The 226,433-nt window shown below is 72.1% G+C and carries 197 protein-coding genes, 4 pseudogenes and 2 riboswitches (1 of these 203 cut by a window edge); of the genes and pseudogenes, 88 read left to right on the plus strand and 113 right to left on the minus strand.

Going from position 1 to position 226,433, the window contains the following annotated elements; translation table 11 throughout:
* Positions 1–77 precede the first annotated feature (77 nt).
* The 7 genes from ACGFML_RS00555 to ACGFML_RS00585 form a co-directional block, all read right to left on the minus strand.
* Positions 78–386, minus strand: a complete 309-nt coding sequence (locus tag ACGFML_RS00555; protein WP_393538454.1) for a SpdD-like protein — start codon at positions 384–386, stop codon at positions 78–80.
* A gap of 23 nt (positions 387–409) precedes the next feature.
* Complete coding sequence (locus ACGFML_RS00560) at positions 410–565, minus strand: hypothetical protein (RefSeq protein ID WP_147245029.1); 156 nt, start codon at positions 563–565, stop codon at positions 410–412.
* 18 nt (positions 566–583) lie between these two features.
* The gene (locus ACGFML_RS00565) at positions 584–775 is read right to left on the minus strand and encodes a mobile element transfer protein (RefSeq protein WP_018092383.1); all 192 of its coding nucleotides are present in this window, start codon (positions 773–775) and stop codon (positions 584–586) included.
* Positions 776–793: 18 nt separating this feature from the next.
* On the minus strand, positions 794–1,474 hold the full coding sequence (locus ACGFML_RS00570; protein WP_393538457.1) for a DUF2637 domain-containing protein: 681 nt from the start codon (positions 1,472–1,474) through the stop codon (positions 794–796).
* Between the two features lie 81 nt (positions 1,475–1,555).
* Complete coding sequence (locus tag ACGFML_RS00575) at positions 1,556–2,911, minus strand: FtsK/SpoIIIE domain-containing protein (RefSeq protein WP_393538459.1); 1,356 nt, start codon at positions 2,909–2,911, stop codon at positions 1,556–1,558.
* A 2-nt stretch (positions 2,912–2,913) separates the two neighbouring features.
* Positions 2,914–3,270 carry a hypothetical protein gene (locus tag ACGFML_RS00580; RefSeq protein WP_030988949.1) on the minus strand — a complete coding sequence of 119 codons (357 nt, stop codon included), beginning with the start codon at positions 3,268–3,270 and terminating at the stop codon, positions 2,914–2,916.
* Between the two features lie 139 nt (positions 3,271–3,409).
* On the minus strand, positions 3,410–4,189 hold the full coding sequence (locus tag ACGFML_RS00585) for a GntR family transcriptional regulator (RefSeq protein WP_393538462.1): 780 nt from the start codon (positions 4,187–4,189) through the stop codon (positions 3,410–3,412).
* Between the two features lie 18 nt (positions 4,190–4,207).
* Here ACGFML_RS00585 and ACGFML_RS00590 point away from each other — a divergent pair, with 18 nt between their 5' ends.
* A complete protein-coding gene (locus ACGFML_RS00590; protein ID WP_147245024.1) occupies positions 4,208–4,675 on the plus strand; it encodes an NUDIX hydrolase in 468 nt (155 codons plus the stop codon).
* A 508-nt stretch (positions 4,676–5,183) separates the two neighbouring features.
* On the opposite strand, the gene ACGFML_RS00595 is transcribed toward ACGFML_RS00590, so the two are convergent.
* From ACGFML_RS00595 to ACGFML_RS00615, 5 genes are all read right to left on the minus strand, one after another.
* A complete protein-coding gene (locus ACGFML_RS00595; RefSeq protein ID WP_393538464.1) occupies positions 5,184–8,105 on the minus strand; it encodes a hypothetical protein in 2,922 nt (973 codons plus the stop codon).
* A 3-nt stretch (positions 8,106–8,108) separates the two neighbouring features.
* Positions 8,109–8,381, minus strand: a complete 273-nt coding sequence (locus ACGFML_RS00600) for a hypothetical protein (protein ID WP_393538466.1) — start codon at positions 8,379–8,381, stop codon at positions 8,109–8,111.
* Between the two features lie 493 nt (positions 8,382–8,874).
* Positions 8,875–9,222, minus strand: coding sequence for a hypothetical protein (locus ACGFML_RS00605; RefSeq protein WP_393538468.1), 348 nt, complete (start codon positions 9,220–9,222; stop codon positions 8,875–8,877).
* A gap of 2 nt (positions 9,223–9,224) precedes the next feature.
* A complete protein-coding gene (locus tag ACGFML_RS00610) occupies positions 9,225–9,959 on the minus strand; it encodes a GntR family transcriptional regulator (RefSeq protein WP_393540323.1) in 735 nt (244 codons plus the stop codon).
* 585 nt (positions 9,960–10,544) lie between these two features.
* On the minus strand, positions 10,545–10,823 hold the full coding sequence (locus ACGFML_RS00615; RefSeq protein WP_393538470.1) for a hypothetical protein: 279 nt from the start codon (positions 10,821–10,823) through the stop codon (positions 10,545–10,547).
* Positions 10,824–10,902: 79 nt separating this feature from the next.
* On the opposite strand from ACGFML_RS00615, the gene ACGFML_RS00620 reads away from it, so the two are divergent.
* The 4 genes and pseudogenes from ACGFML_RS00620 to ACGFML_RS00635 form a co-directional block, all read left to right on the plus strand.
* A complete protein-coding gene (locus tag ACGFML_RS00620) occupies positions 10,903–11,658 on the plus strand; it encodes a GntR family transcriptional regulator (RefSeq protein WP_393538472.1) in 756 nt (251 codons plus the stop codon).
* A 221-nt stretch (positions 11,659–11,879) separates the two neighbouring features.
* Positions 11,880–12,068, plus strand: a complete 189-nt coding sequence (locus ACGFML_RS00625) for a hypothetical protein (protein WP_362829801.1) — start codon at positions 11,880–11,882, stop codon at positions 12,066–12,068.
* A gap of 165 nt (positions 12,069–12,233) precedes the next feature.
* Positions 12,234–12,428: a hypothetical protein gene (locus ACGFML_RS00630; protein WP_393538474.1), complete on the plus strand. Its 195-nt coding sequence runs from the start codon at positions 12,234–12,236 to the stop codon at positions 12,426–12,428.
* A 561-nt stretch (positions 12,429–12,989) separates the two neighbouring features.
* Positions 12,990–13,394: pseudogene (locus ACGFML_RS00635) on the plus strand (hypothetical protein); the annotation flags it as partial.
* A 436-nt stretch (positions 13,395–13,830) separates the two neighbouring features.
* Here the strand turns inward: ACGFML_RS00635 and ACGFML_RS00640 are convergent.
* The 10 genes from ACGFML_RS00640 to ACGFML_RS00685 are packed head-to-tail and all read right to left on the minus strand — an operon-like array spanning position 13,831 to position 21,531.
* Positions 13,831–15,306 (minus strand): FAD/NAD(P)-binding protein, encoded by a 1,476-nt coding sequence (locus ACGFML_RS00640; protein WP_393538476.1) that lies wholly within the window; start codon positions 15,304–15,306, stop codon positions 13,831–13,833.
* Positions 15,307–15,333: 27 nt separating this feature from the next.
* Positions 15,334–15,777 carry a PPC domain-containing DNA-binding protein gene (locus ACGFML_RS00645; RefSeq protein WP_393540324.1) on the minus strand — a complete coding sequence of 148 codons (444 nt, stop codon included), beginning with the start codon at positions 15,775–15,777 and terminating at the stop codon, positions 15,334–15,336.
* 5 nt (positions 15,778–15,782) lie between these two features.
* A complete protein-coding gene (locus ACGFML_RS00650; RefSeq protein ID WP_393538478.1) occupies positions 15,783–16,733 on the minus strand; it encodes an EamA family transporter in 951 nt (316 codons plus the stop codon).
* 10 nt (positions 16,734–16,743) lie between these two features.
* Positions 16,744–17,514 carry a PIG-L deacetylase family protein gene (locus ACGFML_RS00655; protein ID WP_393538480.1) on the minus strand — a complete coding sequence of 257 codons (771 nt, stop codon included), beginning with the start codon at positions 17,512–17,514 and terminating at the stop codon, positions 16,744–16,746.
* Positions 17,511–18,368, minus strand: a complete 858-nt coding sequence (locus ACGFML_RS00660; protein WP_393538481.1) for a class I SAM-dependent methyltransferase — start codon at positions 18,366–18,368, stop codon at positions 17,511–17,513. Before ACGFML_RS00660 ends, ACGFML_RS00655 begins: the two co-directional genes overlap by 4 nt.
* A 42-nt stretch (positions 18,369–18,410) precedes the next feature.
* Complete coding sequence (locus ACGFML_RS00665; protein WP_393538483.1) at positions 18,411–18,830, minus strand: MaoC/PaaZ C-terminal domain-containing protein; 420 nt, start codon at positions 18,828–18,830, stop codon at positions 18,411–18,413.
* 38 nt (positions 18,831–18,868) lie between these two features.
* On the minus strand, positions 18,869–19,516 hold the full coding sequence (locus tag ACGFML_RS00670; RefSeq protein WP_393538485.1) for a maleylpyruvate isomerase family mycothiol-dependent enzyme: 648 nt from the start codon (positions 19,514–19,516) through the stop codon (positions 18,869–18,871).
* The gene (locus ACGFML_RS00675) at positions 19,513–19,755 is read right to left on the minus strand and encodes an acyl carrier protein (protein ID WP_393538487.1); all 243 of its coding nucleotides are present in this window, start codon (positions 19,753–19,755) and stop codon (positions 19,513–19,515) included. Before ACGFML_RS00675 ends, ACGFML_RS00670 begins: the two co-directional genes overlap by 4 nt.
* On the minus strand, positions 19,745–20,608 hold the full coding sequence (locus ACGFML_RS00680; RefSeq protein ID WP_393538489.1) for a hypothetical protein: 864 nt from the start codon (positions 20,606–20,608) through the stop codon (positions 19,745–19,747). The genes ACGFML_RS00675 and ACGFML_RS00680 overlap by 11 nt, the downstream gene beginning before the upstream one ends.
* A 20-nt stretch (positions 20,609–20,628) precedes the next feature.
* Positions 20,629–21,531, minus strand: coding sequence for a diiron oxygenase (locus tag ACGFML_RS00685; protein WP_393538491.1), 903 nt, complete (start codon positions 21,529–21,531; stop codon positions 20,629–20,631).
* A 950-nt stretch (positions 21,532–22,481) separates the two neighbouring features.
* Between ACGFML_RS00685 and ACGFML_RS00690 the strand changes: the two genes are divergently transcribed.
* The 4 genes from ACGFML_RS00690 (at position 22,482) to ACGFML_RS00705 (ending at position 26,298) form a co-directional block, all read left to right on the plus strand.
* Positions 22,482–23,390 (plus strand): GNAT family N-acetyltransferase, encoded by a 909-nt coding sequence (locus ACGFML_RS00690; RefSeq protein ID WP_393538493.1) that lies wholly within the window; start codon positions 22,482–22,484, stop codon positions 23,388–23,390.
* A 285-nt stretch (positions 23,391–23,675) separates the two neighbouring features.
* On the plus strand, positions 23,676–24,779 hold the full coding sequence (locus ACGFML_RS00695; RefSeq protein WP_393540326.1) for an aminopeptidase P family protein: 1,104 nt from the start codon (positions 23,676–23,678) through the stop codon (positions 24,777–24,779).
* A 283-nt stretch (positions 24,780–25,062) separates the two neighbouring features.
* A complete protein-coding gene (locus ACGFML_RS00700) occupies positions 25,063–25,452 on the plus strand; it encodes a hypothetical protein (RefSeq protein ID WP_393538495.1) in 390 nt (129 codons plus the stop codon).
* A gap of 201 nt (positions 25,453–25,653) precedes the next feature.
* Positions 25,654–26,298: a pentapeptide repeat-containing protein gene (locus tag ACGFML_RS00705; RefSeq protein WP_393540328.1), complete on the plus strand. Its 645-nt coding sequence runs from the start codon at positions 25,654–25,656 to the stop codon at positions 26,296–26,298.
* Between the two features lie 46 nt (positions 26,299–26,344).
* Here the strand turns inward: ACGFML_RS00705 and ACGFML_RS00710 are convergent, their stop codons facing one another.
* The 3 genes from ACGFML_RS00710 to ACGFML_RS00720 form a co-directional block, all read right to left on the minus strand.
* Positions 26,345–26,842: a hypothetical protein gene (locus tag ACGFML_RS00710; RefSeq protein WP_393538496.1), complete on the minus strand. Its 498-nt coding sequence runs from the start codon at positions 26,840–26,842 to the stop codon at positions 26,345–26,347.
* 116 nt (positions 26,843–26,958) lie between these two features.
* Positions 26,959–27,624, minus strand: coding sequence for a response regulator (locus ACGFML_RS00715; RefSeq protein WP_393538498.1), 666 nt, complete (start codon positions 27,622–27,624; stop codon positions 26,959–26,961).
* Positions 27,621–28,790 (minus strand): sensor histidine kinase, encoded by a 1,170-nt coding sequence (locus ACGFML_RS00720; RefSeq protein WP_393540330.1) that lies wholly within the window; start codon positions 28,788–28,790, stop codon positions 27,621–27,623. The genes ACGFML_RS00715 and ACGFML_RS00720 overlap by 4 nt, the downstream gene beginning before the upstream one ends.
* A gap of 284 nt (positions 28,791–29,074) precedes the next feature.
* Between ACGFML_RS00720 and ACGFML_RS00725 the strand changes: the two genes are divergently transcribed.
* Complete coding sequence (locus tag ACGFML_RS00725) at positions 29,075–29,629, plus strand: heme-binding protein (RefSeq protein ID WP_393538500.1); 555 nt, start codon at positions 29,075–29,077, stop codon at positions 29,627–29,629.
* Positions 29,630–29,687: 58 nt separating this feature from the next.
* Here the strand turns inward: ACGFML_RS00725 and map are convergent, their stop codons facing one another.
* Positions 29,688–30,455: a type I methionyl aminopeptidase gene (gene map, locus ACGFML_RS00730; RefSeq protein ID WP_393538502.1), complete on the minus strand. Its 768-nt coding sequence runs from the start codon at positions 30,453–30,455 to the stop codon at positions 29,688–29,690.
* 96 nt (positions 30,456–30,551) lie between these two features.
* On the opposite strand from map, the gene ACGFML_RS00735 reads away from it, so the two are divergent.
* Entirely contained in the window at positions 30,552–30,821 is a 270-nt protein-coding gene (locus tag ACGFML_RS00735) for a helix-turn-helix domain-containing protein (protein ID WP_393538504.1), read from the plus strand.
* 126 nt (positions 30,822–30,947) lie between these two features.
* Here the strand turns inward: ACGFML_RS00735 and ACGFML_RS00740 are convergent, their stop codons facing one another.
* Positions 30,948–31,523: a TerD family protein gene (locus ACGFML_RS00740; protein WP_393538506.1), complete on the minus strand. Its 576-nt coding sequence runs from the start codon at positions 31,521–31,523 to the stop codon at positions 30,948–30,950.
* A 201-nt stretch (positions 31,524–31,724) separates the two neighbouring features.
* On the opposite strand from ACGFML_RS00740, the gene arfB reads away from it, so the two are divergent.
* Positions 31,725–32,153 carry an alternative ribosome rescue aminoacyl-tRNA hydrolase ArfB gene (arfB, locus tag ACGFML_RS00745; protein ID WP_393538508.1) on the plus strand — a complete coding sequence of 143 codons (429 nt, stop codon included), beginning with the start codon at positions 31,725–31,727 and terminating at the stop codon, positions 32,151–32,153.
* Between the two features lie 30 nt (positions 32,154–32,183).
* On the opposite strand, the gene ACGFML_RS00750 is transcribed toward arfB, so the two are convergent.
* Entirely contained in the window at positions 32,184–32,798 is a 615-nt protein-coding gene (locus tag ACGFML_RS00750; RefSeq protein ID WP_393538510.1) for a flavin reductase family protein, read from the minus strand.
* A 373-nt stretch (positions 32,799–33,171) separates the two neighbouring features.
* On the opposite strand from ACGFML_RS00750, the gene cdgB reads away from it, so the two are divergent.
* Positions 33,172–34,824, plus strand: coding sequence for a diguanylate cyclase CdgB (gene cdgB / locus ACGFML_RS00755; protein WP_393538512.1), 1,653 nt, complete (start codon positions 33,172–33,174; stop codon positions 34,822–34,824).
* Positions 34,825–35,069: 245 nt separating this feature from the next.
* Complete coding sequence (locus ACGFML_RS00760; RefSeq protein ID WP_393538514.1) at positions 35,070–35,972, plus strand: carbohydrate-binding protein; 903 nt, start codon at positions 35,070–35,072, stop codon at positions 35,970–35,972.
* A 31-nt stretch (positions 35,973–36,003) separates the two neighbouring features.
* On the opposite strand, the gene ACGFML_RS00765 is transcribed toward ACGFML_RS00760, so the two are convergent.
* The 3 genes from ACGFML_RS00765 to ACGFML_RS00775 form a co-directional block, all read right to left on the minus strand.
* Positions 36,004–36,933: a 1-phosphofructokinase family hexose kinase gene (locus ACGFML_RS00765; RefSeq protein WP_393538516.1), complete on the minus strand. Its 930-nt coding sequence runs from the start codon at positions 36,931–36,933 to the stop codon at positions 36,004–36,006.
* 229 nt (positions 36,934–37,162) lie between these two features.
* Positions 37,163–38,422, minus strand: a complete 1,260-nt coding sequence (gene nagA, locus ACGFML_RS00770) for an N-acetylglucosamine-6-phosphate deacetylase (protein WP_393538517.1) — start codon at positions 38,420–38,422, stop codon at positions 37,163–37,165.
* Positions 38,422–39,354 carry an ROK family protein gene (locus ACGFML_RS00775; RefSeq protein ID WP_393538518.1) on the minus strand — a complete coding sequence of 311 codons (933 nt, stop codon included), beginning with the start codon at positions 39,352–39,354 and terminating at the stop codon, positions 38,422–38,424. Before ACGFML_RS00775 ends, nagA begins: the two co-directional genes overlap by 1 nt.
* Before the next feature lie 305 nt (positions 39,355–39,659).
* On the opposite strand from ACGFML_RS00775, the gene ACGFML_RS00780 reads away from it, so the two are divergent.
* From ACGFML_RS00780 to otsB, 3 genes are all read left to right on the plus strand, one after another.
* A complete protein-coding gene (locus ACGFML_RS00780; RefSeq protein WP_393538519.1) occupies positions 39,660–40,880 on the plus strand; it encodes an extracellular solute-binding protein in 1,221 nt (406 codons plus the stop codon).
* A gap of 67 nt (positions 40,881–40,947) precedes the next feature.
* The gene (locus tag ACGFML_RS00785; RefSeq protein ID WP_393538520.1) at positions 40,948–41,223 is read left to right on the plus strand and encodes a DUF3263 domain-containing protein; all 276 of its coding nucleotides are present in this window, start codon (positions 40,948–40,950) and stop codon (positions 41,221–41,223) included.
* A 116-nt stretch (positions 41,224–41,339) separates the two neighbouring features.
* Positions 41,340–42,215 (plus strand): trehalose-phosphatase, encoded by an 876-nt coding sequence (gene otsB / locus ACGFML_RS00790; RefSeq protein ID WP_393538521.1) that lies wholly within the window; start codon positions 41,340–41,342, stop codon positions 42,213–42,215.
* A gap of 6 nt (positions 42,216–42,221) precedes the next feature.
* Here the strand turns inward: otsB and ACGFML_RS00795 are convergent, their stop codons facing one another.
* Together ACGFML_RS00795 and ACGFML_RS00800 are read right to left on the minus strand one after the other, a co-directional pair.
* On the minus strand, positions 42,222–43,709 hold the full coding sequence (locus tag ACGFML_RS00795; protein ID WP_393538522.1) for a trehalose-6-phosphate synthase: 1,488 nt from the start codon (positions 43,707–43,709) through the stop codon (positions 42,222–42,224).
* 61 nt (positions 43,710–43,770) lie between these two features.
* Positions 43,771–44,733: a glucosyl-3-phosphoglycerate synthase gene (locus ACGFML_RS00800; protein WP_393538524.1), complete on the minus strand. Its 963-nt coding sequence runs from the start codon at positions 44,731–44,733 to the stop codon at positions 43,771–43,773.
* Positions 44,734–44,904: 171 nt separating this feature from the next.
* Positions 44,905–45,063: riboswitch (SAM riboswitch) on the plus strand.
* Between the two features lie 17 nt (positions 45,064–45,080).
* Here ACGFML_RS00800 and thrC point away from each other — a divergent pair.
* The 4 genes from thrC (at position 45,081) to groL (ending at position 49,376) form a co-directional block, all read left to right on the plus strand.
* On the plus strand, positions 45,081–46,367 hold the full coding sequence (gene thrC / locus ACGFML_RS00805; protein ID WP_393538526.1) for a threonine synthase: 1,287 nt from the start codon (positions 45,081–45,083) through the stop codon (positions 46,365–46,367).
* A gap of 54 nt (positions 46,368–46,421) precedes the next feature.
* On the plus strand, positions 46,422–46,700 hold the full coding sequence (locus ACGFML_RS00810; RefSeq protein ID WP_393538528.1) for a MoaD/ThiS family protein: 279 nt from the start codon (positions 46,422–46,424) through the stop codon (positions 46,698–46,700).
* Between the two features lie 479 nt (positions 46,701–47,179).
* Positions 47,180–47,383: a cold-shock protein gene (locus ACGFML_RS00815; RefSeq protein ID WP_003986833.1), complete on the plus strand. Its 204-nt coding sequence runs from the start codon at positions 47,180–47,182 to the stop codon at positions 47,381–47,383.
* Positions 47,384–47,750: 367 nt separating this feature from the next.
* Positions 47,751–49,376 (plus strand): chaperonin GroEL, encoded by a 1,626-nt coding sequence (gene groL / locus ACGFML_RS00820; RefSeq protein WP_393538530.1) that lies wholly within the window; start codon positions 47,751–47,753, stop codon positions 49,374–49,376.
* A gap of 193 nt (positions 49,377–49,569) precedes the next feature.
* Here groL and ACGFML_RS00825 read toward each other — a convergent pair whose 3' ends face one another.
* From ACGFML_RS00825 to ACGFML_RS00845, 5 genes and pseudogenes are all read right to left on the minus strand, one after another.
* Positions 49,570–50,511 (minus strand): tetratricopeptide repeat protein, encoded by a 942-nt coding sequence (locus ACGFML_RS00825; RefSeq protein WP_393538531.1) that lies wholly within the window; start codon positions 50,509–50,511, stop codon positions 49,570–49,572.
* The gene (locus tag ACGFML_RS00830; protein WP_393538533.1) at positions 50,508–51,137 is read right to left on the minus strand and encodes a hypothetical protein; all 630 of its coding nucleotides are present in this window, start codon (positions 51,135–51,137) and stop codon (positions 50,508–50,510) included. Before ACGFML_RS00830 ends, ACGFML_RS00825 begins: the two co-directional genes overlap by 4 nt.
* 131 nt (positions 51,138–51,268) lie before the next feature.
* The gene (locus ACGFML_RS00835) at positions 51,269–52,132 is read right to left on the minus strand and encodes a GyrI-like domain-containing protein (RefSeq protein WP_393538535.1); all 864 of its coding nucleotides are present in this window, start codon (positions 52,130–52,132) and stop codon (positions 51,269–51,271) included.
* A 1,855-nt stretch (positions 52,133–53,987) separates the two neighbouring features.
* Positions 53,988–54,374, minus strand: coding sequence for a DUF397 domain-containing protein (locus tag ACGFML_RS00840; protein WP_393538537.1), 387 nt, complete (start codon positions 54,372–54,374; stop codon positions 53,988–53,990).
* Positions 54,358–55,198 (minus strand): annotated as a pseudogene (locus ACGFML_RS00845) (helix-turn-helix domain-containing protein). Before ACGFML_RS00845 ends, ACGFML_RS00840 begins: the two are co-directional and overlap by 17 nt.
* Before the next feature lie 114 nt (positions 55,199–55,312).
* Here ACGFML_RS00845 and ACGFML_RS00850 point away from each other — a divergent pair.
* Both ACGFML_RS00850 and ACGFML_RS00855 read left to right on the plus strand, forming a co-directional pair.
* Entirely contained in the window at positions 55,313–55,534 is a 222-nt protein-coding gene (locus ACGFML_RS00850) for a hypothetical protein (RefSeq protein ID WP_393538539.1), read from the plus strand.
* A pseudogene (locus tag ACGFML_RS00855) lies at positions 55,531–55,740 on the plus strand (hypothetical protein). Before ACGFML_RS00850 ends, ACGFML_RS00855 begins: the two are co-directional and overlap by 4 nt.
* Before the next feature lie 96 nt (positions 55,741–55,836).
* Here the strand turns inward: ACGFML_RS00855 and ACGFML_RS00860 are convergent.
* The 3 genes from ACGFML_RS00860 to ACGFML_RS00870 form a co-directional block, all read right to left on the minus strand.
* Positions 55,837–57,465: a PTS transporter subunit EIIC gene (locus ACGFML_RS00860; RefSeq protein WP_393538541.1), complete on the minus strand. Its 1,629-nt coding sequence runs from the start codon at positions 57,463–57,465 to the stop codon at positions 55,837–55,839.
* An 80-nt stretch (positions 57,466–57,545) separates the two neighbouring features.
* The gene (gene murQ / locus ACGFML_RS00865) at positions 57,546–58,493 is read right to left on the minus strand and encodes an N-acetylmuramic acid 6-phosphate etherase (protein WP_393538543.1); all 948 of its coding nucleotides are present in this window, start codon (positions 58,491–58,493) and stop codon (positions 57,546–57,548) included.
* A gap of 49 nt (positions 58,494–58,542) precedes the next feature.
* Positions 58,543–59,442: a MurR/RpiR family transcriptional regulator gene (locus ACGFML_RS00870; protein ID WP_393540332.1), complete on the minus strand. Its 900-nt coding sequence runs from the start codon at positions 59,440–59,442 to the stop codon at positions 58,543–58,545.
* A 187-nt stretch (positions 59,443–59,629) separates the two neighbouring features.
* Between ACGFML_RS00870 and ACGFML_RS00875 the strand changes: the two genes are divergently transcribed.
* From ACGFML_RS00875 to ACGFML_RS00885, 3 genes are all read left to right on the plus strand, one after another.
* A complete protein-coding gene (locus ACGFML_RS00875) occupies positions 59,630–59,992 on the plus strand; it encodes a hypothetical protein (protein ID WP_393538545.1) in 363 nt (120 codons plus the stop codon).
* Position 59,993: 1 nt separating this feature from the next.
* On the plus strand, positions 59,994–60,281 hold the full coding sequence (locus ACGFML_RS00880) for a DUF4031 domain-containing protein (protein ID WP_393538546.1): 288 nt from the start codon (positions 59,994–59,996) through the stop codon (positions 60,279–60,281).
* A 144-nt stretch (positions 60,282–60,425) separates the two neighbouring features.
* On the plus strand, positions 60,426–60,956 hold the full coding sequence (locus tag ACGFML_RS00885) for a pyridoxamine 5'-phosphate oxidase family protein (protein WP_393538547.1): 531 nt from the start codon (positions 60,426–60,428) through the stop codon (positions 60,954–60,956).
* Between the two features lie 69 nt (positions 60,957–61,025).
* On the opposite strand, the gene ACGFML_RS00890 is transcribed toward ACGFML_RS00885, so the two are convergent.
* Positions 61,026–62,255 (minus strand): Cmx/CmrA family chloramphenicol efflux MFS transporter, encoded by a 1,230-nt coding sequence (locus ACGFML_RS00890; RefSeq protein WP_393538549.1) that lies wholly within the window; start codon positions 62,253–62,255, stop codon positions 61,026–61,028.
* Positions 62,256–62,429: 174 nt separating this feature from the next.
* Between ACGFML_RS00890 and ACGFML_RS00895 the strand changes: the two genes are divergently transcribed.
* Positions 62,430–62,852 carry a hypothetical protein gene (locus tag ACGFML_RS00895; RefSeq protein ID WP_393538551.1) on the plus strand — a complete coding sequence of 141 codons (423 nt, stop codon included), beginning with the start codon at positions 62,430–62,432 and terminating at the stop codon, positions 62,850–62,852.
* 90 nt (positions 62,853–62,942) lie between these two features.
* On the opposite strand, the gene ACGFML_RS00900 is transcribed toward ACGFML_RS00895, so the two are convergent.
* The 4 genes from ACGFML_RS00900 to ACGFML_RS00915 form a co-directional block, all read right to left on the minus strand.
* On the minus strand, positions 62,943–63,620 hold the full coding sequence (locus tag ACGFML_RS00900; protein WP_393538553.1) for a hypothetical protein: 678 nt from the start codon (positions 63,618–63,620) through the stop codon (positions 62,943–62,945).
* Between the two features lie 185 nt (positions 63,621–63,805).
* Positions 63,806–64,711, minus strand: a complete 906-nt coding sequence (locus ACGFML_RS00905; protein ID WP_393538555.1) for a transporter substrate-binding domain-containing protein — start codon at positions 64,709–64,711, stop codon at positions 63,806–63,808.
* A gap of 141 nt (positions 64,712–64,852) precedes the next feature.
* Positions 64,853–65,587 (minus strand): hypothetical protein, encoded by a 735-nt coding sequence (locus ACGFML_RS00910; protein WP_393538557.1) that lies wholly within the window; start codon positions 65,585–65,587, stop codon positions 64,853–64,855.
* The gene (locus ACGFML_RS00915) at positions 65,584–66,060 is read right to left on the minus strand and encodes a hypothetical protein (protein ID WP_393538559.1); all 477 of its coding nucleotides are present in this window, start codon (positions 66,058–66,060) and stop codon (positions 65,584–65,586) included. The genes ACGFML_RS00910 and ACGFML_RS00915 overlap by 4 nt, the downstream gene beginning before the upstream one ends.
* A 344-nt stretch (positions 66,061–66,404) precedes the next feature.
* Here ACGFML_RS00915 and ACGFML_RS00920 point away from each other — a divergent pair, with 344 nt between their 5' ends.
* Positions 66,405–67,130 carry a copper homeostasis protein CutC gene (locus tag ACGFML_RS00920; protein ID WP_393538561.1) on the plus strand — a complete coding sequence of 242 codons (726 nt, stop codon included), beginning with the start codon at positions 66,405–66,407 and terminating at the stop codon, positions 67,128–67,130.
* Between the two features lie 673 nt (positions 67,131–67,803).
* Here the strand turns inward: ACGFML_RS00920 and ACGFML_RS00925 are convergent.
* Complete coding sequence (locus tag ACGFML_RS00925) at positions 67,804–69,957, minus strand: HelD family protein (protein ID WP_393540334.1); 2,154 nt, start codon at positions 69,955–69,957, stop codon at positions 67,804–67,806.
* Positions 69,958–70,244: 287 nt separating this feature from the next.
* Here ACGFML_RS00925 and ACGFML_RS00930 point away from each other — a divergent pair, with 287 nt between their 5' ends.
* Positions 70,245–70,454 (plus strand): hypothetical protein, encoded by a 210-nt coding sequence (locus ACGFML_RS00930; RefSeq protein ID WP_393538562.1) that lies wholly within the window; start codon positions 70,245–70,247, stop codon positions 70,452–70,454.
* 313 nt (positions 70,455–70,767) lie between these two features.
* On the plus strand, positions 70,768–72,051 hold the full coding sequence (locus ACGFML_RS00935) for a glycosyltransferase 87 family protein (RefSeq protein ID WP_393538564.1): 1,284 nt from the start codon (positions 70,768–70,770) through the stop codon (positions 72,049–72,051).
* 33 nt (positions 72,052–72,084) lie between these two features.
* Here the strand turns inward: ACGFML_RS00935 and ACGFML_RS00940 are convergent, their stop codons facing one another.
* Together ACGFML_RS00940 and ACGFML_RS00945 are read right to left on the minus strand one after the other, a co-directional pair.
* On the minus strand, positions 72,085–73,737 hold the full coding sequence (locus ACGFML_RS00940) for a DNA repair helicase XPB (RefSeq protein ID WP_393538567.1): 1,653 nt from the start codon (positions 73,735–73,737) through the stop codon (positions 72,085–72,087).
* 136 nt (positions 73,738–73,873) lie between these two features.
* A complete protein-coding gene (locus ACGFML_RS00945; protein WP_393538569.1) occupies positions 73,874–74,521 on the minus strand; it encodes a TetR/AcrR family transcriptional regulator in 648 nt (215 codons plus the stop codon).
* Between the two features lie 76 nt (positions 74,522–74,597).
* Between ACGFML_RS00945 and ACGFML_RS00950 the strand changes: the two genes are divergently transcribed.
* Together ACGFML_RS00950 and ACGFML_RS00955 are read left to right on the plus strand one after the other, a co-directional pair.
* Positions 74,598–74,825, plus strand: coding sequence for a hypothetical protein (locus ACGFML_RS00950; protein ID WP_393538571.1), 228 nt, complete (start codon positions 74,598–74,600; stop codon positions 74,823–74,825).
* Entirely contained in the window at positions 74,822–75,001 is a 180-nt protein-coding gene (locus ACGFML_RS00955; protein WP_393538573.1) for a hypothetical protein, read from the plus strand. Before ACGFML_RS00950 ends, ACGFML_RS00955 begins: the two co-directional genes overlap by 4 nt.
* Positions 75,002–75,055: 54 nt before the next feature.
* Here the strand turns inward: ACGFML_RS00955 and ACGFML_RS00960 are convergent, their stop codons facing one another.
* Positions 75,056–77,572: a helicase-associated domain-containing protein gene (locus ACGFML_RS00960; protein WP_393538574.1), complete on the minus strand. Its 2,517-nt coding sequence runs from the start codon at positions 77,570–77,572 to the stop codon at positions 75,056–75,058.
* Between the two features lie 152 nt (positions 77,573–77,724).
* Here ACGFML_RS00960 and ACGFML_RS00965 point away from each other — a divergent pair, with 152 nt between their 5' ends.
* Positions 77,725–78,813 carry a hypothetical protein gene (locus ACGFML_RS00965; RefSeq protein WP_393538575.1) on the plus strand — a complete coding sequence of 363 codons (1,089 nt, stop codon included), beginning with the start codon at positions 77,725–77,727 and terminating at the stop codon, positions 78,811–78,813.
* A gap of 107 nt (positions 78,814–78,920) precedes the next feature.
* Positions 78,921–79,571 carry an HAD family hydrolase gene (locus ACGFML_RS00970; RefSeq protein WP_393538577.1) on the plus strand — a complete coding sequence of 217 codons (651 nt, stop codon included), beginning with the start codon at positions 78,921–78,923 and terminating at the stop codon, positions 79,569–79,571.
* On the opposite strand, the gene ACGFML_RS00975 is transcribed toward ACGFML_RS00970, so the two are convergent.
* Positions 79,523–79,786 carry a hypothetical protein gene (locus tag ACGFML_RS00975; protein ID WP_393538579.1) on the minus strand — a complete coding sequence of 88 codons (264 nt, stop codon included), beginning with the start codon at positions 79,784–79,786 and terminating at the stop codon, positions 79,523–79,525. The genes ACGFML_RS00970 and ACGFML_RS00975 overlap by 49 nt on opposite strands.
* A gap of 218 nt (positions 79,787–80,004) precedes the next feature.
* On the opposite strand from ACGFML_RS00975, the gene ACGFML_RS00980 reads away from it, so the two are divergent.
* On the plus strand, positions 80,005–80,388 hold the full coding sequence (locus ACGFML_RS00980; RefSeq protein ID WP_393538581.1) for a cold-shock protein: 384 nt from the start codon (positions 80,005–80,007) through the stop codon (positions 80,386–80,388).
* 44 nt (positions 80,389–80,432) lie between these two features.
* On the opposite strand, the gene ACGFML_RS00985 is transcribed toward ACGFML_RS00980, so the two are convergent.
* The 4 genes from ACGFML_RS00985 to ACGFML_RS01000 are packed head-to-tail and all read right to left on the minus strand — an operon-like array spanning position 80,433 to position 84,084.
* Positions 80,433–81,332, minus strand: a complete 900-nt coding sequence (locus ACGFML_RS00985; RefSeq protein WP_393540336.1) for a 1,4-dihydroxy-6-naphthoate synthase — start codon at positions 81,330–81,332, stop codon at positions 80,433–80,435.
* Positions 81,333–81,334: 2 nt separating this feature from the next.
* On the minus strand, positions 81,335–82,069 hold the full coding sequence (locus ACGFML_RS00990) for a futalosine hydrolase (protein ID WP_393538583.1): 735 nt from the start codon (positions 82,067–82,069) through the stop codon (positions 81,335–81,337).
* Between the two features lie 50 nt (positions 82,070–82,119).
* A complete protein-coding gene (locus tag ACGFML_RS00995) occupies positions 82,120–82,632 on the minus strand; it encodes a hypothetical protein (protein ID WP_393538586.1) in 513 nt (170 codons plus the stop codon).
* Between the two features lie 60 nt (positions 82,633–82,692).
* Positions 82,693–84,084 carry an MFS transporter gene (locus tag ACGFML_RS01000; protein ID WP_393538588.1) on the minus strand — a complete coding sequence of 464 codons (1,392 nt, stop codon included), beginning with the start codon at positions 84,082–84,084 and terminating at the stop codon, positions 82,693–82,695.
* A gap of 442 nt (positions 84,085–84,526) precedes the next feature.
* On the opposite strand from ACGFML_RS01000, the gene ACGFML_RS01005 reads away from it, so the two are divergent.
* Both ACGFML_RS01005 and ACGFML_RS01010 read left to right on the plus strand, forming a co-directional pair.
* Positions 84,527–85,429: a DUF3027 domain-containing protein gene (locus ACGFML_RS01005; protein ID WP_393538590.1), complete on the plus strand. Its 903-nt coding sequence runs from the start codon at positions 84,527–84,529 to the stop codon at positions 85,427–85,429.
* A gap of 281 nt (positions 85,430–85,710) precedes the next feature.
* Positions 85,711–89,001 (plus strand): sacsin N-terminal ATP-binding-like domain-containing protein, encoded by a 3,291-nt coding sequence (locus ACGFML_RS01010; protein WP_393538591.1) that lies wholly within the window; start codon positions 85,711–85,713, stop codon positions 88,999–89,001.
* 64 nt (positions 89,002–89,065) lie between these two features.
* On the opposite strand, the gene ACGFML_RS01015 is transcribed toward ACGFML_RS01010, so the two are convergent.
* The 3 genes from ACGFML_RS01015 to ACGFML_RS01025 all read right to left on the minus strand — a co-directional run bounded on the left by ACGFML_RS01015 (position 89,066) and on the right by ACGFML_RS01025 (position 92,121).
* Positions 89,066–89,248, minus strand: coding sequence for a hypothetical protein (locus ACGFML_RS01015; RefSeq protein ID WP_393538593.1), 183 nt, complete (start codon positions 89,246–89,248; stop codon positions 89,066–89,068).
* 42 nt (positions 89,249–89,290) lie between these two features.
* Positions 89,291–91,741, minus strand: a complete 2,451-nt coding sequence (locus ACGFML_RS01020; protein ID WP_393538595.1) for an HAD-IC family P-type ATPase — start codon at positions 91,739–91,741, stop codon at positions 89,291–89,293.
* A 104-nt stretch (positions 91,742–91,845) separates the two neighbouring features.
* Positions 91,846–92,121, minus strand: coding sequence for a DUF2530 domain-containing protein (locus ACGFML_RS01025; RefSeq protein WP_393538596.1), 276 nt, complete (start codon positions 92,119–92,121; stop codon positions 91,846–91,848).
* Between the two features lie 248 nt (positions 92,122–92,369).
* On the opposite strand from ACGFML_RS01025, the gene ACGFML_RS01030 reads away from it, so the two are divergent.
* A complete protein-coding gene (locus ACGFML_RS01030; protein ID WP_393538598.1) occupies positions 92,370–93,842 on the plus strand; it encodes an NCS2 family permease in 1,473 nt (490 codons plus the stop codon).
* A 16-nt stretch (positions 93,843–93,858) separates the two neighbouring features.
* Here the strand turns inward: ACGFML_RS01030 and ACGFML_RS01035 are convergent, their stop codons facing one another.
* On the minus strand, positions 93,859–94,047 hold the full coding sequence (locus ACGFML_RS01035) for a ribbon-helix-helix protein, CopG family (protein ID WP_083109850.1): 189 nt from the start codon (positions 94,045–94,047) through the stop codon (positions 93,859–93,861).
* Positions 94,048–94,196: 149 nt separating this feature from the next.
* On the opposite strand from ACGFML_RS01035, the gene ACGFML_RS01040 reads away from it, so the two are divergent.
* From ACGFML_RS01040 to thpR, 3 genes are all read left to right on the plus strand, one after another.
* On the plus strand, positions 94,197–94,634 hold the full coding sequence (locus ACGFML_RS01040) for a MarR family winged helix-turn-helix transcriptional regulator (protein WP_393538600.1): 438 nt from the start codon (positions 94,197–94,199) through the stop codon (positions 94,632–94,634).
* Between the two features lie 28 nt (positions 94,635–94,662).
* Positions 94,663–96,177 carry an MFS transporter gene (locus ACGFML_RS01045; RefSeq protein ID WP_393538601.1) on the plus strand — a complete coding sequence of 505 codons (1,515 nt, stop codon included), beginning with the start codon at positions 94,663–94,665 and terminating at the stop codon, positions 96,175–96,177.
* 82 nt (positions 96,178–96,259) lie between these two features.
* Positions 96,260–96,832 (plus strand): RNA 2',3'-cyclic phosphodiesterase, encoded by a 573-nt coding sequence (gene thpR / locus ACGFML_RS01050; protein WP_393538603.1) that lies wholly within the window; start codon positions 96,260–96,262, stop codon positions 96,830–96,832.
* Between the two features lie 238 nt (positions 96,833–97,070).
* Here the strand turns inward: thpR and ACGFML_RS01055 are convergent, their stop codons facing one another.
* Positions 97,071–98,069 carry an aldo/keto reductase gene (locus ACGFML_RS01055; RefSeq protein ID WP_393538605.1) on the minus strand — a complete coding sequence of 333 codons (999 nt, stop codon included), beginning with the start codon at positions 98,067–98,069 and terminating at the stop codon, positions 97,071–97,073.
* Between the two features lie 303 nt (positions 98,070–98,372).
* Here ACGFML_RS01055 and ACGFML_RS01060 point away from each other — a divergent pair, with 303 nt between their 5' ends.
* Complete coding sequence (locus ACGFML_RS01060) at positions 98,373–98,552, plus strand: hypothetical protein (protein WP_393538607.1); 180 nt, start codon at positions 98,373–98,375, stop codon at positions 98,550–98,552.
* Positions 98,553–98,603: 51 nt separating this feature from the next.
* On the opposite strand, the gene ACGFML_RS01065 is transcribed toward ACGFML_RS01060, so the two are convergent.
* Positions 98,604–99,290, minus strand: coding sequence for a GDSL-type esterase/lipase family protein (locus tag ACGFML_RS01065; RefSeq protein ID WP_393540338.1), 687 nt, complete (start codon positions 99,288–99,290; stop codon positions 98,604–98,606).
* A gap of 98 nt (positions 99,291–99,388) precedes the next feature.
* On the opposite strand from ACGFML_RS01065, the gene ACGFML_RS01070 reads away from it, so the two are divergent.
* Positions 99,389–100,396, plus strand: a complete 1,008-nt coding sequence (locus ACGFML_RS01070; RefSeq protein WP_393538609.1) for a hypothetical protein — start codon at positions 99,389–99,391, stop codon at positions 100,394–100,396.
* 11 nt (positions 100,397–100,407) lie between these two features.
* Here the strand turns inward: ACGFML_RS01070 and ACGFML_RS01075 are convergent, their stop codons facing one another.
* On the minus strand, positions 100,408–100,863 hold the full coding sequence (locus ACGFML_RS01075; protein WP_393538611.1) for a PPOX class F420-dependent oxidoreductase: 456 nt from the start codon (positions 100,861–100,863) through the stop codon (positions 100,408–100,410).
* On the opposite strand from ACGFML_RS01075, the gene ACGFML_RS01080 reads away from it, so the two are divergent.
* Positions 100,862–101,422, plus strand: coding sequence for a DUF6333 family protein (locus ACGFML_RS01080; protein WP_393538612.1), 561 nt, complete (start codon positions 100,862–100,864; stop codon positions 101,420–101,422). The genes ACGFML_RS01075 and ACGFML_RS01080 overlap by 2 nt on opposite strands.
* On the opposite strand, the gene serC is transcribed toward ACGFML_RS01080, so the two are convergent.
* Both serC and ACGFML_RS01090 read right to left on the minus strand, forming a co-directional pair.
* Entirely contained in the window at positions 101,401–102,519 is a 1,119-nt protein-coding gene (serC, locus tag ACGFML_RS01085; RefSeq protein ID WP_393538614.1) for a phosphoserine transaminase, read from the minus strand. The two genes, ACGFML_RS01080 and serC, sit on opposite strands and share 22 nt — an antisense overlap.
* 93 nt (positions 102,520–102,612) lie before the next feature.
* Complete coding sequence (locus tag ACGFML_RS01090) at positions 102,613–103,563, minus strand: helix-turn-helix transcriptional regulator (RefSeq protein ID WP_393538616.1); 951 nt, start codon at positions 103,561–103,563, stop codon at positions 102,613–102,615.
* Positions 103,564–103,621: 58 nt separating this feature from the next.
* On the opposite strand from ACGFML_RS01090, the gene ACGFML_RS01095 reads away from it, so the two are divergent.
* Positions 103,622–106,546, plus strand: coding sequence for an FAD-binding and (Fe-S)-binding domain-containing protein (locus ACGFML_RS01095; protein ID WP_393538617.1), 2,925 nt, complete (start codon positions 103,622–103,624; stop codon positions 106,544–106,546).
* 52 nt (positions 106,547–106,598) lie between these two features.
* On the opposite strand, the gene ACGFML_RS01100 is transcribed toward ACGFML_RS01095, so the two are convergent.
* Positions 106,599–107,477: a LysR family transcriptional regulator gene (locus ACGFML_RS01100; protein ID WP_393538619.1), complete on the minus strand. Its 879-nt coding sequence runs from the start codon at positions 107,475–107,477 to the stop codon at positions 106,599–106,601.
* Between the two features lie 220 nt (positions 107,478–107,697).
* Here ACGFML_RS01100 and ACGFML_RS01105 point away from each other — a divergent pair, with 220 nt between their 5' ends.
* The 9 genes from ACGFML_RS01105 (at position 107,698) to ACGFML_RS01145 (ending at position 119,308) form a co-directional block, all read left to right on the plus strand.
* Positions 107,698–108,591, plus strand: a complete 894-nt coding sequence (locus ACGFML_RS01105) for a DMT family transporter (RefSeq protein WP_393540340.1) — start codon at positions 107,698–107,700, stop codon at positions 108,589–108,591.
* Between the two features lie 266 nt (positions 108,592–108,857).
* Positions 108,858–109,667 (plus strand): TIGR03084 family metal-binding protein, encoded by an 810-nt coding sequence (locus ACGFML_RS01110; RefSeq protein ID WP_393538621.1) that lies wholly within the window; start codon positions 108,858–108,860, stop codon positions 109,665–109,667.
* The gene (locus ACGFML_RS01115) at positions 109,664–111,403 is read left to right on the plus strand and encodes an acyclic terpene utilization AtuA family protein (RefSeq protein WP_393538623.1); all 1,740 of its coding nucleotides are present in this window, start codon (positions 109,664–109,666) and stop codon (positions 111,401–111,403) included. Before ACGFML_RS01110 ends, ACGFML_RS01115 begins: the two co-directional genes overlap by 4 nt.
* Positions 111,400–112,998, plus strand: coding sequence for an acyl-CoA carboxylase subunit beta (locus tag ACGFML_RS01120; protein WP_393538625.1), 1,599 nt, complete (start codon positions 111,400–111,402; stop codon positions 112,996–112,998). Before ACGFML_RS01115 ends, ACGFML_RS01120 begins: the two co-directional genes overlap by 4 nt.
* Before the next feature lie 8 nt (positions 112,999–113,006).
* A complete protein-coding gene (locus ACGFML_RS01125; RefSeq protein ID WP_393538627.1) occupies positions 113,007–114,899 on the plus strand; it encodes an acetyl/propionyl/methylcrotonyl-CoA carboxylase subunit alpha in 1,893 nt (630 codons plus the stop codon).
* Positions 114,900–114,978: 79 nt separating this feature from the next.
* On the plus strand, positions 114,979–116,199 hold the full coding sequence (locus tag ACGFML_RS01130) for an acyl-CoA dehydrogenase family protein (RefSeq protein ID WP_393538628.1): 1,221 nt from the start codon (positions 114,979–114,981) through the stop codon (positions 116,197–116,199).
* A gap of 90 nt (positions 116,200–116,289) precedes the next feature.
* Entirely contained in the window at positions 116,290–117,876 is a 1,587-nt protein-coding gene (locus ACGFML_RS01135; protein ID WP_393538630.1) for a 4-coumarate--CoA ligase family protein, read from the plus strand.
* Positions 117,876–118,646, plus strand: a complete 771-nt coding sequence (locus ACGFML_RS01140; RefSeq protein ID WP_393538632.1) for an enoyl-CoA hydratase family protein — start codon at positions 117,876–117,878, stop codon at positions 118,644–118,646. The genes ACGFML_RS01135 and ACGFML_RS01140 overlap by 1 nt, the downstream gene beginning before the upstream one ends.
* Positions 118,634–119,308 carry a TetR/AcrR family transcriptional regulator gene (locus ACGFML_RS01145; protein ID WP_393538633.1) on the plus strand — a complete coding sequence of 225 codons (675 nt, stop codon included), beginning with the start codon at positions 118,634–118,636 and terminating at the stop codon, positions 119,306–119,308. The genes ACGFML_RS01140 and ACGFML_RS01145 overlap by 13 nt, the downstream gene beginning before the upstream one ends.
* 134 nt (positions 119,309–119,442) lie before the next feature.
* Here the strand turns inward: ACGFML_RS01145 and ACGFML_RS01150 are convergent, their stop codons facing one another.
* The gene (locus ACGFML_RS01150) at positions 119,443–120,543 is read right to left on the minus strand and encodes a citrate synthase 2 (RefSeq protein WP_393538635.1); all 1,101 of its coding nucleotides are present in this window, start codon (positions 120,541–120,543) and stop codon (positions 119,443–119,445) included.
* A 441-nt stretch (positions 120,544–120,984) separates the two neighbouring features.
* On the opposite strand from ACGFML_RS01150, the gene pdxH reads away from it, so the two are divergent.
* Together pdxH and ACGFML_RS01160 are read left to right on the plus strand one after the other, a co-directional pair.
* Positions 120,985–121,680 (plus strand): pyridoxamine 5'-phosphate oxidase, encoded by a 696-nt coding sequence (gene pdxH, locus ACGFML_RS01155; RefSeq protein ID WP_393538637.1) that lies wholly within the window; start codon positions 120,985–120,987, stop codon positions 121,678–121,680.
* 570 nt (positions 121,681–122,250) lie between these two features.
* Positions 122,251–123,615 carry a PAS domain-containing protein gene (locus tag ACGFML_RS01160; protein ID WP_393540342.1) on the plus strand — a complete coding sequence of 455 codons (1,365 nt, stop codon included), beginning with the start codon at positions 122,251–122,253 and terminating at the stop codon, positions 123,613–123,615.
* Positions 123,616–123,635: 20 nt separating this feature from the next.
* On the opposite strand, the gene ACGFML_RS01165 is transcribed toward ACGFML_RS01160, so the two are convergent.
* Positions 123,636–124,403: an SIS domain-containing protein gene (locus tag ACGFML_RS01165; RefSeq protein WP_393538639.1), complete on the minus strand. Its 768-nt coding sequence runs from the start codon at positions 124,401–124,403 to the stop codon at positions 123,636–123,638.
* 199 nt (positions 124,404–124,602) lie between these two features.
* Between ACGFML_RS01165 and ACGFML_RS01170 the strand changes: the two genes are divergently transcribed.
* The gene (locus tag ACGFML_RS01170) at positions 124,603–125,295 is read left to right on the plus strand and encodes a metal-dependent transcriptional regulator (protein ID WP_393538641.1); all 693 of its coding nucleotides are present in this window, start codon (positions 124,603–124,605) and stop codon (positions 125,293–125,295) included.
* Positions 125,296–125,846: 551 nt separating this feature from the next.
* Positions 125,847–126,725, plus strand: a complete 879-nt coding sequence (locus tag ACGFML_RS01175; protein ID WP_393540344.1) for an alpha/beta fold hydrolase — start codon at positions 125,847–125,849, stop codon at positions 126,723–126,725.
* A 79-nt stretch (positions 126,726–126,804) separates the two neighbouring features.
* Here ACGFML_RS01175 and ACGFML_RS01180 read toward each other — a convergent pair whose 3' ends face one another.
* Positions 126,805–127,449, minus strand: a complete 645-nt coding sequence (locus tag ACGFML_RS01180) for a hypothetical protein (RefSeq protein WP_393538642.1) — start codon at positions 127,447–127,449, stop codon at positions 126,805–126,807.
* Positions 127,450–127,822: 373 nt separating this feature from the next.
* Between ACGFML_RS01180 and ACGFML_RS01185 the strand changes: the two genes are divergently transcribed.
* The gene (locus ACGFML_RS01185; protein WP_393538644.1) at positions 127,823–130,231 is read left to right on the plus strand and encodes a serine/threonine-protein kinase; all 2,409 of its coding nucleotides are present in this window, start codon (positions 127,823–127,825) and stop codon (positions 130,229–130,231) included.
* Between the two features lie 19 nt (positions 130,232–130,250).
* On the opposite strand, the gene ACGFML_RS01190 is transcribed toward ACGFML_RS01185, so the two are convergent.
* Positions 130,251–131,159, minus strand: coding sequence for a hypothetical protein (locus ACGFML_RS01190; protein WP_393538646.1), 909 nt, complete (start codon positions 131,157–131,159; stop codon positions 130,251–130,253).
* 523 nt (positions 131,160–131,682) lie between these two features.
* Between ACGFML_RS01190 and ACGFML_RS01195 the strand changes: the two genes are divergently transcribed.
* The gene (locus ACGFML_RS01195; protein ID WP_393538648.1) at positions 131,683–132,000 is read left to right on the plus strand and encodes a hypothetical protein; all 318 of its coding nucleotides are present in this window, start codon (positions 131,683–131,685) and stop codon (positions 131,998–132,000) included.
* 62 nt (positions 132,001–132,062) lie between these two features.
* The gene (locus ACGFML_RS01200) at positions 132,063–132,617 is read left to right on the plus strand and encodes a hypothetical protein (RefSeq protein ID WP_393538650.1); all 555 of its coding nucleotides are present in this window, start codon (positions 132,063–132,065) and stop codon (positions 132,615–132,617) included.
* Positions 132,618–132,755: 138 nt separating this feature from the next.
* Here ACGFML_RS01200 and ACGFML_RS01205 read toward each other — a convergent pair whose 3' ends face one another.
* From ACGFML_RS01205 to ACGFML_RS01215, 3 genes are all read right to left on the minus strand, one after another.
* The gene (locus ACGFML_RS01205) at positions 132,756–134,372 is read right to left on the minus strand and encodes a transporter (RefSeq protein ID WP_393538652.1); all 1,617 of its coding nucleotides are present in this window, start codon (positions 134,370–134,372) and stop codon (positions 132,756–132,758) included.
* Positions 134,369–135,121, minus strand: a complete 753-nt coding sequence (locus ACGFML_RS01210) for an ABC transporter ATP-binding protein (protein ID WP_393540345.1) — start codon at positions 135,119–135,121, stop codon at positions 134,369–134,371. The genes ACGFML_RS01205 and ACGFML_RS01210 overlap by 4 nt, the downstream gene beginning before the upstream one ends.
* 241 nt (positions 135,122–135,362) lie before the next feature.
* Positions 135,363–136,034: a bifunctional DNA primase/polymerase gene (locus ACGFML_RS01215; protein ID WP_393538654.1), complete on the minus strand. Its 672-nt coding sequence runs from the start codon at positions 136,032–136,034 to the stop codon at positions 135,363–135,365.
* A gap of 516 nt (positions 136,035–136,550) precedes the next feature.
* Between ACGFML_RS01215 and ACGFML_RS01220 the strand changes: the two genes are divergently transcribed.
* Together ACGFML_RS01220 and ACGFML_RS01225 are read left to right on the plus strand one after the other, a co-directional pair.
* Positions 136,551–137,945: a transcriptional regulator gene (locus ACGFML_RS01220; protein WP_393538655.1), complete on the plus strand. Its 1,395-nt coding sequence runs from the start codon at positions 136,551–136,553 to the stop codon at positions 137,943–137,945.
* 196 nt (positions 137,946–138,141) lie between these two features.
* Positions 138,142–140,043 (plus strand): hypothetical protein, encoded by a 1,902-nt coding sequence (locus ACGFML_RS01225; protein ID WP_393538657.1) that lies wholly within the window; start codon positions 138,142–138,144, stop codon positions 140,041–140,043.
* Between the two features lie 25 nt (positions 140,044–140,068).
* On the opposite strand, the gene ACGFML_RS01230 is transcribed toward ACGFML_RS01225, so the two are convergent.
* Positions 140,069–141,427, minus strand: a complete 1,359-nt coding sequence (locus tag ACGFML_RS01230; protein ID WP_393538659.1) for an ABC transporter substrate-binding protein — start codon at positions 141,425–141,427, stop codon at positions 140,069–140,071.
* Positions 141,428–141,598: 171 nt separating this feature from the next.
* Here ACGFML_RS01230 and ACGFML_RS01235 point away from each other — a divergent pair, with 171 nt between their 5' ends.
* Together ACGFML_RS01235 and purU are read left to right on the plus strand one after the other, a co-directional pair.
* Positions 141,599–142,057, plus strand: coding sequence for a hypothetical protein (locus ACGFML_RS01235; protein ID WP_393540347.1), 459 nt, complete (start codon positions 141,599–141,601; stop codon positions 142,055–142,057).
* A 32-nt stretch (positions 142,058–142,089) separates the two neighbouring features.
* Positions 142,090–142,980, plus strand: a complete 891-nt coding sequence (purU, locus tag ACGFML_RS01240; RefSeq protein WP_393538661.1) for a formyltetrahydrofolate deformylase — start codon at positions 142,090–142,092, stop codon at positions 142,978–142,980.
* 31 nt (positions 142,981–143,011) lie between these two features.
* Here purU and ACGFML_RS01245 read toward each other — a convergent pair whose 3' ends face one another.
* On the minus strand, positions 143,012–144,352 hold the full coding sequence (locus tag ACGFML_RS01245) for a zf-HC2 domain-containing protein (RefSeq protein WP_393538663.1): 1,341 nt from the start codon (positions 144,350–144,352) through the stop codon (positions 143,012–143,014).
* Positions 144,353–144,504: 152 nt separating this feature from the next.
* Positions 144,505–145,086 (minus strand): annotated as a pseudogene (locus ACGFML_RS01250) (sigma-70 family RNA polymerase sigma factor); the annotation flags it as partial.
* A gap of 482 nt (positions 145,087–145,568) precedes the next feature.
* Between ACGFML_RS01250 and ACGFML_RS01255 the strand changes: the two are divergent.
* A complete protein-coding gene (locus ACGFML_RS01255; protein ID WP_393538666.1) occupies positions 145,569–145,943 on the plus strand; it encodes an STAS domain-containing protein in 375 nt (124 codons plus the stop codon).
* 116 nt (positions 145,944–146,059) lie between these two features.
* On the opposite strand, the gene ACGFML_RS01260 is transcribed toward ACGFML_RS01255, so the two are convergent.
* The 6 genes from ACGFML_RS01260 to ACGFML_RS01285 form a co-directional block, all read right to left on the minus strand.
* Positions 146,060–147,205: a sensor histidine kinase gene (locus ACGFML_RS01260; RefSeq protein WP_393540349.1), complete on the minus strand. Its 1,146-nt coding sequence runs from the start codon at positions 147,203–147,205 to the stop codon at positions 146,060–146,062.
* A gap of 47 nt (positions 147,206–147,252) precedes the next feature.
* Positions 147,253–147,915 carry a response regulator gene (locus tag ACGFML_RS01265; protein WP_393538668.1) on the minus strand — a complete coding sequence of 221 codons (663 nt, stop codon included), beginning with the start codon at positions 147,913–147,915 and terminating at the stop codon, positions 147,253–147,255.
* Between the two features lie 325 nt (positions 147,916–148,240).
* Positions 148,241–148,621 carry a hypothetical protein gene (locus ACGFML_RS01270; RefSeq protein WP_393538669.1) on the minus strand — a complete coding sequence of 127 codons (381 nt, stop codon included), beginning with the start codon at positions 148,619–148,621 and terminating at the stop codon, positions 148,241–148,243.
* Positions 148,622–148,677: 56 nt separating this feature from the next.
* Positions 148,678–149,049, minus strand: coding sequence for a hypothetical protein (locus ACGFML_RS01275; protein WP_393538671.1), 372 nt, complete (start codon positions 149,047–149,049; stop codon positions 148,678–148,680).
* Between the two features lie 460 nt (positions 149,050–149,509).
* Positions 149,510–150,532: a hypothetical protein gene (locus tag ACGFML_RS01280; protein WP_393538673.1), complete on the minus strand. Its 1,023-nt coding sequence runs from the start codon at positions 150,530–150,532 to the stop codon at positions 149,510–149,512.
* A gap of 144 nt (positions 150,533–150,676) precedes the next feature.
* A complete protein-coding gene (locus tag ACGFML_RS01285) occupies positions 150,677–151,147 on the minus strand; it encodes a hypothetical protein (protein ID WP_393538675.1) in 471 nt (156 codons plus the stop codon).
* Positions 151,148–151,278: 131 nt separating this feature from the next.
* Here ACGFML_RS01285 and ACGFML_RS01290 point away from each other — a divergent pair, with 131 nt between their 5' ends.
* The 3 genes from ACGFML_RS01290 to ACGFML_RS01300 all read left to right on the plus strand — a co-directional run bounded on the left by ACGFML_RS01290 (position 151,279) and on the right by ACGFML_RS01300 (position 156,781).
* Complete coding sequence (locus ACGFML_RS01290) at positions 151,279–153,156, plus strand: serine/threonine-protein kinase (RefSeq protein WP_393538676.1); 1,878 nt, start codon at positions 151,279–151,281, stop codon at positions 153,154–153,156.
* Positions 153,157–153,276: 120 nt separating this feature from the next.
* Positions 153,277–154,932, plus strand: a complete 1,656-nt coding sequence (locus tag ACGFML_RS01295; protein WP_393538678.1) for a succinic semialdehyde dehydrogenase — start codon at positions 153,277–153,279, stop codon at positions 154,930–154,932.
* Positions 154,933–154,957: 25 nt separating this feature from the next.
* Positions 154,958–156,781, plus strand: coding sequence for a GMC family oxidoreductase N-terminal domain-containing protein (locus ACGFML_RS01300; RefSeq protein WP_393538680.1), 1,824 nt, complete (start codon positions 154,958–154,960; stop codon positions 156,779–156,781).
* Between the two features lie 821 nt (positions 156,782–157,602).
* On the opposite strand, the gene ACGFML_RS01305 is transcribed toward ACGFML_RS01300, so the two are convergent.
* Positions 157,603–157,899: a chorismate mutase gene (locus ACGFML_RS01305; protein WP_393538682.1), complete on the minus strand. Its 297-nt coding sequence runs from the start codon at positions 157,897–157,899 to the stop codon at positions 157,603–157,605.
* A gap of 245 nt (positions 157,900–158,144) precedes the next feature.
* On the opposite strand from ACGFML_RS01305, the gene guaA reads away from it, so the two are divergent.
* Together guaA and ACGFML_RS01315 are read left to right on the plus strand one after the other, a co-directional pair.
* On the plus strand, positions 158,145–159,728 hold the full coding sequence (gene guaA / locus ACGFML_RS01310) for a glutamine-hydrolyzing GMP synthase (protein WP_393538685.1): 1,584 nt from the start codon (positions 158,145–158,147) through the stop codon (positions 159,726–159,728).
* Between the two features lie 217 nt (positions 159,729–159,945).
* Positions 159,946–160,830 (plus strand): 2-hydroxy-3-oxopropionate reductase, encoded by an 885-nt coding sequence (locus ACGFML_RS01315; protein WP_393538687.1) that lies wholly within the window; start codon positions 159,946–159,948, stop codon positions 160,828–160,830.
* A 5-nt stretch (positions 160,831–160,835) separates the two neighbouring features.
* On the opposite strand, the gene ACGFML_RS01320 is transcribed toward ACGFML_RS01315, so the two are convergent.
* Positions 160,836–161,300, minus strand: coding sequence for an SRPBCC family protein (locus ACGFML_RS01320; protein WP_393538689.1), 465 nt, complete (start codon positions 161,298–161,300; stop codon positions 160,836–160,838).
* A gap of 131 nt (positions 161,301–161,431) precedes the next feature.
* On the opposite strand from ACGFML_RS01320, the gene ACGFML_RS01325 reads away from it, so the two are divergent.
* Positions 161,432–162,247 (plus strand): class II aldolase/adducin family protein, encoded by an 816-nt coding sequence (locus ACGFML_RS01325; RefSeq protein ID WP_393538691.1) that lies wholly within the window; start codon positions 161,432–161,434, stop codon positions 162,245–162,247.
* Between the two features lie 77 nt (positions 162,248–162,324).
* On the opposite strand, the gene ACGFML_RS01330 is transcribed toward ACGFML_RS01325, so the two are convergent.
* Positions 162,325–163,083: a hypothetical protein gene (locus ACGFML_RS01330; protein ID WP_393538693.1), complete on the minus strand. Its 759-nt coding sequence runs from the start codon at positions 163,081–163,083 to the stop codon at positions 162,325–162,327.
* Between the two features lie 9 nt (positions 163,084–163,092).
* Complete coding sequence (locus ACGFML_RS01335) at positions 163,093–163,803, minus strand: hypothetical protein (protein ID WP_393538695.1); 711 nt, start codon at positions 163,801–163,803, stop codon at positions 163,093–163,095.
* A 296-nt stretch (positions 163,804–164,099) separates the two neighbouring features.
* On the opposite strand from ACGFML_RS01335, the gene ACGFML_RS01340 reads away from it, so the two are divergent.
* Positions 164,100–165,380 carry a hypothetical protein gene (locus ACGFML_RS01340; protein ID WP_393538697.1) on the plus strand — a complete coding sequence of 427 codons (1,281 nt, stop codon included), beginning with the start codon at positions 164,100–164,102 and terminating at the stop codon, positions 165,378–165,380.
* Positions 165,381–165,573: 193 nt separating this feature from the next.
* Entirely contained in the window at positions 165,574–166,119 is a 546-nt protein-coding gene (locus tag ACGFML_RS01345) for a DoxX family protein (protein WP_393538698.1), read from the plus strand.
* Between the two features lie 103 nt (positions 166,120–166,222).
* Here the strand turns inward: ACGFML_RS01345 and ACGFML_RS01350 are convergent, their stop codons facing one another.
* Together ACGFML_RS01350 and ACGFML_RS01355 are read right to left on the minus strand one after the other, a co-directional pair.
* Complete coding sequence (locus ACGFML_RS01350) at positions 166,223–166,429, minus strand: hypothetical protein (RefSeq protein ID WP_393538700.1); 207 nt, start codon at positions 166,427–166,429, stop codon at positions 166,223–166,225.
* Positions 166,426–167,808, minus strand: a complete 1,383-nt coding sequence (locus ACGFML_RS01355) for a PspC domain-containing protein (protein WP_393538702.1) — start codon at positions 167,806–167,808, stop codon at positions 166,426–166,428. The genes ACGFML_RS01350 and ACGFML_RS01355 overlap by 4 nt, the downstream gene beginning before the upstream one ends.
* Before the next feature lie 313 nt (positions 167,809–168,121).
* Between ACGFML_RS01355 and ACGFML_RS01360 the strand changes: the two genes are divergently transcribed.
* The 4 genes from ACGFML_RS01360 to ACGFML_RS01375 all read left to right on the plus strand — a co-directional run bounded on the left by ACGFML_RS01360 (position 168,122) and on the right by ACGFML_RS01375 (position 173,526).
* Complete coding sequence (locus ACGFML_RS01360; protein ID WP_393538704.1) at positions 168,122–169,774, plus strand: serine/threonine-protein kinase; 1,653 nt, start codon at positions 168,122–168,124, stop codon at positions 169,772–169,774.
* Between the two features lie 210 nt (positions 169,775–169,984).
* A complete protein-coding gene (locus ACGFML_RS01365) occupies positions 169,985–171,265 on the plus strand; it encodes a PspC domain-containing protein (RefSeq protein WP_393538706.1) in 1,281 nt (426 codons plus the stop codon).
* A 147-nt stretch (positions 171,266–171,412) separates the two neighbouring features.
* The gene (locus ACGFML_RS01370) at positions 171,413–172,156 is read left to right on the plus strand and encodes a LuxR C-terminal-related transcriptional regulator (protein ID WP_393538708.1); all 744 of its coding nucleotides are present in this window, start codon (positions 171,413–171,415) and stop codon (positions 172,154–172,156) included.
* A 245-nt stretch (positions 172,157–172,401) separates the two neighbouring features.
* On the plus strand, positions 172,402–173,526 hold the full coding sequence (locus ACGFML_RS01375; RefSeq protein ID WP_393538710.1) for an alpha/beta hydrolase: 1,125 nt from the start codon (positions 172,402–172,404) through the stop codon (positions 173,524–173,526).
* Between the two features lie 48 nt (positions 173,527–173,574).
* On the opposite strand, the gene ACGFML_RS01380 is transcribed toward ACGFML_RS01375, so the two are convergent.
* Positions 173,575–174,606, minus strand: coding sequence for an NlpC/P60 family protein (locus ACGFML_RS01380; protein WP_393538712.1), 1,032 nt, complete (start codon positions 174,604–174,606; stop codon positions 173,575–173,577).
* 231 nt (positions 174,607–174,837) lie between these two features.
* Here ACGFML_RS01380 and ACGFML_RS01385 point away from each other — a divergent pair, with 231 nt between their 5' ends.
* Positions 174,838–175,191 (plus strand): hypothetical protein, encoded by a 354-nt coding sequence (locus tag ACGFML_RS01385; RefSeq protein ID WP_393538714.1) that lies wholly within the window; start codon positions 174,838–174,840, stop codon positions 175,189–175,191.
* 123 nt (positions 175,192–175,314) lie between these two features.
* Here ACGFML_RS01385 and ACGFML_RS01390 read toward each other — a convergent pair whose 3' ends face one another.
* On the minus strand, positions 175,315–176,466 hold the full coding sequence (locus ACGFML_RS01390) for an NlpC/P60 family protein (protein ID WP_393538716.1): 1,152 nt from the start codon (positions 176,464–176,466) through the stop codon (positions 175,315–175,317).
* Positions 176,467–176,473: 7 nt separating this feature from the next.
* Positions 176,474–176,658, minus strand: a riboswitch (cyclic di-AMP (ydaO/yuaA leader).
* Between the two features lie 208 nt (positions 176,659–176,866).
* Here ACGFML_RS01390 and pcrA point away from each other — a divergent pair.
* Complete coding sequence (gene pcrA, locus ACGFML_RS01395) at positions 176,867–179,341, plus strand: DNA helicase PcrA (protein WP_393538718.1); 2,475 nt, start codon at positions 176,867–176,869, stop codon at positions 179,339–179,341.
* 132 nt (positions 179,342–179,473) lie between these two features.
* On the opposite strand, the gene ACGFML_RS01400 is transcribed toward pcrA, so the two are convergent.
* Positions 179,474–181,222 (minus strand): peptidoglycan DD-metalloendopeptidase family protein, encoded by a 1,749-nt coding sequence (locus ACGFML_RS01400; RefSeq protein ID WP_393538720.1) that lies wholly within the window; start codon positions 181,220–181,222, stop codon positions 179,474–179,476.
* 223 nt (positions 181,223–181,445) lie between these two features.
* Positions 181,446–182,258, minus strand: a complete 813-nt coding sequence (locus tag ACGFML_RS01405) for an esterase/lipase family protein (RefSeq protein WP_393538722.1) — start codon at positions 182,256–182,258, stop codon at positions 181,446–181,448.
* Between the two features lie 353 nt (positions 182,259–182,611).
* On the opposite strand from ACGFML_RS01405, the gene ACGFML_RS01410 reads away from it, so the two are divergent.
* Positions 182,612–183,022, plus strand: coding sequence for a cobalamin B12-binding domain-containing protein (locus ACGFML_RS01410; protein WP_393540351.1), 411 nt, complete (start codon positions 182,612–182,614; stop codon positions 183,020–183,022).
* Positions 183,023–183,081: 59 nt separating this feature from the next.
* Here the strand turns inward: ACGFML_RS01410 and ACGFML_RS01415 are convergent, their stop codons facing one another.
* Both ACGFML_RS01415 and ACGFML_RS01420 read right to left on the minus strand, forming a co-directional pair.
* Positions 183,082–184,740: a DUF5691 domain-containing protein gene (locus ACGFML_RS01415; RefSeq protein ID WP_393538723.1), complete on the minus strand. Its 1,659-nt coding sequence runs from the start codon at positions 184,738–184,740 to the stop codon at positions 183,082–183,084.
* A 64-nt stretch (positions 184,741–184,804) separates the two neighbouring features.
* Positions 184,805–186,184 carry an SWIM zinc finger family protein gene (locus ACGFML_RS01420; protein ID WP_393538725.1) on the minus strand — a complete coding sequence of 460 codons (1,380 nt, stop codon included), beginning with the start codon at positions 186,182–186,184 and terminating at the stop codon, positions 184,805–184,807.
* Positions 186,185–186,364: 180 nt separating this feature from the next.
* On the opposite strand from ACGFML_RS01420, the gene ACGFML_RS01425 reads away from it, so the two are divergent.
* The 5 genes from ACGFML_RS01425 (at position 186,365) to ACGFML_RS01445 (ending at position 193,525) form a co-directional block, all read left to right on the plus strand.
* The gene (locus ACGFML_RS01425) at positions 186,365–187,474 is read left to right on the plus strand and encodes an AAA family ATPase (protein ID WP_393538727.1); all 1,110 of its coding nucleotides are present in this window, start codon (positions 186,365–186,367) and stop codon (positions 187,472–187,474) included.
* Entirely contained in the window at positions 187,471–189,954 is a 2,484-nt protein-coding gene (locus tag ACGFML_RS01430; protein WP_393538729.1) for a DUF5682 family protein, read from the plus strand. Before ACGFML_RS01425 ends, ACGFML_RS01430 begins: the two co-directional genes overlap by 4 nt.
* Positions 189,951–191,225: a VWA domain-containing protein gene (locus tag ACGFML_RS01435; protein WP_393538731.1), complete on the plus strand. Its 1,275-nt coding sequence runs from the start codon at positions 189,951–189,953 to the stop codon at positions 191,223–191,225. Before ACGFML_RS01430 ends, ACGFML_RS01435 begins: the two co-directional genes overlap by 4 nt.
* Positions 191,226–191,368: 143 nt before the next feature.
* Positions 191,369–192,211 (plus strand): hypothetical protein, encoded by an 843-nt coding sequence (locus ACGFML_RS01440; protein ID WP_393538733.1) that lies wholly within the window; start codon positions 191,369–191,371, stop codon positions 192,209–192,211.
* A gap of 93 nt (positions 192,212–192,304) precedes the next feature.
* On the plus strand, positions 192,305–193,525 hold the full coding sequence (locus ACGFML_RS01445) for a hypothetical protein (RefSeq protein ID WP_393538735.1): 1,221 nt from the start codon (positions 192,305–192,307) through the stop codon (positions 193,523–193,525).
* A gap of 202 nt (positions 193,526–193,727) precedes the next feature.
* Here the strand turns inward: ACGFML_RS01445 and ACGFML_RS01450 are convergent, their stop codons facing one another.
* From ACGFML_RS01450 to ACGFML_RS01545, 20 genes are all read right to left on the minus strand, one after another.
* Positions 193,728–194,645 carry a peptidoglycan-binding protein gene (locus ACGFML_RS01450; protein WP_393538737.1) on the minus strand — a complete coding sequence of 306 codons (918 nt, stop codon included), beginning with the start codon at positions 194,643–194,645 and terminating at the stop codon, positions 193,728–193,730.
* Positions 194,645–196,276 carry a DUF6519 domain-containing protein gene (locus ACGFML_RS01455; RefSeq protein ID WP_393538739.1) on the minus strand — a complete coding sequence of 544 codons (1,632 nt, stop codon included), beginning with the start codon at positions 196,274–196,276 and terminating at the stop codon, positions 194,645–194,647. The genes ACGFML_RS01450 and ACGFML_RS01455 overlap by 1 nt, the downstream gene beginning before the upstream one ends.
* 78 nt (positions 196,277–196,354) lie before the next feature.
* Positions 196,355–198,568 carry a hypothetical protein gene (locus ACGFML_RS01460; RefSeq protein WP_393538741.1) on the minus strand — a complete coding sequence of 738 codons (2,214 nt, stop codon included), beginning with the start codon at positions 198,566–198,568 and terminating at the stop codon, positions 196,355–196,357.
* Positions 198,565–202,383: a putative baseplate assembly protein gene (locus ACGFML_RS01465; protein WP_393538743.1), complete on the minus strand. Its 3,819-nt coding sequence runs from the start codon at positions 202,381–202,383 to the stop codon at positions 198,565–198,567. Before ACGFML_RS01465 ends, ACGFML_RS01460 begins: the two co-directional genes overlap by 4 nt.
* Positions 202,380–205,607 (minus strand): putative baseplate assembly protein, encoded by a 3,228-nt coding sequence (locus tag ACGFML_RS01470; protein WP_393538745.1) that lies wholly within the window; start codon positions 205,605–205,607, stop codon positions 202,380–202,382. The genes ACGFML_RS01465 and ACGFML_RS01470 overlap by 4 nt, the downstream gene beginning before the upstream one ends.
* Positions 205,604–205,990, minus strand: coding sequence for a GPW/gp25 family protein (locus ACGFML_RS01475; protein WP_393538747.1), 387 nt, complete (start codon positions 205,988–205,990; stop codon positions 205,604–205,606). Before ACGFML_RS01475 ends, ACGFML_RS01470 begins: the two co-directional genes overlap by 4 nt.
* Positions 205,987–206,331, minus strand: coding sequence for a hypothetical protein (locus ACGFML_RS01480; RefSeq protein ID WP_393538749.1), 345 nt, complete (start codon positions 206,329–206,331; stop codon positions 205,987–205,989). Before ACGFML_RS01480 ends, ACGFML_RS01475 begins: the two co-directional genes overlap by 4 nt.
* A 67-nt stretch (positions 206,332–206,398) precedes the next feature.
* Complete coding sequence (locus tag ACGFML_RS01485) at positions 206,399–206,926, minus strand: phage baseplate assembly protein V (protein ID WP_393538751.1); 528 nt, start codon at positions 206,924–206,926, stop codon at positions 206,399–206,401.
* Between the two features lie 61 nt (positions 206,927–206,987).
* On the minus strand, positions 206,988–208,130 hold the full coding sequence (locus ACGFML_RS01490) for a hypothetical protein (protein ID WP_393538752.1): 1,143 nt from the start codon (positions 208,128–208,130) through the stop codon (positions 206,988–206,990).
* Entirely contained in the window at positions 208,123–208,503 is a 381-nt protein-coding gene (locus tag ACGFML_RS01495) for a hypothetical protein (RefSeq protein WP_393538754.1), read from the minus strand. The genes ACGFML_RS01490 and ACGFML_RS01495 overlap by 8 nt, the downstream gene beginning before the upstream one ends.
* 3 nt (positions 208,504–208,506) lie before the next feature.
* Positions 208,507–209,172, minus strand: a complete 666-nt coding sequence (locus ACGFML_RS01500) for a hypothetical protein (protein ID WP_393538756.1) — start codon at positions 209,170–209,172, stop codon at positions 208,507–208,509.
* Positions 209,169–209,813, minus strand: coding sequence for a hypothetical protein (locus ACGFML_RS01505; protein WP_393538758.1), 645 nt, complete (start codon positions 209,811–209,813; stop codon positions 209,169–209,171). The genes ACGFML_RS01500 and ACGFML_RS01505 overlap by 4 nt, the downstream gene beginning before the upstream one ends.
* A gap of 28 nt (positions 209,814–209,841) precedes the next feature.
* A complete protein-coding gene (locus ACGFML_RS01510) occupies positions 209,842–216,714 on the minus strand; it encodes a DUF4157 domain-containing protein (protein ID WP_393538760.1) in 6,873 nt (2,290 codons plus the stop codon).
* On the minus strand, positions 216,711–217,034 hold the full coding sequence (locus tag ACGFML_RS01515; RefSeq protein WP_393538762.1) for a hypothetical protein: 324 nt from the start codon (positions 217,032–217,034) through the stop codon (positions 216,711–216,713). The genes ACGFML_RS01510 and ACGFML_RS01515 overlap by 4 nt, the downstream gene beginning before the upstream one ends.
* On the minus strand, positions 217,025–219,067 hold the full coding sequence (locus ACGFML_RS01520) for an ATP-binding protein (protein ID WP_393538764.1): 2,043 nt from the start codon (positions 219,065–219,067) through the stop codon (positions 217,025–217,027). Before ACGFML_RS01520 ends, ACGFML_RS01515 begins: the two co-directional genes overlap by 10 nt.
* Before the next feature lie 33 nt (positions 219,068–219,100).
* Positions 219,101–220,075 (minus strand): DUF4255 domain-containing protein, encoded by a 975-nt coding sequence (locus ACGFML_RS01525; RefSeq protein WP_393538766.1) that lies wholly within the window; start codon positions 220,073–220,075, stop codon positions 219,101–219,103.
* Between the two features lie 52 nt (positions 220,076–220,127).
* The gene (locus tag ACGFML_RS01530) at positions 220,128–220,904 is read right to left on the minus strand and encodes a hypothetical protein (protein WP_393538769.1); all 777 of its coding nucleotides are present in this window, start codon (positions 220,902–220,904) and stop codon (positions 220,128–220,130) included.
* Positions 220,897–221,649: a hypothetical protein gene (locus ACGFML_RS01535; protein ID WP_393538771.1), complete on the minus strand. Its 753-nt coding sequence runs from the start codon at positions 221,647–221,649 to the stop codon at positions 220,897–220,899. The genes ACGFML_RS01530 and ACGFML_RS01535 overlap by 8 nt, the downstream gene beginning before the upstream one ends.
* A gap of 74 nt (positions 221,650–221,723) precedes the next feature.
* Complete coding sequence (locus tag ACGFML_RS01540) at positions 221,724–222,248, minus strand: phage tail protein (protein ID WP_393538773.1); 525 nt, start codon at positions 222,246–222,248, stop codon at positions 221,724–221,726.
* A gap of 42 nt (positions 222,249–222,290) precedes the next feature.
* Positions 222,291–224,150, minus strand: coding sequence for a phage tail sheath family protein (locus ACGFML_RS01545; RefSeq protein WP_393538776.1), 1,860 nt, complete (start codon positions 224,148–224,150; stop codon positions 222,291–222,293).
* Positions 224,151–224,845: 695 nt separating this feature from the next.
* Between ACGFML_RS01545 and sucC the strand changes: the two genes are divergently transcribed.
* Positions 224,846–226,024 (plus strand): ADP-forming succinate--CoA ligase subunit beta, encoded by a 1,179-nt coding sequence (gene sucC, locus ACGFML_RS01550; RefSeq protein ID WP_393538778.1) that lies wholly within the window; start codon positions 224,846–224,848, stop codon positions 226,022–226,024.
* Between the two features lie 21 nt (positions 226,025–226,045).
* Positions 226,046–226,433 carry the 5' end (the start) of a succinate--CoA ligase subunit alpha gene (gene sucD / locus ACGFML_RS01555; RefSeq protein WP_393538780.1) on the plus strand. The gene runs 497 nt beyond the window's last position, so 388 of the gene's 885 nt are visible here — the first part of the coding sequence; its start codon is at positions 226,046–226,048; its stop codon lies beyond the right edge, outside the window.

The raw sequence follows: 226,433 nt of genomic DNA on the forward strand, positions 1-226,433 counted from the left end.
TTCCGGATCTGAGGTTCGGACAGGGGCACGGCTCCCGGGCGGCGGAGACTTGGCGGTTGAGGCCGCCCGGGGGCCGGTCAGCGGTGCGTGCGCTCGGAGGCGAGCAGGGAGCGGAGGACGACCGCGCAGACGGCGACGGACACCCCGCTGATGGCGACCGCCAGGAGCATCGAGACCAGGACGGCGCCGACGATCAGGACCACGGCCGTGCCGCTGCCGACGAGGGCGAGCGCGGTGCCGGGGGTGAGTTGAACCGCGGGGCGGGTCGAGGACTGAGCGACTGGGGCCGGCGGCGGGTCGTGCCGCACGGTGGCGGTCGGCTCGATGGTGGGAGGGATGACGAGTCCGGTGGGCGCCGGGTTGGTCGGGACCTTGGGACGGAACATGGCGGATCTCCCTTCCGTGGGCGTTACTTGACGGCGGAGTCGATGACGGGTGCAAGGAGGCTGTGGGCGAGGAGATAGCCGCCCAGCAGGAACACGGCCACGAGCCACCAGGGCGGGCGGATGAGCTTCATGCCGAGGTAGCCGACGGCGATCAGGGCGAGCCAGAGGGGGACGTCCATGGGGGTCTCCTCAGTCGGTCAGCGGACGGTGCAGCGGTGGGTGCGGGCGGCGAGCTGGGCGGCTGAGCGGCTGGAGAAGTCGGCGGACCAGCCGCAGCGGTCGGCGGTGCAGACGGCGGCGTGCTTGGTGCGGCCGTGCCGGTCGCGGTAGGTGCCGATCTGTACGGGGCCGATCCGCATGACGGAGTGGAAGTGGTCGCGGGCAGGCATGGGGGTTCTCCTTGCTGGTCAGGTGAGTTGGGCGGCGATGGATTCGGCGAGCTGGGGCGGGACGCTGAGGCGGGTCCGCAGGGTGTCCGTGTCGATCGGGTCTCCGGTCCGGGCCAGGTGCTCGTCGGCGACCTTGCGGGCGTGGGCGACGAGCGCGGCCGGGACGGGCGCAGGTGCGGGCACCGGCCGGGACGGTTCGGTGGGCGGTTCAGCCGCGGGGAGGTCAGCGGCGTCCAACTCAGGCGGGCTGGGGGAAGGCTCAGCTGTTGGGACCGGGGTGGGTACGGGAGCGGGCGCCGGAGTCCCGTCAGCCGGCGGGACGGCATTGGCGGGTTCGGCCTCACTCCGCGTATGGGCCAGCAGGGTCCCGCCGAGGAAGGCCAGCGCCGGCCACCCGGCGATGCCGAAGCGGAGCCAGGCGGGCGGGTGCCGGAGGTCGAGGAATCCGGCGGTCGCGACGTTGGCGCCGAGCGAAGCCACCAGTGCGATCACGAACCAGCACCAGGCGAGCCGGGACGGGCCGGCGTTGCGGAGTCGCCGCCAGGCCGCGACCAGCAACAGGTCGACGCTGATCGGGTAGGCCCACGCCTTCCAGCCGTCCTGTCCGGCAGCGGCGGCCAAGTCGTGGAGGTGGGCGAAGGAGAGCGCTCCGGCGATGACGGCTTGTACGAGGACGGCGTCCGGGCGGATGCGTCCCATGACGGTTCTCCTTCCGGAATCTGGCATGGAGGGGGTAGGGGCCTGGCGCGTCGAGGTAGCGCCGACCTGTGAGCGAGAGGGTCAAGCAGTCGCGGTAGACGCCTTGCTGAGCGTCAGAGCACCCGTTTCCGCCGAGGTGATGACGGGCCGGAAGGGCGCGAGCGCGGGCAGATCCGGCGTGCGGTCAGCGTGCTTGTTGCAGAGATTGACCGCTTCGCGCAGCGAGGTGTGCGGGGCGCGGATGCGTGACCAGCCACCGGTCGAGTCACCGGCGACCGCAATGCCGGGGGCGTCTGCGGGTATCTGGATGGCGGCCAGTACGGCGTCAGGGGAGATGTCGCCGAAGGCCATGTTGGCGCTGGTCTCGTCGTTGACGCGGTGCACGGTACGGCCGGTGAGCTGGGCCCGGAGCATCGTGATGCCCTTACCGAGTTCGGAGCCGAAGCGCTGGCCGCAGATCTCCAGGTAGATGCCGGCAGCGCGGCCGAGCTGGGCCAGACGGACGAGCGCGGTGATGATCCGGTCCCGGCGCCTCTCCTCCTCCTTGGAGGCGAAGAGCGCGAGTTCCGACACCTCGTCCACCAGGACCACGATGGGCGTGGGACGCAGGTCCTCGGCCAGATCCCAGATATCAGCGGCGATCTCCGCATCGGGGACGTTCACGCTGATGCGCTGTTCCTCGCGGACGAGTTGATAGACGGACTCCATGTGCGAGACCAGGGCTTCTAGCAGATCGAGAGCGGTGTCCTGGTTGTCGGCGAGGGCGGAGAACCGGCGAGCGAGCGGGAACAGCTCGACGCCCTGCTTGCAGTCGATACCGACGAGGGCGACGTCTTGAGCGGCGAGGCCGGCCACCAGGTTGCGCTGGTAGACGGACTTGCCCGATTCGGTGGCCCCGATCGTGAGCCCGTGCGGGACGATCCGGTAATCGCGGTAGTGGACCGATCCGTCCTCGCGCAGTGCGACGGGCACACGCATCGGAGCGCGGTCGATCTTGACGGGCATCTGCACGCGCTTGAGCACGTCGTAGCCCGTCATCCGCAGTTCGACGACACTGGAGCGGATCTCCCGGGCAGTGACGCCGTACATCCCGAAGGAGTGCCGCAGCCGATCGGTGGCAGCGGAAACATCGAAAGCGTCCTGGCCGGGCCGGAGTTTGAGCCGCAGGACCAGCCCGGTACGGGTCGGCCGAAGACGGAGGATGCGCGGGGCGCGCGGCTCAGGGGCCGGGCGGTCGGTCATGCGGGCAAGTGCGAGCCGCCAGCGCGCGGGCGGGACCGTCAGACTGCACGCGTCCATGACCGAGGCGTACCGGACTAAGACCCGCAGCGCGGCGAGGACGACCCCGAAGGTCATCCAGTACCAGGCGGGACGCCGCCACCGCAGAACGAGAGCGGTGGCGACGACCAGCAACAGTACGACCGAGAGGCGGGCCATGATCAGGCCGCCTCAGCCTGCGAGCCACCGGCGGCGAGCGAGGTGACCGCCACGGCGCGGAAGGCGATGCCGTGCCGCTTCTGCCCGTTGAACTCGTTCTCCCAGGGACGGGCGATCAGACCGGTCAGCGCCACCGGCGTGCCCATGCCCAGCTCACCGGAGACCCCGCTCTCGGGGACGGTGACGGACAGGATCTCCACCGCATCGTTGGCGGCGAACATCACGTCCACGGTCATCAGCTTCGCCCCGGTCTCGACGTCGAGTGCGACCTCACCGGTACGGCGGTCCTTGACCTTGATCTGCGGCTGCTTCGCGACCATCACGGTCGCGGCGGAGGTGTCGACGGGGATCTGACGCACTACGGATCACTCCTCTATAGGTGCCGAACTCCGCCACTCATGTACATGAGTGACATGAAGAAGAGTGCCCGACTCCTGTACATGAGTCAACCCGCCGCGACAAAGAAGTCGGGGCGGGTTGAGGAGAGTTGAGCGGGCGTCAGTCCGTGGCGGGGATGCGGTAGCTGAAAACGAACTGGTCAGCGGCCATGAGGGTGTCGCAGACCTCCACCACACGGCCCTCGGTCGTCAGCGCCTCACGGACGAGATGCACGACGGGGGAACCAGGGCTGAGCGCCAGCTCGGACGCCTCAGCCTTCGAGGCCGACCGGGCTTGCAAGGTCTCTACGAACTCGGCGAACTCATGCCCGTTGTCTTCGAGTCGGGCGTAGATGCCGCCACCGCCGGGGTTCTCGGCGAAGAGCTCGGGGATGTCCTTCACCACGTCCCACGGCAGGTACGAGCTGGCCGTCTCGACCGGAGTGCCGTTACGGAAGTAGAGCCGTCGGCGGGCGAGGACCTGAGTGCCGGGCTCGACCCCGAGGCGATCGGCCACGTCGTCCGGGACCTCCATGGGACCGATGTACAGAACGCTGACCTTGGCCGTGGCTCCCGACTGCGCGGACTCCGCAAGATACGCAGCCTTGCCACCCTGCCGGTGCGAGCGACGGAAGCGGTCGGAAGAGCGGTGCCGCACCGGCGGCCGGTCCTTCACGATCGAACCCTTGCCGTGGCGGGTCTCCACCAGGCCGCTCGCACGGACCTCCACCATCGCCTTCCGGATCGTGCCGCCCGCGACGCCGTAGCGCTCGACCAGCTCAGATTCACTCGGCACCATCTCGCCGGGCTTAAGGACCCCAGCCCTGATCTGCTGCACGATCTCGTCGGCGATCTGCACGTATCGAGGTACGGCCTTACCCCCTCCTACCGTGGTTCCCATAGCTCTTCCCATCCTCCTATGCTCCTGTACATGAGTAACAGCGCCTTGGAAGCCCAGTCAACGCCACTGCACTCCGTGTCCGTGGCCGGAGTGGTGGTCCGCGAGGACGGCAAGCTCCTGACGATCCGGCGAGCCGACAACGGCGCTTGGGAACTCCCGGGCGGGGTGCTCGAACTCGAAGAGACCCCGGAGGCCGGCGTACGGCGCGAGGTCTGGGAAGAGACGGGCATCCACGTCGAGGTCGACGAGCTCACCGGGGTCTACAAGAACACGACACGAGGCATCGTCGCCCTGGTCTTCCGCTGCAAGCCGGTCGGCGGCGAGGAGCGCACCTCCGGCGAGTCGACGGCGGTCACCTGGTTCACGCCCGAGGAGGTGGCGGAGTCCATGTCCGAGGTCTACTCGATCCGGCTCCTGGACGCCCTGGACGGGGCAGGCCCTCACGTACGGAGCCATGACGGCAAGCGGCTGACTCCCGCGCGATAGAACTTTCCCTACTTCATCAAGGCTCGCTTCGCTCGCTACCCGGCCCCGGGGTAGGGGCAGTTCAGGAGCACACCACACATTGGCGCAGGAGCGCTGACGTTCCCGGCCTCCTGGAACTGCAAGCAGTCAGATCACAGATCAGAGGTGCCGCGCACAGCGCGGCGGCGCCGGCCGTCGCCGCCGCACGGCTCCCTCCTCGTCTCCGCCGCCGGGGCCGCGCGGCGTCGACGCCCGCGCCCACAAGGGGCGAAAGACCAGGCCGGGGGTGGGGACGGTCGGCTCCACGGCTTTACCCACCTCCCCGGTTCGGGTCCCGCGTCGAGCAAGACCAGGGGGCCACTCGTTCAAATTCCGGGCAGCTCACAAGCCTGCCCGAGTTGCCGGAAAGCGTACGGCCCCCTGATCATGCTCGACCCCAAACCGGGCAGGACACCGGCCAAACCCGCGGAGCCGACCTCAGAGTTCTGCCACCCAGCGGCACGTTTCAGGGCAATTTGAGACACGGAAGTCAGTCCTCAGTGGCCGCTTTTCCTGTTACGCAAATAAGCGCACCGTCGCCGGTGCTCTTGTCGCGCCATTCCTGCGCCTGAACTTTCAAATGAACGTCCATGATTTTGTCACCCCATTTCTGAAGTCCACGGGAGGTCAGTATCTCCACTCCGCCATGGCGAACCAAGAGCTCACAAAGAACCCACGAATCGACTCGCCTGTAGAGAGCAAACTGTTTTGCAGAAAGCGCATCAATTGTGTACCAGCAGCGGCTACTACTTCCTGAACTCCATGGAATTAGAGCACCACTCTCAATGTCAATCTGATCCACTGCCCAAGCTTTTGCTTGCTCCAGCGACAAGGCTAGCGAAACCGAGCCGATAACCCTACCTATATTTGCTTCTCCGTCGGCGTGAAACGCGCAGTACTGATCCTTCAAGATTTTCTGAGATGACTGGCGTGGGAGAGGCTGGCCATCGTTCGATAGAGGCAACCATCCCAATACCGCCTCTCTATTCTGCATGGCGTTAATCAGGTCCCCATGAGAGAGTGCCTGGTTAGGTCGAAGGTGCGAACAAACTATGACCAAGATCCCGCCACTAGAGCGCACATTCGACTCAACGTCAGGGGCCATTCCGCAGTCCCAGGATTGACCTGGGCTTACGTGGACTGCGATATCATTTCCATTTATTGAGCAATACGGATCATATAGGGAACGATGTCCCCCCTGAACAGGTTGGTCCACCACGAAATCAGCGCCAGCATATCGGAATCCGTTCATGCGAAATGGAGCAAGCGGATCTGCACGCCAGTCACCGTTATCCGATGGCTTGAGGTACGTACCTTCGAGGTCTGGATTCACCAAGAAACATGGCATGCCGCCCTCGTCGTCCGACGCGCTCAGAAGACCATTGAAGGCTCGCGACTCCCACGAAACCGTCTCACTCTTATTGATCCCCGGATTATTTTCCCATTTCGGGATTCGGCACTGCAGGTGATGGAGCACAGCGAACCCGTACAACATAAAGTCTGCGATAACGAGGCTCGGTGTCGTCTCGCCAAGCGCTTTTCCGCATCCCCTGCAGTCCACTGGCCACAACGAGCTGCAGACTTGTTCAAGCCCTTCAGCGCCTAAACGCTCCCGGATTTGCCGATTTGTCGCGATCTCGCGCAGGCCGGTTCGGTTGCCGCTTAGTGCCGTGAACTGAATACCAGCCGCATCGCTTACTCCGACTTTCTCAGCACGGTGCCACCACTCAGTCGCCTGGGCCTTTTTCCCCCGCATGGCCAGTGAATTAGCAACGCGAATACACGAGGTCGGATGCCCTCCAAGTGCAGCCTGACGCCACCAAGCCTCCGCTTCCTCCTTGCGCCCCTGCTGGGCGGCGAGCTTACCTAGGAAATAGGCCGATTCTAGATCACCTGCATTCGCTGCCTTCCTCCACCAATCCTCGGCGTCACTTAGTCGAGACTGCTGGTGGAGCATGATTCCAAGAGCCTGCATCGCCAAAATTTCTCCACCCTGGGCAGCGTCAACCCAGAGAGACTCCGCTGACCTAAGCTCCCCCCGTTCATAATTGAGCAAACCGAGGTTGAACATGCCGGCAGGGTGCCTTTGCGCAGCCGACCTGGCGTACCAGGTTTCTGCTGTATCCACCTGTTTCTGTTGATGGTAAAGGATTCCGAGGTTCGCCATCGCTAGCGCATTCCCGGATTTGGCTAGCTCGGTCATCACTTTCATCGAAATATCAAATTCGTTATGTAGATAAGCAGTCCACCCAACGGCGAAGGCTTCGCGCTCACCTGCATGATCCAAGGCTGCATCCCATACCTCGCGAGGGATTTTTTCATGCGCCCGAGATGTTGCATCTACGAGATAATCAAAAGGAACCCACTGGCCATCTCCCGTTTCCTCAAGAAGAGGGGTTGTCTCGTGTAGAACGCGCGAGGCCCACTCAAATGCCTCAGAAACGGTCTGATTTGTTTCATGTACAAGATAGGCCGTGTGTGTGCGCTCCAATAGATGACTCGGAAACGGGCCACTGAGGCCAGTTCGCACCAAGTCGATCGCGGATTTTACGATTGCTGCTCCGCGCAGATTGCCGCCTGTGCGAAGCGCATGGAGATAGACACGCCAAAGTTCTGGGGCCGCGGCAAGATACTGCGAAATCCTGGCTGGGCCGCGGTGCTGTAAGGCTTGGGTGATCCTTGAATCCGAAGCCTCAGAGGCTTTTGAAACCTCGTTATCACTCCATGTCCGCGGAACCTCAATTGGCTCCACCATATCCAAAAGGCGAGCCCCGTTATATACCGCCTGAGTGGTGCTATCGCTTGATTCCCCATCAGCTAACGCCCCAAACCCACTTCGGAATTGCGCGTAAGCTTCGTAACGCAGAGTTGCAACAACTGCGACCTTCCGCCTGGTTAGGTCGCCCAGGAGTGAGGCGTAGATATCTCCCGCCCGAATGAAGCGGTCCAGATCGTCGAGCCAGAGAACTGTACCCTCTTCCTGTTCTGCCAAGATTCGCACGTTCCGGCCCAGGTTCTCCCCAGGGTTAGGGGCAAACACGCGAGAATTTCTTGGGACGCAACTCTTGATTGCCTCGAAAGCTGATCGTGTCTTACCTGATGCCGAAGGGCCAACCAGAAGCACAAATCCGCCCGAATTTGCTGCATGGCTCAGTTGGTTTCGAAGCGATTCATCTGTGTCACGTTCGACGTATTCCGGCAGTACACTCCCTGAAGGGACACTCCTAGTGCGATGCACCCCCATCTCCAGGGGCTGCATATTCTCCACACGCGGCAATTTATTGAAGTCTAATTCATGCCCCTCCAAAGTAGGCGATATGTTTATCTGCAATCCGCTGCCCTGAATGGCCGCTGGGCCTGCAAAATAGTTGCCGTGGATCGGTGGAGAGTTTTGATCGCTGTTGCTTTTCACTATTTAGATCCCGAATCGGTTGACCTGGGTCCCTTTCCCTTGCACTGCAGAAGGGCCTTGAAACGTGTTTTCTCGGATGTCAATTTTGCTGACCTCGCCGAACTGATCGGCATCGCCCGTGAACTCCGAAATTCCTTCTGCGAGTTCTGGGTGGTCTTCGAGCAGGCGACGCAGCCATGTCCGCAGCTCAACCGTGATGTCGTTGATCAGACCTTCGTCCCCTTGGTCACGCGCTTGGAGCAATTCCGCTCGTACGCGTTCCAGTCGCTCAGACACCCTGCCTTCCGTGCCTCGCTGAGAGGCGGCCACGAGCGTGCTGAACCGTTGGCGAACGCCCACCCATGCGTCGGTCACCAACAATTGAACCAGTGCGGTTGCGCCTGAAGAGGCCAAGGCGACTAACGATGCGTCCAAGATTCCTCCGCTAAGTCATCTGTGCTACGGGAGCTTAAGGCTCAAGCCTGCTTGCCCACTACAGGGCCAAACTGGACAAAAGGTAAAAAAATTCTCACCGATGGTACTACCGGTCCAGAAGTGGTTTGGAGCGGAGGTTGACGCTGGTGGCGTCGAGCTGTAGCGGTAGAAATGGCTACTGCCTACCTGGAAAGCATGCCCACAGCAGGATGTAAGCCACGAGATCCGGTAGCGGTCGCCGCTGCGCAAGCTCAGACGCTCGCCCGCACGAAGAGTCCTTGCCGGAGGGCCGGATCGAACAGTAGGGGAGCCCCAGATTGAGTGTGGGGCTCCCCTACTGTTCCATGTGTTGCCGCTACCCGAAGGCCGCCGCCGGCAGTTGAGGGCCCTCATCGCCTTCTTCGCCAGCGGGCGGATCTGTTAACGGCAGGCGGTGACCGCGGCTGATCGCTACACGACGCACGTCACGCAGGGATTCAGCCATGTCCATCGCCAAGAGCCGCAGCTCGTTTGGCTCCGCCTCCCCGTCGCCAAGTACTTCGACCGCGTGCTCCAAGAGTTCGCTAGCCATCTCTAGCTGCACCGCTTCGGTGTTGTCAGCCAAGCGCGATAGGTAGCCGCCGCTGCCCTCGGTACTCAGGTAGCAAGGGTTGCCCTCGGGTCCTGACCACGGGAGGAGCCGCAGCTCGTTGTAGGTCGTCATCCTCAGCTTGTCCTCTCGTCGGTCATGTGGTGGGTGGTGAAGACTGCGTCGGCGCGGTCGCCGGGAAGCACCAGGAGCGCGGCCTCAACCACGCGGCCCGTGCTGTCGACCGCCACGCGTGTGATCGCGAGCACGGCCAGGGCCGAGCTGATCCGCAAGGTCGCCGCTTCCTCTGGTGTCGGAGGTCGAGCACTGACTCGTTCCCGGACCTCGGCCAGTGGCGGGCGGAGCTCTGCCAGCTTCGCCTCTACACCCTCGTAGCAGTGCGATTCGGAGGGAACGTCGGTCGGCGACAGGTCGCGAGGTACGTAGATGCGAGCGAGGCTGTGCGGCGAATTTCCCTGGCGGCTGAGGCAAAGGAATTCGGTAAGTGGGCTGTTCGCCGACACCCCCAGCAGGCAGGTCAGTTGACCGTGCGCGTGGAGGTTGGTGGTGCGGACGCTGATGCGTAACGCCGAGTCGGCCGAGAGCCCCGTTCCGGGTGTGCGACCACCGCCGATGTACGTGACTCTGTGGAGGGGGTAGCGGACGAAGTTTCCCTTGCCATGGACCTTCTCGACGAGTCCCTCACCGTTGAGGAGCGCAAGGGCGCTTCGCAGCGTCGCAGTGCTGACCGCGTAGCCGGAAGCGAGCTGTGCCTCGGAGGGGAGCCGTTCGCCGGCCTTGATCCGACCGGTCGAGATCTTGGTCCGAATGTCGTCGGCGATGGCATGGCGGCGAGAGGGCACGGACAGCATCACCACCTGCTCAGCATGCGTACGGCTACGAGCCGAGTCCGGGAGTACATGGTGAGCAGTTCGCCGGACTCGAACCACAAGCGCTTTGCTCCGCCGGGAAGCTGGAGGTCGGTGACGCGACACGGGCGCCCTCCGATCTGGATGACATCGCCGCGCTGCGCGGTGTCAGCGGTGACCTCGACAGGGCTGACCGGTCCGCCACCCGGTGCCCAGCCCCTCACCTGGTGCCGTCCGTTCGAATGCCACCGTCGGCCACCGTGTGGCAGGAGCAAACGCATGCCTCGTAGACCACGGGAATGCCGACCGGTGCGGTAGTGGGAGAGGAATGCGCGCACTCACCGTGCCTACCGATCCGGCAGGAACTCGACTGGTAGGCGACAGCCTTCGTCTGGCTCACGCGAGACGGCTGGTGGGGAGGCATCAGAGGACCTCCGCCGTCGCGAACCGGTGGTGCGCAGGGCGATCGGGAGGGGCGACAGCCGGCCCGACGGACACCAGCGATCGATGGCGCCGGCTCATCGGGACGCACCGCTCATCGGTATGCGAGACGGTATGGCGGATACGGTTGAACATGTTGATCAGCTCCTATCGCTGACGGCCAAGCCCTCGGACATCGCCCGTCGCGGGGGCTGCTGTGCGTACGGCGGCCCATAAGGTGCGGCCGTTCAAGCTGTTGGCGAGGAGCCCGAATCGATCGGCCTCTGCCACTGCTTCCAGGACCTCCCGCCACGACTCGGCGGAGAGCGATTCCGGTACCTCCACTTCGATCGACGTGAGCTGGGCGCGCCGTTCCACACGTGGGGTGAGTCCGACGGCGGACAACCGGGCTGCGATGCCTTCGGCGCTTACTTCCGAAGCAGGCACAGGGCAGCCTCCGTCGTCGGGTGATCACCTGGAGTAAAGCTAGTTAACTAGATTAGAGCTAGTGGACTAGATTTTCCATATGCCTGAGCAGCCGCCGTATCTCCGCATCGCTGACGAGCTCCGGCGACGGATCGCGGAGCATGAGTGGACGCCGGGAGACCGGCTCCCGTCACGGGCCCAGATCGCCCAGGAGTGCGGCGTGGGCGAGAACGTGATTCGTCGTGCGCAAGAGCTACTGATCTCTCAGGGGGTGCTGGAAGGCCGTGCCGGGTCCGGCACGTACGTTGCCGCCCCTCGTCAGCGCGTACGCATGGTCCGTTCCTCGGCGCGCGAGCAGCCTGACGGCTCCCCGTTTCGCGCGGACATGAAGGCCGTGGGCAAGCTGGGGGATTGGGAAAGCCGGACCGAGGCGAAGGTGCCGGCGTCGGCCGAGATCGCGTCGCGCCTCGGTATCGCCCAGGGCGACCTGTGCGTCCGCACCGTGTACGAGTTCCTCGCCGACGGCAAGCCGGTGCAGCTGTCGACGAGCTGGGAGCCGTACGACCTCACCGCCGGCACCGTCGTCGTCCTCCCGGAGGGAGGGCCGCATGCAGGGGCAGGTGTGGTGAACCGCATGGCCGAGATCGGCATCACGGTCAGCCACGCCGTGGAGCAGCCGGAGCCGCGGCAAGCGAATGCCGAGGAGGCGTCGCTCCTCGGTATCCAGAAGGGCGGCTTGGTAACGCACATCCGGCGGACGTATTACAGCGACCAAGGGCGGCCCGTGGAGACGGCTGACATCGTCGTCCCCGCCGCGCTCTGTGAGATCGTCTACGAGATCCCCGTGAGCCGTTAGCGGAGCCGGGTGTTCCGATGGGTTTCAAAGGGTGGCTCACCCCATGGGCCTGCCGACCGTGAACGCTGGTGAGTGGTCCCAGGCAACTCATCCACACCCACCAACAGACTTGGAAAGCATGTAGGCGGCAGCTGCTTATTGCCTCGTCGGGCGGCACCAGTCTGCGTACGGTCATGTGTTGGGGGACGCTGGAACGGGCCGTACCGGAAGGTAGGAGGACCGTGAGCAGGAGACGCTACGTTGCCAGGGGTGTACCGGGTGGCTATCGGATCTGGGACAACCGGGGACGTCGCTGGTGGGGCGACTTCTACGAGTTGTGCCCTGACGATCTCCTTGCCGAGCTCAACGGCCAGGGGAACCAGGCGCGGATCACTGCTCTCATGAAGCGCTACAGAGCTCAGAAGCGGTAGGTGCCGCCGAGTAGTGGATGGGGACAGGGCGTACCACAAGCGCACTAGATCAAGCAGGGAACAGCGGGGAAGCACGGTCAGTCGAGCCCGACCAAGCCGCAGCCTCGCAAGCGAGAGAGCTTGGGAACCTGCTCCTGCCCTGGGACTGTCACCTACCCTCGGCGCATGGATCACGTGGAGAACGGCCGGCTGTCGGACGATGAGTTCAAGGAGTTCGTCAGCTTCTTGAAGAGGTTCTGCGCCCATGATCTGGATCAGTGGGAGGCGTGGCAGACCGCCACTCCGTCCGGTCCGGTCTACGTCAACATGACCAGGAGCCTTCCGCCGGAAACCGACCCGAGCGCCTTCCGCTCGATCTGAACGGCGACGTGTATGCCCACACAGCTTCCACAGTGTCCGCGCTGCGATCAGGACTGGATTCATCCGTACCGGTTCAAGGACGACGGTTCTACGTTCTCGCTGTGCACTGAATGTGACTCCCTCTGGTGGCCGCATGAGGTCCTGGAGATCTCCAACGCACGCTTCCTTGATGACGTAGTGGCTGCGCGGCTTGGGGTGGGTGGAAACCCCTGGTCAACTCGTGAGTGGGCCGATGTCATCGAGCCAGTCGGGCAAGGTCGCTGACATCCGAGGCTGACATCAACGTCGGCGAACAGTGCCAGTGCTGAGCGAGCCTGGACGGCCTTATCGGTCGCCCGGGCAGAGGCCGTGGCCGCACCCGGGTCGAACTTGTAAAGCGAAGGTCGTCGGTTCGAATCCGACAGGGGGCTCTCAGCTCGAACAGGGAGGAAGCCCCGGGCCGGTGGTGGCCTGGGGCTTCTGGCGTCCATGGGTGACATCAACGGGGCGGTCGGATCGCCGTCAGCCGCGACCGGTCTCGGTCGAGCCGCCGTTTCAGGAGCCGGTCCAGGTGGCTGATCGGTTCCTGAAGGGTGTCCTGGGCGACGTGCGGGGAGAGGCGTGCAGACGTCCGCGGTGGAGCAGCCGGAGCCGCGGCGGGTGAATGCCGAGGGGGCATCGCTGCTCGGCATTCGGAAGGCCGCCCTGGTGACGCACATCCGGCGGACGTACTACGGCGACGGCGGACGTACTACGGCGACGGCGGACGTACTACGGCGACGGCGGACGTACTGCAGCGACGAAGGCCGGCCCGTGGGGACGGCGGACATCGTCGTCCCTGCTGCATTGTGCGAGATCGTCCACGAGACCCCGATCAACCGTTGGTGGAGCCGGCGTTCACACCTCGATGGTGCCGCACCACCAGGGCGCGATCAGCTGATATTTACCTTGCTCCCGTCGGGCAGCACGCACGAGTATCCGGCGTAGGGGGTGCTGTGGACCGTTCCGCCCTGAGCCGTGCACTCATGTGACGTGAGGGTCGGGGATGCCGCTGCCTGGGCGGTGGCGGCACCAAGGGCGCTCGCGCCAGCGAGGGTTGCGGTGGCAAGAGCGAGGCCGAGCAGTCGTCGTGTGCGCATGACTACCTCTCCGGTGCCCCGGCCCGGTCCCTCTCGGGGCGACCAGTTCCTGAAGCCAGGGGCGCCCTAATACCAGCATGGGCGATGATTGGCAAGTCCGCGAATGGTGGCAGGCGTGGAGCGTGACGCAGTCGGCGCGCGACGGGTGACAAGCAGGGGGCTCTGAGCGGGAACAGGGACGAAGCCCCGGCTGGGAATGGCCTGGGGCTTCTGGCGTCCAAGGGTGGCGTCGACGGGGGCGGTCGAATGTCCGTCAGCCGCCATCGGTGGAGGTGCCTGCTCCCTTACCGCCTGCCGCTCGCGCCATGGGCGAGGGCGCGGGTGATCAGCTCGGCGCGTGCGTTGAGCATGAACATGCTGCCCGCGTAGAAGAGATCGCCGGAGGCGATGTCGCCCAGGGCGAAGAACCGGGGGACGTCCTCGGGGACGGCGGAACGCAGGGCGTTGCTGGCGACGTCGATGCGCATTCCGCCGAGGGGGTTGCGGACGGCCAGGCCGGACCCGGTGAGGGAGTCGATGAAGGGCTCCGCCCGGCTACCGGTACCGGCCAGCCCGGAGCGGGTGGCGTCGACCACCGTGTCCACCCCGGTCAGCCGTCCACCGCCGTCCTCCAGGGTGAACCCGCCGCCCGCGCGCGCGGTGACGGCGGTCGTTCGGGGCCGTACCGTCAACTGGCCGCTGTCCATGGCGTCCAGCAGTGCCCTGGCGGTGGGCGGCGGCATCGGGTTGTACAGCGGTTTGCCGAAGGGGTGGAACCGGTTCAGGAACCGCCGCCGCTCGGTGTCCGGCATGGCGCACCAGACGGGTTCTCGCGCCTGGTGCATCATCGCCGCCACCACCGCCTGGCAGGCGTTGTGGTCCAGCCGCGAGAGGTCCTCGCGCAGCCGCTCCGCCGCGGGGCGGTCCGCGCCGAGCGCGCGGACGTCCACCCCGGCCGCCGTCAGCTCGTCGCGCAGCAGCCGCCAGGTGTCCCGCATTCGCAGGGTCCCGTCGTGCGTCACCCGGCGCCGCACCGCCTCCGGTGTCATATGGCGCAACTGGAACGGGCGTTGGGTGGCACGTACTCCCGGCAGCAGACCGTGCCGAGAGGTCATGGTGATCAGCCCGCGGTGTCCGGAACGCAGCAGTCCGAGGGCGACGTCCACCCCGGACAGGCCGGTGCCCAGCACCAGGACGTGGGCGTCGGAGGCTATCTCGGGCAGTACCGAGCGCAGCGGATAGGGGTCCGGGTGGAAGCCGGGGGCGCCGGTCAGCAGATAGGGGTCGGTGGGCTCGCCGGTCCCCAGGCACAGCACCACCCGGTCGAAGTGGCTGACGCCTCGGGCGCTGCGGATCATGACGTCGGTGGCGGTCGCCTTCGCCTCGACGGCGAACTCCGGCACCACCCCCACCGTCCAGCCGCGCCGCTCGGCGTCGGCACGGCTGGACTCCAGATGGGCTGTCAGGTACTCGCCATAGACTCGCCGTGGGACGTAGGAGTCCACCGGCTGCGACGCGTAGGGGGTGTTCCGGTAGCGCGGTTCACGGTGCAGCCAGCGCAGGAAGTGGTCCCGCTCCGCGCACCGCACCGACATGTACCCGGCCTCCCGGTTGACCAGGGCGCAGTCCAGGTCCGGGCGGTAGGCGCGGCCGGTGGCCAGATTGGCCGATCCCTCGTACACGGTGATGTCACAGCACATCTCCTCGCCCTCGAAACGGCGCAGCATGCTGTCCAGCAGACTGACTGCCGCCGCTCCACCACCGATCACCGCCACACGCATTGCGTATCCCCCCGCCGCCGTCCTGCTCTAGCGGTCCGCGTCCAGATCGATGACGGGCAACCCGCGCGCCTCGTCCAGGCGCCTGGTCAACGGGCTCGGGAACTCGGTGACCATGACCTCCAACGTCGGCCGCACGGTGGCGCGTTGGACGTGGCCGCCGACGGTCGAGCCGTCCCGGCGGCCGAGCACCGCGTGCATGTGGACGGAGGGCCGCCCGTCCTTGAGCGCGATGTTGCCGGTCAGGCTGAGCACCTCGGTGTGCTCGGTGACCGGGATCGGGACGTGCGTCCTGCTCTCCGGGTCGAAGAGCGAGAGCGCGGCGTCGCGGAAGGCGCCGATCCCGACGAACGACGCCCCGGCCACCGAGTGGGCGGTGGCGAACTCCTCCAGTCCGGGCAGCACGTCCTCGTCCTGGTCGAAGACGACGGCGTACATCCGGGGTGAGTCATCGGTCAGCCTGCGGCTGTGCATCTGGGTCAACTCGCTTTCGTGGTGCTGGCGGCCGCCTCGCCGCTGGTTGCTTCGCTTTCCGCGGGCACGGCCGGCGCGGCCTGCCAACGTGTCTTCAACCGGCCGACCAGGTCGAACTGGTTGATGACCAGCCCCAGGATGACCAGCACGATCGCGCCGGCCTTCAGCGCGCCCAGCGGCTCGCCGAGGATCAGCATCGAGGAGGCCATCCCGAAGACCGGCACGAGCAGCGACAGCGGGGCCACATGGGAGGTCTTGTAGTTGCGCAGCAGATGACCCCACAGGGTGAAGCCGAAGAGGATCGTCGGGTACACCATGTAGGCCAGCGAACCGATGCCCGCCCAGCCCATGTGGTCGAAGGAGTGGGTGATCGAACCCCAGCCGTTGATGCCCAGCGAGAGCAGGAACATCGGGATCGGCGGGATGAGGCTCGCCCACACCGTGAACGACAGCGCGTCGCTCGGGTGTGCCTTCTTGATGACGATGTTGGCCATCGCCCACGACAACGACGCGCCGATCACCAGCATCGTGCCGACGGCGGTGACCGACCCGTCGGTGATCCCGATGATCAATGCGATCCCGACGGCCGCCACCACCACGCCGGTCAGCTGACGCGGAACGACCCGCTCGCGCAGCATCGCCGCCGCCAGCCCGATGGTCCAGAACGCCTGGAGTTGCATCACCACCGAGGCGAGCCCGGCGGAGAACCCGAAGTGCATCCCGGCGAAGAGCAGCCCGAACTGCCCGATGCCGAAGAACACCCCGTACGAGGCGATGTAGCGCCATGGCACTTGGGGGCGTTTGAAGAAGAACACCGCCGGTACGGCCGCCAGCAGGAACCGCAGTGAGGCCAGGAGATAGGGGTCGAACGACCGTAGTCCGATGTCGATGATGGCGAAGTTGACCCCCCAGATCACCATCACCAGAATGCCGCCCAGAAGCTTCGATAAAGGCAAGGAGCCCTCCTCAACGGGTGTTGTCGACAGGCTGGGCAGCCGGTTCGGTACGTATCACCTGGAACGCCTCGGCCAGGCGGCCGTCCGCCAGACCGCCCGCCGCGGCCTGCCCACTCAACCTGGAACGTATGTCATCGGCCAGGTTCGCACGGTGGGCGGTCTGCGACGTGTGGGCGCGCAGTGCGGCGAGCTTGCGGTCGAACACGTCGGTGACGTCGACCCAGGTGTCGGGGCGCGGTGAGGTCATCACCCAGATCTCCGGGACGACGCACGGACGCAGCCCCTCGGACAGCAGCAGTTCCGGGTAGGCGCGCGGGTTGCGGGCGTCCGGGTAGAGCGCCGCCAGCGCGGCCTCTCCTGCGGCGCGGTGGTCGGGATGGACGTCCGGCAGGAAGTCCCAGTTGATCTCCGGGCTCTGGATCAGCGCCCGCTGCGGGCGGACCCGCCGGATCACGCGGGTGATCTCCCGCCGCAGTTCCAGGCCGGCCGTCAACTCCCCGTCGGGCAGGCCGAGGAAGACGACCTCCTTGACACCGAGGGCGTCGGCGGCGGCTCGCTGTTCCGCCTCCCGGACCGCGGCCAGTTCCGCGCGGGGAACGGCCGGGTCCTCGCCCCCGGCCGCCCCGTCGGTCAGCACCAGATAGGTCACCTCGGTGCCCGCCGCGGTCCAGTGCGCGAGGGTCCCGCCCGCCTTGAAGTCCGTGTCGTCCGGGTGCGCGGCGATCGCCAGCACCCGGTCCAGCCGGCCGAACGGGGGCTGCGCGGGTCCGGCGTACGTCACGCGGGCTTCACCCCGGCGGTGAACAGGAAGGACCGCGGCACGTTGGGCATCGAGCGCGGCGGCACCGGGTGCGGCCAGCGGTCGAAGGCGGCACCCTCCTCCCCGGGCTGGAGCAGTTCCTCGGTCGCCCAGCCGCAGGACTCCAAGAACTCCTCCGGCTCGTCGGTGCCGAACAGCCAGGGGTTGCCGTCCTCCATCAGCACCCGCATGAAGCCCTTGGCGAGCGGATTCTTGAGGGTGGCCCGACTGGTCATGTCGCCGATCAGAGCGGACCCGGGCGCGGACAGCGCGCACAATGAACCCAACAGGCTGCGTACCACGTCCTCGGGCAGGAAGAAGAACAGTCCCTCGGCCACCCACAGGGTCGGCTGCCCGGCGTCGAAGCCCGCGGCGCTCAGCTCGTCCTGCCACCCGGCGGCCAGGTCGACCGCCACCGCCCGGCAGCTGTCGACGGCTCCCTCCGAACGCTGCGGCGGGTTCTCGGCCAGCAGGGCAGCCTTGGTCTCCAGCAGCGCCGGCCGGTCCAGTTCGTAGAGCGTGACACCCTCGGGCCAGGTCAGCCGGACCGCCCGCATGTCCATCCCGGCGGCCATCAGCACCACCTGGCGGATGCCGCGCTCCTGGACGGTGCGCACGATGGCGTCGTCCATGTACCGGGTGCGCACCAGCACGAACGGGACGACCGCGGAACCGGCGTAGCGTTCGAGCAGTTCGAAGCCGGTCTCGTCGGCGACCAGCCGTGCGTAGGGGTCGTGGAAGATGCGGTCCGGCCGTTCGGACTCCACCGCGCGGGCGGCGGCGGTCCACTGCGCGGTCTTGGACACGGGTTCCATGGCCTGATTCACCGATTCCATGCGTCAGTGCTCCCCGTCTTTCGAGGTTGTGCCCGGGTGTGGTCAGACATCCCGGCGTCGGAAGATGCTGTGCAGGACCATGCTGAAGACAGCGGATCCCTGCGGGTCGAGCAGTTCGCAGCGGGGGCGGACGATGCCGGAGCCGCGGCGGCCGAGCACCGGGGCGATCCCCAGCACCGTCAACCGGGCCCGCAGTACGTCCCCGGGCCGCACCGGATGGTGGAAACGCATCTCGTCCACCCCGGGAGAGCCCTCCCCGGCGGACCGGTTCAGGAGCTCCTCGACGTACTGCCGCATGAACAGCGAGGCCGTCAGCCAGCCGCTGGCCACCAACCCGCCGAAGGCGGATTCCCGGGCCTGCTCCACGTCGGTGTGGAAGGCCTGCGGGTCGTAGGCGCGGCCGAAGCTGAGGATCTCCTGCTCGGTGACCTCGACCTGACCCAGCTCGAACACGTCCCCCACGTGAAAATCTTCTAGGTAGAGCATTTTGCCGAACCGACCTACCATTCCGCGCTGATGAGTTCCTCCGGCCGGGCTCCGGCCAGCCGGTACCGTTCCGGGGCGGCCGGCCGCCCGGTGTAGAGCCGGAAGAGGGTGGGGACATCGGTGTGGAGCCGCGCCGGTTCCCGGTCCTCGACCGGTGAGCCGAGGGCCAGTTCTCGGTCGTCGAGCGTGACGTGCACCCGGGGGGTGGCGACCACCCGGGCGCATCCGGCGAGCGACTCCAGCGCCTCCGGCGCCCCCACGCTCCGGTACGCGTCGGACATCCCCAGCGCATCCCGGACGTCGCCGCCGTGGATCCACGTGCCCAGGGCCGCGAGATCCTTGGCGCCACCGGCCTCGCGGATCGCGGGGCCGGCCACCGTCAGACCGTGCTCGAACTCGTCCAGCACGTCGGCGAACGGCCAGTCCCGGCGTTCCTCGACATCCCGCTGGTTCTGGTCGTGGCTCGCCTGGTACGCCGCGCCGGCGGTGAGTCCCACCAGTGCCGCCGCACAGTGCGCCACCACGTCGCGCACCGTCCACGCGGGGCACACGGTGCCCCGCTCGAACATGCCTGACGGCAGGTCGCGCAGCGTGGGCACCAGGGTCTCGCGCTCGGCCCGCAGCAACCGCTCGGGGCCGGTCTCGACGGCAGGTGCGGTCACGCCACGCCCGCCCGGAAGTACCGCTCCTCGATCCGCCGCAGGGTGCGGAAGTCGTCGATGTCCAGGGTCTCCATGTCGATCTCCTCGCCGCTGAGCCGGGAGACCAGAAGCATGAACTCGACGAAGGCGAGGGAGTCGATGAGCCGGTTCTCCAGGATGTCGAGATCCGGGTCTATGTCGGGTGTCTCCGGGTGACGGGCCAGGATCCACTGCTTGAGCTGTTCCGGTTCAGAGTGCATGTGACGTTCCTTCGGTAGTTGCGTCTGATGCCAGTGCCTGGTCTGCCTTCGCGACGGCTTCGTCGGCCGCCGCCCAGTCGCCGTAGCGGTCGTGCAGCACGGCGAGCCACCGCTCCAGGCCGAACGCGACGCAGCTGGTGAACACCGGCCGCCCGCTGTCGGCCAGTTGGATGGCGCAGCGATCGCCGAAGAAGTTGCGGTGCTTGTTCACCGAGGCGATGGCGAGCTCTCCGGCCAGGAACTCGTACTTGACCGGTGCGATGCGCTGCAGCAGTGCGCGCGGGCCCTCGCCGTCGAAGAACGGGTCGGTCGCTGCCTCCTTGCGCAACGGCAGGTCCAGCACCTCGGCGAACCGCAGGATGCGCGACGAGAAGCGGTTGACGTGTTCCTCGACGAACTCCTGGTCGCCCAGGGCCACGATCTCCCGCATGTGGAAGCCGAGGAGCCTGCGCAGCCCGGTGTACCGCTCCTCCCGGCGGAAGCACCGGCCGACCAGGGTGAGCAGGGTGTTGCCCGGCAGGCTGGTTCCCTCCAGCCCCAGGTAGACCGCGTAGCAGGTGGCCGACGGCAGGGCGACCTCGGCGCTCTGCAGTTGCTCCGGTGGGAACGCCTCGATGGTGGTGGCGTCCTGGCCCTGCGGGCGGCGCTCCAGGTCCAGCGCGTTGACCACGAGCGCCTGGTGCGGGAAGTTCTGGTAGTAATCGAGTTTCGCCAGCTTGGCCACCGGCAGCAGCGGTGGTCCGATGACCGGTTCGGCGCCGTCCCCGATGCCCCACCGCTCGAACATGTCGTCCAGATGCCGCAGGAGTTGTGCTTCGCCGGTTGGCAGGTAGGCGAGACCGTTCGCTTCCATTCCGACCTCCTTCGCCCGGCTCAGATGGCCGGCAGCTGGTCGTCGGCGAAGATCCCCGACTTGACCATGAAGGACATCGGCTTGCGCACCACCTTGCGCTCCAGGTCGCGGCGGGCCGGGTCGGAGACCACTCGCTCGCGGAACTCCAGCGGCTTGTCGATCCCGGCGTCCCGGTAGACCTGCGGGTTGTAGAAGGAGCGGAGGCTGAAGACGATGTATCGCTTCAGGTACTGCTCGATCTCCTGGCGCTGCTGGTCGGTCATGGTCTTCGCCAGCTCGGAGTAGAGCATCGAGACCAGCTCGCGGCCGAACGCGATGTGCCGGGACTCGTCCTCGTGGTGCACCCGGTTGACCTTGCGGACGGTCTCGTGGAGGGAGTCGTCGGCGGCCATCCGCATGTTGTAGAAGTCGACGATCTCCTCGAAGAGCAGAATCCTGGAGAAGACCAGGAAGTTTTCCACCTGGGCGTTGTCATGCGGAATGGAGTTGAGTTTCGGCCCGGTGTAGATCTTGTCGCCGTACCGGAGGCAGAACTCGGCGAAGAACCACATGTGTTCGTTCTCTTCGCCGATGAAGTGGTGGAAAAAGTCCGACGGCAGCTCGAAACCCGCTGTGTGGATACGCTTGATGACCTCGATCAGCAGCTCGCGGATTCCTTCTACGTTGAGGCTGTAGAAGTTGATGCTCTCCCAGCGGGACAGCCGCTGCGCCTCTTCGGTCGTCAGCTCCTTGGCGACTTCAGTTCCGTAGGTGGACATGAGGTCGTCGCTCATCCACGACATCTGCTCGGGCAGCGAATCAGGCCAGTCGAACTCGCGGTACGGGTTGTAGTAGCCGTCCACCGACTTGTCGATGAGTCGCTTGAGGATCTCAGCGAACCGAGCCGACTGCTCCGGTACTTGCGGCGTGGCTAATGCGGACATGCTTCTCCCTGTCGGTAATGACCGGAGGTGATCGAGAGGGGATGCTCGGGCGCTACACGTCGCTGTGAATTCCGGGGACTTCACGGCGCCCGCTCAATGGAGTTGCGGTCCGCTTATCCCGCCGCGGTCACTGGCGGGCTGGCAGACATTGAGGATGCTAGGCGACCGATACACCCACGGGCCAGCGTCGTTCCGCCCGGCACGAAGCGGAGTTCACGTCTCCAATTTCACAGTGTGTCGCCCCCTGTAGGGGTCTGAGCAGCCAATTGGCAGTATGTTGCAGCAACATTGCAGCTACATTAAGTGATCAAGGTGCCTCTAAACGTGAGTTTGCCCCCGCCGGACGTTTTTCAGCTGACCCTGAAGGGACGTAAACCCGAGGTCATGGCGGTAGAGCGGGTTCGGGTGATGCACAACTGCTCCTCAGGGGCGCGGCGTTGATGTCGGGGTTTGGCGCGATCACGGCGCTGACTGCTTCGCATGCCTCAACAGCTGAGGTCTGGGGTGACCACTGGGGCTCCCGGCGGGACGTGATCCCGGCTGCGTGAGCGGTCCACTGCCCTTGCGGTGCGAACGCCGGGCGCCGGTGGTACACGGATGACCGGCCGTCGGCTTTATTGGCCTGGGTGGCCGCCCAGGGCGGTCGTCGGTCGAGCATCCGCCTGTGCCTGTGCCTGTGCCTGTGCCTGCGCCTGCTCCTGTGCCTGCTCCTGCTCCTGCGCCTCGTGGCGGCGGGCCGGGTGGTCGAGCGGTGTGGACCGCCCAGGTCGCCAGGGGCGCCGGCGGCACCGATAACCCTTTGCCGCTTCCGGAGGGGGCGGCTATCTTCTGCGGGCCGTCGGACGCCCGGGCCGACGCCGTCGCCAAGGAGGTGTGCAGCACATGCGCACGACCGGTCAGCAGTCGAACCCAGGTCCTGACAGCTTCCACCTCTCTACGACGGAGACACCTTGTCCGTTCGCATCACTGCGCTGACCGACCCCGACATCAATCCCGCCGGCCGCCGCCTGGCGTGGCTGGCATCCGACTCCGACGGAACCCCCGTCGGGTCGGCGTTCCTGCGTCTTCACACCGCAACCGGGCAGGACCACCTCGCCGCACTGGAGCTCCACGTTCATCCGGCCGAGCGGCGCAACCGCACCGGCTCCCGGCTCCTGGACGCGGCGGTGGCCGCCGCGCGCCACGAGGGCCGGCGCAGTGTCATCACCCAGGCCGAGGCCGGCTCTCCGGGCGACCGGTTCCTGCCGGCCTGCGGCTTCCGCAAGGTCCTGACCCTGATCTACACCCGGCTTGCCCTGGCAGAGGTGGACATCGCCGCGCTCACCGAGATCACCGAACGGCCGCATCCCGGCTATCGGCTGGCGTCGTGGGAGGGAACGGTCTCCGGCGACCTCGCCGAGGCGTTCGTCGCGTCGCGCCATGCCATGGACGACATGCCGATGGGCGACACCGACTTCGGCACGGTGGTCTGGGACCTGGAACGGGTCCGGGCCGCAGTGGCGGCCGTCGAAAAGCGTGGCGACCTGCTGCACACCGTCGCCGCCATCGACGAGTCGGACGGCTCGATCGTCGGCTTCACCGAACTGGTCGTCCCTGGTGAGGGCAAGGGCGATGGCCGGCACTACGGCACCGGCGTCCTGCCGGAGCACCGCGGGCGCGGCCTCGGACGGTGGATGAAGGCCGCCTCGATTCTGCAGACCCTGGAGCGGCACCCGGGCCTCGGCGGTCTGCTGACCGACACCGCCGACAACAACCCGTACATGAGGCACATCAACGACGCGCTCGGCTATGCGCCGACGCACACGTCATTCGAGTACCAGCTCGATCTCCAGGGCGACGGGGCCGGGGCGACCGGCTGAGGGACGGGGGAGAAGCCCCCGGGTCGGTGACGGCCTGGGGCTTCCGGAGTCTGCGGGTGAAATCGACGGGGGCGGTCGCTCCGGGCCGGTGATCGGGGCGGTCGGGGCCGGGCCGGCCGCCGTGCCGGCCTTCCGGTTCGGGGCGGGCCGGCCTCGGGGGGCCGGGCTGCGCAGGGGGAGGGGCGCTCGGCGCTCGGGTGACAGGTGGCGAAGGGGCGTCGGCCGGGGGATTTTGCCGGGTTTCGGGGGAGGCGGCGGCGTAGATTCGCCGGCATGGTGACTTCGATGACGCGCGACGACTATGAGCAGCGCATGGCGCGGGCGGGGCAGGCCGCCGCCGATGTCGGTCTGGCCGGGCTGATCGTGACGCCTGGGCCGGATCTGGTGTGGCTGTGCGGCTACCGGCCCCCGGCGGCCACCGAGCGGCTGACCGCCCTGGTGATCGCGCAGGGGCGGCGGCCGCGGCTGTTGGTGCCGGCGCTCGAACAGTCCGATGCGGTGCGGTCGGCCGGGGCCGCGGCGATGGACGTGGCGGGTTGGACGGACGGTGCCGACCCGTACGTGGAACTCGCCAAGTGGCTGGATCCGCAAGGACGTTACGGGATGTCGGACTCGACCTGGGCGATGCATCTGCTGGGGCTCCAGCGGTCGCTGCCGGGGAGTGCGTACGGTGCGCTGACGGAGGCGCTGCCGATGCTCCGTGCCGTCAAGGACGCGCATGAGGTGGCGCGACTGGCGGCGGCCGGGGCGGCCGCGGACGCGGCGTACGAGGAGATCCTCGACGTACGGTTCGCCGGGCGCCGGGAGTTCGACGTGGCGGCGGACCTGGCGCGGCTGCTGCGCGAGCACGGCCACAGCCAGGTGGACTTCACGGTGGTGGGGTCCGGCCCCAATGGCGCCGATCCGCACCATGAGGCGGGTGAGCGGGTCATCCAGGACGGCGACATGGTGGTGCTCGACTTCGGTGGGCTGAAGGACGGCTACGGGTCGGACACCTCGCGGACCGTGCACGTCGGGGAACCGGGCGCGGAGGAGCTCAAGGTGCACGACATTGTGCGGGAGGCGCAGCAGGCGGCCTTCGATGCGGTACGGCCCGGCGTCGCGTGCCAGGACATCGACCGGGTGGCGCGGCGGGTCATCAAGGCGGCGGGTTACGGGGAGTACTTCATCCACCGGACCGGGCACGGGATCGGAGTGACCACGCACGAGCCGCCGTATCTGGTCGAGGGCGAGCATCTGCCACTGGTGCCGGGCATGTGCTTCTCGATCGAACCGGGCATCTATCTGCCGGGGCGGTTCGGGGTGCGGATCGAGGACATCGTGACGTGCACGGACTCGGGCGGGCGGCGGCTGAACGAGACGGAGCGGGAGATGGCGCTGGTGCGGTAGGGGCGGTGCGGCGGTGCGCCGGCGCGGCGGGACGTCGGGCCGTGGGGCGGGACCTTGGGCCCTGGCCGCGGGGGACGTCGGTCCCTCGCGGCGGGGGCCGGGTCCCGTACTTCTGCCGGTACGGAAGGGACTTTCGGACCGGAGCCGGCGGGGTGGGTGCTGCGTAGCGTGAGGAGTCCGGGGCCTCCGGGCACCGACACCCGCCGGAACGTCCAGCGCGCAGCCGCCGGAACGTCCACCGCGCACCCGCCGGAGCATCCACCGAACCGGAAGGGGGACCGCCATGCCGAGGAAGCCCTCCCGCACCGGGATCGTGGCCGCTGTGACCGTTGCCGCCGCCGCTGCCGTGGGCGTGGTGATTCCACTCGCCGGGGCCGCGCCCGCCCACGAGCACGCAGGGGCGAGCGGGCGGACGGTGGTCGCGAGCGCGAGCGCGGGAGCCGAGCCGCGCGGGGGTGGGGCCGGGGAGGACTCCGCCGACGCGGGCGTCTCGTCCCGGGGCGGGCCCGCGGACGGCGCGGCCGACCGCCGGCGGCACCGGCAGAACGGCGTCGGATCCCTGGTCCTCGAGGGCGGGGCCGGGGCCGGGGCGGCACTGGTGGGCGGGGCGCTGTTGACGGGCCGGGGCGGCCGGAGCGGTGGCACCCGTGAGAGCCGCCGGGTGGGTCGTTAGGACGCTCGCCCCGGCGATGTCAGTGGGGTGGTTCAGGATGGGTGGTGCAGGGCGGGCGCGTGGACGCCGGCCGGGCGGGTGGCGTATGCGGCCGGTGTGCGGCCGGTTCTCGGGCTTTCCGGCCGGTTCTGTGCGGGAGCGGATACGTAGCGGGTAGCGGTGGAAGGCGGTGATCGCGTGGCAGGGCGCGGCAAGGAGACGGTGCGGGCGGTACGGCGGCCCGAGGTGCGGCTGCCGGAGCTGCGGCCGTACGACGGCGGCGAGCTGGAGCCCGAAGGGGATTACGACGGGCTGGAGTTCACGGATGCCGACTGGGTGGGGCAGGCGGCGTACGGAGCGCGGTTCATGGATTGCGCGGTGCGCCGCTGCGGGCTGGACGAGACGGTGCTGAGCCGGGCCCGGATCATCGACAGCGTGCTGAGCGGTGTGCGCGGGGTCGGGACGGACCTCTCGCAGGCGTCGCTGCGCGATGTGGAGGTGACGGACGCCCGGCTCGGCGGGACGCAGTTGCACGGCGCGGTGCTGGAGCGGGTCGTGGTGCGCGGCGGAAAGATCGACTTCCCGAACCTGCGTCAGGCGAAGCTGCGGGACGTCGCCTTCGAGGGGTGCGTGCTGGTCGAGGCGGACTTCTCGGGTGCGGTGCTGGAGCGGGTGACGTTCGACGACTGCACGCTGGCGCGGGCGGACTTCAGCGAGGCGCGGATGAAGGACGTCGATCTGCGGGGCGCGGCCGCGGTGGACATCGCGCGGGGGATCGACCGGCTGTCGGGCGCGGTGATCAGCGCGTCCCAACTCCTCGATCTGGCCCCGGCGTTCGCCGCACAGGTAGGGGTGCGGGTCGAGTGAGGCGCCGGCCCCGTCGGGCGTCGGTCGGCCGTCGGGCGGATGCCGGTCAGACGCGGGGGAAGCGGGCCTGGAGGTCCCAGATGACGGGGTTGTCGCCGAGGCCGTCGTGCATGTCGGTGAGGTCGGCGATCAGATCGTGCAGGAAGTCGCGGGCCTCGCGGCGCAGCGCGGAGTGGTTGAAGGTGAGTGGCGCCTCGTCGGCCGGCATCCAGTCGGCAGCGACGTCCACCCACCCGAAACGGCGCTCGAAGAGCATCCGGTCGCTGGATTCGGTGAAGTCCAGTTCGGCGTGGATGGTGCGGGCCGAGCGGTTGCCGCGGGGATCGCGGTCCAACTGCTCGACGATGTCGCACAGCGCCCAGGCGAAGTCGAGGACCGGCACCCATCCCCAGGCAGTGGACAGCTCGCGGTCCGCCTTGGTGTCGGCGAGGTAGACGTCACCGCAGAACAGGTCGTGGCGCAGGGTGCGCACGTCTGCGCTCCGGTAGTCCAGCTGCGAGGGATCCGGGAAGCGGCGGGAGAGCGAGTAGCCGAGGTCGATCACCTCTAGATGGTGTCACGCCGGGGCGGTGGCGGGACGGCCCGGCCCACGGCGGGCGGCGGCCGAGCCATCACCCCGGCCCGCGGCCGAGCAGTCACACCGACCCGCGGCCGTGCGGCTCACGGCAGCAGCCGCTGTTCCTTGGCGACCGCGACCGCGCCCGCCCGGGTGTCCACGCCGAGCTTGCCGTAGATGCGGCCCAGGTGGGTTTTGACGGTGGCCTCGCTGATGAAGAGGGCGCGGGCGATCTCGCGGTTGCCCAGGCCGCGCGCGAGCTGGCCGAGGATGTCGCGTTCCCGGTCGGTCAGCGTGGGGCGGGGGCTGCGCAGCCGGGCCAGTACGCGATGGGCGACGGGTGCGGAGAGGGTGCTGCGGCCCCGGGCGGCGGCGTGGATGGCGGCGAAGAGCTCGTCGGGCCGCTCGGCCTTGAGGAGGTAGCCGGTGGCGCCGGCCTCGATGGCGCGGGTGATGTCGGCGTCGGTGTCGTAGGTGGTGAGGACGAGGACGTGGGGCGCGGGCCGGAGCCCGGAAATCCGGCGGGTGGCCTCGATGCCGTCGATGCCGGGGCCGAGTTGCAGATCCATCAGGACGACGTCGGGGTGGAGTACGGCGGCCGTCGCCACGGCCTCTTCGCCGGTCCCGACCTCGCCGACGACCTCGATTCCGGATGCGCTGGCGAGCAGGGCGCGCAGACCGGCGCGCACGACGGCATGGTCGTCGCAGAGCAGGATCCGTACGGGCGCGGGGCCGGTGGTGTCGGGGCCGGTGGTGTCGGTGCCGGTCATGGGGCGGGCTCCAGGGGCACGGCGGCGGACAGGACGGTGCCCTCGCCCGGCGCGGATTCGACGGTGAGGGTGCCGCCCAGCTGGCGCACCCGGGCATGCATGGCGGGCAGGCCGTGGCCTCGCCGGTGACCGGGGGCGGGTGCGGCCGGGTCGGCGGGGGTGAAGCCCCGGCCGTCGTCGGCGATGTCCAGGACGATCTGGTCGCCGAGGTAGCTGAGGGTCAGGGCGGCGGTGGACGCGGCCGCATGTTCGCGGACGTTGGCCAGGGCGCCCTGGGCGATCCGCAGCAGGGCGGACTGGACGCGGTCGGGGAGCGGCGCGGGGGTGCCGTCCAGGTGGAGGCGTACGGCGAGGGGACCGGACCCGGAGCCCGGCTCGTCGGTGCGGGCGGCGAGCTCGCGCAGGGCCTCGGGCAGCGAGGCTCCGTCGGCGAGGTCCGCCGGGGCCAGGTCGTGGACGAAGCGGCGCGCCTCGGCGAGGTTGCGGGCGGTGATCCCGGTGGCCGTGCGGACATGGCCGCGGGCGGTGTCCGGTGCCGTGTCCCAGGTGCGCTCGGCGGCCTGCAGCAGCATCTGCTGGCTCGACAGCCCCTGGGCGAGGGTGTCGTGGATCTCCATCGACAGGCGCTGCCGCTCGGCGAGCGTGCCCTCGCGCCGTTCCGTGGCGGCCAGTTCGCGGCGGGTGCGCAGCAGATCGTCGATCAGCGCTCGTTGCCGGGCGGCCTGGCGCTCCATGTGGACGAAGACGGCGGTGGCGAGGGCGGCGACGGCCGGCGGCGCGAGCACCAGATTCGGGTCGAAGCCGGTGGCCAGCCGCAGCTGGGCGACGACGACGAAGACGGTGAGCAAGCCGACCAGCAGCGACGCCGCGCCGGCGGGCAGGGTGCGCAGCCCGGTGTAGAAGAGCGGTACCGCGCACCACGCGAAGCTCGGCGCGAGCAGGACCAGGACGACCCAGACCGCGACGACCGCACCCAGCCAGAGCAGGCGGCGCACGGTGGGGCGACGCCGGTCGCCGGTCCGGGGGCCGAGCGCCGGACCGAGGACGTAGAGGAGGGCGAGGGCCAGGCCGAGGGCGATGACCCAGGGGGTGCGGGGCTCGCCCGGATGCCGGATCAGGAAGCGTGCGAGTGAGGCGCCCAGCAGCAGGAAGAACGCCGTGTGCATGACGGGGCCCAGCCAGCGGGCGTCGGGGTTCGGGTCCGGCGGCGCGGGCTGCTGGGCGGGGTGCGCGGGGTGCACGTGGATCTGGATCTCCTGAGGGGGCTCTCCCGTGGTCGTTCCTCGTAGTCGTAACCCGGGTGGAGAGCGCCGCGCATCAACCGATCGGCTGACACCGGTCTCCACCATCATGCACGGAAGGGACAGCCGGTACGCCGACGCCGGCGGGGCCGGGCCGCTCCGAGGATGAGGGCACACCACCGATTTCCCCGTCCCGAGGAGCTCAGATCATGCAGAAGCCGTCCTTCCGTGCCCGCGTCGTCGCCGGTGCCGCCCTCGTCGTCCTGGCCGGCGCGGGCACCTTCGGCGCCGTGTCCGCGTCCGCCGCCCCGTCGCCGGCAGCTGCCCCCGCGGCGGCCACCGGCGCCGCCGGCGGGCACCTCACCCACTCGACCCATCTGACCCTCGCCGCCGCCACCAAGGCCGCGCAGGCCGCCGTGGACGCGGCCGGGAAGGCGGGCGAGAAGGTCTCGGTCGCCGTCGTGGACCGGAACGGCAACACGCTCGTCCAGCTGCGGGGCGACGGCGCCGGTCCGCAGTCGGCCGCGTCGGCGGAGAAGAAGGCGTACACCGCCGTGTCCTGGAACGCCCCGACGTCCGAGCTGGTCAAGCGGCTGGACCAGGCCCCCACCCTCAAGGACATCCCCGGCACCCTCTTCCTGGCGGGCGGCGCCCCCGTGCGGTCGCAGGGCGCGCCGATCGCCGCGATCGGCGTGGCGGGCGCGCCCAGCGGCGCCACCGACGAGCAGTTCGCGCAGGCCGGTGTGCGGGCACTCGACAAGTAGCCCCCCGCGGGCCCGCCGTGCCCGCTCCCGCCGCCCGGCGGCCCGGCGTGCGGCGCCGCTACGGCATCGTCAGCACCCGGGGCCCGTCGTGCGTGATCGCGACGGTGTGCTCGAAGTGGGCGGCCCGGCCGGCGTCGGAGGTGCGCAGCGTCCAGCCGTCGTCCGCCACGTAGTACGTGTTGCGGCCGCCGGCGAGCAGCATCGGCTCGATGGCGAGGACGAGGCCGTGGCGCAGGCGAAGGCCGCGGCCGGGGCGGCCGTCGTTGGGCACCGGCGGGTCCTCGTGCATCCGGCGGCCGATGCCGTGCCCGCCGAAGTCCTCGGGGATGCCGTAGCCGGCCGCCCGGCCGATGCTGCCGACGGCATGCGCGATATCGCCGATGCGGGCGCCCACCACAGCCGCCTCGATGCCCGCGGCGAGCGCCCGGCGGGTGGTCTCCATCAGCCGTACGTCCTCGGGACGGGGCGTGCCGACGGTGAAGCTGACGGCCGCGTCGCCCGCCCAGCCGTCCACGATCGCCCCGCAGTCGATGCTCACCAGGTCGCCGTCCCGCAGCCGGTAGGCGTCCGGGACGCCGTGCACGATCGCGTCGTTGACGGAGGCGCAGATGACGGCGGGGAACGGGGTGGCGGCGAAGGACGGGCGGTAGCCGAGGAACGGCGAGGTGGCCCCGGCTTCGCGCAGGACGGTGCGTGCGATCTCGTCGAGGTCCAGCAGCCGCACCCCGGGGGCCGCCGCGGCCTGCACCGCCGCCAGCGCGTCGGCGACCACGCGGCCGGCCACTCGCATCGCGTCCAGCGATGCGTCCGTTTTGAGCTCCACCATGAGTGACGTCCTCCCGGCGCCGGTGGGGATGCCCCGGCGCCTCCAGTAGCGGTAAACTAATACCGGTATTTGTTTACCGGTATTAGTATCACGGGCATGGTGCGAACTCCACTGACCCCCTGGGAACGCGAGCGCGGCGAGCGGCTGGGCGCCCTGCTGCGCACGGCGCGCGGCGAGCGCAGCATGGTCGAGATCGCTGCGGCGGCGGGACTGTCCGCCGAGACGCTGCGAAAGATCGAGACCGGTCGGGCGCCGACCCCGGCCTTCTTCACCGTCGCCGCGCTGGCCGGCACGCTCGGACTGTCGCTGGACGAGGTGGCGGTGCTGGCCGTGCCGCCCGAAGCCGTGGCGGAGGCGGTCGCCTGAAGGCATCGCCCGAAGCCGTGGGGGAGCGGTCGCCTGAAGGCATCGCCCGGAAAGCACGGAGGGCCGGCCCCCCAAGGGGAGCCGGCCCTCCGCCGGTCACGGATGACCGGTGGTTCTCAGCGGAGCTCAGACGTTGACGCCGAAGTCCTGCGCGATGCCCACCAGGCCCGAGGCGTACCCCTGGCCGACGGCGCGGAACTTCCACTCGGCGCCGTTGCGGTAGAGCTCGCCGAAGACCATGGCGGTCTCGGTCGCCGCGTCCTCGCTCAGGTCGTAGCGGGCGATCTCGGCGCCGCCGGCCTGGTTGACGATGCGGATGAAGGCGTTCCGCACCTGGCCGAAGTTCTGGCTGCGGTTCTCGGCGTCGTAGATCGAGACCGGGAAGACGATCTTCTCGACGTCGGCCGGCAGGCCCGCCAGGTTGACCTTGATCTGCTCGTCGTCGCCCTCGCCCTGGCCGGTGACGTTGTCGCCGGTGTGCTCGATGGACTGGTCCGGCGTCACCTTGTTGTTGAAGAACACGAAGTGCTGGTCGGAGTAGACCTTGCCGCTCGGGTTGACCGCGATGGCGCTGGCGTCGAGGTCGAAGTCCGTGCCGGTGGTGGTGCGGACGTCCCAGCCGAGGCCGACCGTGACGGCGGTCAGGCCCGGTGCCTCCTTGGTGAGGGAGACGTTGCCGCCCTTGGACAGGCTTACAGCCATGGGAAGTCCCTTTCCTTGTCGACTCGTCGAAGCGTCGGGCTCCGCACTGCGGACGAAGCTACCGTCACCCACCACAACGCCGTCAGGGGACCACGGGTTCCAGCTCCCTTTACCTACTTTGCCGAATCCTGATGCGGACACCCCGGGCCGAGTCGGAAAAGCGGGTGACGGGGTCCCGGAAAGCGCGGGATCATAGGACGCATGTCCGGGCCCTATGTCATCCGCGGTTCGGTCGTCCTTCCAGAGGCCGAGCTCGTGTGGCGATTCTCGCGGTCCTCCGGTCCGGGCGGCCAGCACGTCAACACCAGCGACAGCCAGGTGGAGCTGCGCTTCGACCTCGCCAAGACCCAGGTGCTGCCCGAGGTGTGGAAGGAGCGTGCCCTGGAGCGGCTGGCGAGCCGGCTGAACGACGGCGTGCTGTCCGTGCGCGCCTCCGAGCACCGCTCCCAATGGCGCAACCGCGAGACCGCCGCCGTCCGGCTGGCCGCACTGCTCGCCGAGGCCACCGCGCCGCCGCCCAAGGCCCGCCGTAAGTCACGGATCCCACGCGGCATCAACGAACGGCGGCTGCGCGAGAAGAAGCAGCGCGGCGACACCAAGCGCGGCCGTTCCGGTCGCGATTGGGGCTGAGCCCCGCCGGGCCCTGGGGCCCCGCCGCCCTCACCCCAGGTTCCGGTACTTCCCCCGGAAGTACGTGAGCGGTCCCGCGTCCTCGCCCGGGGCCGAGGCGGCCAGTACGCGCCCGATGACAAGGGTGTGATCGCCGGCCACCACCCGCTGCTCGGTGCGGCACTCCAGCGTCGCCAGCGCCCCGCCGATGAGCGGGGCCCCGGCCGCTTCGCCCCGTACATGGGCAATGTCCTCGAAGAGCAGCCGGTCGCTGATCCGACCCTTCATCGCGAATCGTCCCGCAATGTGCCGCTGGCTCTCCGCCAGCACCGAGACGGCCCACAGCGGCTGGAGCGCCAGCAGATCGTCCATGCGGGAGTCGTTGCGAACGCTCACCATCACCAGCGGCGGTTCGAGCGAGACGGAGAGGAAGGCGGTGGCGGTCATGCCGGCGTCCTCGCCGTGCGGCCCGCCGTCCGGATCGTGGGCGGTGATCAGCACCACGCCGGCGGCGAGGCGGGACAGGGCGGCGCGGAATTCGTCGTCACTCACCCCCACAGCATGCGGGACCGGCGCCTCGCCCGGTACGGAGGCGAGGGCGACGACGGGCGTGGCTTGGGCTGCGGCTCCGGAGGCCGTCGAATCGGCAAGGGTTTTCGTGAACACGCCATGAACGCTAACGCCGCCCGGGCCCGGCCCGCATCGGGCCGCGGGACCATGCACGTCCTAGGTCCGGCGGCGGAGGCCGGGGCAGCGTCGCAGGTGGGTGCCGTGATCGGCGGTGCGGGCGGCCCGGATTTGCGTTCCGTAAGAGCAAGTCCGGTGCGCGGCGGAGGCGGGCCGGCGGCCCGAAGGCCCCGCGAGAAGATCACCAACGAGCCTTTTTCGCTTGTGACTTGAGTCACAGCGCGCGCTAATTGTTGACCCTGTGTACCGAGTGAACAGCTCACTGTGATTCAGTGAGCGAGTATCGGAGAGCGTGGAATCGGACGATCGAAGAATCCTGGAGTTGCTGTCGAGGTCTCAGGGAGAGCGAGCGATGGAGACCGAGTCGGAGCCATACGTCCGTCTTGCGACCCTGCGGCAGCTGCACCAAGTGGTCGCCGAACTGAACACCGCCCGCAGCCTTGCGGACACCCTGCAGTCGGTTGCCGACGGCGCCATCGCCGGGCTCGGCTATGAGCTGGCGGCCGTCAATCTCGTCCGCCCTGACGGCGACCTCGTCGTCGCTGCCGTGGCCGGCAGCCCGGGCGCCGAGGCACTGATGGCCGGCCGGGTCGGCTCCCGGACCTCCTGGGACCGCCGGCTGTCGATGGGGGAACGCTGGGGCGAGCTGTGCTTCATCCCGTACACCGAGGGCTGGGTGCTGGACGACGACGACGTCCCGCAGTGGCACACGGCCGGGCCCGCACCGCGCTTCCCCGACGAGTGGCATCCCATGGACCGGCTGTTCGCGCCGATGTACGCCGCGGCCAACGGCAGCGGTGAGCTCCTCGGCGTCATCTCCGTCGACCGCCCGCGCAACGGCCGCCGCCCCGGCCCCTGGGGGCAGGAGGCGCTGCAGATGTTCGCGTTCCAGGCCGCCATCGCCATCGGCAACGCCCGGCTGCGCGCCAACATGCAGCGCGCCCTGGTCCGCCTGGAGCGCGAGCAGCAGGCCCTGCGCGCCAGCGAGGAGAGCTTCCGGCAGGCCTTCGAATACGCGCCGAGCGGTATGGCCGTCGCCGAAATGGGCGGCGACCAGCACGGGCGCCTGCTGCGCACCAACGACGCACTGTGCCGGCTGCTGGGCCGCCCGGCCGCCGCGATGCGCCGCTACTCCTTCTCCGATCTCGTCCACCCCGAGGACATCGGCACCCTCCTGCGCACCTCCGCCGAGGGGGGCCGCGCCGAGCTGCGCCTGGCCCGCCGCGACGGCACCTACGTCTGGGTCTCGCTGCGCAACTCCGTCGTCGCCGACACCACCGACGGCCCCCGGTTCCTGCTCACCCACGTCGAGGACATCGAGGAGCGCAAGCGCCACGAGCTGCAGCTCGCGCACCGCGCCAGCCACGACTCGCTCACCGGCCTGCCCAACAGCGCCGAGCTGCGGGCCCGGCTCGGCGCGCGGCTGTGCTCCCGCCCGGCGGGCTCCGCGGCCGACGCGTACGCCTCCTCGGCCACCGCCGCGGTGGACCCGGGCGGCTTCCTGGACGGCAAGGAGCCGTTCGAGGGTCTCGGCGGCAAGGGGGCAGCCCCCTTCGACCACCACGCGCACGCCGTCGCGCCCCCCGAAGGGGTCGCGGACGACGGTTCCAAGGGGCTCGCGGTCCTCTTCTGCGACCTCGACGGCTTCAAGTCGATCAACGACCGCTTCGGGCATCACACCGGCGACGCGGTGCTGATAGAGGTCGCCCGCAGGCTGACCAGCGGCGTCCGGGACGGCGATACGGTCGCCCGGCTCGGCGGCGACGAATTCGTGGTGCTCGCGGACGGCCTGGGCACCGCCGACGCCCAGGACCTCGCGGTGCGGTTGCGGAACGCCATCATCCCGCCGATACGGGTGGACGGCCGGGCGGTCCGGGTCGGCGCCAGCTTCGGGATCGGCTGGGCGAGCTGCGGAATGACCGCAGAGGAGGTGCTGGCCTCGGCCGATCAGCGGATGTACGTCGAGAAGCGGTCCCGCTCGAAGGCGAACCGCAGGGCGGGCTGAGTGCCGGCGCGCAGCCCGCTGCCGCGTATCTCACACCCGCCGCACCGCACCCCGGCCCACCAGCCGTTCATCGATCTGTAGCGATCTTGTAGCCGTCCGGACCCGGCGTGCGGACGGCTACAAGGGGTAGGCTGCGCCGATGCGGCGTGCTGCCGACGGGGGCCCGAAAGAGACAGTTCGCACAGATGGCGCGGACGCGTACCGACGCAGACAGACGCGTACACATCGCTTGGGAGTGACACGGAATGACGGCCGGTAACAACGGCGCGGACACGCCGGAGAACGACGACCCGTTCGCCTACCTCTACCGCTCGGACGGCGGCGAGGGCGGCGCTCCGGGCTCGGCGGCCGGTGGCGGGACCGCGCGTCAGCCGGGTGTCCCGAGGACCTCCTACAACCAGGTGCGCGCGGTCGGCGAGCGGCAGTACGGCGGCCAGCAGGCCCAGCCGGCGTACGGCAAGCAGAACGCGCACTACGCCGCCCCGGAGACCCTGCCCGGCAATGAGCGGACCCGCTCCGCCCCGGTCCCGGACTACCAGGAGCCGCGCCGCAGCCGCAACGGGCTGCTGATCGGCGCCGTCGCGGTGGTCGCGGTGGTCTGCATAGGCATCGGCGTCGCGATGCTCACCAACACCAAGGACGACACCAGCGGCGCCGCGAACGACCCCGGCCCGACGGCCGGCGGCTCGCAGGACCCCGGCCGGTCGCCCGCCCCCAAGCCCAGCCAGGGCGAGCTCCCCAAGCAGGACGCGGGCAGCCTGCGGCTGGACGGCGGCGCCACCACCGCCAAGGACATACCCGGCGCGCGCTCGGCGAACGGCACCTACGTCGCCGGGATGAACACCCCCGGAGCGTCCGCCAGCTGGAGCGTGGACGCCCCCAAGGCCGGCGCCTACAAGCTCTACGTCGACTACGGCGTGCCCGGCAAGGACGCCAACCTCACGTTGACCGTGAACGACAAGGCCGACCCTCGGCCGATCTCGATGAAGAACTTCGCGGGAGCCCAGGAGGGCGCCTGGGACAAGGGCTGGACCGAGACCTGGTCGATCGTGCAGCTCAACAAGGGCACCAACACCGTCAAGTTGTCCTGCGAGAGCGGCAACCAGTGCGACGTCAACCTCGACCGGGTCTGGCTGAAGCAGAAGTAGCCGCCGGCTGCGGCCCGTCAGGCCCGGCCGCTCACGCCGCCGACGGACGGTCCGTCACCACGACCCGCGGCAGCAGCTCTTCGTAGGTCGCCGGATCGAACTCGCCCGCGGCCGGGGCCCGTACGGTGGCCGCCGACAGGGCGACCGCGCGGGTCAGCCGCTCCGGCCACGGCAGGCCCTCCACCAGGCCCGAGAGCAGTCCGGCCACGGCCGAGTCACCGGCTCCGGTCGGGTTGCCCGCGATGTGCCGCGGCGGGGTGGCCTGCCAGGCGCCGTCCGCGGTGACCGCGAGTATCCCCTTCGCGCCCAGGGAGGCGGCCACCGCGTGGGCGCCCCGACGGCGGGCGTCGCGGGCGGCGCGCAGCGGCTCGGTGCTGCCGGTGAGGGCGGCGAGTTCGTCCGCGTTGGGCTTGGCGAGGTCGGGTCGGGCGGCGAGGCCGCGGCGCAGCGGTTCGCCGCTGGTGTCCAGGAGTACCGGCACTCCGGCGGTGCGGGCGGCCCGGGTCAGCCGGGCGTAGACATCCACCGGGACGCCCGGGGGCAGGCTGCCGCACAGGGCCACCGCCCGCGCGTCGCCGAGGAGTTCGCGGTAGGTGCCGAGGAAGGCGTCCCACTCGGCGGGGGAGACGGACGGGCCCGGTTCGTTGAGCTGGGTGGTGTCGCCGGAGCTCTCGTCGACGACGGCGATGGTGCGGCGGGTGGCGCCGCCGACCGGGACCAGGGCGTCGGTGACCTCGCTCTCCTGGGTGAGCAGGGCGCGCAGCGCCTCACCGGTGCCGCCGCCCGCGAAGCCGGTGGCGACCGTGCGGTGACCGAGCGCAGCCAGGACGCGGGCGACGTTCAGCCCCTTGCCGCCGGGGCGTTCGACGGCCTCGGTGATCCGGTTCGTGCTGTGCGGACGGAGCCGGGGCAGCCGGTAGGTGATGTCCAGGGCGGCGTTCAGCGTGACCGTGAGGATCATGGTTCCCCCTCCCGCACCGTGCTCGGACGGCTGGTGCCGGTGGGCGGCAGCCGTTGGCCGGGCAGTTGCCGGCCGTACGGCCGGAGTCTGGCGACCGCGTTCGGCGGTGGCATGCGGACAAGTGCGCGAGCGATCATGCCATCGTCAAGGCGGTTGGCCCAGACCCAGGTCAACCGCCATCCGGCGGAAATCCGGCCACCCAGGGGGCGGGTGGCCGGCCGCCGTGCAGTCACCCCCGGCGGCCGGGGCCCTGCGGGGCGGGCGGCCGGACCCCCTCGGGGCGTACCAGCCAGGTGCCTCGGCGCATCACGCCGACCAGGTCGTAGCCGGCGTCCAGCACCACCAGGTCGGCGTCCTTGCCGGCGGCCAGGGAGCCCACCCGGTCGTCGATGCCGAGCAGCCGGGCCGGGTTGGCCGAAAGTGCCCGGACAGCCTGATCAACCGTCAGGTCGTCGAGGGTGACGGCCCGTTTGAAGGCGCGGTCCAGGGTGAGGGTGGAGCCGGCGATGGACCCCGCCGTCGGCCCCTCGCTGATCCGCGCGACGCCGTCCTTGACCTCGACCCGCATCGGGCCGAGCGGGTACATCCCGTCGCTCATGCCCGCCGCCCCCATCGCGTCCGTGATGAACGCGACACGTTCGGCGCCCACGTCCCGGACGGCCATCCGGAGGATGGCGGGGTGCAGGTGGGTGCCGTCGTTGATCAGCTCGACGGTGATCCGCTCGTCCTCCAGGAGGGCCCCGATCGGGCCGGGCGCGCGGTGGCCCAGGCCCGGCATCGCGTTGAAGAGGTGGGTGGCCACCGTCGCGCCCGCGTCGACGGCCTCGCGGGTGGCGTCGTAGGTGGCGTCGGTGTGGCCGACGGCCGCGATCACCCCGGCGTCGGCGAGCAGGCGCACCGACGCCAGTCCGCCGGGCAGTTCGGGGGCGACGGTCATCATCCGGGCGGTGCCGTGCGCGGCGTCGACCAGCTTGCGGACCGCGGCCGGGTCCGGTTCGCGCAGCAGGTCGGGCTGGTGGGCGCCGCAGCGGCCGGGGGAGATGAACGGCCCCTCGAAGTGGATGCCGGCCAGTTCGCCCTGCTGGACGAGCTCGGCCAGCACCGCGGCCTGCCGGGCGAGGTCGTCCAGGGCGCCGGTGACGGTGGAGGCGACCATGGAGGTGGTGCCGTGCCGCCGGTGGGTGGCGGCGACCCGCAGGCACTCCTCCGGGTCGGCGGACGAGAAGGAGCCACCACCGCCGCCATGGACGTGCATGTCGACGAAGCCGGGCACGACGAGATGGCCCGGCAGGTCGAGGACCTCGGTGTCCCGGCCGGGCGCGCCGGGCCCGTCCTCGTCGAGGCCGCGGCTGCGGATGTCGGTGATCCGGGTGCCCTCGACCGTGATCCGTCCGCCGTCGACGACGCCGGACGGCCGGGCGATCCGGGCGCCCGCCAGGATGGTGCGCCGGGGGGCCGAGGGCCGGTCGGCGGAACGCTGAGCTGCCATCAGGCGGTTACCTCCGTGGAGAGAAGATCCCAGGCGAGCAGTCCTGCGCCCAGGCAACCGGCCGCATCCCCGAGGGCCGCCGGAACGATCGAGGGGACCGGCTGGAAGGTAACGCGCCGGTGAACCGCCTCGCGCAGAGGGACGAACAGCGTGTCGCCCGCCTCGGCGAGCCCGCCGCCGATGATCAGCAGCTGCGGGTCGAGCAGGGTGAGCCCGGTGACCAGGCCGTCGGCCAGGGCGTCCACGGCGCTGTGCCAGACGGCGAGGGCGCGCGCGTCGCCCGACTCCACGGCCTTGGCCGCGTCCGCCGCGCCGGCCTGCGGATCGCCGCAGGCCGCCGCCCAGTCCCGGCCGACCGCGGCGGCCGAGGCCAGCGTCTCCAGGCAGCCGCGCCGGCCGCAGCCGCACTCGCGGCCGCCGGGTCGCACGACGATGTGGCCGATCTCGCCGGCGCTGCCGTGCGCGCCCGCCTCGATCCGGCCGTCGATGCCGATGGCGCCGGCGATCCCGGTGCCCAGCGGAACGAACAGGAACCGGTCGGCGTCCTTGCCGGCGCCGATCCGGCCCTCGGCCAGACCGCCGGTGCGTACGTCGTGCCCGAGCGCGACCGGCACCCCGTCGAGCCGTTCGGACAGCAGCGCCCGCATCGGCACGTCCCGCCAGCCGAGGTTGGCGGCGTAGACGGCGGTGCCCGACGCCTCGTCGACGATGCCGGGGACCGCGACGCCGGCGGCCAGCGCCGCGGCGCCGTACCGCGCCCGGCCGATGTCCCGCAGCTCGGCGGCGAAGCCGAGGATCGCCTCGACGACCGCCTCGGGCCCGCGCTCGCGGCCGGTGGGCCGCCGCGCCTCGTAGAGCAAGGTGCCGTCCGCCCCTGCCAGGGCGGCTTTCATTCCGGTGCCGCCCACGTCGAGGGCGATGACGTTTTTCACGGCTCCAGTTTTGCGCGCTCCGGCATAAAAGGTCTAGTCCACTCACCGTACGAATGGTCTCTTGTGCCCGTTCGGCCTGGTCGGCGCCCAGTCTTGTGATCTTGGCGTGGGGAGGGCGATATCGAAGTGAGACTTCCGGTGGTGTAGACCTTGTGGAGACGCGCGAGTGACACTCGCAGTTCATGCCGGTGGAGGGAGACCCCCGACGCCGAGATGGACCCGGCAGCAAAGAATTCGGGACAGGGCGGTAAAGAACGGTGCAGCGGCGGTACTTGAGCCTGACGGCGGCGGGAATCGCCTCCGGCATGATCCTGACTCTCACCGGCTGCGGAAGCGGCGCGGACGACGGCGATGTCACGCTCAAGCTCATCGCGGCGGACTACGGCGACAGCGGATCCCACAGCACCCAGCGCTACTGGGACGAGCTCACCGGGGACTTCGAGAAGAAGCACCCGGGCATCAAGGTGGACGTCGACGTCTACAGCTGGACCGACGTCGACAAGAAGGTCGAGGACCTGGTCGAGGCGGGCAAGGCTCCGGACATGGCGCAGATCGGCGCATACGCCGACTACGCCGCCCACAACAAGCTCTACAGCGCCGACCAGCTGCTCTCCATACCCACCCAGGCCGACTTCACCCCGGCCCTCGCGGACGCCGGCGAATACAACCGGGTGCAGTACGGCATGCCCTTCGGTGCCAGCACCCGGCGCCTCTTCTACAACAAGAAGCTGTTCGCCGAGGCGGGTATCACCGACCCGCCGACCACCTGGGCCGACATCGCCCACGACGCGCAGCTGCTGAAGAACCACGGCGTGAAGACGCCGTTCGCGCTCCCGCTCGGCTCGGAGGAGACGCAGGCCGAGACGCTGATGTGGATGCTCAGCGGCGGCGGCAACTACACCGACAGCATCGGCAAGTACACGATCGACTCGCCGGAGAACGTCAAGACCTTCGAGTGGGTCCAGAAGAACCTGGTCGGCAAGGGCCTGACCGGCACCGAGCCCGCCAAGGTCGACCGCGCCGACGCCTTCCAGGGCTTCGCCGACGGTGACGTGGGCATGCTCAACGGCCACCCCACCCTGATGAAGCAGGCCGCGGCCAAGGGCATCGACTACGGCACCACCGAACTGCCCGGCATCAACGGCAAGGCCAAGGCCACCATGGGCGTCGCCGACTGGATGATGGCCTTCAAGCAGAACGGCCACCGCTCGCAGGTCGGCAAGTTCCTCGACTTCGTCTACAGCGACAAGAACATGCTGAAGTTCTCCGGTTCGTACGGACTGCTGCCGGTCACCGCCTCCGCCTCCCAGGCGATGATGGCCGACGACAAGTACAGCAACCTGCACAGCTTCCTCAAGCAGCTCGGCAGCGCCGAGTTCTACCCGGCCGACAAGATCTCCTGGCCGCTGGTCTCCAAGACCGTCAAGGCCAAGATGGGCGGCGCCGTCGGGCCCGGCGGCAATCCGTCCGCCGTGCTCAGCGACATCCAGAACACGGCGGACGCGGCCGACAACGCCGCCGAGTGAGGCCGGGCGCGGAAGTGGGGGCACCCGGCCGGGCACTGTCCGACCGTGGGCTTATCGTGGGAATGTGATGACGGGCGGCACGGACACGTCGGGCGGCAGCGGCGAAGAGCGCGCGGCCGCCCCCCTCTCCTCCCAGGACGAAGCGGTGCTCTCCGTCGAGCGCCGCTCCTGGCCCGGCCCCGGCGCCAAGGAGCGGGTCATCCGCGAGCGGCTCGGCATCTCCCCGACCCGCTACTACCAGGCCCTGAACGCCCTGTTGGACGACCCGCGCGCCCTCGCCCACGACCCCGTCACCGTCAACCGCCTGCGCCGGGTACGCGACGCCCGCCGTGCCCGCCGCTGACCCGCGCGACCTCCCGTCGCCCGCGCACCACCGGGCAGGGCGCCGACCGAGCCGCCGACACCCTGTGCCCCCGTGCACCCGGCATGCGCCCGCACCCCGCCGGTAGGGTCGGCGCCATGGGCAGTCCCCCGAACGCGCCGCATCCCCTCCCGACACCGCAGACCGACGCCGGCCGCGAAGGGCTCGCCGCCCTCCTGGCCGCTCCCGAACGCGCCGTCATCGCCCTCGACTTCGACGGCACCCTCGCCGAGATCGTCCCCGACCCGGAAAAGGCCCGCGCCCACGCCGGCGCCACCGCCGCCCTGGGCCGCCTCGTCCCGCATCTGCGCGCCGCAGCCGTGATCACCGGCCGCCCGGCCACCCTCGCGGTCCGCCTCGGCGGCTTCGACGCCGTGCCCGGCCTGGACCACCTCACCGTCCTCGGCCACTACGGCGCCGAGCGCTGGGAAGCGGCCACCGGCACCGTCCAGGCTCCCGCCCCGCACCCCGGCATCGCCGCCATACAGGCCGAACTCCCCGGCGTATTGGACCGCTCCGGCGTCTGGCACGGCACCTGGGTGGAGACCGCCATCGAGCGCAAGGGCGGCCGCGCCGTCGCCATCCACACCCGCCGCGCCACGGACCCCCAGGGAGCCTTCGACACCCTCCGCGCCCCGCTCGCCGCCCTCGCCGAACGCCACGGCCTGATCGTCGAGCCGGGCCGCCTGGTCCTGGAAATCCGCCCGCCGGGCATGGACAAAGGCGTGGCCCTGGCCGACTGGATCCAGGAGACCGGCGCCGCCACCGTCGTCTACGCCGGCGACGACCTCGGCGATCTGGCCGCCTTCGCCGCCGTCGACAAACTCCGCGCCGAGGGCCTGGCCGGGCTTCTGGTGTGCAGCGGCAGCAACGAGGTCACCGAACTGGCCGAGCGGGCCGACCTGGTGGTCGACGGACCGGCGGGCGTGGTCGGGCTGCTGGACGCGCTCGCCGAGAGCCTGGCCGGAGACTGACCCCGCTCAGGCCGTCAACGCGCGCAGCTGGTCCAGGAACCACCGGGCCGGCGGCAGCGCGGTGGCGGCCGCGGCCAGCCGGCCGCAGCGCGCGGCCCGCTCCGCGTCGTCCATCGACAGGGCCTCGTGCAGGGCCTCGGCCGTGGCGTTGATGTCGTACGGATTGACGCCGATCGCGTCCTCGCCCAACTCCTGGTGGGCGCCCGCCTCCCGGGAGAGCACCAGCGCACAGCCGCGCTCGGAGACCACCGGAATCTCCTTGGCGACCAGATTCATCCCGTCCCGGATCGGGTTGACGAGTGCCACGTCCGCGAGCCGGTAGGCGGCGAGAGAGCGGGCGAAGTCGTCCTTGACGTGCAGCACCACCGGCTGCCAACCCGCCGTGCCGTACTCGGAGTTGATCTCCTCGGCCAGCCGTCCGACCTGTGCGGTGTAGTCGCGGTAGACGGCCAGGTCCTGGCGCGAGGGATAGGCGAAGGCGATGTGCACCACCCGCTCGCGCCACTCGGGCCGGTCCGCGAGCAGCCGTCGGTAGGCGAGCAGACCGCGCACGATGTTCTTCGACAGCTCGGTGCGGTCCACCCGCACGATGGTCTTGCGGTCCGGACCGCCGATCTGCTCGCGCAGCGCCGCGAGCCGCTCCTCGACATCCGGACGGTGCGCCCGCTCCCGCAGGAACTCCGCGTCGGCGCCGAGTCCGTACACCCCGATCCGGGTCGTGTGCGGCGCGGGCCCCGTCGACGTGAGGTACGGCGCCCCGTCGTCCGGCCGGTGCGCCTCGCAGTCCGCTCCCAGCGCCTGCTGACAGCAGCCCATGAACGCCCGCGCCCACCGCTCGGTCAGGAAATTGGCCCGGTCGGCACCGAGGATGCCCGCCGCCAGCTTGCGCTGGATGTCGTCCGGCAGCATCGCGAAGTACTCGGCGGGCGCCCACGGTGTGTGCGAGAAATGCGCGATCCGCAGGTCGGGGCGGAGATCGCGGAGCATCTTGGGCACCAGCGCGAGGTGGTAGTCCTGCACGAGAACGGCCGCCCCGGGCGCCGCGGCCTCCGCCAGCGCCTCGGCGAAGGCGGCGTTGTACGTCTCGTACGACGCCCACTGTGTGCGGAACTCCGTGTCGAACGCCGGCTCCAGCGGCGTCTGATACAGCATGTGATGGACGAACCACAGCACGGAGTTGGCGATTCCGTTGTAGGCGTCCGCATGGACTTCCGCCGGAATGTCCAGCATCCGGACCCGCTGCCCGCCGGTGTCCGCCGGATCCAGCGCGCCACCGCTCCGCCGCACGGCCTCGCGGTCACCCGCACCGAGCGCCGCGCACACCCACACCGCGTCCGTGTCCGGACCGATGGCCGACAGCCCGGAGACCAGGCCGCCGCCGCCGCGCTTGGCGGTCAGGGCGCCGTCCTCCCCCAGGGCATAGGAGACCGGACCGCGATTGGAGGCGACGAGGACCTCGGCACCCGGCTGGACCGCACTGCGCTCGGAAACCATGTCGCGACACTAACCCGCAGTGGATCCGCGCAAACGTACGGAAACCGGCCGGGTCCGCCGCTCAGGCCGCCCGCCGCTCCGCGTACTCCGGAATATCGGCCATCGGGGGGCGTTCCTCGGTGTCCACGTCCGACGTGCGCGGGACGAACCCGCGCTCCCCGCGGTCGAACTGGGTCAGCCGGGGGCGGACCAGGTGGCCGCGGGCGAGGCGGAGCTGGGCGGTGCGGTAGATGGCGGCCGCCATCCGGCCCAGGGCCTGGCCGTCCTGGTGGCGATGCTTGCGCACCCCCACGTCCACCTGGGCGAGACCGTCCAGGCCCACCGTGTGCAGGGCGTCGACCAGCAGGCCGAGCTCGACGCCGTAGCCGACCGGGAAGGGCAGGCGTTCCAGGAGGGAGCGGCGGGCCGCGTACTCGCCGCCCAGCGGCTGGACGAAGCCGGCCAGCTGGGGCCAGTGGAGGTTGAGCAGCGGCCGGGCGACCAGCTCCGTGACGCGACCGCCCTGGCCGGCGCCGGCCCCTTCGCCGCCCGCTTCCAGGGGGCGGTCGTACATCGCCTTGACGAAGTCGATGTCGGGGTCCGTCAGCAGCGGGCCGAGGATCCCGGAGACAAAGGTGGCCGAGAATTCCCGCAGGTCGGCGTCGATGAAGCAGATGATGTCGCCGGTGGTGGCGAGCAGGGAGCGCCACAGGACCTCGCCCTTGCCGGGGAGGGCGGGAAGCCGGGGCAGCACGCTGTCGCGGTGGACGACGCGGGCGCCCGCCGCCGCCGCGACCTCGGCCGTCCGGTCGGTGGACCCCGAGTCCAGCACCACCAGCTCGTCGACCAGCGGGACGGAGTCGGTCATCAGATCCCGGCGGATGGCTGTGACGATCGCGCCGACCGTCGCCTCCTCGTCAAGGGCGGGCAGCACTACGCTGACCGTGCGGCCGGTCTGGCGCTTCGCCTCCAGCAGTCGCCCCAGCGGACGGTCCGCCGCGGACCAGGAGCGGCTGCTGAGCCAGCGCTCCACCTCTTCCAGCACGTCTACGACTCCTCGGTGGCCGCCGGATCAGCGACCCGCTGTGATCCATCTCGCGGTTCGGACGACTATCTCAACCGTCAGTGCCTTCGGTTACAGTCTTGAACAACGCGGATGACCGTCGCATGCCGGGGTCACCGCCACAAACGCCTGGGTTTCGATCCAGCGCCATACCGCTCATCCAGAGGGGCAGAGGGATACGGCCCGTTGAAGCCCCGGCAACCCTCCAGCCGGTCTTGCCGCCAGGACGCTGACGTCCCGCGCGCGAGGCTCCCGGCTAGGGAAGGTGCCAAATCCGTCTCGTGACGAGATGCGTCGCGAGGAAGATGAGGAGAAAGGGCCTCGCCTCCATGGCTGTGCAAGTCACCGAAACCGCCGTAAACGCCTCCACCGTCGCTCTGGGACCGGCCGTCGGGCTCTCCTGCCGCGAGTGCGGGCAGCGTTTCGATCTCGGCCCGATCTTCGCGTGCCAGGAATGTTTCGGGCCGATCGAAGTGGCGTACGAACTGCCGAGCGGCGACCCCGAGGCGCTGAGGAAGCGGATCGAGGCCGGTCCGAACAACATCTGGCGCTACGCCCCGCTGCTGCCCGTCCCCGCCGACGTCGCCGACAAGCCGAACCTCAACCCCGGCTTCACCAAGCTGGTCAAGGCCGACCGGCTCGCCGCCGAGCTGGGCGTCACCGGCGGCCTGTACGTCAAGGACGACTCCGGCAACCCGACGCACTCCTTCAAGGACCGGGTCGTGGCGATCGCCGTCGAGGCCGCCCGCGCCTTCGGCTTCACCACGCTCTCCTGCTCCTCCACCGGCAACCTCGCGGGCGCCGTCGGCGCCGCGGCCCGCCGCGCCGGATTCAAGTCCTGCGTCTTCATCCCGCACGACCTGGAGGCCGGCAAGGTCGTCATGGCCGCGGTCTACGGCGGCGACCTGGTCGGCATCGAGGGCAACTACGACGACGTCAACCGCTTCTGCTCCGAGCTCATCGGCGACCCGCTCGGCGAGGGCTGGGGCTTTGTGAACGTCAACCTGCGCCCCTACTACGGCGAGGGTTCCAAGACGCTGTCGTACGAGATCTGCGAGCAGCTGGGTTGGCAGCTGCCGGACCAGATCGTGATCCCGGTGGCCTCGGGCTCGCAGCTCACGAAGATCGACAAGGGGCTCAAGGAGCTGATCGCCCTCGGCCTGGTCGAGGACAAGCCGTACAAGATCTTCGGCGCCCAGGCGGAGGGCTGCTCGCCGGTCTCCACCGCCTTCAAGGCCGGGCACGACGTCGTCCGCCCGCAGAAGCCGAACACCATCGCCAAGTCGCTGGCCATCGGCAACCCGGCCGACGGGCCGTATGTGCTGGACATCGCGCGCCGTACGGGCGGTGCGGTGGAGGATGTCAACGACGAGCAGGTCGTCGACGCCATCAAGCTGCTGGCACGGACGGAAGGGATCTTCGCGGAGACCGCGGGTGGCGTGACCGTCGGCGTCACCAAGAAGCTCATCGAGGACGGCCTGCTCGACCCGGCCCTGACCACCGTCGTCCTCAACACGGGTGACGGCCTCAAGACCCTGGACGCCGTCGCCACCGGGCCCACGGCCACCATCCGGCCCGACCTGGACGCGTTCCGCGCCGCCGGCCTGGCCGGCTGAGCCCCGGTCCGTACCTTCGAACCCGTATCCCGCAGTCGCTGGAAGGCAGAACCCATGAGCGTCAAGGTCCGCATCCCCACCATCCTCCGCACGTACACCGAGGGCCAGGCCGAGGTCGCCGCCGAGGGCGCGACCCTCGCCGAGGTGATCTCCGACCTGGAGAAGAACCACACCGGCATCGCGGCCCGTGTGCTGGACGACGCGGGCAAGCTGCGCCGGTTCGTGAACGTCTACGTCAACGACGACGACGTCCGCTTCGAGCAGGGCCTGGAGACGCCCACTCCGGAGGGCGCGGGCATCTCCATCATTCCCGCGGTGGCCGGCGGTTGCTGAACGGCTGACCACCGGGCGCTGTTTTGCGCCATATCTCGTCGTGCATGACTGGAATTGCCCCATCCGCCCAAAAGCGGATGGGGCAATTCCATGTTGCGAAAGGCGATACCATTGGCGTGATCGCCGCCGTACGAGCCCTCGTACAACCCCCGTACGACCCTCGTACCGCTCTGCGCGCGTGCCCAACGCATATGTGATCGCCCCGAGTTGTGCCCAAACTGTGTGCAGCAATTGTCGGATACGCGAACTATGCCCGGCCCGACTTGCCCCGCCGTAATGGGACTTCGCCGCATAATTACCGGTTCTCCAGCGCCAGAATTCTCGTCCGATTGACCTGTTGCGCTGGGCATCTGTGCAGATACATTCAGCGGCGGTCGACGCGTTCCGGCGCACACCCCACAAGCCTTTCGCGGGGTGAGGTCTGACCCGGGTCCGCGGAGTGCGGTCCTGCGCAAGGGCCAGTAATAGGGGAGTTAGGCATGGCTCAGGGCACCGTCAAGTGGTTCAACGCGGAGAAGGGGTACGGCTTCATCGCGGTCGACGGTGGTGCGGATGTATTCGTCCACTACAGCGCGATTCAGATGGACGGCTACCGCACCCTTGAGGAAGGTCAGCGGGTCGAGTTCGAGATCTCGCAGGGCCAGAAGGGGCCGCAGGCGGACATGGTCCGGGTGGCCGGCTGAGGCGCCGACCGACTGCAGCGTCGTGAAGGTCCGCACCCCTGAAGGGGTGCGGACCTTCTGACGTGCCGGGCCCCGTCCCCGCCCGGGCGGGCCACCCCGTGGAGGCTCCTGCCGGAGCCGCTTGCGCCCGCCCGTCGCCCGACCACCGCCCCGGAGGGAGGCTCCTGCCGGAGCCGCTTGCACTCTCGGGGGTCGAGTGCTAATCATTGGCGTTAGCACTCTCCGGTTGAGAGTGATAACCAAGGATCGGGTCGGCGAGGTCCGCGGGCCGGGTGGGGCAAGGAACCACACGGCAAGCAGACCGTCCGTCGCGGGCGCCAGCGCGGTCCGGAGCAATCCACCCCGATGTCCGGGAGGACCACTTCACATGGCCAAGATCATCGCGTTCGACGAGGAGGCACGGCGCGGTCTCGAGCGCGGGATGAACCAGCTCGCCGACGCCGTCAAGGTCACCCTCGGCCCCAAGGGCCGCAACGTCGTCCTCGAGAAGAAGTGGGGCGCCCCCACGATCACCAACGATGGTGTGTCCATCGCCAAGGAGATCGAGCTCGAGGACCCGTACGAGAAGATCGGCGCCGAGCTGGTCAAGGAGGTCGCGAAGAAGACGGACGACGTCGCCGGTGACGGCACGACGACCGCGACCGTCCTGGCCCAGGCTCTGGTCCGCGAGGGCCTGCGCAACGTCGCCGCGGGTGCCAACCCGATGGCGCTGAAGCGCGGCATCGAGCGCGCCGTCGAGGCTGTCTCCGCCGCCCTGCTGGAGCAGGCGAAGGACGTGGAGACCAAGGAGCAGATCGCCTCCACCGCCTCCATCTCCGCCGCCGACACCCAGATCGGCGAGCTCATCGCCGAGGCGATGGACAAGGTCGGCAAGGAAGGCGTCATCACCGTCGAGGAGTCCCAGACCTTCGGTCTGGAGCTGGAGCTCACCGAGGGTATGCGCTTCGACAAGGGCTACATCTCGGCGTACTTCGCCACCGACATGGAGCGTATGGAGGCGTCGCTCGACGACCCGTACATCCTGATCGTCAACTCGAAGATCGGCAACGTGAAGGACCTCCTTCCGCTGCTCGAGAAGGTCATGCAGTCCGGCAAGCCGCTGCTGATCATCGCCGAGGACGTCGAGGGCGAGGCCCTGTCGACCCTGGTCGTCAACAAGATCCGTGGCACCTTCAAGTCCGTTGCCGTCAAGGCCCCGGGCTTCGGTGACCGCCGCAAGGCCATGCTCGGCGACATCGCCATCCTCACCGGTGGCACCGTTGTCTCCGAGGAGGTCGGCCTCAAGCTCGAGAACGCCGGTCTCGACCTGCTCGGCCGCGCCCGCAAGGTCGTCATCACCAAGGACGAGACGACGATCGTCGACGGCTCCGGTGACAGCGACCAGGTCCAGGGCCGCGTCAACCAGATCCGCGCCGAGATCGAGAACTCGGACAGCGACTACGACCGCGAGAAGCTGCAGGAGCGCCTGGCGAAGCTCGCCGGCGGTGTTGCGGTCATCAAGGCCGGTGCCGCGACCGAGGTCGAGCTCAAGGAGCGCAAGCACCGCATCGAGGACGCCGTTCGCAACGCGAAGGCGGCCGTCGAGGAGGGCATCGTCGCCGGTGGTGGCGTGGCCCTGCTGCAGGCCTCCGCGGTGTTCGAGAAGCTGGAGCTCGAGGGTGACGAGGCGACCGGCGCCAACGCCGTGAAGCTCGCCCTGGAGGCCCCGCTCAAGCAGATCGCCGTCAACGGTGGTCTCGAGGGTGGCGTCGTCGTGGAGAAGGTGCGCAACCTGGCCGTCGGCCACGGTCTGAACGCCGCCACCGGCGAGTACGTCGACATGATCGCCGAGGGCATCCTCGACCCGGCGAAGGTGACCCGCTCTGCGCTGCAGAACGCCGCCTCCATCGCCGCGCTGTTCCTCACCACCGAGGCCGTCATCGCCGACAAGCCGGAGAAGGCGGGCGCTGCCCCGGCCGGCGGCGGCATGCCGGGCGGTGACATGGACTTCTGATCCTTCGGATCAGACTGCCGGTCCTCCCGGATCGCAGGTCCACACGTTCGTCGGGGCGGCACCCTTCTCCCAAGGGTGCCGCCCCGGCGGCGTTTCGGGGCGGGGTCCGCCGGGGCGGCCTGTGCCCCGAGGTGAGTCCGCTCATCGGCGTCGTTGGGGCGTCCCCGGGTGCGTCCGCCCGTCGGTCACGCGCTCAGCCGGCGTCCCCCCGGGCTCCCGAGGCGTCGGCGCCGGCGCCCTTCACCATCGCCGCGGACGCCGCGAGGTTCTTCCTGACCCGGTCCTCGCCCGCCTGGTCCCCGACCTCCTGGAACTCCCGCAACGCCGCGCGGTAGGTCTCCGCGGCCGCGTCCACCCGGCCGGTCTGGATGAGGGCGCCGGCGAGGTTGTTGAGGGTGCGGGCCCGGCCGTGCCGGTTTCCGGACGTGGCGAATTCGGCGACGGCCTTTTCGTATACGGCTACGGATTCCTCCGCCAGGCCCGCCGCCATCAAAGCGCTGCCGAGATTGGACAGGACGGAACCCTGCCGCGGGTGGTGCTCCGGCAGGTCGACGGTTGCCTGCCGTCCCAGATCGATGGCTTCGGTGAGATCGCCCTCGTATTGCGACCGCTCATAGCGAATGCGCAGGGCGCTGCTCAGGCTGGCCAGCGCCGCCGCTCGCTGGGAAAGGCCGGGCGGCATCCGGACGACCGCCTCACGGCCCCAGGCGATCGCTTCGTCGAGGTCGTCCCAGTCACCGGTGACTTCGGCCCTGGTGTGCAGGGCGCTGATCAGATTGGGGATGGTCGCGCTCAGTTCGGGGCGGCTGTCCTGCGGCGGCTGCGCGGCATGGGCGGAATGCGCTTCCTTGAAACAGGAAATGGCGGAGTCCAGCTCGGTCAGGGACGCGGTGAGCTGAAAGCGCACCATACGGATCAGGCCGAGGTTGGAAAGGATCGTGATGCGCAGCGGGCCGGGGGGAGTGGCGGAAAGGACCTTGCTCAGGGTGTCGATGGCGTCGTCGACCTGCTCGAGGCTGGAGCGGAAACCGTGTGGTGATTCCAGGATTTCGGCTGCGTGCAATGCGGTGGCGGTATCGATCTCGTGGCCGGCGGCTCCGGTCACTTCGGCTCCGGTCGTTCTGTCGCCGGTCATGATTCCGCCCCCTCTGCAGAGTTGTTGCGTTGATCGAGTACCGCGGTGATCCAGATACGTGCCAGGCCCTCGTCGTAGAACTCGATCGTCTCGCCGGCCCGCTCGACGCGGATGACGACGCGGGCGTCCCGTTGCTGCGGCACGGCGGGTGAGGGTGGGGCGGCCGGTTCGGCGGGCGGGTGGACGTGCAGGCCGCCGTTGATCGAACCGGCCTGTACGGTCGGGCCGGTGATGCGGGAGTGGCCGTCGATGACGTTGCCGGTCGTGCCGCTGAAGGAGAGGTCCTCCAGTTCCGGCGGGGCCGAGGGCGGTGCCTGCGGCGGGGCCGGCGGCCGGGTGGCCTGGTGCCACAGCCCCTCCCACCACGCCGGCGGCCGGGTTCGGTGGCCCTCGCCGTCCGCCTGTCCGGCCAGTTCGTCGAGGAGCCCGACGAACGCCAGCAGCACCGCGCAGGAGTTGGGCGCCGCGCCGTCGTGCAGCCAGCCGTGGACGGTGAAGACGGTCAGCCGGTGGCCCGGCGGCAGCCTGCCGTGGGACAGCTCAACCAGCTTTTCCAGTAAGGGACTTCCGGCGGCGGCATGCAGCTGCCGCAGCTCCCGCCCGAGGTCCCCCGACGTGTAGTCCACAGGTGCGCAATCTCCCCCACGACCCCACTGCTGGATAGTCCGGGCACCAGGCTAGCCCGTGGGATGGCGGCGTGTCGGCCCGGCCGGGGAGAGGGCGGGGCGGGGTGCCGGGTGGGGCACGCAGGAAGAGGTCAATGTGCCGGTTCCACCGGGATCCACAGTGCCGCGTCCGCCCGGGCGCCGTCCTCCGACAGTCGGGTACGCAGGATCTCCGGTCCCGGACGGCTGCGGTACGGGTTGGACGGGAACCACTGCGTGTAGACGTCCCGCCAGAGGTACTGGAGCGACTGCGGGAACGGCCCGGAGTCCTCGAAGACCGCCCAGATTCCGGCGGGGACGATGAGGGTGTCCAGGTCCTCGGGGGCGGGCGTGCTCGTCACCACGCCGTGGTAGTAGTCGAGTTCGGTGCCCTCGGCGCGGGCGGTGTCCAGGTCGTCGGTCACTGAGACGATCCCGTCGGGATCCTGGTCGGACAGTGCGGCGATGCGTCGTATGTCCTTCTGGTCGAGGGACCGGATGAACTCGGCGATCGCCGGATTCACGCCCGCGTGGACGAGCGGGACCCGTGCCTTCCTTCCGGCCACCCGGAACTCTTCCTTTTCCACGATCCGATATCGCATGGTGCTGCTCCCTTCGATGATGAGGCGGAAGGACATCCGGGGCTGGGAGTGCAGTGCCGCACCCGTCCGCCTGGCATCGCCGGGGCCCACGCCGTGCATCGCTCGGAACGCGCGGGCGAACGCCTCGCCCGATCCGTAGCCGTAGCGCACCGCGATCTCCAGCAGCGTCCGCTCGCCGGACAGCACCTCGGCGCCCGCGACGGTCAGCCGCCGGCGCCGGATGTACTCCGACAGCGGAAGGCCCGCCAGCGCGGAGAACAGGCGCCGGAAGTGGTACTCCGACGTCGTCGCGATCCGTGCCAGTTCGGGCACCTCGATCCGCTGGTCGAGGTGCTGCTCGATGTGCTCCATGGCTTCGTTCAGCCGCTCCAGCACTCCGGTCTCCTTCCCTTCTGGTCACTCACGTTAGGGAGGAGCGATACTGCCGGACCCGACTTCCTGTGCCCGGTTCGGTCGGGTCGGGGCCGGGTCGGCGGGCCGGGTTGGTGCGGGGCCCGGGTGGGCTCGGGCCGGGTCGGTTCGGGGCGGATCGGTGCGGTGGGGTCCCGTTCGGACGTGCGGCAGGCCCCCGACGGGGTGTCCGGGGCCTGCCGCAACGGCGGTGCCGGTGGCCTGTTTCGCAACGGCGGTGCCGGTGGCCGGTGGGTCCGGTGGGTCCGGTGGGAGCCGGTGGGTTCGGTGGGAGCCGGTGGGTCCGGTGGGAGCCGGTGGGTCCGGTGAGGCGGCCTAGTAGACCGGGGTGAGGTACGTATTGCCGTCGGCCTGGACCATGCAGTGGAAGCCCACGCGGTATGCGTGCGCCTGCGCTCTCCGGACACGTGGTTCCGGGGCGCGGGCTCATTGCGTTCGACTGTCTGCCGGTCCGTCCGCTCCCGGCCCGGAGGCCGGCCGGACGGTGTCGGCGGTGCGGGAAGTACGTTGCCCGGCAGGGCTATTGACGTGGTGACGCCTTACTGACGCCTTACTGACGCCTGCAACCGCCTCGACGCCCTCGAGGCGGTGTTCGGGGGCGCGGGCCGCGTGCCGCAGCGCGCGGACGCGGGCGCGGACGGCGTCGGCGGTTGCCTGGTGGCGCGTAGCGGGCGGGGATTGGCCCCGGCAGGGGGCGCAGATGCTGCCGGGGAGGGCCTCGGGGCGACCCGGCGTGCGGCAGACGGTGCATTCGAGGATGCGCAGGGGCGGGCGTGGGGGCGGCGGGCCCGCGTCGGATGGGGCTTGCGGCGCGGGAGGCGGCATCTTGGCGAGGAGGCGAGCGCGGGCGAAGTGGCCCGGGTGGTGGACCCCTTCCGGTGGGAGTCCCGCGGTCAGGGCTCGCAGGAGATGGTCCGGCGTGGCGCCGCGCGTGAGCCATTCCTCGGCGAGCGCTTCCAGGGCGGCGCAGTCGGCAGCCGAGAGCGTCATACGGGGTTCGGCGCGGGCGAGGGAGGCGAGGAGGTCGTAGGCCCGGGAGTGGGAGTGGGCGTGGTTGTGGGCGTTGCCGTGGGGGTGGGGGTGCTGTGGTGGGGGGCGGCTCGTGTTCCTGGGGCGCCGGAGCGGGGGAAGCGGGTTCGGGGACGTTCCCGGCGCGGAAGGCGGCCCACCAGGCGTCGCCGCGAGCCGTACGGGAGAAGTACGTGCGCGTCACCCAGACCGGGCTGCCGCCGTCACCCGTCAGGGTCTCGGTGATGCGGCGGAGGTGACCGGCCTCGGACAAGCGGCGGAGTGCGGTGCGCAGCGCGCACTGGCCGTACGTCGGTAACACCTTGGCCAGCGTCTTTACGGAGATGTCCGCCCCGTCGGGCAGCCGGTCGAGGTAGGCGGCCACTGACGCCTCGCGGGGAGCGAGGTGCGCGAAGTCGGTCGCGCGGCAGGGGTGTTGGCCGGGGGCGCTGCGTTTTCCGTAGCCGGGTTTCGCGGCGGGGTGGGGAGGGCGGGCTGCGTGCGCAGGCAGGGCAGCGCTAAAGTCGTCCGAAGCCATGAGATCGCTGCTTTCGATCTTGTTGGTCAGACCCCGGCCGGTGTTGGTAGCGCCTGTCGGGGTCGTCGCGTTTGCGGTTGTCGTTGCGGCGTTTGCGGTTGTCGTTGCGAGGCACGCTAGACCGATGCGACGTGTCGTGGCAAGCCGATCACGGAACGTCATGTTCGCTGGTACGCGCGGGGGTTGGGAGGGTGGGTGGGGAGTTCTTTCCCGTCCGTTCCTTGGAAAGAGAGCTCGAAGCCCGGAGCTTGAGCCCGGGCCGCGGAGGGGCGGTCAGGGGGCCGGAACGGTGCCGTCCGACGTGAGGGCGGCGATGAACGTCGACCATGCCGGGGCCCGGAATACGAGCCCCGGGCCGTTCGGGTTCTTGGAGTCGCGGACGGGGACGAGGCCCTCGGGTGCGTAGTCGTCGGCCACTTCGAGGCAGTTGCCGCCGTCGCCGCCGCTGTACGAGGACTTGCGCCAGCGGGCGGCGCCGGGGAAGTCCCGGGCGACCTCAAGGCAGTTACCTCCCTCGCCGCCGCTGTACGTCGACTTGTGCCAGCGGGCGGCGCCGGGGAAGTCGCGAGCCACTTCGAGGCAGTTGCCGCCGCTGCCGCCGCTGTGGCTGGACTTGTGCCAACTGGCCGCACTCAGGTCGTACTCAGGGCTCGTCCTCATGTGCGTAATCCTCCGCCACTGATTCGATCAGGGCCAGGGATTCTTTCGGCGCCAGTGCCGAGGCCCTGAGCAGATCGTAGGTCAGCTCGTGGCGGGTCACCGTTGCTGGATTGTCCTCCAGCCGCCCTGCTTCAGGACCTTCGATGTAGGTGAGCGGAGGTGCGTCCTCGAAGGTCATCAGCTTGAGGGCGCCAATCATGGCCGCATGTGCCCCAGCCTTGAACGGCAACACCTGCACGATGATCCGATGCCGTCGGATCAACTCCGCGACGTGCCGCAACGCCTCCGCCATCACCCCCCCGGCCGCCGGTCTCCCGGCGGAGGGCCGCCTCGTCCAGTACGACCCAAAACAACGGCTGTGTTGGATTGCTCAGGACCTGGGACCGTTCGAGCCGCGCCTCCACCAGCCGGTCGATGACGTCCTCGGTCGCCGTCGGCTGGTACGCGCGGAAGACGGCCCGCGCATACGCCCCCGTCTGCACCAGGCCCGGGATCAGCAGCGGTGCGTACTCGCGGATGGCCAGCGCGACGGCCTCCGCCTCCGCCGCTTCCGCGAAGTGATCCGGGTATTTGGACTTGGCCGCTGCCACGCAGTTGCGGAGGAAGTAGCCGTCGGTGCGCAGGACTTCGTCTATCTTCGCGGCGAAATCCCGCTGCATGCGCCGCGTACCGGCCTCCAGTTGGCCGATGAACGAGCCGCTGACGAAGAGGGGCGCACCCAGCTCTTCCTGGGTCATTCCGGCGGCCTCGCGGCGGTGGCGTAACTCGGCGCCGAGCATGGCGCGCGGTGATGAGGAGGGGTCGAGAGCTTTGGGTCCTGACATCGCAGCTCCCAGGCTGAACACGTGCGGTTGTTGGCCTGCGCCTCTGTCCAGGCTAGCCGCGCAGTGGCCACGCTGGGTACGTAATGACAACCCAGCGTGAAAGGTGAGGCGGCAGTGGAGAGCGTGGGAACCGCAGGGGACGAGGCGCGGGACGCCGACGAGATCGTGGCGGAACTGGAGGGCGCGCTAGGGGCGTTGGGTGTGGTGCTGCCGTCGCTGTGCGTGGATCCGGTGTCGGATGCGAGCCGGACGATGCAGCCGCTGGTGGAGCTGGGGCGGTGCAACCTCGGCACCGCGCGGCGGCTCCTGGAGGTGCTGGCCGGGCGGCGGCCGTGAGGGTGGTGTGCGGCGGTTACGTCGTGGACGTGCGGGATGGGCGGCTCGGCAAGGTCATGGGCCAGGAGGGGCCGTATGTGTAGCTCAGGCCGCCCGGGGGTGGGCGGGAGTGGGACTGCCCGCCGGATGCGGTGCGGCCCGCCGGGAGCCGGGATGCGCTGCGGGCGCGGGTGGCCGAGGCGAACCAGGCGAGCAGGCTGCCGTGAGCGGGCACGGTGCCGGGCGCGCGGACCGGCACCGTGCTGCGGCGGATGCGAGGCGAGCGCGGGGCTCGGCTCGACAGCGGACCGTTGCTGTCCGGCTCAGGCGGAGACCGGCTCCTTGTCCGGCGGTGAGTCGTCGGGCGCCGGGCCGTCGGGTGCCGGGCCCTCCGGGGCCGTGGCGGGTGCGGGTGCGGGCGCGGGGGCCGGGGCGGTGGCGGTGGTGGCTTCGGGCGCCGCGTTCAGATCGGTGAGCATCTGTTTGCTGAAGCCGAAGAAGTAGGTGGCGAGGAAGCCGACGACATAGCCGACGACCAGGCCCAGGGCGTAGACGGCGATCGTGGCGCCGATGCCCTGGTTGCCCTTGACCAGGGGGAAGAGGGCCCAGCCGGACGGGCCGATGGCGGTGGAGCCGACGGTGTCGCCGAGCTGGTTGAACAGGCCGACGAAGCCGCCGCCGAAGGCACCGCCGATGCAGGCGGTGACGAAGGGGCGGCCGAGGGGGAGCGAGACGCCGTAGATGAGGGGCTCGCCGACGCCCAGGAAGCCCGCGGGGAGGGCGGACCTGATGGTCGTCCGGATCGAGCCGTTGCGGGGGAGGCGGAGGTAGACGGCGATCGCCGCGCCGACCTGGCCCGCCCCGGCCATGGCGAGGATGGGCAGCAGGACCGTATAGCCCTGCTGCTCGATCAGGGTGGTGTGGATGGGGATGAGGGCCTGATGGAGGCCCAGCATGACCAGCGGGAGGAAGAGGCCGCCCAGGACGAAGCCGGCGGCCGCGCCGCCGTGGGCGAGCAGCCAGTTGGCGAAGGCGCCGATGGCGGTGGAGACCTCCCCGGCGGCGTACATCAGGCCGAAGACGGTGACCAGGCCGGTGACCAGGACCGTGAGGGTGGGGGTGACGAGGACGTCCAGCGCCTGGGGGACCACCTTGCGGCAGTGCTTCTCCACCTGCACCGCGAGCAGAGCGGCGGCCAACGCGCCGAGGACGCCGCCCTGGCCGGGGGCGAGCTTCTGGCCGAAGGCGGTGATGTCGGCGATGCCGGGGAAGACGATGACCGCAGCGACCGCGCCGCCCAGAATCGGGGTGCCGCCGAATTCCTTGGCGGTGTTGTAGCCGACGAAGACGGCGATCAGCGACATGAAGCCGGAGGCGATGGCGCCCAGCGCCGGGACGGCCGAAGGCAGCCAGCCGAGGTTGGTGAGCAGGCCGTTGATGCCCGCGACGATGCCGCAGCCGATGAGCGCCGGGATCAGCGGGACGAAGATGTTGGCGATCCGGCGGAGGAAGAGCTTGGCGGGGGTGGCGTTCTTCGCCTTCCGGCCCGCTCTGAGGGCGGCGCCCTGCGCGGCGAGGTCGGCCGCGGTCGTGGGGACGGCCGTGGTCGTGGGGACGGCCGGCGCGGCGGCGGGCTTCACGTCCGGTCCGGCCTCCGGGGCCGCTTCCCGGGCGGGCGCCTCGGGAGTGGTGGTGCGGGCCTCCTCGACCAGGCGCTCGAATTCGGGCGCGATCCGGGCGACCCCGGGGCCCAGCACGATCTGGTACGTGTCGTCCTCGACCACGCCCAGCACCTCCGGCACCGCCCGGAGCGCGTCGCCCTGGACCAGTGAGCGGTCCTGGACGCCGAGCCGGAGCCGGGTCATGCAGTGGGCGACGGAGGTGACGTTCGCGGCGCCGCCGACGAGGGGAAGGATCGCGGCGGCGATGGCACGGTTCTTGTCTTCGGACATATGGGGTGCCTTGCTGTGCGGACAACGAGGACGGAGGAGAGGGGGCGAGGGGAGGGGAGGGAGTGGGCCGAGTCGTCGGGTCAGGGGGCTTCGGTGGCCGCGGTGGCTTCGAGGGCGGTGCGGAGGTGGCCGTTCGAGGTCTCCAGCAGGCGGGCCGCGGTGGGCCCGTCGACCTTGCCGAGAAGGGTGAGGATGGCGTTCTTGACCTCACCGTCCGTCGCGCCGAGGGCGGCCTCGATCTCGTGGTCGGAGGCGCCGGTGGCCAGCGCGACGATGCGGCGCGAGCGGGCCCGCAGCTTGTCGTTGGAGGCGCGGACGTCGACCATCAGATTCCCGTAGGTCTTGCCCAGGCGGACCATGGTGATGGTCGAGAGCATGTTGAGCACGAGCTTCTGGGCCGTGCCGGCCTTGAGCCGGGTGGAGCCGGTCAGCAACTCGGGGCCCACGACGACCTCGATGCCGTGTTCGGCGGCCGCGGCCAGCGCGGAACCGGCATTGCAGGACAGGCCGATGGTGAGTGCGCCCAGGGCGCGGGCGTGCTCGACCGCCCCGATGGCGTACGGCGTGCGGCCGGAGGCGGAGATGCCGACGACGGTGTCCTGGGCGGTCAGCCGGATCGTGGCCAGATCCTCGGCGGCGAATTCCTTGCTGTCCTCGGCGCCCTCGACGGCGGTGACCATGGCCGACGGGCCGCCCGCGATCAGCCCGAGGACATCGGCGGGGTCGGTGTTGAACGTCGGCGGGCACTCGCTGGCGTCCAGCACGCCGAGCCGCCCGGCGGTGCCGGCCCCGGCGTAGATCAGCCGGCCGCCGCCGGCCATCCGTGCGGCCGTGGCGTCGATGGCGGCGGCGATCTGCGGGAGCTGGGTGGCGACGGCGGCGGGGACGGTGGCGTCCTCGCCGTTCATGGTGCGGGCGATCTCCAGCGTGGAGCGGCGATCGATATCGGCGAGCTCGGGGCGGAACGCCTCGGTGGTGAGGGTGTCCAGCTGGGCGCGCAGGTGGGCGTAGTCGGCGGTGGAGGTCATGGTGTGCAGGCTCTCTCCAGGGTCGGGCGGCTGGTCCCCACGGCGGCGGTCAGGGCTGGTGGCGGTGCGCGAGGGCTTCGTAGGAGGCGGACAGCGCGGGTGCCGCGGTCTCGTACGTGCGCTGGGCAACTCCTATGAACAGGCAGTCCACGACCAGAAGTTGACTCGTCCGCGACGACATCGCGGCCGGCCGCAGCTCGCTCTCGCGGGCCGTGGAGGTGGTGAGGATGTGATCGGCGTACGCGGCGACCTCGCCGTCCGGGCGACCGGTGATCGCGATGGTCGTCGCGCCGTTGTCGAAGGCCACCCGCAGTGGCTCGATGACGTCGGTGGTCCGACCGGAGTGCGTGATCGCGATGGCGACGTCGCCGGTGCGCATCTGGACGGCGTTCGTCACCGCCAGGTGCGGATCGCTGTGTGCGTGCGCGATCAGCCCGATGCGCAGCAGCTTCTGCGCGAGGTCCTGGCCGACGAGATTGGAGGCGCCGATGCCGTACACATCGATCCGGCGGGCTCCACAGAGCGCAGCGACGGCCGCCTCCAGCTGGCTGACGTCCAGACCGTCCGCGGTGTCGGCCAGGCACTGCTGCTCTTCGTGCGCGAGCTTGGTGATGACCTCGGTCAGCGAATCGTCGACCGCTATGTCCGCGGTCACGGCGGGCGCTCCACCGGCCGCCTGCTGCGCGGCGAGCGCGGCCAGAGCGAGGCGCAGGTCGCGGTAGCCCGGATAGCCGAGCAGGCGGGAGGTGCGGACGACGGTGGCCTCACTGGTGCCGGTGCGCTCCGCGAGGCCGGTGACGGTCAGGGCGGCGCAGCCGGCGGGGTCGCCGGCGACGGCTTCCGCGACCCGCTGCATGGAGCGGGTCATCGTCGGGCCGAGGGTGCGGACCTTGGCGGCCAGGGCCGCGGGGGCGGGTGGGGTCGGGGCCGGTCGGGTCTCGACGGCCATCTCCTTCGCGACGTCCTTCGCCGCGCCTTTGAAAGTTTCCTTCATGCTGCTGCTCACGTGTGAAAAGTAATTTCATCGACGTGCCGCGTCAACACTCGCCGTGCCGGGTTGTGGAAAAGCCGCACGGCTCGATCGGCCTGTGGAGGACGAGCGGTCCGCGCCGACCGTCCGCGCGACAATGGGCGGTATGGAGCTGGAACAGGCATTGCATGCCGCGCGGGCGCTGGTGCTCGCCGACCTGATCGCCGACGAGGTCGCCGACGCCGACATCGTCTCGCTCGTCGAGGATGCGGTCGCGCACCGCCGATGGTGGGTGGAGCAGTGGCCTGAAGGCGTGGACTTCGTCGCGGGGCTGATAGCTCAGGACGTGCAGGACGCGCTGCTCGAACGCTACGGCCGCTGGCCGCTGTGCCCGGTGTGCACCACGTCCGGCGACCCTCACGCCCTCGATGTCGAGCCCGAGTTGGGGCCCGATCCGCACTGGGTGTGCCCCAAGACGGCGGTCGAGGTGGCACCGGTCGGCAGGCTGCGCGCTCCCCTGGAGAGCTGAGGTGGCGATCTACGTCGATCCGCCCACCTGGCCTGGGCACGGCCGGATGTGGTCGCACCTGGTCAGCGACGTCTCGTTCGACGAACTGCACCGGTTCGCGGCCGGTATCGGCGTGCCGCGGCGGGCCTTCGAGCGCGATCACTACGACCTGCCCGCCGAGCGGTACGCCGACGCGGTACGCGCCGGAGCCGTCGAGGTCGGCTGCAAGGAACTGCTGCGCCGGCTGACGGCCGCCGGGCTGCGGCGGCCCAAGCGCCGGACGGCACCGGGGGCGGAGGAGACGCGGTAGGGCGCGTCGGACCGGCGGGTGGCCGGGCCCGCAGCATGGGCTCGGCGGCGCACCGTCGCGAACGGGCAGTGCAGCGAAGGACGGGCAGTGCAGCGAAGGACGAGCCGTGCAGCGAAGGACGAGCCGAAGCGAGAGGGGACTGTCATGGCAGCCAGGGAGCCGGCCACCGAGCTTCACCCGGGCTACAGCAGTGAGGGAGCCACGGCCACGGAATGGCGCGCGGCGGTCGGCGGGATGACCGAGGCGGAGATCTTCTGGCTCAGCACCGTCCGGCCCGACGGCCGCCCGCACGTCACGCCGCTGCTGGCGGTGTGGGCGGACGGTGCGCTGCATTTCGCCACCGGCGCCGATGAGCGCAAGGCCAGGAATCTGGAGGTCAGCCCGCACTGCGTGCTCACGACGTCGACGGTCGGCGGCAATGATCTGCAGGTCGGCCTGGACGTGGTCGTCGAGGGCGACGCGGTCCGGGTCGAGGACCCGACGACCCTGCTCGGGCTGGCCGACCTCTACGCCGCGAAGTACGGCGACGATTGGCGCTTCGAGGTCAGGGACGGCGCGTTCCACCGGGAGGGTGAACGGGCTGTGGTCTTCCGGGTCGAGCCGGTCACCGCGTTCGGCTTCGGGCGCGGCGAGACGTACAGCCAGACGCGGTGGCGGTTCGACAGCGGCGTGTGAGGCGGGACGAGCGAGTCGGGGGCGGGGCCCGGGGGCGGCCCGGTCCGGCCGGCCCGGCCCCCGACTGCCTCAGAGCTGCTTGGCGGGCGTGTTCTGCGCAGCCGCGGTGCGCGAGGCCGAGGAGGCGACGAGCTTGGAGCGGTGGTCGGCCGACCGGTGCAGCCGGAAGGCGACGGCCGTCACGATGACGGCCACCGCGGCCAGCGCCGCGCCGGTCCATGCCACGGACGGGTAGCCCCAGTGGGCGCCGATGACCAGGCCGCCGAGCCAGGGGCCGAGGGTGTTGCCGATGTTGAAGGCGGCGGTGGTGGTGGCGCCCGCGAGCGTCGGCGCGGCGTTGGCCACATTGAACATCCGGGCGTTGAGCGCCGGGGCCGTGGTGAAGGCCGTCACGCCGAGCATCAGCGAGAGCGCGACCGCGGCAATCGGGTTGTGTGCGGTCAGCGCCAGGACGGCCAGTACGACCGTGGAGGCGGATATGCCGGCGAACAGCGTCCCGAAGAGGTGGGCATCGGCGATCCGGCCGCCGATGAACGTGCCGATCAGCGCGCCGACGCCGAAGAGCGCGAGCACTGTCGGCACCCAGCTCTCGGCGAGCCCGGCGGTGTCGGTCAGCAACGGCGAGAGGTAGGAGAAGAGGGCGAAGACGGCCGCGCCGTTCATGGCCGTCGCGGTCAGCGCCAGCCAGACCTGCTTGTCCTTGTAGATGGTCAGCTCGCGGCGCAGCTGGGGGCGGTCGTCACCGGTGGGCACGGCCGTACGCGGCACCAGCGCGATCACGCCGATCAGCCCGATCGCGGACAGTGCGGCCACCGCCCAGAAAGCCGACCGCCAGCCGGCGTGCTGCCCGAGCAGCGCGCCCGCCGGGACGCCTGCGATGTTCGCGATGCTCAGCCCGCCGACCATGACGGCCATTGCCCGGGCCCGCGCGGTCACCGGAACCAGCGAGACCGCGACGGCCGCGCCGACCGCCCAGAAACCGGCGCAGGCCAGCGCGCTCACCACTCGTGAGGCGAACAGCACGCCGTATGTCGGCGCCAAGGCGCCGGCCACCTGGCCCAGCCCGAACAGAGCGAGCAGGGCTATCAGGGTTGTACGGCGCGGCAGTCGCAGAGTCGCCGCGGCGAGGACGGGCGCACCCACCACCATGCCGATCGCGAACGCGGAGACCAGCAGCCCGGCCTGCGGGATGGAGACCTCCAGATCGCGGGCGAGCGGTTGGAGGATGCCGGAGAGCATGAATTCGGACGTCCCCAGGGCGAAGACGGACAGGCCCAGGACGTAGACGGCGACGGGCATTCGGGCGCGATCGGATGGAGCTGGCATGACAGGTACTAACAGCCATAGGACACCTGACATTCCCGCCGCGCGGGATTCCGGCGTGCGACGTTCCGCACATCCGCACCACCTCCGCACCACCTCCGCACCCCACCCGATGTCCGCCGGGTGGGCCCCGCTCCTAGGCTGCCGTACATGGGGCTGAAGCCGGAGTGCGAGCGGTGCGGGGCGGTACGGCGGCCGGTGGCCGAGATCCATGAGCGTGGGGTGCCGCACGAGGCCGGTGCGGAGCATGGCCAGGTCTACGACCATGCGCGGGTGCTGGAGTGCCCCGGCTGCGGCCACGGCGTGCTCCACAAGGTCAGCCACGACTGCTATCTCGAACCGTGGCAGACCGACGAGCCGTGGGACATGGACTGGACGTGGCGGCTGGAGCCGGAGGATCTCGACCGGCTGCGGCAGGGGCTCGCGAACTGCCCGGACCCGCTGTTCGACCGGTGCCCGTGCCCCGCGCACGGTGTCCTGCGAGGCGACCGGCGGGCGAGCGTGAGCGAGGACGAGGCGCGGGTCGTGCTGGAGGCGGACGGGCTGCCGAGGGTGCGGCGGCGCGCGGAGTAGCGGCCCGCCCGGCTGCCCGCCCGTCGCCCGTCCGCCCGTCGTCCGCCCGGCAGCCGCCCGTCCACCAGCGGCCCGCCCGGTGGTCGCAGGTCAGCCGCTCAGCAGATCCAGTTCCGTGGTGAGGTTGCGGCGTGCCGTGTGCTCCCACCGGTCGTAGGCCGGCGGGGACCTGAACAGGCGTGGCAGGGCGAGGAGTTGGCGCAGGACCGCGGCGCGGCCCGCACGGAAGTCGGCGTCGGGGACGAAGCCGTACTCCTCACGGACGGTGGCCGCGTAGGCCGCGTACTCCTCCGGCGAACCGGCCAGGACCGCCAGATCGGCGTCGCACAGCACCTCGCCGTCGGGATCGTCCGGTGACGGGTCGTGCGTGATGGTGAGCCGCACCAGGCGGGCCACCTCGGCGGTACGGGCCGGGCCGACGCCCAGTTCGGGCAGGGCGCGCTCGGCGAGGGCGGCGCTGCGCTCCTCGTTCTCGGAGCGGTCGGGGCGGTAGACCGCGTCGTGGAACCAGGCCGCCAGCTGGACGACGGGCAGATCGTCGGCGTGCCCGGCCAGCTCGTCGATGCGCTCCAGTACGGCGGTCAGGTGGGCGACGGTGTGATAGCGGCGCTGGGGTTCGGCCCACCGGGTGAGGAGGTTGTCCGCGTAGGGGGCCGGGTCGGGGGCCTCGACGCCGTGCGCGTCGCGGGCGGCGGTCACGGTGTCGGCCCAGCGGCGGATCAGCTCCGCAGCGGCGGTGGGGTGCGCCATACGGGACTCGGAGGTCATGGCAGTCATTGTGCCCGGCGGGGTCAAGCTCCGCCGGTGCGTGCCGCCCCTGAGCCCCCGAGTCCCTGAGCCCCTGAGCCCCCGAGTCCCTGAGCCCCTGAGTCCCTGAGCCGCTGAGACCTGAGCCCCTGGTTCCTGATCCGCTGGTTCCTGGTCCACTGTCAGGTCTCGTGGGTGCCGCCCCGTCAGGTACGGGGCCGGTCGCGGCAGGAGAGCGAGTCGACGGTCTCCATGCGCGGCTTGAAGTTGGTCTCCCAGGTGGGGTCGGCCTTGGGTATCGAGGGCAGGGAGGTCGCGAAGTCCTGGGTCCAGTTGTTGTCGCCGAGGTAGTCCCGCAGGGCGTCGCGCAGCTTTCGGCAGTCCTGGCGGTGCCCCTTGGCCATGGCGATGCCGTACTGATTGGCCGAGCCGTAGGTGATGTCGGGGACGACCTTGAGGTCCGGGTTCACCTGGGTGAAGCCGTAGAGGATCATCTGGTCGGTCGAGACGGCGTCGGCCACCTTCTTCACCTTGAGGTCCTCGATGCAGGTGGAGGCGTCCGGCTGCTCGTAGACCACCATCCGGTCGTACTCCGGGCCCTCCAGGGTGGTGGCGGAGGTGGTCCCCGGCCAGGTGCAGACGCGCTTGCCCACCATGTCGTCGGGCTTCTTGATCTCGTGGTCGTTCCTGCGGACCATGACCCCCTGGTACGTGGTCGCGTACGGCCCCACGAAGTCCAGGTCCTTCATCCGGTCGACGGTGATCGAGAACGTCGCGACGACCAGGTCCTTCGTCTTGTCGGTGAGCACCGCGCGGCGGTCCTCCGACGGGACGATCCCGAAGTCCGGCGTGGCGCCGACGCCCTTGAGGACCTGCCGGGCCACGACGGTGTCGAAGCCGGAGAACTTGTAGTTGTCGACCACGGCGGTGCCGGGCTGGTCGTTCTTGGTGCCGACCTGGACCCGGCCGTCCGCGAAGAGGGACGGCGGCTCGTCGGCGCCGCAGGCGGTGGCCAGAGCGGTCAGGGCGAGGAGCGCCACTACGGCGCCGGCGCGGCGGCCGTCGCGCCGGCCCGGTCTGGTGGCTGTCGAGCGTGCTGCCCCGATGGTCATGAGGGTCCCCGTTCTCGTCGTTCGTCATCGGTGGTGCGGCTTCTTCGGTGCCCGAGCCTCTTCGGTGCCCGAGCTGCTTCGGCGCGGCCGTTGCTCAGGAGCCGGCGTCTCTTCGGCGCCGGCTCCTCGTCGGCGCCCGGCTCATCTGTCGTGCAGCACGGCGTCCGTCGCCCGTACGTCCATCCGGCAGCCGCGGCCGGTGTGCAGCGTCAGGCCGATCCGCACGGAGCCGGCCCGCGCTCCGAGGTCGAAGTCGACGGTTCCCCCGGGGCGGACGGCCGTGGTCTGCGCGGCGACGCCCGAGGTGAGGAGCGAGACGGTGGCGTGGGTGTCCGGCAGGCAGGTCGGGCCGGCCGTGATGTGGTCGTCGATGGCCAGCGTCAGACGCAGGGCGTTGCGCGGTTCCTTCAGGGCCGAGGCGTCCAGGAGGAGGGAGAGGGAGCGGTGGGTGGTGTCGTCGAGGGGCTGGGTGCCCTCGGTGCGGATCTGACCGGTCACATCGATCTCGCCGTGGGTGAGGACGTTCTGGAACGCCAGCCAGGCGCCGACCGCCGCCAGGACGGAGACGAGGGAGAGAGCGCCGACCACCCGGGCGTCGCGCGGCCTTCGGTTGAGCACACGGGCGGCGGCCGTGGCGACGGCCAGCCCGGCGAGGACGCCCCACAGGGTGTACTGGCTCGCGGGGCCGTCCGGCCAGGTGCTGCCGGCGATCACCAGGCCGGTGCAGGCCAACAGGAGGGGCACCCAGCGTGCGCTGGGGTGCATCACCCACTTGATGATCACGTTCTTGATGTCGTTGGCCGCGATGGAGTGGTCGCCGTGCGCCGCCGCGCTGTTGTGGACGTCGCCGTCGCCCTGGCCCCCCTGGCGGGTCATGAGCCGCCCTGGGCGCCGTTGCCGCCCCCCATGTGGATGGTGCCGTGGATCTCGACGGCCGCGATGGAGCCCTGGCCGGTCGCCGTCGGAGTGTTGTGGACGGTGCGCGCGCCCTCCGGCGAGGCGCGCCGGGCTATCTGTTCCAGCAGGTGAGAAGCGTCGCGACGGTCGGCGGGGGCGTGCAGCCAGGCCGTCACGGCGGCGGACAGGAGCTGCCGCTCCCGGTCGTCGAGGGCCGCGAGCAGCTCGTCGAGGGCGTCCGCGCGGCGGAGGTCGAGAAGCGGCCGGCCGTCGCCGTCGCCGAGGGGGCCGTCGCCGCGGTGCAGCAGCCGGCGGAAGAAGCCCTCCCCGGCGGTCACGGTACGGTCGGCGATCCGCTGCTGGGCAGCGGAGACCACGGAGGTGCCCAGGCTGTTCGCGGCCAGGGCGAGATAGGGCGCGATCTCGGCGGACACGGTTGCCAGGTCGGACATCCGGCTCTCCCCACGCTCGGCGGACAAGGCCATCTCGTCGATCACCGGCGCCACGCCGCAACGGCCCTATCGGAAAGGCGTGTTACCCCTGTGGGGGCTGATCCACACCCGCACCATTGAGGGGTTTCGGGCCGGATTTGCCGCCAGATGCGTGGGTGGCCGGGCGCCGGGTGCGCGGGGGTGGCCGTACGGGTGGTCGAGGGGCGGATTCCGGGTGCGTCCGGCGGGGGAGTGCCCCGGCGGAGTCGGTCGGGCGTACGCTGGGTATTGGACTAGACCTGTTGTGGGTGCCCTGGAGTGCCCTGGACCCGCTGTAGACCTGACGTTGCCCGGATTGGGGTCATATGAACAAGCGCGCGCTCCTGGAGGTGATCGCGCTCGGCCCGGAGGACGCGATCGCCGCCCAGGCCGGTGGGGCCGACCGCCTGGAACTGGTCACCGACATGGCGGCCGACGGGCTCACCCCGCCCCGGGCCGTCTTCGCCGCGATCCGGGCGGCCGTCGACATCCCGCTGCGGGTGATGCTGCGCGCCGCCGACGGCTTCGCCGCCGGGGACACGGCGGCCCTGCGCGCGGACGCCGCGGCACTGCGGGCGGCGGGCGCCGACGAGTTCGTCCTGGGCTTCCTGACCCCCGACGGCCGACCGGACCTCGCCGCCGTACGCGCCGTCGCCGCGGAGATCGACGGCTGCCGCTGGACCTTCCACCGGGCCATCGACCACGCCGCCGACCGGGACACCCTGCGTCGGGAGCTGGCAAGCCTCCCCGGAGCGGCCCGTCCCGACACCTACCTGACGGCCGGCTCCGTCCAGGGGGTCGAGGACGGGCTGGCGACGCTCGTCGCCGAACAGGCGCGTACGGCGAGGGGCGAGCCCGGATACGCGCCGCGGATCCTGGTGGGCGGCGGACTCACCCTCGGACACCTGCCCCGGCTGCGTGCGGCGGGCCTGGACGCCTTCCACATCGGCGGCGCGGCGCGCCCCGCCGGCTGGGCCGCCCCGGTGGACGCGACCGCGGTACGCGCATGGCGGGACGCGCTCGACGGGGTCCTCGACGGCGTGGGTGTCTAGAGGGTGTCCGCAAGGGCCTGATCCAGACGGCAGGCCGACGGCAGGCCGACGGCAGGCCCTGAGCGCGGGTTGGCCGAGAGACCCACGGGGCAGACCGCAGGCACGATGCCGCCGTGGACCGTCAGCGGATCAGCGGCATCGCCCACACCGGCCACCCCATCTCCGCCCCGCTCGGCGACGGCTCGGTACGCGTGCTCCTCGACCGGGCCCTCCCGCGCGGCGACGCACGAATCCTCGACCTCGGATGCGGATCAGGCACCTGGTTGGTGCGTTCACCTCCCCACACCTCTACGGCCTGGTCCTCGGCACCGGCGCCACACACGCTGTCGGCGGCCTGCTCCCCACCCTGGAAGCGGGCGGCAGGCACTCGCCCGGGCGGCAGCGTCCTCCTCGGCGCATGCTTCTGGGAACGCGAACCCGACCGGACAACCCTCGACTCCGGCTTCACCGCCGATGACCACGACGGCCTCGCCACCACGGCCGACCGCGTCGTGGCCGACGGCTGGACCCCCGTCCACGGGCACGTCAGCACCCCTACCGGAGCACACTCGGATTCGTCACCCTGCTCCTCCGCCGGACGACCCGGGCGATGTCCTGATCCCGTGGGAAACACGCGCGGGCAGGCGCGGCCGAGGGCGCGTCGGCGGACGTCAGGATCGGTCGGAAACGCGCGTCAGGATCCGGCGGTCAGTTGGTCCGGCAGCCCCGCGGCGTGCACGACCTCAAGTCCGGACACCGCGCGGGTCAGGCACACGTACAGCCGACGCAGCCCCGTCCGCTCGTCCGGCTCACCGTCGATGATCGCCGCGGGTTCGTCCAGCACCACGTGGTCGTACTCCAGCCCCTTGGCGAGGGTGGCGGGCACCAGGGTGAGACGGGCCTCGGCGGAGGTCTCCTCGCCCGGAGCCAGGCAGCTCACGCCCGCTGCCGCCAGGGCCGCACGCAACACCGGAACCCGGGCCTGCGCCGCGATCAGCCCGATCGACCCCTCCTTCGCCAGCGCCCGGTCGCACGCCGCCAGAACGGCCGCGTCCCTTTCCGTCGCCGCGACCCGGCGCACCTCGAAGTCCCCCGCTGCCTCGCGGATCGACGTCGCCTCCGTCAGATCGGGGGCGATGGCCGGCAGCAGCCGGGAGGCGTAGGCGATGACCGCACGCGGCACGCGGAAACCCTGGGTCAGCTCCTCGACCGCCGCACCCGGCTTGCCCAGGTGGGACAGGGCCTCCTCCCAGGTGCCGGTCGCCCACGGGGTCGTGCCCTGCGCGATGTCGCCGAGGATCGTCGCCGACCCCGTCGAGCACCGGCGGCCCACCGCGCGGTACTGCATCGGGGAGAGGTCCTGCGCCTCGTCCAGGACCACATGGCCCAGGGAGTGGGTGCGCGCCACCAGGTCCGTCGCCTCGTCGATCAGTACCGCGTCCGCCGACGACCACTTGGCGCTCCGCACGCTCCGGGGCGGCCGGCCCCACAGGATCGCCTTCTGCTCCTCGGGCGTCAGGACGCCCTCCGCCTGCTCGGCGAGGAACTCCGCGTCGCCCAGCAGGCGCAGCACCAGCTTGGCCGGATCGACCGGCGGCCAGACCGCCTTGACCGCCGCCTTCACCGCGGCGTTCCGGGCCACCGCGTCCTGGACCCGGTCGTCGGGCGCCTCACCCGCCTGCTCCATCCGCACCAGGACGGCGTGCGCGATCCGCTGCGGCAGCGCCTCGCGCGCCGCGCCGTAGCGCATCTCCCGGCCCATCAACTCCCGGACGATCTCCTCGATCTCATACGCCGGCACCCGCCAGCGCCGGGAGCCGCGGACGACCACACAGGGCTCCTGCGGCATGGTGATCCCCGCGCGGACGGCCCGCCGCAGCACCTCCGCCATCCGGGCGTCGCCCTTGACCGTCGCGGTGGCCGCCTCGTCCGTACCGCGGACCTCCACATGCGCCACCAGGTCCTCGACGGTGGCCTGCTTGACCTCCAGCTCGCCCAGCGCGGGCAGCACCTGCTCGATGTAGTGCAGGAAGGAGCGGTTCGGGCCGATGACGAGGGTGCCGGAGCGGGCCAGCCGCTCCCGGTGTGCGTAGAGGAGATAGGCGACACGGTGCAGGCCGACGGCCGTCTTGCCGGTGCCCGGGGCCCCCTGCACGCAGACCGAACCGCCGATGCCCGCACGCACGATCTCGTCCTGCTCCGGCTGGATCGTGGCGACGATGTCGCGCATGGGGCCCACGCGAGGCCGCTCGATCTCCGACTGGAGCAGCCGGCTGGTCCGCTCGGCCTCGGCGGGGTCGGTGAGGTGCTCGTCCTCGTAGGCGGTCAACTCACCCCCTGTGTAACCGAATCGGCGGCGCAGTCGGAGATCCATCGGGTCCTTCTTGGAGGCCCGGTAGAACGGCTGGGAGACGGGGGCCCGCCAGTCGATGACCATCGGGTCGCCGTCGGCGTCGTGGACGTGCCGACGCCCGACGTAGAAGTTCTCTCCCGCCGCGCCCTCGGCGGCGTCGACCCCCGGGGCGTGCAGATAGTCCAGGCGGCCGAAGAAGAGCGGGGTGTGGGCGAGGTCGGCGAGCGCCTTGATCCGGGCGTCGATCTCGCCCTGGAGCACCTCGGCGCTGACCCAGTTCGCGGTGACGTCGGCGATGTTGAGCGCCTCGGCGTCCGCACGCATGGCGCGCAGCGCGGCGCGGGAGGCGGCCAGATGCGCGCGTTCGGTGTCCAGCGCCGTCGTTGACGGGCCGGGGCCGGGGCCGGGGCCGGGCGACGGGTCGAGGCTGTGGGCGGGCGAGGGCACGGCGTTGCCTCCGGTGGGAAGTGTCCGGTGGAAGTACAGCGGGCGCATGCCGCGGAGAGCGGGCACGGCGAGGCAGGCCGGTTTCCGTCCGGCCGGCGGCACTCCGCGACGGGAGGCAGGGCAGACGCGCGATTCTAGTCAGCACCCATCAGGGGCGCCACCGGAATTCCGCGGGCACGGGACGTGGCAGGGCGCCTACGGACGGGGAGGGAGACCCCCTCGACCTGTACATATCCCGTAGGGGTCGGCATAGCACCGGAGACGGACGCCCGGCCCGCGAAGAATGGACCCTTGGGCCGATGTGCGGGCAATCGCGTGAAATCCATCATGGAGCTATGAGCAGCGCAAGCCTTCACTCCGCATCCGTCCACCCCCTCTCCCTCAACCCGGTCAAGGGCGCCACCGCCCTTGGCTCCGACCCGGCCCGTGGCACGGAACACCTCCACGAGAGCCACCATGTGATCGGCAACGCCCTTCGCGCGGTCAAGGTCTACGTCGCAGCGGCCTTCAGTGTCGTCGTGATGGGGGAGTACTCCGAGGATTGACGCCCCACAAGCCCCAGCCCCAACCCCAAGCCCGAGGCCCCGAAGTCACTGAGCGCGGACGCCCTCCGCCCGGACGGCCCGCCCGGCCGCCCCGCATGCGTGCCACCCGTATGCGCGCCACCCGCCCCCGACGCGCCCGCACCCGACCCGCCCGACCCGCGTCCGCATCCGCCCGGACCCCGCACCATCGGGCGCAGGGCCCCCGCCCCGCAGCGACATCCGGATGACCGGAAACCGTTACGGACCGTCCCTCTCGATCCACTAGCGTCGCCGCAGAGAGCGCAGTTCAGGGCGATCAGGGAGGGGTCACGGGGTGTCTGCCGCCGACGGTAGGGGGACCTGGACATGGAGACGCACCTGGGCGCAGAACATCGCCGCCCCCCGCCGGCTGGTGGTCGCGGCAGCGCTGCTCCTGGCCTCCTTCGTGGGGCTGTGGGTGCTGTACGCGGTCCAGCCGCTCCCGATGTCCGACATAGTCGTCTACCGCGCCGAGGGCGAAGCCGCCGCGACCGGCGGTGACCTCTACGGCTTCACGGTCACCAAGTGGCACCTTCCGGCCACCTACCCGCCCTTCGCCGCCCTGCTCTTCATCCCCACGACCTGGATCTCGCTCGCCACCCTCAAGGTCGTCTGCGTCTTCCTCAACGCCGCCCTCCTCGCCCTGCTGATCCACCTCTCCTGCAAGGCCGCCGGCCTGCGCAAGGCCGCTTACGCCGCGCCCACCCTCCTCGCCGCCACCGCCCTGGGCCTCTGGCTCGAACCGGTCTTCCAGACCTTCGTCTTCGGCCAGGTCAACCTCGCCCTCGCCTGCCTCGTCCTGTGGGACCTCTCCCGTCCCGACGGCGCCCGCTTCAAGGGCTTCGCCACCGGCATCGCGGCAGGCGTCAAACTCACCCCTGCGCTCTTCGCCGTCTACCTCCTGATCACCGGCCGGGTGAAGGCCGCCTGCACCGCCCTCGCCGGATTCGCGGTGTCGGTGCTGGTCGGCGTGGTGTTCCTGCCCCACGCCAGCGTCGAGTTCTGGACGCGGCGGATGTTCGAGACAGGCCGGGTCGGCAAGGCATGGATCGTCGACAACCAGTCCCTCCAGGGCCTGATCGCCCGCGCCCTGCACACCCCAGAACCAGGCCTCCTGTGGGCGGCGGTCGCGCTGCTGACCGCCGCCGTCGGGCTCTGCGCCGCCCGCCGCGTCTATCTGCGGCGCGGCCTGGACACCTGGGGTGTGCTCGTCACGTCCGTGACGGCGCTGCTGGTCTCCCCGATCAGCTGGTCGCACCACTGGGTGTGGTGCGTACCGCTGCTGGCCACGCTCGCCGCGCACACCCGCGGCATCCCCTGGCGCCGAGCGCTGCTCGCCGCCGTCACCCTCGCCTTCACCGCCCGCACCATGTGGATCGTGCCGCACACCGGCGACCTCGACCTGCGACTTCCCTGGTGGCAGCAGCCGCTCGCCGCGCCGTATCCGCTGCTCGGGCTGGTGCTGCCGGCCGCGCTGCTGTGGTGGACGCGCAGCACCGCGGGACGCCCCGCGGACCCCGGCCGGATCCCCCTGCCCCGCGCCGCCGAGCGGCTGGGCCCGGCCTCCCGTACGGGCTGAGCCCGGAGGCGGCCGCCCGCCCAGGGCTCCTGCTCAGAGCTCCTCGTCCGCCGCCAGCAGTTCGTCCGCGTCCACGATCCGGTAGGCGTACCCCTGCTCGGCCAGGAAGCGCTGGCGGTGTGCCGCGAAGTCCTGGTCGATGGTGTCCCGGGCGACGACGGAGTAGAACCGCGCCTCGTGCCCGTCCGCCTTGGGACGCAGCACCCGCCCCAGCCGCTGCGCCTCCTCCTGCCGCGAGCCGAAGGTGCCCGACACCTGGATCGCGACCGTGGCCTCCGGCAGGTCGATGGAGAAGTTCGCCACCTTGGACACCACGAGCACCGAGATCTCCCCCTCCCGGAACGCGCCGAAGAGCTTCTCCCGCTGCGCGTTGGTGGTCTCGCCCTTGATCACCGGTGCGTCCAGATGCGCGCCCAGCTCGTCCAGCTGGTCGATGTACTGCCCGATCACCAGCGTCTGCTCGCCCTGATGCTTGCGCACCAGCGCCTCCGTCACCCGCTGCTTGCTGCCGGTCGTCGCACAGAAGCGGTACTTCTCCTCGGTCTCCGCCGTCGCGTACGCCAGCCGCTCCGACTCGCTCAGATTGACCCGCACCTCGACGCAGTCGGCCGGGGCGATGTACCCCTGCGCCTCGATCTCCTTCCACGGAGCGTCGAACCGCTTCGGCCCGATCAGCGAGAAGACGTCCGACTCCCGCCCGTCCTCCCGCACCAGCGTCGCCGTCAGCCCCAGCCGCCGCCGCGCCTGCAGATCGGCGGTGAACTTGAAGACCGGAGCGGGCAGCAGATGCACCTCGTCGTAGAGGATCAGGCCCCAGTCCCGGGAGTCGAACAGCTCCAGATGCGGATAGACGCCCTTCCGCTTGGTCGTCAGCACCTGGTACGTGGCGATCGTGACCGGCCGGATCTCCTTCCTCGTGCCGCTGTACTCGCCGATCTCCTCCTCGGTCAGCGAGGTCCGCTTCACCAGCTCGTGCTTCCACTGCCGGGCCGAGACCGTATTCGTCACCAGGATCAGCGTCGTCGCCTTCGCCTGGGCCATGGCACCGGCCCCCACCAGCGTCTTTCCCGCACCACAGGGCAGGACGACCACGCCCGAACCGCCGTGCCAGAACCCTTCGACGGCCTGCTGCTGATACGGCCGCAACGCCCAGCCGTTCTCGTCCAGCTCGATCGGGTGCGCCTCCCCGTCGACATAACCGGCCAGGTCCTCGGCGGGCCAGCCCAGCTTGAGCAGCGTCTGCTTGATCTGTCCGCGCTCGGAGGGGTGGACCACCACGCTGTCGGGGTCGAGCCGCGCGCCCACCAGCGGCTGCACCTTCTTCGACCGCAGGATCTCCTCCAGCACCGGCCGGTCCGTGCTGGTCAGCACCAGGCCGTGCGCGGGGTGCTTGGTGAGCGTGAGCCGCCCGTACCGCGACATCGTCTCCGCGATGTCCACCAGCAGCGCATGCGGCACCGGATACCGCGAGAACTGCACCAGCGCGTCCACGACCTGCTCGGCGTCGTGGCCTGCCGCCCGCGCGTTCCACAGGCCCAGCGGCGTCACCCGGTAGGTGTGAATGTGCTCCGGCGCCCGCTCCAGCTCCGCGAAGGGCGCAATGGCCCGGCGGCAGGCGTCCGCCAGCTCGTGGTCCACCTCCAGCAGCAGCGTTTTGTCGCTCTGGACGATGAGAGGTCCGTTCACGCGCCTCGCCCTTTCCGGTCACCGGCAGGCCGTAGCCGTAGGGGAGGTTCCCGTACGGTCCGCGCGGGATCGTCCCGTACGGCCAAATCTCCAGTGTGCCGCATCGGGCGGGCGCGGTGGGCGGTGGCCAGGGGCGTCAGCCCTCCGCACCGGGGTGCCGGGGAGCGGGGGCGGCGAGGTCGGCGAGGTGGGTGCGCAGGGCCTCGGTGGCGGTGTGGGGGGCGACGACGTGCGGGTGCAGTGCGGCGCCGAGACCCAGGCCGTCCAGGAGGGCGGCCAGGCGTTCCGTCTCGACGGAGAGGTCGCGGCCGGCACCCAGGGCGCCGGTTTCGGCCAGGCGCCCCAGGATGCGGCGGAGGAGACTTCGGGTGCCGGTGGCGGCCTGTTCCGCGAGATCGGCGAAGGCGGGGTGGGTGCGGGCGGCGGCGCTGAACTCCAGGAACACGATGACCTCGGCCCGGCGGCTCTCGGTGAGCGGCAGGAGCTCCTCCAGCAGCCCGGCCGCGAGCCGGAACTGTTCCGCGGGGGCGTGGTCGGCGAGCGTGCCGATCTCCTCGACGCGTCGGAGGAGGCGGCCCCCGACCCGGTCGAGCATCGACTGCATCGCGAACCGCATCAGCTCCTGCTGGCCGGCGAAGTAGTGCCGTACCGAGCCGATGTTGAGGGCGGCCTCCTCGGCCACGGCCCGCAGTGAGGCCCGTTGCAGGCCGTCGCGGACGGCGACCCGGAAGAGGGCGTCGACGACCTCGCGGCGGCGGGCGTCCGGGTCCACGTGCTTCGGCATGGACTCTTTGTATCACGGACGTGATAAATTGTTTTGTATCACGGACGTGATAAAAAGGAGCAGGCAAGGAGCAGTCGTGGAGACCTATCTCAATCTCATGCTCGTCAGGTTCGGTCTGATCGCGGGGGGACTTGTGGTGCTGGCCCTGGTGGTCTTCGCCGCCGCCCTGGCCCTCAAGCGGCGCGGCAGGCTCGATCAGGTCCGCCGGTACGCGGATCCCGCGCTGCGGGCGGCGCTGCGGGCCGGCCGCAGGCGGCTGGAGGAGGGCCCCGGCGGACCGGCCCGGCGGGGCGGCCGGCGATGACCGGCACCGAGGCATCGAACCTCGCCATGACCTCGGCCGACCTCGTCCCGCACCTCCTGGCGGATCTCGCGGTCAAGGCCGTCATCGTCCTCGTCGCCGTCGTCCTGCTGGCGCTCGGCATGACGCTGCTCTGGCGCCGGGTGGGCAAGGGCGGCGACCGGCGCGGGGGCGGCTGAGCCGCGCCGGGCGCTCCCGGCGGCCGGCCCGGGACCGAGCGGCGGCCGGCCGCCTCAGACCGCGTCGTCGGCGAGCTCCGCCACTCCCGTGATCCGGTGCAGGGGATAGGTCCGTACCTCGTCCGCCGTGTGGTCGTAGGCCGTGACGAAACCGCCCTCGACGCGGACGGGCGCGATCACGCGCTGGCTGGCGGAGCCTTCGGCGTTGACGTAGCCGATCCACAGGGCGGAGCTGGTGAGGACGGCGGCCTGCATGGTGGCCAGGGTCTCCGCGGAGGTGGTGCGGGGGAGGGCGCCGGCGACCGGAGCGGCGGCGTGGAGGGGCTTGCGTTCGGCGGTGGCGGCCAGGTCGCCGGCGCGGATGGCGCGCACGGCGGCTTCGAGGAGCGTGGCGTCGGGGGCGGGCGGGCCCTCGGGGACGGGGGCGGGGGCGGTCCGCGGCGGGGTGCGGTAGGAGTCGGCGCGGGCGATCAGGACGTCGCCGCTGGCGGACTCGGCGGCGGGGGCGTAGCCCATGGACCGCAGGCCGTCGAGGAGCTGGTCCGGGCTGGTCTGCGCGGCCAGGACGGTCGGGGCCAGGCGGCGCAGCCGGAGGCCGGCCGCGCGGCGGTCGGCGAGGATCTCGGCGAGCAGCGAGTCGTCGTCGCAGCGGACGTACGCGGCGGCCGCCCCGATTCTCAGCTGGCCGTGCCGGCGGGCCACGTCGTCGATGAGGTAGGCGAGCGGCTGGGGCACCGGGGTGCGGGAGTGGGTGGTGAGGAACTCGCGGAGTTCGGCGGCGGAGCGGCCGGCGTCCAGGGCGCGGCGGACCGAGGCGGGGGTGAAGCGGTAGACCGTGGCGCCGCCCTTGGACTCGACGTCGGCCAGTACGTCGAGCACCTCGGCGAGCGGGCGGTTGAGCGGGCCCGGGGCGACGGCGGTCAGGTCCGCCTGGAGGAGGACGTGGTCGAGAGGCTCGGGCAGGAGGGGGGCGAGCAGGGCCGCCGCGCGGGCCGCGGCGGTGTCGGCCTCGGCGGGGGTGGGCGCGTCGTGCGCGGTGGCGAGCAGCTCGCGGGCGTGGCGGGCGAGCGCACCGCGGCCGGTGACGCCGATCAACTCGGCCTCCTGGAGCGCCCATTGGGCGAGCCGGGAGCGGAGGTCGGCCTCGCGCGGGGCGGGCGAACCGGACGGGCCGGGAGTGCCCTCCGGTGCGGCCGCGGCCCGTGCCGGCCCGGCGGCGGCCGCGCCGCCGCGCAGCGGCCGCTCCCAGTGGAGGCGGGAGAGGACCGCCGTCGGGGGCACGGACGTGCCGGGCGGGAGGGTGGCAAGGAGGGCGAGGGCGCGGTGGCGGACCTCGGGGGCCGGGGAGCGGTCCAGATTCGAGCCGAGGGCGGCCAGGGCGCGGCCCTTCGGGTCGGCGGTGCCGACCAGGCCGGCGGTGCGGGTCGCGGACAGCCAGGCGGCCGCGAGCACGGCCCAGCGCTGGGGGTCGGGAAGCTGTAGCCACTCCTCGGCGGCCGGCGTGGCGGCGTACCGCTCGTCGGCCTCGCCGTCGGAGGCGATCAGCCCCGCTCCGTAGGCGAGTTCGAGCCAGAAGGCGGCCAACTGCTCGGTGGTGTCCAGGGCGGTGGCGGTCCGCTTGAGGTCGCGGACGCTCATGCCTCCGGCGCGCAGCACCGACGGTCCGCCCAGGTCCCACTCCTTGAGCAGCTCCTCGACGGTTGCGAGCGCGGTGAAGGCCTGGCCGGCGGCGGCGTTGTCCACAAGCTGTGGATCGCGTTCCGTCACGGGGGAGAGGGACGGCGGCAGGGGCTCGGGGGCGTGGTGGGCGCGCCCGGCCCGCAGGTGCAGGGCCGCCTCCCGGGGCAGGACGACGTTGCGCCCGCCCGCCGGGATCAGCAGGCCCCGGTCGAGCAGCCACTGCAGGTGCACGGCCGGGCGGTCGGTGATGCCGCCGTAGGGAGGGCCCCAGAGCAGCCGGTCGAGGACCGCGACGGACTCCGCGGGGGCGGCGTCGAGGAGGGCCGCCATCCGGACGCGGTCGCTGAAGAGCGCCGTGAGGGCGGCGATCGCGGTGACCGGGTCGTGGGTGGCGGGCAGCCCGGCCGCGGCGATGATCTCCTGCAGCCGCCCCGGTGACATCCCGGCCGCCGCCTCGGCCACGGTCGGGCCCAGGCCGGTGGGCGACGGGTGCGTGGCGCTCGGCGTGAGCAGCTCGCGGGCCGTGCGGACCAGTCGCAGCCGGTCGTCCGGGCCCCACACCAGCGCCTGCGCCCGCAGCGCCGCCAGCGCCCGGGGCAGCTCCGCGGCGACCGCGGTGTCCCCCGCGTCCCCGCCCATCAGCGCGTCGAGCGCCTCGTACGGGCACGGATCCGGCGCCACCGCCAGCGCCTCGGCGGTCTGCAGCGCGAACCGGTCGAGCCGCTCCACGGCGCGCACGACCGAGCCCCGGGTGCCGGCCCTGGTGGCGAGCTGGGTGACATCTCCCGGCACGGGATTGAGCAGGTCGGGCCGGGTCCGCAGCAGACCGACGAGCCCGCTGTCGGTGCGGGTCCGGAGCTCCTCGGCGAGTGTGCGGGGTGTATCGGTCATTCGTCTTACGTTAGCGGGGCCGCGGATCCCAGGGCACCGTTCGGACCCCCCGGCGCCCTGGAGCGCGCACCCGGCGCGTCCGCCCGTATCCCGTGCCGCCTGGGCGGGCGGTACGGTCGGAGCAGCAACCAGCGGACGCCGCAGGGGATTTCGTGGGGATCGAGAGCGATCAGCTCGTCTTTGACTATCTGAGCCGGGTGGGCGACCTGGCCCAACAGCGTGGGCTGCCGGCCGCCACCCGGATGCAGCTGGTGGCCGGGTTGCGGGCGGAGATCGACGCCCGGAAGGCCGACACGGTGCCCGGCGTGAAGCGGGTGCTGTCGCGGCTGGGCACACCGGAAGAGGTGGTGACGGCCGCGCGGAGCGGGGACGCGCCCCCGACGTGGTCCCCGCAGCGCGGCGACGACGGCCGTCGCGGCCTGCTGGGCAAGGTGCCCCCGCCGCGGGAGGCGGCGGGTCCGGCGCGCCCCGGGTTCCTGCGGAAGGCGGCCCGGCCGGCCGCACCGGAGACGGAGACCGCCGCCGCGCCGCCGCATCTGGCGGGCATCGATGAGCTGGGGGAGGCCGACGATCCGCCCGACTGGTGGCGGGTCGAGCCGGCCGGCCCGAGCGGACCGGTCGAGCCGGCCGGTCCGTACGGCGCGGAGGAGCCCCTGCACGGCTTCATCGGCGGGATCGAGATCCCGGAGATCTGGGACCGGCCCGAGGACGAGCAGGACGAGCAGGACGAGCTGGAGGCGGAGCGGGCCGGGAGCGGGTGGGGCCTGAAGCGGCCGCTGCCCCGGACGCTGCGCCGGGCCCTCGGCCGACGGCGCGCCCCGGAGGAGGAGGCGGCGCCGGAGGAGACGCCCGGGGCCGTGGAGCCCGGGGAAGCCGCCGAGGAGGCCGTGGGGTCCTCGTGGGCGTGGCTCAGCCCCGTGCCGGCGCTGGCCGTGGTGCTGCTGCTCGCCGGCGCCGTCGCCGGATCCTGGCTCGCGCTCGGCGCCGGGTGGGGGCTGGCGTACGTGTCGCGGCGGCTGACCCGGGGGGAGGCCAAGTTCGCGGCGCTGGGCATGCCGGGGACGGCGGCCGGCGCGCTGCTGGTGTGGCTGTGGGGGCGTGCCGACGGGCGCTGGGGCGAGCCGATCGCGCAGGCCCGGCTGGGGCAGGAACTGCTCGACGGGCTCCCGGTGGCGGCCCGGATCGCGGCGGGCGCCTCCGCGGTCTTCCTGGTGTGGCGGATGCGGCGACGGCCCCGGTGAGGCGGGCGGCTCCGCCGCGCCCGAGCCGCCCCGCTTTCCGAGCCGCCCCGCCCGGGGGCCGGCGCCCCGCCGTCGTGGCCGCCGGCGCCGCGGGCACAATGGCACCCATGGCTGCGCACTCCCTGACCGTCGGATTCGACCTCGACATGACGCTGATCGACTCCCGCCCCGGTATCAAGGCCACGTACCACGAGCTGACCGCACGGACCGGCACGCACGTCGACGCCGACGAGGCCGTCACGCGGCTGGGGCCGCCGCTGGAGCAGGAGATCAGCCGTTGGTTCCCGCAGGAGCGGGTGGCCGAGATCAGCGACGTCTACCGGGGGCTGTACCCGGATCACGCCATTGTGCCGACGCCCGCGATGCCCGGTGCCCGTGCGGCCATCGCCGCCGTCCGCGCGGCGGGCGGGCGCGCCATCGTCGTCACCGCCAAGTTCGAGCCCAACGCCAAGCTGCACCTGGCGCACCTGGGCATCGAAGCGGACGCCGTCATCGGCTCGCTGTGGGCGGAGGCCAAGGCCGAGGCGCTGCGCGAGCACGGCGCGGGCGTCTACGTCGGCGACCACACCGGGGACGTCCGCGGAGCGCGCACTGCGGGCGCACTGTCGGTCGCCGTCGCCACCGGCCCGTGCGACGCCGAGGAGCTGCGCGCCGCCGGGGCCGAGGTGCTGCTCGACGACCTGACGCAGTTCCCGGCGTGGCTGGATCGCTATGTGGCGGAAGGGGCGGACGGCGCGGGGGCGGCCGCGTCCGTCTGACGCCGCTGCGACCTCGCGGACCGGACCACGCCCACCGCGGCGACGGCGAAGCCGGCGCCCATCAGCATGCACACCCAATAGAAGACGGACGGCAGCGGATCGGTCCCGAGGAACAGTGGCATCACCGTGGCGAGAGTGGCCACTGCGCCAACTAGGAACATGATCGCGCCGATTCGGACCAGCAGATCCCCGGCCTGGGGCGTTTCGTCAGACACCTGACCAGGGTAAGTCCGGGCCAGAAGCACCGAGGATCCCCCCTGCGACGTCTTGTCACCGGGCACCGGACCATTAGCCTTGGTGGTGGCGGGTCCTGTGGCCCGCTGCACTGCTCTCCAGACCCGTTTCTTCCGCAGATTCCGCAGCGGACCGGCCCCGCCCTTTCCCGAGTAATTTTTCCCCGCATGTTCCGACGAGTACGAGGACGAGGACAGACGTGCCTACCGGCAAGGTCAAGTGGTTCAACAGCGAGAAGGGCTTCGGCTTTCTCTCCCGCGACGACGGCGGCGACGTCTTTGTCCATTCGTCGGTACTGCCCGACGGCGTGGATGCACTCAAGCCCGGCCAGCGTGTCGAATTCGGTGTGGTCGCCGGACAGCGCGGCGACCAGGCCCTGACCGTCACGCTCCTCGACCCCGCCCCCTCCGTCGCCGCCGCCCAGCGCCGTAAGCCCGACGAACTCGCGTCGATCGTGCAGGACCTCACCACACTTCTGGAGAACGTCACCCAGCAGCTGGAGCGCGGCCGTTACCCCGAGAAGGTGCACGGCGCGAAGATCGCCGGAATGCTGCGCGCGGTGGCCGACCAGCTGGACGTCTGACGCACCCCGGGGGACGTTCCTGCGAAGGCCCCCACCACTCTCCGCTACGGAGCAGCCACAAAATCGAGCGCAGCGCGGCCGAGGGGCGGCACCAGCCCCTCGGCCGCGGCGCGGGTGAGCAGCCCGCGCACCGCGGCATAGCCGTCCGCGCCGAGGTCGGCGGTGAATTCGTTGACGTACAGCCCGATGTGCTGGTCGGCGACGGCCGGGTCCATCTCCTGGGCGTGCGCCAGGACATACGGCCGTGAGACCTCGGGGTCCTGCCACGCCCGGTGCACGGAGTCGCGGATCGAGGCCGCGAGCGTGCGCAGCGCCTCCTCGCCCAGCGACCGCTTGGCGATGATCGCGCCGAGCGGGATCGGCAGGCCGGTGGTGCTCTCCCAGTGCTCGCCCATGTCGGCCAGGCACGTCAGCCCGTAGTCCTGGTAGGTGAAGCGCGCCTCGTGGATGACCAGGCCCGCGTCCACCCTGCCGTCGCGCACCGCCGGCATGATCTCGTGGAACGGCAGCACCACGATCTCGCCCACGCCGCCCGGCACTTCGGCCGCCGCCCACAGCCGGAACAGCAGATACGCGGTGGAGCGCTCGCTGGGCACCGCGACGGTCCTGCCCTTCAGACCTCCCCCAAGCTCTCGACTCCGCTCGAGCAGGGGGGTACCCCCACCCGTGCCCTGCTCCCTGGTGAGCACCAGGGGCCCGCAACCCCGCCCCAGCGCCCCGCCGCACGGCAGCAGGGCGTACTCCTGAAGAACCCACGGCAGCACCGCGTACGACACCTTGAGCACATCGAACTCACCGCGCTCGGCCATGCCGTTGGTGATGTCGATGTCGGCGAAGGTGACCGCGAGCTCCGGGGCGTCCGGGACCCGGCCGTGCGCCAGCGCGTCGAAGACGAAGGTGTCGTTCGGGCACGGCGAGTACGCGATGTCCAGCGGCCGGGTCACGGTCACGAGGTCCTCCTCGAAGTGGGTGCGAGCGCTGCGGGCAGCGCGCGGAAGGCGTCGGTCAGGGCGGCGAGTGCCTCGCCGATCCGCCAGGCGGCGCGGTCGCGGGGCCCGACGGCATTGGAGACCGTGCGGATCTCCAGCACCGGCACGCCGTGCGCGGCGGCCGCCTCGGCGACGCCGAAGCCCTCCATCGCCTCGGCCAGCACCCCGGGATGACGGGCCGCCAGCTCGGCGCGGCGGGCGGCGGTGCCGGTGGCGGTGGAGACGGTCACCACGGTGCCCGCCAGGCCGCCGGCCGCCGCGGCGACGGCCTTCACCAGCGCGGGATCGGGGTGGTGGACGACGGTCCCGAAGCCGAGCTCGGTGACCGGGGCGAAGCCGTCGGGGGTCTCGGCGCCGAGGTCGGCGGCGACGATCTGCGCCGCGACGACGACCGAGCCCAGCGGCGCATGCGGCGCGAAGCCGCCGCCGATACCGGCCGAGACGACCAGTCCGTACGGCTCGTCGGCGAGCGCGGCGGCGGTCAGCGCGGTGGCCGTACCGGCGGCCGCGCCGGCGGGGCCGACCCCGGCGGCGAGGACATCGACGGCGAGGGCGTCGGGCGCCGCGGCGACGGGCCGCCGCGTGCGGTGCAGGCCGTGGCCGCCGGGCAGCGCCACCACGTCGTGCGGCCCGAGCGCGGCACACACCGCGTCGCGCTCGGCGGCCACCGCCGTGACGACCAGGACGCGCATCAGACGCTCCGCACGGTGCGGGGTGGGCGACCGGTGCCGGTCAGCGCCGTTCAGTCCTTCTGCTTCAGCGTGAAGTGGAAGATGGACGCGGGGAGCTGGCCGCCGTCCTTGGGATACTCGGCGACCTGGAGGGTGACCTCGTCGACGTTCATGGTCTGCCGGGTCTGGGGGTCCTGCTTCACGAACAGCTGGCTGCTGTCGAGCGTGCGGTAGGTCTGGTGGGTCTTCGACACGCCCTGGCCGCTGTCGCCCGCGAAGGCCAGCCAGCCGCGCTCGGCGATGTCCGGCTCGACGCCGATGCGGACCTTCTCGCCGGGGCTCACGGTGATCGTCTTGCCGCCCTGCTTGGAGATGCAGGCCGTGAACTTCACCTTGTCGAGCGCCTTGCCGCCACCGTCGCAACCGGGTGTGGCCTCGGCGGACACCGTCGAGGAGCCGGCCGTCACGGTCGCGAGCTCGGTCGGCTTCTCACAGGCGGAGAGGGTGACGAGACCCAGGGACACGGCACCAATGGCGGCAGCGGCACGGCGGCCCTTGCCCCGGGAGATCAACGCAGCGGTCATACGCGCAGGCTATCGGGCGCTCCGGCCCGCGCCACGCGCGGGTGCGGCGTGCCGCGCGGGTCAGGCCACACGGGCACGCGAGGCGCCGCCGTGCCGGGCCGCGCCGAGCAGTCCCCGTGCGGACAACAGCACCCCGACGGCCACCAGGGCGGCGGCCACCGCCATGCCCACCATGCCGATCAGCGGCAGCGAGATGCCGATGGCGCCGCCGACCACCCAGGACATCTGCAGCGCCGTCTCCGACCGGGCGAACGCCGACGTCCGCACCGCCTCGGGCACATCGCGCTGGATCATCGCGTCCAGCGACAGCTTCGCCAGCGCCTGACACAGGCCCGCGGTGGCCGCCGCGGCGGTCACGACGACGATCGCGATCACGTTGTAGAAGACCGCCGCGAGGACGGTCGCGCCCAGCGCCAGGCCCAGCATCGCCGCGATGATCGCTTCCGGCCCGCGCGCCTTCAGCCAGGCACCGACCGCGGTACCCAGCGCGTTCCCCGTACCGGCCGCGACCGCCACCAGCCCCAGCGACGTCGCCGGGCCCAGCCCGCCGAGCGGATGCTCGCGCAGTATGAACGCCAGGAAGAACGTCAGAAAGCCGGAGAGCGCCCGCAGGCAGGCGTTGGCCTGGAGGCCGTGCAGCACCGACGGCCCGACGGTGCGCAGCCCCGGCTTCGGCGGCCTGGCGTCCCCCGAGGCCGCCGCCGCGTCCCGGGACGCCAGCCGGGCGCGACCCTCGCCCTTGGCCGAGTCGACCTTGTGCGGCAGCGTGAACGACAGGAACGTACCGGCCGCAAACACCACGAACGCCCCGTACAGCGGCCAGCTCGACCCGATCAGATGCAGCCCGGCACCGGCCGGCGCCGCCACGCCGGTCGCCAGCAGCCCGGCCAGCGTCACCCGCGAATTGGCCTTGACCAGCGAGATCCGCGGGGGCAGCAGCCTCGGTACCACCGCGCTGCGCACCACGCCGTACGCCTTCGACGCCACCAGTACGCCCAGCGCCGCCGGGTACAGCTCCAGCCCGCCGGTCGCCACGGCCCCCGACATGGTCAGCGCCAGCAGCGCCCGCGCCAGCATCGCGCCCGCCATCGCCGCCCGGCGGCCGTGCGGCACCCGGTCGAGCAGCGGCCCGATCACCGGCGCGAGCAGCGCGAACGGCGCCATCGTGACCGCGAGATACAGCGCCACCCGGCCGCGTGCCTGATCCGTGGGCACCGAGAAGAACACCGTCGAGGCCAGCGCGATCGTGATCATCATGTCGCCGGCGGAGTTCACCGCATGCAGCTCGATCAGCTTGCTCAGGCCCGACTCGCCCGCGCCGTGCGCACGGGTCGCGCGGCGCAGGCCGCGAGCCGCGCCGGTGAACGGTGCGCGCAGCACACGGCCGGCCGCCCGGCCCGCCCGGCGGGCCCGGTTGCCTGAGTCCCCGCCTCTGCTCGATGCCCGCGACACCTGTGAAGACGTCCGCGATGTCCTGCGGAACGACTTCCGCGATGTCTTCGGCACCCTCGGCCTAGCGGCAGCCACCCGGCCATAGTGCCCCAACTCGCCCAGCCGACGGCACTTTCTCCGCCTCGCCGCGCGGGCCGCGACGGCCGTCAGGGGCCGCCGCTCACTTTTGCCGCTCCCACCGAGGGGTCGTACACCGTTGAAGGGGTAGCGTGTGTAGCGCGCCACCGGCGGTCGTTTTTGGCCGCGTGCCTCGTTGCTATCCCTCAGAATGGGACGTAAGAGGTGCGCTCGACCGAAACCGATCGGGCGCGGACGTCGACGCGGTCCCCTGGTCCGCTCCGCCCGCCCCGGCCCCGCCGGTCGTCCGGACAGACAGGACAGCCTTGGCTGGCGCACTCGTGAGACGGCGTGGAAGAGAGAATCGATTCTTGTGAGTGCTGCGATGCGAAGCCGTACCCCTGACCGCCTGTGCGCCGAGGCAATCGACCTCGCGCGGGCGGCGGCGGAGGAGACCGCGCTTCCCGGCATGGTCGGCGAGCACATCGATGCCGTCGCCGACGGAGACCGCGTCGTCACCCATCTCTTCGCCTGCAACGAAGTCGGGTACCGGGGCTGGCGCTGGGCCGTGACGGTCGCCAGGGCCTCCCGCGCCAAGATCGTCACCCTCGACGAGTCGGTCCTCCTGCCCGGCCCCGACGCGCTGCTGGCCCCCGAGTGGGTCCCCTGGAGCGAGCGGCTGCGCCCCGGCGACATGGGCCCCGGCGACCTGCTGCCCACCGACGCCGACGACCTGCGCCTGGAGCCCGGCTACACCGGCGAGGACAGCCCACCGCCGAACTCCGCGGTCGCCGAGGGCATGGCCGCCGACGTCGCCGACTCCGAGGAGGCGGACGTCGTCCCCGGCTCGCCCGCCGTCCAGCCCCTCCCGGCACGCGGCGGCATCGCCGACATCGCCGAAGAGCTCGGCCTGCGCCGCGCCCGCGTCCTGTCCCGCTACGGCCTGCACGCCGCCGCCGACCGCTGGGAAGAGGCGTACGGCGCCAAGACCCCGATGGCCCAGGCGGCCCCCGCCAGCTGCATGACCTGCGGCTTCCTCACCCCGCTCCCCGGCTCGCTGCGCCAGGCCTTCGGCGTCTGCGCCAACGAGTTCTCCCCGGCGGACGGCCGGGTCGTCTCCCTCTCCTACGGCTGCGGCGCCCACTCCGAGGCCGCCGTGATGCCGGCACCGCCGCGGCCGGCCATGCCGGTCGTCGACGAGACCATCATCGACCCGCTGTCCCTGCGGCCCGAGCCGGGCGGCTCCGTCTCCGAGGCCGGCCCCGGCGAGGAGCTGGGCCACAGCTAGCCGGCCGACGGCCCCCGCGTCGCCCGTGCGGCGCCACAGGAGCCCACCCGGTACGTCCTCCCCGCCCAGCGCTCCCGCCCGCATGCCGGCCGCCGGCTGCGGCCGGGGTGCGGTGTGCGGCACCGTCCCCTGGCCCGGCACACGGGCCGGCGGGCAACCCCGAAGGCTTTCCCCGCCTCCCGCCGATGCCAGGGGGCGGAACAACAGAAGAGCCACGGCGCGGTACTCGGCAACGTGGGCGGTAACGTCAGGACCAGGACCACCTCAAGGGAGACGGACACGTGGCTGGTAGGTCGTGGGTGCGAGGCGCAGCCGAAGGCACCGACCCGTTCGGAACCGCCCGGCTGCGCCGTGGCGTACTGGACGCCTGGGCCGCGTCGCCCGCCCGGTTCCGGGAGGACGCCAACGCCGAAGAAGATCTCGCGTTGGGCGGCTATCGCGACCGCCTCGTCGTGGAGCTGGCGCAGAACGCGGCGGACGCGGCGGCCCGCGCCGGCGTCCCCGGCCGGCTCCGGCTGACCCTGCATTCGGCCGACGACACCGGCTCGGCCGTTCTCGTCGCGTCCAACACCGGTGCACCGCTCGACGCCACCGGCGTCGAATCGCTGTCCACGCTGCGGGCCTCCGCGAAGCGGGAGGCCAGTGCCGCGGGCGGCGCGGTCGGCCGGTTCGGCGTCGGGTTCGCCGCGGTGCTGTCCGTCAGCGACGAGCCCGCGCTGGTGGGCCGTACCGGCGGCGTCCGCTGGTCGCTCGCCGAGGCCCGCGAGCTGAGCCGGGAAGTGGCCGCGCACAGCCCCGGCCTGGGCGGCGAGCTGCGCCGCCGCGACGGCCACGTACCGCTGCTGCGCCTCCCGCTGCCCGCGGAGGGCGGCGCGCCGGAGGGCTACGACACCGCCGTCGTGCTGCCGTTGCGCGACGGCGCCGCCCAGGACCTCGCCGAACGGCTGCTGGCCGGGATCGACGCGGCGCTGCTGCTGACCCTGCCGGGCCTGGCCGAGGTCGTGATCGAGACCCCCGAGGGCGGACGGGAGCTGAACCGACGTCAGGACGGCGACCACGTCCTGATCGAGGACAGCGAGCGCGGTGCCACCCGGTGGCGGGTGGCCACGGACGGCGGCCCGCTGGAACCGGCGCTGCTCGCCGACCGCCCCATCGAGGAGCGGCTGCGCCCCGTCTGGTCGGTGACCTGGGCGGTTCCGGTCGATGCGGAGGGCGCCCCGGCACGTCCGGCGACCGCCGCGGTGGTGCACGCCCCCACCCCCACGGACGAGCCCCTGGATCTGCCCGCCCTGCTGATCGCGTCGTTCCCCCTGGAGCCCACCCGGCGCCACGTCGCGCCGGGTCCGCTGGCCGACTTCCTGGTGGAACAGGCCGCCGTGACCTACGCCTCGCTGCTCCGCGACTGGCAGCCCGTCTCCGTCGGCACCCTCGACCTGGTGCCCGGCCCCCTGGGCAAGGGCAGCCTGGACGGTGAACTGCGCCGCCGGGTGCTGGACATGCTCCCCCGGGTGCGTTTCCTCCCGAGCGCGGGCACCCCCGCCGGCGCCGAGCCGGAGAGCGCACCCGAGGACGAGTGGGACGAGGACGGGGGCGCCGCGTCGCGCTTCGTGCTGCGGCCGGTGGAGGCCGAGGTCGTGGAGGGCGCGGGCGCGGCCACGGTCGCGGTGCTCGCCGAGCTGTTCCCCAGCCTGCTGCCGGCCGGCCTCGAACGGCGCCCGGAGCTGCGGGCGTTGGGCGTGGCACGGGTGCCGCTCGGTGAGATGGTCGACCGGCTTGCGGGCATCGAGCGGGCCCCCGGCTGGTGGTGGCGCCTCTACGACGCGCTGGCCGGCACGGACCCGGACCGGCTGAGCGGACTGCCGGTGCCACTCGCAGGGTCGGGCGGGCGGGAACCGGGCGCCGCTGCCGGGCAGGGGACGGGCACCGTGCGGACCACGATCGGTCCGCGCCAGGTCCTGTTGCCGCTGCCCGACGGCGGCCCGTACGAGAACGGCGACAGTGAGGCCCGCCACCGCACCCTCGCCCGCCTCGGCCTCAAGGTCGCCCACCCCGACGCCGTCCATCCGCTGCTGGAGAAGCTGGGCGCCACCCCGGCCTCCCCGCGCGCGGTCCTCACCACGCCCCAGGTGCGGGCGGCGGTGCAGAACTCCCTCGACGCCGACGAGGACGCCTACGACGTCTTCGCGGACGAGCTCGGCGGCGGCCTCGGGGCCCCGCTCGGCGCAGAGGAGCTGGCCGAGGCGGTCCTGGCCCTGGTCCGCGACGCCGACCTCTCACCCGGCGACGAGCCCTGGCTGGCCGCCCTCGCCCTTCCCGACGAGGACGGCGAACTGGCCCCGGCCGGCGAGCTCGTCCTTCCCGGCAGCCCCTTCGAGCGCGTCATCCGCGAGGGTGAACTGCCCGCCTGCGACGCCGAGCTGGTCGCCCGCTGGGGCGAACAGCCGCTCACCGCGGTCGGCGTGCTGGCAGCCTTCGCGCTGGTGCGGGCCACCGACGTCGTCCTGGACCCGGACGAACTCGAACCTCGCGACAGCGACTACGCCGAGCCCGACGACCCCGGTCTGCTCGACGCGGTGGACGTCTGGTGCGAGGACATCCTCGACACGCTGCCGGAAACCCCCGTGCCGCCGGTCGTCACGGAACTGGTGGCGGTGCGCGACCTCGACCTCGTCGACGAGGACGCCTGGCCGCAGGTCCTGGCCATGCTCTCCCAGCCGCCGCTGCGCGATGCGCTCACCGCACCGGTACGCGTCCTGCTCCCCGACGGCACCACGGAGTCGGTGCGCCCGTACACCGCCTGGTGGCTGCGTGGTCACCCGGTGCTGGACGGCCGCCGACCGGCCGGCCTCCGTTCGGCCGGCGGTGACCCGCTGCTGGCCGGGCTGTACGAGTCCGCCGACGCCGGCGACGTCGACGCCCAGGTCCTGCGGGCCCTCGGGGTCCGTACCTCCGTCGCCGCCCTCCTGGACGAACCGGGTGGCGCCGCGGAGCTCCTGGCCCGGCTGGCAGACCCCGACGTGACCGTCGGAACCGCTCAACTCCACGTGCTCTACGGTGCGTTGACGGACCTGGACCCGGACGGCGTCACCCTCCCCGACGAGCTGCGGGCCGTCGTCGACGGCGAGCTGCGGGTGGTGGACGCCGGCGACGCGGTCGTCGCGGACGCCCCCGATCTGATGCCCCTCGCCGCCGGCCTTCCCCTGCTGCCGGTCCGCCCGTCCCGCGCCGCCGAACTCGCGGAACTCCTCCAGGTCCGCCGCCTGAGCGAGGCCGTCACCGCCGAGGTCTCCTCGGACGGCACCCGCCACGAGGTCCCGGAGGCGGTACGGGTGCTGCTCGGCCCGGCCACCCCCGCCACGTATCGCGAGCACGGGTCGCTCACCCTGACCGACGGCACCGAACTCGACTGGCGCTGGACGCCGGACGCCACGCTCCACGCGGCCACCCTGGAGGGCGTCGCCGCCGGCCTCTCCTGGGCCACCGCACAGTGGCCCCGCAGGTTCGAGGTCGCGGCGCTGCTGGAGGACCCCGAGCGGGGCGAAGAGCTGGCCGAGGCGCGCTGGTTCGACTGAGGCTCCGACCGGCCGGGCCGTGCCGGAGCGGCTGCCGCGGGGCGGCGGCAGCCGGTGCGGCCGGTCAGTCCGAGCTGAACTTCTTCACCAGGCCCCAGACGATGGCGACCACGCCGACGGCGATGATCAGCCACTCCCACCAGTCGATGACACCGTCGCCGCTCCCGGAGTTGTTGCTGTAGTGATGGTGGTAGTGGTGGCCGCGCGCCAGGATTTCGACACCGAGGTCCCCCGAAATGAGCTTCATGGGGACGGACCCTAGGGGGCGAACGGCAGGCGCGCCAACCCCTCAGGCGGGGAAGCGGCGGCCGACCCAGCGCCAGGTGACCTCCAGGAGCACGGCGGCGACGGCGGCGACGGCGACGGCGGCCCAGGGCATCGCGGTGCCGACCAGGCGCAGGTCGAAGAAGCGCTGGAGCCACGGCGTGACCAGCACGACCAGGAAGCCCAGGGCCATGACCAGGACCAGGGCGACGCGCCACCAGGTGTAGGGGCGGGCGATGATCGCCAGGACCCAGAGGGCGGCGAGGAAGAGGGTCAGGGTGGCGGCGCTGGTCTCGGCGGGGAGGGCGTCGGGGCCGGTGTAGTAACTGCGGGCCAGGAGGTATGTGGCGAACGCGGCGGTGCCGGTGATGAGGCCGGAGGGGATGGCGTAGCGCATCACACGGCGGACGAAGTGCGGGCGGGCGCGTTCCGAGTTGGGGGCCAGGGCGAGGAAGAAGGCCGGGACGCCGATGGTGAGGGTGGACAGCAGCGTGAGGTGGCGCGGGAGGTAGGGATACGGGATCTGCCAGCAGGCGACCAGGATGGCCAGGAGCACCGAGTAGACGGTCTTGGTCAGGAAGAGCGTCGCCACCCGGGTGATGTTGCCGATGACGCGGCGGCCCTCGGCGACGACGGAGGGCAGGGTGGCGAAGCTGTTGTCGAGCAGGACGATCTGGGCCACGGCACGGGTCGCCTCGGACCCGGCGCCCATCGCCACCCCGATGTCCGCGTCCTTGAGGGCGAGGACGTCGTTGACGCCGTCGCCGGTCATCGCGACGTTGTGGCCCCCGGACTGCAGGGCGGTGACCATGTCGCGCTTCTGGCCGGGGGTGACGCGGCCGAAGACCGAGCCGGAATCGAGGGCGGTGGCCATCGCGGCCGGATCGGCGGGCAGTTCGCGGGCGTCCACGGGGGCGTCGGCGCCGGGCAGGCCGAGCGTGGCCGCCACCGCGCCCACCGAGACCGCGTTGTCGCCGGAGATGACCTTGGCCTGGACGCCCTGGTCGGCGAAGTAGCGCAGGGTGTCGGCGGCGTCGGGCCGCAGTCGCTGCTCCAGGACGACGAGGGCGGTGGGGCGGACCTGCCGGGCGACCTCGGGGTCCTCCAGGTCGCGGTCGGTGGCGGCGAGCAGCAGGACGCGCAGGCCCTGGGCGTTGAGGGCGTCGATCTCGGCCAGGTGCCGGTCGCCGGACGGGAGCAGGACATCGGGGGCGCCCAGCAGCCAGGTGGCGGGGGCGCCGTCCGGGGCGGTGAGGACGCCGCCGCTGTATTTGCGGGCGGAGGAGAACGGCAGGAACGCCGCCGTCCGCCAGGCGGTGTCGGTGGCGGGGAAGGCGTCGACGATCGCCTGGAGGGACGCGTTGGGGCGGGGGTCGCCGGCGGCCAGCGCGGCCAGCACCCGGCGGACGTGCGCTTCCTCGGTGCCGGGGAGGGGGCGCAGTTCGCGAACGTCCATACCGCCCTCGGTGAGGGTGCCGGTCTTGTCGAGGCAGACCACGTCGACCCGGGCCAGGCCCTCGATGGCGGGCAGTTCCTGGACCAGGCACTGCTTGCGGCCGAGCCGGATGACGCCGATGGCGAAGGCCACCGACGTCAGCAGGACCAGGCCCTCGGGGATCATCGGGACGATGCCGGCGACCATGCGGCGGATGGCCTCGTCGATCGGCAGCCGGAGGGTCAGCAGATGGCTGAGGATGAGCCCGAGGGCGGTCGGGACCATCATCCAGGTCACGTATTTGAGGATCCGGCTGATGCCGGTGCGCAGTTCGGAGTGGACGAGGGTGAACCGGCTGGCCTCCTCGGCGAGCCGGGCGGCGTAGGCCTCGCGGCCGACCTTGGTGGCGGTGAAGGCGCCGCTGCCCGCGACGACGAAGCTGCCGGACATCACCGGGTCGCCGGGTTTCTTCAGGACCGGGTCGGCCTCGCCGGTCAGCAGCGACTCGTCGATCTCCAGCCCGTCGGCTTCCAGGGCCTCGCCGTCGACGATGATCTTGTCGCCGGAACCGACCTCGATGACGTCGTCGAGCACCACCTCCCCGGTGGGGATCTCCACGGCGGCGCCGTCGCGGCGGACGGTCGGGCGGGCCTCGCCGATGACCGCCAGCCTGTCCAGGGTCTTCTTGGCGCGCAGCTCCTGGACGATGCCGATGCCGGTGTTGGCGACGATGACGAAGCCGAAGAGGCCGTCCTGGATCGGGCCGATCACCAGGATGATCGCGAAGAGGACGCCGATGATGGCGTTGAAGCGGGTGAGGACATTGGCCCGGACGATCTCCGCGGTCGAGCGCGAGGAGCGGACGGGGACGTCGTTGACCTCGCCCCGGGCCACCCGCTCGGCGACCTCGGCGGTGCTCAGGCCGGTGCGGGACGTTTCGGGGGCGGGCCGGCGGACGGGGGCCCGGCCGCCGGCCGATCCGTCACCCGGTCCGGTGCCGTCGTCGGGTCCGCCGGTCTCGGCTGTCGCCCGATGCGTCATGCTCCCGACGGTACGGGGGGAATGTCCGGATCACCTGCCGGAGTTCCGGCGGCGGTCCGGTCGGCCGTTCCGGCGGCGGTTCGAGCGGCGGTTCGCGTGGCGGTTCAGGCGGCGTCGGCCGCGGCCGCCCGCTTGAGGGCGGCGTCCCGCTTGATGGCGGCGTCGCGTTTGCGTACGTACCAGATACCGAGCAGGCCGAGGGCGCCGCCGGCCAGGCAGATCCAGATCAGCCGGGTGTGACCGTGGTCGGCGTACCAGCCGTAGAAGGGGAGCTGGCCGAGGAAGAGCACGAACCAGATGATGGTGCCGCCGGTGATCGTGCCGACGACGGGGCCTTCGAAGGGCGCCGGCGCCTCGCGCAGTTCGGACTTCTTCCACATGCGGACCAGCTTACGGGGACGGCCGAAGGCGGGTGCCGACGGTGTCGCCGCCGCTGTGGGGGCCGCGCGCCGCAAGGGTCTACGCGCGGAGATAGCGATCAACGAATTGTTTATTCATACTGAACCTTTCTGAATCTGACTGGTATGGATCGTTGATTCATCCAATCTGATCCGGTTGATTGTGATTCCGTGTCCCTGGGCCCTGGGCCCTGCGCCTGCTCCAAGGCCCGTCCGACTGAGGTCCCACAATGTCCCCCTCGGCCACCACGCCGGTCGACGCCCTCAAGAACCCGGCTCCGAAGCCGCCCAAGAACGGCTTCGACCGCTTCTTCAAGATCTCCGAGCGGGGGTCGACGGTCGGCCGCGAACTCCGCGGCGGGCTGGCGACGTTCTTCGCGATGGCCTACATCATCGTGCTGAACCCGATCATCCTCGGCGCCGGCGTCGACAAGTTCGGCCACCACCTGGACAACGGCCAGCTGGTCACCGCCACCGCCCTGATGGCCGGGCTGAGCACGGTGCTGATGGGCGTGCTGGGCAACGTCCCGATCGCCATCGCCGCCGGCCTCGGCATCAATGCCGTCGTCTCCCTCCAGCTCGCGCCCAAGATGAGCTGGCCGGACGCGATGGGCATGGTCGTCCTCGCCGGTCTGGTGCTGATGATCCTGGTCGCCTCGGGCCTGCGGCAGCGGGTGATGGACGCGATCCCCAACGGGCTGCGCCGGGCCATCGCCATCGGCATCGGCCTGTTCATCTCGCTGGTCGGCCTGGTCGACGCGGGCTTCGTCACCCGCAACCCGGACGCCGCGCACACCACCGTGCCGATGGGCCTGGGCCAGGGCGGTCAGCTGCAGGGCTGGCCGGTGCTGGTCTTCGTCCTCGGCCTGGTGCTGATGTTCGTGCTGACCGTGCGGAAGACCAAGGGCGCGATCCTCATCGGCATGGTCACGATGGCGGTCGTGGCGATCATCATCAACGCCGTCGCCACCATCCCGGACGCGGCCTGGGGGCTGGCGGTCCCGAACGTCCCCGAGAAGATCATCGACACCCCCGACTTCGGGCTGATCGGCCACATCAGCCTCTTCGGCGGCTTCAAGGAAGTCGGCGTGCTGACCGGCTGCCTGTTCGTCTTCACGGTGCTGCTCTCCGGCTTCTTCGACGCGATGGGCACCATCATCGGCGTCGGCGAGGAGGCCGGGCTGCTGGACAACGAGACCGGCAACCTGCCGAACATGGGCCGGATCCTGATGGTCGACGGCATCGCGGTCGCGGCCGGCGGCGCGGGCTCCGCCTCCGCCAACACCTGCTTCGTGGAGTCCACGGCCGGCGTGGGCGAGGGCGCGCGCACCGGCCTGGCCAACCTGATGACCGGCGGGCTCTTTCTGCTCGCGCTCATCTTCACGCCGCTGGCGACGGTGGTCCCGTCGCAGGCCGCGACGCCCGCTCTGCTCGTCGTCGGCTTCCTGATCCTGGCCGCGAACATCCGGGACATCGACTGGGGCGACTACACCGTCGGCATCCCGGCGTTCCTGACGATGATCTCGATGCCGTTCACGTACAGCATCACCAACGGCATCGGCATCGGCGTGCTGGCGTTCATCCTGCTGCGCACCGCGACCGGCCGGTTCCAGCAGATCCCGTGGCTACTGAACGCGGTCGGGCTCTGCTTCCTCGTCTACTTCCTGCTGCACCCCATCGAGCAGGCGCTGGGCGTCAGGTGACCGACGGCGTACCGCCTCACAGCGGCGGAGCTTCGTAGAACCGCTCCGTCTCGTCGACCGACGTCTGGAAGCGTTCGTCGAAGTCATCGCGGATGAGCGTCCGGACCACGTAGTCCTGGACGCTCATTCCGCGTTTTGCGGCGTGCTGCCGAATGCGCTCCAGCAGCTCCCCGTCCACGCGCAGGCTGAGCACTCTCGATCCCATAAGGACACCGTCCCGGTACCGACCGCTCAGGTGGGTCGATTTCGGCTGCGTCCTCACCCATATGGGTGAGCGCGGGGATGCCGGGGGCGCGCCCTGGGCAGGGGCCCGCGAGCTTTACTTAGAAAAGGTAATGAGTTATGCTAACGACCATGCCGGAACTGTCCAGCGGCGACGACGTAGCCGCCGTGAACGCTCTGCGGTCCGCAGTGATGCGTCTGTCCCGCCGCCTCAAGCATCAGCGGGTCGACGAATCGCTGAGCCCCACCGAGATGTCGGTGCTCGGCACCCTCGCCCGGTGCGGCCACGCCACGCCTGGCGAGCTGGCCCGCAAGGAGCATGTGCAGCCGCCGTCGATGACCCGCATCGTGGCCATGCTGGAGGCCAAGGGGCTGGTCCGGCTGGAGCCGCACCCCGACGACCGTCGCCAGAAGGTCGTCACGCAGACGGAGCAGGCCGAGGCGATGCTCGAAGAGAGCCGCCGCAAGCGCAATGCCTGGCTCGCAGAGCTGGCCTCCGGGCTGGACGATGACGAGTGGGCGAAGGTACGGGCCGCAGCTCCCGTGCTGGAGAAACTCGCACAGCTGTAGAACCCGAGGCCGAGGAGGCGAACCCACTTTGAGTACGGGATCCGGAGCACACTCCGCCCCCGCACCGAACTCCGACCACGACACGGTTTCCGACGACGCGACCGCGACTGCACCGGGCACCGCCCCGGGTGTCGCCGCCGGCCCCGCCGCCACACCGCGCAAGGGCACGTTCAGTTCGCTGAGGATCCGCAACTACCGCCTCTTCGCCACCGGCCAGGTGGTGTCCAACACCGGCACCTGGATGCAGCGCATCGCCCAGGACTGGCTGGTGCTCAGCCTGACCGGCTCGTCGGCCGCCGTCGGCATCACCACCGCGCTGCAGTTCCTGCCGATGCTGCTCTTCGGCCTGTACGGCGGCGTGCTCGCCGACCGCTTCGCCAAGCGGAAGCTGCTGCTGCTCACGCAGTCCGCGATGGGACTGACCGGCCTGGCCCTCGCCGTGCTCACACTCAGCGGGCAGGTGCAGGTCTGGCACGTCTACCTCGTCGCCTTCCTCCTCGGCCTGGTCACCGTCATCGACAACCCCTCCCGGCAGGCATTCGTCTCCGAGATGGTCGGCCAGGAGGATCTGCGCAACGCCGTCAGCCTCAACTCCGCCAACTTCCAGTCCGCCCGGCTGATCGGCCCGGCCGTCGCGGGCGTGCTGATCACTGCCCTCGGCAGCGGCTGGGCCTTCCTGTTCAACGGCCTGTCCTTCGCCGCGCCGGTCATCGGCCTGCTGATGATGCGTACGTCCGAGCTGCACAAGGTCACGCCCGTCGCCCGCGGCAAGGGCCAGCTGCGGGAGGGCCTGCGCTATGTGTCCGGGCGCCCCGAGCTGGTCTGGCCGATCGTGCTCGTCGGCTTCATCGGCACCTTCGGCTTCAACTTCCCGATCTGGCTGACCGCCTTCGTCTACCACGTCTACCACGCGGGCGCGGGCACGTATGCCCTGTTCAACGGCCTGATGGCGGCCGGCTCGCTGATCGGCGCGCTGCTCGCGGCCCGGCGCATCGGCTCCCGGCTGCGGCTGCTGGTCGGCGCGGCGCTGATCTTCGGCACCCTGGAGGTCGCGGCCGCGCTCGCCCCGTCGTTCTGGATCTTCGCGGCGCTGCTCGCCCCCATCGGCATGGTCGGCCTGACGATCAACGTCACGGCCAACTCCAGCGTGCAGATGGCCACCGACCCGCTGATGCGCGGCCGGGTGATGAGTCTGTTCATGATGGTGTTCATGGGCGGCACACCGCTCGGGGCCCCGCTGGTGGGCTGGGTCACGGACACCTTCGGCGCCCGGATCGGCTTCGTCGCGGGCGGTGTCGTCTCCGCCGGGGCCGCGGCCGCCATCGGGCTGATCCTCGCCCGGGTCGGCGGACTGCGGCTGAAGATAGACCTGCGGCGCGGACGGCAGCATGTGGCGTTCGTGGCGCGAGGAGTGCCGGGCGAGGGCGCCGAGGCCGCACCCGGGATGGGCGGCGCCGCGAAGCCCGCCGGCCGCGCCGACTCCACGGGGGCCGACGGGGACGCCGAAGACCCCGAGGCGCAGCGGATCGCCATGCGGGTATGAGACGTCACGGTGCGTGGCGCCGGGCCGGCCGGTCGGGCCGAAACGTCGCCGTCCGCCCGTCCGCCGGGCGAGACTGGACGGCATGAGACTCTTTGCCGCCGTGCTGCCGCCCGGCCCCGTGGTCACCGAACTCACCGGTGCGGTGGCGCGGTTGACGGCCCTGCCGGGCGCGGACCGGCTGCGCTGGACCGGCCGGGACGGCTGGCACTTCACGCTGGCGTTCTACGGGGAGGTGGCGGACGAGGTGCTGCCCGAGCTGGCGGAGCGGCTGGCGCGGGCGGCGCGCCGGCACGCACCGTACGAGCTGCGGATCGCCGGCGGCGGCCGGTTCGACGACCGGGTGGTCTGGGCGGGCGCCGAGGGTGAGCTGGCCGTCATGCGGAAGCTGGCCGACTCGGTGGAGGCGGCCGGCCGCCGCGCCGGTGTGACCCGGGACGGTCACCGCACGTACCGCCCCTACCACCCGCATCTCACGCTCGCCCGGAACCGCAGCGACCAGGATCTCGCCCCGTTCACGGAGGCGATGGACGGTTTCGAGGGCACGCCCTGGACCGTCCGGGAGCTCACGCTGATGCACAGCCGCCCGCCCGTGCCGGGCATCGCGGGCCGGCAGCCGCACTACGAGAAGCTGTCCTCCTGGCCCCTGGGCCACTGAGCAGCCCGGGCCACCGAAGAGTCCGGATCGAGTCCGGTTACGCTCATCGGGTGGATCCCAAAACCCGTAACCGGATCATGTCCGGACTTCTTGGTGTGCTGCTCGTCGTGGTGATCGTGGCGGCCGCCATGCGATGAGGGCCGTCGCGCCATCCCTGGACGAGAGTCCGGTGACACCCGGCAGCCGGTCCCGTCCGGCCGCCGGGCGGCTCGCTACCGGGTGCCCCCGCGGCCTCCGCTCACCAGGCGAAGGCCTCCGGGGACGGCCCGGGGCCCGGGAAGATCTCGTCGAGGGACGCCAGCAGCTCCTCCGGCAGTGTCAGCTCGACGGCGCGCAGCGCGGAGGCGAGCTGTTCGGTGGTGCGCGGGCCGACGATCGGGCCCGTCACCGCGGGGCGGGTGAGCAGCCACGCCAGCGCGACCTCGCCGGGCCGCATGCCGTGCTTGTCGGCCAGGTCCTCGTACGCCTGGACCTGCGCGCGGATCGGGGAGTCGGCCAGTGCGTCGGCGGAGCGCCCGGAGTTCGTCCGGGCCGTGCCGCCCTCCCGTTCCTTGCGGAGGGCGCCGCCGAGCAGCCCGGCGTGCAGCGGCGACCAGGGGATGACTCCGAGGCCGTATCCCTCGGCGGCCGGGATGACCTCCATCTCGGCGCGCCGCTCGGCGAGGTTGTACAGGCACTGCTCGCTGACCAGGCCCAGCGAACCGCGGCGGGCGGCCGTCTCGTTGGCGCGGGCGATGTCCCAGCCGGCGTGGTTGGAGGAGCCGGCGTAGAGGATCTTGCCCTGCTGGACGAGGATGTCGATGGCCTGCCAGATCTCTTCCCAGGGCGTGTTCCGGTCGACGTGGTGGAACTGGTAGAGGTCGATGTAGTCGGTGCCCAGGCGCTTGAGGCTGGCGTCGACCGCGCGCCGGATGTTGAGCGCGGAGAGCTTGTGGAAGTTGGGCCAGACCGGGCCGTCCCCGGTCCCCATGTTCCCGTAGACCTTGGTGGCCAGCACGGTCCTCTCGCGGCGGCCGCCGCCCTTGGCGAACCAGGAGCCGACGATTTCCTCCGTGCGGCCCTTGTTCGCGCCCCAGCCGTAGACGTTGGCGGTGTCGATGAGGTTGACGCCCGCTTCGAGAGCGGCGTCCATGATCGCGTGACTGTCGGCCTCGTCCGTCTGAGGGCCGAAGTTCATGGTGCCGAGGACCAGTCGGCTGACCTCGAGTCCGGTGCGTCCGAGCTGTGTGTACTTCATGGTCGCCCAGCCAACGCCTTGGAGTGCACTTGATTCAAGCAGGCGTTCCGTCGGCCCCGCTGCCGGGCCGTCAGGGCGAGCGCCTGGGGTCCGGTTCCCGGCCCCGCCAGGGCGAGCACCCGGGCCTGCACGGCCGGCGGGACGGCCCGGGCCCGTCCCGCCGACCGGAACGACAACAGCGGTGCCAGGGCGGCGTGTTGAGTCGGACGCAGGGACCGACGACCACGAAGCCGTCGGTCTGCAGGGCGAAGGCGCACAGGGTCAGGGTGAGGAGCCAAATTCCTCGCGGACCGCGCCGAGTTCGTGGCCGGCGCCCTGGAGGCCCGCGGTCTGTCGCCCGCTGCGGCCCGGGTGCACGCCACCTTCCTCAACAGCGCCTACGCGGGCCTCCGGACCGACTTCCTGGTGACGGGCGACCGCGAGCGCACGGAGGCCGCGCTGGCGGAGCTGTGTGCGCTGGCCGACTCCTGGGCGGGCGCGTAGCCGCGTAGCCGCGGCGCGGCAGGGTGGCGGGTCGTGGCCGGGCGGGGAGGTTCAGGCCGCCCGCCGGTCGGGGGCGTACGGCTCCCCGACCCCCCAGCCCTGGTGCATCGCATCGGCGAACGCCCCCGCCAGCAGATGCTCCCCCAGGGCCGAGGGGTGCGTCCCGTCATAGGTGGCGCTGTCGATTTCCCAGTCGGCCGGCTCGGAGGCCAGCAGCAACGGCGAGCCGGGCAGGGAGAGATCGGCGACGGCCTTCGCGAGCAGTTCGTTGAACCGCTCGCGCTCCGCGGCGAACGCGGCGTCCGTCGCGGCCCGCACATTGCGTATCACGGGCATCAGCACCACCCGGATGTGCGGCGCCGCCGCCCGCGCCCCAGCCACGAAGCGCCGCACGTTCTCCGCGGTCTGCTCGGCGTTCGTATAGAACCCGAGGTCTATCAGCCCGAGGGAGACGAGCAGCGTGTCGGCCTCGTGCCGGCGCACCGCGTCCTCGATCAGCGGTGCCATGTGCAGCCAGCCCTCGCCCCAGCCGGCGAGATGCCCGCGCGCCTCCTCGGGAAAGTCCGGGTCCGCGTAGGCGAGGGAGGTGGCGGCGTCCTGGAGGGTGTCGTGCAGCGTGCGGCGCGGTCCGACGATGCGGTAGGGGCCGCCGAAGCTCGCGTCCAGGTGCTGCCAGAGGCGATAGCGCCAGGTGAAATCGCCGACGGTGCCGATGGTCATCGAGTCACCGACGCACATGATCCTCATCCGACAATCATGGCCGAGAAGCCTTACTCCTCGGTACGTGACGCCGGCCACGCCCCACCTCCGACGGGCCGGGATGGCACTCTGTCCCCATGCGTTCGCTTCTGTGCGCGGCCGGTGCCGCGGGGATCCTGGCGGTGGCGGCGGTCGCGCCGGCCGCCGCCGCCGAAACCGACGGTTTCACCATCGGCGACTCCCGGATCACCGAGTCCAGCGGTCTGGCCGCCAGCCGCGCGCACCCCGGCATCTACTGGACCCACAACGACAGCGACGACGGCCCGTACGTCTACGCCGTCGACGGGAAGTCCGGCCGTACGGTCGCCCGGATCACGCTGCGCGGCATCGGCTCGCCGCGCGACGTCGAGGCGATCTCGGTCGGCCCGGACGGGAACGTCTACGTCGGTGACATCGGCGACAACCTCGGCGGCACCTGGAGCCACGTCTGGATCTACCGCTTCCCCGAGCCGAAGCGGCTGCGCGACGCCACCGTCACCGCCGCCCAGTTCACCGTGAAGTACGCGGACGGGCCGCGCGACGCCGAGGCGCTGATGGTGCATCCCCGGACCGGCCGGGTCTATATCGCCAGCAAGAAGCAGGACGGCGGCGGCGCGCTCTACGCGGGCCCGCAGCGACTGTCGACCACCGGTACCAACACCTTCCGCAAGGTGGCGCCGATCGATCTGTGGGTGACCGACGGGGCGTTCTCCCCGGACGGTTCGCGGCTGGCGCTGCGCAGCTATTTCGGGGCCCGGATGTACCGCTGGCAGGACGGGCGGCCGAAGGACATCGGCAGCGTGGGCGTGCCGATCCAGCAGCAGGGGGAGTCGGTGACGTTCACCCGCGACGGGCGGACGCTGCTCTACGGGTCGGAGGGCGGCGACAGCGAGGTCGAGCCGGTCGGGCTGAGCGGCCGGCAGCTGCCGGAGTCGGCCAAGGGGGAAGGGCCGGTGGAGGGGGACACGGGGGACGGCCGGGCCGACGGGCAGGGCGGTTCGGGGAAGCCCGGCGCAGACGGGCCCGGCTTCGTGAAGGGGGCGCTGGTGCTCGCGCTGGCCACGGTGGTGGTGGTCGGGGTGCGGCGGATGCTGCGCAAGCGGTAGCCCCGGCCGGACTAAGGGGTGTCCGCGCCGCCGGCGGTGCCGCCCGGGGTGCCTGCGCCGCCGCCCGCGCCCTCCGCCAGGCGCAGCTCGTAATGCAGCGTCTTCTCCTTCTTGAGGCGGTGCAGCAGCGGCACCAGCAGCCCGTGGATCAGCGGGTACTTACGGGTCAGGGAGCGCTCGGCGCGCCGGTACTCGCGGGTCTGCGGGTCGAGCATCCGCACCCGCGCCGGGTACGGGGGGCCGGTCGGCCGGCCGCGCCAGGTGGACGCGCAGATCTCCACGTCGGGGAAGTTCCGCATCCGCTTGGCCTTCCAGGCGCTGCCGTAGGTGCGGAAATAGGCGTGGTCGCCGTCGACAGCGAGGTTGACCGGGGTGCCGACGCCGGTGCCGTCCCGCTTGTACGTGGTGAGCAGGATCGTCCCCTGGCGTTCGAACTCGGCGAGGCCGGGGCCTGGTGGAGTCGTCATGCGTCCATACAGGCACATCCCGCCCGTTTCGTCACTCCGCGCGAGGGTCGCGTTCCGCGATGCGTCCGTACGGGCGTCCCTTCGCGGGTCCGTTCGGGCGGGGCGGGGTCGGGGCCGGGAAGTCGGGGCGGGCCGGGGGCCGGGGCGGGCGACCCTGCAATGGACCCAGATCGTCGAGTCGTTGGGGACCGTTGAGAAGGTCCTGGAGCAGCTGCCTGACCGTAGCTGGGAGGACCTGCCGGAGCCGGAGGTGCGGGCCGACCTCGATCTCGTCGCGGTCGGCTGCTGGGGCCGTCTCGTACGGATCGTCGATCCGGCGCTGGGCAGCAGCTTCACCGTGCTCGCGATGAGGCGGGGTTCGACCTCGACGAGGAGCCCGGCCGACGCCGGTGGCGGGAACTCGGCAACCTCGCCCTCGGCGGACCGTCGGTCGCACGTCGCACGTCGCCGGGAGTGTCGGCGCCTCGCCGGGGCAACGACGTGGGCCCCGGCGGTCGTCGCCCGCCGGGGCCCGGGAATGCGCGAAGGGCGTGCCCGTTACAGCTTGTCGATGACGTAGTCGATGCAGGCCGTCAGCGCCTCGACGTCCGACGGCTCGATGGCCGGGAACATCGCGACCCGCAACTGGTTGCGGCCCAGCTTGCGGTACGGCTCGGTGTCGACGATGCCGTTGGCACGCAGCGTCTTGGCGACGGCGGACGCGTCGATGTCGTCGTTGAAGTCGATCGTGCCGATGACCGCGGACCGCTTGGCCGGGTCGACGACGAACGGGGTGGCGTACTTGGACTCCTCGGCCCAGCCGTAGAGGGTGCGGGCGGAGGTGGCCGTGCGGCGGACCGCCCAGTCCAGACCGCCCTGGCCGTTGAGCCACTCCAGTTGCTCGTTGAGCAGGAAGAGGGTGGACAGCGCAGGGGTGTTGTACGTCTGGTTCTTGAGGGAGTTGTCGATCGCCGTGGGCAGCGAGAAGAACTCCGGGATGTGCCGGCCGGACGCGTGGACGGCGCGGGCGCGCTCCAGGGCGGCCGGGGAGAACGCCGCCAGCCACAGGCCGCCGTCGGAGGCGAAGGACTTCTGCGGGGCGAAGTAGTAGACGTCGGTCTCGGCGATGTCCACGGGCAGGCCGCCGGCGCCGGAGGTGGCGTCGACCAGGACCAGCGCGCCGTCGTCCGCGCCCGCGACCCGCTTGATGGGGGCGGCGACGCCGGTGGAGGTCTCGTTGTGGGTGAAGGCGTAGACGTCGACGCCCTGTTCGGCCTGCGGGTCCGGGTGGCTGCCCGGGTCGGCGGAGATGACGGTGGGCTCCGCCAGCCACGGCGCCAGCTTGGCGGCCTTGGCGAACTTCGAGGAGAACTCGCCGAAGGAGAGGTGCTGGGACTTGTTCTCGATCAGACCGTGCGTCGCGATGTCCCAGAACGCGGTGGAACCGCCGTTGCCGAGCACGACTTCGTAGCCCTCGGGGAACTGGAAGAGGTCGCGTACGCCGTCACGCACCTTGCCGACCAGGTTCTTGACCGGGGGCTGGCGGTGTGACGTACCGAGGAGAGAGGTACCGGTGGCGGCCAGGGCGCCGAGCGCCTCCGTACGCACCTTGGAGGGGCCCGCGCCGAAGCGTCCGTCGGCGGGCTTGATGTCAGCGGGAATCTGGATATCAGCCACGGAGGAAGCCTAATCCGTCCCGACGGGGCGTCCGGCGGTGCGTCCACCGGATGAGATGGCGGCGAGTCGTGCGGTGAGACAGGGCGCCCCCGGTCAGCGGCTCGGACGATCATCCGGCGGCCGCGCCGCCGGGTCCCCGGCGTACACCGCACCGATGTCGGCCGCGGCCCGCGCCAGCACCCGCCTGGCCGCCGGCGGATCCAGCACCTCCAGGGTGTCGCCGAACTGCAGCAGCTGGCGCACGGCCTCGACCACCGGGTACGCCAGCTCGATGACGGCCCAAGGGTCGTCCGCTGCCCCCGTCCGCGGCGGCCCGGTCAGCGCCGGCCCCAGGATGCGCTCGGCCAGATCCAGCCGATCCCGGCGGATCCGGGCGGTCACCCGCACCCCCGCGGGCCGTTCCTCCACCCCGCGCCGCAGCTCCTCCCACACCTGGGCCAGCTCCACCCCCGCCCGCCGCCGCACCGGGACGTCCGTCTCGACCGCCGCCGCCACCCGGTCGGCACGGAACAGCCGCGGCCGGCCGCGCCGGTCGGCCACCAGATACCAGGTGCCCGCCTTGACCACCAGCCCGTACGGATCGACGGTGTAGGTCCGCAGGCGGGTCTCGCCGCCGTGGCGGTAGCGGATGCGCAGCCGGACGTCGCGGAAGACGGCGCCGTTCAGCTCGTCCAGCGCGACGGCCGCCCGCGGGCCGCTGCGCCACCTGTCCGGATCGACGAGGATCCGGCGGCTCGTCACCTCGGCGGCCGGGCGGTGCGACGCGGGCAGCGCCACCATCACCTTGCGCAGTGCGGAACCGAGCGCGTCGGCCAGTCCGAGGGCGGAGTGCGTGCCCTGCGTCGCCATGATGAACAGCGCCCGCGCCTCGTCGGTCGTCAGCCCCGTCACATCCGTACGGAAGCCGGGCAGCAGCGCGATGCCGCCGTGCCGCCCGCGCTCGGCGTAGACCGGCACCCCGGCCGCCGACAGCGACTCGACGTCGCGGTAGACGGTCCGGGTGGAGACCTCCAGCCGCTCGGCGAGCTCAGAGGCCGGGACCACCCGTTCGAGGAGGCGACGATCGACACATCCGCCGCCCGATGACGGGCAGGCTGGGGGCATGGCTGATCGTGCGCAGACGTCGGATACCGAGAAGCCGGACCTGGCACCAGGGCCGGAACGGGACCTGGAGAGGGAGCTGTCGGCCGCGGTGCGAGGGGAGGTCTCGTTCACCGCGGCGGACCGGGCGCTGATGACGATGGACGCGTCCAACTACCGCCGCGTGCCCCGGGCGGTGGTCGCACCCCGGGACGCCGAGGACGTCGCCGCGGCGCTGCGGGTGTGCCGGGAGCACGGCGTGCCGGTGGTGCCGCGCGGCGCCGGGACCAGCATCGCCGGGCAGGCGACCGGCGTCGGTGTGGTCCTCGACTTCACCCGCCACCTGCGCCGCATCGTGTCGCTGGATCCCGAGGCCCGCACCGCCGTCGTCCAGCCGGGCGTCATCCTGGACGATCTGCGGTCGGCCGCCGCCCCGCACGGCCTGACCTTCGGCCCCGACCCCTCCACCCACAGCCGCTGCACCCTCGGCGGCATGATCGGCAACAACTCCTGCGGGTCGCACTCGGTGGCCTGGGGCACCACCGCCGACAGCGTCCACGAGTTGGAGCTGCTGACGTACGGCGGCGAGCGGGTGCGGGCGGGGCGCGGCACGGACGCCTCGGGCGCACCGGTCGGCCTGCCGCCGCGCCTCCGCGACGGCGTCAAGGCGCTGGTGGACCGGGAGTTGGCCCTGCTGCGCACCGGCTATCCGGGCGGCCTGCCGCGCCGTATCTCCGGTTACGCCCTGGACGCCCTGCTGCCGGAGTCGGGCACCGACCTGGCCCGCGCCCTGACCGGCAGCGAGGGCACCCTCGGCGTGCTGACCGAGGCGACCGTACGGCTCGTGGAGACCCCGGCCGCGCGGGCGCTGGCCGTCCTCGGCTACCCGGACGAGAGCGCGGCCGCCGAAGCCGCGCACACCCTCCTCCCGCACCACCCGCTGACCGTCGAGGGCATGGCCGCCGACCTGGTCGGCAGCGCGGAGGGGCTGCCCAAGGGCGGCGCCTGGCTCTTCGTGGAGATGGGCGGTGCGAGCCCGGCCGAGGCGACGGCACGGGCCGGTGACCTGTGCCGGGCGGCGGCCGCCGGCACCACGGCCCACACCGTCGTCGCCGACCCGGCAGGCCAGCGCGCGCTGTGGCGCATCCGCGAGGACGCCTCGGGCACGGCCACCCGCATGCCCGACGGGAGCGAGGCGTGGCCGGGCTGGGAGGACTGTGCCGTCCCGCCCGCCCGACTGGGGCCCTATCTGCGGGACTTCCGCGCCCTGCTCGCCCAGTACGGCCTGCGCGGCACGCCCTACGGCCACTTCGGCGACGGCTGCATCCACGTCCGCATCGACTTCGACCTGCTGACCGACCCCGGAATCCGCCGCTTCCGCGAGTTCTCCTACGACCTGGGCGAACTGGTGGTCTCGCACGGCGGCTCCCTCTCCGGCGAACACGGTGACGGCCAGGCCCGCGCCGAACTCCTGCCGAAGATGTACGGCCCGGAACTGGTCGGCCTCTTCGGGCGGTTCAAGGACCTGTGGGACCCGGCGGCCGGCCTCAACCCCGGGATGCTCGTCCGCCCCGCCCGCCTCGACGAGAACCTGCGCTTCGACGTCCTGCCCAAGCGCCCGGTCCCGGTGGAGTTCGGCTATCCGCACGACGACGGTGACTTCTCGGCGGCCGTGCGCAGGTGCGTGGGCGTGGCCAAATGCCGTGTCGCATCGACGGGACCCGGTTCGCCCGACGTCATGTGCCCCTCCTTCCGCGCCACCGGGGAGGAGGCGCACTCGACCCGCGGCCGGGCCCGCCTGCTGCACGAGATGCTGGCCGGCGAGGTCATCACGGACGGCTGGCGCTCGCCCGAGGTACGCGACGCCCTCGATCTGTGCCTCTCCTGCAAGGGCTGCCGCAGCGACTGCCCGGTGGGCGTCGACATGGCCACGTACAAGGCGGAATTCCTCCACCACCACTACGCGGGCCGGATCCGCCCCGCCGCGCACTACGCGATGGGCCGCCTGCCGCAGTGGCTCCACGCCGCCGCCCCGGCCGCGCCCGCACTGAACGCCCTCGCCCGCACCCCGCTGGCCGCCGTCGCCAAACGCCTCGGCGGGATCGCGCCCGAGCGCACCATCCCGCACCTGGCCGCCGAACCCTTCACCCGCTGGTGGTGGCGCCGCCGCAAGGCCGGGACCGTCCGCCCCGCCGGACGGACCGTCGTCCTGTGGCCCGACACCTTCACCAACTTCCTCTCCCCGCAGGTGGGCCACGCCGCGGTCAAGGTCCTGGAAGCGGCGGGCCTGCGCCCCCTCCTCCCGCCGACCGCACCACCGGGGGCGGTGAGCACCCTGCGCCGCCGCCACCGCCCGCTGTGCTGCGGCCTGACCTATGTCTCCACCGGCCAGCTCGACCAGGCGCGCGCCGTGATGCGCCGGACCGTCGACGTCCTGAGCCCACTGCTCGCGGCCGGGCGCCCGCTGGTCGTGCTGGAGCCCAGCTGCGCCGCGGCCCTCCGCACGGACCTGCCCGAACTCCTCTCGGGCGACCCCCGCGCGGCCCGCCTCGCCGCCTCCGTGACGACGTTCGCCGAGGCCCTGGTGACCCTGGCCCCCGACTGGCAGCCGCCCCGGATCGACCGCCCGGTCGCCGGCCAGACCCACTGCCACCAGCACGCGGTCCTGGGCGACACCGCCGACCGCCGACTGCGCGAACAGGCCGGCCTCACCGGGGAGCTGAGCGGCGGTTGCTGCGGACTGGCCGGCAACTTCGGCTTCGAACGCGGCCACTACGACGTCTCCGTCGCCTGCGCCGAGGACCAACTCCTGCCTGTGGTACGAGAGTCGGGGCCCGACACCGAGATCCTCGCCGACGGCTTCTCCTGCCGGACCCAGCTCGACCAGCTGGGGGGCCGCCCGGGGCGCCATCTGGCGGAGGTGCTGGCGGAGGCGCTGGTGGACTAGGCGGAGTCCCACCCGCCGGGGAGTGAGGGAGCCGTGAGTGGAGCAGCCGGCCTCAGCCGTCGGGCGGGCCGCCCCCCGGCCGACCGAGTACCTCGTGGGCCAGCGCGATCAGGTCCGGGACGCGAGGGTGCGCGGGGCCGTCGCGCCAGGCCAGGACCACGGGGACGGGCGGGGCGTCGATGAGGGGGACGTAGGCCATCGCCGGGTGGGGGTGCATGCCGGCGGTGGCGGAGGTGGTGACGCCGACGGCGCGGCCGCCGGTGATGGCGGCGATCCAGTCGTCGGTGTTGCCGATGGTGATCGTGGCGGCGGGGCGGGCCGCGGCGGGCCAGAGGTCGAGGGTGGTGGTGCCGGAGACCGTGTTCAGGGCGATGGTGCGGTCGGCGAGCTCGGCGAGGGAGAGGGCGGGGCGGCGGGCGAGCGGGTCGTCGGCGGGGAGCCCGGCGACCCGGGGCTCGGTGGTGAGCTGTTCGGTGACCAGCCCCGGGGCCCGTACGTCGCCGCGGAGCAGGGCCGCGTCCACGTCGCCACGGGCCAGGCCGGCGGTGCGGTCGTCGATGCGCAGGAGCTCGAGCGGGGTGTCGGGGTGCTCCTCGTGCCAGCGGCGCAGCAGTGCGGTGGTGTACGTGCCGGCGGCCGACCAGGCGTGGCCCAGTCGTAGCGGCCAGGCGGCGCCGTGGGCGTGGCCGAGGGCGCGGTCGAAGGCGGTGACGGCGACGGCCGCCCGGTCGCGGAAGGTGAGACCGTCGGGGGTGAGCGCCAGGTGGTGGGTCGAGCGGTCGACGAGGCGCAGGCCCAGCTCCTGTTCCAGCTGGCGCAGGGTGCGCGAGACGGCCGGCTGGGTCAGATGCAGGCGCTCGGCGGCGCGGGTCACGCTGAGTGTGTCGGCGATGGCGAGAAAGCAGCGGAAATGACGCAGCTCGATGCTCATGCGTGCGGAGCATAACAACAGGGGAAACGGCATTTCACGGACCGGAAGGGCGGGCCTTAGCGTGGGGGATGTGAATCCTGCGCCCACCCCTTCCGACGGCCCGATATCGGCCGGTTCCGCTTCGTCCGCCGCGCCGGTGTCCGGCACCGGCGGCTCCACGGCCGTCTCCGGAGTGCCGCAGGACGGCGGGATCCCGCACCCGGTACCGGCGTCGCCGGAGGTGCTGACGGCAGAGGCCGAGGCCGGGGCGGGCGGCGCCGGCGGGGCGCGCGGACGGCTCGCGTCGGTGGCGCTGGTGATCGGCGGGATCGTCTCGCTGCAGTTCGGCTCGTCGGTGGCGGTGCTGCTCTTTCCGCGCGCCGGTGCGCTCGGCGTCGTCACGCTGCGGCTGGTCGTCGCGTCGCTGGTGCTGCTGCTCGTCTGCCGGCCGAAGCTGCGCGGGTACACGCGGGGCGACTGGAGCACGGTCCTCGCCTTCGGTGTGGCGCTGGCCGGCATGAACTCCCTCTTCTACCAGGCGATCGACCGCATCCCGCTGGGCGCGGCCGTCACCCTGGAGTTCCTCGGGCCGCTGATCCTTTCGGTGGCCACCTCGCGCCGCCTGCTGAGCGTGGTGTGGGCGGCGCTGGCGCTCGGCGGCGTGGTCCTGCTCGGGCGCGAGGGATTCGACGGTCTCAACCTCACCGGTGCGGCGTGCGCGCTGGCGGCCGGCGGGCTGTGGGCCGCGTACATCCTGCTCTCGGCCCGTACGGGACAGCGTTTCCCGCAGGCGGACGGCCTGGCGCTGGCGATGACCGTCGCCGCGCTGCTCAGCCTGCCCCTCGGCATCGCCGGCGCGGGCGGGGCGCTGCTCGACCCCGTCACCGTGGGGCTGGGCGCCGCGGTCGCCCTGATGTCCTCCGTGCTGCCCTACACCCTGGAACTGCTCGCCCTGCGCAAGCTCCCGGCCTCCGGATTCGCGGTCATGATGAGCCTGGAGCCGGCCGCGGCGGCCACCGCCGGATTCCTGGTCCTGCACCAGGCGCTGGGCTGGGCCGAGGTGGCGGCGATCGGGCTGGTCGTGGTCGCGAGCGTGGGCGCGGTACGGAGCGCGGGGTCCGCGGCACACGGCTGAGCGGACCGCCGGCCGCGGCACACGGCTGAGCGGACGGCCCGGGACCCGGCGGATGCGCCGGGCCCCGACAACTCGGCGCGACCGCCCGCCGGTACGGCAGAAAATCATGCAGGCGTGCTTGATTGTTTTGTGCGCCGCTGCCACGCTCGGAGCGCACCAGCACCAGCCGAACCCGTACCGCGTCGCACGGCACCCGTATGCCGTCCCGCCGACGCCAACATGCCCTGCCTGCACCGCAGCCGGGGTGGTGAGGGAGTGAGTGTCGCGTGTCCGATCCCGCCGCCGTCATGGCGGACCTCAGGCAGGAGAGCGAGGAGCTGGACGCCCTGGTCGCCGGCCTCCCGGCCGAGCGGTGGGCGACACCGACACCCGCCGCGGGCTGGACCGTCGCCCACCAGATCGCCCACCTCGCCTGGACCGACCAGAAGGCGCTGCTCGCGGCCACCGACCCGGACCGCTTCGCGCAGGAGGCCGTGCCGGAGGCGCTCGCCTCGCCGCTGACCTTTGTGGACGAGGGGGCCGAGGCGGGGGCGAAGGAACCGCCCGCGCAGCTGCTCGACGGCTGGCGCACCGGCCGTGCCGCGCTGGATCGGGCGCTCGCCACATGGCCGGCGGGCGACAAACTCCCGTGGTACGGCCCGCCGATGAGCGTCGCCTCGATGGCGACCGCGCGGCTGATGGAGACCTGGGCGCACGGCCAGGACGTCGCGGACGCACTGGGGGTCACCCGCACCCCGACCGCCCGGCTGCGCCACATCGCCCGGATCGGCGTACGCACCCGCAACTTCGCCTACTCCGTCCACCGGCTCGCCCCGCCCGACGAGGAGTTCCGGGTCGAACTGCGGGCCCCGGACCGGCAGACGGTCTGGGACTACGGGCCGCCGGACGCGGCGCAGCGGGTGACCGGCGACGCGCTGGAGTTCTGCCTGCTGGTGACGCAGCGGGCGCACCGCACCGACCTGCCGACCCTACGGGCCCAGGGGGCGGACGCGGAGCGGTGGCTGGAGATCGCGCAGGCTTTCGCGGGCCCGCCCGGGAAGGGCCGCACACCCCAGGCGGAGGGCGGCCCGCGATGACCGGTGGCCCGGTCCGGCCGCTCGGCGCCGACCCCGCCGTCCTCCGCGTCGGCAACGCCTCCGGCTTCTACGGCGACCGCTTCGACGCCGTCCGCGAGATGCTCACCGGCGGCCCCCTCGACGTGCTGACCGGCGACTACCTCGCCGAGCTGACCATGCTCATCCTCGGCCGGGACCGCCTCAAGGACCCCGGGCGCGGCTGGGCCAGGACCTTTCTGCGGCAGCTGGAGGAGGGGCTGGGGCTCGCCACCGACCGCGGGGTCCGGATCGTCACCAACGCCGGCGGCCTGAATCCGGCCGGACTCGCGGACGCCGTACGGGAGTTGGCGCAGAAGGTCGGCGTCCGCGTGCGGGTGGCCCACGTCGAGGGCGACGACCTGACCGGCCGGCGGAGCTGGGGCGAGGGCGTGCTGACCGCCAACGCCTATCTCGGCGGCGGGGGTATCGCGGAGTGCCTGCGGGCCGGGGCCGATGTGGTGGTGACCGGGCGGGTCACCGACGCGGCGCTGGTCAGCGGTGCCGCCGCCGCGCACTTCGGCTGGCGGCCGCAGGACCTCGACCCGCTGGCCGGCGCCGTCGTCGCCGGGCACGTGCTGGAGTGCGGCACCCAGGCCACCGGCGGGAACTACTCCTTCTTCGACGCCGACGGCGCGCCCGCCCCACTGCACCCCGGCTTCCCGCTCGCCGAGATCGCCGCCGACGGCAGCGCGGTGATCACCAAACACCCGGGGACCGGCGGCACGGTCTCGACCGGGACGGTCACCGCCCAACTGCTGTACGAGACGGCCGGTGCGCGCTACGCCGGCCCGGACGTGACGGCCCGGCTCGACACCGTACGGCTCACGGAGGACGGGCCGGACCGGGTCCGGATCGCGGGCGTACGGGGTGAGGCGCCGCCGCCGACCCTCAAGGCAGGGCTGACCCGCCTGGGCGGCTGGCGCAACGAAGTCACCTTCGTCCTGACGGGACTGGCGGTGCCGGCCAAGGCCGAGCTGGTGCGCCGGCAGATGGAGGCGGCCTTCGACGCCGGAGGCCACCGCCCGGCCGAGGTGCGCTGGACGCTCGCCCGTACCGACCGGCAGGACGCCGACGTCCAGGAGGAGGCGAGCGCGCTGCTGCGGCTGGTGGTGCGGGACGCCGACCAGGACGCGGTGGGCCGGGTGGTCAGCGGCGCGGCGATCGAGCTGGCGCTCGCCAGCTATCCCGGCTTCCACGTCACCGCGCCGCCCGGCAAGGGCACGCCGTACGGCGTCTTCGAGGCGGTGGCGGTGCCCGCGGCCGAGGTCCCGCACACGGCCGTCCTGCCCGACGGCACCCGCGTGCCCATCCCACCCCCTTCCGAAGTGAGGGAGTGGGAGCGGCTCGCCGACCCGGAGCTCCCCGAACCACTCGACCCCGCGCTGCCCACCCGCCGCGCCCCCCTGGGGCTGGTCGCCGGTGCCCGCAGCGGCGACAAGGGCGGCTCGGCGAACATCGGCGTCTGGGCCCGTACCGACCGGGCGTGGCGCTGGCTGGCCCACTCCCTGACCACCGACCGGCTGCGCGAACTCCTCCCCGAATGCGCGGATCTGCCGGTCGACCGCCATCTCCTGCCCGGCCTGCGCGCACTGAACTTCGTCGTCGACGGGCTGCTCGGGGAGGGCGTCGCGGCGCAGGCCCGGTTCGATCCGCAGGCCAAGGCCGTGGGGGAGTGGCTGCGCTCGCGGCACATGGACATACCGGAGGTGTTGTGGTGACCGTGCTCGGAACGGGGCTGGACCCGGCGAGTGCCGAGTACCGCGAGCGTCGCGCGGCGATGCTCGGAAAGCTGTCGGAGATCGAGGCCGAACACGGCAAGGCGGTCGCGGGCGGCGGCGAGAAGTACGTCGACCGCCATCGGGAGCGCGGCAAGCTGCTCGCCCGCGAGCGCATCGAACTCCTCCTGGACCCCGACACGCCCTTCCTCGAACTCTCCCCGCTCGCGGCCTGGGGCAGCGACTACGCGGTGGGGGCGTCGCTGGTCACCGGCATCGGCGTGGTCGAGGGCGTCGAATGCCTGGTGACCGCCAACGACCCGACCGTACGCGGCGGCGCCAGCAACCCCTGGACGCTGAAGAAGGCGCTGCGGGCGAACGAGATCGCCCAGGCCAACCGCCTGCCGGTCGTCTCGCTGGTGGAATCGGGCGGCGCGGACCTGCCCAGCCAGAAGGAGATCTTCATTCCGGGCGGGGCGCTGTTCAAGGACCTCACCCGGCTCTCGGCGGCCGGAATCCCGACCGTGGCCGTCGTCTTCGGCAATTCCACGGCCGGCGGCGCCTACGTCCCCGGCATGTCCGACCACGTCGTCATGGTCAAGGAGCGGGCCAAGGTCTTCCTGGGCGGGCCGCCGCTGGTCAAGATGGCGACCGGCGAGGAGAGCGACGACGAGTCGCTGGGCGGCGCCGAGATGCATGCCCGCACCTCCGGCCTCGCGGACTACTTCGCGCTGGACGAGCCGGATGCGCTGCGCCAGGCGCGCCGGGTGGTCGCCCGCCTCAACTGGCGCAAGGCGCACGCCGATCCGGCCCCGGCCGCGCCGCCCCGGTACGACGAGGACGAGCTGCTGGGCATCGTCCCCGGCGACCTCAAGGCCCCGTTCGACCCCCGCGAGGTCATCGCGCGGATCGTGGACGGCTCCGACTTCGACGAGTTCAAACCGCTGTACGGGCCGAGCCTGGCCACCGGCTGGGCCGAGCTGCACGGCTACCCGGTGGGCATCCTCGCCAACGCACAGGGCGTGCTCTTCAGCGCCGAGTCCCAAAAGGCCGCGCAGTTCATCCAGTTGGCCAACCAGCGCGACATCCCGCTGCTCTTCCTCCACAACACCACCGGCTACATGGTCGGCAAGGAGTACGAGCAGGGCGGCATCATCAAGCACGGCGCGATGATGATCAACGCGGTGTCGAATTCGAAGGTCCCCCACCTCTCCGTCCTCATGGGCGCCTCCTACGGCGCCGGGCACTACGGGATGTGCGGCCGGGCCTACGACCCCCGCTTCCTCTTCGCCTGGCCGAGCGCCAAGTCCGCCGTCATGGGGCCGCAGCAGCTCGCGGGTGTCCTGTCGATCGTCGCCCGCGCCTCGGCCGCGGCCAAGGGCCGGCCCTACGACGACGAGGCGGACGCCGGGCTCCGCGCCATGGTGGAGCAGCAGATCGAGTCGGAGTCGCTGCCGATGTTCCTGTCCGGGCGGCTCTACGACGACGGCGTCATCGACCCGCGCGACACCCGTACCGTCCTCGGCCTGTGTCTGTCCGCCCTCCACACCGCGCCGGTCGAGGGCGCGCGGGGCGGCTTCGGCGTCTTCCGGATGTGAGGCAAGAAGTGATCCGTTCCGTACTCGTCGCCAACCGGGGCGAGATCGCCCGCCGGGTGTTCCGTACCTGCCGTGAGCTGGGCATCTCCACCGTCGCCGTGCACTCGGACGCGGACGCCGGGGCGCCGCACGTCCGCGAGGCGGATGTGGCGGTCCGCCTGACGGGCGACGCCCCCGCCGACACCTACCTCCGCGCCGACCTGATCGTCCGGGCCGCGCTGGCCGCCGGCGCAGACGCCGTCCACCCCGGCTACGGCTTCCTCTCCGAGAACCCGGGATTCGCGGCCGCGGTGGCCGACGCGGGCCTGACCTGGATCGGGCCGCCACCCGCCGCCATCGAGGCGATGGCCTCCAAGACCCGGGCCAAGGAACTGATGGCGGCGGCCGGGGTGCCGCTGCTGGCGCCCGTCGACCCGGCCACGGCCACCGAGGCCGACCTGCCGCTGCTGGTGAAGGCGGCGTCCGGCGGCGGCGGCAGAGGCATGCGGGTGGTCACCGAACTGGACCGACTGACCGACGAGTTGAAGGCCGCCGAGGCCGAGGCGGCGGCCGCCTTCGGCGACGGCGAGGTGTTCGTCGAGCCGTATGTCGTCGGCGGCCGCCACGTCGAGGTGCAGATCCTCGCCGACGCCCATGGGACGGTCCACACGCTCGGCACCCGCGACTGCTCCCTCCAGCGCCGCCACCAGAAGGTCATCGAGGAGGCCCCGGCGCCCGGGCTCCCCGACGCGCTGCGCGACACCCTGCACGAAGCCGCCGCACAGGCGGCCCGCGCCATCGACTACCGCGGCGCGGGCACGGTGGAATTCCTGGTGTCCGACGGGCGGGCGTACTTCCTGGAGATGAACACCCGCCTCCAGGTGGAACACCCGGTCACCGAGGAGATCTACCGCCTCGACCTCGTCGCCCTCCAGCTACGCGTTGCCGAGGGCCGGGCCCTGGAGGCCGAGGCGCCCGCCTGCTCCGGGCACGCCGTCGAAGCCCGCCTCTACGCCGAGGACCCGGCGGCCGACTGGCGCCCGCAGACCGGCACCCTGCACCACCTCGCCGTGCCCGACGGCGTGCGGCTCGACTCCGGCGTGACCGACGGCGACACCATCGGCGTCCACTACGACCCGATGCTCGCCAAGGTCATCGCCTGGGCCCCGACCCGCGACGAAGCCGTACGCAAGCTGGCGGGCGCCCTGGAGCGAACCCGGATCCACGGCCCGCTCACCAACCGCGACCTGCTCGTACGATCCCTGCGGCACCCGGAATTCGCCGACGCCACCGGACTCGACACCGGTTTCTACGACCGCCACCTCGCCGCGCTGACCACGGCCGAAGCGGCCGGCACCGAGGTCTTCGCGCTCGCCGCCGCCCTCGCCGACGCCGCCGGCCGCTCCCGCTTCGGCGGCTTTCGCAACGTGCCGTCGGGGCCGCAGACCAAGACCTACCGCTGCGCGGAGACCGAGTACCGGATCCGCTACCGGCTGGCGCGCGACGGGCTGCTCGCCGAGGACCTCCCCGGCGTCCGCCTGGCCGGCCTCGCGGCCGACGCCGTCGTACTCGAAGTGGACGGCCTGCGCCGGCGGTTCACGGTCTCCCGCTACGGCGAACAGGTCCACGTCGACTCGGCGGCCGGCGCCCGCACCCTCACCGCACTGCCCCGATTCCCCGACCCGGCCGCCCGCACCGAACCCGGCTCGCTGCTCGCGCCGATGCCCGGCACGGTCGTCCGGATCGCCGCCGGGCTCGCCGAAGGGGACCGCGTCGAGGCCGGGCAGACGCTGCTGTGGCTGGAGGCGATGAAGATGGAACACACGATCACCGCACCGGCCGCCGGCACTCTCACCTCCCTGCCCGCCCGCACCGGACAGCAGGTCGAGGTGGGCGCGCTGCTGGCCGTCGTCGCGGACTGAGCCACGCCCTCTTCCACCCCCCGCCACGCCCTCTCCCGCCTCCGTAACGCCCCTCATCCACTCCACACAAGGAGCCGTCATGAGCAACCCTGTGATCGAGACCGAGGAACACCGCGACCTGCGGGCCGCCGTCGCGGCGCTCGGCAAGCGCTACGGCCGCGAGTACTTCGCCCGGGTCGTCGCCGAGGGCCGGCACACCGACGCACTGTGGGCGGAGGCCGCAAAGCTCGGCTACCTCGGCGTCAACCTCCCCGAGGAGTACGGCGGCGGAGGCGGTGGCATCACCGAACTCTCCATCGTGCTGGAGGAGTTGGGTGCCGCCGGCTGTCCGTTGCTGATGATGGTCGTCTCGCCGGCGATCTGCGGGACGGTGATCGCACGGTTCGGCACCGACGAGCAGAAGCAGACCTGGCTGCCGGGCCTGGCCGACGGCTCCCGCAAGATGGCGTTCGGCATCACCGAGCCGGACGCCGGATCCAACTCGCACCGCATCACCACCACCGCCCGGCGGGACGGCGCCGATTGGGTCCTCAACGGCCGGAAGGTGTTCATCTCGGGCGTCGACATCGCCGACGCGACGCTGATCGTCGGCCGGACCGAGGACGCGCGGACCGGCCGGCTCAAGCCCTGCCTCTTCATCGTCCCGCGCGACGCCCCCGGCTTCGGCCGCAGCCCGATCGCCATGGAACTCGCCGCCCCCGAGAAGCAGTTCGAGCTGACCCTGGACGAGGTACGGCTGCCCGCCGACGCGCTCGTCGGTGGGGGCACTCCCCCAGCTACCGCTGGGGGTGCCCCCACCCACGCGTCCAGCCGTGGGGGAGAGGACGCCGGGCTCCTCCAGCTCTTCGCCGGCCTCAACCCCGAGCGCATCATGACCGCCGCCTTCGCCCTCGGCATGGGCCGCTACGCCCTCGACCGGGCCGTCGACTACGCCCGCACCCGGCAGGTCTGGAAGGAGCCCATCGGCAGCCACCAGGCCATCGCGCACCCGCTCGCCCAGGCCCATATCGAGCTGGAGCTGGCCCGGCTGATGATGCAGAAGGCCGCCCACCTCTACGACCTCGGCGACGACATGGGCGCCGGAGAGGCCGCCAACATGGCCAAGTACGCGGCGGCCGAGGCGGCGGTGCGCTCCGTCGACCAGTCCGTCCACACCCTCGGCGGCAACGGCCTCACCCAGGAGTACGGGCTCGCCTCGATGATCACGGCCGCCCGGGTGGCGCGGATCGCCCCGGTCAGCCGGGAGATGATCCTCAACTTCGTCTCCCACCAGTCCCTGGGACTGCCCAAGTCGTACTGAGCACGCCGCCCGGAACGGTGACCGGCACCTCGCCGGTCACCGGCGAGACGTACGCACACCGACGAAGCCGTCGAAGGGGAGGACCACGCCATGGTGTTCCAGGTGTTCCGCAGTGAGTACGAGGACGTCGCGCCCGTGGAGCTGCCGATCCACGAGGCCGTGCTGGGGCGGGCCGCGGAGTACGGCGACCGGCCGGCACTGATCGACGGAGTCGACGGCACCACCGTCAGCCACGCCCAGCTGGACCGCCACAGCCGCCGGATCGCGGCCGCGTTCGCGGCGGCCGGGGTGGCCAAGGGCGATGTCCTGGCGCTGCACAGCCCCAACACGGTGCTCTTCCCCGCGGTCTTCTACGCCGCCTCGCGCTGCGGGGCGGCGGTCACCACCGTCCATCCCCTCGCCACCGAGGGCGAGTTCGCCACCCAGATACGGGACTCCGGGGCCCGCTGGATCGTCACCGTGGCGGCGCTGCTGGAGACCGCCCGCGCCGCCGCCGGGCGCGGGGACGCCGTCGCCGAGATCTTCGTCTGCGATCAGGCCGAGGGCCACCGCTCGGTCCTCGGCCTGCTGGACTCCACCGACCCCGAACCGTCCGTCCCCCTCGACCCGGCCGACGACCTGGCCGTGCTGCCCTACTCCTCCGGCACCACCGGAAGCCCCAAAGGCGTGATGCTCACCCACCGCAACATCGCCACCAACCTCGCCCAGCTGGACCCCCTGGTCACCAGCGGCCCCGACGACCGCATCCTGGCGGTGCTGCCGTTCTTCCACATCTACGGCCTCACCGCCCTGATGAACGCCCCGCTCCGCAACGGCTCCACCGTCGTCGTGCTGCCCCGCTTCGACCTGCGGCAGTTCCTGGCCGCGATCGACCGGCACCGCATCACGGCCGTCTATGTCGCACCGCCCATCGTGCTGGCCCTCGCCAAACACCCCCTGGTCGACGACTACGACCTCTCCTCCCTCCGGCACATCGTCTGCGCGGCCGCCCCGCTGGACGCCGAACTCGCCGGGGCCTGCTCCCGGCGGCTCGGCCTGCCGACCGTCCGGCAGGCGTACGGGATGACGGAGCTCTCGCCCGGCACCCATGCCGTACCGCTGGACGAGCCGGCCCCGCCGCCGGGCGCCGTCGGCAAGCTGGTCCCCAGCACCGAACTGCGCATCGTCGGCCTGGAGGCCGGCGAGGACCTGGCCGCGGGCGCGAGCGGCGAGATCGTCATCCGCGGCCCGCAGGTGATGAAGGGCTATCTGGGACGGCCCGCCGAGACGGACGCGATGATCGGCCCCGACGGCTGGCTGCACACCGGTGACGTCGGGCGGGTGGACGAGGACGGCTGGCTGTACGTCGTCGACCGCGTCAAGGAACTGATCAAGTACAAGGGGTACCAGGTCGCCCCCGCCGACCTGGAGGCACTGCTGCTCACCCACGAGGCCATCGCCGACGCCGCCGTCATAGGAGTCGACGGCGCGGACGGCAACGAGGTGCCCAAGGCGTTCGTCGTACGGCAGCGGGGGGCCGCGCTGAGCGCGGAGGACGTCATCGCGTACGTTGCCGAGCGGGTCGCCCCGTACAAGAGAGTGCGCCGCGTGGAGTTCCTCGACAGCGTGCCGCGCGCCACCACCGGCAAGATCCTGCGGCGCGAACTGCGCGCCAGGGAAAGGAGCTCGACGGCCTGATGACCGACGCACCCACGACACCCCTCGTTGTGCGCTCCCACGAGCGCGGCATCACCACCCTCACCCTGGACTCACCGCACAACCGCAACGCGCTCTCCGCCCGGCTGGTGGCCGAACTCCATCAGGCGCTCGCCGACGCCGCGGCCGACGACGCCACCCGCGCCGTCGTGCTCACCCACACGGGCGGGACGTTCTGCGCCGGCGCTGACCTGTCCGAAGCGACGTCGGGGGCGGCGCAGGACGGCCCGCTGGGGCTGGCCCGGCTGCTGCGCGCGCTGGTGGAGCTGCCCAGACCGGTCGTCGCGCGGGTCACCGGTCACGTCCGGGCCGGGGGGCTGGGGCTGCTCGGCGCCTGCGACATCTCCGCGGCCGGCCCGGACGCCACGTTCGCCTTCACCGAGGCCCGGCTCGGCCTCGCGCCCGCCGTGATCTCGATGCCGCTGCTGCCGCGCCTCGACCCGCGGGCCGCGGGCCGCTACTACCTCACCGGGGAGAAGTTCGGCGCCGCGGAGGCGGCCCGGATCGGGCTGGTGACACTGGCAGCGGACGACGTGGACGCCGGCCTCGCGCCCGTACTGGAGGGGCTGCGCAAGGGCTCACCGCAGGGGCTGGCCGCATCGAAGAAGCTGGTCACGGCCGAGGTGTTGCGCGCCTTCGACCGCGACACCGAGGCGCTCGCGGAGCAGTCCGCGAGGCTCTTCGGCTCCGCCGAGGCCCGCGAGGGCATGACCGCCTTCCTGGAGCGACGGGCCCCGACATGGGCCCGCTGACCCCGTCCCGCGGTCCCAAGCAGCCGCAGCAGGAACGCAGCCGGGCCACCCGGCTCAGGCTCCTGGAAGCGGCCATCTCCTGCCTGGCGGAACGCGGCTGGAGCGGCAGCACGGTCTCCGTCGTGGCCGAGCGGGCGGGCGTCTCCCGGGGCGCCGCCCAGCATCACTTCCGCACCCGCGAGGACCTGTTCACGGCCGCCGTCGAGCACGTCGCCGAGAAGCGGCAGGGCGCCCTGAAGGCGGTCGCGCACAATCTGCCGCCGGCCGGCTCCATCGCCCGCACCTGGATCATCGTCGAGGAGCTGGTCGGCCTCTACACGGGCCCGCTCTTCCGCGCCGCGCTCCATCTGTGGGTGGCGGCCTCCGACGAGGACCAGCTGCGCGAGCGGGTCACCGCACTGGAGGCCCGGGTCGGCCGCGAGGCCCACCGGACGGCGGTGGCACTACTGGCGGCCGACGAGAGCGTCGCGGGCGTACGGGAGACGGTGCAGGGGCTGCTGGACATGGCCCGTGGCCTCGGGCTCGCCAATCTGCTGACCGACGACACGACCCGGCGCGACCGGGTGGTGGCCCAGTGGGCGAAGATCATCGACGATGTGCTGAACTCGGTGGGTCCCGGGACGCAGCGGGGGCCCGGAGCGATCCCCGGGCCGGGGACGTAGCGGGGATCCGGAGCGACCGCCGGACCGGGGACGCCACCCGACGCAACCGCACCGTGGAGCTCGAGGGCGGGCCCCGAGGACGCTGCCCCGGGCGCCGTCGAGCTCCACGGTCCGCCGAAGGCGCGGGCCGGGGCTCAGCCCGCGATGTCCTGGTGGCCCGCGATCTCGCGCGGGCTGCGCGACGGCGGACCGACATAGCGGGCCGAGGGGCGGACGAGGCGGCCGGTGCGCTTCTGCTCCAGGATGTGGGCGCTCCAGCCGGCCGTCCGGGCGCAGGTGAACATCGACGTGAACATGTGCGCCGGGACCTCCGCGAAGTCCAGGGTGATGGCCGCCCAGAACTCGACGTTGGTGGCCAGCACCCGGTCCGGGCGGCGATTGTGCAGCTCCTCCAACGCGGCCTTCTCCAGCGCCTCGGCGACCTCGAAGCGCGGTGCGCCCAGCTCCTTCGCCGTGCGGCGCAGCACGCGGGCGCGCGGGTCCTCGGCGCGGTAGACGCGGTGGCCGAAGCCCATCAGCCGCTCGCCGCGGTCCAGGGCCTGCTTGACGTAGGCGGTGGCGTCGCCGGTCCGCTCGATCTCCTCGATCATGCCCAGGACGCGCGAGGGCGCGCCGCCGTGCAGCGGACCGGACATCGCGCCGACCGCACCGGACAGCGCCGCCGCCACATCGGCGCCGGTGGAGGCGATGACCCGGGCGGTGAAGGTGGAGGCGTTCATGCCGTGCTCGGCGGCCGACGTCCAGTAGGCGTCGACGGCCTTGACGTGCTTGGGGTCGGGCTCGCCGCGCCAGCGCTTCATGAAGCGCTCCACGACGGTCTCCGCCGTGTCGATCTCCTTCTGCGGCACCATCGGCAGGCCCTGCCCGCGCGCCGACTGGGCGACGTACGACAGCGCCATGACGGCGGCGCGCGCGAGGTTGTCGCGGGCCTCCGCCTCGTCGATGTCCAGCAGTGGTTTCAGGCCCCACACCGGCGCGAGCATGGCCAGCGCGGACTGCACATCGACCCGGATGTCACCCGAGTGCACGGGAATCGGGAACGGCTCGGCGGGCGGCAGACCGGGGTTGAACGCGCCGTCGACCAGCAGCCCCCAGACGTTCCCGAAGGACACCTGACCGACGAGGTCCTCGATGTCGACGCCGCGATAGCGCAGGGCGCCGCCTTCCTTGTCCGGTTCGGCGATCTCCGTCTCGAACGCGACGACTCCCTCAAGTCCGGGTACGAAGTCGGACATCAGGCGGCTCCTCATGATGGGGACGGCACACGGCCCGGGGCCGGATGCCGTGCAGTCGAGTCTGGTACGGGCGCCGCTGCGATTACACGGCTGCGCGGGGGCAGCTCGCGGTCCGCAGCGGTCACCCGGGTGATGCCCCGCCAGGGCATGGGTCACGCGACGGGTTCCGCCCACGGTGGGTCGGGGCCGCGGGCGGGCACGGTGCGATGTGGTGCGTGTGGTGACGGGCCTCCTCAGGGCGCACATGATGCGTCCCTTCAGGCCGGCCACGATAGCTTCCGATGTTCACAGGCCACAGTGGGCAGGCCCGTGATTTTGGCGGGTTCGTCACCTGCGGGACGGCGTGACATCCGGCACACTGGTCGATTCGCCGACGGAAGGGTTACGTCCGGTCGACGGCGGGCAGACTTCCGCCCCTTCCGGCTGACCCGGGCTCACCCGATGCTGCAAGATGAGGCCGTGCACCCTGCCGACGCGCCCTTCGCCGAAAATCCCGACCCGTCGTCCATGCGCGCGCACTACCGCGCCGAGGGACTCGCCGAGACCGACCTCGCGGCCGGCCCGTACGAGCAGTTCGCCAGGTGGTTCAAGGAAGCGGTCGCGGCGGGCCTGCACGAGCCGAACGCGATGGTCGTCTCGACGGCGGACGCGGCCGGCCGGCCGAGCTCACGGACCGTACTGCTCAAGGCTTTCGACGACTGCGGGTTCGTCTTCTACACCAACTACACCAGCCGCAAAGGCCGCGAACTGGCCGAGAACTCCGCGGTCTCGCTGCTGTTCCCCTGGCACCCGCTGGCCCGCCAGGTCATCGTGAACGGCACCGCGGCCCGCATCGGCCGCGACGAGACGGCCGCCTACTTCCGCACCCGCCCGCACGGCTCCCAGCTGGGCGCCTGGGCCAGCGACCAGTCGGCGGTCGTCGGCTCGCGCGAGGAACTGGAGCGGTCCTACGCGGAGTTGGCGGCCCGCTACCCGGAGGGTGAGCAGGTCCCGGCGCCGCCGCACTGGGGCGGCTATCGCGTCACTGCCGAGTCGGTGGAGTTCTGGCAGGGCCGCCACAACCGGCTGCACGACCGGTTGCGCTACGTCCACGACGGGCCGGCGGACGGCTGGCGGGTCGAGCGGCTGGCGCCCTGACGGCACGCCGCTCGGCACGGCAGGTCATCGGCGGCCACGCCCCGTGACCGCCCGTCACGCAGACGACCCGCGGGCTGCCTCCTCCGCGCTCGGTGGCGCGAAGGGCCGGTCGGACGAACCGGCAGCCCGCGGGTCGGGTGACTGCTGGGAATTGGCCGGCTGCGCATCTGCAGAATGCGCTGGTCCGGCGCTGCACTTCGGTGAAGCGACGGGCCGCTAGCCCGCAGCCACCTCACGCGTCCGGTGCGAAATCATCTGCCGAACCACCTCCCTTCTCGTGTGCTCAACACGGTAGGCAGCCGCCCGGCGCCGGACAAGCGAATTTCCCTGATGCAACGATTTCCGTGAATCGGGTGTGTGCTGAGTCACGTTCCAGTTGAATAAGGCGAGGTGCAGCACGTGCGGCCGTGTTCTTAAGGGGTGCCAGTGACTGCTTCGTCAGCTTCATCTGCCTCGTCCGCGGCGTCTTCCGCCTCGGCCTCCCCGGGCTCGGGGCGCCGTGCCGCCCCCGGGACCGACGGGGAGGCAGGGCCCGACGACTCCGCCCTGCTCACCGCGCTCCTGGACGGTATGGATGCCGCCCTCGCCGCCTTCGGGGCCGACGGCGCGGTGACCCACTGGAACCGTGAGGCCGAACGCATCCTGGGCTGGACGACGGCCGAGGCGGTCGGCCGCCGGGGCCTGGCGGGCTGGGCGGCCCGCCCGGAGGACGCCGACGAGATCGCGGCGGTGCTCACCGCCGCGCGGCGGGCCCCGGGCCGCCAGGTGCAGGAATTCGCCCTGCTGACCAAGGACGGCCGGCGCGTCCTGGTCCGTACCCAGGTCTCCGCGGTCCGCGGCCCCGGAGGCCGGGCCGGCGGGGTGTACTGCGCCTTCAGCGAGGTGCACGCCCAGCTCGACCTGGAGCGGGCCATCGCGCTCAGCGAGGCGCTGTTCGACGACGGGACCTGGGGCGTCGCCCTGGTCGACGCCGATCTGCGGCTCGCCGTTCTGAACACCCCCGCCGCCCGCGCCCTCGGCGTGGGCCGCACGGCCCGCCTGGGCTGCCCCCTGGGCGATCTGCTGACGCAGGGCGTGGAGGAACTGGAGGGCGCGCTCCAGCACGTCCTCGCCGAGGGCGCGCCGCCGGCCGCGGCGGAGCTGTGGGTGACGCTGCGCTCCGAGGAGGCCGACCATCCACGGCGATGCTGGCGCAGCGGCTTCGTCCGGCTGGCCTCGCCGCTGGCCGAGGAGCCGGTGCCGCTCGGCGTCGCCTGGCTCTTCCAGGACGTGACGGACGCCAAGCGGGCCGAACAGGACGGCTCCCTGCTGCGCTTCCGGGCGCATCAGCTGCACCGCGCCGGGCGCGCGGCCGCGGAGTGCCCGGACCCGGCCGAGGCGGCCGCCCTCCACCTGGACTTCGCCCTGGCCGGGTTCGCCGACCACGGCCTGGTGGACCTCGCCCCGGCCCCCGCCCCGGCCCCGTACGGCGCCGTGGACGAGGAGGACGGGGAGGACGGCGACGCCGGCGCCGGGTGGGCCGCGGACCTGGCAGCCGCCCCACGGCCCGGGCGGGCGCGGGCGCCGCGGCTGGTGCGGGCGCTGGCCTCCCCGGCGGGGGCGCCGGGTCCCGCCGAGGCGTTCCCCGCGACCGGCATCCCGGTGGCCTACCCCCCGGGGCATCCCGCGGCGCAGGCGTACCAGCGGCGGGGGTCGGTGCGCACCAGCGCGGGCCCGGACGCGGCCGAGGGCTGGGCGGCGGCCCGGAAGTGGCCGGACGGCACCGTCCACGGCCTCTGCGTGGTGCTGCGCAGCCGCGGCCGCACGCTGGGCGTCGCCACCTTCCTACGAGTGCCCTCGCGCCGCCCCTTCGACCGGGCGGACGCGGACTACGCCGAGGAGGTCGCGGCCCGCATCGCGGCGGCGCTGGACCTCGCGGGGGCGGCGGGCGGCTGAAGGCGTCGCCCGCGGCCCCGTCAGTGCCGGTAGAAGATCCGGTCCGCGTAGGTGCTCATCACCCGCGCGTTCCAGTCGTGGCCGCCGTCGACGTTCCCGGAGCGCAGCAACGGCGGGTCGATGCCCCGCTCGGCGAGCGTGCCCGCGGCGGTCGCCACCACGGCCTGCATGATCGCGCTGGTGACGACGGTGGAAGCGGGCGCGAACGGCGCGTCGGTGCCCGGCAGGGTCAGCTCGGCGTCGCCGACCGCGATCGCACTGTCCAGGACGATGTCGCAGTGGTCCTTGAGGTAGCTGCCCGAGGCGTGCCGGGACCTGGTCTCGGTCGCGTACGCCACCGACGTCACGCCGATGACCTTGATGCCGAGCGCCCGGGCGTTCACCGCCATCTCCACCGGCAGCGCGTTGCGCCCGGACAGCGAGATGATCACCAGGACGTCGCCGGACTCCAGCGGACTGGTGTCCAGAACGGCCGCGGCGAGCCCGTCGACCCGCTCCAGGGCGCTGCCGAGCGTCGCGGGCCGGACGTCCACGCCGACGACACCGGGGACGGACAGCAGGTTCATGACCGCCAGTCCGCCCGCACGGTAGACGGTGTCCTGGGCGGGGAGGGAGGAGTGCCCGGCGCCGAAGGAGAACACCCGGCCGCCGGCCTCGACGGTGTCCGCGATCAGGCGTCCGGCGGCGGTGATCTGCCCGCCGGCCTCGTCCCGCACCCGCCGCAGCAGGTCGATCGCGGCGTCGAAGTACTTCCCGGCCAGTTGGTCGCTCTGGTCGCTCTCAGGCATCGCCGCGGGCCCTCTCGTCGGGTCTCGTGGAAGCGGGGATCAGTCGTGGCGCGGATCACGTTGCGGTCTGGACCAGTGCCCTGTCAATACGGCTGCGGCCGCGCGCGGGGGTCCGGTGTGCGGACGAGGCGGCCCCGTTGTCGTCGGGATGCGTCAGAATTGAGTTCAGGGCCACCGCACGACACATCGAGGGGCACGCATGTCCGGACTGATCGACACCACGGAGATGTATCTCCGCACCATCCTCGAACTGGAAGAGGAAGGTGTGGTCCCCATGCGCGCCCGCATCGCGGAGCGGCTCGAACAGAGCGGCCCGACGGTCAGCCAGACGGTGGCGCGCATGGAGCGAGACGGCCTGCTGACGGTCGCCGGCGACCGTCACCTCGAGCTGACGGAGGAGGGCCGGCGCCTCGCGACGCGGGTGATGCGCAAGCACCGCCTCGCGGAGTGCCTGCTGGTCGACGTCATCGGGCTGGAGTGGGAGCAGGTGCACGCCGAGGCGTGTCGCTGGGAGCACGTGATGAGCGAGGCGGTCGAGCGCCGCGTCCTCGAACTGCTGCGGCACCCGACGGAGTCGCCGTACGGCAACCCCATCCCGGGCCTGGAGGAGCTGGGCGAGAAGGCCGAGGCCGACCCGTTCCTGGACGCCGGCATGGTGAGCCTGATGGACCTGGATCCCGGGTCCGACGGCAAGACGGTCGTGGTGCGCCGGATCGGCGAGCCGATTCAGGCCGACGCGCAGCTCATGTACACCCTGCGGCGGGCCGGTGTGCAGCCGGGCGCCGTGGTGAGCGTGACGGAGTCGCCGGCCGGGGTGCTGGTCGGCAGCAGTGGCGAGGCCGCCGAGCTGCATGCCGACATCGCCACGCACGTGTTCGTCGCCAAGCGCTGAGTGAGCGGGCCCCCGCGCCCGTTCCGCACTCCTTTTCGCCGCGTTCCTCTGTTTTTCCGCGAGCCCGCTGAGCTGCGCCGATGCGCCGCTCGGCGGGCTCGTCAACTGTTTGTGCGTTGAACGAACTTGTGGGAACCCGTGCGATTCGGCCGGTGTCGTGCCACGCTGGCGCAGACGCATTGGCATATGTCGGCACGAGGCATGTCGCGCAGGTGCGGGGTGTCGGCTCTCCGGGGTGGGGAGGGGGCTCGGGTGCGTCCGGTGAATGTGTTTGTGGACGGCCGGGGCCCCGGCGCTGCGAGCAGCCGGGGCCCCGCCTCCCCATGTCCCCCGCCAAGACCCGGAGCCCCGAGCTCCCAGGGTCTTCCCCTGCGGGCCCCCTTCCCGGTAGGGCCCGCCTCCCGGCAGATGTCTCCCCTTGGCGGGCGCGGTCAATCCTGGGGCGAGGTCACTCGAACGAGGGGTATTGGGCGCGAGAACGGCGCGTTCGAATAGAGGTTCGATAGTGTGGGTGTGGGGCAGGCCAAGGACGATTGGGGGTGCCGGGGCACGTGGTGCGGCGCATCGATGTGACAGGGGCCGGCGGCGTACGGCTCGCGGCCTGGGAATTCACCGATCCGCCCAAGCACGGCGGCGGGGCGGAGGCAGCGCGCGGCCCGGACGTGCTGATGCTCCACGGCCTGATGGGCCGCGCGGCGCACTGGGCGGACACCGCCCGCCGGCTGAGCGCGCGACATCGCCCGGTGGGGCTGGACCAGCGCGGCCACGGCCGCAGCGAGAAGCCCGGAGACGGTCCGTTCGGCCGCGACGCCTATGTCGATGACGCCATCGCGGCCATCGAGCAGCTCGGGCTGGCCCCGGTCGCGCTGATCGGGCACGCCATGGGGGCCCTGACGGCGTGGCAGGTGGCGGCCCGGCGGCCGGATCTGGTGAGCGCGCTGGTCATCTGCGACATGCGGGCCTCGGCGCTGGGCGCGGCCTCGCAGCAGGAGTGGACGGAGTGGTTCCGTTCCTGGCCGGTGCCGTTCGCGACGCTCGCGGACGTCCGCAAGTGGTTCGGCGAGGACGACCCGACGCTGGAGCGGCCCAAACCGACCCGTGGCGAGTTCTTCGCCGAGGTGATGGCGGAGCGCGCCGACGGCTGGCGGCCGGTCTTCTCCCGCCGGCAGATGCTCCGGGCGCGCGAGACCTGGGTCTACGACGCGCACTGGGAGGAACTGGCGCAGGTGCGGTGCCCGACCCTGGTGGTCCGGGGGCTGGACGCCGAACTCGGTCGCGCCGAGGCGCAGGAGATGGTCCGGGTGCTGCCGCGCGGCGCGTACGCCGAGATCCCCGACGCGGGACACCTGCTCCCCTGGGAGCAGCCCGACGCCTGGTGCCAGGCCGTCGAGCCGTTCCTGAGCACGGCCACGGCCACGGCACCGGACTGAGAGACGGGTGCCGCGCGCCACGGCCCTTCGAGGGGGCGTGGCGCGCGGCGCCGGCGGGCGGTGCCGGCGCCCGGGAGCGTCAGCCGGCGTGCGGGAACTTCCAGACCAGCAGGTCCTTGTCGTCGTCGTTCGCCCAGTGGACCTCCACGGCCTTCGCGTCCGTGGGGATCATGTACGTCTGGCAGATGACGTGGCTCTGGCCCGTCTTCCAGCTGTCGATATCGATCGGGTCCTCGCAGCCGGGAAGGTTCTCGGCGGCACCGATGAGCAGACCGCCGCGACGCCCGTCCGCATAGATTTCCGCGTTGTTGTCCACATCGGGCAGGCCCTTGACCACGCCGCCGCCCTTGTTCGTGTACTTCACATACGCGGTCGCGGCAACGAGACCCTTGACCCGCTTGGGGTCCGAGACCAGTTTCTTGGCCTCGGCCTCGGTTCCCACATGAATCTTCTGCGCGGCGATCTCGTAGGTGATGGTGGTTTTCCCGGAGTCTTCCTTGAACTTCCGCGTCCCACCGGCACCGGGCTTCAGCTCGCCGGACGGCGCCGGATCCTGCGTCTCCTGCTCCGACTTCGCCGGGGAGTCGGCGCCGGCCTTGGCGCTCTTCTTCCCGTCGTCCTTCGCGTCGGACGCGTCCTTGCCGCCGCCGCAGGCGGTCAGCGCCAGAGACAGTACGGCAATGGGCGCGGCGGCACGCAGCCAGGCGGTCTTGGTGTGCAGCAAAACGTCACTCCTCGCGGATTCCCCCGTCACAACGCACAGTTGGCGTCTACCCGTGTGGCTGCGAACGGCTGTGGGCGGAGCATAGAAGCCGCCTTTCGGCGTTGTCGAGGTCGTTCCCCGGCGGCTGCATGATTCGCGGTAATTCTCCTTGGGTAGTTGTGGATTCGACGGGTCGGCGGGCTCCCCATACGTGCGAATTCGGCAGCATTGGCATTCCCGCGGAAATTCCGCAATAAAGCGCGCGCCGCCTACGGGAACCTCGGCAAGTGGCCTTCGGGGCGCGGCGCTACGATGCACTCTCCCGGCGTGGCGGCCCGCATTTCGCGCGGTGCGCGGTGCGTCGTGCCACGTTCGCTCTTTGGGGGAGACCGAGATGGACCCGTTGCTTCCGGACGACCCGCAGGCCCTCGGGCCGTACCGTCTGCTGGGCCGGATCGGGGCCGGCGGAATGGGACGGGTATATCTGGCACGGTCCACCGGCGGCCGAACCGTCGCGGTCAAGGTCGTCCGGCCGGACCTGGCGCAGGACTCGGCATTCCGGGGGCGGTTCCGGCAGGAGGTCGAGATAGCGCGGGCGGTGTCCGGCCGCTACACGGCACCCGTCGTCGACGCCGACACCGATGCCGCGCTGCCCTGGCTCGCCACCGCCTTCGTCCTCGGGCCCTCGCTGACCGAGGTGGTCGACGGGCACGGGGCGCTGCCCGAACACAGCGTGCGCGCCCTCGGGGCGGGTCTGGCCGCCGCCCTCACCGAGATCCACGCCGTGGGCCTGGTGCACCGCGACCTCAAACCGTCCAACGTGCTGCTGGCCGCGGACGGCCCCAGGGTGATCGACTTCGGGATCGCGCGTGCCGTCGACGGCGACCGGATGACCCAGACCGGCATGGTCGTCGGCTCGCCCGGCTACATCCCGCCGGAGCAGGCGTTGGGGCAGCAGGTCGGCACGGCGGGCGACGTCTTCGCGCTCGGCGCCGTCCTCACCTGTGCCGCCACCGGCCACCCGGCTTACGGCGACACCACCCCGGCCGCCGTCCTCTACCAGGTCGTCCACGGCGAGCCCGACCTGTCCGGCGTCCCCGAGCGGCTGCACGGCCTCATTGCGGCCTGCCTCGACCGGGAACCCGGGCAACGGCCCTCGCCGCAGCAGGTGCTGGAGACGCTGGCACCGCAGGGGACGGGAGCGGTGTTCGCCAACTGGCTCCCGGGAGCCGTCGCTTCGACCATCGCCACCCACGCGACGCGCATCCTGGACCTGGAGACACCCGAGCACGGGACGCCCGCTGTCACGGAGACCGGCGCCACCGGCGCGGCCGGCACGCCGGCGACGCCCGCTGCGCCCGGCGCCGCGCCGGGGGCCGCGCCGGGCGGGTTCGGCACCGCGCCGACGTATGTGCTCTCCGGCACGGCGAACCCGGGGGCCGCTCCGGCGGGAGCCACTCCGGCGGGGGCCGCTCCGGGGGGAGCCACTCCGGGCGGGATCGTTCCGACCGGCGGTACGGAGCCCACCGTTGCGGGCATACCCGGCACCGGCGCCGCATCCGCCGGCCCCTCCCGCCGCCGCTTCTTCGGGCTGGCGGCGGGCACCGCGGTCGGCGTCGCGGCCGTCGGCGGCGCCGGGGTCTGGGCGTTCGGGGGCAAGGACAAGCAGCACCGAGGCGGCACCGAGGGCGGGGGAGGCAAGGCGGGAGGCAAGGCGGGTGGCACGGCGCCCGGCGGACCGGACCGGGAGAAGTTCCGCACCCCGCCTCCCGGCACCGCACCGCAGGTCCTGTGGCACCGCACCGCACAGACGGACAGCATCAGCAGTGACCGGCCGCTGCTGGCCCACAACGGCCTGCTGCTGATCAGCGGTGATCCGCTGGTGGCCCGACACGCTGTCACCGGCAAGGCGAAGTGGACCCGCAAGGGCGTCGCCTCCCCGGGCGCCCCGCTGACCCTCGCGGCCGGCAGGCTCTTCCTCGTCAGCACGGAGTACGACGGCGACGTCGTCGGCCTCGACCCGGACACCGGCAAGGAGTCCTGGCGCAGCCGGCTGAACGGCGATCTGAAGGTCGAGCACATCCTCGCCGCCGACGAGGAACGCCTCTACGTCATCGCCTCGGTGACCACCGAGGACACCACCGTCCACCTCACCGCCATCGCCGCCATCAACATCCGAACCGGCAGGCCGCAATGGCAGAAGCCGCGGGACAAGGGCACCCACGACTACGACCTCGACGGCGTCGCGGCGGACGGCCGCCTCGTCTACGCCGACGGCCGCCGCAACGTCACGGTGCGCGATGCGGCGACCGGCCGGCAGCTGTGGACCAAGAAGATCGGCGACGACATCGCCTGGCGCCCGGCAGTCCACGCCAAGCGCATCTTCCTGGGCGGCGACCGACTGCGCTCGGTGCACGTCGACACCGGCAAGCCCGACTGGTCGCTGTCCTCCGGCGGACGCCGCAGCTTCTACCAGCCGATGATCGTCGGCGGCGTGCTCTACGCCGCGGACCACAGCGGCGGCGTCTGGGCCGTGGACCCGCTGCACGGCAAGAAGCTGTGGCTGTGCGAGGACCCCGGCGCCCGCTGGGCGCCTACGGAGTTCGTCCTCGTCGGAGAGACCCTCTACGGCGCGTCCTACGACGACGAGGGCGGCGTCTTCGCCCTCGACCCCAAGACCGGCAAGGCCCGTTGGCACTACAACGACAACACCGAGAACCTGGAGCAGTGGCATGTCACCGCTTCGGGGCAGCGGCTGCTGGTCACCCACGGGGACGAGATCTACGGCCTGCCGGCGGTGTGAGACCCCGGCTCCCGGTCCGCTAGGTCAACGTACGGGTGAAGTCGCCGCGTTGGACGCGCCCGGCGAGGGAGTCACCACCGAGCAGTGAGCCGTAGCCGGTGGCCGCCCAGAGGCTGTCCGCGGCCGGGACCTCGAAGTACGGAACCGGGCGGCCGTCCTGCCGGTCGGTGAGAACCTCCGGCTCCCGGCGGGCACGGAGGGCCCGTATGCAGGGCTCGCACGCGGCCACCCGCACCTGCTCCCCGCGGCCGAGGGGGCGCCAGGGTATGCGGCGCGCGGCGGGGCCGTGCAGCGGGTGGAAGAAGCACAGCGGCAGGGCGGCCGGGGCGGCGCCGGAGAGGGCCGCGCGCCCCTCGGCGATCAGCGCGAACACGCCCGCCAGGTCCGGGATTCCACGGGCGTTGTCCAGGACCGTGCCTGCGGCGGCGTAGGCGGCCAGGGCGCCCTCGACGGACGCCGGGCCTCCCTGGGCGGCGCGGGCCTCCTCGCCGAGTCGTACCACCTCTTCGGCGGCGCGCTCCCGGAGCCCTGACTCGTCGGCGCGGCGGGCAGCGGCGAAAACGGAGTGGGGCAGCGCGAACGGGGTGGCGAGCTCGCCGCGCAGCCGGGACCGGCGGCGCAGCAGCAGCCCCGCGGCCGCCAGCAGCAGGACCGGACCGAGGGCGAAGGCCAGGAACCGGGGGAGCGGGGAGCCCGACGGCTCGGGTTTGGCGGCGGGGGTGGCAGGGCCGTCCGGATCCGCGGCGGCCTTGGCATACGGCAGCTGACCGGTCGGAAGAACCGGCTCCGCCCCCAACCGCTCGCCGAGATACGCGACCCGGGCCGGGGCGTCGCCGCCCGCGTCCGCGGCCTGCCCCACGCCGGCGGCACACAACACCGCCAACCACCCGGCCACCAGCACCAATCCGGTCCGCAGCACCGTCCCCACCGCCTCTCGTTCGTCCGTTCCATGACGCTACCGCTCCGCCATCCCCCGCGCGGACGCCTGTGGATAACTTCCGGGCAGAGCCGGCGCCGTAGAGCCGGCGCCCGCCGAGCCGGTGCGGCAAGGCCGGGGCTGGAGCGGCGGGGCCCAATGGCCGCTGGGAAGGCGGGGCCGGACGGTGCCGGAACGGCGGGGCTCTGCGGAGCGGGGTGAGCCACCGCAGAGCGGGTGCGCCGCCGAGGCTTCGGCGGATCTCGCGTGCTCGCTGCTCCCCCCACCCCCGAACCCCACCCCCGCCCCTCCCCCTACGGGGGAGAGGGGGAGGGGCGGGGGGCGCGCAGCGCGGGTGCCGCCCCGTGCCGCGCAGGGGCGAGAAGGCTCGGGGCCCCGGGGGCGTTCGGGGCGTACGGGCTCGGGGCCCCCGGGGGCATTCAGGGCATTCAGGTGCTTCATTGTGCTCGGGTGCTCGGGTGCTCGGGTGCTCGGGTGCTCGGGTGCTCGGGTGCTCGGGTGCTCGGGTGCTCGGGTGCTCGAGGTGCTCGAGGTGCTCGAGGTGTTCGAGGTGCTCGAAGTGTTCGCAGGGATCGGGGTGCTCGGAGGGGTTCTGGCGTTCACGGTGTTCGGGATGCTGGCGGGCTTGTGGTGCGGACGAACCGTCGGCCGGGCTGCGCAGCGACCCGATGGCCGGAATGGCTGGAATGGCCGGAACAGGCGGGTCGTTGCGGCCTCGGCCGGTACGCGACATCTCATCAAGGAGCAATGTCCTCCCGTCCTGTCGCCCGTCCTGTCGCCCGCGCTCCGGCCCGACAGGACGGGCATTCGCCGGCCCCGGGCCGAAAGGTAATCTGCACCGGGTCACCGTCACGCTGACCTGCTCAGCGCAGCCAACCATGGGGGATTTCAGCCATGTCCGCACCGCCGCCGCCCTACCAGAACCAGCCGCCGCAGCAGCCGTACGGGTATCCCCAACAGCCCCAACAGCCCCAGCCGCAGTACGGGCAGCAGCCGCAGCAGCCCTACGGGCAACCGCAGCAGCCGCAGTACGGTCAGCAGCCCCAGTCGCCCCAGCAGCCCCGCGGCCCTCGGCAGCCGCAGCGCAGTCCGCTGCGCGGGCTGATCACCGCCGTCATCATGCTGGCACTCTTCGGCGGCATCGGCTGGTACGTGTGGGACTACAACACCAATCCCCACGGCGGCAAGGCCAAGAAAGAGGCGGCGCAGAAGGCCGAGATCAAGGAGAACGACAGGAAGTACAACCCGAAGGTCGGCAACTGCGTCAAGATCACTGGCTCTGACGACGACGTGGCGATGGAGGTCGTCGACTGCGACTCCTCTGCGGCGGGCTACAAGACGGGTGAGGTCATCAGCGGCGACGAGCGCTGTGGGCCTCAGTACACCAAGAGCGTGCATCGTCAGCCGCGCCTGGGTGCCGGCACCACCTGGTGCTTCACCAAGGTGTGACCCTCGGCCCGCCGTCCGGCCGCCGCTCCCCGATGCGGCCTTCGCTCCAACCGGATGCGGCCCTCGCTCACCGAAGTGGCCGCCGCCCGCAGATCCGGGCGGCGGCCACGCTGCATCGTCTTCAGGGCCGGAGCGCCCTCACCCCTTGCTGACCGCGGTCAGAATCTCCGGCAGCCGCCTCGCCACCCGGGGGGCCGCCAGCCGCAGCCCCAGTTCCGCGACGCCCAGCCCGTAGGCCGCGCCGACCGGCAGCAGCACCCACAACAGCCCGTGCAGTCCCGCCACATGGAGCCAGATCGTCAGCCCCAGCAGTGGCGCGCACAGCACGGTGCCCGCCAGGAAGCCGCCGAAGAGGCTGAACCAGGCGATCGCGCCCTGGCCCGGTGCGACGTTCTTGTTGCCCTCCGAGGGAATCGAGTACGGGAAGAGCGCGGAGGACAGCGCCCCGGTGGCCAGCAGGGCTCCCAGGACCGCCAGGGAGAGGCCGTAGACCTCGAGGAAGTCCGACCAGGGGCCGATGAAGGCGGCGGTGCCGATGACGACCAGGGTGACGTACGGGACGGCCACCATGGCCAGCGTCAGCGCGCGGGCCCGCAGTTCCTGGTACGCGTCCCGGGGCGTGGCGATGGTCGAGGCGACCATCCAGAAGGCCGAGGTGTCCTGGCCGAACTGGTTGTACATCTGCATGCCGAGCAGCGCGGACGCCGAAAAGGCGGTGTATATGGTGCCGTTGCCCTGGACGGACGACACGACCGGCACCAGGATGCCGACGCCGAGCGCGGTGGCCCAGGACATCTTGGACTTCGGGTCACGCCAGGCGTAGCGCAGCGCACGAAGCATGACCGTGCCCGTGCGTCCGCCCGGCAGCAGGCGGGTGAGGCCGCGTTCGCCGGAACCCGCCGCCCGCGCGCTGTCCTTCTCGACGGCCTGGAGGGTGGAGGAATCGGGGGCGGTCATCAGGGTGGTCAGCGTGCGCTGCCACCACCACAGCAGGAGGGCCAGCGCCAGCGCCGTCAGGGCCAGTCCCGCCGCCGCCCGCCCGTAGGCGCCCCGGCCGGCGTCGTCCACGGCGCCTATCGCGGAGGCCGGCGGAACCCAGCGAAGGACGTCGCCGAGCGGCTCCAGTACGGACAGGCCGTCCGGGCGGCCCAGCCTCTGGGCGGCGATGTTCACGCCCTGCGCGCCGATCGCGATGAACAGGCCGCTCAGCACTGCGAGATCGCGGCCGCGGCGGCTGGTCAGCAGCCGCACCGATGCGGTGGCCACCGCGCGGGCCAGGGAGACGCACACCAGCAGCGCCAGGACGGCGGCCACGACGCCGACCAGTGCGGCGGCGGCGCCGTGGGCCACCGCGATCACCGAACCGGTCACGAGGGCGAGCGTGAAGACCGGGCCGATACCGACCAGCGAGGTCACCAGGAGCGAGCCGATCAGTGGTCCCGGCCGGAGCGGCAGCATGACCAGCCGGGTCGGGTCCAGGGTCTCGTCGCCGGTGGGGAAGAACAGCGGCATCACCGCCCAGCCGAGGGTGAGGATGCCGGTCAGCAGCACCGCCACGGCGCCGGCGTGGGGGTTCCCGCGCAGCGCGACGAGGGCGATGACGACGCCGGCCGCACACAGCAGGCCGACCACGACGGAGGCGATGTAGGCGAGTGTGCGGCCCGTCGACTGGCGGAGGCCGTTGCGCAGCAGCGACAGCTTCAGCTTGACGAAGACGGAGGTCAGGGACGGGGCCGCGGCCGATTCGGCGGTCATCGGGCGCCGCCGCCCAGCCAGTCGAGGTTCTGGCCCGCGCCGCGGTCGTGCGCGCCGACGAGTTCGAGGAAGGCGTTCTGCAGGGAGGACGCCTCGCCGCGTACCTGGGCGAGCGGGCCCTGCGCGCGGATCCGTCCGGCCGCCATCACCGCGACCCAGTCGCACAGCGACTCCACCAGTTCCATGACGTGGCTGGAGAAGACGACCGTCGCGCCGGAGGCGGTGTAGCGCTCAAGGACGCCGCGGATGGTCTGGGCCGACACCGGGTCGACGCCCTCGAAGGGCTCGTCGAGGAAGAGGACCTCGGGGTTGTGGAGCAGCGCGGCGGCCAGGCCGATCTTCTTGCGCATGCCGGTGGAGTAGTCGACGACCAGTTTGTTCTGGGCTCCGGAGAGGTCCAGCACCTCCAGCAGCTGGCCGGCCCGTTTGTCCACCTCGTCGCCGGGCAGGCCGCGCAACCGGCCGGTGTAGCCGAGGAGTTCGCGGCCGGACAGCCGCTCGAAGAGGCGCAGCCCCTCGGGCAGTACGCCGATCCGGGACTTGACCGACACCGGGTCCCGCCAGACGTCGTGCCCGGCGATCTCGACCTGACCGGCGTCGGGCCGCAGCAGCCCCGTCACCATGGACAGGGTGGTGGTCTTGCCCGCGCCGTTGGGGCCGACCAGGCCGATGAAGCGGCCCGCGGGGAGGGTCAGGTCGATGCCGGAGACGGCGGTCTGCTCGCCGAATTTCTTCCAGAGTCCCTGAATGCGGGCGGCGGGCGGCGGGCCGCCGGTGTTGCCGGTGTCGCCGGTGTCGCCGGGGACCGGAGCCCGCCCGACGGCCGGCTCGTCGCGGCCTTCCGGGCCGTTGTCCTCCGGTCCGCTGTCTTCCTGTTCGTTGCCCACCGGCACTGTCCTCCGACGTCCCCGCAGGGGCCCCGATGCGGCCCCCGTCCGATGGGGCCCACGATACGGGCGGCCGTCGGCACGGCCTCCCCGGGCAGCGCGTTCAGCGCCCCCGACCCGCCGCCGCGTCCCGCCCGCACGCGTAGGCCAGCGGGCTGATCAGCTCCTCGACGTCCGGCAACCAGCGGTTGGTGGCGGTGGGGCGGCGGGCCCACTGCACGGAGCCGTGCGGTCCCATCCGGGTCGGCGGCGCGGCGATGTACTCGCCCTCGCCTCGGCAGATCAGGTCCAGCGCGGCCGGCGGCCAGCCCAGGCCGCGCACCAGGTCCGGGATCTTCACCGAGGCGCCGGGCAGGACGAGGAAGAGCATCCGGCGGCCGGGGGTGCGGGTGACCGGACCGAGTGGCAGTTCCATCCGCTCCATCCGGGCCAGCGCCAGGCAGCCCGCGGTCTCGGGCACCTCGATGGCCTCGAACGTGCGGCCCGTCGGCAGCAGGATCGAGGCGCCCGGGTGCTTGGTCCACATCCGGCGGACGGCCGTCGCGCTGCCGCTGGCCTGCCCGGCCCACCCGGGGCCGGTGGGGTGTGCGCCAGGGGCGGCGCAGTCGTCGGCGTCGCACGAGCAGCGGGGTGTCTCACCGCCGTACTCCAGCCATGCGCCGGGGAACACGTCCCAATGCCGCTCCTCCGCGTAACGCACCGCGGTCTCGAGCAGCTGCTCGCCGCGCTGCTGCGGGATCTGTGAGGCTCCTGTGACTCCGATGGTCTTTTCCACGCTCAGGACAACTTCGCGTGTCACCAAGGGTTACGGCCGAACGGGGGACACCCCCGGCGCATCGTTCTTGCACCTGGGGCGCATGGATGCATCGGCGGGGGCGCGTATGCGGGCGTGGTCCGGGAAGCGGGTAGCCACCTCGCTGATGGGCGGAAAGGCCGCCCGCGCGGCAGCCCGCGGTGCGTCACCGGAGATCCCGGGGCCATGGCGGCGGCCGCGAACTGAGCACGGGCACCGCGCGCCACCGTTCTCCTTTCCGTACCGCTCCGGCGTGGTCCGTGGCCGGTCGCATGCACCGGACCCGGACCCCTCACCGGACCGGCCCGGCCCACTTCGTGGACCGGCGCCTCGCACCGCGCACCAGGACGCACCGGACCGCGCCCGTACCACCTGGACGCGTCACATGGTTCGTATTTCGCGTATCCGGGATGTCTCGGATATCCGGCATATGTGCGGGGCATCGATCACGGAGAACGGCGTTCGACGGTGAACGCGCAGCAGTAGTTGGGGGTACACATGGCCGCCAGGCCACTCGTCGCGCGGCAGCCCAATGAGCGGCTGCAGGCGCTCATCCAGGAAGCCGCCTGCTCCAACGCGGGGCTCGCCCGCCGCGTCAACATGTGCGGTGCCGAGCACGGACTCGACCTGCGGTACGACAAGACCTCCGTGGCCCGGTGGCTGCGTGGGCAGCAGCCGCGCGGCCGCGCCCCGGCCGTCATCGCGGAGGCGCTGGGCCGGAAACTGGGGCGCACGGTCACCATCGACGAGATCGGGATGGCCGACGGCAAGAACCTGGCGTCCGGGGTGGGGCTCCAGTTCTCCCCGACGGTGCTCGGGGCGATCGAGCAGGTCTGCGAACTGTGGCGCAGCGATGTCGGGCGGCGCGACTTCCTCAGCGGGTCCACGGTGGCCGCCTCGGCCCTGGTGGAGCCGAGCCGCGACTGGCTGATCACCGGGGCCGACACCCAGGTGGCCCGGAGCGCGGGGGCCCGGGTCGGGATGGCGGACGTCGAGGCGGTGCGCGCCACGACGACGGCGCTCAGCGAACTCGACCACCGCTTCGGGGCGGGGCATGTCCGCCCGGTCGTCGTGCACTACCTCAACAGCGTCGTCTCCGGTCTGCTCGCGGGCTCGTACCGCGAACCGGTGGGACGTGAACTCTTCGCGGCCGTCGCCCGGTTGACGGAGCTGGGCGGCTACATGGCCGTCGACACCGGGCAGCCGGGCCTGGCCCAGCGCTACTACATCCAGGCGCTGCGGCTGGCCCAGGCGGCGGGCGACCGCGGTTACGGCGGCTATGTGCTGGCCGCCGGCATGAGCCATCTCGCCGCCTCGCTCGGCAATCCGCGGGAGATCGCACAGCTCGCGCGGGCCGCACAGGAAGGGGCGCGCGGGCAGGTCACGCCGCGGGCGGAGGCGATGTTCTTCGCGGCGGAGGCGCGCGGGCACGCCCTGATGGGCGACGGCCGGGCCTTCCAGGCCGTGGCGGGCCGTGCGCTCGCGGCGATGGAGCGCGCGGAGGCCGCGAGCGACGCGGGCGACGACCCGGCCTGGATCGGGCACTTCGATGCCGCGTACCTTGCCGACGAACTCGCCCACTGCCACCGGGACCTGGGCCAGCCCGGCCCGGCCGCGCAGCGCGCACAGGAGGCGCTGGACGGGCATCCGGAGGGCCGGGCGCGGCGGCGCGCCATCGGGCTGGTGCTGCTGGCGGGCGCGCAGGTGCAGCAGCGTGAGATCGAGCTGGCCTGCCATACGGGCACCCAGGCCGTGGAGTTGCTCGGCCGGCTGCGCTCGGGCCGGGGCGCGGAGTATCTGGAGGACTTCCAGCTGCGCCTGGAGCCGTACCGGGAGGAACCGGTCGTACGGGAGTTCGGCGCACGGCTGGAGCTGCGGGCCGCGGCGGCGTAGCGGGGCCCGGGACGAAGTCACCGGGATCGGAGAAGGGCGGACATGTCCTTCGTCGCCGGGCGGGGCGGATATTCCACCCCGCCCGGCGCCCCCAAGGGGCGGGCGGGGTCGGTGACCAGGGCTCGTGGTCGAACGTTGCTGCGACCCGGTAGCGTGAGCCGACGGTCCCGTAGGTTGCACGATGCTAGGAGTCCCGGTGACGCAGAGCGGACAGGGTCACGACCCGCAGAATTCCGCGGCCGGCCCCGCGCGCGAGGGCATTGTGCTGCCCGCAAACGGTGAGCCGTGGGTGCCCGATCACCAGGCCGCGCCGTCGGCCGGTCAGCCGTGGGGGCAGCCCTGGGGCCCCGACCAGCAGGCCGGCCAACCGCCTGCTCAGTCGCCGGGCTACGGCCGGCCGCCCGCCCAGTCGCCGGGCTACGGTCAACCGCCCACCCCGTCGCAGAGTTACGGCCAGCCGCCGGCGCCGGGTTACCCGCAGGCCCAGGCCCAGGCACAGGGGGCACAGGGCTATGCGCCCCAGGACCCGGCCCGGCCCGCCGACCGGCCCCCGATGCCGCAGCAGGCACTGCCGCCGCAGGGCCAGGGATTCCCGCCGCCCCAGGGGCAGCCACCGGTGCCGCCTCTGCCGCCGCAGCAGCCCGCGCCGCAGCCCCCCGCCGCCGGGCCGCCGTCCGACGGCCGGCCGTACGGTGCCGGTCAGCCGCCGGCATACGGCCTGCCCCAGCAGCCGCAGCCCGACCCGTACGGCCTGCCGCCGCAGGCGCAGCCCCAGCCCGACCCGTACGCCCAGCAGCCGCAGCCGCCCCACCCGGAGCCCTACCGGCAGCAGCCGCCGCAGCCGCAGCCCGAGCGGACCGGCGAGCTGGTGCGCGCGACCCCGCAGGCCGGCGCCCCGCTGCCGCCCACCACGGGCGACGCGGAGGCGACGGCGTTGATACCCCCGATAGCCGACGGCGCAGGCGCCCCCGGTGCCGCGCCGCTGCCGCGCGAGTCCGCCGGGCAGGCCGAGTCGCCCGGCGAGTCCACGACGATGCTGCGCGTGATCAAGCCCGGTCAGGGCCGGCCCCAGGCCGGCGGGGCCCAGCCCATGCCGCCGTCCCAGCCGATGCCCGGTGCCGCCCCATCGGGCGACTCCGAGGCCACCCAGCTGATCTCTCCGGTCGGTGCGGGCGTGCCGGCCCCGCCGCCCGGCGCGCCGTACGGCGTCCGTCCGGGCGCGCCCGGGGACCGCGCGACCCCCGCCGAGTTCGAGGGGCTCTTCCGCGACGGGCCGGGTGCGCCGGCCGCGCCCGGGGCGCCGGACGCCACCGCGCAGCTGCCGCGCTTCGAGGACCCGGGCCCGCCGCCGTACGCCCAGCAGCACCAGGGCTACGGGGGGCAGGGCTACGGAGGGCAGGGGTTCGGCGGGCAGGACCACCAGCAGCCCTACGACGACGACCAGGGCCCCCGCCGCCGGGGCCTGCCCGCCGCCGCGATCATCGGCATCGTCGTGGTGGTCCTGGCGGGCGCCGGTCTCGGCCTCGGCTGGATGCTCAGCGGCGGCGGTGACGACACCCCGGCCAAGAAGAAGACCCCCGCCGCCGGCGCCGGCGCCGGCCAGGCGACCAAGGAGCAGGAGCAGCCGAAGCCGTCCGCCGACCCGGCCGAGGCGCAGGCCAAGGGCCTGGACGCGCTGCTCGGCGACAGCGGCGACAGCCGTACGTCCGTGGTGAGCGCCGTCCAGCACATCAAGTCCTGCGACAAGCTCGGCGCCGCGGCCAAGGACCTGCGGGCCGCGGCCGGGCAGCGCAACGACCTGGTGACCCGGCTCAAGCGGCTGCCGGTCGACGAGATCCCCGATCACGCGCAGCTGACCGCCGCGCTGACCAAGGCGTGGCAGTCCTCGGCCGCCGCGGACAACCACTTCGCGGCGTGGGCGGGTCAGGTCGGCGGGAAGAAGGGCTGCCACAAGGGCCGGGCCAGGGGCACCAAGCAGACCGTGCAGGCGGGTGCGGCCAGCACCCAGGCGACCAAGGCCAAGCAGCAGGCGGCGCAGCTGTGGAACCCGATCGCCAAGAAGTACGGCCTGACGGAGCGGCGCCCCGAGGCGCTGTGACGGAGCGCGGGACCGTCGCGGACGGTCAGCCGTCCTGATCCGTGTCCCGCCGCTCCAGCGTCTTGGCGACGTTCACGAAGCCGTCCTGCGCGGCGATCAGCTGCCCGCCGCGGACGACCTGATAGGTCACCGTCCCGTTCACGATGCGCGGCAGGTCCTGCACGGCCAGGAGGTCGGCCTCGCGCCAGCGCAGCTTCGGGGTCAGGCCGCCGGTGTCGATGGCGCGGTCGCCGTCGTCCAGCGTCGTCTGCAGGGCGTGTGGCGTGATCTTCTCGACGCCCGCGTCGTCGAGCTGCTCGACCAGCGCGCGCAGCACCGTATAGGCGATCCAGGTCGTCTGGACGCCCTGGTCGGTGGGGTCGATGCGGTTGTCGCCGAAGGCGAAGTCGTCGAGGACGGCGCGCATCGGCTTCCAGCGGGGGTCGCTCGCGACCGGGTACCAGCCGGTGAGGTAGGCCCCTTCCAGCGGGCCCGCGTGACCGCCGGTGCGGTTCACCAGTGCCTGGCCGACGCTGCCCAGGACGGAGGCGACGTGCACGCGCGGGCTGTCCTCCTGGAGCCGCCGGAAGGAGTCGAAGAACGCGTCCGTGTGGTCGCCGAGCGAAGCGGTCACACAGGATCCCGTCGCCCGGCCGCCGTTCCTCGCCGCACCGAAGACGGCCGGGTCCGCACCCACGCCGTCCAGGGCGCGGGTCACCTCGTTCGAGTAGTCGGTGCCGTCCTCGGGCGCCTTGATGTCCTCGGCCGCGCTCCGGTGGCCGTTGTGCAGGCCGGAGTTGAGCAGGGAGGGCATCTGGTCGCCCTGGATGGTGTCGGGCCGTACCAGCGCGACGCGCTTGCAGCTGCGCGCCAACTGGCGCCCGTTTCCGGCGAGAAGGGACGCCTGGCCGCCGTTGACCGGGTACGAGAGGGGGCTGGCGAACTCCTCGTCGGAGGCGCCGTAGCCGCCGATGAAGGGGACGCCCGCGACCTCCAGCGGAGACATGAACGAGCGGCCGAACTGGCTGTAGGAGCCGACGACCGCGACCGCGCCCCGGTCCACCGCGCGCTGTGCGCACTGCGCGGCACCCACCGAGTCGTTGTGGTCGTTGCAGGTCAGGACCTTCAGCCGGTGGCCGCGGAGGCCGCCGTGGGAGTTGACCCACCGGGCGTACGTCTGGGCCATGGCCGGCATGCCCGGCATGTTGGTGGCCTTGGTGCCCTCGGGGGCCCAGGTCATGACCGTGATCGGCGTCTTCTCCCCGGAGTCCCCCGAGGCCCCGGGGAGAGTGCCGCAGCCCGAGAGCAGCGACGCGATGACCGCCGCACATGCCACCGCCGAGGCGATCGCGACCGCAGGGGCGGAGGAGTAGGGGCGGGGGGAGGAGCGTCGCCGTCCGGTCATGGCGCACAAGCCTTCCGTTCCGCCGACAACGGGTGAGTGACGTCGGGGCAACGGATGGTGACGCGGCGGTGAACTCCGGGGGCCTGCGGGAGATCATCATCGAGGAACGTACGATCGAATACTGTGCAAGGTTCGGAGAAGTCTTCCCGTCGCGGCCACCGCTCCACCACCATGGGCGGCATGCCGCTCAATGACATGCCGTGGTGGCGCTGGCGCAGCAATGTGCGCTCCGCGCTGCACATGCTCTCCGACCCCGCCTTCCAGCAGGAGACCTGGCTGGCCGGCCGCCCCGGATACGGAGACGTGACCGACGCCGTCTACCGCCTCGTCGAGGACACCTGGCTGGACAACTGGTCCGCCGACAAGTACATCGGCACGGTCTTCCGCGACACGCAGGAGACGCAGCTGGTCGACCTCGCCGTACTGCGGGTGCTGAGGATCATGCACCAGGTCGGCGCGGACGCCCCGGTGACCGCGTACGTGGAGCACCACGCCTGGCCGGAGGCCGTACGGGCGGCCCGTGAGGCGCATGTCCGGCTGGCGACGGCGGACGGCGAGGACCCCGATGTGCCGCCGCGTTCGCTGGAGGTCCTGGCGATCATGACCGGCGCGACGGACGCACCGGCCTGAGCAGCCCGGCGGGTGTGCGACCCTATGAGGTCATGAGCGAGTCCCAGCCCCCGCAGCCCGGCCACCACGACCGGGCGGATCAGTACATCCTCACGCTGTCCTGCCCGGACAAGCCGGGGATCGTGCACGCCGTCTCCAGTTACCTCTTCATCACCGGCTGCAACATCGAGGACAGTCAGCAGTTCGGCGACCGCGACACCGGACTGTTCTTCATGCGGGTCCACTTCAGCGCGGACGCGTCGGTGAGCCTGGAGAAGCTGCGGGCCAGCTTCGCGGCGGTGGGCGACTCCTTCCAGATGGACTGGCAGCTCCACCGGGCCGACGAGAAGATGCGGGTCGTCCTGATGGTGTCCAAGTTCGGGCACTGCCTCAACGACCTCCTCTTCCGCTCCCGGATCGGGGCGCTGCCGGTCGAGATCGCGGCCGTGGTCTCCAACCACACCGAATTCGCCGAGCTGGTCGGCTCGTACGACGTCCCCTTCCACCACATCCCGGTACGCCGCGACAACAAGGCCGAGGCCGAGGCGCAGCTGCTGGAGCTGGTGCGCGCGGAGCGGGTCGAGCTGGTGGTGCTCGCCCGCTACATGCAGGTCCTCTCCGACGATCTGTGCAAGGCGCTCTCCGGGCGGATCATCAACATCCACCACTCCTTCCTCCCGAGCTTCAAGGGCGCCAAGCCCTACCACCAGGCGCATGCGCGGGGTGTGAAGCTCATCGGGGCCACCGCCCACTACGTGACCGCGGACCTCGACGAGGGCCCGATCATCGAGCAGGAGGTCGAGCGCGTCGGGCACGACGTCACGCCCGACCAGCTCGTGGCGCTCGGCCGGGACGTGGAGTGCCAGGCGCTGGCGCGCGCCGTGAAGTGGCACAGCGAGCACCGGGTGCTGCTGAACGGCAGCCGGACGGTCGTCTTCGCCTAGAGGTCACCCTGGCCCGCGGGCCGGCTGCCGTTCAGAGACGGGACAGCGACGCGGTCGCGAAGAGGACATCGCGGATCGCGTCGCGCTCGCCGTGCTGACCGGCGGCGGCCTCCTGCGGGGCGACGTGCCCGGCGGCCAGCTGGCAGAACTCCGTACTGTCCAGGGCGATGTGCGCGACGGTGTGCTCCTTCGCGCCGAGGGCGGCCGGGGAGTCCAGCGGTATGTACCAGTGACCGCCGCCGCTGCCCTCGACCTCCAGGTGGAGGGTGCGGCCCGGCGCGCCGGCCTCGGTCAGCCTCTGCGGCGGTGCGGCGAGCCCGGCCCGGCGGCGGTCGGCCAGGGCGCTGGGCAGCAGCCGGGCGGCGAGGTCGACCAGCCGGTGGACATGACCGGCGGCCGGGGGCTCGTACGGATAGTCCACCGCGTCCGCGATGTCGCCGGCGTGCACCCAGCACTCGAAGGCGCGGTCCAGGAAGGAATCGCCCATCGGGAGTCTCAACCTGCCGTAGGGCACGGTGAGTTCGCCGACCCCGCCGCCGGCGAACGAGACCGTCCTTATCAGCGCGTAGCTCTGCTCGCGCCACGGCCCGTGGGTGGCGAGGCGGCCCGGCTGCGCGCCCGTGCTGTCCCAGTACGCCTCCGTACGGAACGTCGGTCCCCGGGTGTCCGACGGGGCGGCGGCCCCGAGCGGATCGGGCAGGCCCAGTGCCGTCGCCACCAGGCCGTCGACCGCCATCAGATGGCCGATGACACCGGCGACGGTGGTCTCGCGCTCCACCGGCCGCTCGCCGTCGAACCAGCGCAGCCGCACCGGGGCACGCCACTCCGCCTCACCCATGTCATGGAGCAGCGCATCGAGCTTCGCGGTCTCCGCGTCGTACGGGGTCGCCCACTCCGGCACCGGGATACGGGCCGGGCGGCGGCCCAGGCAGCCCTCCAGCACGCGGGAGCGCAGCAGCGGATCGAGGTCGAGGCTGTCGGCGGGATGCAGCAGGTCGACGGCCTCGCGCAGCCGCAGCGCCTCGTCCGCGCAGGAGGCGCAGTCGGTCAGATGCGCCTCGACGGCGGCGGTTTCCTCGGCGCTGCAGGCGGCCAGCGCCCAGGCGCCGAGGAGCGACTTGAGGACCGTGTGGGGCGGGGCGGCCAGCGCCGGTGCCTCGGCCCCGGACTCTGGGGCCGAGGGATGTCCGCGGCCCGTGCCGGCCCCGGTGGTGTCGGTCATGGGCTCCGGTTCCGTTTCCGTTTCCGGCTCGGGCCGGATGTCCGGCAGCGGGCCTCGGTCCTCGGGGGCGGTGCGCGGCGCCGGTATCCGTGGCCGCTCACCCGGCCCGCCGACCCGGTCGGGGCCCTCCCATTCGTCCGGGCCGTTCACAGGGGCCGTCCGTGCCCTGGGCCGGGCGGTGCGTTTCCGGGGCCCGGGTGCGGGCCGGAATGCCGCGGCGCCTGCGGTGTGCGGGTGCCGTGGTGGCCGTGCGGCGGCTGGGGCGCGTGCGAGGGCGTCCGGGGACCGGATGCGGTGTGGGGCGGCCGGGACGAGCGGGGCGCGGTGGGCGGCAGGGCCGGGTGGTGGCGGGCGGTGGACAGCAGCTGGAGCCCCAGCCGGAGCCGGCGCCGTGCCTCGTCCTCCGTGACACCCAGGTCGGCGGCGGTCTGGCGGTAGTCCCGGCGCTGGAAGTAGGCGAGCTCCAGGGCGGCGCGGAGCGGGGTGGGCATGGACGTGACGATGTAGTCGGCGCGGGCGGCCGTGGAGGCCTCGCGGATCTTCTGCTCTATCTCGGCCGGCGCGGGCGCGTCCGGGCCGCAGTCCCGTGCCGAGGCGGCCTCGGTCTGGCGCAGCCGCTGGACGGCTTGGTGGCGGGTGACCGCGGCGACCCAGGACCGCAGCGAACTCTGCTTGGGGTCGTAGGAGTGGGGGTTCTCCCAGATGTAGCCGAACACCTCGCGGGTGATGCGGTCGGCGGCGCCCTCGTCGTCCAGGACGCGGTGGGCGAGGCTGTGCACGAGGGAGGCGAAGCGGTCGTAGAGCTCGCCGAGCGCGGCAGCCTCGCCGCGGGCCAGCCGCTGCTGCATCCGCCTGTCCCAGCGCGGGGGTGCGTCGTTTCCCATCGGACCCCTATCCCTGTCCGTCGCCGTCGTGCTCACACCTGTGCCGATACCGCCGGTGCCGATACCGCATTCGCCGGTCCGCCTCCGGGCACCGGACTCGTATCGCCCCCATCGAATGTAGTGCGAGGGTCTGACATCACACCCTTCTTTGCCGCAAACCAAGCCCCTCGGAGGACGCGGATGGTAAGGGAGTTGTCACTATGGGGTGGTATCCCCCGATCGAAGCGGATCAAAAGCGATCGTCTGCCGGAACGGCGGGCGGTGTTCGTGGCTGTATCGGCCGATGTGTTATCCGTGTGTGACCGTATGCCGGGGAAAAGGCGTCTCCCATTGGGCATAGCCTTGGGCAGGAACGGCCTGTTGCGCTAAGGATTCGGAAGAGTTTCAGGGGAGAGAGGCCGGGCAGTCGAGCCGGGGAAGGGTTTGTTCCGGACAGTTCCGGAGCGCATCCGGTCCCAAAGCGAGCGAAAGGCTTCGAGCGCGTGTCGTTGAAGGTGGCAGAGGGCGAACAGGGCCGATGGGCCGTGCTCCAGGTTTCCGGTGAAATGGACCTGGTCACGTCGCCCGCAGTGCGCCAGCATGTACACGATGCGGTGGCCGACGGCCGACGAAGTGTGGTCCTCGATCTCTCCGAGGTCCGGTTCTGTGATTCCAGTGGTGTCGGCGTCCTGATCGCCGCCCGCAGACTGATGCGCTCCTGTCAGGGGCGGCTGCGGCTGATCCTCCCCGCACAGGGCGCCGTCGACGGCTCCCACGTCAATCGCGTACTGGCGGCGCTGGGCGTCCGCCGGCTCTTCGAGGTCTACCCGGACCTGCACACGGCCGTGGACGAGGCGGCGGCACCGCTGTCGGCCTGAGCCGCGCAGGCACCGCTGCCGGCCCGAGCGCCGCCCCGGCGCCCGCGGCGGGCGACGCACCCGCAGCGGGGCAACGCGCCGCACTCGCCGCGGTATCCCGCCGCACCGACCCGTATTCAGCCCGCCTCGTAAGGGAATTCCGCCCGGACGACGAAGCCGCCGTCCGCGGTGTGACGCGCCTCCAGCGTCCCCCCGAGGCTCTGTGCCCGCTCGCGCAGTCCCACCAGGCCGTGTCCGCCACCAGGAAGTGCGGGCGCCGTGGCCGTCGCGTCCGGTGGCCCGTTGCGTATCTCGACGCACAGGCTCTCCTGCTCCCCGGAGCCGTCGGCCCCGACCCGGACCCGCACCCGCGCCCCCGGGGCGTGCTTGCGCACATTGGTGAGCGCTTCCTGCACCGTCCGAAAGGCCGCCCGCTCCACCGTCTTCGCGCCGCCCGCCCCGGCCACCGCACCGCCCTCGTACGTCACATCCAGCGCGCTCATCTCGATCAGCCGCGGCAGCTCCTCCAGATCGGGCTGCGGTGCGAGGCGGTGGGCCTCCGCCGCGTCCCCGCCGTCCGCCCGCAGCACCCCCACCATGTGCCGCAGCTCCTCCAGCGTCCGCACCGACAACTCCCGTATCGTGCGCGCCCCCGACCGCGCCGTCTCGTCCTCCGTGCTGACCTGCACCGCCCCCGCCTGCAGGCTGATCAGGCTGACCTGATGGGCCACCACGTCATGCATCTCCCGGGCGAGCCGGGCCCGTTCGGTGGTCTTCACCCGGTCCGCGAGCAGCCGGTCCTCGCGGCGAAGACTCCGGGTCAGATCCTCCACGCGCACGGCCAGTTCCCGTCGCGTACGCACCAGCAACCCCATGGCGATCGGCGCGGCGGAGGTCACGCACGCATCGATCAGCACCAGGGCGTTCTCCCGGTAGTCCGTCGGTTCGAAGTCCGAGATCGGATAGGGCAGGAAGTGCGCGGCGATCAGCAGCACCGCGCAGATCCCGAGCCGCGCACGGCCGGGCCGCCGCACCGCCAGCGTGTACAGCCCGATCATCGGGGCGAACCAGATGTAGCCGATGTAGAGACCGGGCAGCGTGAAGAGATAGACGAGCAGCGGGAAGCGGCGGCGCAGCAGCAGGGCCGTCGCGGCGACCACCGAGACGCCCAGCTCCAGGGCGAGTTCGAGGCCGTTGACCAGGAATGCGTCCGCGACGCCCAGCAGTACGGGAACCACCACCGGGGTGATCGCGCGCACCCGCAGCGCCCACTTCCCCCGCACGAGCGCCCGCGCCCGTGCCCGGAGGCGCGCCGCCCTCCCCGAGGCGCTCACCACGCCCCCCGAGGATCGCCGGCCACCAGCCCGGCCCGGTCGGCGACGATCGCCGCCTGGACACGGTTGATACCGCCCAACTTGCCCAGCAGTGCCCGCACATGGTCCTTGACCGTGCTGGGCGCCAGCCCCATCCGCTCCGCTATCGCGGCGTTGCCGAGCCCTTCGCCGAGCAGCGCCAGCACCTGCGACTCCCGCGGCGTCAGCCCGCTGACCGCCCGCGTCGCCGCGGCCTGGTCCTCGGCCGTCAGATAGCCACCGATGACGGCCCGTGTGACCCCGGGGTCCAGCACGCTCCCGCCCTCCGCCAACGTCCGCACGGCTCGCAACAGCTGCTCCGGATCGGAGTCCTTGAGCAGGAAGCCGGCCGCCCCTTCGCGCAGCGCCGCGGTCAGGTACTCCTGGCCGTCGAAGGTCGTCAGCATCGCCACGGCGGGCGGTTTCGGCACGGCCCGCAGCCGCCGCAGCACGGTCAGCCCGTCGACATCCGGCATACGGATGTCGAGCAGCACCACCTCCGCGCCGCTCCGCAGCACGGTGTCCACCGCTTCCGCGCCACTGCAGTCCGCGACCATCTCGATGTCCGGGGCGGTCCCCAGAATCATCCGCAGTCCGGACCTGACGAGCCGCTCGTCGTCCACCACAGCGACACGGATCACCGGCCGCCCCTTTCTTCCGCACCCATCCGAGCCCACGGAACCACCCGGCGCTGCGCGACTCCGTCCTCCTGTCACCGGGACCCGCCCCGAGGCGGCCCCGCACCCCCGCCGACCGGCGGGGGTGATCCCGCGACCTACGAACGATGCCGTGGAGGGTCCCCCACGGGCAGAGTGGTTCTTATGCTGCACCACTGAAGAGGTCACAAGCCCCAGACGCGTTGCAGTTCACATCGGCGGCCGCCGCGACCCCCACACGCGACGGCCGCCTTTGGCCTGCGGGGGCGGTTCGGAGGGGGATCTCCCCCGCACGGCCGCCCCGGGCCCGTCAGCCGCCCGCGCACCCGCCCCGGCTCCGCGCGATCCGCACGGCATCCCGCAGCGCCGCCCCGAGCTGCACCGCCAGGAACCGCAGTTGCCGGGCGTCGGCCGCCGGGTCGTCGACCAGGTCCTGCGCATGATCCACCAGCCGCGCCCCCATGTGAAGCTGTACGGCCTCCATTTCGTCGGCCCGGTCGGACAGGAAGCCGCCGTCGCCGTCCGTGAGGAGGTAACAGGGCTTGTCGTCGGGGGTGGTCCAGAGGAGGGGGCGGACTTCGCTCGTCGGCCGGCCACCGCCTCCACGGACACGCGCGCGGTGCGGTGCCCCGTCTCCGGCCCGCGCTTGTGGGGTCGGCCGGGCGCGGTCAGCGGCAACCTCGGCGAGCATGTCCGGAGCACCCCGAACGGGTGGGCGATACGGTGTGGCACGTCGACCTGCTTTCGTCAGGTTGTCCATGCCCCCGAGCCGTTCGTGGCGGCTGCCACCAGGCGCCGGCTCGTGGAGTGGTAGCGCATCCACTCCGGCGCGGTGCGTTCGGCCGTGAGCAGGGCGCTCAGCGCGACGTCTTCCTTGTTCAGGTCGGCAAGGGCCAGGGCGCGGTCGACGTGGAAGCGTGCCCGCCATGTCGGGGGCAGGGTGTGCAGTTCGGGAATGGTGCGGGCGGTGCGCAGGGCTTCCGCGCTGTCGCCCATCTCCACCTGGAAGTTGACCTTTGCCACGCCCATGTTGGTGGGGCCGAACGGCGTTGCGTAGTCGAGACGGTCGCTGCCGATCCGTGCCGTGGCCGCTCCCGACAGGGCGAGGAACTCGCGCACGGTGTCCCGGCGCTCCAGACGAGTGCGGCATCCTCCTTGCCGAGCGCCGTCAGTGTGGTCGCGGCGACCTGATAAGCCTCGGCGAGAACCGCATGGGCCGCAGCGGCCTGGACGGCTCCGGCGGTGCGGGCCACGGCCTTCGCGTCGTCGATCAACTGCGGTAGCAGCACGCCGATCTCCGCCATCCGGCCGTCGCGGCGGATGCGTTCCGTCGATCGCAGCGAGGACCGCAGCGCCTCGATGGTGGGCGGATCCTCGGGGTCCTGTTCGCCACCCAGGAAGTCGGAGACCGGCGAGATCGCCTGCCGCAGAGCCAGCACGGACGGCCGCTCGCCCGCGCCGCGCACCTCGAAGGTCGCCGGCTGCCCGACGAGTGCGGAAGGCTCGACATCCAGGGCTCTGGCCGGCGCGTTGAGGGTGGCCAGCCGCGCGAGGCGGGCCCGCAGGAGCGCGGGGCGGCTCACTCGGAAGTGGTGACCCGCGATCCCACGGAAGTCCGCACGCCGTACGGCCCGACCCCCCGCCCCGTGGCCAGCACCACCACCGACGTCATCGCCGCCAGCGCGTACGCCGTCGACGCCATCGACAGTGCCCCCTCCGGTGTTTCGGAGGCGAGGTTGAAGAAGTCCGTCACGGTCAGCCACACCACCGTGCGCACCGTCACGTACAGCTCCACCGCCGCGAACACGAGGAGTGCGCCGCGGATGTCGCGGTTGCCGCGGAAGGCGGTCACGCCGAGGACGAGGAGGCCGAGCACCGAGACGGCGGTGATGAACTCGGTGGACGCGGAGAGGTCGAGGGTGCCCATGACCGAGCCGTCGACCACGCCGCGCAGATAGCGGGCCGCGTCCAGGCCGCTGGATGCCAGGTCGCGCACCGTCCAGCCGATGCGGGCCACGGCCGTGATGAGGAACAGCACGCCGCAGATGCGCGAGAGGCGGCGCCAGCGCGCTTCGGGGGCCTCGGGGGCGGCCGCGGGGCCGGAGCGCCGTTCCGTGGCCGGGACGAGCGAGGCCAGGACGACCAGCGCCGTCATGAGGCCCAGGCCGCGGGTGGCGAGCACCCAGCCGCCCAGCGGGTCGTTGCTGTACTGGTCGCGGTAGGCGGCGTCGAACAGGCCGATGCCCTCGCGCAGCGAGACGGCCAGCAGGAAGAAGCCGCACAGCAGCGCGGCGCTACGGGCCACCCGGCGCTGCGCCAGGCACAGCCCGGCGACGGCCAGGAAGGCGACCATGAAGGCCCATTCGTAGGGGCCGAGCACCTGGGCCGCTGAGGAGGCGCCCGGGTTGAACAGACCCTCGACGAAGTCCCATGCGGAGCCGTCGCCCTGGGAGATGCCGTAGGCCGTCCAGGCGAGCATCGCGCAGCCGTAGAGCGTCAGGCACAGGCCGGTGGCCAGATAGGCGCCGCTGTGCTCGGGGGCCGCCCGGCCCGGGTCGGGGTCCGGGCGGACATCCACCGTTCCGCCGTCCTGCATCATCATGACCGACCCCCCGCTCCGCCGTATCGGCCGTGGTATCGACCGCCGTACCGGGCGTCGTCCCGGTACCCCGGCCTAGTGGACCTCACTGTGTCAAGGACGGCCGGAGGGGCGGTGGAGGTTCCACCCCGTGTCGTGGCACGTCGGTCAGCGCACGCGCGGGGCGGTGGCCGCGATGAAGTCGCGGATCCCCTGCCGGGTGGTGGCCCGCAGGGCGGTCAGCGTGTCGCGGTCCGCGGCCCAGTGGAGCTCGGTGACGTCGGCCATCACCTGTTCGCTGCGGGTGAGCACCTGCGCGTCGTCGGTCACCATCTGCGCCCGGAACATGGCCTCTTGGGCCGTATAGCGGGTCTTGTACACCTCCTCGCGCAGCGCGGGGGAGTCCTCGTCGCAGCGGTCGTCCTCGTGCACGACGAACCAGCGGTGGACCAGGACCCTGCGGTAGTCCAGGAGCGCGCCCGCGTAGGCGCAGTACGCGTCGATGCGTTCCTGGCGGAGCCGCTCCTCGCGGGCGATCCGCTCGCTGCGCTCGGTCGCGCGGGTCTGGAAGAGCTGGGTGACGCCGGCTCCCAGCAGGGTGCCGACCACGGCCACGACGCTCGCAACAACTGCCTCCATGACGGCAGTGCACCACAGGGGCGCAGTTCAGGGGGCCGGTCCGACGAACTCCGCGACGGCGGCCGCCTGTTCGGGCCGAGGGAAGGGGTGCCGCCCCTTCCGGGGCCGCCGCCGTGGGGCAAGATGGCCTCATGGGGATCTTCGGGGGCGAGGGCCAACTGGTAGGTGGCCGCTATCGCCTGGACATACGGCTGGGCCGCGGCGGAATGGGAACGGTCTGGCGGGCCACCGATGAGCTGCTCGGGCGCCAGGTCGCGGTCAAGGAACTGCACTTCGACGAGGCGACGGCCGAGCCCGAGACGCGGGTCCAGCGGGAGCGCGCCATGCGGGAGGCGCGAACGGTCGCCCAGGTCAAGCACCCGAATGTGATCGTCGTCCACGACGTGGTCGAGCAGGGCGGCCGGCCCTGGATCGTGATGGAGCTGGTGGACGGTCCCTCGCTGGCGGACCGGCTCTACGGCGGCGGGCCGCTGTCCCCGCGGGAGGCGGCCCGGATCGCGGTCGCGCTGCTGGGGGCGCTGCGGGCCGCGCACGCCCGCGGGGTGCTGCACCGGGACATCAAACCCGCCAACGTCCTGATGGAGTCGGGCACGAACCGCGTGGTGCTCACCGACTTCGGGATCGCCCAGGTGCCGGGCACGACGACGCTGACGGAGACGGGCAGCTTCGTCGGCTCGCCGGAGTACACCGCACCGGAGCGGATGGCCGGGCGCGGCACGGGCCCCGAGGCGGACCTGTGGTCCCTCGGGGTGCTGATGTGCGCCGCGCTGAGCGGCGCGTCGCCCTTCCGCCGGGACTCGCTGGGCGGCGTCCTGCACGCCGTGGTGTACGACGAGATCGAGATCCCCGAGGCGGCCCGCCCGCTGCTCGCCGTGATCGACGGGCTGCTCCAGCGGGATCCGGAGCGCCGGCTGGCCGTCGAGGAGACGGAGCGGCTGCTGCGCGGGTATCTGCGGACGGGGCGCGCCCCGGAGCGGGGCGCGGGGCCGTACCGGGGGCGAGGGCCCGTCGGCGGCGGTGCCGGCCTTGGCGAGGCGGCCGCCGCGAGCGCGCCGCGGCCACCGGCCCCCGAGGCCCACGACCCCTTCCTCGACGGTCCCGGTGACGACCTCCCCGGTGACCTCCCCGGCGAGCACCCGCCCGGTGACGAGCCGGCCGCGGCCGGCCGGCCGTTGCCCGGCGGCACCCCCGTCGCCGTCACCGGGTACTCCGGCGGCCGGGCGACCGCCGCCGACCGCCCCCGCACCCCCGGCATGCCGATCCCTGATGCGCTCGACGACCGGGCGCTGGCCGCCGCCGCCCGCCCGCACACCGGCCGCACCCGCACCGCCCTGCTCGTCGCGTTGGCGGTGGTCGTCCTGGGCGGCGCGGGAGCGGGCATCACGGCCCTGGTCATGAACGGGAACGACGACGCCGGCAACCAGGGCAAGGGGAGCGCGACGTCCGGCGCGCCCCGGCACACCTCGAAGCCGTCCGGGCCCTCGGGCGGCGGCGGCACGTCCCGGCCCGGCCCGTCGGGCACGGGCGCGCCGCGGCCCACCGGGGGCGACGCCCCCAGGATCCCCTCCGGATACCGCTTCGCCCGCGACCCGGCCGGCTTCGCGCTCGCCGTCCCGGACGGCTTCAGCCGCTCCTACGAGAAGGGCCGGGTCTACTACTACTCCCAGGGCAAGCGGTTCCGGATCGGCATCCAGCTGCAGAAGCCGGTGCCGGAGGGGCCGCTCGGCGCGATGCGGAAGGCGGACGTGGAGGGCCCCGACGACTACCGGGGCTACCGCGCGGGCCAGGTCACCGAGACGACGCACAACGGACTCCAGGCCGGGCTCTGGGAGTTCGCCTGGGACGGCGGCGCCAAGGACGGCGGCTCCCGGTACACCTACGACCTGAGCTGGAACGAGCGCGGCAAGATGATCGATGTCTGGATCTCGTCGCCGATCGGCTCGCGCACCGAGGCCCGGCGCCACTTCGACACCGCATTGGACGCCTTCCGGCTGGCCACCGGCGACTGAGCCCGTCGTCGCTGACCAGAGCCTTTACGGCCAGCAATCACTGGCGCGTTTGTGGGTGCCGCGTGAAAACTCATTACTCCCGGGTACACAAAGTGCCCCGGGAGGAATACGCTCGCCCGCATGACGGACTCGCAGGACACCAAGGACGCCCTCCAGGACACCGCGGCAGCGCCCGCCGAGGGGGCCGGGAGTGCCGGGAACCCCGTGGCGTCCGCCGCCGCCGGCACCCGTACCGCCGCCGACGTGGTCACTCCCGAGGTGGTCGCCCGCCTGACCCGTGGCGTGGTCGGCAGCGGCCGGACCGCCAACCACACGCCGTTCACCGGCGAGAAGCTCGCGGACCTGCCCGAGTCCACCCCCGAGGACGTCGCCGCCGCCTTCGAGCGCGCCCGCGCCGCCCAGGAGAGCTGGGCGCGGGTCCCGGTCAAGCGGCGCGCCGCCGTCCTGATCCGCTTCCACGACCTCGTCCTCCAGCGCCAGGCCGAGGTCCTCGACCTCATCCAGCTGGAGACCGGCAAGGCCCGGCTGCACGCCCACGAAGAGGTGCAGGCGGTGGCCGTCGCCGCCCGCCACTACGGCCGCAAGGCGTCCTCGTACCTGAGGCCCAAGGGACACACCGGCGTCGTGCCGACCCTGACCAAGGTCACCGAACTCCGCCAGCCCCGAGGCGTGGTGGGCCAGATAGCCCCCTGGAACTACCCCTTCGAACTCTCCGTCGGCGACGCCCTGCCGGCCTTCGTCGCGGGCAACGCCGTCGTCATGAAGCCCGACACGGAGACCGCGCTGACCGCACTGTGGGCGCGCGAGCAGCTCATCGAGGCCGGGCTGCCGCCGGAGGTGTGGCAGGTCGTCATCGGTGACGGCCCGGTCGTCGGCCCCGAGGTCGTCAAGCACGCCGACTATGTCTCCTTCACCGGCTCCACCCGCACCGGCCGCGAGGTCGCCCAGGGCGCCGCGGCCCGCCTGGTCGGCTGCTCGCTCGAACTCGGCGGCAAGAACGCCATGCTGGTGCTGCACGACGCGGATGTGGAGAAGGCCGCCTCCGGTGCGGTCCGCGGCTGCTTCTCCTCCGCGGGCCAGCTGTGCATCTCCATCGAGCGGCTGTACGTCCACGAGTCCCTCGCCGACGACTTCCTCCAGCGCTTCGCCGCCCGCACGAAGGCCATGCGGCTGGGCAACGCCCTCGCCTACGGCGCCGACATGGGCTCCCTGGTGGGCGAGCGGCAGCTGGAGACCGTCACCCGGCACGTCGAGGAGGCCGTCGCCAAGGGCGCCAAGCTCGTCGCCGGCGGCCGCCCGCGTCCCGACATCGGCCCCCTCTTCTACGAGCCGACCATCCTGGACGGCGTCGAGGCCCCGATGGCCGTCTGCGGCGAGGAGACCTTCGGCCCGGTCGTGTCCATCTATCGCTTCAGCGACGAGGACGAGGCGGTCGCGCTCGCCAACGCCACGCCCTACGGCCTGAATTCCAGCGTCTGGACCAAGGACGGCCGCCGCGGTCGTGCGGTCGCCGCCAAGCTGCGCACCGGCACGGTCAACGTCAACGAGTCCTACGCCGCGGGCTACGGCAGCGTGCAGTCCCCGATGGGCGGCATGGGCGACTCCGGGCTCGGCCGCCGGCACGGCTCCGAGGGCATCCTCAAGTACACCGAGGCACAGACCGTCGCCCACCAGCGGATCATGCCCCTCGCCCCGTCCTTCGGGATGAACGACGAGAAGTACGCGCAGTTCATGACCCGCAGCCTGCGCGCGATGAAGGCGTTCCGACTCCGGTAACACCACAAAAGACCAGGGAGAGCCAGTGCCCCAGGAGAACTCTGCCCAAAACCAGGACCCGGAGACGGACGAGGGCTACGACTACGACGTGCTCGTCGTCGGCTCCGGCTTCGGCGGGTCCGTCTCCGCGCTCCGCCTGACCGAGAAGGGCTACCGCGTCGGCGTCCTCGAGGCGGGCCGGCGCTTCACCCGCGAGACCCTGCCGAAGAACTCCTGGGACCTCCGCAACTACCTGTGGGCCCCGGCCCTCGGCTGCTACGGCATCCAGCGCGTCCACCTGCTGGGCAAGGTGATGGTGCTGGCCGGCGCGGGCGTCGGCGGCGGCTCCCTCAACTACGCCAACACCCTCTACGTACCGCCCCAGCAGTTCTTCGACGACCAGCAATGGGGTCACATCACCGACTGGCAGGAGGAGCTGAAGCCGTACTACGAGCAGGCCAAGCGGATGCTCGGCGTGCGGCTCAACCCGACGATGACCCCGTCCGACGTCCATCTCAAGGCCACGGCCGAGAAGATGGGCGTGGGGGAGTCGTTCCACATGGCGCCCGTCGGGGTCTTCTTCGGGGACGGCGAGGACGCCGGCGGCGGCGCCGGGGCGGCGCCGGGCGAGGAGGTGCCGGACCCGTACTTCGGCGGCAAGGGCCCCGCCCGCCGGGCCTGCACACAGTGCGGGGAGTGCATGACCGGGTGCCGGCACGGCGCCAAGAACACCCTCAACGAGAACTATCTCCACCTGGCGGAACGGGCCGGCGCGGTCATCCACCCGATGACCTCCGTCGTCACCGTCACCGAGGACGCGCGCGGCGGCTTCGCCGTCGCCACCCTGCCCACCGACAACAAGCGCAAGGGCAACGGCCGCACCTTCACCGCCCGCCGGGTCGTGATCGCCGCCGGCACGTACGGCACCCAGACCCTGCTGCACAAGATGAAGGACAGTGGGCTGCTGCCCGGCATCTCCGCCCGGCTCGGCGAGCTGACCCGCACCAACTCCGAGGCCCTGGTGGGCGCGCAGACCGACAACCGCCGCTACCGCAAGGCGCACGGCGAGCCCCGGGTCGACTTCACCCGAGGGGTGGCCATCACCTCCTCGATCCACCCCGACGCCCACACCCATATCGAGCCGGTCCGTTACGGCAGGGGCTCCAACGCGATGGGCAGCCTCACCATCCTCCAGGTGCCCCTCAGCAAGCGCGTCCCCAGGGCCGTGGGCTGGCTGGGCAACGCCGCCCGCCACCCGCTGCTCATGCTCCGCTCGCTCTCCAACCGCCGCTGGTCCGAGCGGACCATCATCGGCCTGGTGATGCAGTCGCTGGACAACTCCCTGACGACGTACCGCAAAACGGGCGGCGTCGGAAAGGGCCTGCTCACCGCGCGCCAGGGCCACGGTGCGCCGAACCCCGACCAGATCCCCGAGGCGACCGAGGCGGCCACCCTCCTCGCGCAGGAGATCAACGGCTTCGCGGGCAGCAACGTCGGCGAGCTGATGGGGACGCCGCTGACCGCGCACTTCCTGGGCGGCTGCCCGATCGGCGAAGACTCGGACCACGGCGTCATCGACCCCTACCACCGGCTGTACGGCCACCCAGGCATCTCGGTGGTGGACGGCGCCGCGGTCTCCGCCAACCTGGGAGTCAACCCGTCCCTGACGATCACGGCGCAGGCCGAGCGCGCGATGTCCCTGTGGCCGAACAAGGGCGAGGCGGACCCTCGCCCCGCACCCGGCCGCGCCTACGAGCGGCTGACGCCGGTCGCGCCCGTCAGCCCGGCCGTCCCGGAGAAGGCGTTCGGCGCCCTCGATCTGCCGTTCCTGGCGGTCCCTCCGGTGCCGCCGAAGAAGCCGGCGGGCTGACGACGAGGGGCCGCACCACCGGGTGCGGCCCCTCGTCGCCGTGCGCGCACAGGTGCATGACCAGCCATGGCCGAAAAAGGGGTGCCCGCGCAGCCGGCACGCCGCAGTGATGCCGGTCACAGCTGCACAGGCTGCACACAGGCGCCACACAGGGGCCGCGGGGCCGGCTCACGGACAGTGCACGGGCGCCGCACGGATCGGGCACAGCGAAGGGCCCCGAGACGCCATCCGCGAGGGGGGTGCGGACGGCCACGGGGCCCTTGGCTTTCGGTGCCGGCGTCAGGGCAGCGCCGGCACCGACGGGCGGCGCTGGGGGGGGGGTAGCGCCGCTGGCTATGGGGTGGTGCGTGATGGTGCGGGTTCGCGCGCCGGCGGCTCCATGGCGATCCGGGGTCCGCCGGGCGCGGAAAGTGCTTCGTCGAGCATCGTGGTGGATGCGCCTCACCTGGCGCAACCGTTTCGACCGGATGCGGTCGGTCCCGGGCGTCCCCAGGACCGACCACCCCATCGGATGTGACCGGGCTGCTGTCCCCTGCTGACCGGCCACGGCACCGGAACGAGGTCCCACGACACGGGCCGCTGCAAGCGGCCGGCGTCTCATCGCTCCGGCATTCCGCCCGTGGGGCGGCGTCTACGCGTAGTCCTGCAGGCCGCGCCTGGCTGGCGTGGCACCGGGAACAACGAAGCCTCTCGGCGGCCGGTCACGCGCCGTACGGGTGAGTCGGCAACCGAACTCAGATGCGGCCGCTGCGCCGGGCGCGGACCCTGCCGTCACACGCCCGCACCGCGCACCCCGGACGCCGATCGGATCCGGCCATGCCTCAGATCTGTCCCCGCGACAGCTCCAGCAGGGTCATCGCCAGCGCGGTGCCCGGCTTGCCGAGCTGGGCGCGGTAGTGCGCCAGGATCTCCATCTCCCGGGAGAGGTTCACCCGGCGGCCGCCGGAGGTGATGCGCTCGCGCTGGATGACGGCGGAGACGGCCATCCGTTCCTGGACGAGGCCGATGATCCGGCCGTCGAGATCATCGATCCGGCTGCGCGCATCGGTGATCAGCCCGGCCGCCGCGGGGGTGTGGGCGCCGGTGTCGGGGGCGGCGGTCGCGGTCTCGGTGCTCATATCCGTATCTCCTGGGGTGCGGGCCCCGGAGCCGACGTGGTCCCGAAACGCAGACGCCCCGGGCCTTGTCGGCCCGGGGCGCCTGGGAAGTCGCTTGTCAGTGGATCAAGCAGCACGACCATGGCAGCCGGACGGGCCGGTGCCATAGGTAAAGACGAAGGTCATCTGCTTGTTCACGGGCCCAAGTATGAGCCCGTTAGAATCGAAAGTCCAACCCCTCGTTCCACCGCCGGAAGGCCGCCGAAGTGTCATCAGGACCCCCTGCCGCCGCCCCGGACGTCGTCCTCGTAGTCGACTTCGGAGCGCAGTACGCCCAGCTCATCGCCCGCCGCGTCCGCGAGGCCAGGGTCTACAGCGAGATCGTGCCGTCCACCATGCCGGTGGCCGAGATGCTCGCCAAGAACCCGAAGGCGATCATCCTCTCCGGTGGCCCCTCGTCGGTCTACGCCGAAAACGCCCCCAGCCTGGACCGCGCGCTGTTCGAGGCCGGTGTCCCGGTCTTCGGCATGTGCTACGGCTTCCAGCTGATGGCCACCACCCTCGGCGGCACGGTCGACAACACCGGTGCCCGTGAGTACGGCCGGACCGCGCTGACGGTCTCCAGGCCCGCCTCGACCCTCTTCGAGGGCACCCCGGCCGAGCAGTCCGTGTGGATGTCGCACGGTGACGCCTGCTCCGCCGCCCCCGAGGGCTTCGCGGTCACCGCGTCCACGGACGTGGTCCCGGTCGCCGCCTTCGAGAACGACGAGAAGAAGCTGTACGGCGTCCAGTACCACCCCGAGGTGCTGCACTCCACGCACGGCCAGCAGGTGCTGGAGCACTTCCTCTACCGCGGCGCGGGCATCGAGCCGAACTGGACCACCACCAGCGTGGTCGAGGAGCAGGTCGCCGCGATCCGCGAGCAGGTCGGCGGCAAGCGGGCGATCTGCGGGCTGTCCGGCGGCGTGGACTCCGCGGTGGCCGCCGCCCTCGTGCAGAAGGCCATCGGCGACCAGCTGACCTGTGTCTACGTCGACCACGGGCTGATGCGCAAGGGCGAGTCCGAGCAGGTCGAGAAGGACTTCGTGGCCGCCACCGGCGTCCAGTTGAAGGTCGTCGACGCGCAGGAGCGGTTCCTGAACGCGCTGGCCGGGGTGTCCGACCCCGAGGCCAAGCGGAAGATCATCGGCCGCGAGTTCATCCGCGTCTTCGAGCAGGCCCAGGCCGAGATCGTGGCCGAGGCCCCGAACGACCACCCCGTCGCGTTCCTGGTCCAGGGCACGCTCTACCCGGACATCGTCGAGTCCGGTGGCGGCACGGGCACGGCCAACATCAAGTCGCACCACAACGTCGGCGGCCTGCCCGACGACATCGAGTTCGAGCTCGTCGAGCCGCTGCGCCAGCTGTTCAAGGACGAGGTCCGGATGGTCGGCTCCGAACTCGGCCTGCCGGACGAGATCGTCCACCGCCAGCCGTTCCCCGGCCCCGGCCTGGGCATCCGTATCGTCGGCGAGGTCACCAGGGAGCGCCTGGACCTGCTGCGCGAGGCCGACGCCATCGCCCGCGAGGAGCTCACCGCGGCCGGGCTGGACCGCGAGATCTGGCAGTGCCCCGTGGTGCTGCTCGCCGACGTCCGCTCGGTGGGCGTCCAGGGCGACGGCCGCACCTACGGTCACCCCATCGTGCTCCGCCCGGTCTCCTCCGAGGACGCGATGACGGCGGACTGGACGCGGATGCCGTACGACGTCCTGGGCCGTATCTCGACGCGTATCACCAACGAGGTCGCCGATGTGAACCGCGTGGTGCTGGACGTGACCAGCAAGCCGCCGGGGACGATCGAGTGGGAGTGAGCATCGCCTCCCGCTGAGCCGACGGCCGCGCCGCCGCCCCTGTCACCGGGGGCGGCGGCGCGGCCGTTTCGGCGCGGTGTCCCGGTCGCGGCCGGCCGCTTGCCGGGGCCGCCGCCGGTGAGCTGCGACGGTTGACCTGCCATGCCGAACCGCACATCATGGATTCCGGATAGCGATATAGAAATTCCGTGTTGTGAAAGTAAGTGGGTGTGGCGCAATGAGCACCATCGGTTTCATCGGCCTCGGCATCATGGGCAGCCCCATGGCGGTCAACCTCGCCAGGGCCGGGCACACCGTGCTCGGCTGGAACCGTAGCCCCGGGCGGGCGGAAGCGCTGGTCGCGGCCGGCGGCAAGGAGGCGGCGTCCCTCGCGGACGCGGTGCGGGACGCGGATGTCGTCATCACCATGGTCCCGGCGTCGCCGCAGGTCGAGGCCGTCGCCTACGGCCCCGACGGGATCCTGGCGAACGCCCGGTCGGGCGCCCTCCTGATCGACCACTCCTCCATCACCCCGCAGACCTCCGTCGACCTGGCCGCGGCCGCCGCGGACAAGGGGATCCGGGTGCTGGACGCCCCCGTGTCGGGCGGTGAGGCGGGCGCCGTCGAAGGAGTGCTGTCGATCATGGTCGGCGGCGAGCGGGCGGACTTCGACGCCGCACGCCCGGTCTTCGAGGCCGTCGGCAAGACCGTCGTGCACTGCGGCCCGCACGGGGCCGGACAGACCGTCAAGGCCGCCAACCAGCTGATCGTCGCCGTCAACCTCCAGGCCGTCGCGGAGGCCGTCGTCTTCCTGGAGAAGTCCGGCGTCGACCTCGCCGCGGCGCTGGAGGTCCTGGGCGGCGGCCTCGCCGGATCCGCCGTGCTCGCCCGCAAGAAGGACGGCCTCCTCGCCCGCGACTTCACCCCCGGCTTCAAGCTGGAACTGCACCACAAGGACATGGGCATCGTCACCGACGCCGCCCGCACGGTCGGCGCCCCGCTCCCGGTCGGCGCCGCTGCGGCCCAGCTCATCGCCTCCGCCGTGGCCCGCGGCGACGGCGCCCTCGACCACTCGGCGCTGCTGCGCGGCGTGGAGCTGCTGAGCGGCTACGCCCCGGAGTAACGCACTCAGGCCCGGACCGCGGCGTCCAGACGCTCCAGCGTCGCCGCCATCGCCGGGGCCATCCGCTTCGGATAGCCGGGGAGTTCGACGACCAGCCGTGGGAGGCGGGCGCGGGACCAGTCGTAGGTGTGCGTGACCCGGGTGGTGCCCGCGCCGTCGCCGGCGGTCAGTTCGTAACGCCACCGCTGGCCGCCGACGAACCGCCGCCCCCGGAACTCGCCCCACGTCTCCCAGGCGATCAGCCGGTCCTGCTCGTACTCCACCACGACATTCACCGAGCGGTACGCGATCCGCCCCTGCCGCATCCCCATGCTGAACCGGTCGCCGGGGCCCAGCGGCGACGGGCCGTCCGGCCGGCCGCGCAGCATCCCCGAGCCGTCCAGCTCGGCGTGCCGGGCGGGGTTCCGCAGCACCGCGAAGAGCTGCTGCGGGGTGGCGGCGATGTCCCTGCCGACCGCTATGGACCTCATGGCGTGCTCCTTCGATGCCGGGCGTTCGTCGAGGGTGCCGGGCGGCCATCATGCAGCTCCGGGCAGGGAAGCCCGGCACGGCCCTGGCCCTCTGTCGTACCGGAGGGTAGCTTCCGATCGAGGGGAGCACTGTGAGCCGTACGCGCAGGAGGAGAGCCGCGATGCCCGAACCGACGCCCATACCCACCGAGCTGCTGCAGTTCGCCATGCCGCCGACGCACGAGACCACCGACGGCGAGCGGCGATACCGCAAGGAGCGTCTGGTCGCGGCGCTGCGCCTGTTCGGTCGGTTCGGTTTCGAGGAGGGCGTGGCGGGCCACATCACCGCCCGCGACCCGGAGTTCACCGACTGCTTCTGGGTCAACCCCTTCGGGATGTCCTTCCAGCACATCACCGTGAGCGATCTGATCCTGGTCAACCACGACGGCAAGGTCGTCGAGGGCCGCCACCACGTCAACCAGGCCGCGTTCGCGATCCATTCGCAGGTCCACCGGGCGCGCCCGGAGGTGGTCGCCGCGGCCCACAGCCACTCCACCTACGGCCGGGCGCTGTCGTCGTTGGGCGAGCTGCTGGAGCCCATCACCCAGGACGTCTGCGCCTTCTACGAGGACCACGCGCTCTTCGACGACTACACGGGCGTCGTCGTGGACGAGGAGGAAGGGCGTCGGATCGCGGCGGCGCTCGGCCCGCACAAGGCCGTGATCCTGCGGAACCATGGGCTGCTGACGGTCGGTGACTCGGTGGACGCGGCGGCCTGGTGGTTCATCACGATGGAGCGGTCCTGTCAGGTCCAGCTGACCGCCAAGGCGGCCGGCAAACCCGTGCCGATCGACCACGCCAATGCCGTGCACACCCGCGAACAGCTCGGCAACGACCTGGTGGCGTGGATCAACTACCAGCCGCTGTACCAGCAGATCGCACGGAGCGAGCCGGACCTCTTCACCTGACGCCGCGCCGGACGGTGTGGGTGCCCTGCGGGCCGGGAGAGCGGCCCGCAGGGCACCGGATCAGGAGCGGAACCCGCTCACAGGTGCGGGAACAGGTCCACGAAGGCCCCGGAGCCGGCGGAGATGCCCCGGCTGAACGGCGCGTCGAAGTCCCACACCAGGAACAGCAGGAAGGCGATCAGCGCGCTGAAGAGCCCGGCCATCAGCAGTTCACGCGCCGAACGCCGGATCTGCAGGGTGAAGATGAGGCCGATGGTGACGGCGGCCCCGCCGATCAGCCCGAACCACACCACCCCCGGCAGCGTCGAACCGGCCGCGTCGGCACGGCTGTTGCGGGCGTCGTCGGCCACCCCGACCTGGTCGACGAGCGGCTGGTAGGACTGGCCCTCGTAGTCGTTGCGCGGGTGGTAGTCGATGACATCGGCACGGACCTTGGCCAACAGGTCCGCGCCGCGCCCGGTGACCTGTTGCTGCTCGGTCATCACCGGCCATTCCTTGTGGACGACATAGCTGACATAGGCGTCGACGTCGGCGCGGATCCGGGCGCGCTCCGGAGCCGGATAGGCCGCCGCCCGCACGGTGACCTCGTGCAGCGCCTGCGCCTCGGTCCGTACGGTGTCCTCGGCCGCGCTCCGGGCCTCCCAGACGCCGGCGATGGCCAGGCCCAGGACGATGGCGTAAACCACCCCCACCATCATCGTCATGTACTCGATGACATCGGGCGTTTCGGACGGATCGTCGTCGTCGCCGATCCGGCGTTGCTTGAGGACCGTGATGGCCAGGACGACGCCACAGGCAGCGGCCATGGCGATGGTCAGCACCAGCCATTGCGACATGGAAACCTCCTACGAGGAACGGCGCCCGGCGGAACCGGACGAGGAGCTCGAACGGGGACGGAGCGCGGCGCCGGCCAGCACGGCCGGGGCCGTGACCAGCAGTGTCCTGGTCACCATGGAGCGCCCGGCGCGGGGCTTGTGGGCGACCGGGGGACGGCTGTGCGCCAGGTGCACCCGGGGCGCCGGGGGCTTTTGCGGGGTGGCCTTCGGGGTGGGTGGGGTGGGCGGCTCGATGTGCCGGGGCGGCGGGGGCTTCGGCCGCGGGGTGGGCGGCGGAGGCGGGGGCGGCGTCGGCTTCGCGGGCGTGGCGATCCGCGGCCGGGGCGGCGGTGCCGGGGGGTGCGGACGGGGCGTCGGGGTGGCCGACGTACAGGGAAAGTGCCAGCCGTGCGGCATCGGGAACTCCGTCGGCACGTCGACGGGCGGGCTCGTCCCGGCGTAGGCGCAGTTGTCGCCGCTGGTGGCGGTGAGGGCGCTCTGGTGAACGGTGGCGCTGTGGTGAGGAGCGCCATGGTGCGCGGCGGGGCCGTGATGAGGGGCGCCGTGGTGCGTGGTGCTGTGGTGAGGCGCGCCGTGGTGAGGGGCGCCGTGGTCGGTGAGGCGGTTGTGAGCGGACGCTGAGGCGGCCGGGAGCGCCAGCGCGGCGATCCCGAAGGGCACGGTGAAGGCGGCGGCCGCCAGGCACGCCGCGATCCGGTGTGATCTCTCTATTTCCCACACGCCGGAGATCCTGCACAGACGGGGAGCCGCTCAGCCGCCGTACCCCGACGTTTCCCCCGAAGGTGGTAAGTGACGCATTGCCGGGCGTACTTGGCGTCGGGGTGCGTCCGCGGGGCGTCCCGTCGCCGCCGTGTCAACCTCGCGCGGGCCGCGCCACCCCGTGCGAGCTGGCCGGTTGGCGGGGCGGCCCATCATCTGAGGCACAATTCCCGTGCAGAAAAGACAAGTTGATGGCGAACGCGGTGCGCGCGGCGCAATCGGGGCCATCGCGACAAGGGTGCGGGGCGGTAGCGGACGTGTCGGTTGAGGCGGCGGGCAGGGCGGCCGGAACGGGCGAGCCGGAGGGCGGTGGCGCATGCCTGTGCGGTCGGTGTCCGCACGGCGCCCGCACGGGACATCGGCGGGCGGTCGCCGCGTTCATCGCGCTGCGCGACGACTTCGCCGCCGGCCGGGGCCTGCCGGCGGGTCTCGCGCACTCCGTCGGAGCCGCCCGGCAGTGGGTCTCCGACGAACTCGCCCTGTCCGCCCGGACACTGGCCGAGCGTTCCACCGCCGAAGGCGTCACCTGGCTGGCCGCCGTGCGGCGGCGCACCCTCCCGACGGTGTGGGCCGCGGTCGCGGCCCTGCTGCTGGGGCAGGCGCTGACCGCCGTCGGCGCAGGCTGGACCGCGGCGCGCACGGCGGGACTGATCGCGGCCGTCGCGCTCGCGCTCGCCCTGACGGCGGCGGCGCGGTGGCATGCCGCGCACGGCGGCGTGCTGGCCCCGCTCCTCGGGGAGGACGGGCGGCTGTCCACCTCGCGCGCGGTCGCGGCGGGATGGGTGGCCGCCGTGCTGTACGCGGTCGTGACGGCGGCCGTCCAACTGGCTTCTGCGGGACCCGGTGCGCGGCGCCGCCTCCTGGCCGGCCCGGCACTGCCCTCCTCCGGCCCGCTGCTCGCGGCGCTGTTCGTCGGCTGCGCGGTGGCGGTGTGCGCGCACGCCCTGGTGGCCGTCCGGGTCCGGGCGGGGCGGCTGCAGAAGATCCCCGCCGAACGGCCGCGCGCCGTCGACCTGCTGGCGGACGACGCGGGCCGCGGCAGCTTCCCCGATGTGCAGTACGTGCTGGTGAACGCGGCCGTGGTCGGGTACGCGCTGGTGTGTCTGGCCCGGCGCCCCGGTCAACTCCCGCACCTCCCCTGGGGGTTGGTGGTCCTGGTGCTGCTCTCCGGCGCCACGTACCTGGCCGGGAAGGCGGTGGCCGGCGGCCGTCCGGTCATCCTGTCGGTCGTCCGCTCGCGGGAGCTGGGCGATCTCGCCGCGCCGATCCGTACCGGCGACGACATCGAGATCCGCGGCACCGGCTTCGTCCCGCCGGGTGCCGGGACGCCGCACCGGCTGGCCCGCACCGTGGTGCGGATCGGGGCGGTGCACGTCCCGGTCCCCCTGGTTCCGGTGCCGGGCGGCTTCGCCAATCCGGCCGACGACGTGCTGACCGTGCCGGTGCCGGTCGATGTGGAACCGGGACGGGTGGAGGTCCGGGTGGTCACGGCGGCGGGTGTGGCGACCGACGGGTATCCCATCGACGTCCAGGAGTAGCCGGACGGCCCGCGGCCGGAGCACCGGCGAGCCCCTCCGTCGCCCGGCTGCCCAGCTGCCCGGCGTGCGGCCGACCGGTGGCCCGCCGGCATCGGATGGTTGAACTCGATACATATGTGAGTACGTACCTCCCCATGAGGCGCGGGCGCAGGCACAATCGTCTGCCCCGGGTGGCAACGGAGAGGCGGAGCTCATGGTGCACGCGAATCGGATGGCCGGTGGCGACTTGGCCGGGACGGGAGCCGGTGGCCCCGCCACCGGGATGCGGGCGACGCTCGCGCGCCATGCGCTGCTTCCCTTGCGCCTCTTCCTGGGCGCCACCTTCGTCTACGCCGGACTCGACAAGCTGCTGGACTCCGGGTTCCTGGCGGCCCGCGGTACGGGGTCGCTCGGCGCGCTGCTGAGTCAGGTCCACGACACGGCGGCGCTGCCGGTGCTCGTGGACCTGGCGCAGAAGAGCCCGGTCGGTTTCGGCTACGCCATCGCCGTCGGCGAGCTGGCGGTGGGCGTCGGAACGCTCGTCGGACTGCTGGGGAGGCTCGCGGCGTTCGGCGGCGCGCTGATATCGCTGACGCTCTGGCTCACGGTGAGCTGGGCGACCGAGCCGTACTACTACGGCAACGACCTCGCCTATCTGATGGCCTGGATCCCGCTGGTGATGGCGGGCGCGCCGAAGTTCTCCCTGGACGCGGCGCTGCGCAACCGGCGCCGCCGGCAGGGCGCCCAGCTGTTCGGCTGAGCCGGGCGGCCCGGAGCGGCGCCCACGACGCCGTGGGCCCGGCGGTGGAGTGCTCGGTGGTGGAGTGCCCGGCGGCGGTGACGGGCCCGGCGGTGGAGTGCCGTCAGGGCCTGGAGGAGAGATGGCGGCGGGCGGCGGCCCAGACGGCGGCGGTGACACCGGAGAGGGCCAGGCCCGCCGGGACGGCGAAGAGGAGCCAGGGGCCGGGGGCGCGCCAGACGCCGACGGCATCGAGGCCGTAGCCCGCCCCTACGGCGATCGCGCTGACGCCCGAGACCAGCCGGGCGGGCTCGAAGGGGTGACGCTTCATGACGCGGCTCCCTGAGGGGTGGTCGGGGCCACGGACGGGACGGCGGCCGGGGCGGCGCGGAGATCGACCTGGCCGGCGCCGACCCTGAGGTGGAGGACCAGCCTGCCGTGCGGCTTCTCGCCCTTCTTGAGGCCGGTGGCGGGCAGGGTGACCGTCCGCTGCCGACCGCCCGCCGAGATGTCCACATCGTCCGGGGCGTCGCCGGGCAGCTGGAGATCACCCATGCCGAGCGAGACATGGACGGTCGTGGTGACGCCTCGCGGCAGCGTCACCTGGAGTCGGCCGGCCCCGACCTCTGCGCTCGTGCGGACCGTACGGCCGTCCTTCACCGGGAGGCCGCCGAGGTCCAGCCGGCCGTCCCCGGAGCCGAGGGCGTAGTGCCGTTGGACGGCGGCGACGCTCGTGGGCGACCACGTGCGCCGCTGCCAGTCGGCGGTGATGGTGTCGGGGAGGACCGTGGCGCCCGCCAGCAGCAGGGCCGTCACCACGACCATGAACACCGTGCCGCCGCCCGTCCGGCCGAGCCAGGCGCTGAGCACCAGCCCCAGGCCGAAGACCACCAGCGCACAGCTCAGCCCCGCTTGCAGCGAGGGTGCGAGGGCGTCGTGCCGGGAGACCGCCAACGCCGTGCCGGCCCCGGCGAGCACCGCGAGCAGGAACGTCCAGCCGCCGATGGACCGCCCCGTGCGGTCCCGGCGGCGCGGGGCCCGGGCGGGGGAGGGCGGGGCCGGGCGGGGCCGGCCGTGCGTGAAGTCGTAGGTGATGTCGAGGCGCGCCGTGTCGGGGCCCCACAGGTAGTCCAGGCCGGCCGGGAACTCCTTGGAGCGCGGATCCCGCCACCACGACGGGCTGTTCGGCGCGGGCGGCGCCTGTGTCTCGGGCGGGGCGTCGGCTACCGCCTGGGCGGTCGCGGGGTCCACCGACTCCAGGCCCTCGGCCTGCGCCCTGCGGCGCTGGCGCGACCAGTACGCCGAACCGGCCACGGCCAGCGTCAGCATGATGGCGAACGACAGCACGCGGCCCTTGCCGAGGGTCGTCAGGAACAGCGCGCATCCCACCAGCGCGAACAGCAGGGCCGTCAGCGCGGAGCCCTCGACGCGGCCCGACAGCAGCCTGCGGCCTTCGTTCTCCTCCTCGCCGTCGAGCGGGACGATCAGCCAGGCGAAGCCATAGGCGATCAGGCCGACGCCGCCGGAGAGGGCGAGGACGGCCAGCACGATCCGGAAGATCACCGGATCGAGATCCCACTGCCGGCCCAGGCCGCCGCAGACCCCGGCCACGACCTTGTGCCGCCGGCTGCGGCGCAGCGGCGGATGCGGCGGGGCGGTGCCGGCGGGACCCGGGGGCGCCGACTCCTCGACGGGGTCTGCATCGTTCATGGACCCATGGTGACAAGCGCGACGGAGTCCCGGCATCAGTGGGAACCCTGGCAGATCCCTGAGATCGGCCCTGAGACGCGTCCGGTGACCGGCAGCTGACCCCGCGGCCGGTTCCGCCGTCCCAGCAGCGGATTCTCCGTCTCCCGGGTCGGTTCCGGCGTCGCGCGGTCGCAGGTCATATCCGGATTTTCCCCCGAGACCGCCCAGCGGCCTGAAATTGAAGGGCCGACGGGCGGTGGCCGGGGGCCGATAAGTCGATGCTGGAGACTATCGTTGCGTCCTGGATACGTACGGGTTTCCGGAGGGGCGTGCGGTGACGGACGAGGGGCGACTGGTCGTCGGGCGGTATCGCCTGGTCGAACGGATAGGCCAAGGCGGTATGGGCACCGTCTGGCGTGCCCGGGACGAAGTCCTCGGGCGCGAGGTCGCGGTCAAGCGTCTGCACGTGTCGCCGCAGCTGGAGGAAGAGGAACTCGCCACCCGCCACGAGCGCACCACCCGGGAGGCGCAGTCCGCCGCCCGCATCAACCACCCCAATGTGGTGGGGGTGCACGACGTCGTCGACGACGCCGGGCTGCCGTGCATCGTCATGGAGTACGTGCCGTCCTCGACGCTCGGCGACGCCATCAAGGAGGAGGCGCGGTCGGGGCGTTGCCTCACCCCGCGGGAGGCCGCACGCATCGGACGCGGCATGATCGCCGCGCTCCGGGCCGCGCACTCCGCCGGTGTGCTCCACCGCGACGTCAAACCGGGCAACGTGCTGCTCGGCAAGGACGGCCGCGTCGTGCTCACCGACTTCGGGATCGCCGTCGCCTCCGGGACCTCCACGCTCACCAAGACCGGCGAGCTGGTGGGCTCCATCGACTACTTGGCGCCCGAGCGGGTCAAGGGCGGCACCCCGGGGCCCGCGTCCGACCTGTGGGCGCTGGGGGCGACGCTCTATCAGGCCGTCGAGGGGCGGCCCCCGTTCCGTAAGAACACCGCGGTGGAGACGGCGTATTCCATTGCCATGGACCCGCTGGAGCCGCCGGGCAGTGCCGGGCCGCTGACCTCGCTGATCGAGGCGCTGCTCGCGAAGGAGCCGGAGGACCGGCCGACGGCTGAGGTCGTCGAGCAGGCGCTGCGCGCGGCGGAGGCGGATTCGACCACGACGCAGCTGCGCCGCAGCGCGCTGTACCCGAGCGACGCGACCACCACCAGCGGGAAGGTGACGTCGGGCGACGGGACGCGAGCGGCGACCCACCACGTGTCGTGGGCGCCCGCGACCACACCGGCCCCCGGCACGGCGGCCGTACCGGAGTCCCGCACCGAGGCCGTCGCCGTGCCCCGCACCGAAGGCCGCCGCCGCCACGCGGTGGCATGGGCCGTCCTCGGTGCCTTCGCCGCCATGGCCGTAGCGGGCGGTGCCCTCTACGCGACCGGCTATCTGGGCCCGTCGACGGACCAGGCGTCGGGGACCCAGAAACCCGAGCAGCCCAACACCGCCGGGACGCCGAATCCCAACTCGTCGCCGACCAAGCTGCCGCCCGTCCCGGACGGCTACCACCTGGTCACCGAGCGGGCGTTCGGCATCTCCGTTCCCGTCCCCGACGGGTGGACCCGCGAGTTCAAGGCGGCGGACAACGAGGTCAACTACATCGACCCCTCGAAGCTCGTCGCCCTGAAGATCAGCGTCCTGAGCTTCGCGAGCTCGGACAACGTCAAGCACTTCGAGCAGCTCGAATCGCAGGTGGGCCTGCCCGGCTACCACCGGATGCGGCTCCAGGACACCACCTTCCGGGGCGAGCCCGCGGCCATCTGGGAGTTCCGGTTCCAGGGCACCGCCCGTAAGTGGCGCGCCGTGGACCTCGGATTCGGGCGCGAGGGCGCCAAGGAATACGCGATCTACCTGTCCGCGCCCGCCGCCGACTGGCCGAAGTACGAGCCGGTGTTCAACGTGGCGCGGGACGGGTTCAGCTACAAGTAGCGCCACCGCGCCACCGCCCCACCGCGCCACCGCGTCACCGCCCCCTCGCCCCACCGTGCCGTGCGGCGTCCGCCCTTCGCCCGAGCGCTCGGGGCCCGCTCGGCACCCGCTCGGGGCCCGCTCGGGGCCCGTCCCCTGATGCCGAACTCCGGGAACGGTCAGGGTCGACCCTGATGTCCCGGGCCCGTGCGGCGTGTGAACATCGGACACATGACCACCGCGCCGCCCCGCGTCGAGCCGGACCACTCGCCGCCGCCGGACCCCGACGACCCGCCCCTGCGCAAGCTCTACCGCAGCGCCGACGGGAGGCTCCTCGGCGGCGTCGCCCGCGGGCTCGCGGGCCATCTGGGGCTGCCGGTCTCCTGGGTGCGGATCGTGTTCGTGGCGCTCTTCATGGCCGAGGGCATGGGCGCCCTGCTCTATGCCGCGTTCTGGTTCTTCGTGCCGCTCGGCGTCGGCGGGGTGGAGACCCCGCGCGCCCCGGCCGCCGACGACAAACGGCGGCTGCTGTCCCGCAGACCCGACAAGGGCCAGGTCGTCGCGCTGGTCGCGCTGCTGGCAGGCGCCTCCGTCGTCGCCTCCAGATTCCAGCTGGGCCGCGCCGACGGCTATCTCTGGCCGGTGCTGCTGATCGGCGCCGGCGTCGCCCTCGTGTGGCGGCAGGCCGACAACTCCCGCCGTGCCCAGTGGCTGGAGCTCGGCCGCCGCAAGGGCGTGCTGCCCGTGCTGCGCGGCGCGGCCGGAGTGGCGCTGGTCGGCGTCGGCGTGACCGGCATCGTCGTGCTCCAGGGCTCGGTGCGCCATCTCGGCTCCGTGCTCCAGGCCGCGCTCGCCGTCGTCGTCGGCATCGCGCTGCTGGCCGGCCCCTATCTCGTACGGATCACCCAGGACCTCTCCGAGGAACGGCTGATGCGGATCCGCGCCCAGGAGCGAGCCGAGGTCGCCGCCCACGTCCACGACTCCGTCCTGCACACCCTCACGCTGATTCAGCGCAGCGCCGACGACCCCCGGGAGGTGGCCCGGCTCGCCCGCGCCCAGGAGCGTGAGCTGCGGGCCTGGCTCTACAAGCCCGAGGGTCGGGGCAAGGAGGAGGACGAGGAACCGCAGACCCTGGCGGAGGCGGTGCGCCGGGCCGCCGCCGAGGTCGAGGACCACCACGGCGTTCCCATCGAGGTCGTGATCGTCGGAGACTGCCCGCTGGACGAGGCGCTCGGCGCCCAGATGCAGGCCGCACGCGAGGCGATGGTCAACGCCGCCAAGTACGGCGGCGAGGGCGGCGCGCAGGTGTACGCCGAGGTGGAGGGCCGCACGGTCTTCGTCTCGGTGCGCGACCGCGGCCCCGGCTTCGACCTGGACGCGGTCCCCGCCGACCGGATGGGCGTACGGGAATCCATCATCGGCAGGATGGAACGCCACGGCGGCACCGCCCGGCTGCGCGCCGCGCCGGAGGGCGGCACCGTCGTCGAGCTGGAGATGGAACGCACACAGTGAGCGGCCGGCCCCGTGCCGGAGGACCGGGCCCCGCGCCGGAGGACCGGGCCCGGTGGCGACACGGCGGGCCGGGACACGGGACCATGACGGTCAGGACGGGTCATGACAGGTCATGACGGATCAGACACCGAGGGACGGACGGACGACATGAGCAGCGACGACGCCCAGCAGGGCGGCGCGGATCAGGGCGGCGCAGAGCAGGCCGAGGCCGGCGGCGGAGCGGCCGGGAGCCGGACGGTACGGGTCGTGCTCGTGGACGACCACCGGATGTTCCGCACGGGCGTCCAGGCCGAGATCGGCGAGACCGAGCGCACCCGCGTCGAGGTGGTCGGCGAGGCCGCCGACGTCGACCAGGCGATCACGGTCATCACCGCCACCCGCCCCGAGGTCGTCCTCCTGGACGTCCACCTCCCCGGTGGCGGCGGCGTCGAGGTGCTGCGCCGCAGCGCCGCGATGATGGCCGACGCCGAGCGCCCGGTCCGCTTCCTCGCGCTCTCCGTCTCCGACGCCGCCGAGGACGTCATCGGCGTCATCCGCGGCGGCGCCCGCGGCTACGTCACGAAGACCATCACCGGCACGGACCTGGTCGACGCCGTCTTCCGGGTCGCCGACGGCGACGCGGTCTTCTCCCCGCGGCTGGCCGGCTTCGTCCTGGACGCCTTCGCTTCCACGGACGCCCCGCCCATCGACGAGGACATGGACCGCCTCACCCAGCGCGAGCGCGAGGTGCTGCGGCTGATCGCGCGCGGCTACGCGTACAAGGAGATCGCCAAGCAGCTGTTCATCTCGGTGAAGACCGTCGAATCGCATGTCTCGGCGGTGCTCCGCAAGCTCCAGCTGTCCAACCGGCACGAGCTGACGCGCTGGGCGGCGGCGCGGCGGCTGGTCTGAGCGGCGCCGTCGCACCGGGGCGGCGGCACCGGTGACGCCGGGGACGTGCCGTACGGAAGGGACCGCGTCCGGAAGCAGGAAGGAACGTGTCGCAAAGAGAGAGACGTGTCGTAAAGAACGGCAGAAGACGGGCAACCAGGACCACGCGAATCGCCATCTAAGGGCGCGGAGAGGCTCGTTGCCGAAGGCGGGGCCAGAACCACACCCCACGTCCTTCGCGTACATGTCCTGGAAGCGAGATCCCGATGAGCCTGACGGGCACGCCCTTCTTCCTCACCTCCCTCGCACTCGTCATCCTCGCCGTCGTCCTGCCGCTCGCCCTGTGGGGCCGCATACCGGGGCCACCCCTGATACGCGGCGCCGCCCGGCTGACGATGCTGCTGTTCGCCCAGATCACCGCCATCACCGTGGTGTTCGTCCTGGTCAACAACGCCAACAACCTCTACGACACCTGGGGCGATCTGCTCGGCACCGACAGCCATGTCCAGGCGGCCCAGGACCTCGGGCCGGACGGAATGGGCGGCCGGCAGATCAAGAACGAGCCCCGGCAGCTCCAACGCTTCCGCCCCGCGGAGGACCCCAGAATGGGCTCCGGCGTCCGGATGACCGACCTCACCGGCCGGATCTCCGGCGTCAGCGGAGAGGTCTACGTCTGGCTGCCCCCGCAGTACGACGACCCGGCGTACCGGAACAAGAAGTTCCCCGTGGTCGAGCTGCTGCCCGGCTACCCCGGTTCGGCGAAGGCCTGGTTCGGGTCGCTGAACGTCGGTGAGCAGCTCCGGCCGATGATGCAACGCGGCGAGATCAAGCCGTTCATCCTGGTGGCGCCGCGGACGAACATCCTCACCGGCGCCGACACCGGCTGCGTCAACCTCCCCGGCAAGGCCAACGCCGACAGCTGGCTGACCGTCGACGTACGGAAGATGGTCATCGACAACTTCCGGGCCGGCAGCGCCCCCGACTCCTGGTCGCTCGCGGGCTATTCGGCGGGTGCGCACTGCGCCGCCAAGCTCGCGCTGTCCCACCCGGACCGCTACCGCGCCGCCGTCGCCATGTCCGGCTACAACGACCCGGCGCTGGAGCCCGACTCCCTGGCCGGCAAGGATCCCGCGCTGCGCGTCGCGTCCAACCCCCTGCACATCCTGAAGGCCGCCAACACCGCCGGACGGCCGCCGCGTACCGCTCTGTACGTCTCGGGCGCGCCGGGCGACGGCTACCAGACGGGCCTCGCCCTGCGGCAGTTCGCGCAGCGGCCGACCACGGTGACCGTGCGGCCGATCGCGGCCGACGCGGGCGGCCACACCACGCCGGTGTGGCGCAACCAGGTGCCCGAGATCTTCCGTTGGCTGGGCGGCCAGGTCAGAGCCTGACCGCCCGGCGCCCGGCCCGCGCGGGCCGCGGCCTGTGCGGGTCGGGCCCTACGCGGGCCGGGTCGCCGCCGCGAACGGCATCTGGCCGAGGGGGGCGATACGCACCGGTGCCCCCGGGTGCGGGGCGTGGATCATCTTGCCGCCGCCGATGTAGAGGCCGACGTGGCTGATGCCGGAGTAGAAGAACACCAGGTCCCCCGGGGCGAGATGGGCCCTGTCGATCCGTGGCCCGGAGGCGATCTGGGTGTAGGTCGTACGGGGCAGCGAGACTCCGGCGGCCTTCCAGGCGGCCTGGGTCAGCCCCGAGCAGTCGAACGCGGAGGGGCCGGTGGCGCCCCAGACGTACGGCTTGCCGAGCGCCCCGTGGGCGAAGGACACGGCGCGGGCGGCACGGGAGCCGACGGGCGCCGACGGCGCGGGCGGTGCGGGCGGCGCGGCGGCCGGCTCGTCCTCCCGGGCCACCCGCCGCCGCTGCTCCGCGGTCAGCCGGTCGAGCAGGACCTCGGCGGAGTCCAGCTTCCGCACGATCGTGACGCGCTGCTGCCGCAGCACCCCCTCGGTGTGCTCCAGCCGCTCCGCGGCGGCCTCCGCGCGGTCGCGGACCTGCCGGACGCTGCCGAGCCGGCGTGCGTAACCGGCCACCGCGTTCGCCTGGTGACTGCCCGCGCGTTCCAGGACGGTGGCGCCGTCCAGATAGCGTTGCGGGTCGGTCGACATCATCAGCCGTACGGTCGGGGCCACGCCGCCCGAGCGGTACTGGCGCGCGGCCATCGCGCCCAGTTCGGCCTTGGCGGCGTTCAGCCTGCCGGTCCGGCGGGCGGCCTCGTCCTGGAGTGCGGCCAGCGCCGCGCGTGCGGCACCTGCCTGCTCCCTGGCGCCGTTGTAGTGCTGGGTGGCCACCTCTGCCTCCTGGTACAGCGCGTCGACCCGTCCCTTGACCTGGGCGGGGGTGGGGCGTGGGGCGGCCTGGCCGGTGCCGTCGAGGGCGGCGCACACCGCGCCCGCGAGGGCCAGGATGACGGCCGTACGGGCCACCGGGGGCTGCTTGGTCCTGCGGTGCGAGGCCACTGCGGCCGTCACTTCCTTCCGTACCGGCCGTGGGTCCCTCGGCCTTCTCGGGGAGGACGCTAAACGCGCACGTCACGGCGTGGCCGCCGGTTGCCCGGAACTGGTCGGATTCGATCATGAATGGCGGGGTGATGAGCGAGCCCCACCGCACCCGGTGCCGAGAGGGGCCCGCCGTGACCGAAGCCGCGATTACCGGCGCCCTGCCGGAAGGCGCGTGCTATGCGGCGGATACGATCCCGCACTATGGACGTAGTAACCAATATCTTCGTCGGCCTGCACATCATCGGCATCGCCTCCCTGCTGGGCGGCTTCCTGACCCAGATGAAGGCGATGAGTGCCGGGACCGCCCGCTTCGTGCCGGCCATGCTGCACGGCGCGCTGACGATGCTGGTCACCGGCATCGTGCTGGTCGGCCTGAACGAGGCCCAGGACCACACCCTCAACAACATCAAGATCGGCATCAAGATGGCCGTCCTGGTGGTGATCCTGGCGCTGGTCTACGTCAAGCGGGACGAGGAGAAGATCGCCAAGCCGCTCTTCGGCGCCGTCGGCGCGCTCACCGTGGCCAACATCTTCATCGCGGTGCTCTGGACCTGAGGCCCGGCGCCCGCAAAAGACGACTCACCGCGCGGCCGTCCCTGAGGGGACGACCGCGCGGTGGCGTGTGGGGGGTGGCCGTGGGGGGTGGCCTTCAGGGGGAGCGGGTCACGCCGGGGCGGGTCACGCCGGGCGGACGCTCCCGTAGATCGGCATGTAGTAGATCGACTCCTCCCGGACGTTGGCGCCCGGGTGCGGTGCGTGGATCATCTTGCCGTCGCCTATGTACATCCCGACGTGGCTGATGTCGTCGTAGAAGAACACCAGGTCACCGGGCTTGAGATCGCCGGTCGCCACCCGCTGGCCGACCTTGACCTGATCCCAGGTGGTGCGCGGCAGATCGACCCCGGCCGCCTTCCACGCGGCCCGGGTCAGTCCCGAGCAGTCGTAGGAGTTCGGGCCGGTGGCGCCCCAGACGTACGGCTTGCCCATCTGCGAGCGGGCGAAGGCAAGCGCCTTGTCGGCCTTGGTCGCGTACGAGCCGTCGTCGGCCGTCCCGCCACCGGTCTTCCCACCACCGGTCTGCCCGCCCGTCGAGCCGCCGTCGTCGTCGTGCTGCTGCCGCTCCTTCTCGGCCTGCTGCCGCGCCAGCTCCTCGGCCCGGCGCTTGGCCGCCGCCTCCTTCTTGCGCTCCAGCGCCGCCAGCCGCTCCTTCTCCTGCGCGGTCAGCCGGGAGAGCAGCTGCCGGGTCTCGGCCAGCTTGTTCTGGACGGAGCGCTTGGACTCCTTGAGCGATTCCTGCGAGGTCTGGAGCCGGTCCAGGCTCTCCGCGGCCTTCGCCCGTTGCCGGGCGGCGGCCGCCTGTTGGTCCTGGTAGTCGGTGACCGCCTGCTTCTGCCGACCGGTCAGCCGCTCCATCAGGTGCGTACGGTCGAAGAAGTCCTGCGGGTCCCGGGCGAGCATCAGCTGCGCCGTCGGGTTCATGCCGCCGGTGCGGTACTGCGCGGAGGCGAACGTGCCCAGCTCGCGCCGGGACTCGTTCATCTTCTCCGCGCGGTGGGCGGCGGCGTCCAGCAGGCCGTTGACGGTGGCACGCTGGCGGTCCGCGCCCTCCTTGGCGGCGTTGTACTTCTGGGTGGCCACCTCGGCCTGACGGTAGAGCCCGTCGACCTTCTGCTTGACCTCTTCGATGCTGGGCCTGGGCGCCCTGGGGGCGGCGTCGGCGGACTGCGAGAGCAGGGTGACCGATGCCAGGGCTGCGGTGGTGAGCCCGGCCGCCGTACGGCTTCCGGACGAGGTGAGGACGCGGGTGCGCGGCTTGCGATGCGACGCCAAGGCCGGCGACTCCTTCCGTGGACCGCCTACCGGGTTAGCTGTCGGGTTCGGGCGGTGTCGCTGACGGAAGGCTTGCCCTACGGTCGGTGCGTCCGCCGCTGGCGGCCGCACCGGTCGATTCACCCCGGTGGTGCTGGTGGGTCCCCGGCTCCGGGTGCCTGAGGGCAGGGCCGGACTCGGCGTGGGCAGCCCGTGCGGACACTGTCGTCCACGGGGAGGCGAGCTGCCCGAGCAGGCACGGTAGCCAACTCGTGTGGCTCCTGTGAAGGCTGATGTTCGATTTGCCCGAAACCTTTTCGTGACCTGAAAGCGATCTCACAGTTGCCGGGCCGGTCGTCCGGCATCGGATCGGGTGAGGTGGGGGCGGGCTGTCAGTGCGGCGGCCTAGACTCGGTGGGCGATGAGCAGCCTCTTTGACGACAGCTTCCTGGCGGACCTCGGCCCCAAGGGCGAAGAGCCCCCGCCGCCGCCCGAGGACGACCACGGCCCGGCCCCGGAGGAGATCCCCGCCGATCTCTTCGACGGGAAGTTCGACGCGCCCGCGCCGCGCGAGGCGTACTACCGCGACGGCGCCGCCCGCCCGGCCATCGACCCGGCGGCGCTCCTGGAGGGGCTCAACGACGAGCAGCGGGCCGCCGTGGTGCACACCGGCGGCCCGCTGCTGATCGTCGCCGGCGCCGGCTCCGGCAAGACCCGGGTGCTCACCCACCGCATCGCCCACCTGCTGGCCGAGCGGCACGTCCACCCCGGCCAGATACTCGCGATCACCTTCACCAACAAGGCCGCCGGCGAGATGAAGGAGCGCGTCGAGGAGCTGGTCGGCCCGCGCGCCAACGCCATGTGGGTCTCCACCTTCCACAGCGCCTGCGTACGCATCCTGCGCCGCGAGTCCAAGAAGCTCGGCTTCACCTCCTCCTTCTCGATCTACGACGCCGCCGACTCCAAGCGCCTGATGGCCCTGGTCTGCCGCGATCTGGATCTGGACCCCAAGCGCTTCCCGCCCAAGTCCTTCAGCGCCAAGATCTCCAACCTCAAGAACGAGCTCATCGACGAGGAGACCTTCGCCGGGACGGCCGCCGACGGTTTCGAGAAGACGCTGGCCGAGGCGTATGCGATGTACCAGTCGCGGCTGCGCGAGGCCAACGCCCTGGACTTCGACGACATCATCATGACGACCGTCAACCTCCTCCAGGCGTTCCCGGACGTCGCCGAGCACTACCGCCGCCGCTTCCGGCACGTCCTCGTCGACGAGTACCAGGACACCAACCACGCCCAGTACACCCTCGTGCGCGAACTGGTCGGCCCCGGCACGGCCGAGATGCCCGCCGCCGAGCTGTGCGTCGTCGGCGACGCCGACCAGTCGATCTACGCCTTCCGCGGCGCCACGATCCGCAACATCCTCCAGTTCGAGGAGGACTACCCGGACGCGACCACGATCCTCCTGGAGCAGAACTACCGCTCCAGCCAGACGATCCTCTCCGCCGCCAACGCCGTCATCGAGCGCAACGAGAACCGCCGCCCCAAGAACCTCTGGACGGACGCCGGCGCCGGCCCCCGGATCACCGGCTATGTCGCGGACACCGAGCACGACGAGGCGCAGTTCGTCGCCGACGAGATCGACCGGCTGACGGACGCGGGCGACGCCAAGGCCGGCGACGTCGCCGTCTTCTACCGCACCAACGCCCAGTCCCGTGTCTTCGAAGAGATCTTCATCCGGGTCGGGCTCCCGTACAAGGTCGTCGGCGGCGTGCGCTTCTACGAGCGCAAGGAGGTCCGCGACGTCCTCGCCTACCTGCGGGTCCTCGCCAACCCCGAGGACACCGTCCCGCTGCGCCGCATCCTCAACGTCCCCAAGCGCGGCATCGGTGACCGCGCCGAGGCGATGATCGACGCCCTTTCCTCCCGCGAGAAGATCACCTTCCCGCAGGCCCTGCGCCGGGTCGACGAGGCGTACGGCATGGCCGCCCGCTCGGCCAACGCCGTCAAACGCTTCAACGTCCTCATGGAGGAGCTGCGCACGATCGTCGAGTCCGGCGCCGGACCCGCCACCGTGCTGGAAGCCGTCCTGGAGCGCACCGGCTATCTCGCCGAGCTCCAGTCCTCCACCGACCCCCAGGACGAGACCCGGATCGAGAACCTCCAGGAACTCGCCTCGGTGGCCCTGGAGTTCGAGCAGGACCGCGGTGAGGAGAATCCGGGCACCCTCTCCGACTTCCTGGAACAGGTCGCGCTGGTAGCCGACTCCGACCAGATCCCCGACGAGGAGGAGGACGGCGCCGGCGTCATCACGCTGATGACCCTGCACACCGCCAAGGGCCTGGAATTCCCGACCGTCTTCCTCACCGGCCTGGAGGACGGCGTCTTCCCCCACATGCGCTCCCTGGGCCAGACCAAGGAGCTGGAGGAGGAGCGCCGACTCGCCTATGTCGGCATCACGCGCGCCCGCGAGCGGCTCTACGTCACCCGCTCCACGATGCGCAGCGCATGGGGCCAGCCCTCGTACAACCCGCCCTCCCGGTTCCTGGAGGAGATCCCGGAAAACTACGTCGAGTGGAAGCGGAGGGGGCCCGCGACGCCGTCCGCCTCGATGGGCGGGCTGTCGTCGCGCGGCGGCGGTGGCGGCCTCGGCGGGGGTATCGGGTCCACGCTGTCGTCGGCGCGCGCCAAGGGCCCGAGCGGCTTCGCGACGCGCCGCACCTCGGACCGCCAGGTGGTCTCGCTGACGGTCGGCGACCGCGTGACCCACGACAGTTTCGGGCTGGGCACCGTCGTCGGCGTCAAGGGCAGCGGTGACAACGCCGAGGCGACCATCGACTTCGGCGGCGAGAAGCCCAAGCGGCTGCTGCTGCGGTACGCGCCGGTGGAGAAGCTCTAGTACGTGTCCGCGAAGTAGGGGTACGGCGGGTTCTCCCGGCTCTCCAGGCCCTCCCGGCGGTACGGCCGCCGGGAGAGGGCGTGGGTCCGGGAGGGGGCGTGGGTCCGGGAGGGGTGCGAGCGGCGCGGGCGCTCAGTCCGGGTCGAGGCCGTGGCTGCGCAGCCACGGAAGCGGATTTATCGCGGCGTCCCCGCCGGGCCGTACCTCGAAGTGCAGATGCGGGCCCGTGGAGTTGCCCGAGTTGCCCGAATAGGCGATCTGGTCACCGGCCTTGACCGACCCGGAGCGGATCTTGGTGCTGCTGAGGTGGCAGTACCAGGTCTCGGTGCCGTCGGGCGCGGTCACGATCGCCATGTTGCCGTAGGCGGAGTTCCACTGGGTACGCACGGTGCCGTCGGTGGCGGCCATGACGGGCGTGCCGTAACTGACCGGGAAGTCGATGCCGGTGTGGACGGACATCCAGTTCACGCCCGCCTGCCCGAAGAGTGCGCTCAGGCCGTGCTGGGTGACCGGCAGCACGAACTTCGGCCGCAGGGCCTCCTTGCGGGCCGCCTCCGCCGCGGCGCGCTTCTTCTCCAGGGCCTGGCGCTCCTTGAGGTCGATGCGCTCCTGGGTGCGGTTCGCCCGGTCGCCGAAGTCCCGCGCGTCGGCGCTGAGTCCGGCCAGCTGGGTATCGAGCTTCTTGTTGGCGGTGGCCGCCTTGACCGACCCGGTGTCCGCGGCGGCCTTGGCGGTCGCTTCGTCGTTCTTGTCGTCCCCGACGAACCCGGTGACGGAGGCGGCCGCGGCCGCGCACACCCCCATGACGGCCACCGAGGGGACCGCGACGGTCAGCAGCGCCGAGCGCTTGGCCGTACGGCGGCGGCCCCGACCGCGGACGGGCTTCCCCGGCGCCGGGCCGGCGACCCGCCGCGGGGACGGTGCCGGGGCGGTGACCGGCATGGCCTGCGTCATCGCGTCGGCGACCGCGGCGGCTTCGTCGGTGACCTCCGGCCCGACCGGGGCATCGGCCTCGAAACCGACGGCCCCGAACTCGGCGGTCTCGGAGGCGGCGGCCTCGGGGCCGGCGGCGCGGACCTCCTCGGCCCGGAACTCCTCGGTCCGGAACTCCGAGGCGTCGAACTCGGTGGTCTCGTACGACGACGGGCCGGCCTGGGCGGGGATCCCGGCGATCAGACCCTGGTCCGTGGTGCTCCAGATCGCGGTGGCCTCATGGCCGTCGGTGACGTGCCCGCCACCGAAAGCCTCGGCATCGTGTGCCACCGGAGCTTCCGCCCCGTACGGCTCGTACTGCGCGTACTCCTGGTACTGCTCCTGGTACTGCTCCTGCTCCTGGTGCTGCTGCGGGTACGGATCGTGGCCGGCGTGCCCGTATGCGGTGTGGGCGTAGGGGTCGTAGCCCTCGTACGTGCCGGTTTCGTAAGCACCGGTTTCGTGAGCGCCGGTCTCATAGGCGCCGGACTCGTACGTACCGGTGGCGTACGCGACGGCGTCGTACCCGCCGGCCGCTTGGCCATCTGCGCTGTAGGTGCCCGTGGTTGCGTAACCTGCGGTGCCGTATCCGGCGCCGTCGTAGGCGCCCGTCTCCCAGGTGCCGGTGCCGTAGGTGGGTGTGCCGTACCCGTCGCCGTGCGGCCCGCCGGTGTCGTAGCCGCCGGTGCCGTAGGTGTTCGGGTCGTAGGAGTGCGCGTCGTAGGCGCCGGTGTCGTAGCTGCCGCTGCCGCTGCCGTAGCCGCCGGCGTCGTACTGGCCCGTTTCGTACGAGCCCGGGAGCGAGCCGAAAAGGGGGTCGCCGTCGCCGTACTCGCCGTAGCCGGACGCGGAGTGCTGCTGCCCGTAAGAGTCATAGGCCGGGTAGCCCGATGGGTGACGGTTGTTCACCAACTTCTCTTTCGCCTCGGCAGCAGGAGAATTAGCGGCGACTGTACCCGGCGGTACGTGACGGCGACAATCTTCCACAGGTTTCCGACTCGGCGAGACCGGGCATTTGGCCGCCTTTCGGGAGCCCACATGCACGTTCTTGGCGCCTCGTTCGAAGTTTGTTCGAAGAAACTTCAAGATCGGATCGCAATCGGGCGCCGTTGCGGCGAGGTGTGCGATGCATTCAGGCCACCGAAATGACGTTTTCTGTGCCCTCTGCGCACCACCCCGCCGTCAATGCCTCACGTATTCCGGCCGCTACGGTGCCGTTGACCGGTAGCGCGAGATGTCCGACACCGGCGACATGCACGTTGTACGCGATCAAATCCGGGTGATCGATTCGGGCCGTCCGGGCCGGCACCATGATCTGATCGGCGTCGCTCCAGAAAGCGACGAACCGCGTCCGGCAATTCGGCGCAGGCAGCGCCAACTCCGCTATCACCGGAGAATCCGGCCGCAGTTGCCGGACGAGCGGATGCGCCGACATCAGGGGTGCGACGCGGGTGCCGGAGTGCGGGGTGCCGAGCGTGATGACCGTGCGCACGCGGGCGTCGCCGCCCAGCCGCTGGACGTAATAGCGAGCGATCAGTCCGCCGAGGCTGTGGCCCACGATGTCCACCCGGCGGTGGCCGGTCCGGGCGCACACGCCTTCCACATGGCGGCCGAGCAGCTCGGCGGCCTTGCGCAGATCGCAGGTCAGCGGGGAGTGGTTGAGTGCCTCGAGATGGCGCCAGCCGTGCCGGTGCAGTGTGCGGCGCAGCAGCACGAACACCGAGCGGTTGTCGACGAAGCCGTGGAGCAGTACGACGGGCGGGTGGGTGCGGCCCTCGGTCGGCAGCAGGGGCGGGGCGCCCTCGGCGGTGGCGGGGGGCTGGACGGGCTGTTCCTGGGAGATGCCGGTGGGGTAGAGGAGGAGATGGCCGGCGAGGACCGCCAGGTCCACGACGGCGCTGCGGAGGAGGAGGGGCAGGTTGGAGTGACGGGTGGGGGTCTGCATGGTCGACCTCCCGAAGGGCATACGGGAGGCGCGCCAAACGGCGCGGTGGCCCGGCTGCGGCTACTGGAGCGCCCGTCCGCGGCTGCACTCCGCCGTCCCGTGGCTCTGTGCGACACGCGGGACGCGGCGTGTGGTGAACGTGTCCCTTGTGTGATTTCCCCCTCGCCGGATGTCACGAAACGGCTGGGTACGGGATGCTGGGGATAACGTTCGTTCACGCTCGTGGCCGCCGATCGTGGCCGCGCGATCGATTGTCGGCTCGACGGCACCGTCCGGCGAGTGCCGTACTTGGCTTGGAGGCAGTGATGAGTGTGGCTCGGCAGGACGGAGCGCAAGCGGAGAGCCAGGGCACCGTGGGCCGGTCGGGGCCGATCCGGGTCGTGGTGGCCAAGCCGGGGCTGGACGGTCACGACCGGGGCGCCAAGGTGATCGCGCGGGCGCTGCGCGACGCCGGCATGGAGGTCATCTACACCGGCCTGCACCAGACCCCGGAGCAGATCGTCGGCACCGCCATCCAGGAGGACGCCGACGCGATCGGGCTGTCGATCCTCTCCGGCGCGCACAACACGCTGTTCGCGAAGGTGATCGCCCTGCTGGAGGAGCGCGACGCCGCGGACATCAAGGTCTTCGGCGGCGGCATCATCCCGGAGGCCGACATCGCCCCGCTCAAGGCGCAGGGCGTCGCGGAGATCTTCACCCCGGGGGCCACCACCGCCTCCATCGTGGAGTGGGTGAACGCGAACGTCCGGCCCTCGGCGGCCTGAACCGGCGACGAGCGGACGGCATACGGGGCCCGCGGGGTGGTGCGGGCCCCGTGCCGCTGTCATGACGGGGCGGGGGCGGTCGCGCCGCCCCGGGCGTCCGGGTCGGGCCCGGTGAGTTCGGCATGCATGACGGCGCGCAGGCGCAGCGTGCCGACCAGGCGCTGGAAGGCTTCGGACCAGTAACCGCCGGAGCCCGGGGAGGCGCCCTCCGGCTCGTCCGCGACGGCGGTGAGCATGTCCAGGCGATCTGCGGCGGCCGGGTCGAGACAGCGCTCCGCCAGGCCCATCACCCCGCTGAAGCTCCAGGGGTAACTGCCCGCGTCCCGGGCGATGTCGAGAGCGTCGACGACCGCGCGGCCCAGCGGCCCGGACCAGGGAACGGCGCAGACGCCGAGCATCCGGAAGGCGTCGGAGAGGCCGTGCGCGGCGATGAACTCCGCCACCCAGGCGGCGCGTTCGTCCCCGGGGAGCACGGTCAGCAGTCTGGCCGGATCCCGCGACGAACCGGCGGAGGCCACCTCGGTGGCCTGGGCCGGTGCGGCGGGCGCGCCCAGCAGCGCCCGCGCCCAGTCGGCGTCCCGCTGGCGCACGGCGGCCCGGCACCAGGCATCGTGCAGCTCCGACCGCCAGTTGTCGGCCACCGGCAGGGCCACGATCTCCGCCGGGGTGCGGGCGCCGAACTCCGCGCGCCAGCTCTTCAGCGGCGCCGCCTCCAGCAACTGGCTCAGCCACCAGGCCCCCTGGCCCCGCCCGGACGGCGGCTTGAGCACCACGCCGTCCCGCAGCATCCCCGCATCGCACTCCTGCGGCGCCGCGACGGTGATCACCGGTCCACCGGTGCGGTCCAGGCCGAGGTGGGCGCGGGCGCGCGCCGCCATCCGGGCGGCGAGCGCCGAGCCGGGCAGCGCGGAGAGCAGCACGGCGGCCGTGGCGCGGACATTGCGGCTGCGGTCGGACAGCGCCTCTTCGAGGAAGGGTTCGTCGGCCGCGGAGAGGCCCTCGCGCAGCGCGTCGAGGAACATCAGCCGGTCCTCGGCGCGCTCCGTGGCCCAGGTGGTGCCCAGGAGCGCGAGACCGGCGGCCGGGTCCCGGCGGCGCAGTCCGGTGAGTAGGGTGACCCGCTCCGCGAACAGGCCCTCCTCCCACAGGCGCCGCACGCCCTCGGGGTCATCGGGGCCGGGCACGGCCGCGGGCCCGCCGGTGCCCCGGAGGGCGAACTTCCAGTCGTCGTTGAGCCGGGCCAGCCACAGGGCGCGCGGACCCGCCAGGGCGAGCGCGGCGGGCCGCAGGTCCGTACGGGCGCGGGCGGCGTCCAGCAGCGCGGGCAGCAGTGCCCCCGGGGCGCGATAGCCGTGCTCCTGCGCGGCGGTGAGCCACTGGGGCAGCAGCTCCGTGAGATCGGGGGCGGTGCCGCGACGGCCGCCGCCGGTGTCGCCGCGGTCCGCGAGCAGCAGGGACAGCCGGCGCCGCGCGGCGGCCGGCAGCGCGGGCCGCGGGTCGGCAGCGGCCACGGCGGGCCGCTCGCCGGCCAGGGCGGGGCGCAGCGCGGCGCGGCGGCGGACCGTGCTCACGGCAGCCGCGTCCAGCAGCGCGGCCGCCGGGCTCCGCCCGGCCGACGGCGCCACCGGGGGCGTGCGCCGCTCCGTGCCGAGCAGGGCGGCGCTCACCAGGTCTTCCCAGGCGGCGGGGGCCTGCGTCGTCGGCGGGGTGCTCGTCATGGGGTCTCTCCAGAGGTCGGGCGGCGGGATACGGGGGAGGTCGGCGGCGCGGCCGGCCCGGCGGTCACAGGGACACCGGCGCGGGGTCCCAGGCGGTCAGCGGCAGGAAGCCGCGGTGACCGCACTCGCCGAAGACCGTGACCGGCGCGCCGCCCGATATGGCCGCCAGCTGCCACAGGCCCGTACGGCCCAGACACCGGGGATCGAGGGGGAGCGCCGGCTCCCCGTCGGCGTCGGCGAGTTGCCAGCCCACGCCGGCCCCCGGCGGGACGGGGGTGACATCGGCGAGCACCACCGGCCAGGAGTCCAGCCAGGGGTCGTCGCGCAGCGCGTCGCCGTACGCGGCCAGGGCGGCGTCGATGCCGCAGCCCGGCGGCACCGGGCCGGGAACCGCCGGGGTGTGCCGCTCGCCCAGGGCCGCGCGCAGCGGCCGGGCGCCCGGGTAGTAGGCCAGGTCCGCGTCGAGAACCAGGCCGGGTGGCAGGGCCGGCTCCAGGAGGCGCCCCGCGCCGCCGAAGGAGAGATGCAACGCCATCCGGCCCGTCCGCTCGCCCCGCAGGAAGATCCGGCGGCTGGTCAGCTTGCCGTCCTCGGTGTCCTGCTGGGCGAGCACCAGCCAGCGGTCCCGGACCGTCGTGGCGTCGGGCCCGGCCAGCAGGTCGGCAGCCTCCGTCGTCAGCCCGACGCGTGAGCGCACCGTCGCGGCGAGCGGGCCCGGCAGCCGCTCCAGGCCCAGGAAGCCCTGGTCGAGGAGGTGGAGCAGCGCGCACTCCGCCAGCAGGCGGGCCGGCCAGTCCGCCCCGGAACCGACCACCGACCCCAACTCCCGTACCCGGGAGGCGAGCCCGGGAGCCTGGGCGTCGACCATGCGCGCGGCGGTTTCGTCCCAGTGGCCGTATCCGGTGCCCTCGGCCGCGGCCAGGCCCGTACGCAGCAGGTCCTCCAGGCGCTGCTCCAGCTCCGTGGCGCCGGCACCGATCCGCTGCAGGCGGCGCTCCGCGCGCCGGGCGGCGGCCGCCGGGTCGGCCGGCGCGCGCGAAGCGGCGCCCTCGCCGGACGGTGCGCCCGCGACCCGGGCGGCCTTCTGCCGGCGGCCCGCCAGCCACTCGTCCGCCCACGGCGGCGGCTCCCCGGCCGCCACCGTGCCGGCGCCGCTCCCGGCCTCCCCCTCGCCCGCCCAGAGCAGCAGCAGTCCCAGTGCGTGCTTGCACGGGAACTTGCGGCTCGGGCAACTGCACTTGAAGGCGGGGCTCTCGGTGTCGATGACGGCTTGGTAGGGCTTCTTGCCGCTGCCCTTGCACAGGCCCCAGACCGCGCCCCCGTCCGTGCCCGACTCCGACCACGGGCCGGGCGCGGCGAGCTTGCCGCCGGCCTTGCGTGAGGCATCGTCAGGCGCCAGCGCGAGCACCTGATCCGTCGTCCAGCGTTCCCCCTGCGGATTCATGTCCCCGACGCTACGGGCCGCCACTGACAACGACCGTTGTGCATGGAGAAATGCCAGGTCAGGGTCGGTTTTTGAGGCGTTGTCAGTGGGGTGGTGCAGGGTTGTTCCCAGCAAGCGGCCGACGCGTTTCGCGGTGCGGTCCGCACACCTTGCGACGTCCATTCGCGACGAGGGGGAGCCATGTCCGAGAACCACACCCAGACAGCGCACGACGAGGCGTTGCGGCCGCACGCGGAGGACACCTTCGCGCACGAACTGCGGGCGCTCGCCGCGGCCGACGACCGGCCGCGGCCGGAGCGCTGGCGGCTCTCGCCGTGGGCGGTCGCCACCTATCTGCTCGGCGGCACACTCGCCAACGGCACGGTCATCACGCCCAAGTACGTCGGCCCGCGGCGGATCGTCGAGGTCGCGGTGACCACGCTCGCCACGGACCGGGCGCTGCTGCTGCTCGGTGTGCCCGGCACGGCCAAGACCTGGGTCTCCGAGCATCTGGCGGCCGCCGTCAGCGGCGACTCCACCCTGCTGGTGCAGGGCACCGCCGGCACCCCCGAAGAGGCCATCCGCTACGGCTGGAACTACGCCCAGCTGCTGGCCAACGGCCCCAGCCGCGAGGCCCTGGTGCCCAGCCCCGTCATGCGGGCGATGGCGCAGGGCATGACCGCGCGGGTCGAGGAGCTGACCCGTATCCCGGCCGACGTCCAGGACACCCTCATCACCGTCCTGTCGGAAAAGACGCTGCCCATCCCGGAGTTGGGGCAGGAGGTGCAGGCCGTCCGCGGCTTCAACCTGATCGCCACCGCCAACGACCGGGACCGCGGTGTCAACGACCTCTCCAGCGCCCTGCGCCGCCGCTTCAACACCGTGGTGCTGCCGCTGCCCGCGACGCCGGACCAGGAGGTCGACATCGTCTCGCGACGCGTCGAGCAGATAGGGCGTTCGCTGGACCTGCCGGCCGGGCCGGAGGGCATGGACGAGATCCGCCGTGTCGTCACCGTCTTCCGTGAACTCCGCGACGGCATCACGGCCGACGGCCGCACAAAGGTCAAGTCGCCCTCCGGCACGCTCTCCACGGCCGAGGCCATCTCCGTGGTGACCAACGGGATCGCCCTGGCGACCCACTTCGGGGACGGAGTGCTGCGCCCCGGGGACGTGGCTGCGGGCATCCTGGGCGCGGTCGTCCGCGATCCGGCCGCGGACCGCGTCGTATGGCAGGAGTACCTGGAGGCCGTGGTGCGCGAGCGCGACGGCTGGAAGGACTTCTACCGCGCCTGCCGCGAGGTGAGCGCATGACCTCCGGGAGCGGGGCGGGGCCGGTGCTCCTCGGGGTCCGGCACCACGGCCCCGGCTCCGCGCGGGCGGTGCGCGCGGCCCTGGAACAGTCCGCGCCCCGGGCCGTGCTGATCGAGGGCCCGCCCGAGGCGGACGAGCTGGTGCCGCTGGCCCTGCGCAAGGACATGCGACCGCCGGTCGCGCTGCTCGCCCATGTCCAGGACGACCCCGGTCGCGCGGCGTTCTGGCCGCTGGCCGAGTTCTCCCCCGAGTGGGTGGCGCTGCGCTGGGCACTGGAACACGACGTCCCGGTCCGCTTCATCGATCTGCCCGCTGCGCACTCCCTGGCCATGGCGGCGGCGGACGAAGCCCGCGCCGAGGAGAAGGCCCGGGCGGCCGAAGAGGCCGAGCGGGCGGCGAAGGCCGGGGAGGCCAGGGGGACCGCAGCGGCGGAGGGCGCCGACGGGCCACCGGTCGATGCCGCCGACGTCCGGGTGGACCCCATCGGCGTGCTCGCCGAGACCGCCGGTTACGACGACCCCGAGCGCTGGTGGGAGGACGTCGTCGAGCACCGCGGGCCCGGCGGACCGGGCGCGGACGCGCTGGCGCCGTTCGCGGCGCTGGCCGAGGCGATGGGCGCGCTGCGCGAGGTGTACGGCGACGCCGGACATGACCGTGACCCGGTGCGTGAGGCCCACATGAGGCTGCGACTGCACGCCGCGCGGCGGGAGTTCGGCGACGACATCGCCGTGGTGTGCGGCGCCTGGCATGTCCCCGCGCTGGCCCGCCGCAGCACCGTGGCAGCCGATCGACGGCTCCTCAAGGGCCTGCCCAAGGCGAGGACGGCGGTCACCTGGGTGCCGTGGACCCACCGCCGGCTGGCCCGACGCAGCGGCTACGGAGCCGGAATCGCCGCGCCCGGCTGGTACGGCCACCTCTTCAGCTCCCCCGACCGCCCCATCGAACGCTGGATGACCAAGGTCGCCGGGCTGCTGCGGGAAGAGGACTACGCCGTGTCGTCGGCGCACGTCATCGAGGCGGTACGGCTCGCCGAGGGCCTGGCCACGGTGCGCGGCCGCCCGCTGGCGGGCCTGACGGAGGCCGATGACGCGATCCGGGCCGTCATGGGGGACGGCTCCGACGCCCCGTCCTCGCTGATCCACGACCGGCTGGTGGTCGGGGACGTACTCGGCGAGGTGCCCGAGGACGCCCCGGCGGTCCCGTTGCAGCGGGACCTCGCCCGCAGCCAGCGGTCGTTGCGGCTCAAGCCGGAGGCGCTGGAACGGGAGAGGGAGCTGGACCTGCGGAAGGAGACCGACGCCGGGCGCAGCAGGCTGCTGCACCGGCTGAGGCTGCTCGGCATCCCCTGGGGCGAGCCCACCCGCTCCCGGGGCAGCACCGGCACCTTCCGGGAGACCTGGCTGCTGCGCTGGGAGCCCGAGCTGTCCGTACGCGTCGCCGAGGCCGGGATCTGGGGCACCACCGTCGTGTCGGCGGCCACGGCCAAGGCGGCGTCGGAGGCCGTGGGCGCGGGCACGCTCGCCGAGGTGACGGCGCTCGCCGAGCACTGCCTGCTCGCCGAACTCCCCGACGCCCTGCCCGTGGTGATGCGGGCCCTCGCGGACCGCGCGGCGCTGGACGCGGACGTCGGCCATCTCGCCCAGGCGCTGCCCGCCCTCGTCCGGTCCGTCCGCTACGGCGATGTGCGCGGCACGGACGGCGCGACGCTGCGGGAGGTGGCGCTGGGTCTGGCCGAGCGGGTCTTCGTCGGGCTGCCGCCGGCCTGCGCCGGGCTGGACGCCGACGGCGCCGCCGAGATGCGCGGCCATCTGGACGCCACCCACCAGGCCGTCGGCCTGCTCGGCCGGCCGGACGACGGCGACGCCCGGCCGGAGGACGGCACCGCGGACCTGCGGACCCGGTGGGCCGGGGTGCTGCGGGCGGTGAGCGGGCGCGACACGGTGCCCGGGCTGATCCGGGGCCGGGCGACCCGACTCCTTCTGGACGACGGCCGGTTGGACGACGGGGGAGCGGAGCGGCTGATGGGCCTCGCCCTCTCGGCGGGCACCGCGCCCGCCGATGCCGCCGGATGGATCGAGGGCTTTGTCGGCGGCGGCGACGGCGGCATGCTGCTGGTCCACGACGCACGGCTGCTCGCGCTCGTCGACGGCTGGCTGACCGGAGTGCCGGACGCCGCGTTCACGGACGTCCTGCCGTTGCTGCGCCGGACCTTCGCCGAGTACGACTCCGGGGTGCGGCGCACCCTGGGCGAGCTGGTCCGCCGCGGCCCCGCCCGGACGACCCGCCACCCGGCCGGCGGCACCGCGGACGTCGCGGCCCCCGGGTTCGGCCCCGGCCTGGACCGCGACCGCGCCGCCGCCGTGCTCCCCACCCTGCGCCTGCTGCTGGGGACGGGACCGGACACCTTCGGGGACACCGCGCGCCCCGCCGGCCGAGCCACCCGACGACCGGACAACGACCTCACGGGGGTGCCGACATGACCAGTACGACGACGGGCACGGTGACGACGGACGGGACGAGGGACGGGACGACGGACGTGACCACGAGAGACGCGCCCACGGCGACCGATACGCCCACGGTCGGTACGGCGGGCACCGAGGCCGAGCGGCTGCGCCGCTGGCGGCTGGTGCTCGGGGGCGGCGGTGCGGACGGCACCGGATGCGAACTGCGGGGCCGGGACGCCGCCATGGACGGGGCACTCGCCTCGCTCTACGGCCGTGGACAGAGCGACAAGGACGAGTACACGGGTCGCCGTTCGGGCGGACTGGGCGCCTCGGCGCCCTCCGTGGCGCGCTGGCTCGGCGACATCCGCACGTACTTCCCCTCCTCCGTGGTGCAGGTGATGCAGCGGGACGCCATCGACCGGCTCGGCCTGAACAACCTGCTGCTGGAGCCGGAGATGCTGGAGGCCGTCGAGGCCGACGTGCATCTGGTGGGCACCCTCCTCTCGCTGAACCGCGTCATGCCGGAGACGACCAAGGAGACCGCGCGCGCCGTCGTCCGGAAGGTCGTCGAGCAGCTGGAGAAGCGGCTGGCGACCCGCACCCGCGCCGTCCTGACCGGGGCGCTGGACCGCTCGGCGCGGATCAACCGCCCCCGCCACCGGGACATCGACTGGGACCGCACGATCCGGGCCAACCTCAAGAACTACCTCCCCGAGCACCGCACGGTCGTCCCGGAGCGGCTGATCGGTTACGGCCGGGCCGCCCAGTCGGTCAAGAAGGAGGTGGTCCTGTGCATCGACCAGTCCGGCTCGATGGCCGCCTCGGTCGTCTACGCCTCGGTGTTCGGCGCGGTGCTGGCCTCGATGCGGGCCATCGACACCCGGCTCGTCGTCTTCGACACCTCGGTGGTGGATCTGACGGACCAGATCGACGACCCGGTCGACGTCCTCTTCGGGACCCAGCTCGGCGGCGGCACGGACATCAACCGTGCGCTCGCCTACTGCCAGTCCCGCATCACCCGCCCCGCCGAGACCGTCGTCGTCCTCATCAGCGACCTCTACGAAGGCGGTATCCGCGACGAGATGCTCAAGCGGGTCGCCACGATGAAGGCGGCCGGCGTGCAGTTCGTGACGCTGCTGGCCCTCTCCGACGAGGGCGCGCCCGCCTACGACCGGGAGCACGCCGCGGCGCTCGCGGCCCTGGGCGCACCGGCGTTCGCCTGCACACCGGACCTCTTCCCGGACGTGATGGCGGCCGCCATCGAGAAACGTCCGCTGCCCATACCGGACATGGCGGAGCAACGGTGACAGGAGCGCCGCGGGGACTTGCGTGACACCTGGCAGGTCGTGCAAGGATCAGCCCCATCGCTCGATCGCCCGCGACGAGAGTGACAACCAGGCCGCGCCTTTGCGCGCCTCGGTGTCCCCGTCCGTATGGGAAGGTCCCCTCCTTGTCCGCTGTGCTCGTTCCGCCTGCCGCCGTGCGCCTGCCGCGCACGGTGGCCGCGCGGCGTGCGCTGCTGGCGGGGCTCTTCCTGGTGGCGTTCGTCGCGCTCGGCATCGCCTTCGGTACCGGCGCGCACGCCGACGACCGTACGGACGCCCAGGCCCTGACCGGGGTGTCGTCCCCGGCCCGGACCGCGTCCGAGGCGACCACCGCGGACCGGCTGGCCGGATCCCGCGCCGAGGCCGCGCGGCAGGGCTCGGCGGCCGACGCCGAGCTCACCCGGCACACGCACGACGCCTCCGCGACGGTGGCCAGGGCCGTACGGCCCGCCGCCGAGCGGACCGCTCCGGTCACCGACCCGATCACCACGCCGGTGTCCGGCGCGGTACGGGACATCGGTGACGCGGTCGGCGAGGCGCTGCCCGTGCACCTCCCCGCCGGGGAGCGGTCGGGACGGCCCGGCAACGGCACCACGCCCGAGCACGGCAACCGACCGCACCACGCACAGCCGACCGGTGCGCGGACCGTCGGCCCGGCCGACGGCGCCGCGGCGACGCACCCGGCGCACTGCACCGACGGCCCGCGGCAGGTGGTCCAGCACTCCCGGACCACGCTGCACGAGCACCGCGACCAGGGACACCACGGCCTTCCCGGCCAGTTCCCGCAGGGCCCCGTGGCGCCCGCCCAGCACACCGCGGGCGACGGTCACGACCCCCGGGGCGGGAGCCTGCACGCCGCCGCCCCGGCGGACCCCACGCGCTTCCGGCTGCTGCCCGGTGGCGTCCGCACGGCCGATGGCGCTCCGACGCGTCGGCGTGCCGAAGACATCCTCGAATTCCCCGGCTAGGGCAGACCGCTCCGCGTCTGTATCACCGACCTGCCGCGCGGGGGCGGGACAGGTCTGCCCTTACACCCCCTGAATTCGAAGGACTTCCTCACCATGAGCTCGAACATTCGCCGTTCCATCGTCGTTGCCGCCGCCGCCACCGGTCTGTGGGCCCTGGGCTCCGTCGCGGCCAACGCCGCCGAGCTGCCCGCCACCGGCGACCTGCCCGTCGCCGGCACGGTGAGCGACGCCGCGAAGCAGCTCCCGGCCGGCAAGGTGACCGGGACCGCCGAGAAGGCGGCGGGCACCGTCACCGGGACGGCCGAGAAGGCAGCCGGCACGGCGACCGGTGTCGTCGGCGGCGGTGTGTCCGCCGACCGGCTGCCCACCGGCAAGCTGCCGCAGGCCGGCGCGCTCGACGGCGTGCGGAAGCTGGTGGGCGGCGCCGGTGTGCCGGACGCCGGCACCGCCGACCTGCGCAAGGCCGCCGAGGTCAAGAAGGCCCCGAAGACCGCTGAGAAGGCCGTCAAGAAGGCCGCCAAGAAGGCTGCCGACCTCGGCAAGGCCGGTCAGCTGCCCGCCGTCACGCTGCCCGCCGTCCCGAACCTGTCCGGCGTCCCGGCGCTGCCCGCCGCCCCGGGGGTCCCCGCCGCCGACCTCGACGGCGTGACCAAGGGCCTGCCCAAGGCCCCCGCGCTGCCCAAGGTGCCCGGCTCGGCCGGCAACCTGCTGGCCGCCGTCGCCGGTGCCGGCGTGCGTCCCGAGCAGCTGACGCAGCAGGCTCAGGGCGCGCTGGCCACCACCCGTCCGACCGTCGACAACGCCGCCGCCGACGTGCTGCCGCCCGTCGCCCGCCGGGTGGTCGTCAAGGTCGTCCCGGTCGCCCAGAACACGGTCGGCGGCGCCGGTCGGCTCGCCGGCGACGCGGCCGCGCAGGCCACCCCGTTCACGGTGTCCGTCGGTGCCCGTGCGCAGGTCCTCGTGCAGGGTGTGACGAGCCAGGCCACCCCGTTCGCACAGGGCGTCGTGTCGGACGCGACCCCGTTCGCGCAGGGCCTGGTCACCGTGGTCGCGGCCGACGGACGGCGCATCGCCACCGACGCCGCCGCCGGTGCGCAGGGCGTCTCCCCGGTGACCGTTCCCGCCGTCCCCGCCGTCCCCGCCGTCCCCGCCGTTCCCGCCATCCCGGCCGTGCCCGCCGTTCCCGCCGTGCCGGCCGTGCCCGCCGTCCCGGCCGCCGGTCTCGGCGACCTGACCGACGCCGCCAACATCCCGGCCCTCCCGGTGCTCCCGGTCCTCCCGGCGCTGCCGAAGCTGCCCGTCCAGGGCGTCTGAACCCCTCCGGCCGGAACCCCCGGCCGGTAGGCGGCCCGGCCCCGACCGCCTCGGCGGAGGCGGACGGAGCGGGCCACTTCACCACCCGCCGGACGACACCGGATCGCACCGGTCACCTCCGGCGCCCGTGAACGGCCGGGCGGTTCTCTGTGGGGGAGAACCGCCCGGCTTTCGGCGTTCCGCGACGGACCCGCGGCGGACGCTACGAGTTGGGCACCCGCAGCCGCTCCCAGCTGACCCGGCCCGGCACCCCGTCCGCGTCCTTCCCGGAGAACCCGAGCTTGCGCTGCCAGGCCGCGTACGACTTGCGGTGCGCTTCGTTCCAGTCCGGGCCGGGCGTGCCCCGGTAGTGGCCGCAGCCCTCGTCCGCCAGCCGCTTGCCCATCGCCGCGATCACCGCGCTGCGTTCGCCCGAGCGGAAGAAGCCGCCACCGGGGAACGGCTCGTAGGGCGGGTACTCCGGCTTCGGCGGCAACGGCCGGCCGCCGCCGTCCCCGTCGGTGCGGTCGCCCTCGACGTCCGCCGGGGCCTTCGCCAGCCGTCCCTTGATCCGGTCGCGCAGGCCGTCCATCGTGAAGCCGCGCGGATCGACCTTCCCCGGCTGCCACTCCTTGTGGCCGATCACCGAGCGCTCGCTCCACTCGTGCGCCCGGCAGATCGCCGCCGACACCTTCTCGATCGCCAGCCGCTGTTCCGCCGGCCACGGATCCTTGCCGTCACCGAGGTTGATGCACTCGAAGCCGTAGAAGTGGCGGTTGCCGTCGGTGTCGGCGGCGTTGTCGGGCGGCAGTTCCCGCTCGTCGACCACCGCCTCCAGGACGTCGCGGTCGCCGAGCCCGGCGTGGTTGGCCCGGCCGTTGCCGACGAGATGCACCTCGCCCTGCTTGTCGATCACGCCGTGGCACAGCGGCCCCGGAAGATCGGAGCGGCCGTCGTAACACAGGTCCACGGAGCTGTCGGTGCCCTCGGTCGCGGTGTGATGGATCATCACTCCGTTCACCGGGCCCCAGCTGCCCTTGGAATTCCGGTTGTGCGTGCGCCAGCTACGGACCTCGTGGACGGTCAGGCCCTCCGCGCGCAGCGCTTCCAGGAGCCGGGTCGCGGTCAGGGGGGTGGCCATCAGCCCTGCCCTCCTTCGTCGACCGCGGCTTCGGCCGCGGCGGTCGTCTGTGAGCGGCTCGCCGCCGGCGCGGACTCTCCCCCACCCGCCGGCCCGGCGTCGTACGTCTCCTCGTCCCGGGCCCGGGCCTCCGCCTCCAGCGCGGCGTCGTCGGCCGCCGGGACGGCCGCCGACAGCGGCCGGAACGCCAGCCGCAGATCGGGCATCGCCTGCTCGCCGTGCACCCAGGCCAGCGGCGCGTGGTGCACCGCGACCCCGGCCGGGTACTGCAACAGCGGGCGGCGCGCCGCGTCCGCCGGCCACTCCACGCTCCCGGTGGCCGTACGGGCCGGGATCAGCCAGAAGTCGCCGGTCCGGTAGGTGCCGCCGGCCGCGAAGTAGACCTCGACGCCGTCCTCCAGGGGCAGCCAGCCGCCCTCCTCGACCGGTAGCGCGCCGTGCGTGAGCCGCCCGCCCCGCCCGCCCCGCCCACTTCGCCCGGCCTGCCGGGCGCCGCCCTCGCGGTGGTCCCAGCGGCGCAGATACGGATGCAGCTCGGGCCGCCGCCCGACGCCCGGCGCCGGCTCGTCCGAGAGGCGTACCCGCCGGCCCGGCAGGTCGAGCTCCTCCACCCGCAGCAGCGGCAGCGCCTCGCCCCGGCTCGCGGTGGCGGTGTCCACGAACTCGACCAGGTCCCCGACGTTCAGATCCAGCTTGTCGTCGTTGCCCAGTGTCGCCAACTTGGCCCAGGCGCCGTCCAGTTCATCGACCGGGAAAGTGACGGAACCGTTCTCCCGGGACCATTTGAACGTGGCGTCCCGCGCACCGCCCGCGTCGTGCACCTCGACCCGGTAGAGCTGGTTCTCCGGACCCCGGTAGCGGGCGTCCGGGCGGACCAGGCACGGGTCGTCGTCCGCCTGGTCCGGGCGCTCGCTGCGTGCCGCCAGGCGGGAGGCGGGGGTGGACGCCTTCCGTGCCCAGTCGTCGAACGCCTTCCGGATCTCGTCGATCGACGGGTCGTCGCCCTCCAGGCCCAGTTCGGTGCCCGGCAGGGCCAGCACCTGCCACACCACCTTGGCGCGGGCCGCGGTGTCCGGCAGGGCCGAGCCCAGCGCCACCTCGCGCAGCACCGGGTCCTCGGCGGCCGTGACGGACCGCTCCCACACCTTCAGATAGGCGAGGTACGGGAACTGGGCGGGCAGCCGGTCGCCGGGCCGCTCCGGGTCGCGGAAACCGTCCGGCTGGTCCCAGTACGTCCAGGTGACGGGCGCCGCGGTCGGCTCGCCCGCGTCGTCGGCGCCGTCCGGGCCGTCCTGCTCGGCCGCCCCCGCCCCCGACGCCGCGGGCACCGGCACGCCGGGCTGCGGGCGGGTAGCGTCGCACAGGATGCCGTCCACGTAGTAGCGGCCGCCGCCGATGACCAGGTCGTCGAGCTCGCGACTGCCGCCCCGCAGGTCGATCCGGAAGCCGGTGGCGCCGCTCGGCCCGCCGTGCCCGCCGATCAGATCGGCGGCGAGGGTCCGGGCCTGGAACAGCTGGATCGCGGTCTGCTCATTGGCGTCGGCATCCAGCTGGACACGGCCCTGCTGGGCGATCACGGCGGAGTAGTGGCGCTCCGGGCGGTGGGTGAGGCGCGAGAGATCAGCGTGCATGGAAGGGGTCCCCCTCGTACGGGATGTCGCGGTGATCGGTGGGCATGGGTGGCTGGTTCGGTTCGGCGCGGCGTCGCGTCATGTCACGAACACGATCCCCGCGTCGGTACCCGCCGGGGTGTACTCCGCGAGCCGGGCCCGCAGACTGTCCTCCCGCTGCGGCTGGTAGAGGTCGTGGTACGCGCCCATCTCGGCCCCGTCCTCCGCGCCCCGCCGGATCTCCTGCGCGCAGCCCGCCGCCAACTGGCAGTACCACGGCGTCCCGTAGCGTTCGCCGCGCAGCAGCGGCCGCACCCGGGCGGCGTCCTCGGGCCCCGCCAGGTCCGGCTGGCAGCGGTGGCGGCGTGGGGTGCGCGACCCCGGCGGTACGTAACTGAACCGCAGGCAGCCGATGCCGCGCCGGGCGACGTGCAGCCGCCCGGTGAAGACGCTGTTCTCGGCCAGCTCCACCGCGTGGGTGTGCACCTCGCCGATGACGGTCGTGCGGTGCGCGTACAGCACCGCGTGCGCATGTCGGCAGTCCGGCGCCGACAGTGCCGCACGGTCGTGCCCGGTGGCGTCCAGGATGCTGTCGCGCAGATGGATCGGCAGTGGGTCGGTGCCCACCTCGTCGCCGATCACCTCGATGGTGCCCAGGACGGTCCGGTCGATCTCCACGCACACGGTCGTCCGGTCCAGGACGAGGCTCGGCTCCTCCGGGGAGTGCGGCGCGCACTGCGGCTCCAGCGACCAGCCCGGCACCAGCGTGCAGTGCCGCAGGACGAGGGAGCCCATCGGGCCGGTGACGTTCAGCCCCCGACCGGTCACCAGCAGCCCGTCCAGCACCATCCGCGGCCGCTCGCCCGGTGCGCAGTCGGCCTCCCTGGCCCGGATGTTGAGCGCATCGGGCCGGTTGCTGTACCAGTCGAGGAGCCGGATGACGGGCCGGGTGCCCTCGGCGGCACGCAGCGCCAGCCGGTCGCCGGGGTCCAGGTCGAAGTCCAGCTGCTCCTGGTAGGCGCCGCTGTGGGTGATCTCGATGATCCCCTCGGGGCCGCACCGCCCGGCCCGCCGGTCGTGCTGCCAGGCGCCGTACGCGTCCATGATCCGGTGGAACGGCCGGCCCGGCCCGACCTGGTACACGGCCGCACCCGCGGCCGTCACCTCCCCCCGACCTTCGACCGGGGGGACCTCCCGCCCGCTTCGCTCGCGCGCGTACTCGCCGCCGCCCAGCTCGTCCCCGAACCCGTAGTGGTAGTCCACCCACACGCCCTGCCGGGGTGCCGAACGCGAGCCGAACGCCATCCGGCCCAGCTCCGGATCGACCGCGATCTGTCCGCGCCGGGGCCGGTAGCGCCAGTCGCTCAGGTCGGCGACGACGATGTCGGACAGCGGGACGGGGGTGTCGTGCCCGTCCCGGCGGATGACGAAGCTCTTGCCCGGCCCGTAGTAGTCGGCGAGCCGGTCGTGCAGCCGGCGGCGCCGGATCGCGGCCGGGACGTTGTCGAGCGCGGCGATGTGCGACGCGGACGGCTCCGGCTCCGGCCGGGTCACCAACGCCGTGTCATTGCCCAGGATCGAGAAGGTGTAGAGGCTGCGGGCCCGGTCGATGCAGTACGCGGGCGCCCGGGTCACCGGGTACGGCTTCAGCCGCCAGACGAACAGCCCCACCCCGGCCGGGGTGTAACCCCCCTGCCTGCGCGCGGAGTCGACCCGTCGCACGTCCACCGTGCGCGGCACCGTCCCGAACGGCCCGTCCGCCAGATCCAGCGCCGCCCCGTCCCGTACGTCCACCAGCCTGCCGCGCCCGAGCCGCCGCGCGTTCGCGGCCTCGGTGCCCGACCCGTACAGCTTCACCGGCTGCTGGTGCGCGACAAGTCGGGAGAACTCCACCGCCCGCGCCGGCCATCCCGCCACCGACTCCGACAGCTCCTCCAGCAGCGCGAGGGTGCCCTTGCGCCGCCGGTTGCCGACGGTGGCCGCCACGTCCCGGCGGGGCGCCAACGCCTCGGCCAGCCGCCGCCGCGAGGAGTCCGGCAGCCCGCCGTCCCGCAGCCCGGTCGCCGGCACCCGCTCGTACCCGGGCAGGGGGCGGTAGCCCACCAGGTCACCGATATAGGGCAGCACCCACTCGGCGGCGCTCTCCACGAACCAGTCGTCGTACTGCTGGGCGACCCCGTCGCGGACCCGGTCCACCTGCTCGGCGATCACGGCCAGCAGCGCCCGCAGCGGCTCGCCGTTCTCGGCGTCCCGCAGCCGGTGCCACTGCGGCAGCAGCTCCGCGAGCCCGTCCGGCTCCCTGGTCGTGCTCATCGGGTCACCTCCGTGAGGATCAGCGTGTCCTCGACCTGTGGCGAGAACAGCGCGAGCTGGGCCGGCCGGATGCCGCGGAACACGCAGACCGCGCGTCCCTCGGCCAGCGGCCGGGTGTCGGTGATGTCGGGGTTCAGGCGCAGGAGTTCGGCCAGCGCGAGGCCGTACCGCGCGGCGACGGCGGACAGGGTCTCGCCGCCGTCCGCCGTCACCTCGTGGATCCGCTCCTCGTACCGGCCGAGCCGGGACGCCACCGAGCCGCTCGGCGGTGCGGCGAACCGCTCCGCCAGAGAGGAGAGCTCGGCCGGGGTGACGGACGCCGGGACACCCGTGAAGGCATCCACATCCACGTAATCGACCCCCGCTACGGACTGGGCCGCGGCCAGCACCTCCGACAGCTGCGCCGGCTGCCCCAGCTCCCGACCGTCGTAGCCGAGCCGGGCCAGCAGGGCACGCCGCACCCGCGGTTCGACCAGCGGCCAGGCGTGGTCCGGCGCCACCTTCACCCGCGCCGCGCACAGCAGCACCACCGGCTCACGTACGTCCACCCGGACCGGCAGCCGGGCATCGCCGTACTCGGCGAGCGAGGACCGCAGCGCCCGCAGCACCTCCGCGTCCGGTGCGATCGGAATGTCGTCCACCCCCGCGACCGTCACATGCAGCACCTTCCGCCGCCCGTCGTGGAGTTCGCGGGCCGAGGCCCGGCCGATGCCCGCCCGGGAGCGCGCGAAGTCCTCGTAGTCGCGCAGCGAGACCAGCCGGTCCAGCGCGGAGACCGCGAGCGGGACGGTGCGCCGCGTCAGGCCGGGGCCGTCGGCGTCCGCGCCGCCGGTCGCCGGCTGCGGGTTGGTGACGCCGGTGACGCCCAGCGGCCGGGTGATGGCCTGCGTGATGCGGTGCGCAGGGACGTTGGCGGCCTGCCCGGTGCCGAAGCGGTAGCGGGCCCGGACGTTCTCGTGTCCGGTGGGCAGCCGGGCGCCGTGCGTCCCGTCGCCGAAGGTCACCGTCGTACGGCTTCCCCCGCTCCCGGCTCCGCTCGACCGGGAGGTGCCCCCATCCGCGGCGCCGAGCACGTACACCCGCTCGCGCGGGCCGCGCCCGGCCAGGCTGTCGACCGGGTGCCACAGCAGCCCGTCCACCCGGATCTCCAGCTCGGGCGTGGCGCCCAGGGGATTGTCCGCGGGCAGCCAGGTCAGCGGGGACTGCCACAGCGCGAACGTCTGGTGCGCGCGGTTCGCGTCGCCGCTGCCCAACGGCTCGTCCCGGAGCTCGCCGTGGGTGGCGGCCACGACGTTGCCCTGGATGCGGACGGTGTCGCGGCGGTAGCGGTAGGCGAGGTCGGCGGTGAGGGTGAGCGTCGTATGGACGTGATCGCCCGGCAGGTCGGGATCGAGGCGCTGGTCGACGGCGGCGATCACCGCCAACTCGGTGCCCCGGACCCCGGCCGAGCCCGGGATGTCGGTGCGCTCGCCGGAGACGACGAGGTGCCGGCCGGGCAGCAATCCGTCGTAGAGCAGGCCCAGTTCGAGTTCATTGCCGTGCACGTCCTCGCCCAGCGGCTCCTCCGCCATCCGCAGCGGCTGCCCGCCCGCGTGCACGGTGGTGTCGCGGATCGCCGAGAGCGTCACGTCGTGCGCGTCCAGCCAGGGGTCGGCCAGGGTCAGTTCGGTGCCCCGGCCGGTGATGCCGTAGTTGGTGTACGCGGCGGTGCGCACGGCCGTGACGCGGGTCGTGACGAACGCCAGCTTCTTGTCGCCGGGGATGCCGTCCGGGCCGTCCGCTCCCTTGCGGGGGCGCTGGATCACGACCCAGCCGCCGACCGTGATGCCGTCCTGGACCGACTCCAGCGGCAGCACATAGCGATTGGCGGGCGGCGGGACCGTCGCGATGCCGATCTCGACGGACGGCGGTTCGCTGCCCGGGGCGCGGCGCACGGTCACCTCGTACTCGCCGTGCCGGATCTGCCGAGCCTCGCCCGGGGCGAGGTGCCACTCCTTCGTCTCGCCGTTGTGGATCGCGACCTGGATCCTTCCGTTGTCGTCCGGCCGGGACACGAACAGGGTGCGCTCGGGCAGGCCGGAGAGCAGCCGGGCGGTGACCCCGGCCTCCTGCGAGTCGGCCGGGCGGCGGCCCAGCCAGCTCAGGTCGTGGTCCTGGGCCACGTGGGTGGACAGCTCCACCCGCCCCGGGCCGAAGTCGAATGCGGTGTCGGACGGCAGGTTCTCGGTGCGCTGCACCGAACTGCCGGTCTCGGTGTGCTGGAACTCCGCCTTCACCGGTACCCGCCCGGCCGTGTCGAACAGGACCCGCACGCCCGTCAGGACGCCGCCGGTCAGCGGCCAGTCGGACTGCCGGATGACGCGGCCCTTGTCGTCCTGCACGGGCTTGAGCGGTGCGGTCGACCCGAAGGGGGCGGACGTCACCCGCATCGCCAGCAGCGCGCGCAGCGCGGCGGGCACCTCGGGCGCGGCCTGCCGCCACGCCGCGTACATCCCGTCGGCCAGCCGCGGATCCAGCGCGGACAGCAGCCGCGCGGTCAGGTCGGAGCCGGGCCCGAACAGCCGGCCCGGGTCGCGCGAGACGGCCCGCGCGCCGGACGGCGGGCGGACCACGCTGGTGCGCAGCGCGGGCAGTACGGCGCCGAGCGCCCGCAGCGCGGCGGAGGTCTCCGGTGCCCGCCCCGCCGCCTTCGGCCCGGCAGGTACGCTCCGCGCGGGCGCCAAGTCCGAAGCACGCTCGCGGAGTTCACCGACCACCGCCGCCAGCTGCTCGAACCAGGCCGACACCGCCTCGTACGCCTCGGCCAGCACCTGCGCCTCGGCCAGCCGCTCGTGCGGGGCGGCGAGCCGCTCGGCGAAGGCCGCGGGCGTCGTGATGCCGTCCAGGTCCTTGCGGAGCGGCGCCAGCACCTGCGCGTCGAAGGTGGCGATCAGTTTGCTGACCGGCCGCGGGTTCGGGGTCTGCGGGGTGGGCGGTCCGGGCTCGTCCGGGTCGTCGGGGTCCCCGCCGTCCGCCGGCTCGGTGATCCACTGCCGCAGCTCGTCCACCAGCTCCTTCAGGGTGGGCGGCGCGGACTGCGGCAGCCCGATGGCGGTGAGGTCCTCCTCCCGGTCGGTGCGGACCTTCGCGACGGGCAGCAGCAGCTGCTTGTTCCCGAAGTCGAAGAGCAGCTGGTCACCGGTCTGCAGGGAGGTGGAGGTGCCGGAGACGTACAGCTCCGAGCGCTGGGCCAGATCCTCGGGCGTGATCAGGGCCGGGCGGCGCCTGCGCACCGTCAGCTCGTTCCACGCCCAGCGGGCGGTGAGGTCCTCACCGGTCTCGAAGGTCTGCGACTCCTCGCCGGTCGCGGCGGGCACGCTGTGGCTCCGCGCGCCCCGCGGGATGACCACCGGCAGGTCCTCGGCACGCGGGTCCTTGTCCATGGTGTACGCGAGATGGGTGTCGGCGGCGACGCCCGGCCGCGGCCGGTGGCCCACCAGCCGCCCCAGCAGGGCCAGCGACCGGTGTGCGTTGGCGGTCCGCAGATAGCCCTCGTCCGCGATCCGCTCGGAGTGGAACGTCAGGACGTCACCGAGGACCGCCCAGGCGTCGAGCAGGCCGATCGCCGGGTCGTCCGGGGTCCGTACGGTCAGGCCGCGCAGCGCCGGATAGGCGGGCGAGGCGAGCCGGTCGAGCATCCCGGCCAGGAACGAGCCGTAGTCGCCGACGCGGTAGTCGAGGGCCGTGCGGCCCGGAGGGTTGTGGAGGGAGTCGGGGGCGCGTCGCTCATCGCTCGTGCCGCCCCCGCAGCCGCATCCGCACGTACCGGCATTCATCGGGCACCCCCGAGCTCGATGACCAGCCGGCCGTTCTCCGGCCGGTCCGGGTCGTTGTCGCACACGGCGATCTCCAGCGGGCCGAGCCGCAGCACACCGTCCTCCAGTGCTCTGTCGTCGAGGGTGTCGACGCTGTCGATGCGCTCCTGGGAGAAGAGCCGTTGCAGCCTCGTCACCCGTACGCTCCGCACGCCCGGCACCGCCGCGGCCACCGCGACCAGCCGGGACAGCCGCACCGGCTCGCCGAACGTCAGCGCGTCCGGATGGAAGAAGCCGAGCCGGCCGTCGGACAGCCGCCGTCCGCTCAACACCCGCGACAACTCCGCCAGGATCCGGCCGTGTTGGTGGCCGGGTGCGGCGCAGACCTCGATCCCGATGTCCAGCGGCACCGTGCGGGCCGGCCCGACCACCAGGTCGTGTCCGATCCGCCGGTAGCTCTCCAGCGCGTACGCGACGGAGTCCAGCAGCTGCGACGTCGGCTCGCCGGACCCTGCCGCGTCGACGGCGACATGCGCCTCCTGGACGCTGCCGGTCCAGCGGATCTCCGCGGCGGCCCGCTGCACCCCGGGCAGCGCCGAGGCCAGCTCCGCGTAGTCCGCGGCGGTCACCGCGCGCAGCCGGGTCCGCTTGAGGTCCAGCGGAGCGAGCTGGCGGACCTGCTCGATCGGCTCGGGCCCGGCGCCGCCGGTCGCGGGCAGCGGGTTGCGTACGCCCGCCACCGGCATCGGGACGCCGGCGTCCGACGTCCTCGGAGCACGGCTGAGCACCAGATGGTTGATCGCCTCGGCGCCGACGTTGCCCGCCGTGCCGCCACCCAGCCGATAGTGCAGGGTCAGACGGCTGCCGGGCACCGGACGGGCGCCGTAGCGGCCGTCACCGAACCGCAGCGCGATCCGGCCGTCGTCCTCCAGCTCGCCCACGAAGTGCCGGTCCCGGGGGCCGCTGCCGAGCAGGTCACGGCGCGGGACCCAGGTGTCTTCCCCGTCGTGGAGACGTACGGCCGGGAGCGCGGCCCGTGGATCGGGCAGCAGGGCGGACGCCGGGCCGTGCAGCACCGGCTCGTTCGGATGCAGCCCCACCGCGTACGCGGGGCCCCAGGTGTGCGCGATCTCCCAGGCGATCCGGCCGTCCAGCACCGCACCCGCGCGGGCCCGTGCGCTCAGCACGTCCAGGCGGCGCAGCTTCGCGTCCAGCAGCCGGTCGCCGCGGTGCAGCAGCTCACGCAACGCCCGCACGGGGTGGTGGCGCAGCTCCAGCCGCTCCAGGACCTTGAGGCCGAAGACCACCGTCAGTTCGGCGATCTCCTCGTCCGACAGCCCGTCGCGGTCGCGGGCGCTGCGCCACAGCTCCACCAGCCGCGCCCGCGCCCGTTCCCGGATGCCGGCCAGTCGGGTCGCCTGCCCGGCCGCGACCTGCGCGGGCTGCGGGAAGGGAACGGTCTGGGCGACGGGGGAGCGGTGCAGGACGGGGCGGAAGCGCGGCGCGATGCCCGGGTACACGGACTGCGCGAGCAGCGTCCGCAACGCCTCGGCCTGCGCGTACACCGTCCCCGGCACGACCTTCTCGCGCCGCTGCCCGGCAAGCTCCAGGCCGAGCCCGGCCCGTACGGTCTCCGCCTCGCCGACGACCGTGAACAGCTCACGGATGTCATCGGCGGTCAGCGCCTGATGGCAACCGGCCTTCTCCAGCAGGGTGTTGATGGTGCGTGCGGTGGCGTTGCCGTCGTCCTTGACGTCGCCGCAGCCGAAGGCGGGCGGCTCGCAGGACCCGGCCACGGCCGGTACGGGCGGCACCGTCACCGTCTCCGGCACGCCCTCCGAGGCGCCCTCCGGCACGCCCGCCGGGCACTCCCCGAAGGTCAGCGACCGCCCGTGGTCGACGAGCGCCACATTGCCGCGCGCGACGCTCACGTCGTCCACCGGCCGGCAGTCGCTGCCGCCCCGCGTGGACAGGCACAGCGGGAACGTCAACGCGTCCTCCGGCGCCCAGGTCACCTCCAGCACCGGCTGGTTGTCGAGCCGGTCGACGCCGGGGGTGACGGAGGTCAGCCGGACGGCCTGGCGGTGGCCCGGGTCCTGGTCGCCGGGCGTCCCCGTGCGCGGACCCTTCACCTCCTCGAAGAGCAGCAGGTCACCGGGGGAGAGCCGCAAGGAACGGGCCTCGCACGCCTCGTCGGTCCACGCGTCCCGCAGCGTCGCCGATGTCGCGCCCCTCGGAAGCGCGCACACCTCGTCGCCCCAGGTCCACAGGCGGATGGCGTTGTGCTCCGGGCGCAGTCCCAGCGGCGCGTCCGACACCGGCTCGAAAACCTCGACCGACCCGCGCTCGTCCAGCACGGCCAGATCCCGGTCGTCGATGACGGTCCCGACCTCGGGCCGGTCCTGCGGTCCGTACGTGCGGACGTCGACGGCGGCGAACCGGAACTCGCCCGGCAGCAACGTCAGTTCCTCGGCCGTCTGGACGGCGACGAACGCCCGCGCGCTGCACCCGTCGTGCATCGGGTAGTCGATGAGCCGTACGTGACGGCGTACCGAGACCCGCCGCCGTGCGGTGTCGAGGTACGCCTCCGTCGCCACGGCGTCCTGCTGATAGCTGATCCGGTCGGCCGTGTACGCCAGCAACTCGACCAGCGTCATGCCCAGGTCGGCGGGACTGCGCTCGACCCAGTCCGGCGTCGTCAGCCGCAGCCGGTCCAAGGCCAGCTGCCGCAGCGTGTCGTAGTCGCGCGCGGTGTAGTCGATGACCGGGGCGGGCCGGAAGGTGTCCGGGCAGTCGGCGCCCGCCTCGTCGACGCAGTCGAAGGGGCTGGGGCAATCGGCCCGGAAACGGAACTCCGCGCCGAAATACCGCTGGTCGAAGCCCTCGTACGGCTCGGTGCCAGGCCTGCCGTACGGGTCGGTGGTGACGAGCGAGAGCCGGTAGCGGGAGGTGTCGCCGGTCCGGTCCAGGACCACATGCAGCCGGTCGTCCAGCTCGGGGTCCTCCTCCCGCTCGACGCCGACCTCCAGCGCCTCGATGCCGGTGACGCGGCGCCCGCCGTCGATCCGTACGTTCTCCGGGCACAGCCCGTGCGGCGCCTTACCCAGGAACGTGACGGTCAGCGTCACCCCGTCGTCGGCGACCTCTACCGCGTCGATGCCGTTCAGCCGCGCGGCCCTGATGCGCCCGCGCCGCTGGTCGGTCCGGCACACCGGCGCACCGCCGATGAGCTGCTGCTCACTCATATCCCGCCCCGCCCCTCGAACACGTCATCGCGCCGGATCGCGGTGGAGCGCACCACATAGCGCAGATACACCCGTACGACGTTCTCCTCGCTCACGACGTCCAGCGACTCGACCTCGATGAGATCCCCCAGCCAACGCTGCAACGACGCCTGAACGGAGAGCTCCACCGCCGACGCCAGCTCCGGACTGTTCGGCGTGAAGACGAGATCCAGCAGCCCGCAGCCGAAGTCCGGCCGCATCACCCGCTCGCCAGGGCTGGTGAACAGCAACTGCTCGATCAGATCCCGCACATGGTCGTCGTGATCCGCATGCGCGGTCCGCCCCCGCCGGTCGACCCGGAACGGGAACGCCACGTCGGTACGTATCTGCTTCGCAGCCCTCATCGGCTGGACACCCCCTGATGGACGGGCGCCACGACCGGCGGGCCCTGCGGCACCAGCCCGGCGCTGAAACACATCGCCGCCGAGGTGTCCAGCAGGACCGGCACCCCGTCGATCCGTACCTCGGCACCGTCGCCGGCCGGCGTCCAGCGGATGCTGGTGCACGGCTGCGGCCGGCCACCGACGGAGTGCGGGCAGCCGCTGATCGTGAAGAGGTCGGCGGCGGTGGCCACGGGCACACCGTCGACGCGTACGCCCCTCCCGGCGGCCGCGGTGGACACCGCGCGGCCGCCGTGCGGGCAGCTGATCACGGCACCACCGTGGACGAGATTCCCGGTCACCACGTTTCTCGCTCCCCCGTCTCCGCTATCGCTTCCTGGCTCATGTCTTCTCGGTTCATGGCCTCTCGGTTCAGCGCTTCCTCGGCACCGTCAACCGGCCCTCGTTGATGTCGACCTGGTCGCCGACGAGTGAAATGGACGCCCCGGCACCGTTGTTGATCTGAACCCCCGCCGCGTTGATCCGCACATACGCGCCGCCCGGTGCCTGGAGCAGAATCCCTTCCTCCGGCACATCGGACAGCACGATCTTGTGATGCCCCTGCGTCTCGATGACCACCGGCTCGGCCCCGACCCGCGCCCCGGCCTGCGCGTCCACCGGCAACTCGGCCTCGGACCCGTACCAACAGCCGGTCCACACCGGGAAGCTGGGATCCCCCTGCTCGAACTCGATCCACACGCCTGCGCCCTCGCTCGGGATCACGTACTGCCCCGCCTGCGCACCCGTGAACGGGAAGCAGGGCATGGCCCAGGTGGACGCCTCGTCCCCGAGCACGTCCGGCACGTAAGCCGTGATCCGGCCGATCCGCATCGGATCGTTGTTGCTCGCCACCCGGCCCCGGAACTTGCCGAGAAAGCGATGGTTCGATGCTGGCGCCATACGAGCTGCTCCTGGTCGTGTGGTGCGGGGTACGGAGAAGGTGCGGGCGGATGGTCAGGGGCTAGGGACGCACGCGATCGCTGCGGGCGATCAACCCCTCCCGCGACAGCGTGAAGTTCTGCTGGTAGGACCCCGGCCGGAGAGTGTGCGTCACGCTCTTCACGTAGTAATCGCCGTCGTACGTGACCCCCGCACCCCGCACCCCGACCAGCTCCCGCGGCCGCAGCAGATATCCGTGCCGGTTCACGTCCAACTGCCCCGACCCGCTGATCGCATCCGCACTGGTCGCGGCGCGCCCCAACGCCTCCGCCTTCGCCAGCGCCTCGTCCTTCTTCGCGGTGCCCGAGAGCGTCTTGCGCTTGAGAGCGGGCGAGGCACGCCGCCCGAGCGGCGGCCTGAGGGGGCTGATGTCCGGCTGCGCGAGGAGCGGCGCCTGCCGCGTCACCGGGTCCTGAACCCGCGCCTGCGGCTCCTCCCTGGCCGTCCCGTCATAAGCAAACGTCAGCTGATCAACGGTCGAATGCACATCCATATTCACGTTCAAGGCATGCTGCCGCTGCCCGAGCCGCTGCTCCGGCCCCCAGAACGCGGTGGAACGCCCGGGAACCGGTCCGGGGTCGAGGTAGAAGGTGTAGCCGTTAGCCCTCGCCACATCATTCACATACTGCAGATCGGTCCCCGTCTGGTAATCGACCCGCAACTGCTCCCGCGGCGGCTGCGGCACCTGCTCCCGAATGATCCGGGCGTCGATCCCGTAATCCGCGTACTTCGCCAGGATGCGCTCGACCCGCTGCGAGGGGGCGAGATTCGGATACCGGTCGGTCCGCTCCTCAAGGTCCATGAGCAGGGTGAGGTCCTCGCCCGTGACCGTCAGCGTGGTCTGACCGGGCTGATTACTGGCCCCCACCTCCTGCCGCACGATCAATCCGTCCAGCAGCACCACGGGCGTCCCCTTGACCGCCACGGTGAGGATCACCCGCGTCTTGGGATCGAAAAACCCCTCCGGGAGCAGCCGCTGAATGATCGCCCCCTTCTTGGTCAGGTCAAAGGCGAGCTGAAAGCCGCTCCTCTCACCCGCCGTACTGGTGATCTGCGCCGACAGCAGCGCCTCCGTCACCTCCTGCGGCACCAGCCGCGCCAACTTGGGCCCCATGTACAGCGACACATGAATGGGCCCACCCCCCACGGGCAGATCATCAGCCATTCCGCACCCCCGGCCCGCCCAAGCCACCGGGGAACCCACCGGACAGCGGTACGGCTATCTCCTCGCCGGGCTCATCGGTCAATTCGCGCGGGTCGAGCACCGGGTTCGCGTCCGCGATCCGCCACCACTGCCCCGAATCCCCGAAATACCGCTGCCCGAGCTGATCGGCCCGCTCCCCGTCCCTGACGACATGCGGCACGGTCTCGTCGGCATCGTGCTCGATCGGCGGCAACAACCTCCGCTTGGCGTACTTCACTTCACTGCCGTCAGCCGCCCGATGGACCCCTATCTCCACGTCGTGATACCGACTGCTCCGCGGATACGGATGAGCCCCCGGCACATCGTCCAACGCACACTCGTACGGCTCGATCACGCCTCAGATCCCTCCCCCGAGCCCAAGCTGCGCCAGGCTCCCGCCCCGCGCCCGCCGGGCCAACTGCTCCTTCTGCGCGAGATGCGCGAGATACAACTCGGCACCACGATGCCCGGCCGGCAGATCGCTGACCGTCAGCACCTTCATCCCGATGCTGAGCGAGGCCCGTATCGGGTTGAGGTTCACGTCGAACGCCGACTCGTTGACGGACAGCTCGGTCAGCCGGACCGGCATGACGCGCTTGCTCCCCCAGGTGAAGAGCGTCAACGGCATCTCGATCGGGCTGATCTCAATAGTCCCCTTCTGACTGAGCTTGGACGCGGCCCGCAGCTGCGCGGTGGTCGGCTGCACCAGCATTTCGAGGACGGCGAGTTGGGGATGAATCCCGTCGGGCGCGGCGACGTCGAGTTGGTCTGTCGCGTCGATCTCGGCGGTGAACTTCCAGGTCTCCTGCGCGGGGCCTTTAAGGCGTAGCGCCTCGTTACGGTCGCCACCACTCCCGCCTCCGCCACCGCCGCCTTCCCCTCCGGCGGCTTGAGGTGCGACCGAGCGTTCGAGCGTGTCCGGGTTGAACTGCAGCACGATGATGCGCTGGGGGGTGCCGCGCTCGGGGTCGACGATGACCATGCCGGAGCGGATGGGCTTGGGGATGTCGGCGTAGGTGGTCACAGTCGGGCCTCCAGGCGGGCCGCCAAAGGCTGGTAGTCGTAGTCCGCGAAGTGCTCGGGAAGGACCTGAAGCATCGTCCTCAGGCTTTCCAGGGTGGAGTCGTACTCTCTGGCGCCGAGTGGCACATCGGCAAAGAGGTACTGCCAGCCGGTCACGCCCTTTGTGAGGATGAGGTTGTCGAGGTAGTCGCAGTAGTCCAAGTCGAGTTTGACGAAGGTGTGGAACCTGTCGAGGAACCAGATCTCCGGACTTGATACGCCCGGCAGAAACCTCATGGTTGCGAGTTGTCCTCCGCCGCCTCGTGAAATGTCGTCGAGGATGGACAACTCCGAAAGGAGTCTTTCGTCGCTCTTCTCCCAGGCGAAGTCTTGGACCGGTAGCTTTACTTCACTGCTGACATCGATGTTCATGACGTTGAATTCGCCGAAAAGCGAAACATCGGGGTCGGCGATACGCCAGTGCAGTGCCTTGTGCCGGTAAGGGAAGTACGCCTCCTTGATCCGTTCAGTGAGGGTAAATCCTTCCTCGGCCATCAGCTCGAAGATCGCCGTCGGGTCCAGTTCCGGACCGCCCGGCCCCACTTCCTCGAACATGACGTCGAAGTGCGGTGATTCGCGCACTTCGCTGATACTCCGGGACAAACGCTGATCATACGGAAACATTCGGTCCTCACCTTTCCTTGTGCAGCGGGGCCCAGCCGATCTTTCCCGCGGTCTCGAGCCTTCTCAGCTGGGTTATCGCATCCTCGAGCTGGAGGAGCGTCCCCGGCCTACTGCTGTCCCGCCGTGCCCGCATGGCCGTAATGAAGTGCCGCAGGCCGGTGAACTGGCGTCCGGACTGTTTGGCGCGCTCATCCACAATGTGATCTCCCACTGACATCGGGACCCTGAGCCATTTGCGGACCTGCGTGGCCCCGTAAGTATTGATATGGAGCTTTCTCTTCTCGTCGTGCTGGGGTGGTTCCAGATCAAGGCCGAGAGACTTCGTAGCGCCCTTCCGCTGCCAGTCGCTTCGATTCGTTCCGGTTCCCTTTACCTTCTTGTACTGGCCAAAGGTGGAGCGTATGTACGTCGGGATGTCCGCGACGGCCCCTGTGTTGCTGAACTTCACGCGGGACTCGTACCAAATAGGGGCCTGGAATTTGTTCCCGAAGGCCTTCCACGCGGGCTCCTCGATGCCGAGCTCGAGGTCCTTGTTCACCGCGCGTCGGGCCGGCACGAGATTGTTCTCGGTTCCCTTGCCTCCGAGGCGCTCCGGGAGGAGGTGTGCTCTGACCCAGGCGCCGCCTTGCTGGAGCCTCCGTGTGGGGTCGGTGATGTAGTCCCAGCCGGGCGGGCTGGTGTAGGGCTTGCTGCCCTTTGTGGCGCGCCGCGCGCTGAGGAACTCCGCGCTGATCGCGTTGGCCCTGCCGCCGTGGAAACTGGGCAACTTCGGCTTGGGCATGTCGTCGACCGCACCGGGTGCCCCGGGCGGATTGGGATAGGCCGACGGCTCGGATCGGGGCTCGGAATATTCTCCGCCCAGCACTGGGCGTGACGGGTTGAGGGACGCCACGACAGTGAACGGATCGCCGCCGACAGGACCGAGTCCGGTAAGTCGGTAGTAGAGCTTCATTGACCTCAGGAGGCCGAGGAAGGGCGAGCGGGGAATGCCGTCGCGCATCGCCGCGTACAGCCTGGGTCGGATGCGGGACACGATCTTGCGCAGCCGATCGTCCTTGGAATCCCTCGAGTTCTCGTCCTTTTTCGTCCTGTCCTTGACCGGCTTGGACTTGGGCCTGCCTGGGCTGCCCGGCCGGCGCTTGTCGGGGCGAGGCCCGGAATTGCCCGGCGCCTTCTTGTCGCCGTTGGGTCGCGGCCTGCGCGGTGCACCCTTGTCGTCCTTGGGCCTGGGCTTCTTGTCGCCGTCTACTTCGCCGTCCCGGTCCTTGGGCTTGTCAGGTGTGCCTTTGCCGTCCGGGTCCTTCGGCTTCGCCGGGTCGTGGCCCTTGGGCTTGTTGGGGTCGTCCTTGTCAGCGTCCTTGGGTTTGGCGGGGTCTTGGCTCTTCGGCTTGTCCGGGCCGTCCTCGGCGTCCTTCGGCTTGTCCGGAAGCTTGTCCTTCGGCTTCGGCTTCGCGTCCAAGTCGGGTTTCGGCTTCGGTTGGGGCTCCGCCTTCGGCTTGGGCTTTGGGGCAGGCGTCGGGCGGGTGTCCTGCTTGACGGGGGTGTCCTTGTCGAGCCTTGGCCGGCCCGGCTGGTCCGTGGCCTTGGGCTTGTCGGGGCCGGCCTGGTTCTTGGACCTGCTCGGAGCGTCCTTGTCGGTCTTGGGTTTGCCGGGGGTGTGGTCCTTCGGCTTGCTCGGGCCCGCGTCCGTGTCCCTGTCCGGGGTCTTCGTCGTGGGCTTGTTCGGGTCGGCCTTGGGGCCCGGCTTCGCGTTGGGCCTGGTGTCCGGGCCGGTGCCCTTGCCCGGCTTCGGGAGGGTGGAGGTCGGGCGGGGGGCTTCCTTGTCGGGCGCCGGCTGTTCCTTCTTGCCGCCCGTGCGGGGCCGTTGGTCGTCCCCTGCGCCGTTCTGCCTGCCGCCGCCCCCGCCCCCCTTGTCCCCCTTGCCGAGCTTCGCCGCCACCGACTTCAGGCGGCGGCCCACCTTCGCGAGGTACTTGCCGATGCCGTTGAGGAGGGCCTCGTAGGCCAGTTCCAGGAGGGCGACGATGCCGGCCGCGACCGCCTTGGCGAAGAGGACGCCCGCGCCGCCCTGGCGTACCGCCTTGAGCCAGTCGAGGACGGCACCCATCGCGCGGAGGATCTCGCCGAGGGCGCCGATCGCCGTGCGGATCGCGTCGATCACGGCCATCACCCAGCCCGCGCCGGGGATCAGCTTCGCGATGACCTTGGTGATGACGATCTCGCCGATGATGAAGGGAAGCTGGGGGACGATCGCGTCCCAGGTCTCCTTCACGATCTTTTCGAGGGTGAAGCCGCCCTTGATGAGCTTGTCGATGATCGCCTTCGGGATGCCGATGATCTCTTCGATCTTCGACTGGAACCATGCCTTGACCGCGTTCTTGACCTCGCGGAACAGGTGGTTCTTCGCGCCGTCGACCGCCGAGTTCTTCGCGCCGCTCAGCCAGCCGCCAGGATCGTCCATGAAGTCGACCGCGATCATCATGAACTCGCCCAGGGCGCCGAGGAGTTTGGACGCGTACTCCAGCACCGTTTTGATCGCGTCCACGACCGCCTTGATGACGTCCATGAGCATCTTCTTCAGGACGTTCAGAATGTCGCTGAGGAGCTTGGCGATGCGGTTGAGGAGGTCGGTGATGATTTTCTTGAGGAGTGTCGCGAGCTTCGTGACCAGGGCTATCGCCGCCGCTATCAGGTCCGTGACGAACTTCCTGATCCGGCGCGCGAGTTCGATGATCATTTTGACCATGTTCTTCGCGAACTCGATCAGGTCGTTGATCAGGTTCTTGATCGTGTCGACGACGAACTTGCGGGCCTCGTTGATCCAGCGCTCGACGTTCTCCTTGAAGTTCTTGATGAAGTTGACGACCGCATCACGCGCGTCCCGGATGACCCGGACGATCGCGTTCTTGATTTCCCGGACCTTCTCTTTGAGCCAGTCGAAGGCCTTGGTGAGCCAGTTGCCCGAGTCGTTGGCCGCGGTGTCGGTCTTCTGCTTGGCGTCCGTCTCCGCCTTGTCGCCCTTGTCCTTGATCTTCTTGTCGCTGTCCTTCTTTTCCTTCTCCGTGTCGTCGTCGGTCTTCTTTTCCCGGTCCTTGACGTCCTTACGGACCTTGTCGCGCTTTTCCGACTTCTTTGTGCCGAGCTTCTTGAGCTCCTCGTCCTGACTCTTGCGCCAGTCGCCGCGCTGCGACGTGACCTCCGAATGGGCCTTCGCGCGCTCGCCCGTCTGCTCCGCGGTGTTCTTGGCCACCTCGCCGGCGACCTGCTGCTTGTGCTTCGCCTGCGACTCGCGGAAGCCCTTGTCCTTGGTCTGACGACCGTCGGACATCTCCTTGTGGCCCTTGCTGAAACTCTGCTGGAACTGCGGCTTCCGATCGTGCTCCGCCACGGTCGAAGCCGCCTCGGCGGGCACCGCCCCCGTCGACGCCTTGCCCGTGCGCACGCCGCCCTTGCCGCCCTCGCGGCCGGGCACCTTGCCCTTCAGCTCTTCCTTGGGGGCGTTGGGGTAGACCTGGTTCTCGCCCATCGTGCGCCCGGCGTCGTCACGGCCCGTCGTGACGGTCTCCTGGCCCTTGGCGTCGACCGACTGGCCCTGCTCACCGGCCTTCTCGTCGGCGGCGCTCTCCATGTTCACGCCCGGCGCGTTGCCCGCCTGGGCCTGCTTCAGGGCCTCGTCCTTCGTCGGGAGCCCCGCGAACTTGGCGGCCAGCTCCTCCTTGTCCACCTTGAAGCCGAGCTTCTCCGCGACCCAGCCGACACCGAAGCCGAGGGCCATCTTGAAGGTGTCCCAGCCGCCCGGCTCCTCGGCCTTCTCCGCCTCGATCCGGCCCTCGGGCTTCTTCTCGCCCTTGACCTCGGCCTTCTCGTCCTTGGGCGCGTCGGATTTCTTCGCCTGATCCTGGGAGTACTGCGCCGCGGCGTCCGCCCTGGGCTTTCCCTCCAGGGTCTGGGGCGCGCCCGCCGGGCGCTGCATGTTCGGCGGTGCGGCGGCGAGCTGCTTGTGCTCGTCGCCGACCGTGCGGTCCACCGAACCGCCCACGCCGCCCATGGCCTCAAGTGCCTTGTGGGGCTTGAGCTTTGCGGCCGAGGACAGGCCCGCCTCGGGGGAGATCTGTGAGAGGTTCGGTGCGGGGCCCGAGTCCTTCTTCTTCCCCTTGGCCGACGCGCCGCCCTTGCTGCTGCTGCCTCCGCCGCCTCCGCCGCCGCGAGGCGCCTTGGGCGCGGGGGCGGCGTCAGGCGCGGCGGACTTGGCGCCGGGTTCCTCCTTCGCCCCCGGCTCTTCCTTGGGCACCTTCGACGGCTGCGGGTTCTCCTTCGGCGCGGGCGCGGACCCCTTCACCGGTTCTCTGGGCGTGGACTCCTTCGCCCCGGGAGAGTCCGGCCCCTGGGCGTTCGCGCCCCCCGGGGGAGAGCTCTGCCCGGCCGTCTCCGTCTCCGTCGACGGCGGGCCGCTCTGTGCCCCCGAGGACGCCTGGCTGCTCGCACCCCCCGGCGTATCCGCGTTCGAGCCGCCCGAGACATGCGTGTCCCGCGCGGGTGACGGCGACGTGCTGTCCTGGCCCTTGTCGCCACCGGTCTCCGCCGTATTGCCGTCGCCGTGGCCCGCGGTGGCCGGTTCCGCCTTCTTCCGGCCGTCGTTCTTCTGCTCGTCCTTCTTCGGCTCGTCGCCCTTGCCGGCCGTCTCCGGTGCCGCGGACTTGCCGCCCGCGGCTTGCTGGGACTGCTTCTCCTGGGCGCCCCCGGCCTTGTCGCCCGCGCCCTCGGCGCCCTTCTCCTCCTTGGCGGCGGGCTCCTTCGCCTCGCCGCCGCCCTCCGTCGTGCCCGGTGACTCCTGCACCGCCTTCTGCGCGGCGACGGGGCCCGCTTTCGGGTCGTCCCCGCTCTTCGGGTCCTTCGACGCGGCACCCGCGCCCGGCCGGGAGCCGGCGATGCCTTCCGCGTCCGGGTCGCCGGAGAAGGCGTCGCCGGGCCCGCCCTCGGTCTCCACCGACGGCGCGGACTCCAGGGGCGCCTCGGCCTCGGCTTCCTCCGGCTCGGCCTCGGCTGCTTCGTCCTCGGCGTCCTCCGCGTCCCGCTCGGCCTGCACCTGGTCGGCCCTGGTCGGCGGGGGAGCGGGGAAGGAGGGCGCCGACCGGTCGGCCGGCGCGGACGGATCGAGTGTCTTTGCCGTCGGCACCCCGGACACGTCGAGGTCCTGCTCGGGGAGGAAGTCCTCCGGCTGGAGCTTGGAGTCCCAGGCGCTCTGCTCGGCGCCGCCGACCTCCACCTCCGACGTGCTGCCGGAGCCGAACGGATCGTCGTCGGCGGCCTCTTCGGGACCGTCGAGATCCTGGTTGCGTACGCCGTCGAGCCTGCTGGTCCTGCCGGGCAGTTCGGTGTCCCTGCCCGCCGCTCGGGGGGAGCCCTGGGGGGTGTCCCTGCCGCCCTTGTCCTCCTGCTTCACCTGCCGGCCCGCGACGTGCTGCTCGGCGGCTTCCGGGCGGTTCTTCGCCGCGGACTCCTCCTTGCTCGCGGCCGCCGCGCCCTGCTGGGCGGTCTCCTCCTTGCCCGCCGCGCCCTTCTTGTCCTCTCCGCCCTTCTTGTCCTCTCCGCTCTTCTTTTCGTCCCCGCTCTTCCGGTCCGCGCCGTCCTTCGTGCCTGCGCTGTCCTTCTTGCCCTCCTGGGCGCCCTCGGTTTTCTGCTGACCGTCTTCCTTGCCACCCGCGGTCGCCGCGCCCGACGACGGCTCCTTCTCCTCGGAGGCCGAGCCTCCGGCAGACCCCGACTGCCCCTTCCCGGCGGACGAGGCCCCCTCCCTGCCTCCACCCGCCGCAGACTCCTGCGTGCCGCGCGGCGCGCCGCCGCCCTGCGGAGTGCTCCCGCTCTGCGGCGTACCGCCGTTCCGTGGCGTGCTCCCGGGTGTGGGCGGCGCCTCCGCCCGGTCCTTCTCGGGGCCGGGCGCCATGGCGGGCTTCTCCTGCCGGGCCCGCTCCTCCTCCGCCGTGCGTCGCTCACTGTCCCGCTCGATGCGCAGCTCGTCGGCGGCGTCGGGCTCCACCGCCGGGGCATCCTGTGCCGCCCACTCGGTGGTGTCGGCCCCGAGGTCGCCCTGCGCCTCGATCTCCTCGACCAGGTCGAGCACTCGGTCGTGCTCCGAGCCGAGCAGCCGGTGCTCCAGGCGTACGAGCACGTTGTCCCGCAACTCATCGGGCAGCCGCGCCAGTTGGGTACGGGTGCGCTTCGACAGGTCCTCGGGGTCGCCGCGCAGCGAGCGCACGACGGAGTTCGTCAGGCGGTCGAGGAGAGTCGCCGGATCGATCTGCTCGGCCCGGTTGCGGTCCGCATCCACCGTCGCGTACCGCAGCCAGCCCGGCGTGGCCTGCCCCGGCTCGATCTCCGCGGCCGGCTCCTCGTCGCGTACGGAGCCGAACAGCGCCCCCAGCACGGTCTCCTGCGCCGCCGACTCCGCCTTCCGCTCGACCGCCTCCTGCGGCAGGCTCACCGACCCCAGGTCGCGCCCGGCCCGCAGCGCGCCCAGACCGTGCGGGTTCTGGACGGTGTGCAGCAGCTCATGGGCCAGCAGACGCTGCCCGTCCGCCGTGCCCGGCCGGTACGTGCCCTCGCGGAAGAAGATGTCCTGGCCGACGGCGAAGGCGTCCGCGCCCATCATCTCGGCCAGCTGCCCGGAGTCCCGGTCGGTGTGCAGGCGGACCTGGCTGAAGTCGTGGCCGAGCTGCTCCTCCAGTTCGCGTCGGACGCTGAGGTCGAGGGGCTGTCCGGCGCCGCTGACGATGTCCTTCGGCTCCGGGGTGCGGGACGTGGTGGACCGCTCCTTGCGCTTGCGGCGCTTGTCGTCGGTGGCCGACCGGGTGTTCTGCGTCGAGGACTGTGCCGTGCTCATCGCGCGTCCCCCCGTCCTGCCAGCCCGGCGTGCACCGCGCGGGCCAGCGCCTCACCCAGCCGTACCGGAGAGGTGGTCGTCGGCAGTGGCGGCAGCCCGGCGAGGCCGTCCAGTGCCACGTCCGAGCCGTCCGCCGCTGCCAGTGGCACCCCGCGCTCGTGCACCAGACGCGTCAACTCGGCCTGGAACGCGGCCGACACGCGGTCCGGATCCACCCGGGCGTCGAAACCGTCCAGGACCAGTTCGCCGATGTCGATACGGAAGGACCGCGGTGCGGACTCCCGAGTGGGGTGGGTGTTCCTGACCTCGTTCAGACCCATCCGTGGACCTCCGACGGCGTCAAGGAGCGTTCCAGCTTCAGGTATTCGGTACGGGCCGCCGCCAGCATGTGCCGCATCTGGAGACGGTCGCCCTCCTCGGCGGCGAGGAAGGCCCCCGAGAGGGCGATGTTGCGGATCGAGCCGCCTGCGACGGTGAGTTGGGCGAGGAGGCGAGGGTCGATGCCCTTCATGGGGACCCGGTCCGGCAGCACCCGTCGCCAGATTTCGGACCGTTCCTTCTCACCCGGGAAGGGGAAGTCCACGACGAAGCGGATGCGGCGCATGAAGGCGGAGTCCAGGGCCTTCTTCATGTTGGTGGTGAGGACGGCCAGGCCGCGGTACGCCTCCATGCGCATCAGGAGGTAGCTGACCTCCAGGTTGGCGTAGCGGTCGTGGCTGTCCTTGACCTCGCTGCGCTTGCCGAAGAGCGCGTCCGCCTCGTCGAACAGCAGCAGCGCGCCGCCGCGTTCGGCAGCGTCGAAGACCTTGCTGAGGTTCTTCTCCGTCTCGCCGATGTATTTGCTGACGACCTGGGAGAGGTCGACGATGAAGAGATCGAGGCCGAGCTCCTTGGCCATGACCTCGGCGGCCAGGGTCTTGCCGGTGCCGGACCCGCCCGCGAAGAGGGCGGTGACGCCGAGGCCGCTGCGCAGTGCCTTGGCGAAGCCCCAGTCCTGGTAGACGGTGCCGCGGTGGCGTACGTGGGCGACGACCTCCTGGAGGATGCGCAGCTGCCGGTCGGCGAGGACCAGGTCGTCCCAGCCGGCGCGTGGCTCGATCCGCCGGCCCAGCTCGTCCAGGCCCATCCGGGCCTCGGTGAGGCCGGCCTGCCAGGCCAGTTCGGCGGCGTCCAGGGAGTCCGAGCCGGGCAGGTCGCGGCGTACGGTGGCGGCGGCCGACCGTACGACGTGCGGCGGCAGCTGGAACTGTGCCACCAGGTCCTGGAGATGGCGGTCCGTCATGTCCGGGACGTCGGCGAAGGCGTCCACCCACAGGCCGATCTGCTCCTCGTCGGAGAGCTTCGGTACGGTCACCCGCTCGCCCCGCGGCCGGTCGGCCTGCCGTGGGGCCGGGCCGGAGACGACCAGCGGTACGGCCGCACCCGCGATGAAGGAGTCCGCCGCGGCGTGCTGGTCGCGGTCCATCTCGCCGACCTCGACCAGGAGCGCCGCGGGGAGCAGGATCGCCTCGCGCTGCCACAGGCGGGCCAGCCGGTCGCGTTCGGCGGCGTCGGCCGGTATGTCGTCGGCGGCCATGGAGTACAGCCCGAGGCCGGAGCGGCGGGCAGCGGTGGCGGCGATGTCGGCGCGGGTGCGGAGATCGCCGCCGACCAGCTCGACACGGAGCGGCGCATCGGACCCGGCGCCCGCCCAGCCGGCCGCGACCCGGTCGGCGGCCGCGTCGTACGAGGGCGGCAGACCGCCGGGGGCGGTGGTGCGGCGCAGCAGTCCGTGCAGCTTGGCGTCCAGGTACGGAGAGCCGGCCAGGAAGTGCAGGATGCGTTCGTCCAGGCGGAGCCGGGTGGTGGTCAGGCGGGTCTCGTCGTCCAGGTCGATCAGGCGCCAGCGACGGAGCGGGGCGACGGGGGTGAGTGCGCTCCAGTGCGGGTCGGCGAGTGCGGCCAGCGCCAACGAGAACGTCGGAAACGTACGGCTCGGGTCGCTGCTCGCCGCGGCGCAGCGGGCGCCGGTGGTCGGGTCCAGTTCGGCTGCGGCGGCGAGCAGGACGAGCTCACGCTCGAACGGGCTGAGGCCGAAGCAGGCGGTCAGCGCGTCGAGGGTGGGGAGGGCGGGCAGCGGGCGGCCGGGGGAGGGGAGCCCGCCCGGGGCGGGGGCGGAAGGCGCGGCGTCGGCCGAGGGCCGGTCGGCCTCGGGCGCCGTACCGCCGGCCGCAGTGTCTCCGTGGGTCCGTGCGGCGTGGGCGTCCAGGCGCGCCAGGACGGACCGTACGGCTGCGGTCAGCGCAGCGCCGCTCGCGTCGGGAGCCCTCTCGCCGGCCGCCGTGCCCGCTTCCCCGACCCCGCTGCTTCCCATGTCGTCGACTCCCCCCGCTCCACGCACCTGTGGTCAGCCCTCCTTGCCGTCGTCCGTACGGCGGGAGCCGCCGTTGCCGTCGGCGTCCGTGGGCCGTCCCTTGCTGCGCCCGGCGGACGGTCCACCGGTCGCCTTCCGGGTACGCGTGCGGGATCGTGCGGGTGCGGCACCCGATGTGGCGTCGCCCGCCGTCTTCTTCGCGGCGGCCCGCGCGCCACGGCCGGACGCGGTCCGGGCTTCGGGAGCCTTGGGCGCCTCGGCCGCTCCCGGGCCCCCGCGCCCCTCAGGCGCGGCCGCCCCCGCTGCCGGGTCCGCCGCCGCCACGGCCTTGGACTCCTGCGCCCCGGCCTCGCCGCTCTCCACCGTGCCCCCGAGCTCCGGCCGCTCCGGCGCCCCCGGCGCCCCGAACGGCAGCACCGTGACCTCCGGCCGCTGTACCGGCTTCGCCGGCTTCGGCCTCTCGTGGCCGTCGAGCAGCACCAGCGATGCCTGATAGACGACCGACAGGGAGTACGGGGTGTTGTTGAGCATCCCCCAGAGCTTGGAGGTCTCGTCGACGTCCATCTGGGTCGGTGTGAAGCGGACCTTCTGCACGGAGTCGGCGAGATCGCTGCCCTCCAGATACGGCCGCTGTGCCGCCTCCTCGATCAACTCCCTGGGCAGCACCGGGGTTTCGTGCAGGGTGCGCACCACGCTCCCGATCAGCCGCTGCCCGACCAGCTCGGTCTCCTCGCCGTACGCGCTGATCACGAAGTGCAGATCGATCGCGGCCGCGGGCCGCTTCAGCAGCGTGCCGTCGGAGGCGCGGGTGACCAGGTCGCTGTTGCGCATCGAGGGGTTGTGCGTGACCTGGTAGAGGAAGACCGTGATCGTGGGGTCGGTCGGCGGATCGGCCGGCGGCTTACGGGTCTCCACCGAGACGGCCATGTCGACCTCGGGGTGCAGATTGTGCTCGATCAACAGCGCAAGGGCCTGGGTGACCGTCGCGACGGCGAGTGCGTTGCTCATGAGATCCGTCCCCCTGAAATCCGCGCCGACCAAGGCGTCCTGTGCGTCACCGTCAGCTCGTCCTCTCCCCGCGCGCCAGATAGTCCGCGAGGCTCAGCGAGGGCTCCCGGCGCTCCGTACGTGCCGCCCGCCCGTCCGCCGCGGGGCGCTCCGCACCGGCCGCACTGACCTCGAGGCGCCCGATCTGTACGTGGACCACCCGCTCGGCGCCGCGCTGCCCGCGCCGCCCGGCGGCCGCGGCCCGCCCGGCATTGCGGGCCGCGGGCACGGCGTCGGTGCGTGGCCGCAGCGCCGGGGACGGTGAGGGAGCCGCGACCGGTGTGCCCGGCGGGGGCGGCGCGGCGCCCGCCCGCCGTGCGGACCCGTCCGCGCCGGGCGCCCGCACGCCCCGCTGCGGCCGTACGGTCGCGGCCGCGGCGGGACGCGGCCCGGGTTCCACCGCGGCCGCGGGCCGCAGCAGCGGTGCCGGAGGCCGCGCCGCCGGCTCGACCGGGTCCCCAGAGCCGGGCCGCGGGGCCTCGGTGTGCACGACCGTCTGCCGCTCGGTGGTGCTGATCTCCCGCTCGTATCGGACCTGTTGGCTCGCGGAGGGGGACGTCCGGGGCGTCCGCGGATACAGCGGAGCCGGTTCGTCCTCCGCTGCGGGCGCGTCGCGCAGCGCTTCGACGCGTTCGAACGGGCCCGGTAGGCGGGGCCGTACGAGCGTGCGCCGGGCCTCGTCCGCCGCGCCGCGGGCCCCGTCCGCGCGGCCGCTGTCGGCCGCTTCGGGGAAGGCGCCGCCGGTCACCGGCGCATACCGTGCCAGCAGCCGGTCGAAGTAGTCAGGCATCCGCGCACAGCTCCAGGTAGTAGCGGCGCCGCAGCGGGCTGAGCGCCAGGATCCGGGGCTCGCTCCAGCCGTAGGCCGAGGCGAGCAGATGGACGTCCAGGAGCACATCGCGGGCCCAGGCGTCGAGTTCGGTCCACAGGTACGCGGCGATGTCCAGCTCCGCCGGGGTGGCCGCCCCGCACTCCGGGCAGGCGATGTTCAGCACCACCTCGGCCGCCGGGTCCGCCTGCTCGGCAGCCTCGGCGAACCGCTTCAGGACCGGCTCGGGCAGCCGGACCGGCTCCCCGTCGGCCGCCGCCCGGCCGCCCCGCCGTACCGACAGCGCACAGCGGGCGCCCAGCAGCCGCCGGGCGTCCTCCGCATCGGTGGCCACGGACGCGAGCGCGGCGAGGTCGGCGGGGCTCGGCAGCCGGAAGTGCACCACCCAGTCGCCCTCCACCACCCGCAGACCGCCCTCGGGCAGCTGGGGCCGGGGGCCCAGCTCCGCGGCGTCGAGGTCGAACTCCATCGCCTCGCCGCAGTCCGGGTCCGCGCAGTCGAGCGTGACCTGCATCCGGTCGCCGAACAGCGCCCGGCGCAGCGCGAACAGATCGGCCGCCCGCTCCCCGAGCGGCACCGACAGCAGCGCGTCGGTGCCCGTCCCGGGACGGGCCGCGCGGTGGAGCAGCAGGGCCCGTCCGCTGCCCTGCTGGGCCAGCCCGGCCTCCCAGGTGGCCAGCAGTTCGACGGGCCCGGTGACCGCCATCCCTCACCTCGTCCGGTGCGCGAAAGGTGCCGTTGGGTACGGAGATACGCAGGTACGTGGGGTCAGGGACCGCCTCACGCCGGATGCGTGAACGACGGCTCCTGTGGTTCGCCCACCTCGTAGTCCCGCTCCCACCCCTCGCACTCCAGCTTCAGGCTCTGGATGGCGACGGCGTTGGCGTTGGCGTCCAGCTCGCCCAGGACCTGGTACTCGCTCGGCCAGGAGCGGTAGATCTTGTGCGAGACGGCCACCTGCCCGGCCTCGTTGAGGACCTGGATGACGATGTCCTTGCGGAAGTCGGCCAGCGAGACCTCGGAGCCGAGCCCCGCGCCGACCTGCCAGACCTTGTTGGCCCAGCGGTCGAACTCCGGGTCGTGGGTGACGCCGCGCTCCAGGGTGATGCCCTCGAACTCGGAGCGGCCCGGGGACTTGCGCGGCGAGCTGGGGTCGCCGCCGTTGCGGTGCTTGACGACCTCGGTGGTGCGCTTCAGCGGGCTGATCTTGCTGACACCCGCGACCGTACGACCGTCCCACAGGACCAGGAACTTGAAGTTCTTGTACGGGTCGAAGCGATGGGCGTTGATCTGAAACTCAGCCATCGGATTCCTTCACGTCCTCTTCCGGTACGTTTCTTCACGTCCCTAGATGTCGAATTGGCCGGCCAGCTGCTGGATCTTGACGATCACGAATTCCGCCGGTTTGACGGGTGCGATGCCGACCACGACGTTCACGATTCCGTTCTCGATGTCCGCCTCGGTCGTGGTGTCCTTGTCGCATTTGACGAAGTACGCCTGGCGCGGCGTGCCGCCCTTGAACGCGCCCTTCTCGAAAAGGGAATGGAGATAGGCGGAGGCGTTCAACCGGACCTGCTGCCACAGCTGTTCGTTGTTGGGTTCGAAGACGACCCACTGGAGCCCGCGCAGCAGGCTCTCCTCCACATGCAGCGCCAGCCGCCGCACCGGTACGTACTTCCACTCGCTCTCCAGCGCGTCCGAACCCTCCAGGGTGCGGGCGCCCCAGATCAGGGGGCCGACCATGGGGAAGGTGCGCAGGCAGTTGATGCCGAGGGGGTTCAGCAGGCCGTTCTCACGGTCCGTCAGTTTGACGGTGAGCGAGTGGACTCCGGCCAACCGGGCCTCGGTGCCCGCCGGCGCCTTCCACACGCCGCGCTCGCCGTCCGTTCGCGCGATGACGCCGGCGACGGCGCCGGACGGGGGGAAGGAGCGCAGCCGGCCGCTGAGCGGGTCGGTGAGCCGGAGGTGCGGGAAGTACAGCCCGGAGTGGTTGCCGCGGACCGGTTCGAAGGCGGCGATGCCGGCCCGGGCCGCGTCCACGCTGCCCCAGGTGGCGGGGGCGTCGACGAGGAGGAAGATCCGCCGCTCCCGGCAGAGCCGCTCGGCCGCGGACAGCACGGTGACGATGTCCTCGGTGCTCTCGTACGCGGCCAGCTCGGGCAGCGCGAGCAGGTTGACGTCGTGGACGTCGCGCAGCGCCTGCAGGCCGCTCTTGCGGGCCTCGCTGCCGACGATGTCTCGGGGACCGGGTGCCCCGCCGTCCTCGCCGTCGCACAGCGCGAAGACCGGCGGGTTGACGGACGCCTCCAGGCCCAGGTCGTTGGCGCACTCGCCGAGGAAGCGGACGGTGTCGTCGGGGTCGAGGGAGCCGGCGACCACCTGGATACGGCGGCCGAACGCGGTGACCTCGGCACCCGCGAAGGCGTGCTTGCCCGGCGCGTCCGGCAGCGCGCGCAGCTTGTGCTCCAGGAGCAGCGCCAACTCCGTGACGTTGCAGGGTGCCGCGCCGTCGCAGTCCGGGTCGTAGAGGGTGAACTCGCGCTCCACCTCGCCGATCTTGACCGTCAGATCGACGCCGAGGTCGGGAAGTTCGTGGTGGAACGCCTTGGAGACGGTGCCGGACGGATCCGGGCGGCCCTCGCCGACGACCGCCACACGGATCAGCGCGGAGCCGGCGTTGATCACCGTCTCGGCGTACTTGCCGTGGCCGGAATCCATGGACAGGCCGGAGAAGGACTCGCGGGCGGTGCCGTGCGCGTCCAGGACCTGGAGGTTGAAGGTCTCGTCGCATCCCGGGTGACGGGTGGGCGTGTCGTGGTCGACGGCCACCCGCAGCCCCGAGCCCCAGGCGCCGGGCTCCTTGGCGTGCACCTCCAGAACCGGGCACTGGCTGTGGCCCTCGGTGGACTCCAGGGTGACGTGGGCTTCCTTGCCGCTGCCGGCCTTGGCCACCCGGACGATCACGGCGACCGCGCCGCCGTTGCCGAAGAACTGGTGGACCGCGTACGCGACCGGACTCTGGGCGGTCAGCCCCCCGAAGCGGCGCTCGAAGTCGGCGAAGCTGGTGATCCGTACCGGTTGGTTGAGCGGTCCGCGACGCGTGTGGCCGACGAACGCGGTCACGGATGTGGTGACGGTGGTGATGCTGCGGATGCTGCTGGGAAGCTCTTCGACATAGACGCCGGGATAGGTCGTATGTGTCGGCATTCCCCCTCCAATCCCTTCAGGCACCGAGTGTGAGGACACCAAGAAATCGGGAGAGAAGGGGGAGGGAAGGCGGGCGTGGAAGAGCCCTCGGCCGCGGCGCGCACGCGCCCGCGGCCGTGCAATCCCCCCACTACCCATCAAGGTTCCCCCGTCTGCACCCGGTGCGGAGCGATCTGCCGACCGACCTGCACGGGACCAAGCCCGAAGCCCACGGCTCCGGCTTGTGACTCCTGATGCGTAAGTGCTCAACTTCTCAACGCATCCTCCGCTGCGGCGAGTTGACGGGTCAAGGGGGCTTTCCGGACACCGTTTGCGGGGGTGTTGTGCGCGCTGGTCTCGCGTTCTTCCCAAGCGGAATGCCGGGCCGGTCCCCGGCGTCATCGGAATCACCTGAGAAGGTGCACACTGGGAGATAGCGGGCGCAGTTCTCGAACGGCGCACGGGCGTCGTCGGCCGTTCGGCCAAACGATCTGTGACCGTTATCTCTGTGACTGTAATCACCGCCGGAGTGTGATCTGCGATTTAGGGCCTCAGGTCCTGCGGCGATAACCTGCGAGACGGACATGCCGCGTATTCGGACACCGTGTACGCCTCCCCTGTGACAGCGCCGTCACGTTGCCCTTCGCGGCACGCCCATCGCAGACAACGAACCGCGATCACTACGGCGATTCTGAGAAGACAAGGGACGGACGCGCGTGGACCTGTTCGAGTACCAGGCGAGGGACCTCTTCGCCAAGCACGGTGTACCGGTGCTGGCCGGTGAAGTCATCGACACGCCTGAGGCGGCCCGCGAGGCGACCGAGCGGCTGGGCGGCAAGTCCGTCGTCAAGGCGCAGGTGAAGGTCGGAGGCCGAGGCAAGGCCGGTGGCGTGAAGCTCGCCGCCACCCCTGACGAGGCCGTCGCCCGCGCCGGCGACATCCTCGGCATGGACATCAAGGGTCACACCGTGAACAAGGTGATGATCGCCGAGACGGCCCCCGAGATCCTCGAGGAGTACTACGTCTCGTACCTCCTCGACCGTACGAACCGCACCTTCCTCGCCATGGCGTCCGTCCAGGGCGGCGTGGAGATCGAGGTCGTCGCGGAGGAGAACCCCGACGCCCTCGCGAAGGTGCCGGTGAACGCCAACGAAGGCGTCACCAAGGAGAAGGCCCAGGAGATCGTCGCCCAGGCGAAGTTCCCGGCCGAGGTCGCCGACCAGGTCGCCGACATCCTCGTGACCCTGTGGAAGACCTTCATCGAGGAGGACGCCCTCCTCGTCGAGGTCAACCCCCTCGCGAAGGTCGCCTCCGGCAAGGTCATCGCGCTCGACGGCAAGGTCTCGCTCGACGAGAACGCCGACTTCCGCCAGCCGGAGCACGAGGCGCTCGAGGACAAGGACGCAGCCAACCCGCTCGAGGCTGCTGCCAAGGCCAAGGGCCTCAACTACGTCAAGCTCGAGGGCGAGGTCGGCATCATCGGTAACGGTGCCGGTCTGGTCATGTCGACGCTGGACGTCGTCGCGTACGCCGGTGAGCACCACGGCAACGTCAAGCCCGCCAACTTCCTCGACATCGGTGGCGGCGCCTCCGCCGAGGTGATGGCGAACGGTCTCGGGATCATCCTCGGTGACCCGGACGTCAAGTCGGTCTTCGTCAACGTCTTCGGTGGCATCACCGCGTGCGACGAGGTCGCCAACGGCATCGTCCAGGCCCTCGAGCTGCTCGCCTCCAAGGGCGAGAAGGTCGAGAAGCCGCTGGTCGTGCGCCTCGACGGCAACAACGCGGAGCTGGGTCGCCAGATCCTCAGCGACGCCAACCACCCGCTCGTGCAGCGCGTGGACACCATGGACGGCGCGGCCGACAAGGCCGCCGAGCTCGCGGCTGCGAAGTAAGGGACGAGGTCAGACACCACCATGGCTATCTTCCTCACCAAGGACAGCAAGGTCATCGTCCAGGGCATGACCGGTGCCACCGGCATGAAGCACACCAAGCTCATGCTCGGTGACGGCACCAACATCGTCGGCGGCGTGAACCCGCGCAAGGCCGGCACGTCCGTCGACTTCGACGGCACCGAGGTCCCGGTCTTCGGCTCCGTCGCCGAGGCGATGGAGAAGACGGGCGCCGACGTCTCCGTCCTCTTCGTGCCGCCGGCCTTCTCCAAGGCCGCCGTCGTCGAGGCCATCGACGCGGAGATCCCCCTCGCGGTCGTCATCACCGAGGGCATCGCCGTCCACGACTCCGCCGCCTTCTGGGCGTACGCGAAGGCCAAGGGCAACAAGACCCGCATCATCGGCCCGAACT

Origin of the sequence: Streptomyces sp. NPDC048650 (genome assembly GCF_043199095.1) — a bacterium.
Taxonomy (GTDB): domain Bacteria; phylum Actinomycetota; class Actinomycetes; order Streptomycetales; family Streptomycetaceae; genus Streptomyces.

Bases quoted from the DNA above. Each gene is read 5' to 3' on its own strand.
- ACGFML_RS00555 (WP_393538454.1), bottom strand. From the start codon at position 386: ATGTTCCGTCCCAAGGTCCCGACCAACCCGGCGCCCACCGGACTCGTC.
- ACGFML_RS00560 (WP_147245029.1), bottom strand. From the start codon at position 565: ATGGACGTCCCCCTCTGGCTCGCCCTGATCGCCGTCGGCTACCTCGGC.
- ACGFML_RS00565 (WP_018092383.1), bottom strand. From the start codon at position 775: ATGCCTGCCCGCGACCACTTCCACTCCGTCATGCGGATCGGCCCCGTA.
- ACGFML_RS00570 (WP_393538457.1), bottom strand. From the start codon at position 1,474: ATGGGACGCATCCGCCCGGACGCCGTCCTCGTACAAGCCGTCATCGCC.
- ACGFML_RS00575 (WP_393538459.1), bottom strand. From the start codon at position 2,911: ATGGCCCGCCTCTCGGTCGTACTGTTGCTGGTCGTCGCCACCGCTCTC.
- ACGFML_RS00585 (WP_393538462.1), bottom strand. From the start codon at position 4,189: ATGGGAACCACGGTAGGAGGGGGTAAGGCCGTACCTCGATACGTGCAG.
- ACGFML_RS00590 (WP_147245024.1), top strand. From the start codon at position 4,208: ATGCTCCTGTACATGAGTAACAGCGCCTTGGAAGCCCAGTCAACGCCA.
- ACGFML_RS00605 (WP_393538468.1), bottom strand. From the start codon at position 9,222: ATGACGACCTACAACGAGCTGCGGCTCCTCCCGTGGTCAGGACCCGAG.
- ACGFML_RS00610 (WP_393540323.1), bottom strand. From the start codon at position 9,959: ATGCTGTCCGTGCCCTCTCGCCGCCATGCCATCGCCGACGACATTCGG.
- ACGFML_RS00620 (WP_393538472.1), top strand. From the start codon at position 10,903: ATGCCTGAGCAGCCGCCGTATCTCCGCATCGCTGACGAGCTCCGGCGA.
- ACGFML_RS00630 (WP_393538474.1), top strand. From the start codon at position 12,234: ATGGATCACGTGGAGAACGGCCGGCTGTCGGACGATGAGTTCAAGGAG.
- ACGFML_RS00640 (WP_393538476.1), bottom strand. From the start codon at position 15,306: ATGCGTGTGGCGGTGATCGGTGGTGGAGCGGCGGCAGTCAGTCTGCTG.
- ACGFML_RS00645 (WP_393540324.1), bottom strand. From the start codon at position 15,777: ATGCACAGCCGCAGGCTGACCGATGACTCACCCCGGATGTACGCCGTC.
- ACGFML_RS00660 (WP_393538481.1), bottom strand. From the start codon at position 18,368: ATGGAATCGGTGAATCAGGCCATGGAACCCGTGTCCAAGACCGCGCAG.
- ACGFML_RS00675 (WP_393538487.1), bottom strand. From the start codon at position 19,755: ATGCACTCTGAACCGGAACAGCTCAAGCAGTGGATCCTGGCCCGTCAC.
- ACGFML_RS00680 (WP_393538489.1), bottom strand. From the start codon at position 20,608: ATGGAAGCGAACGGTCTCGCCTACCTGCCAACCGGCGAAGCACAACTC.
- ACGFML_RS00685 (WP_393538491.1), bottom strand. From the start codon at position 21,531: ATGTCCGCATTAGCCACGCCGCAAGTACCGGAGCAGTCGGCTCGGTTC.
- ACGFML_RS00695 (WP_393540326.1), top strand. From the start codon at position 23,676: ATGACGCGCGACGACTATGAGCAGCGCATGGCGCGGGCGGGGCAGGCC.
- ACGFML_RS00700 (WP_393538495.1), top strand. From the start codon at position 25,063: ATGCCGAGGAAGCCCTCCCGCACCGGGATCGTGGCCGCTGTGACCGTT.
- ACGFML_RS00715 (WP_393538498.1), bottom strand. From the start codon at position 27,624: ATGACCGGCACCGACACCACCGGCCCCGACACCACCGGCCCCGCGCCC.
- ACGFML_RS00720 (WP_393540330.1), bottom strand. From the start codon at position 28,790: ATGCACACGGCGTTCTTCCTGCTGCTGGGCGCCTCACTCGCACGCTTC.
- ACGFML_RS00725 (WP_393538500.1), top strand. From the start codon at position 29,075: ATGCAGAAGCCGTCCTTCCGTGCCCGCGTCGTCGCCGGTGCCGCCCTC.
- map (WP_393538502.1), bottom strand. From the start codon at position 30,455: ATGGTGGAGCTCAAAACGGACGCATCGCTGGACGCGATGCGAGTGGCC.
- ACGFML_RS00735 (WP_393538504.1), top strand. From the start codon at position 30,552: ATGGTGCGAACTCCACTGACCCCCTGGGAACGCGAGCGCGGCGAGCGG.
- ACGFML_RS00740 (WP_393538506.1), bottom strand. From the start codon at position 31,523: ATGGCTGTAAGCCTGTCCAAGGGCGGCAACGTCTCCCTCACCAAGGAG.
- arfB (WP_393538508.1), top strand. From the start codon at position 31,725: ATGTCCGGGCCCTATGTCATCCGCGGTTCGGTCGTCCTTCCAGAGGCC.
- cdgB (WP_393538512.1), top strand. From the start codon at position 33,172: ATGGAGACCGAGTCGGAGCCATACGTCCGTCTTGCGACCCTGCGGCAG.
- ACGFML_RS00760 (WP_393538514.1), top strand. From the start codon at position 35,070: ATGACGGCCGGTAACAACGGCGCGGACACGCCGGAGAACGACGACCCG.
- ACGFML_RS00765 (WP_393538516.1), bottom strand. From the start codon at position 36,933: ATGATCCTCACGGTCACGCTGAACGCCGCCCTGGACATCACCTACCGG.
- nagA (WP_393538517.1), bottom strand. From the start codon at position 38,422: ATGGCAGCTCAGCGTTCCGCCGACCGGCCCTCGGCCCCCCGGCGCACC.
- ACGFML_RS00780 (WP_393538519.1), top strand. From the start codon at position 39,660: ATGATCCTGACTCTCACCGGCTGCGGAAGCGGCGCGGACGACGGCGAT.
- ACGFML_RS00785 (WP_393538520.1), top strand. From the start codon at position 40,948: ATGACGGGCGGCACGGACACGTCGGGCGGCAGCGGCGAAGAGCGCGCG.
- otsB (WP_393538521.1), top strand. From the start codon at position 41,340: ATGGGCAGTCCCCCGAACGCGCCGCATCCCCTCCCGACACCGCAGACC.
- ACGFML_RS00795 (WP_393538522.1), bottom strand. From the start codon at position 43,709: ATGGTTTCCGAGCGCAGTGCGGTCCAGCCGGGTGCCGAGGTCCTCGTC.
- thrC (WP_393538526.1), top strand. From the start codon at position 45,081: ATGGCTGTGCAAGTCACCGAAACCGCCGTAAACGCCTCCACCGTCGCT.
- ACGFML_RS00810 (WP_393538528.1), top strand. From the start codon at position 46,422: ATGAGCGTCAAGGTCCGCATCCCCACCATCCTCCGCACGTACACCGAG.
- ACGFML_RS00815 (WP_003986833.1), top strand. From the start codon at position 47,180: ATGGCTCAGGGCACCGTCAAGTGGTTCAACGCGGAGAAGGGGTACGGC.
- groL (WP_393538530.1), top strand. From the start codon at position 47,751: ATGGCCAAGATCATCGCGTTCGACGAGGAGGCACGGCGCGGTCTCGAG.
- ACGFML_RS00825 (WP_393538531.1), bottom strand. From the start codon at position 50,511: ATGACCGGCGACAGAACGACCGGAGCCGAAGTGACCGGAGCCGCCGGC.
- ACGFML_RS00840 (WP_393538537.1), bottom strand. From the start codon at position 54,374: ATGAGGACGAGCCCTGAGTACGACCTGAGTGCGGCCAGTTGGCACAAG.
- ACGFML_RS00860 (WP_393538541.1), bottom strand. From the start codon at position 57,465: ATGTCCGAAGACAAGAACCGTGCCATCGCCGCCGCGATCCTTCCCCTC.
- murQ (WP_393538543.1), bottom strand. From the start codon at position 58,493: ATGACCTCCACCGCCGACTACGCCCACCTGCGCGCCCAGCTGGACACC.
- ACGFML_RS00870 (WP_393540332.1), bottom strand. From the start codon at position 59,442: ATGGCCGTCGAGACCCGACCGGCCCCGACCCCACCCGCCCCCGCGGCC.
- ACGFML_RS00875 (WP_393538545.1), top strand. From the start codon at position 59,630: ATGGAGCTGGAACAGGCATTGCATGCCGCGCGGGCGCTGGTGCTCGCC.
- ACGFML_RS00885 (WP_393538547.1), top strand. From the start codon at position 60,426: ATGGCAGCCAGGGAGCCGGCCACCGAGCTTCACCCGGGCTACAGCAGT.
- ACGFML_RS00890 (WP_393538549.1), bottom strand. From the start codon at position 62,255: ATGCCCGTCGCCGTCTACGTCCTGGGCCTGTCCGTCTTCGCCCTGGGG.
- ACGFML_RS00895 (WP_393538551.1), top strand. From the start codon at position 62,430: ATGGGGCTGAAGCCGGAGTGCGAGCGGTGCGGGGCGGTACGGCGGCCG.
- ACGFML_RS00900 (WP_393538553.1), bottom strand. From the start codon at position 63,620: ATGACCTCCGAGTCCCGTATGGCGCACCCCACCGCCGCTGCGGAGCTG.
- ACGFML_RS00905 (WP_393538555.1), bottom strand. From the start codon at position 64,711: ATGACCATCGGGGCAGCACGCTCGACAGCCACCAGACCGGGCCGGCGC.
- ACGFML_RS00910 (WP_393538557.1), bottom strand. From the start codon at position 65,587: ATGACCCGCCAGGGGGGCCAGGGCGACGGCGACGTCCACAACAGCGCG.
- ACGFML_RS00915 (WP_393538559.1), bottom strand. From the start codon at position 66,060: ATGTCCGACCTGGCAACCGTGTCCGCCGAGATCGCGCCCTATCTCGCC.
- ACGFML_RS00920 (WP_393538561.1), top strand. From the start codon at position 66,405: ATGAACAAGCGCGCGCTCCTGGAGGTGATCGCGCTCGGCCCGGAGGAC.
- ACGFML_RS00925 (WP_393540334.1), bottom strand. From the start codon at position 69,957: ATGCGCCCGCTGTACTTCCACCGGACACTTCCCACCGGAGGCAACGCC.
- ACGFML_RS00930 (WP_393538562.1), top strand. From the start codon at position 70,245: ATGAGCAGCGCAAGCCTTCACTCCGCATCCGTCCACCCCCTCTCCCTC.
- ACGFML_RS00945 (WP_393538569.1), bottom strand. From the start codon at position 74,521: ATGCCGAAGCACGTGGACCCGGACGCCCGCCGCCGCGAGGTCGTCGAC.
- ACGFML_RS00955 (WP_393538573.1), top strand. From the start codon at position 74,822: ATGACCGGCACCGAGGCATCGAACCTCGCCATGACCTCGGCCGACCTC.
- ACGFML_RS00960 (WP_393538574.1), bottom strand. From the start codon at position 77,572: ATGACCGATACACCCCGCACACTCGCCGAGGAGCTCCGGACCCGCACC.
- ACGFML_RS00970 (WP_393538577.1), top strand. From the start codon at position 78,921: ATGGCTGCGCACTCCCTGACCGTCGGATTCGACCTCGACATGACGCTG.
- ACGFML_RS00990 (WP_393538583.1), bottom strand. From the start codon at position 82,069: ATGCGCGTCCTGGTCGTCACGGCGGTGGCCGCCGAGCGCGACGCGGTG.
- ACGFML_RS00995 (WP_393538586.1), bottom strand. From the start codon at position 82,632: ATGACCGCTGCGTTGATCTCCCGGGGCAAGGGCCGCCGTGCCGCTGCC.
- ACGFML_RS01005 (WP_393538590.1), top strand. From the start codon at position 84,527: ATGCGAAGCCGTACCCCTGACCGCCTGTGCGCCGAGGCAATCGACCTC.
- ACGFML_RS01015 (WP_393538593.1), bottom strand. From the start codon at position 89,248: ATGAAGCTCATTTCGGGGGACCTCGGTGTCGAAATCCTGGCGCGCGGC.
- ACGFML_RS01020 (WP_393538595.1), bottom strand. From the start codon at position 91,741: ATGACGCATCGGGCGACAGCCGAGACCGGCGGACCCGACGACGGCACC.
- ACGFML_RS01025 (WP_393538596.1), bottom strand. From the start codon at position 92,121: ATGTGGAAGAAGTCCGAACTGCGCGAGGCGCCGGCGCCCTTCGAAGGC.
- ACGFML_RS01030 (WP_393538598.1), top strand. From the start codon at position 92,370: ATGTCCCCCTCGGCCACCACGCCGGTCGACGCCCTCAAGAACCCGGCT.
- ACGFML_RS01035 (WP_083109850.1), bottom strand. From the start codon at position 94,047: ATGGGATCGAGAGTGCTCAGCCTGCGCGTGGACGGGGAGCTGCTGGAG.
- ACGFML_RS01040 (WP_393538600.1), top strand. From the start codon at position 94,197: ATGCCGGAACTGTCCAGCGGCGACGACGTAGCCGCCGTGAACGCTCTG.
- thpR (WP_393538603.1), top strand. From the start codon at position 96,260: ATGAGACTCTTTGCCGCCGTGCTGCCGCCCGGCCCCGTGGTCACCGAA.
- ACGFML_RS01055 (WP_393538605.1), bottom strand. From the start codon at position 98,069: ATGAAGTACACACAGCTCGGACGCACCGGACTCGAGGTCAGCCGACTG.
- ACGFML_RS01065 (WP_393540338.1), bottom strand. From the start codon at position 99,290: ATGTGCGTCGGTGACTCGATGACCATCGGCACCGTCGGCGATTTCACC.
- ACGFML_RS01070 (WP_393538609.1), top strand. From the start codon at position 99,389: ATGCGTTCGCTTCTGTGCGCGGCCGGTGCCGCGGGGATCCTGGCGGTG.
- ACGFML_RS01080 (WP_393538612.1), top strand. From the start codon at position 100,862: ATGCGTCCATACAGGCACATCCCGCCCGTTTCGTCACTCCGCGCGAGG.
- ACGFML_RS01075 (WP_393538611.1), bottom strand. From the start codon at position 100,863: ATGACGACTCCACCAGGCCCCGGCCTCGCCGAGTTCGAACGCCAGGGG.
- ACGFML_RS01095 (WP_393538617.1), top strand. From the start codon at position 103,622: ATGGCTGATCGTGCGCAGACGTCGGATACCGAGAAGCCGGACCTGGCA.
- ACGFML_RS01100 (WP_393538619.1), bottom strand. From the start codon at position 107,477: ATGAGCATCGAGCTGCGTCATTTCCGCTGCTTTCTCGCCATCGCCGAC.
- ACGFML_RS01115 (WP_393538623.1), top strand. From the start codon at position 109,664: ATGACCGGTGGCCCGGTCCGGCCGCTCGGCGCCGACCCCGCCGTCCTC.
- ACGFML_RS01130 (WP_393538628.1), top strand. From the start codon at position 114,979: ATGAGCAACCCTGTGATCGAGACCGAGGAACACCGCGACCTGCGGGCC.
- ACGFML_RS01135 (WP_393538630.1), top strand. From the start codon at position 116,290: ATGGTGTTCCAGGTGTTCCGCAGTGAGTACGAGGACGTCGCGCCCGTG.
- ACGFML_RS01140 (WP_393538632.1), top strand. From the start codon at position 117,876: ATGACCGACGCACCCACGACACCCCTCGTTGTGCGCTCCCACGAGCGC.
- ACGFML_RS01145 (WP_393538633.1), top strand. From the start codon at position 118,634: ATGGGCCCGCTGACCCCGTCCCGCGGTCCCAAGCAGCCGCAGCAGGAA.
- ACGFML_RS01150 (WP_393538635.1), bottom strand. From the start codon at position 120,543: ATGTCCGACTTCGTACCCGGACTTGAGGGAGTCGTCGCGTTCGAGACG.
- pdxH (WP_393538637.1), top strand. From the start codon at position 120,985: ATGCTGCAAGATGAGGCCGTGCACCCTGCCGACGCGCCCTTCGCCGAA.
- ACGFML_RS01160 (WP_393540342.1), top strand. From the start codon at position 122,251: ATGGATGCCGCCCTCGCCGCCTTCGGGGCCGACGGCGCGGTGACCCAC.
- ACGFML_RS01165 (WP_393538639.1), bottom strand. From the start codon at position 124,403: ATGCCTGAGAGCGACCAGAGCGACCAACTGGCCGGGAAGTACTTCGAC.
- ACGFML_RS01170 (WP_393538641.1), top strand. From the start codon at position 124,603: ATGTCCGGACTGATCGACACCACGGAGATGTATCTCCGCACCATCCTC.
- ACGFML_RS01185 (WP_393538644.1), top strand. From the start codon at position 127,823: ATGGACCCGTTGCTTCCGGACGACCCGCAGGCCCTCGGGCCGTACCGT.
- ACGFML_RS01200 (WP_393538650.1), top strand. From the start codon at position 132,063: ATGTCCGCACCGCCGCCGCCCTACCAGAACCAGCCGCCGCAGCAGCCG.
- ACGFML_RS01205 (WP_393538652.1), bottom strand. From the start codon at position 134,372: ATGACCGCCGAATCGGCCGCGGCCCCGTCCCTGACCTCCGTCTTCGTC.
- ACGFML_RS01220 (WP_393538655.1), top strand. From the start codon at position 136,551: ATGGCCGCCAGGCCACTCGTCGCGCGGCAGCCCAATGAGCGGCTGCAG.
- ACGFML_RS01230 (WP_393538659.1), bottom strand. From the start codon at position 141,427: ATGACCGGACGGCGACGCTCCTCCCCCCGCCCCTACTCCTCCGCCCCT.
- ACGFML_RS01235 (WP_393540347.1), top strand. From the start codon at position 141,599: ATGGGCGGCATGCCGCTCAATGACATGCCGTGGTGGCGCTGGCGCAGC.
- purU (WP_393538661.1), top strand. From the start codon at position 142,090: ATGAGCGAGTCCCAGCCCCCGCAGCCCGGCCACCACGACCGGGCGGAT.
- ACGFML_RS01270 (WP_393538669.1), bottom strand. From the start codon at position 148,621: ATGCTCGCCGAGGTTGCCGCTGACCGCGCCCGGCCGACCCCACAAGCG.
- ACGFML_RS01280 (WP_393538673.1), bottom strand. From the start codon at position 150,532: ATGATGATGCAGGACGGCGGAACGGTGGATGTCCGCCCGGACCCCGAC.
- ACGFML_RS01285 (WP_393538675.1), bottom strand. From the start codon at position 151,147: ATGGAGGCAGTTGTTGCGAGCGTCGTGGCCGTGGTCGGCACCCTGCTG.
- ACGFML_RS01290 (WP_393538676.1), top strand. From the start codon at position 151,279: ATGGGGATCTTCGGGGGCGAGGGCCAACTGGTAGGTGGCCGCTATCGC.
- ACGFML_RS01295 (WP_393538678.1), top strand. From the start codon at position 153,277: ATGACGGACTCGCAGGACACCAAGGACGCCCTCCAGGACACCGCGGCA.
- ACGFML_RS01305 (WP_393538682.1), bottom strand. From the start codon at position 157,899: ATGAGCACCGAGACCGCGACCGCCGCCCCCGACACCGGCGCCCACACC.
- ACGFML_RS01315 (WP_393538687.1), top strand. From the start codon at position 159,946: ATGAGCACCATCGGTTTCATCGGCCTCGGCATCATGGGCAGCCCCATG.
- ACGFML_RS01320 (WP_393538689.1), bottom strand. From the start codon at position 161,300: ATGAGGTCCATAGCGGTCGGCAGGGACATCGCCGCCACCCCGCAGCAG.
- ACGFML_RS01330 (WP_393538693.1), bottom strand. From the start codon at position 163,083: ATGTCGCAATGGCTGGTGCTGACCATCGCCATGGCCGCTGCCTGTGGC.
- ACGFML_RS01345 (WP_393538698.1), top strand. From the start codon at position 165,574: ATGGTGCACGCGAATCGGATGGCCGGTGGCGACTTGGCCGGGACGGGA.
- ACGFML_RS01350 (WP_393538700.1), bottom strand. From the start codon at position 166,429: ATGAAGCGTCACCCCTTCGAGCCCGCCCGGCTGGTCTCGGGCGTCAGC.
- ACGFML_RS01355 (WP_393538702.1), bottom strand. From the start codon at position 167,808: ATGAACGATGCAGACCCCGTCGAGGAGTCGGCGCCCCCGGGTCCCGCC.
- ACGFML_RS01365 (WP_393538706.1), top strand. From the start codon at position 169,985: ATGACCACCGCGCCGCCCCGCGTCGAGCCGGACCACTCGCCGCCGCCG.
- ACGFML_RS01370 (WP_393538708.1), top strand. From the start codon at position 171,413: ATGAGCAGCGACGACGCCCAGCAGGGCGGCGCGGATCAGGGCGGCGCA.
- ACGFML_RS01375 (WP_393538710.1), top strand. From the start codon at position 172,402: ATGAGCCTGACGGGCACGCCCTTCTTCCTCACCTCCCTCGCACTCGTC.
- ACGFML_RS01385 (WP_393538714.1), top strand. From the start codon at position 174,838: ATGGACGTAGTAACCAATATCTTCGTCGGCCTGCACATCATCGGCATC.
- pcrA (WP_393538718.1), top strand. From the start codon at position 176,867: ATGAGCAGCCTCTTTGACGACAGCTTCCTGGCGGACCTCGGCCCCAAG.
- ACGFML_RS01405 (WP_393538722.1), bottom strand. From the start codon at position 182,258: ATGCAGACCCCCACCCGTCACTCCAACCTGCCCCTCCTCCTCCGCAGC.
- ACGFML_RS01415 (WP_393538723.1), bottom strand. From the start codon at position 184,740: ATGACGAGCACCCCGCCGACGACGCAGGCCCCCGCCGCCTGGGAAGAC.
- ACGFML_RS01420 (WP_393538725.1), bottom strand. From the start codon at position 186,184: ATGAATCCGCAGGGGGAACGCTGGACGACGGATCAGGTGCTCGCGCTG.
- ACGFML_RS01425 (WP_393538727.1), top strand. From the start codon at position 186,365: ATGTCCGAGAACCACACCCAGACAGCGCACGACGAGGCGTTGCGGCCG.
- ACGFML_RS01430 (WP_393538729.1), top strand. From the start codon at position 187,471: ATGACCTCCGGGAGCGGGGCGGGGCCGGTGCTCCTCGGGGTCCGGCAC.
- ACGFML_RS01435 (WP_393538731.1), top strand. From the start codon at position 189,951: ATGACCAGTACGACGACGGGCACGGTGACGACGGACGGGACGAGGGAC.
- ACGFML_RS01445 (WP_393538735.1), top strand. From the start codon at position 192,305: ATGAGCTCGAACATTCGCCGTTCCATCGTCGTTGCCGCCGCCGCCACC.
- ACGFML_RS01450 (WP_393538737.1), bottom strand. From the start codon at position 194,645: ATGGCCACCCCCCTGACCGCGACCCGGCTCCTGGAAGCGCTGCGCGCG.
- ACGFML_RS01455 (WP_393538739.1), bottom strand. From the start codon at position 196,276: ATGCACGCTGATCTCTCGCGCCTCACCCACCGCCCGGAGCGCCACTAC.
- ACGFML_RS01460 (WP_393538741.1), bottom strand. From the start codon at position 198,568: ATGAGCACGACCAGGGAGCCGGACGGGCTCGCGGAGCTGCTGCCGCAG.
- ACGFML_RS01465 (WP_393538743.1), bottom strand. From the start codon at position 202,383: ATGAATGCCGGTACGTGCGGATGCGGCTGCGGGGGCGGCACGAGCGAT.
- ACGFML_RS01470 (WP_393538745.1), bottom strand. From the start codon at position 205,607: ATGAGTGAGCAGCAGCTCATCGGCGGTGCGCCGGTGTGCCGGACCGAC.
- ACGFML_RS01475 (WP_393538747.1), bottom strand. From the start codon at position 205,990: ATGAGGGCTGCGAAGCAGATACGTACCGACGTGGCGTTCCCGTTCCGG.
- ACGFML_RS01485 (WP_393538751.1), bottom strand. From the start codon at position 206,926: ATGGCGCCAGCATCGAACCATCGCTTTCTCGGCAAGTTCCGGGGCCGG.
- ACGFML_RS01490 (WP_393538752.1), bottom strand. From the start codon at position 208,130: ATGGCTGATGATCTGCCCGTGGGGGGTGGGCCCATTCATGTGTCGCTG.
- ACGFML_RS01510 (WP_393538760.1), bottom strand. From the start codon at position 216,714: ATGAGCACGGCACAGTCCTCGACGCAGAACACCCGGTCGGCCACCGAC.
- ACGFML_RS01515 (WP_393538762.1), bottom strand. From the start codon at position 217,034: ATGGGTCTGAACGAGGTCAGGAACACCCACCCCACTCGGGAGTCCGCA.
- ACGFML_RS01520 (WP_393538764.1), bottom strand. From the start codon at position 219,067: ATGGGAAGCAGCGGGGTCGGGGAAGCGGGCACGGCGGCCGGCGAGAGG.
- ACGFML_RS01525 (WP_393538766.1), bottom strand. From the start codon at position 220,075: ATGAGCAACGCACTCGCCGTCGCGACGGTCACCCAGGCCCTTGCGCTG.
- ACGFML_RS01530 (WP_393538769.1), bottom strand. From the start codon at position 220,904: ATGCCTGACTACTTCGACCGGCTGCTGGCACGGTATGCGCCGGTGACC.
- ACGFML_RS01535 (WP_393538771.1), bottom strand. From the start codon at position 221,649: ATGGCGGTCACCGGGCCCGTCGAACTGCTGGCCACCTGGGAGGCCGGG.
- ACGFML_RS01540 (WP_393538773.1), bottom strand. From the start codon at position 222,248: ATGGCTGAGTTTCAGATCAACGCCCATCGCTTCGACCCGTACAAGAAC.
- ACGFML_RS01545 (WP_393538776.1), bottom strand. From the start codon at position 224,150: ATGCCGACACATACGACCTATCCCGGCGTCTATGTCGAAGAGCTTCCC.